We start from the raw sequence: 230,686 nt of genomic DNA, 5'->3' as shown, positions 1-230,686 counted from the left end.
TGCCTCACGGATGTGAAGCGGGCGGCATTTTATACTCAAATGCCCCCCACATCAATGAAAAGTCCCGCTAACCGCGCAATTCATTGGCACGACGGAAGCGACCTTCGTAGTCAAAGAGTTTCTCGCGCACCTGCCAGAACTGGCCTTTCTTGCGGGCGACCACAAAATCCGGATGGCGTAATAACACCTGCTGGTGCACGATATCCGCCACGGTGATCCAGCGCAGTGGCACCCCCGGGGTGCGGGTGTGCGGGCGAATAAACAGCTGTTCGAAGGCCGTTCGCTGGGCAGGCGTCTGGAGCCGGAAGCGCTCGCTGACGTCCGCCCCGTCTTCATCGTAATAGGTGATTTTCAACCATTCACCTTTTTCATCGGCGCCGGGCTGCAACGCCATGCCGGAACAGCGCAGTACCAGCGCATCTTTCAGCTTTAATGCTGCTTTGAGCATGTCGTCCGGGTCAACCAGCACCGTGTCGCATTCCCGACAGCGGCGAGCGGCAATGTCGTTTTCGGCGTTGCACTGCGGGCAGTTTTTAAACCGGAAGCGGAAATCGCACTGCTCGCGATGCCCTTCATCATCTTCAAACCAGCCCTGACAGCGGCGGCCAAAATGCTCGATCAGCGTGCCGTCGGCGGTGGTTTTGCCCCAGAATGTGTTGGCAAACCCGCAGGCAGGGCAAAAGACCTGCACGGGCACGTTGTCGCTTTTCCCTTTTGGCGCGCCGACCTCAGGCGTATAGAGATCGTGCGGGTTACCGGCATAATCCAGAATCAGGCAGTCGGTTTTCCCCGGCGCCAGACGCAGGCCGCGGCCAACAATTTGCTGATACAGACTGACCGATTCGGTCGGACGCAAAATAGCGATCAGGTCGACGTGCGGGGCGTCAAAGCCGGTGGTCAATACCGATACGTTAACCAGATAGCGGAACTGCTGGGCTTTAAAGGCCTCAATCAGGCGATCGCGCTCGGGGCCGGGCGTCTCGCCGGTGATGAGCGCCGCGTCGCCGGGGGGCAGTAACCCGGTGATTTCTCGCGCGTGCTCAACGGTGGCGGCAAAGATCATCACCCCTTTGCGCGTCGCGGCGAACTCCTCTATCTGGCTGATGATATGCGGCGTAATGCGCTTTTGCTTTTTCAGCTCCTGGTTAAGATCCGCTTCGCTGAATAACCCGTTGCTCTGCGCCTGCAGTCGGCTGAAATCGTACTGCACCACCGGCATATCCAACCGCTCAGGTGGCGTCAGGTAGCCATGTTTAATCATGTAGCGCAGAGGAAGCTCGTAGATGCAGTCGCTAAACAGGGCCTTGTCATCGCCGCGCACCATGCCGTGATAATGGTAACGATAGATCCAGCCTTTCCCCAGGCGAAACGGGGTCGCCGTCAGGCCCAACAGGCGCAGGTGAGGATTCACCTCTTTCAGGTGGGACAGGATTTGCTGATACTGGCTGTCGTCGTCATCGCTGATGCGGTGACATTCGTCGACAATCAGCAGCGAAAATTCGCTGCGAAACAGGTCCAGATTGCGGGCCACCGACTGCACGCTGCCAAACACCACTTTGCCGTGGCTCTCTTTACGCTTCAGCCCGGCAGCGAAAATATCGGCTTCCAGCCCAAGTGCACAATATTTGGCATGGTTTTGCGCGACGAGCTCTTTAACGTGCGCCAGCACCAGCACGCGGCCGCGGGCCAGACGCGCCAGTTCGGCAATGACCAGGCTTTTGCCTGCACCGGTCGGGAGCACAATCGCCGCCGGCTCGCGATGTTTACGGAACCAGGCGAGGGTGGCGTCAACGGCTTCCTGCTGATAGGGACGAAGTGTAAAAGTCATGGAGTCTCGGTTTCGTTATTCCGCACATAGTATGCCACGAAACTTTTTCCCTTGAGTGGCGCAACCAGACCATTATACTGAACCGTTCCAGACTGCTTCTTTTTTCGGACCTGTTGTCCGACTTCCTGCACCATTAAGGCTAAAAAGATTTCATGCGACTTGATAAGTTTATCGCTCAGCAACTCGGCGTAAGCCGCGCTATTGCCGGGCGCGAAATTCGCGCCAGCCGCGTTACCGTGGATGGCGACATTGTGAGAGACAGCGCGTTCAAACTGCAACCTGACCATCAGGTGGAGTATGACGGCAATCCGCTGGCCCAGCAGCACGGTCCGCGCTACTTCATGCTCAATAAGCCGGAAGGCTACGTCTGCTCAACGGACGATCCGGATCACCCGACGGTGCTCTATTTCCTCGACGAGCCGGTGGCGCACAAGCTGCACGCCGCAGGCCGACTTGATATCGACACCACCGGGCTGGTGCTGATGACCGACGACGGTCAGTGGTCGCACCGCATCACCTCTCCACGCCACCACTGCGAGAAAACCTATCTCGTGACGCTGGAGTCACCGGTGTCGGATGACACGGCAGAGCACTTCGCGAAAGGTGTTCAGCTGCATAATGAAAAAGATCTGACCAAACCGGCGGTGCTCGAAGTCATCACCCCGACGGAGGTCCGCCTGACCATCAGCGAAGGGCGCTACCATCAGGTGAAACGTATGTTTGCCGCGGTGGGGAACCACGTTGTTGGCCTGCATCGCGAACGGATTGGTGCGATTGAACTCGATCCCGACCTGGCGCCTGGCGAATATCGCCCGTTAACGGAAGAAGAGATCGCCAGCGTCGGTCTGCCTTCGCACTAATTTCAGGAGAACTCTGTGACCACCAGGCCACACTCGTCGTTCAAAATCGTCTTCATTCTTGGCCTGCTGGCCATGCTGATGCCGCTGTCTATCGATATGTACCTGCCCGCGCTGCCGGTCATTTCCGCGCAGTTTGGCGTTCCGGCGGGCAGCGCGCAGATGACGCTCAGCACCTATATTCTCGGCTTTGCCCTCGGCCAGCTGTTTTATGGCCCGATGGCCGACAGCCTTGGACGCAAGCCGGTCATTCTGGGCGGGACGCTGGTGTTTGCGGCCGCTGCGGTTGCCTGCGCGCTGGCGCAGACTATCGATCATCTGATTGTCATGCGTTTCTTCCATGGTCTGGCGGCGGCAGCGGCAAGCGTGGTGATTAACGCCCTGATGCGCGATATCTACCCGAAAGAAGAGTTCTCCCGCATGATGTCGTTTGTCATGCTGGTGACGACGATTGCGCCGCTGGTGGCGCCAATGGCCGGTGGTGCGGTGCTGGTGTGGTTCAGCTGGCATGTGATTTTCTGGATCCTGGCCCTGGCCGCGCTGCTGGCCTCCGCGATGATCTTCTTCTTTATTAATGAAACGCTTCCCGTCGAGCGCCGCCAGAAGTTTCACATCCGTACCACCATCGGCAACTTTGCCTCGCTGTTTCGCCACAAGCGCGTGCTCAGCTATATGCTAGCAAGCGGGTTCAGCTTCGCCGGAATGTTCTCCTTCCTGAGCGCCGGGCCGTTTGTCTATATAGAGCTGAACCACGTTTCGCCGCAGCACTTCGGCTATTACTTTGCGCTTAACATCGTCTTCCTGTTCATCATGACTATCATCAACAGCCGCTTTGTCCGGCGGGTGGGGGCGCTGAAGATGTTCCGCGCCGGGCTGTGGATCCAGTTTGTGATGGCGATCTGGCTGGTGGTGAGCGCGTTTCTGGGCGTGGGCTTCTGGGCGCTGGTGGTCGGCGTGGCGGCCTTTGTTGGCTGCGTGTCGATGGTGTCGTCCAATGCGATGGCGGTGATCCTGGATGAGTTTCCGCACATGGCAGGAACCGCATCATCTCTGGCAGGGACGTTCCGCTTCGGCATCGGCGCTATCGTCGGGGCGTTGCTTTCGATGGCCACCTTTACGACGGCATGGCCCATGCTGTGGGCGATGGCTTTTTGCGCAACCAGCTCGATACTCTTCTATCTTTACGCCAGTCGACCGCGAAAAGCGGCCCACTAAAACGCAGAGAAGGCCCGGAAGGGCCTTTTTTGTTGATGCATATCAACCAAACCCCCGTTCGTTTATTCCGTGTTTGTTTATTTTATGTAAAATCTATTTGTGTAAAAAGTCACATCATTGTATTCAAAAAGGTTGAGTTAGATCGCAGAAACGGGTACATATAGCGCCGACGCGAGCCTGAATACCGATAAAAAAGTGCTGAATAGTGCAGGCTGGCGATGATGTGTTACTATAAATGTAAATAAATTGTGAAGTAAATTTTGCTTCCGGGGAACGAACGTGAATACATTACAACTTTCTATTGTCCATCGCTTGCCCCAGAGCTATCGCTGGTCGGCGGGTTTTGCTGGTTCGAAAGTTGAACCGATTCCGCAAAACGTCGCGGGCTGTGAAAATTGCCTGGTGGCGCTCAAGCTGCTGAGCCCGAGCGACGAAAATGCCTGGCGGGTGATGGAGCGTCTCAGTCAGGCCCTGACGGATATCGAAGTGGACAGCTCCGTGCTGGAGTGCGAAGGTGAGCCGTGCCTGTTTGTGAAAAGCCAGGACGAGTTTGCTGCTACCTGCCGCCTGAAAAATTTTGGCGTTGCTATTGCAGAGCCTTTCTCCGGCCAGTATCCATTCTGAGCGCTAGTCTGACGACAACAGCTGGCGCGTGTAGCGCTGCGTTGGCGCGCTAAATACGCGCTGGCAATCACCCTGCTCGACCACCTCTCCCTGACGCAACACAATCACCTGATGGCATAGCGCCCGCACCACCTGTAAATCATGGCTGATAAAGATATAGGCCAGCCGGTGCTTTTCCTGTAACCCTTTCAGCAGCGCCAGGATCTGCGCCTGTACGGTCCTGTCCAGCGATGACGTCGGTTCATCCAGAATAATCAGCTCCGGTTTCAGGATCAGCGCGCGGGCAATGGCGATACGCTGGCGCTGCCCACCGGAAAATTCCGCAGGGTAGCGGTGGCGCGTCTCGGGATCTAGACCCACTTCGGTCATGACCCGCATGACCTCCTGCTCGCGTTGCTGCGCGCTCAGGCCGGGCTGATGGACGCGCAGACCCTCTTCGATAATCTGTAACACGCTGAGCCGTGGGTTAAGCGAGGAGTTGGGATCCTGAAACACCACCTGCATGCGGGGACGCACGGGCAGCATCTGGCGGCGGTTCCAGCGGTGCAGCGGCATATCGTCAAAGAGGATTTCCCCCTGCGAGGCGATTAAGCGCAGCAGCGCCAGACCGGTGGTGCTTTTACCCGAGCCGGATTCGCCCACCAGACCCAGGGATTCACCCGGGCGCAGCGAGAAGCGGAGGTTTTTCAGCACCGGGTTGCGATCGACAATGCGGCGCAGAATACCTTTGCGGATCGGGAACGAGACGGACAGATCCTCAACGCGCAGCAGCGGCGTGCTGTCCGCATCGAGAGGAACCGGGTCGCCGGAGGGTTCGCTGTCGAGCAGGCGCTGCGTATAGGGGTGCTGTGGGGCACTCAGCAGCGCGGACGCCGTATTCTGTTCAACACAGCGTCCGTTCTGCATCACCGCGACGCTGTCGGCCAGCTTTCTCACAATGCTCAGGTTGTGCGTGATAAACAGCAGGCTCATGTTCAGCTCGTCACGCAGATCCCGCAGCAGCGTCAGTATTTGCGCCTGTACCGTCACGTCCAGAGCCGTTGTGGGCTCGTCGGCAATCAACAGTTCGGGGCGCGTCAGCAGGGCCATGGCGATCATCACGCGCTGGCGTTCGCCGCCGGAGAGCTGATGCGGAAAATCATTCAGCCGTTTGGGCGCATTGCGTATGCCTGTGCGTTCAAGACAATCCAGAATTTCTCCCCGCGCGGCCTCTTTGCGCATCCCTCGGTGCAGGGAGAGCACTTCATAAAGCTGTTTTTCGAGGCTGTGCAGAGGGTTAAGTGAAACCATCGGCTCCTGGAAGATCATCGCGATTTTGTTGCCGCGAATGCCGCGCAGGGTATGTTCGTCGGCATGCAGCAGCGAACGGCCGTGAAAAAGAATGTCCCCTTGCGGATAGCTCACCGGCGGAGAAGGCAGCAGCCGCAGGATGGAGAGCGCCGAAACGCTTTTGCCTGAACCCGATTCGCCGACCAGGGCCAGCGTTTCCCCTGGCTGGATCTGCAGCGATAAATCGTTGACCACGGTGCGCGTCTCACCCTGCTTTGAAAAAGCAATCGACAGGTTATCAATACTCAGAAGAGGCTGGGTCATCTTATACCGCCTTGTTCGGATCAAAGGCATCCCGCACGGCTTCGCCAATAAAAATCAGCAGCGACAGCAGCACGGCCACGGAAAGAAAGGCGGCGATGCCTAACCACGGCGCCTGGAGGTTGTTCTTACCCTGCAGCAGCAGTTCGCCAAGCGACGGGGAACCCAGCGGTAGCCCGAAACCGAGAAAATCCAGCGAGGTGAGGGTGGTGATGGAGCTGCACAGAATAAACGGCAGGAAGGTGAGCGTTGCCACCACGGCGTTGGGCAGCATATGGCGGAAGATGATACTCCGGTCGCTAACGCCAAGCGCCTGCGCCGCGCGGATATAGTCGGAATTGCGGGTGCGCAGAAACTCCGCCCGCACCACGCCGACCAGCGCCATCCAGCCGAACAGGACGGTGATGCCTAATAGCCACCAGAAGTTGGGCTGTACGACGCTGGAAAGCAGGATGATCAGAAACAGCGTTGGCATACCAGACCAGACTTCGATGATACGCTGGCCCCACAGGTCAATTTTCCCGCCGTAGTAACCCTGAACGGCGCCCGCCACAACGCCCATCACGCTGGAGAAGAGCGTCAGCATCAGCCCAAAGAGAAGCGATATTCGCGTGCCGTACAGGATGCGTGCCAGCACGTCGCCGCCGTTAGCATCCGTTCCCAGCCAGTTTTGCGCGGAGGGCGGGGAAGGGAAGGGGGTCGTGGTAGCGAAGTTTATACTGTTTGCGCCAAAGCGCACCGGCGCCCAGAGCGCCCAGCCGTGCTGCTCAATCTGCTGGCGAAGCCACGGATCCTGATATTCCGCCCGTGTCGCAAACGGGCCGCCAAAGTCGCTTTCGCTGTAGCTGGCGATGACCGGCACGTACCAGCGATCGTTAAAATGCACCAGCAGCGGCTTGTCGTTGGCGATCAGCTCCGAACACATGCTTAAGGCAAACAGCACGGCAAAAATCCACAGCGACCAGTAGCCGCGGCGGTTGTGGCGAAAACGGGCCCAGCGGGCCTGATTGACGGGGCTTAAACGCGGCATCAGCGGCCCTCAAAATCGATTCGGGGATCGACCAGCGTATAGCTGATATCACTGATGATATTCAGCAGCAGGCCAATCAGGGTGAAAATATAGAGTGTGCCAAACATCACCGGATAATCGCGCGATACGGTAGCCTCATAGCCCAGCAGCCCCAGACCGTTGAGCGAGAACATGACCTCTATCAGCAGCGAGCCGGTAAAAAACATGCCGATGAACGTGGCCGGAAACCCGGCGATTACCAGCAGCATGGCGTTGCGGAACACGTGTTTCCACATGATCTGCTTCTCGCTCACGCCCTTGGCGCGCGCCGTGACGACGTACTGCTTACGAATTTCATCGAGAAAGGCGTTTTTGGTCAACATGGTCAGGGCCGCAAACCCGCCAATGACCGTGGCCAGAACCGGCAGCGTGATATGCCAGAGATAGTCGGTGATTTTCTGATACCACGGCAGGGAACTGAAATCGGCGGAGACCAGCCCCCGCAGCGGGAAGAGGTCAAAATAACTTCCCCCGGCAAAAAAGACGATCAGCAGGACGGCAAACAGAAACGCCGGGATGGCATAGCCGATGATAATGAACGTGCTGCTCCAGATATCGAAGCGGCTACCGTTATACACCGCTTTGCGGATCCCAAGCGGTATAGAGACCAGATAGATAATCAGCGTTCCCCACAGCCCCAGCGTGATCGAAACCGGCAGGCTTTGCTTGATCAGCGTTAACACTGACGCACTGCGAAACAGGCTATCGCCAAAATCAAAGCGGATGTAATCCCAGAGCATTTTGAAATAGCGCTCGTGAATCGGTTTGTCAAAGCCGTAGCGGTGGGTGATCTCGGCGATCACTTCCGGATCCAGCCCGCGTCCGCCGCGATAATGGCTTTCACTGATATTCCCTACGCCGGTTCGCGCATGGCTTGCGCCCATGCCTTCACCGCCGCCGCCGCCGGGCATGCCGCCGCTGTTGCCAAATTCAATGGCGGCAATCGCCTGATCGACCGGGCCGCCGGGAGCAATTTGCACGATAAAAAAGTTAATCGTGATGATGGCCCACAGGGTGGGGATGACCAGCAGAAGACGACGGATAAGATAGGCACCCATGATGATTCCTTATCGCCGCTCAGCGGGAAGTCTGGCGGCTTTGTTAACGTCATACCACCAGGTATCAAAGCCCAGGGAGTAGACAGGGCGCACGGCAGGCACGGAGAACTTATCCCAGCGCGCAAGGCGATCTTCGCCCATATACCACATCGGCAGCATGTAGTAGTTCCAGGTTAAGACCCTGTCGAGGGCGCGCCCGAGCGGCAGGAGCTTTTCTTTATCCCCCTGCGCCGCCACGATTTTCGCAATCAGCGCGTCAATCGCCGGGCTTTTTACCCCCGGCGCATTGTAGGAGGAGTCGATGTAGCTGGAGGCCCAGGAGATTTGCAGGTCCGAGCTGGGCCACGGTTGGGCGGGCCACAGGCGCTGCATCATGTCGTAATCACGGCTGCGCATGCGGCTGGTGATCTGCGCGTTATCCACCTGGCGAATGTTCATGGTCACGCCCAGCCGCTCAAGATTGTGCTTAAACGGCAGCACCCACTGGTCGTTGCCCCCGGACGAGAGCAGCAGCTCAAAGCTGAGAGGCTTTCCCGTTTTGGCATCAACACGTTTTTGATTCTTCAGATGCCAGCCCGCGTCATCCAGCAGCTTGCTGGCTTTGAGCAGATTGTCGCGGTCGTAGCCGTCACCGTTTGAAGCAGGCGGCTGAAACACCGTTGTAAACACCTCTGGCGGTACCTCTGCTTTAAGGGGGGCCAGCAGAATCAACTCGTCGGCTTTCGGGTAATCGCGCGCGGCATATTCCGTGTTCTGGAAATAGCTGTTGGCGCGGCTGTAAGCCCCGTAAAACAGCGCTTTGTTCATCCACTCAAAATCAAAGGCCAGGGAGATGGCTTCCCGCACCCGGCGGTCATTAAATACCGGACGCTGAATATTAAACGCCAGCCATCGCGTGTCTTGCGCAGACTCATTTTTATGCTCGTCTTTGACGATATAGCCTTTGGCGAAATTTTTGCCGATATAGCGGGTCGCCCAGTTTTTGGCGCTGCTCTCGACCCGCAAATCGAAGGCCCCCGCTTTGAACGCTTCAAACGCCACGTTATCGTCAAGGTAGTAATCATAGCGAAGGGTGTCGAAGTTCCAGCGTCCGCGGTTTACCGGCAGATTGGCTGCCCAGTAGTCTTTGACGCGGGAATAGACGACATATTGCCCCATGCGCCAGTCGGTGATGCGGTAGGGGCCGCCAGCCAGAGGAGGCGTGGAAAGCGGGTCGCTCAGCTTGTGGTTTTTCCAGAACGATTCCGGCATCACCGGCAGCGAGAACAGGCTGAGCATGTTCTCTTTATTTGGTTCGCTCAGCTCGATGCGCACGGTAAGCGGCGCAATGGCTCTGACCGACGCGCCTTTATACACGATGCGGAACTGGGGAACGCCTTCGGTCATAAATTTATGAAAGGTGAACGCAACGTCGCTGGCCTTAACCGGCGTACCGTCATGAAAACGAGCTCGAGGGTTAAGGGAGATCTCCGCCCAGGCGAAGTTATCGGCGTAACGCACGTTCTCGGCAATAAGCGGATAGTAGCTGCCGGGCTCGTCATCAGAGGTGACAAAGAGCGTATCGTAAAGCGATTCCGTCCGCGCGGCCGCCACGCCGCGCAGGGCGAAGCGGTTGAAGTTGTCGAAGGTTCCCGTGGCGGAAAGCGTGACCTTTCCGCCCTTCGGCGCGGCAGGGTTGACGTAATCGAAGTGCGTAAAATTGACCGCGTATTTCGGCTCGCCAATCACCGCGAAGGCGATATTTTCTTTGATGGCTTGCGCCTGGCTGGACAGGCTCGTGAATGCCAACATCAGCAACATAAAGCGCATAAGCATCTCGCGGCAGCTCCCTCTTTACAGACCGGCTCGGTTAAGCTGAATAATAAGTGACGTCACGGGCAATGTGAAATTAATCACCCTCGGCCGAAATATCAGGCCGCCATTCGCGGAACTGCGCCAGCGGCATCGGGCGGCTAATCCAGTATCCCTGCAGGAAATTAACGCCGTGTTCGCGCAGCCAGGCGGCCTGTTCCGGTGTCTCTACCCCTTCGGCGACGGTCGACATATTCAGTCGTCTTGCCAGCGTCAGAACGGCATCCAGCACCGGCGACGTTACCGTCTCAGTCCCTATCGCATTAACAAATCCGCGGTCTATCTTGAGGTAGTCCATGGTGAAATGCTCAAGGTAAATCAGCGCGCTGTGGCCGGTACCAAAATCATCAATGGCGATTTCAAACCCTTCGTTATGCAGCCATTCGAAGAGGCTGTTGGCTTCCCGATGGTTAAGCATATCGCGCTCGGTAATTTCCAGCACGATCTGGAAGTAATCTGGCGGCAGTAACGCTTTGAAGGTGCGCATATCGTCCTTGAAGCTTTCCGCATGCAGATGCCCCGGCGCGATGTTGATGCCCACCTTTGCGCCCGGAGGTAACAGCGTTTGTAACACGGGAGCATCGTGAATGATAAGGTCAAAAAGATGCAGCGTCAGCGGGACAATGAGCTTCTGCGCTTCGGCAAAATTGATAAACGCGTCGGGCGGAATTTCCCCCATTGTCGGGTGTTTCCAGCGCATCAGTACTTCCAGCCCGGTCATCTGGAGCGATTTAGCATCGACGACGGGCTGATAGACTACATAAAACTGGCCGCGCTTAATCGCGCTCAAAATCTCTTTACCCGGGTTGAGGCGAATGCTGAGGATATAGTAGTTGAGCGAACCGGCACAAATGCCGCATACCAGCCCGAAGAACAGGGCGTAAAGAATTTCATCGCTGGTCCAGGCGTCCGCATACAGATTTATGGTCAGGGGAACGTCTTTCAGCGTTGCGGTACGGGCCGGCGTTTCATGAAGATCGTGCGCGTTGACCAGCATGCTGGACCGCGTTGACAGCGCATGATCGCCAATGATGATGGCGATGCCGGCAAATTCGTCCTGGCGAGCCGTGTAGAGCAGGTAAGGCGTCAGGTTGAGATTCACTGAGGTAAATACGCCGCCGTCCTTCACTAGCGGGTTACGGTACCAGATGGCAATGGCGGGCTTGTTGGGCAACATCGGAGTGCCGGGAAGCAACGCCATATCAATCTGTTTGTCGATGTGCAGCTCAGGTATCAGCTCCTCCATTGGGGAATTCATCGGACCCGTAGCAGAAGAGCAGAACGCCATTTTGTCTCTGACCAGCAGGAATGCGCGAACGTTAACGCTAAAGGCAGCGCGCGAAGTGAGTTCCTGATTTACGTCGTGGCAATTGTTTAACGTGAGCGGCTGGAGCACATCGATAGAATTTTTTAACTCATCGAAATAGCTCTCCATATAGATGCTCACATCGTGGATCAGGGTGTCGAATTTGACTTCCCGCTTGTGGTAGCTCCAGAAAAATTGCAACGAACCCAGGAGCAGGGCGGCGATCAGGCCTGTGATGATGCTGAGGATCAGTATCTTGCGATTGCTGGAGAAATAGCGGGTGAACATAGACGTCGTAATTCCTGAAATGCCGCTGGATGTATTCAGTGTAACGGGCAAAAAAAAACACTGCCGAAGCAGTGCTTTTTTTCATCATATCGCCAGCCAAGGGATAACCAACGATACGATAGTCATATTAACTGCGGGTCAGTACGCGGCGTGCTTCGTTGTAGCGCTTCTTCCAGTACGGTTCATTCATGCTGGAAATGGTGACACCGCTGCTGGTGGAGGCATGTACGAACTGGTCATTACCAATGTAGATGCCAACATGTCGACCTGTAGAACCGGCACGGAACAGGACTAGATCACCGGTGCGCAGTTTGGTACGTGAAATCGACTTGCCCATCTCCTGCTGTTCATAGGTTGAACGCGGAAGATCTAACCCAAATTGCTCGCGGAATGTACGCTGTACAAAACCGGAACAATCAATACCTGTTTTTGTGCTGCCGCCAAGACGATAACGCACGCCTTTCCAGTCAGCATACTGGTCCATAATGCGGGACTTCACGTCCAGATTACGTACCATATTTTCAAATTCATCCTGAGAGGCTTGCAGTGACGAGGAATCTTCCATTCCCACAACACGCGTCTCAGGATGCATATTCTTTGCGGTGTTCGATGTACTACATGCAGACAACAGTACCGCGACTGCTATCGCCGGGATCCCCCGTAAGATATATCTCAGAAACGGTTGAGATTTGACCATTTTGTTTATTTTCCCTTGAAGTCCTTAACGACAAATATCGTTATAAAAATGCCAAACGTGACGAGACTAATTATCTGTTCACATTGAGACAATTCTTTCTGGTCACATTTGTGGTACAGCGCACAAAATTATTCGCCAGCGAAATAATTATCTCTATGGGGCAAAACGAGTTCGAGATTAACCGATTGCCTGGGGTATTGCGAGAAAAAAAAGCCTTTTTTTTATAAGAAAATGTGATACAGAAAGTAAAAATCCGTAATTGCTTAAAATGCGGACAGATCCGAGGCTTTATCGCGCAATTGCTTCATTTTTATCATGAATGTGATGACAAGAATATGACGCTGGGAAAAGATCGTGGCGGAAAGGCTATCGGGGATCATGTCGATCCCTGATAGCTCACGTTAATTTAGGTTAGTTATTTGTTTAATTGTTGTTGCGCTCTGCCGGGAAGATAGCGATCGAACAGCGCTATTATCCTGTCGCTCAGTGGGGTCATCAAACACCACGGCAGCGCAATCAGCGCAACGGAGAGCGAACCGACGGCAATATCGGTGAACCAGTGAGCGCCAATCATTACGCGCGGGAAGGCAAAAACCACAAAAATAATCAGGGCTATGGCAAACGCTTTTCTGCCGAAATAGCGAAGCATAATTGCGGAAAAAATAAGCAGCATCATGCCGTGATCGCCAGGGAAACTGTCCTTCGACGCATCTTTTGTTGGAATATGCAGCAGTTCGCTGACGCGATAAATATCGGTGAAAAAGAGCGTTGGGCTGGAACGCTTAACCGGAATAATCGCGGTGGCCAGCTGGTTAATGACGACAGCAAACAGCAGCATCACCAGACCGATAATCAGAATACGCCGACGCCCGGCTTTGTCCTCTTTCAGCCAGAAAGAGAGCATCAGGCAGCCCATCGCCAGCAGCGAGAAGCCGTCAAAGGCGCGGTTGTTGGTAATTGCCACCAGCCACAGGAACGCGTTGCTCTTCACCAGCTCCTGATTGAAGAAGTGAAAAATGGCAGAATCCAGCGGGAACCAGAAACCATGATCTGCCGGGATATACCAGGAGAGGAAAAGCGCCAGACCGGCGACATTAAGCAGTAATATCAGGGGAAATCGAGTTGTCATAACGTTCTGCATAGAGTGAAAACTGGGGCAACGTTAGCCGCCCGAACTTAAACGAATCCTCAACAGACTGGACTGGAGGGCATTCCAGTCGGCGTTAACCGCACTAATTAACTCTATACGGCTGTCAGGCGGTGCCACGTTTTGCGTTTCAATAAAGAAATCGTCGCCCTGGCGGTTGATCCGCACCAGTCCGTCCGGGGTGCGCATGATCCCTTTCACGCGATCGACGGGCGCAAGACGGGCCCACTCCAGGATCCCGATGGTGTCAAAAACGGTTTCAGCATCAAAAATCCATCCGCAGGCCTGATATCCCTGGCCGCTATTCAGATTACGACGCCAGCGCTGGTGTTCCGGCAGACTCAGGGCTGCCAGACCCTGCTTAACCGGATGACTGTGCGAATGCTCCGCGCTGGCGGGCAGCTCGGTGCGGTTCAGACGAGGCAGGTTAAGCAGGGCGCTATCAATATTCCCCTGGGTGGTCTGCACCCGCGTGCGATTGCCGCCAAAATGTTGCCACCACGCATCCAGCGCGGCCTGGCTTTCAGCCGTGGCGCGATCTGCTTTATTCGCGACAATAACGTCAGCGGAGGCGAGCTGATCGCGGAAGTTCTCATTTGCCACCGCCTTGTCATCCAGAAGCTGACGCGGATCGAGCAGGCACAGGGTGGCGCGCAAATCGATCCACGGCTCGTAAACCGGGGCGGTCAGTAAATCGAGGATTTGCTTAGGGTGACCCAGCCCGGTAGGTTCAATCAGCAGGCGGTCAGGTTTGCCCTGACGCAGCAGGGTATTGAGGCCGACCTGCATAGGCAGGCCATTGACGCAGCACATGCATCCGCCGGGGATCTCTTTAATCATCGCGCCGCTGGATGACAGCAACGCGCCGTCAATGCCCACCTCGCCAAATTCATTGACCAGCACGGCCCACTTCTCGGCCGGATCTTTATTCGCCAGCAGGTGGAGAATTGAGGTGGTTTTACCGCTGCCGAGAAAACCGGTGATGAGGTTGGTTTTGGTCACGTGCGCTCCAGATCAGAATTGTGATGCTATAACACTATTCTCTCTATCCTGGCGAAAAACGTGACCTGTGAGAAGGGGAAGGGCGAACGGAGGCCTCATCCGTTCGCGTTAAGCGCAATAATCGTTAAATATTTAACGTTTCGATAACAGCCTGACGTGCGCCGTTGCGGATAATGCGCTGGTATGCCTGGCGGACAGTCTCCACAAAGACGCTGTTTTGTGCGAGATCGTGACCAAAGACCTCACTCAGCCCCAGCAGCGCGTTAACGCGGTCGGCGTCGCTGCTGGTGTTGACGATGGCGCGGATTTTATCGCTGAGGGGATCGCGAACGTCAATCGCATTGCCACGGTCGTCGATACCGCTGACGTAGCGTATCCAGCCGGCCACGCCCAGAGCCAGCAGCGGCCACGGCGTATTTCGCTCAAGATGAACGCGGGTCCCGTCAAGCATTCTCTGGGGCAGCTTCTGGCTACCGTCCATCGCGATTTGCCAGGTCCGATGCTGGAGGGCCGGGTTGGCAAAGCGTTCAATTAGGCTATCGGCGTAGGCGGTGAAATCGACATCCTTAATCCGTAACGTGGGGGCCTGCTCGTTCAGCATCAGCCGACGGGCGGCTTCACGGAACGCCGCGTCCTCCATGCATTCATTAATATGCGCGTAGCCCGCGAGGTACCCCAGATACGCCAGGAAAGAGTGGCTGCCGTTGAGCATGCGTAATTTCATCTGCTCCCACGGCAGAACATCCTGCACCATCTGGACACCCGCCACTTCCCACTCGGGACGGCCTGCGACAAAATTATCTTCCACCACCCACTGAATAAACGGTTCGCAGCTGATGGCGCACGGATCTTCAACGCCGAGCGCGTCGGTGATTTCCGCAAGCGATGCTTCCGTCGCGGCGGGAACAATTCTGTCAACCATCGTTCCCGGGAAGCTCACGTGGCTATCAATCCATTCAGACAGCGCCGCGGAACGCTTTTGCGCCATGCCCAGCACCGCGTTTTTGACCACGTGCCCGTTATCCGGGATGTTGTCGCAGGAGAGCACGGTAAACGCAGGCAAACCGCGCTCGCGGCGGCGGTGGAGCGCTTCGACCAGGATCCCTGGGGCAGAATGTGGCTCTGAGGGGTTTTCAAGGTCGTGGACGATCCGGGGGTTATTCAGATCGAGTTTTCCGGTCGCGGGATCGATGCAATAGCCTTTTTCCGTGATGGTGAGCGATACAATCGCGACCTGAGGCTCGCAAAATTTCTCAATAATGGCGGGCAGGGAGTCCAGCTTTGCGTTCAGGCACTCATGGACGGCGCCGACGATAATCGCCTCATTTCCTTCAGCCCCTTTCTCCAGCACGGTGAACAGATGCTCCTGCGCGCGCAGCTGGCTCATCAGCGCGTCGCCGCTGAACAGGCTAATCTCACAAATCCCCCAGTCGCCGCCTTTTTCATTCAGCACCCTATTTGTTAACAAAGCCTGGTGCGCACGGTGAAACGCGCCAAAGCCAAAGTGAACGATGCGGGAGCGTAATGACTGGCGATCGTAGCGAGGTTGCTGAACCCCGGCAGGAAGGACGGTAGAGGCAATTGTCTTCATGAGATACACACCTGATTAACCATTAATTAACAATGCCAGTGTAAAGTTATATGACAGCAAATAAAATTGGTGAGCCGTAAATATCCCCGTTATGTGAGTTTGATCAATCAATGTGTGGCGGTGTATTGACCCTTTACGGCAAACATGTATGGTAGTCGTCATTGCAGTAACGCATATTGGTATAACAACTTAAGAGGGTGAGGCAATGGAACAAACCTGGCGTTGGTACGGGCCGAACGATCCGGTTTCTCTTGATGATGTGCGTCAGGCTGGCGCAACGGGTGTCGTCACGGCGCTGCATCATATTCCTAACGGTCAGGTCTGGCCGGTAGAGGAAATACAGACGCGTCAGGCGCTGCTGGCGGAGAAGGGATTAACCTGGTCTGTGGTGGAAAGCATTCCTGTTCATGAAGATATCAAAACCCATTCCGGGGAGTATCAGACCTGGATTGCTAACTATCAGCAGAGCATTCGTAACCTCGCGGCCTGCGGTATTGATACGGTTTGCTATAACTTCATGCCCATCCTCGACTGGACGCGAACCGACCTCGAATATCAGATGCCGGACGGCTCAAAAGCGCTGCGTTTCGATCAGATTGCCTTTGCAGCGTTCGAGCTGCACATCCTGAAACGGCCTGGCGCCGAAGCGGATTACAGCGTGGAAGAGCAGCAGCAGGCACTCGAATGGTTCAATGCAGCCAGCGACGCGGACATCGAAAAGCTGACCCGTAATATTATTGCGGGCCTGCCGGGTGCCGAAGAGGGGTATACGCTGGATCAGTTCCGCGCCCGCCTGGCGGAATACGGCAATATTGATAAGCACCAGCTGCGTGAAAACATGGCGTATTTCCTGCGCGCTATCGTGCCGGTTGCGGAAGAGGTCGGGGTTCGCCTGGCCGTGCACCCGGACGATCCACCGCGTCCCATTCTCGGCCTGCCGCGCATTGTTTCCACAATTGAAGATATGCAGTGGCTGAAAGAGACGGTCGACAGCATCTATAACGGCTTCACCATGTGTACCGGCTCCTACGGCGTGCGGGCAGATAACGATCTGGTGCGGATGATTGAAACCTTCGGCGACCGCATTCATTTTACGCATCTGCGCGCGACCTGCCGTGAAGAGAACCCAAAAACCTTCCACGAGGCGGCTCACCTGGGCGGCGATGTGAATATGGTGGCGGTGGTAGACGCCGTTCTGGCCGAAGAGGCGCGTCGCAAGCAGATTGGCGATGTGCGTCCTATTCCGTTCCGTCCAGACCACGGCCACCAGATGCTGGACGATCTGCGTAAGAAAACCAACCCAGGCTATTCTGCGATTGGCCGTCTTAAAGGGATGGCGGAAGTGCGTGGAGTTGAGCTGGCGCTGAAGATGACGAAGTATCCGGAGCTTCTGTAAGCTCTGTTGCCCGGTGGAGCTACGCTTACCGGGCCTACAAAAAAACCGGCCTGAGAGCCGGTTTTTTTGTTTTGTAGGTCGGGTAAGGCGAAGCCGCCATCCGACAAACGCCGCAATCAGTCAGCGCGACCCATATAGCGTTTTTCTTCGATATGGATGCGGATCTTCTCGCCAGCGGAGAGGTATTCCGGCACCTGCACCACCAGGCCGGTCGTCAGGGTAGCCGGTTTGTTGCGGGCACTGGCGGATGCGCCTTTGATGCCGGGTGCCGTTTCAACGATTTCCAGATCGACGGTCTGAGGCAGTTCCAGCGCCAGCAGCACGCCATCCCAGGTCAGAACCTGCATGTCAGGCATACCGCCTTCAGGAATGAACAGCAGCTCTTCTTCAATCTGATCTTTAGTGAAGATGTACGGGGTGTAATCTTCTTTGTCCATGAACACGTATTCGTTGCCGTCGATGTAGGAGAAATCAACATAGCGACGGGTCAGGGTCACGGTATCGACAATATCGTCACCTTTGAAGCGTTCTTCCACTTTGAGGCCGGTACGCACATCGGCGAAACGCATTTTATACAGCGTTGCTGCACCACGGGCGCTTGGTGCCTGAATGTCGATATCTTTCACAATCAGCAGTTTGCCGTTGTAATTCAGCACCATACCTTTCTTAATTTCGTTCGCTCTTGGCATTGCAGTAATCCTGTTTACGGGAGGTAAAAAATATCGCGCCAAATTACTCGCGCGCGGCCTTTCAGGCAAGTGGAATTCGTGGCTTTTGCTATCAATACGCAAAAGGTGTTACTGTGCGCGCGATGCCCGACTACGCGGGCCATCGTCAGCGAAAGAGAGCATTTATGGATTGCCGTCCCGATTGTGGCGCGTGCTGTACTGCACCGTCCATTTCAAGCCCCATTCCTGGAATGCCGGACGGCAAGCCTTCCAATACCCGCTGCGTTCAGCTCTCGGAAAATAATCTTTGCAAGATCTTTGGCTCACCGTTGCGACCGAAAGTTTGCTCCGGTCTTCAGCCCACGGCCGAAATGTGCGGCAGCACGCGCGAGCAGGCGATGACGTACCTTCTTGAGCTTGAGGCGCTCACCGCACCTTAAACGTCTTTAATCCTCGCCAGACAGCCAATCGTCAGCGTACACATCACCAGCGCAATCCAGAATACCGTGTGATAGTTCCAGATTTCTGCCACGACACCGGCCATTGAGCCGGCGATAATCCACCCCACGCGGGTGGTATTAGTATAAAGGGTGGTGGCAGAGCCTGCCTGGCCCGGCATCAAATCCTGGAAATAGAGCATGCCTATCCCCGCGAGAATGCCAATATAGATGGCGTTCAGCAGCTGTAACGCCAGCAATAGCCCCGGCGTATGTACCGTCAGCATACCGACATAGAACAGCAGACCGGCGAAGGCGGCAATGCGCATTAAAAAACGCTTTCCGAAGCGCTTTGCGTAATAGCCCGCAATGAGCATGGTCGGGATCTCAAGCCCGGCCGCGGTGCCCATCATGATTCCCGCCAGCTTTTCCGACAGGTGCAGTTCATCAATAATAAACAGCGGCATATTGATGATATACAGGCTATTGGTGCCCCACATCAGCGTGCAGACAACAAACAGGAGCAGGGCATCGCGGCGGTTACGGCGCGGCGCTTCCAGCACGCCCGTTGCCACTTTGGGCTCTTTGCGCATGGACGGCAGGAAGAACCACACCAGCGCGCCGCATACCACAAACGCGACAGCGGCACTCAGGTACATTACCGTAAAGCCAAAACCCATCGCCAGCGCGTAGGCCAGCGGCGGGCCAATCACCCATGCCAGCGACACCTGAGCACGCAGGACAGAGCTGAACATCACCGCTTCACGTCCGGTATGGTCCGCGTGTTCGCGAGCAAGGGCGAACAGCTGGGGGTTCGCCGTTGAGCCAAAGCTGCTCAGGAATACCCCGATGAAGAGCAGAATGAAGTAGTTGCGGTTCCAGGCAAACAGAACGCAGGCCATGACCCCCAGCAGGCAGCAGAAAACGATCAGGCTTTTACGATCGCCTTTTCTGTCGGAGCGTCGCGCCAGAAACTGGCTGACCAGGATGCCGATGATGGCGCTTCCGGTAAAAAAGAAGCCAACCAGCGCCGGACGAACATGAACCTCATTTGTCAGAAATAGGCTCAGCGTCGGCGTCTGTAACGCACCGGCAATGCCCGTGAAGAAGGCAACAATCAGGAAGGCCGCTGAGGTTAAATCAAAGGGCTTCGGCGAGGCAGCCGCAGGGGTGTTATGCATGTTTTATAATTAGCGAGTAGCAGAGAGGGGCGGAGTGTACGCCGTCAGCTAAAAAAACAGTGGGCGCGGTCAATGATGCCACGAAAAATCAAAATGGCATTTCATCTTACAACCACATCGGCTGACCTTAGCTGAAACTGACTTGCTGAATTTCAGCAAAATTCAGCTGAACGAAGAAGAAATGTGCTGTATCTCTAAATTCTGACATCAGAAAGACGAGTTTACTTGCAAGGTATTGCAGAAAGCGCAAGACTTTTTGAAACGTTTCAGCGCTATCTTGTTTAAACAAACGGAGCAGGCTAGCGCATTTTTTCTCATTAAAGCTGAAACGATTCAATTTCAGCAGGAGTGGAGAACCATGTTCCAGTTATCTGTTCAGGATATCCACCCGGGCGCTCAGGCCGGGGATAAAGAAGAGGCTATTCGCCAGGTTGCCGCTGCGCTTGTGCAGGCGGGTAACGTCGCGGACGGCTATGTCAACGGCATGCTGGCCCGCGAGCAGCAGACCTCAACCTTCCTCGGCAATGGCATTGCCATTCCGCACGGCACAACCGACACCCGCGATCAGGTGTTGAAAACCGGCGTTAAGGTTTATCAGTTCCCGCAGGGCGTGCTTTGGGGCGACGGTCAGGTGGCCTATGTGGCTATCGGTATCGCGGCCAGCAGCGATGAACACTTAGGTCTGCTGCGTCAGCTGACGCATGTCCTGAGTGATGACGCGGTGGCTGAACAGCTTAAGTCCGCCACCACAGCGGAAGAGCTGCGCGCCTTGCTGATGGGCGAAAAACAGAGCGAAGCGCTGAAACTGGATAATGAAACGCTGACGCTGGACGTGGTTGCTTCCGATCTGGTGACGCTGCAGGCGCTGAACGCCGGTCGTCTGAAAGAAGCCGGCGCGGCGGATGCCACCTTTGTGACGCGCGTGATTAACGATAAGCCGTTGAATCTGGGTCAGGGTATCTGGCTGAACGACAGTGCTGAAGGCAACCTGCGCAGCGCTATCGCCGTGAGCCGCGCGGCCAACGCGTTTGACGTAGAAGGCGAGCGCGCGGCCATGCTGGTGACCGTGGCGATGGCTGATGAACAGCCGGTTTCCGTGCTGAAGCGTCTGGGCGACCTGTTGCTGAACAACAAAGCTGAAAAACTGCTGAACGCTGATGCCTCCACCGTGCTGGCACTGCTGACCAGTGATGATGTGCTGACGGATGACGTGCAAACTGCGGAGTTCGTGGTGCGTAACGAACACGGCCTGCATGCCCGTCCGGGTACCATGCTGGTGAATACCATTAAACAATTCGAGAGTGAGATCACCGTGGCGAATCTTGACGGCACGGGCAAACCGGCCAACGGCCGTAGTCTGATGAAAGTTGTCGCGCTGGGCGTGAAGAAAGGTCACCGTCTGCGTTTCACCGCGCAGGGTGCTGATGCTGAACAGGCGCTGAAAGCGATTGGCGACGCCATCGCGGCGGGTCTGGGGGAGGGCGCATAATGAGCAGACGTGTTGCGACTATTACGCTGAACCCGGCTTATGACCTGGTAGGATTTTGCCCGGAAATTGAGCGCGGCGAAGTCAACCTCGTGCGTACCACTGGCCTGCATGCTGCGGGCAAAGGGATTAACGTCGCGAAAGTGCTCAAGGATCTCGGTATCGACGTCACCGTGGGGGGATTCCTCGGTAAAGATAACCAGGACGGTTTCCAGCAGCTGTTCAGCGAGCTGGGCATTGCCAACCGTTTTCAGGTTGTTCAGGGCCGTACCCGTATCAACGTTAAGCTGACTGAGAAAGACGGTGAAGTGACCGATCTGAACTTCTCTGGCTTCGAAGTGACGCCGTCAGACTGGGAGCGTTTTGTTAACGATTCTCTGACCTGGCTGGGTCAGTTTGACATGGTCTGCGTCAGCGGTAGCCTGCCGTCCGGCGTGAGCCCTGAAGCGTTTACCGACTGGATGACGCGCCTTCGCAGCCAGTGCCCGTGCATTATTTTTGACAGCAGCCGCGACGCGCTGGTCGCGGGTCTCAAAGCCTCGCCGTGGCTGGTGAAGCCGAATCGCCGCGAGCTGGAAATCTGGGCGGGTCGTAAGCTGCCAGAACTAAAAGATGTGATTGACGCTGCCCATGCGCTGCGCGAGCAAGGTATCGCTCACGTGGTTATCTCGCTTGGTGCAGAAGGCGCGTTGTGGGTTAACGCGTCTGGCGAATGGATCGCCAAACCGCCGTCAATGGAAGTTGTGAGTACCGTTGGCGCAGGGGATTCAATGGTTGGCGGCCTGATTTACGGCCTGCTGATGCGTGAATCCAGTGAACATACTTTACGTCTTGCCACTGCCGTTGCTGCCCTGGCCGTCAGCCAGAGCAATGTCGGTATTACCGATCGTACCCAGTTAGCCGCGATGATGGCGCGCGTTGACTTAAAACCTTTTAACTAACAGCAGGAGAGGAATAATGAAAACGCTGCTGATCATTGACTCCGGTCTCGGACAGGCTCGCGCCTATATGGCGAAGACCTTGCTGGGAGCGGCGGCGAACAAAGCACATCTCGAGATGACTGATAACCCTGGCGATGCCGAACTGGCCATTGTCCTGGGCGACAAAATCCCGGCTGACAGTGCGCTGAACGGCAAAAAAGTGTGGCTGGGCGATATAAATCGCGCGGTGGCTCATCCGGAACTGTTCCTGAGCGAAGCGAAAGGTCACGCGTCTGTTTACAGCGCGCCCGTCGCGACGGCACCGGCTGCGGTCACGGGCCCGAAACGCATTGTTGCGGTGACGGCCTGTCCGACGGGCGTGGCTCACACCTTTATGGCAGCTGAAGCCATTGAAACCGAAGCGAAAAAACGCGGCTGGTGGGTTAAAGTTGAAACGCGCGGCTCCGTCGGTGCCGGCAACGCTATCACCCCTGAAGAAGTGGCTGAGGCCGATCTGGTGATTGTGGCGGCGGATATCGAAGTGGACCTGGCGAAATTTGCCGGTAAGCCAATGTACCGCACGTCTACCGGCCTGGCGCTGAAAAAGACTGCGCAGGAGTTTGATAAAGCGCTGGTGGAAGCGAAGCCGTATCAGGCAACCGGCGCGCGCCAGACCGCGACGGAAGGTAAGAAAGAGTCCGCAGGCGCCTATCGTCACCTGCTGACCGGCGTGTCTTACATGCTGCCGATGGTGGTTGCGGGTGGTCTGTGTATCGCGCTCTCGTTCGCATTTGGTATTACCGCGTTTAAAGAGCAAGGCACGCTGGCCGCTGCGTTAATGCAGATTGGTGGCGGTTCCGCCTTCGCACTGATGGTACCCGTCCTGGCAGGCTTTATTGCTTTCTCCATCGCCGATCGTCCTGGCCTCACGCCGGGTCTTATCGGCGGTATGCTGGCCGTAAGCACCGGTTCCGGCTTTATCGGCGGTATTATCGCGGGCTTCCTGGCCGGTTACGTCGCGAAGCTCATCAGCTCGAAGCTCAAGCTGCCGCAGAGTATGGAAGCGCTGAAGCCGATTCTGATCATCCCGCTGATTTCCAGCCTGGTGGTCGGTCTGGCGATGATTTACCTGATTGGTAAGCCGGTTGCAGGCATCCTGGCGGGTCTGACCCACTGGCTGCAAACCATGGGTACCGCGAACGCGGTTCTGCTGGGGGCAATTCTCGGCGGCATGATGTGTACCGACATGGGTGGTCCGGTAAACAAAGCGGCGTACGCCTTTGGTGTTGGCCTGCTGAGTACCCAGACCTACGCGCCAATGGCAGCGATCATGGCGGCAGGTATGGTGCCACCTCTGGCGCTCGGCCTGGCGACGATTATTGCCCGTCGTAAGTTCGATAAAGCGCAGCAGGAAGGCGGTAAAGCTGCGCTGGTGCTGGGTCTGTGCTTCATCACCGAAGGCGCGATTCCGTTCGCGGCCCGTGACCCAATGCGTGTACTGCCGTGCTGTATCGCGGGTGGTGCAGTGACCGGGGCGATCTCCATGGCGATTGGCGCGAAGCTGATGGCACCACACGGCGGTCTGTTTGTTCTGCTGATCCCTGGCGCCATCACGCCGGTACTGGGCTACCTGCTGGCCATCGTCGCCGGTACGCTGGTGGCGGGTCTCTCTTACGCGGTGCTGAAACGTCCGGAAGCGGAAGTTGTGGCAAAAGCAGCGTAAGCGATAAATAATAAAAAAGCCGGGTCGCATTACGCACCCGGCTTTTTTTATGCCGCCTGTTCAGCAGTTTGCTGAGCCTTCAGCCAGGCAATCTCTTCTGCCCAGATATCCGGATTAATGGTTTCAAGCACCATCGGAATACCGTCGAAGCGGGCGTCCTGCATGATAAAGCGAAACGCATCGTGGCCAATGTTGCCTTCGCCCAGGCTGTGGTGGCGGTCAACGCGGCTGCCAAAGGCGCTTTTCGCATCGTTGAGGTGCATTCCGCGCAGGTACTTAAAGCCAACAATGCGCTCGAACTCATCAAACGTGTTTTTCGTTGCCTCGGTGGTGCGCAGGTCATAGCCGGCGGCAAACGCGTGGCAGGTATCAATGCACACGCCAACGCGGGATTTATCCTCCACGCCGTCGATAATCGCCGCCAGATGTTCGAACTTAAAGCCGAGGTTGCTGCCCTGACCGGCGGTATTCTCAATCACCGCGGTGACGCCTTTGGTCTTGTCCAAGGTGATGTTGATGGATTCGGCAATGCGCGCCAGGCAGGCATCTTCATCGATCTGCATAAGATGGCTGCCAGGATGGAAGTTCAGCAGCGTCAGCCCAAGCTGCTCACAGCGCTGAACTTCATCAAGAAACGCCTCGCGGGATTTTTCCAGCGCCTCTTCAACCGGGTGCCCGAGGTTAATGAGATAGCTGTCGTGGGGAAGGATCTGGCCTGGCCCGTAGTGGTACTTCTCACAGGCAGCTTTGAAATCGTCAATCACCTCGGCGGTGAGCGGGGCGGCGCGCCACTGGCGCTGATTTTTGGTGAACAGGGCGAAAGCGGTCGCCTCAATTTCGGCGGCACGAATGGCGGCATTCGCAAGGCCACCTGCAGCGCTGACGTGCGCTCCAACATATTTCATAAAGGGACTCCTGTTAACCCGAAATGCCTATGATAGCGGGTTAACAGGAGAAGGATGTAGTGGTTTATGCCATCAGGCTATGGACCGCGAGGTTAATCGCGCCGCCGCCGACAATCAGCCAGATGAAGAGTACCAGCGCCATCAGCAGCGGTTTCGCACCGGCTTTTTTCAGCGCGCTGACGTGTGTGGTCACCCCCAGGGCCGCCATGGCCATCGCCAGCAGTACGGTATCCAGCGTCACCAGCATATCCACTACCGATTTGGGCAGCAGGTGGAAGGAGTTAAAGATAGCGACCACGATAAACAGGATCGCAAACCATGGAATGGTGATTTTACTTTTCTGATTACTGTCCGCCGGTGCCAGCTGTTTAACCCGTGCAGCAAGGAAAATCAGGAACGGCGCCAGCATCATCACGCGCAGCATTTTGGCAATCACCGCCGCGTTTTCGGCTTCAGGGTTAATAGCATGTCCTGCCGCCACCACCTGGGCCACTTCGTGCATGGTCGAACCGATATAGATGCCGTAGGTTTCCGGGCTAAACCAGTGGGCAACCAGCGGATACATGGCCGGGTAGAGGAAAATCGCCAGCGTACCGAAGATCACCACCGTCGCTACCGCCACCGTCACCTTGCTGGCTTCGGCTTTAACGACGGGTTCCGTTGCCAGCACCGCCGCTGCGCCACAGATACTGCTCCCGGCACCGATCAGCCAGCTGGTTTGCCTGTCCAGGCCAAACACTTTCTGGCCGATAAAGCAGGCCAGTAAAAAGGTGCTGGTCAGGGTCAGGACGTCGATGGCGATCCCGCTCACGCCCACATCCGCAATCTGCGAAAAGGTGAGACGGAAGCCGTAAAGAATGATCCCAAGACGCAGCAGATGCTGCTTGGCAAAGATCACGCCGCCGTCGCAGGATTTCCAGATATGCGGGTAAACGGTATTACCCACGACCATGCCCAGCAGAATGGCCAGCGTCAGCGCGCTGAAACCTGCGCCTGCGATGGCCGGGATGCTGCCGCCCCATAGCGCGACGGCGGTTACTGCGGCGCTGAGCGCTAGACCCGGCACGAAGTGCCACACTGTACGATGATGTTGTAAGGTGATTTCTGACATAACCTTCTCCTTTGTCTGGCTAAAGGTTACGGCGCCCTGGCTTAAAAATAAAATTGATTATATACTTATAATCAATCTATATAAGTGGTAAGCAACCATGCACATTACTCTGCGTCAGCTGGAAGTATTTGCCGAGGTGCTGAAAAGCGGCTCGACGACCCAGGCGTCACAAATGCTGGCGCTCTCCCAGTCTGCGGTCAGCGCGGCGTTGACCGATCTTGAAGGACAGCTGGGCGTTCAGCTTTTTGACAGGGTAGGGAAGCGTCTGGTGGTCAACGAGCACGGTCGTCTTCTTTATCCGCGCGCGCTGGCGCTGCTGGAGCAGGCTATCGAAATCGAGCAGCTGTTCCGCGAAGATAACGGTGCGATCCGCGTCTACGCCAGCAGCACCATCGGGAACTACATCCTGCCGGAAGTGATTGCCCGCTACCGCCGGGATTTCCCGACCCTGCCGCTGGAGATGAGCGTAGGGAACAGCCAGGACGTCATCAACGCGGTGATCGACTTCCGCGTGGATATCGGCCTCATCGAAGGACCCTGCCATAACGTCGATATTATTGCCGAGCCCTGGCTGGAAGATGAGCTGGTGGTGTTTGCCTCCCCGGCCTCGTCGTTATTGCAGGGCGAGGTGACGCTGGAGCGCCTGGCGCAGGCGCAGTGGATCCTGCGCGAGCAGGGCTCCGGCACGCGTGAAATTGTCGATTATCTGCTGCTTTCTCATCTGCCGCATTTCCAGTTAGGGATGGAGCTTGGGAACTCTGAGGCCATCAAGCACGCGGTGCGCCACGGGCTCGGCATCAGCTGTCTTTCCCGGCGCGTTATTGCCGAACAGCTGGAGACCGGATCGCTGGTTGAAATCCCCATCCCGCTCCCGAAACTGGTGCGCACGCTGTGGTGCATTCATCATCGTCAGAAACACCTTTCCAGTTCTTTGCAGCGTTTTCTGCGGTATTGCGAGATGTAATCTTCCCCTCACCCCAAAGGGGAGAGGGAAAAATTATGCTTTACTTATAATCCTGGCCGAGTCATGAAGCTCTCTTATAACTGAGTATTTCTGCCGGAAGGAACGCGGATCGTCTGCTACAATCGCGCCTCATTTATTAAATGGACAGCATTTTCATATGGTTTCAGAAATTAAAACCACAGAAGCGCCCACGCTACGTCGTGAACTCAAGGCGCGTCACCTGACGATGATCGCCATTGGCGGCTCCATCGGTACAGGTCTTTTCGTTGCCTCTGGCGCAACGATTTCGGCAGCAGGCCCGGGTGGGGCACTTTTCTCTTATATCCTGATTGGCCTGATGGTGTACTTCCTGATGACCAGTCTTGGCGAACTGGCCGCGTACATGCCGGTATCCGGTTCGTTCTCGACCTACGGTCAAAAATACGTTGAAGAAGGCTTTGGCTTCGCGCTGGGCTGGAACTACTGGTACAACTGGGCGGTCACTATCGCCGTTGACCTCGTTGCCGCACAGCTGGTGATGAACTGGTGGTTCCCGGATACGCCGGGCTGGATCTGGAGCGCCCTGTTCCTGGCCGTTATTTTCCTGCTGAACTACATCTCCGTGCGCGGTTTCGGCGAAGCGGAATACTGGTTCTCTTTGATCAAAGTGGCAACCGTCATCATCTTTATCGTCGTCGGTGTGGCGATGATCGTTGGTATTTTCAAAGGCGCAGAACCTGCGGGCTGGAGTAACTGGACAACAGGCGATGCGCCGTTTGCCGGTGGACTGTCGGCAATGATTGGCGTGGCGATGATTGTCGGCTTCTCCTTCCAGGGGACCGAGCTGATTGGTATCGCTGCCGGTGAGTCAGAGAACCCGGAGAAGAATATTCCGCGCGCGGTTCGTCAGGTCTTCTGGCGTATCCTGCTGTTCTATGTGTTCGCGATCCTGATTATCAGCCTCATCATCCCGTACACCGATCCAAGCCTGCTGCGTAATGACGTTAAAGACATTAGCGTTAGCCCGTTCACGCTGGTCTTCCAGCACGCCGGTCTGCTTTCTGCCGCGGCAGTGATGAACGCCGTTATCCTGACCGCTGTGCTTTCAGCCGGTAACTCCGGGATGTACGCGTCCACCCGTATGCTCTACACGCTGGCATGCGACGGTAAAGCGCCGCGTATTTTCGCGAAGCTGTCCCGTGGCGGCGTACCGCGTAACGCGCTGTACGCCACTACGGTGATCGCCGGTCTGTGCTTCCTGACCTCTATGTTTGGCAACCAGACGGTGTACCTGTGGCTGCTTAACACCTCCGGGATGACGGGCTTTATTGCCTGGCTGGGGATTGCCATTAGCCACTATCGTTTCCGCAGTGGCTACGTCAAACAGGGTTATGACGTTAACCAGCTGCCGTATCGCTCAGGGTTCTTCCCGCTGGGTCCCATTTTCGCCTTCATTCTGTGTCTGATCATTACGCTGGGACAGAACTATGAAGCGTTCCTGGCGGACACCATTGACTGGGGCGCCGTCACGGCGACCTACATTGGTATTCCGCTGTTCCTCGTTATCTGGTTTGGCTACAAGCTGACGAAAGGAACAAAATTCGTTCGCTACAGTGAAATGGAATTCCCGGAACGATTTAAACAATAACCGCACTTCCTCTCTTTTAACCCGCTCATTCGAGCGGGTTTTTTTATTCCCGTATCCTGAAACAAAGATATATTTCTTAACAATTTAATTGATAATAATTATCGTTTGCTTTATCGTTATCAAAAATAAGCGTGTCACCGACCCACCGCAGATGTGGGCGGCAGGGAAGACGCTGTGAGCAATGATGATTTGATTTAGTTGTATTTACCTCATGGAGATATGGAATGTTTAGGTTGAATCCCTTCGTCAGGGGAGGACTTTGTGCGTCCGCAATGTCCCTGGCCCTGCCTGTTATCGCAGCGGAATCCGGCGACACAATGGTTGTCACGGCCTCCGCGACCGAGCAAAACCTGAAAGACGCACCGGCAAGCATCAGCGTGATTACCCAGGAAGATTTGCAGCGCAAACCCGTTCAGAACCTGAAAGATGTGTTACGGGAGGTGCCGGGCGTTCAGCTCACGAGCGAAGGGGACAACCGTAAAGGGGTAAGTATCCGTGGACTGGACAGCAGCTACACGCTGATCCTGATCGACGGCAAGCGCGTCAATTCCCGTAACGCGGTGTTCCGCCATAATGATTTCGACCTCAACTGGGTGCCGGTTGACGCCATCGAACGAATCGAAGTGGTGCGCGGACCGATGTCTTCTCTGTACGGTTCCGATGCGCTGGGCGGCGTGGTGAACATTATCACCAAAAAAATCGGCCAGAAATGGACGGGCACCCTGAGCGCCGATTCCACAATTCAGGAACATCGCGACCGTGGCGACACGTATAACGGTCAGTTCTATACCAGCGGTCCGCTGGTGGACGGTCTGCTGGGGCTGAAAGCCTACGGTAGCCTCGCGAAGCGTGAGAAAGACGGTCAGCAGAAGTCCTCTACCACGGCGAGCGGTGAAACGCCGCGCATTGAGGGCTTCACCAGCCGCGATGCGAATGTGGAGTTCGCCTGGACACCGTCTGAAAACCACGACTTTACGGCGGGCTACGGCTTCGACCGTCAGGATCGTGACTCGGATTCCCTCGACAAAAACCGCCTTGAGCGGCAGAACTACTCGCTCAGCCACAACGGCCGCTGGGGCGTCGGCAACAGCGAGCTGAAGGTTTACGGCGAAAAGGTAGATAACAAGAACCCGGGCAACAGCAATCCGATCACCTCCGAGAGCAACGCGGTGGACGGGAAATACGTGCTGCCGCTGGGCGAAATCAACCAGCTGCTGACCTTCGGCGGCGAATGGCGTCACGATAAGCTGAAGGATCCTGTCAACCTGACGGGCGGTTCCAGCAGCAGTACGTCGACAAGCCAGTATGCCCTGTTCCTTGAAGATGAGTGGCGTATCTTTGAACCTCTGGCGCTGACCACCGGCATCCGTATGGATGACCATGATACCTACGGCGACCACTGGAGCCCGCGCGCCTATCTGGTCTACAACGCGACCGATACCGTAACGGTGAAAGGGGGCTGGGCGACCGCGTTTAAAGCGCCGTCACTGCTGCAGCTGAGCCCGGACTGGGTCACCGGCTCGTGCCGCGGTGCCTGTGAGATTGTTGGTAACCCCGACCTGAAACCGGAAACCAGCGAGAGCTTCGAATTCGGTCTCTACTACAGCGGGGAAGAGGGCTGGTTAGAGGGCGTGCAGGCCAGCGTCACCACCTTCCAGAATAACGTCGATGACCGCATCAGCATCAGCCGTACGGCCAATGCGAAACAGGCCCAGGGCTACCCTAACTACGTTGGCCTGAATGCGGACGGTGAACCGATTTTCCGCTACTACAACGTTAACAAGGCGCGCATCCGCGGGGTGGAAACAGAGGTTAAGTTCCCGGTTGCTGAAGACTGGAAGGTGACGCTGAACTACACCTACAACGACGGTCGTGATATCAGCAACGGCGGCAACAAGCCGCTGTCCGATCTGCCGTTCCACACCGCCAACGGGACCGTTGACTGGAAGGCAACGCAGGACTGGTCGTTCTATGTTCAGGGTAACTACACCGGTGAGAAACGCGCACTGACCAGCAGCGCTCCAACGCCGGGTGGCTATGTCATCTGGAATACCGGCGCCGCGTGGCAGGCGACGAAAAGCGTGAAGCTGCGTGCGGGCGTGCAGAACCTGCTGGACAAAGATCTGAGCCGCGACGATTACAGCTACACGGAAGATGGCCGTCGCTACTTTGTCGGCGTGGATTATAAGTTCTGATGTAGCCTGGATGCCCGGTGGCGCCTCGCTTACCGGGCCTACAAAATCCACGAATGTAGGCCGGGTAAGGCGAGGCCGCCACCCGGCAATCGGCTGCACTTAGCCGAATAAATGCTCCGCATGGAAGCGGAGATGATCCTCAATAAAGGACGCGATAAAATAATAGCTGTGGTCGTATCCCGGCTGGATGCGCAGCGTCAGCGGCCAGTCCTTCTGACGTGCCGCTTCTGCCAGCACCGCAGGCTGCAGCTGTCCGGCGAGGAACTGATCCGCATCGCCCTGATCGATAAGCATCGGAATCGCATTTACTGAGTTACTGGCCAGCATCAGCGCACTGCTATCCCATTCCAGCCATTTCGCTTCATCTTCACCCAGATAGTTCGTGAAGGCTTTCTGCCCCCACGGCACCTGCGTTGGGTTCACAATTGGCGCAAATGCCGACGCGCTGACGTATTTTCCCGGATTTTTCAGCGCCATGATGAGCGCCCCGTGTCCGCCCATGGAGTGGCCGCTGATCGCGCAGCGCTCGCCAACCGCAAACTGCGACTGCACCAGCGCAGGAAGTTCATCGCGAATGTAATCATACATGCGGTAATGGCGCGCCCAGGGCTGCTCGGTCGCATTGACATAAAACCCGGCGCCTTTGCCCAGATCGTATCCCGCATCGTCGGCCACATCATCGCCGCGCGGGCTGGTGTCAGGCATCACCAGCGCAATACCCAGCTCGGCAGCAATACGCTGCGCCCCCGCTTTGGTGGTGAAGTTTTCGTCATTGCAGGTCAAGCCTGAAAGCCAGAACAGAACCGGCGGATTTTCCGTCAGCGGCAGGAAAATGCTGAACGTCATCGCACAGTTCAGGACGGTGGAGTCATGCCGCCAGCGCTGCTGTCGACCTTCAAAACAACGGTGCTCTTCGAGCAGTTCCATGCAGGGCTCCTTAATGAGAATGCGTATTCATAAAAACCATAATACAGCCTTTTCATTGACCTGTGAGCAACTTTCACTTTCGCCTGACGGCCAGATGCTGCATCATAAATTTACTTTTCTTTAACAATTGGAGCGGTCATGGCGCTGCGTATTGCGCTCAGTGGGTTTGTCGTTCTGGTGGTGGCGATGGGGATAGGGCGCTTTGCCTTTACGCCTCAGGTGCCGCTGATGATTGCTGCCGGGCAGCTTACGCTGACCAGCGCGGGTCTGGTCGCGGCGATGAACTATCTGGGCTATCTGGTGGGCGCATGGGATGCCATGCGCGCGCACCGCTTTGTGGAAACGCGCCTCTGGCTTGGCATCACCGGAGCGGTGGCGCTGACGCTGCTCTCCGCGGCGGCGGATAACGCCGTCGTACACGGCCTGCTGCGTTTTGTGATTGGCTGCATGAGCGGCTGGTCGATGGTACTGATTGCCGCCTGGACTAACGAACGGCTTGGGCAGTTGGGTAAACCGGGCCTGAGCGCTGCCGTATTTGCCGGACCGGGGGCGGGCATTGCCCTGAGCGGGCTGCTCGCCGTCTACATCCAGGCGAAATCCCTTTCGGCCGGGGCGGCATGGCAAATCTACGGCGTGCTGGCGCTGGTGCTGATTGCGCTGGTGGCGCGCTACCTGCCGCGATCCGGGCAGCTCCATCGACCGGGCACCGCACCAGAGCCGCTGGTGCTGACGGCGGATTTAAAGCGCCTGGTCTGGAGCTACAGCCTGGCCGGGTTTGGCTATATCCTCCCGGCGACATTCCTGTCGCAAATGGCGGCGGTGCGTTTTCCCGGCAGCCTGTTTGCGCAGTTCGTCTGGCCGATTTTTGGTATCGCCGCCGTGGTGGGGATAGCGCTCAGTATTCTTTTACGCCATACCTCAACGGCTAACCGCAGGCTGGCTATCGTACTGTGGTTACAGGGGGCGGGCGTGCTGGCGGCCTGGCTGCTGCCGGGGATTGGCGGGCTGCTGACGGGCGGGCTGCTGGTGGGCGGCGGCTTTTTGTGTGCCGTGCAGCTCTCTCTTTTATACGGCCGCGAGCTGGCACCAAACCACACGCGCTATATGGCAGGCCTGCTCACCACCGGGTATGCAATTGGTCAGTTGATTGGGCCGGTCACCTCGGCGTTATCAACCTGGCTTACCCACCGGCTGGAGCCGGCGCTGGGGCTGGCGGGCATGGCGCTGTTCGTTGGAGGAGCCCTGGTCTGGAATCGTCACGCTGAAAGGCAACAGCAATTGCAATAATTATCGTCGTGAATACTGGATTATGTGCGTCGCCTCACGCACAATGAGCGCATACTTTTGCCACAACGAGGGCAAAAGACGCCACACCTGCAGGAGAACAAAATGTCATCACTCAGTAAAGAAGCTGCCCTGGTCCACGAAGCCCTGGTTGCGCGCGGTCTTGAAACGCCACTGCGTCCGCCCGTACAGGATTTGGACAATGAAACCCGCAAGCGTCTGATTGCCGGTCATATGACCGAAATCATGGAGCTGCTGAATCTCGATCTGAGTGACGACAGTCTGATGGAGACGCCGCACCGCATCGCGAAAATGTACGTCGACGAAATTTTCTCCGGCCTGGATTACGCCAACTTCCCGAAAATCACCGTCATTGAAAACAAGATGAAAGTGGATGAGATGGTGACGGTGCGCGATATCACGCTGACCAGCACCTGCGAACACCATTTTGTGACCATCGACGGTAAAGCGACCGTGGCGTATATCCCCAAAGATACGGTGATTGGCCTGTCGAAGATCAACCGCATCGTGCAGTTCTTTGCCCAGCGTCCGCAGGTGCAGGAGCGTCTGACGCAGCAGATCCTGACCGCGCTGCAAACGCTGCTGGGCACCAATAACGTGGCCGTCTCTATCGACGCGGTTCACTACTGCGTGAAGGCGCGCGGCGTGCGTGATGCGACCAGTGCAACGACCACCACCTCGCTGGGCGGCCTGTTTAAGTCAAGCCAGAATACCCGCCAGGAGTTCCTGCGCGCCGTACGTCATCACAACTAAGTCTTACAGGGCAGGGACCATGGAGCGAAACGTCACGCTCGATTTTGTTCGCGGCGTCGCCATTCTCGGTATCCTGCTGCTTAATATCGCCGCCTTCGGTTTGCCGAAGGCGGCTTATCTCAATCCTGCGTGGTATGGCGACATCACGCGCAGCGATGCCTGGACGTGGGCGATCCTCGATCTCTTTGCGCAGGTCAAATTCCTCACGCTCTTTGCCCTGCTGTTTGGGGCAGGCCTGCAGCTTCTCCTCAAGCGCGGTACGCGCTGGATCCAGTCGCGCCTGACGCTGCTGGTTCTCCTCGGCTTTATCCACGGCCTGTTCTTCTGGGACGGCGATATTCTTCTCGCGTATGGGTTAGTCGGGCTCATCTGCTGGCGTCTCATTCGCGATGCGCACAGCGTAAAAAGCCTGTTTAACACCGGCGTGATGCTGTATGTGATGGGGCTTGGCGTCCTGCTATTGCTGGGGATGATCTCCGGCGAGGCGACAAACCGTTCATGGATCCCGGATGCCGCTAACCTGCAGTACGAACAGTTCTGGAAGCTGAAAGGCGGTACGGAAGCGATAAGCAACCGTGCGGATATGCTGGGGGACAACCTCCTTGCGCTGGGCGCGCAATACGGCTGGCAGCTGGCGGGCATGATGCTGATGGGCGCGTCATTGATGCGCACCGGCTGGCTGAAAGGAGAATTCAGCCTGCGTCACTATCGTCGTACCGGCGCCGGTCTGGTGCTGCTCGGCGTGCTGATTAACCTCCCGGCGGTGATTGTGCAGTGGCATATTCACTGGGATTACCGCTGGTGCGCGTTTCTGCTCCAGGTGCCGCGTGAACTGAGCGCGCCGTTCCAGACCATCGGCTACGCGGCGCTGATCTATGGCTTCTGGCCAACGCTTTCCCGCCTGTGGATTGTCAGCGCTATCGCCTGCGTGGGCCGAATGGCGTTGAGCAATTACCTCCTGCAAACGCTCATATGCACCACGCTTTTCTATCGCTTTGGCCTGTTTATGAAATTCGACCGCCTTACGCTGCTGGCGTTTGTTATTCCGGTCTGGGTGGTAAACCTGGCGTTTTCTGTTCTCTGGCTACGCTATTTCCGCCAGGGACCGCTGGAGTGGGTGTGGCGTCAGTTAACCGCATATGCTTCAGGGGTATCATTGAAAAACACATCCAGATAACGATCTGGATCACAATCATTAACAAAACGGATGTAAGCGTTTTCATGACTGTGAGCTTCTTCACGTAGTCCCCTTTCTCTCGCTGCCAAAATAGCCACCTTGCTAAACACAGGGGGTGTCTGTGAGTTGCTGCAATCCTTTGAAGGATGGTGAATATGATCACCATTCGTGACGTCGCCCGTCAGGCGGGCGTTTCTGTGGCTACCGTCTCACGCGTGCTCAACAATAGCGCGCTGGTCAGCCCTGAAACCCGAGAAACCGTAATGAAAGCCGTGACCCAGCTCGGGTACCGGCCAAATGCCAATGCCCAGGCGCTTGCGACGCAGGTCAGCGACACCATCGGCGTGGTGGTGATGGATGTCTCGGATGCCTTTTTCGGCGCGCTGGTGAAAGCGGTCGACATGGTGGCACAGCAGCATCAGAAATATGTCCTGATCGGTAATAGCTATCATGAGGCGGAAAAAGAGCGCCATGCCATCGAAGTGCTGATCCGCCAGCGCTGTAACGCCCTGATTGTCCATTCAAAAGCCTTGAGCGATGAAGAGCTAACCGGATTGATGGAGCAGATCCCGGGCATGGTGCTGATCAACCGCATTGTCCCCGGCTATGCCCACCGCTGCGTCGGGCTGGATAACGTCAGCGGCGCCATGATGGCCACGAAAATGCTCATCAACAACGGGCATCAGCGGATCGGTTATCTGGCCTCCAGCCATCAAATTGAAGATGACGAACTGCGGCGCGAGGGGTGGCAAAATGCCCTGAAAGAGCACGGCATTACGCCATCCGAGAGCTGGGTGGGGACCGGCACGCCGGACATGCAGGGCGGTGAGGCGGCAATGGTGGAGCTGCTGGGCCGCAATCTGCAGCTGTCTGCGGTGTTTGCCTATAACGACAGCATGGCGGCTGGCGCCCTGACGGCGCTGAAGGATAACGGCATTGCGGTGCCACAGCATTTATCACTCATTGGTTTTGATGATATCCCGATTGCCCGTTACACCGACCCGCAGCTGACAACGGTGCGCTACCCCATTGCCTCTATGGCGAAACTGGCGACTGAGCTGGCATTACAGGGAGCGGCAGGGCTGCTGGATCCGGGCGCAACGCACTGTTTCATGCCGACTTTAGTACGTCGCCACTCCGTCGCGGCCCGGCAAATTGTGGTTCCGATCACTAACTGATTAGATCAGGTGATGTAACCGTTTTCAATCTGTGAGTAAATTCACAGTATCTTAACAAGGCGCTGACTATGATGTCAGCGTTTTAGGGGCTGAAACGCTATGTAACAGTGATTATTCACTTTCACTATAGCCAATGTGCCGCAAACAACGAATAAAACGCATTTCTGGAGCGTTACCGAACACGGAAGAGAGAAATTTTATAAGTGAACTTCGGCTGTCAGTAACGTTTTATTAACACCTGCCCGCCGATCGTTATTCACAAGAACTACCCTGCATAAAAAAACCGGAGATACCATGAATAAGAAGGTGTTGACCCTGTCTGCTGTAATGGCAAGCATGCTTTTTGGTGCAGCAGCGCACGCTGCGGATACCCGTATTGGTGTGACCATATATAAATACGACGACAACTTCATGTCTGTTGTGCGTAAAGCGATTGAGAAAGATGCGAAAGCAGCGCCAGACGTTCAGCTGCTGATGAACGACTCCCAGAATGACCAGTCCAAACAGAACGACCAGATCGACGTTCTGCTGGCGAAAGGCGTGAAAGCCCTGGCCATCAACCTGGTTGACCCGGCTGCAGCAGGCACGGTCATTGAAAAAGCGCGCGGTCAGAACGTGCCGATCGTCTTCTTCAACAAAGAACCTTCCCGTAAGGCGCTGGATAGCTACGACAAAGCGTATTACGTCGGTACTGACTCCAAAGAGTCAGGTATTATTCAGGGCGATTTGATCGCGAAACACTGGGCGGCGAACCCGAACTGGGACCTGAATAAAGACGGTCAGATTCAGTTCGTGCTCCTGAAAGGCGAGCCAGGCCACCCGGATGCTGAAGCGCGTACTACCTACGTTATCAAAGAGCTGAACGACAAGGGCCTGAAAACCCAGCAGCTGGCGTTAGATACCGCGATGTGGGATACCGCTCAGGCGAAAGATAAGATGGACGCATGGCTGTCCGGCCCTAATGCCAACAAAATCGAAGTCGTTATCGCCAACAACGATGCGATGGCAATGGGTGCGGTAGAAGCGCTGAAAGCACACAACAAATCCTCAATCCCGGTATTCGGCGTGGATGCACTGCCAGAAGCGCTGGCGCTGGTTAAATCCGGTGCGATGGCCGGTACCGTGCTGAACGATGCCAACAACCAGGCGAAAGCCACCTTCGATCTGGCGAAAAACCTCGCCGATGGCAAAGGCGCGGCAGATGGCACCAACTGGAAAATTGACAACAAAATCGTTCGCGTACCTTACGTGGGCGTAGACCAGTCCAACCTGGCTGAGTTTATCGGTAAATAAGTTAGCGGTACTGTCTCCACTGGGCGCAATTCGTTGCGCCCTTTTATAACGCGATATGCGAGGCCAACAAGGTATAATTATGGTCAGCACAACAACTCAGTCATCCGGTGAATACCTGTTGGAAATGAGCGGTATCAACAAGTCATTTCCCGGCGTTAAGGCACTCGATAATGTTAATTTAAAAGTTCGTCCTCACTCTATTCATGCCTTAATGGGGGAGAACGGTGCGGGTAAATCAACATTATTAAAATGTCTTTTTGGGATCTATCAAAAAGATTCTGGCAGCATTCTTTTTCAGGGGAAAGAGATCGATTTCCATTCAGCGAAAGAAGCACTGGAAAACGGTATCTCGATGGTTCACCAGGAATTAAACCTGGTGCTGCAGCGTTCAGTTATGGATAACATGTGGTTGGGACGTTATCCAACCAAAGGTGTCTTTGTCGATCAGGACAAAATGTATCGCGACACCAAAGCGATTTTCGACGAGCTGGATATTGATATCGATCCGCGCGCCCGCGTGGGAACATTATCCGTCTCCCAGATGCAGATGATCGAAATCGCCAAAGCGTTCTCCTATGATGCGAAAATCGTCATCATGGACGAACCGACATCGTCATTAACGGAAAAAGAGGTTAACCACCTTTTTACCATTATTCGTAAGCTAAAAGATCGCGGCTGCGGCATTGTGTACATCTCCCACAAAATGGAAGAGATCTTCCAGCTGTGCGATGAGATCACCATCCTGCGCGACGGTCAGTGGATTGCCACGCAGCCGCTGGAAGGGCTGGACATGGACAAGATCATCGCCATGATGGTCGGCCGTTCCCTGAACCAGCGCTTCCCTGACAAAGAAAACAAGCCGGGTGAAGTGATTCTGGAAGTGCGCAACCTGACCTCGTTACGTCAGCCGTCTATACGCGATGTCTCCTTCGACCTGCATAAAGGTGAAATCCTGGGGATTGCCGGCCTGGTCGGGGCAAAACGTACCGATATCGTGGAAACCCTGTTCGGTATCCGTGAGAAAGCCGAAGGCACTATTACGCTGCACGGTAAGAAAATTAACAACCACAACGCCAACGAAGCTATTAATAATGGTTTCGCGCTGGTGACGGAAGAGCGTCGTTCGACCGGTATTTATGCTTATCTGGATATTAACTTTAACTCGTTAATTTCTAACATTCGCAATTACAAAAACAAAGTCGGGCTGCTGGATAACTCCCGCATGAAAAGCGATACCCAATGGGTGATTGACTCCATGCGCGTGAAAACGCCAGGCCATCGCACCCAAATTGGTTCGCTGTCAGGCGGTAACCAGCAGAAAGTGATTATCGGCCGTTGGTTATTAACCCAGCCAGAAATTCTGATGCTGGATGAACCTACCCGCGGTATTGACGTCGGCGCGAAGTTTGAAATTTATCAGCTGATTGCCGAGCTGGCGAAAAAGAATAAAGGGATCATTATTATTTCTTCCGAAATGCCGGAATTGTTAGGGATCACGGATCGTATTCTGGTTATGAGCAATGGTCTCGTCGCCGGTATTGTTGACACCAAAACGACAACGCAAAACGAAATTTTGCGTCTTGCGTCTTTGCACCTTTAAGATCAGGGGCTCCTCATGAGTGCGTTAAATAAAAAAAGTTTTCTCACTTACCTGAAAGAAGGCGGTATTTACGTTGTTCTTTTAGTCTTGCTGGCAATCATCATTTTCCAGGACCCTACGTTCTTAAGCCTGCTGAACCTGAGTAACATTCTGACCCAGTCCTCCGTGCGTATTATCATTGCGCTGGGCGTGGCGGGCCTGATCGTGACCCAGGGGACGGACCTTTCTGCCGGTCGCCAGGTGGGTCTGGCGGCGGTTATCGCGGCAACTCTGCTGCAGTCGATGGAAAACGCTAACAAGGTCTTCCCGGAAATGGCCACCATGCCGATTTTCGTGGTGATCCTGATTGTCTGCGCCATCGGTGCGGTGATTGGTCTGATCAACGGAATTATCATCGCCTACCTGAACGTGACGCCGTTTATCACCACCCTGGGTACGATGATCATCGTTTACGGTATCAACTCCCTGTACTACGACTTCGTCGGCGCTTCGCCAATCTCGGGCTTTGACAGCGGCTTCTCGACCTTTACGCAAGGGTTTATTGCGCTTGGCAGCTTCCGCCTGTCGTACATCACCTTCTATGCGCTGATTGCGGTGGCCTTCGTCTGGATCCTGTGGAACAAAACGCGCTTCGGCAAAAACATCTTCGCCATCGGCGGTAACCCGGAAGCGGCGAAAGTCTCCGGCGTTAACGTAGCTCTGAACCTGCTCATCATCTATGCCCTTTCCGGCGTGTTCTACGCCTTCGGTGGGATGCTGGAAGCGGGCCGTATCGGCTCTGCAACCAACAACCTCGGCTTCATGTATGAGCTGGATGCGATCGCAGCCTGCGTGGTGGGCGGCGTCTCCTTCAGCGGCGGTGTGGGTACGGTACTGGGCGTGGTGACCGGTGTGATCATTTTCACCGTCATCAACTACGGGTTGACCTATATCGGCGTGAACCCGTACTGGCAGTACATCATCAAGGGCGCCATCATTATCTTCGCGGTTGCGCTGGATTCACTGAAGTACGCCCGTAAGAAGTAATCGTCTCTCTCCATATCCGGCCCGCTCACCGAGCGGGCTTTTTTTATGCTCTATGCCAGATGGGACTCCTCTCTGGTCACAATGCGCTCAAACCAGTCGAGTTCAGAGAGCTTGCAGGCGACCCACTGTTCGGAAAAGGCATCGCCCAGGCTGTCGGTGAGATACTGACAGCGGGCAAAGGCCTCAATCGCCTCCTGCTGGAACAGCGGCAGTTCCGGTTGGTCGTGCTGCGGTTCAGGGAGATCCCCCTCGTCGATATGTTCCAGCCCGTACAGCATGCCGGTCAGGATAGTGGCCGCCACCAGATACGGATTCGCATCGGCCCCGGCCAGCCGGTACTCGATACGACGGTTACTCTCATCCGAGCAGGGAATACGCAGGGCGGCGGAGCGGGTGTTATAGCCCCAGGAGTTAAAGACGGGTTCCGTCAGGCTTTTACGCAGGCGACGAAACGCGTTGACGCCTGGCGCAAGAATGGCGACGGAGGCGGGCATCAGCGCCAGCTGGCCCGCGACGCACAAACGTATCATGCTGTTAAGCGCGTTCACCGGGGAAGCAAAGACGTTTTCGCCGTGACGATTGTTCAGGCTGAAATGGAAGTGCAAACCGCTGCCGGCCAGCTGGCTGAAAGGCTTAGCCATAAAGTTGGCCTGCAGACCGTGCTTTTCAGCAACGTAACGGGTCAGGCGACGAAGCGCCAGCACGTTATCGCAGACCTCAACGACGCGATGGCTGTGCTTCAGGTTTAATTCGTACTGTCCGGACTCGGCTTCCGCCACGACCCCTGACAGCGGGATGCGCTGCAGGTGGGCCAGCTGTTCCAGCTCGTCAAACAGCGCCGCATGCGCCGACGAGGTATCCATGTGAAAACAGCCCTGATTTTGCGGATCGCGTTCGCTCTGTCCCGTCAGATAGAACTCGATTTCCGGGGCAATGACCGGGAAAAGGCCGTGCTGGTGGAAGCGGGCCACGACGTTCTGCAGTATCGCGCGCGGCTCAAGCGGGCAGGGGTTACCGTCGCTGTCTTTCATCGTCAGCAGGATCTGCGCCGTGTGCTCCGGATCCTGCGGACAGGGGCGCAGGGAGCCGGCGACCGGGACGCACAGCCGGTCGGGTTCATCATAAAGCGGGGCGGCGATTTTTCCCTTCTGGTCCATTGAGTAGACGGAAAGCGGAAAATAACAGCCTTTTTCCAGATTCAGCATGCTCTCTACCGAGAGGCGCTTGCCGCGCATCGTGCCGTTGATATCGTTCAGATAAACGTCAACATGTTTCGTTTGCGGGTAACGTTCCAGATAATCGGCCACTTCCACGGCAACGTTGTGCTGCAGGGCGTCTATTTTTTCATCCAGCCAGAGACCAGAAGTAAGTGCGCCAGGGAGTGATAAACCGGGAAAGTTAAAGTAGGGGCGGAGACTTTTGAGGAAAAACGCATTCATTATCGAGTTCATAGTCATTCTTCAATGAAGCCGTAGCGGCAATGAACTCAGCTTAAAAGAGCAGACGTAAAGGGGAGATAAAAAGCGTCAGGCCCGGCGTAAAGAAAGTATAAAGGCGGCCCTGCTATTTCTCTTTTTTCTGCATATCAAGCAGCTGTTCGGGCGTGACGGCCGGGTAACCCTGCGCGTCTTCCGGCACTTCGTGCATCGCCGGAATCGGCACCAGCGGGCCTAAAAAGCGCGGTTCGCGTTTGAAGATATACAGATCGGCCAGGGCACCAAAGCGGGCGCCGAACTCGCGCACGCGCACGCTCAGCATATCTTTTGGCGACGGCACCGCGTAACACTGCGCCTGAATGCCCATATGCAGGGCAATAAACAGCGCGCGCTCGCAGTGGAAGCGCTGGGTGATGATGATGAAGTCGTTGGTGTCGAAGACTTTGCGCGTGCGCACGATGGAGTCCAGGGTGCGGAACCCGGCGTAGTCGAGCACGATATCGGCCGGATCCACGCCCGCAGCAATCAGGTCCTTACGCATCGTCACCGGTTCATTGTAGCTTTGCAGGGCGTTATCGCCGCTCAGCAGCAGGTAGTTCACCTTGCCGCTGTTGTAGGCGTTCAGCGCGCCCTGGATGCGGTAACGGTAATACTGATTGATTACGCCGGTGCGGTAATACTTGGCGGTGCCAAGCACCACGCCAACCTGACGATAGGGCAGGTCCTGCAGGTCATCAAAGATGTAGGGGGCGGTTTTCCAGCTCATCCAGCGGTCGAGACCCAGCACGATCAACAGCAGTATGCCGACCAGGACAGACAGGCTGTAAAAAACGCGCTTTAACATGCAGATGGCTCGTACCGAAGGTGAAATTTAACTCAGGCTACTTTACCCGCCTGGTTAGCGCAAGAAACAGCGACTCAACTGAGGGGTTTTTCAGCAAACGGGCGGGCATTTTTGCCCGCCGGAAGGATTACGCCAGCAGTACGCGGTCAATCGTCGTACAGCCCAGCGCTTTTAGCGTTGCGGCGGTGGCATCCCACTGGATCAGCGGTGCATCGGCAATTTCAGCCAGAATGGCGCGCTGAATGTCAGGATAATCATAGCCGTTCAGGCTCAGCAGGTTAAGCGCGCCCTGAAGCGGCGGCAGCGTTGGGTTAAACGCGGCGTTTTCCGCATAGCTGCCGGTGAAGATTCGGCCATCACGGCACTGCAACGCTACGCCGCTCGGGGACTTGCTGTATGGCGTGTGACTTTTATTCGCCGCGCGAATCGCTGCCTGACTCAGGTCATCGCCGGACAGGGCGTAACCGTGGTCCTGATCGTCCATCAGCAGCGTTTTGATCTCCAGATCTTTCGGACCAAATGCGTCAGGCAGATAATCGCCCAGCATGTGCGGCGCGCGGCCCGGCAGATTGATGCGCAGCTGCAGCCCGCTGTTCAGCTCGTTCATAAACTGACGGCAGTGGCCGCACGGAGTGTAGTTAACGGTAATGGCGCTCAGCGCTTTTTCACCGCGCAGCCAGGCGTGGCTGATGGCGCTCTGCTCGGCGTGAACCGTTTGCTGCATGGTCGCGCCCAGGAACTCCATGTTGCCGCCGAAGTACCAGGTACCGCTGACGCCGCGCGCAATGGCCCCGACGTTGAAGTGGGAGAGATCGGCCCGCGCGCAGGCGGCAGCCAGGGGTAGCAGTGCGAAAGCCAGCGCGTCTTCGTCCAGTCCCGTTGCCTGTTTCAGCATCGTGACCTGCTCCGCGGTCAGCAGGGCGGGGAAGTGTGCATCTGCCAGAACGGGAGCCAGGGCTGACTGCAAATTCTCTGCAAGCTGGGCGAAAGCAGCTTGAAAACGTGGGTGCATGGCGTTTGCCTCATAAAGGTTAATGGATCGGTAGTTTACGGAGCCGCCAGGGCTTTATATGTGATCCACTTCTCATTATGTATGCAACTTATGAAAGCAAAATGAAATTTGCGCGACGCATCGCAAATTTTAGCCCATCACCGCCAGAATCAGCGGGAAAATGAACGGGGCCAGCAGGGAGGTGATAATTCCGCAGATCACCAGCGCCAGCGAGCTAAACGCCCCTTCCTGATAATCCAGCTCCGCGCAGCGGGCAGTGCCCAGGGCGTGGGAAGCTGTCCCCATCGACAGACCTCGTGCCGCTTTAGTATGAATGCGCATACCGTTCAGCAGGCTGTGGCCAAACACCGCGCCGAGAATACCGACGAAAATAACGCACATTGCGCTAATTGCCGGAATACCGCCGAGGCTACCGCCAACCGCCATCGCGATAGGCGTGGTCACAGATTTAGGCAGAATAGAGGCGGCAATCTGCGGGGAGGCCCCCATCAACAGCGCCACCGACGTACCGGTGATCATCGCCACCAGGCTGCCGACAAAGCAGATGGTAATGATGGATTTCCAGCGGGCGCGGATCTGGTGCAGCTGCTCGTATAAAGGAAAGGCCAGCGCCACAACGGCGGGCTGCAGCAGGTCGTTTAAAATTTTGCTGCCGGCAAAGTAGCGTTCGTAAGGGATGCCGGTGAGCAGCAGGAACGGAATAATCACCACCATTGCCACCAGCAGCGGGTTCAGCAACGGCATTTTGAAACGCGCGGCAAGCTTACGTGCGGCGAAGAATACTGCGAGGGTGAGCGGCAGCGACCACCAGATATTGGCCATCATTTTTTTGTTTTCTCCCCAATCACGTTACGTTCGCCATGCACCAGATGCGAACTCCAGCTCACGACCAGGAAAACCACCAGCGTACTCACCGCGCAGGAGACAACAATCGGGCCGAACTGGGCCTTGAGCAAATCAAAATACTGCATGACCCCGACGCCGATAGGCACGAAAAGCAGCGCCATATAGCGAATGAGGACGAAGCAGCCGGGATTGACCCACTTTGCAGGCAGGATTTGCAGCGCTAGCAACACGAAGAGGATCAGCATGCCGATAATGCTGCCGGGAATGGTGATGGGCAGCAGTGACGCGATGAAAATCCCGGCATACAGGCAGGCGTAAATCAGGACGAATGCGCGCAGATATTGCCAGATAATGTTCAATGTTTTGCTCATGGTTATAGTCCTTGCTGAAACGCATTCATCATACAATTAAACCTAAAAATGTGCCACGGATCACATCATGAATTTTGAGCATACCAGACATTCCGGAATGGAACGTCCGGTATCATCTTACTGGTGCAGGCAATAGTTTAGAGGAAAGGAATTGCACTGGCGAAGTAACGCGCCAGAGAAGGCATCAGCGTCAGGCGGTCAGTTTATCGAGAAAAGAAAACAGCACCTGGTTCATTTCGCGATAATCATGCGAGCGGAGTTTTTCCGCCGTTTCGACAAAACGGAATTCACCCGCGCGGCGGAGGTCATTCTGCGAATGCTCAATCAGCAACTCTACAACCTCCGGCGTCAGCTCCATATGGCACTGAAAACCGTAAACCCGTTCGCCATATTCCACGATCTGACGGGGGCAGCCCTCGCTGTAAGCCAGCACTTTAGCCTGCGGCGTCAACCCTGGCATGTCGTTATGCCAGTGACCGACGTTCAATTCGTGGCCAAAATCCGCAAACAGCGGGTTCGCCTTGCCTGCATCGGTGAGCCTGACGGGAAATTTGCCGATCTCTTTTTCCGGGCTATGGCAAAACGCTGCCCCCAGCGCTTCGCCGATAAGCTGCGAGCCAAGACAAACGCCTATCACCGTTTTACCTGCCTCTATCGCGCGGCTGATGAGTGTCTTTTCCGCCTGTGCATCGAACCAGGGACATTCCTCAGGCGTGGTAGCGGGGGACTGCGGGCCTCCCATGATGATAAGCAGGTCCGTGGTCCCCAGCTCCTCGGGTAAAGGATCGCCCTGATAAACTCTGGTGTAGCTCAGAGTATGGCCGCGGCTTTTCCCCCAGATTTCATAGGCGCCCGGCGCTTCGAAATGTTCATGAATGATAAATTGAATGTGCATTGCGTCTCTCTTCGGTTACATGTACAAGCAGCATCATAAGTGGAAGGGAGGAATGTGAAATGCCAACCGTTATCGATAAAACGCCAATTCATGACGATGACATCGGATGGTCCAGAGGGGCTATTAGCTATACGCGCGGCGAAGTGGATCCGCCTCACCAGCATTCACAGGGACAGCTTTTGTTTGCCATCAAAGGGGTGATGCTGGTCGAAACCGGCAATAAGCGTTGGGTCATACCGCCGCAGCGCGCGCTGTGGATCCCTCCCTTTCAGGAGCATACCTACAGCGTGTTATCCGCAACGGAGCTCCGGGCGGTCTGGTTTAGCCCTGCTCTGATATCGCAATGCGGATCTTTTAAACGGAAAGAAGAGGTTTACGTCATTATGGCGACAGCGTTGTTCAAAGAGCTGATTGCCGGGCTGTTCAGTGCGGAATACCGGCCAGCCACTCAGCGCAGCATGGCCGTTTTGCTGCTCGATATTCTCAGTGAAGCTCAGCAAATCTCGGCCGAATTACCGATGCCCGTGGATGAGCGCTTACATCGCGTTGCCTGTGACATCATTGCCAACAATCTCTGGGATCTTTCTCTGGAAAGGCTGGCGGAACGGGCCGCGATGTCTGAGCGCACATTTTCACGCGCGTTTATCAAAGATACTGGCTTTAGCTTCCGGGCCTGGCGACAGCGCGCAAGGATTTGTGCCTCGCTGGACCTGCTCGCCAACGGATACCCGGTTAAGCAGGTGGCCTGGATGCTGGGGTTTTCAGGGCAGGCGGCATTTGCGGCGGCGTTTCGCGCCGTTGTCGGGGCAACGCCGGCTGACTTTCTCCCTGAACAGAAGCGCTTCCCAGCGATATAGAGAGCGGCTACTATAGCGCGTCTTTTTTCACAGGTACTGCTATGCGTGTTTTACTGGCCCCAATGGAAGGCGTGCTCGACTCCCTCGTGCGCGAGCTTCTGACCGAGGTGAACGACTACGATCTCTGCGTGACGGAATTTCTGCGCGTAGTCGATATGCTGTTGCCGGTAAAATCCTTCTACCGTCTGTGCCCCGAGCTGCACAACCAGAGCCGGACCTCTTCCGGCACGCTGGTGCGTATTCAGCTGCTCGGCCAGTATCCCGAATGGCTGGCGGAAAACGCCGCCCGCGCGGTTGAGCTGGGCTCTTACGGGGTGGATCTCAACTGCGGCTGTCCGTCGAAGCTGGTGAACGGCAGCGGCGGCGGAGCGACCTTGCTGAAAGATCCTGAGCTGATTTATCGCGGCGCGAAAGCCATGCGCGAGGCCGTGCCCGCGCATTTGCCGGTGACGGTTAAGGTGCGCCTGGGATGGGACAGCGACGCGCGGCAGTTTGAAATCGCCGATGCGGTGCAGCAGGCCGGAGCCACCGAGCTGGTGGTGCATGGCCGCACCAAAGAAGACGGCTACAAAGCCGAGCGCATAAACTGGCATGCGATCGGCGAGATCCGCAAACGCCTCTCTATTCCGGTGATCGCTAACGGCGAAATCTGGGACTACGAGAGCGCGCAGGCCTGTCTGCAGGCCACCGGCTGCGATGCGGTAATGATCGGTCGCGGCGCCCTGAACGTCCCTAACCTCAGCCGGGTGGTGAAATATAACGAACCGCGAATGCCGTGGGCAGACGTCGTCACGCTGCTGCAAAAATACAGCCGTCTGGAAAAGCAGGGCGATACCGGTTTGTATCACGTCGCGCGAATTAAGCAGTGGCTGAGTTATTTACGCAAAGAGTACGATGAAGCGCTGGGGTTATTTCAGGAGATTCGGACATTACAGACGTCGGCTGATATTGCCCGGGTAATTCAGTCGAAATAATAAGCGTTAAATTGCTCACACTTTTTTAAAACAGAAAACAGTTCAGGTTTTCAACGTGGCGCGACGGTGTTAAGGTGCCACTGTTTTCAACGCAGGATTGTTACTGGTTAACAGGCAAAACCTAAGCGTTTCACAGCATTTTCGCTGTGGAGCGCTTAGGTTTTTTTTTGCCTGTCGTTTACGCAGGAGAGACATTTGGCTTAGCGCTTTTTAATGATTTTAAAAAATGAATTATCGACAGGAAATAGAAAAATTTCCTGCGGCCGGTTACGCACTCAATACTCAATCACAGGTTGTTATCATGGCATATAAAAATAAACTCTATGCGCTCGCCTTATTGGCGATATCCCCGCTGTCGATGGCGCAAGACTGGAACGGTACGGTACTAGGTTTTGAGGCTCCACCGGCGCCGGTTCTCGGCAATATGCTCGGTGTGCGTAAAATTCTCAATGATAACGGCTTTACGTACAATCTCGGCTATTTGAATGAGATCGGCTGGAACGGCGGCGGTGGCTATAACCACGACTCCCACGTGGCCTATATTGACCAGTTCGCGCTGACCTTCAACCAGGACCTGGAGCGCTGGACCGGTATCCCGGACGCGCGTATCGAGGGAAACATCGTTAACCGCAACCACAATGACGATCTCACCACCAAACGCGTGCAGGACCCGCGCGTCAACTTCAACGATCTGACCCAGGAGAGCTGGGGCGGGCAGTCGATTACCCGTCTGGGCTGGCTGACCTTTGCCCGCAGCTTTGACAACCGGCGTCTGACCTGGCGCATAGGGATGATGAACAAGGTGCAAACCTTCGATCAAATTATCCCCTGTGATTTCCAGCTGCTGTCCCAGTGCGGCGGAAAGTCCGCCAACTCGCTGACCTGGAACAACTGGAACGTGCACACCTGGGGCACCACGCTTGCCTATAAACTCACGCCGACGCTGACCTTAAAAGGCGGCGTGATGGAGCAGAATCCGCAGGCCGCCAGCCGCAGCCATGCGTGGAGCTGGTCGACGAAGGGCAGCAAAGGGATCTTACTGCCGGTTGAAATCGAAGCGCGTCCGCTGATTAACGGCCTGCCGGGCGCGTACAACCTGGGCGTGGTGTTTACCAACGCGCCGCAAACCGATCTCTATCGCGGCAAATCGGGTGGGGCGGGGGCGACGGACCCGGACGGATTCGATACGCACAGCCGAACCTGGTTTATGTACGCCGGACTGAACCAGCAGCTAACGCAGCATCAGGACGAGCCGAATCGCGGGTTGAGTACCTCGTTCAGCATGAGCCTTGCGGATCAGAGCAGTAACTACATGCACCAGGTATACGCCGCCTCGCTGCGCTACCGCGGGCTGTTTGATGCGCGACCGGAAGATTGGATTGGCTTTGGCTTAACCTGGATTGATATGAGCAGCCAGTACGCCCGCAACCAGCGTTACCTGAACAGCCTGAGCGGCGTAAGCGATTATGACAATCCGGCGTATCACCCGGTGCCGGGCCATTCCCTGAACGGTGAGTTTTACTACCGTTTTCGTCCGGCGTCATGGCTCGAGCTGCAGCCGGGCATTCAGTACTGGCATCATCCCGGCGGGGTCAGCCGCACCCAGGATGCCTGGGTCACCGAGCTGAAAACGGTGGTGACCTTCTGATATCACCGTAGCAAGTTCGATCCGCGTCACGTTTCTGACGCGTGACGCATTGAGGCTACGAATGAAACTGATAGAGTGCCAGAACTGGATTGTTACTGCTTAGGCAGGCAAAACCTGATTTTCTGGCATCTGCCGGAGGTCAGGTTTTTTTGTTTCTGGGGTTCCGATGAAAATCGCCAAGATACTCAATAATAACGTGGTGGTTGTTCAGGATGAGCGCGGGCGTGAACAGGTGGTGATGGGCCGTGGGCTGGCCTTTCAGAAGCGCGTCGGTGAAGCGCTGGATACCGCGTTGGTTGAAAAGGTGTTTGCATTACAAAGCGATGAACTGGTGCGTCGGCTCGGAGAGCTGCTGAGTCAAATTCCGCTGGAGGTGATGACCACCTGCGATCGCATCATCGGGCTGGCGACGCAGCGGCTGGGCAAGCTGCAGGAGAGCTTGTATATCACCCTCACCGATCACTGCTACTTTGCTATTGAGCGGCAGAAGAACGGGCTGGCCATCAAAAACGTGCTGCTGTGGGATATTAAACGGCTGTATCCGAAGGAGTTCGAGTTAGGGCAGGAGGCGCGGGCCATTATCGCCACACGCCTGAACGTCGAACTGGAGGAGGATGAGGCCGGTTTTATCGCCCTGCATCTGGTCACCGCGCAGCTGAACAGCGAAATGCCGGAGGTGATGCACGTGACGCGGGTGATGCAGGAGATCCTCCAGCTGGTGAAGTATCAGCTGCAGCTTGAGTATGACGAAGAGTCGCTCAGCTATCAGCGTTTTGTCACCCACCTGAAGTTTTTTGCCCAGCGGATGCTCACCCGCACCGTGGTAGAAGATGACGATGTCTCGCTGCATACGGCAGTAAAAGACAACTACGCGAAAGCGTGGAAATGCGCCGAGAAAATCGCCCAGCACCTGAACAAAAGCTATCAGCGTGAGCTGACAACCGAAGAAATTATGTTCCTCGCCATTCATATCGAGCGGGTGAGAAAAGAGGGGCGTTAAGCCTCAAACAGGATTGTTACTGCACTTCGCAGGCAAAACCTGAGCGCGGCCTTCGTCAGAAGGCCGTTCTCGGGTTTTTTTATTTTTTGTACTCAGTCAACAGGTGCCTGCGGGCATCGGATGTAAGGAAATCGAGATGGAATACCAGGCTTTAGCGAAGGATATTCTCGGCCACGTTGGCGGAAAAGAGAACATCGTCAGTCTTGCGCACTGTGCAACCCGGCTTCGCTTCAAACTGAAAGACAATCAACGGGCGGATGCGGAAGGGCTCAAGAAAAATCCGGGCGTGATCATGGTGGTCGAAAGCGGCGGCCAGTTTCAGGTGGTGATTGGCAACCACGTTCACGACGTCTGGCAGGCTGTCCGTAATGAAGCAGGCCTTACGGATGACGCCCCTGTTGTGGAAGAGAAGGGTGAAAAGGGGAACCTGCTGGGCCGCCTGATCGACATCGTCTCCGGGATCTTCACCCCGTTTATCGGCATTCTGGCCGCGTCCGGTATTCTGAAAGGGCTGCTGGCGCTGGCCGTGGTATGCGGCTGGCTCACGACCGGGAGCGGCACGTATAAAATCTGGTTTGCCGCCAGCGACGCGCTGTTCTTCTTCTTCCCGATGGTGCTGGGCTATACCGCCGGGAAAAAGTTCGGCGGCAACCCGTTTATTACCATGGTGATCGGTGGGGCGCTCACCCATCCGGTAATGATTGCGGCGTTTAACGCCAGCCAGCAGCCGGGCGCGGTGTCGGACGCCTTTTTGGGCATCCCTGTCACCTGGTTCAACTATAGCTCGTCGGTGATCCCGATTATTCTCGCCGCGTGGGTGAGCTGCTGGCTTGAAAAACAGAGCACCAGGCTGCTGCCTTCCTCGATGAAAAACTTCTTCGCGCCGCTGATCTGTCTGGGCGTAACCGTGCCGCTGACTTTCCTCGTTATCGGGCCGCTGGCGACCTGGCTGAGCCAGCTGCTGGCGAACGGCTATCAGAGTATTTACGTTCTGGCGCCGTGGCTGGCGGGTGCGGCGATGGGCGCGCTATGGCAGGTCTGCGTTATTTTTGGCCTGCACTGGGGGCTGGTGCCGCTGATGATTAACAACCTGGCGGTGCTGGGGCATGACTCCATGCTGCCCATGCTCTTGCCCGCGGTGTTTGGTCAGGTGGGGGCGGCGCTGGGCATTTTCCTGCGCACCCGCGATGCGCGTCAGAAAATGCTGGCCGGTTCATCCGTGACGGCAGGTATTTTCGGTATCACCGAACCCGCAGTGTATGGCGTAAACCTGCCGATGCGCCGTCCGTTTATTTTTGGCTGCGTGGCGGGGGCTATCGGCGGGGCGATTGTCGGCTTCAGCGACACCCACGTTTACTCTTTCGGCTTCGCCAATATCTTTACTGTCGCCCAGATGATCCCGCCTGGCGGCGTGGACGCCACGCTGTGGGGCGGCATTATCGGCACCGCGGTGGCGCTGGTGCTGAGCTGCGGCCTGACGCTGGCGGCGGGTATGCCAGCACGCTCAGCGCCCGAGGCGGTTGCGCCAGCGGGCGAAAACGATGTGCTGGCACCGATGACCGGCACCGTTCTGGCGCTCGACCAGGTGCCGGATACCACCTTTGCCAGCGGCCTGCTGGGCAGCGGTGCCGCGATTATTCCCTCCGATAACAAAGTGGTTGCCCCGTTTGCCGGCGTGGTGGCCTCTCTTTTCCAGACCAAACACGCCATTGGCCTGCTTAGCAACAGCGGGATTGAAGTGTTAATCCACGTGGGTATCGACACCGTGAAGCTCGACGGCAGGCCGTTTACCGCCCACGTGAAGGTGGGTGACAAAGTGCAGCCCGGCGATCTGCTGCTGGAGTTTGACCGACAGGCGATCATCGATGCCGGATACGACCTGGCGACCCCGATTATTATCAGTAACAGCGATGAGTATCGCGACGTGGTGACCGTGGCGGCAACGTCCGTCAGTGCCGGTGCGCCGTTACTCAGCGTAAGCCATCAATAACAGGAGAACGTGATGAAAACTTTCCCGGACGATTTTTTATGGGGCGGCGCGGTTGCCGCGAATCAGGTAGAGGGCGCGTATCTGGAAGGGGGAAAAGGGCTGTCCACCTCAGACGTTCAGCCGCGCGGTGTCTTTGGCCCGGTGGTTGAGCGCGTGGCGGGTGACAGCGGCATCAAGGATGTTGCCATCGACTTCTATCATCGCTATCCGGAAGACATCAAACTGTTCGCTGAGATGGGCTTTAGCTGCCTGCGCGTCTCCATTGCCTGGACCCGCATTTTTCCGAACGGCGATGAGCAGCAGCCTAACGAGGCGGGGCTGGCGTTTTACGACCGGCTGTTTGACGAGCTTGCTGCGCACAACATTACCCCGCTGGTGACGCTGTCGCATTACGAAATGCCGTGGGGGCTGGTGAAGCAGTACGGCGGGTGGGGCAGCCGCCAGACTATCGGCTTCTTTGAACGCTATGCCCGTACCGTGTTCGCGCGCTACAAAGTGAAGGTGAAGATCTGGCTTACCTTTAACGAGATCAATATGTCTCTGCACGCGCCGATGACCGGCGTGGGCCTGCCGGAAACCAGCAGCAAAGGTGAAGTGTATCAGGCAATCCACCACCAGCTGGTTGCCAGCGCGCTGGCGGTGAAGGCCTGCCACGAGATCGTTCCTGATGCCAGAATCGGCAACATGCTGCTGGGCGGCCTGATGTATCCGCTGACCTGCAAGCCGGAAGATGTTCTGAAGACGCTGCAGGAAAACCGCACCTGGCAGTTCTTTGGCGACGTGCAGTGCCGCGGCGCCTACCCCAGGTATATGCAGCGCTTCTTCCGCGACAGCGGTATTCAGCTTGAGGTCACGGACGCCGACCGCGAGGCGCTGAAATCGACCGTCGATTTTATCTCCTTCAGCTACTACATGACGGGCTGCGTTACCGCGGATGAAGCTCTCAACCAGCAGGCGCGCGGCAACATCCTGAGCATGGTGCCAAACCCGCATCTGGCAAGTTCCGAATGGGGCTGGCAGATTGACCCCATCGGCCTGCGTACCCTGTTAAACGTGCTCTGGGATCGCTATCAGAAGCCGTTGTTTATCGTGGAAAATGGCCTCGGGGCGAAGGATAAACCGGATGCGGACGGCGTGGTGCAGGATGACTATCGCATCAGCTACCTTAACGACCATCTGGTACAGGTGCGTGAGGCAATTGATGACGGCGTTGAGGTGATGGGATATACCAGCTGGGGGCCAATCGATCTGGTGAGCGCGTCTAAAGCTGAACTCTCTAAGCGCTACGGCTTTATTTACGTCGATCGCGATGACAGCGGAAAAGGCACGCTGGCGCGCAGCCGCAAAAAGAGCTTCTACTGGTATAAAGAGGTTATTGCTACGAAAGGTGCTTCGCTGAAAGCCTGATATCGAGGACGTTGCCCGGCGATGCGCCGGGCAAAGGAATCAGAAAATCATCTTGAATACACCGGTAACCACTAAGAGACCTATCAGAAATATAATCAAAATAACCCACAGTAATATTTTCATTCCCTTCTCCCGCTCATGTATGTCCTGAATAAGTGTAGCAGCGTATTTATGGTTGGCATGAATGTATTAAATTTAATCATTATTTTTAGGAATAAATTTCCGTGTATTAAGATGTATGACAATTTGCGGATTGCCACGCGTTACTAAAAAAATGAACGACACTGAGCGTAACGTGCGCCTTTATTTTTTGAGTTTATGGCGTCATGAAACGTTCTCTTATTTTTTCTCTGAGTGCTCCCTTCGTTTTTATTCTGGCAGCCTGTGCGCCTGAACATGCCACGGTATCTCCCATTAAAACGCAAACCGCTGCGGCGTCGGTGAATGCGCAGCTTCGTCATACCGACTGGCCGAAAAATGAGTGGTGGAAAGAGTATAACAATCCCGAACTTAACGGCCTTATTGCGAAAGCATTAAGCGATGCGCCGGATATGCAGATTGCCCGTCAGCGCATTACGCTTGCCGAAGCCCAGGCCAAAGCCGTAATGGCAGCCGACGGTCCGCAGATTAATTTTTCCGCCGATGCGGAACGTCAGAAAATGTCCTCCGAAGGGCTGATGGGACCGTTTGCCTTTACCGACCCGGCTGCAGGCACCACCGGGCCGTGGTATACCAACGGCACCTTTGGCCTGACCGCAGGCTGGGATCTCGATCTTTGGGGAAAAAATCGCGCCCGGGTCGAGGCCCGGATTGGCAAAGTGAATGCGCAAAAAGCGGAACTGGAGCAGACGCGTCAGCTGCTGGCCAGCAGCGTGGCGCGGCTCTACTGGGAGTGGCAAACGCAGGCCGCCGTGGGGGAGGTTCTCGCCCAGATCAAACATGAGCAGGACAATATTATCGGGGCCGATCGCGAGCTGTATCAACACGGCATCACCTCCTCCGTGGAGGGCGTTGAAACGGATATCAACGCCAACAAAACCGAAGCGCAGCTGGCAGAAGTCAACGGGAAGATGAAAGCCGTTGAGGCGCGCCTGGTCGCGCTGACGAACGCCTCTTCCGTGACGCTGACGCGGCACGCCTTGCCGACGGTGGAAGCCTCGTTACCGTCGACGCTCGGCTATGAACTGCTGGCACGTCGTCCGGATCTTCAGGAGGCGCACTGGTATATCGAAGCCTCTATGAGCGAAGTGGAGGCTGCCCGAGCGGCTTTCTACCCTGACGTGAACCTGATGGCATTCTTGCAGCAGGATGCCCTGCACCTGAGCGATCTGTTCCGCTCTTCCGCGCAGCAGATGGGCATGACCGCCGGGCTGACGCTGCCGATTTTCGACAGCGGCAGGCTGAACGCCAGCCTGGATATCGCTCAGGCGCAGAATAATCTCTCGGTGGCGAACTACAACAAAGCGGTGGTCGAAGCCGTCAATCAGGTGGCACGTACGGCCAGTGAAGTCGAAACGCTGACGGCGAAGAACAGCCACCAGCAGCAGGTTGAAAAAGATGCGGCACGTGTTGTGGCACTTGCCCAGGCGCGTTTCAGCGCGGGGATCGTTGCGGGCTCTCGGGTTAGTGAAGCCAGAATACCGGCCCTCAAAGAACACCTCGAAGGATTACTGTTAAAGGGGCAGTATGTCGACGCCACGCTGCAGCTGACCTCGGCGCTGGGCGGTGGCTATCATCATGGCTAAAAAAGGTCATTATCTATACTTACCTCTTTGCAGTTTTTCAGGAGGTGAGTATGACCAGAGTAGCTATTGTGACCGCATCGGATTCCGGGATCGGTAAAACCACGGCGCTGATGCTTGCAGAGCGCGGGTTTGATATTGGCGTCACCTGGCATTCGGATGAAAAAGGGGCGCTGGAAACCTGCCGCGAAGTTGAAGCGCAGGGGCAGCGCGCAGAGGCTATCCATCTTGACTTAAGCACACTGCCGCAAGGCGCAGAGGCTATTGAAACGCTGATTGCGCGTTTTGGCCGGCTGGACGTGCTGGTCAATAATGCGGGTGCGATGACCAAAGCGCCGTTCCTTGAAATGCCGTTTGACGACTGGCGGAATATTTTCACCGTCGACGTGGACGGCGCGTTTCTCTGTTCACAAATTGCCGCCCGGCAGATGGTGAAGCAGGGGGAAGGGGGGCGGATTGTGAACATTACCTCGGTGCATGAGCACACGCCGCTGCCGGAGGCGAGCGCCTACACGGCGGCAAAACACGCGCTCGGCGGGTTAACCAAATCCATGGCGATGGAACTGGTTAAGCACAATATTCTGGTGAATGCCGTCGCGCCGGGTGCCATTGCCACGCCGATGAATGACATGGACGACAGCGAAGTGAAGGCAGACTCAATGCCGGAAATCCCGCTGGCAAGACCGGGCCACACCAAAGAGATTGCCAGCTTGGTGGCGTGGCTTTGCGACAGCGACGCCAGCTATACCACAGGGCAATCGTTTATCGTCGACGGGGGCTTTATGCTGGCGAACCCGCAGTTTAAGCCGGAGGGGTAGTAACCTTTCTCCCTCTCCCTCTCCCTCTCCCTCTCCCTTGAGGGAGAGGGCTGGGGTGAGGGGAGGAGACCGCACTCACTCCTCATCCCGCGTCTTTTCCCGGTGCTTCAGCCACAGTCGAACCCCAACCACCGCCACAACCACCAGAATCAACCACGCCCAGTGCTTCAGGTGCTGGTCGAGATTATGCAGCCATGGCGCAATCACTTCGCCCCCTGCGTAACCGAGCGTCGTAAAGATCAGCGCCCAGGCAACCGCGCCCACAATATTGAGTGGCAGAAAAATTTTTGGCGGCAGATGACTGGCACCAATCAGTATCGGCCCGATAATGCGAAAGCCATACATAAAGCGCGTGCCAATGACGAACAGATAGGGATGACGTTGAATCAGCCGCTGAGCGCGGCGGATTTTCTTTTGATGCTTTGCGAAGCGTTTAAGCAGCGTTGGCCCAAAGCGCAGCCCCAGAAAGTAGAGCAGCTGATCGCCAATCATTCCACCCAGCGCGACCGCGGCAACGACCAGCGGGAACTTCAGTAATCCCTGATGTGCGGCGACGCCCCCTAACAGCGTGATGGTTTCACCTTCTGCTACGCTGCCGATGACCAGCGCGGCATATCCATATTGTTCAATGAGTGCGTTAATATCCATTACGTAAATGTTATCTCCCTCAGCGTACCTCGTTTAATCATATACCCCATGAATCAACAGCGGGGAAATCAACGGAAATTTCCCACTGTACATAAAATAATCTAAAGCCTGCATTATACTTAAGGTATCGCTGACGGGCCGACAACAAGGGGGCGCTATGAACCATGTCTGGGGACTTTTCTCCCATCCCGATCGTGAAATGCATGTCATTAAAAGTGAGAACGAAACGGTCTCGCATCATTACACGCACCATGTGCTGCTGATGGCTGCGGTGCCGGTAATATGCGCCTTTATCGGAACAACACAAATCGGCTGGAACTTCGGTGACGGCACCGTAGTTCAGCTTTCCTGGTTTACCGGGCTTTATCTGGCCATCGTTTTTTATGGCCTGATGCTGGCGGGTGTGGCGGTTATGGGGCGCGTCATACACTGGATGGCGCGTAACTATCCGCAGCGTCCATCGCTGGCGCACTGTATGGTCTTTGCCGGGTATGTCGCGACCCCGCTGTTCTTAAGCGGTATTGTTGCGCTCTATCCACTGGTCTGGCTGTGCGCGCTGATCGGTACCATTGCCCTCTTTTACACCGGGTATCTGCTGTATCTTGGGGTTCCAACCTTCCTGAATATCAATAAAGAAGAAGGCCTGAGTTTTTCCAGTTCAACACTCGCCATTGGGGTGCTGGTGCTGGAGGCGCTACTGGCGCTGACGGTTATTCTTTGGGGTTACGGATACCGTCTCTTCTGAGTTCACTGCATTGCTGGCGTAAATGCCAGCAATGCAGCATCTGTTCACGATTATCCGCTGGCGACAACGCCCGGTGACCGCTATGATGCCGAAGCCAGCCTGTGTTTATCCGTTGATACAGGCGGTGTACGTCATGACGTGCGTGAATAATTATCAGAAGTCTCACCATGCAGAAATTCCGAGTCTCTTTACTTAGCCTGGCGCTGCTGCTGGGCGCGTCCGCTGCCGTGCCGGCCGTCGCCAAAACGCCCGCGGTGAGCGCCGCCGCTGCTCAACCGCAAATTGCGTCCGGCAGCGCGATGATTGTCGATCTCAACACCAATAAGGTGATCTATGCCAGCCATCCGGACCTGGTGCGCCCGATCGCCTCAATTACCAAATTAATGACCGCGATGGTGGTGCTTGATGCACATCTGCCGCTGGACGAAAAGCTAAAAGTAGATATCAGCCACACGCCGGAGATGAAAGGGATCTACTCTCGCGTGCGGCTGAATAGTGAAATCAGCCGTAAAAATATGCTGCTGCTGGCGCTAATGTCGTCTGAAAACCGCGCGGCGGCGAGCCTGGCGCACCACTATCCGGGCGGCTACGACGCTTTTATCCGCGCGATGAACGCGAAAGCCAAAGCGCTGGGGATGAACAATACGCACTACGTTGAACCGACGGGGCTGTCGATCAACAACGTCTCCACGGCGCGCGATCTGACGAAACTGCTGATTGCCAGCAAACAGTATCCGCTGATTGGTCAGCTCAGTACCACCCGTGAAGAGATGGCGACCTTTGCGAACCCGGCCTATACGCTGCCGTTCCGCAACACTAACCATCTGGTTTACCGCGATAACTGGAATATTCAGCTAACGAAAACCGGCTTTACCAACGCGGCAGGGCACTGTCTGGTGATGCGCACCGTGTTTAACGGTAAGCCGGTGGCGCTGGTGGTGATGGATGCCTTCGGCAAATATACCCACTTCGCGGACGCGAGCCGCCTGCGCACCTGGATTGAAACCGGAAAAGTGCAGCCTGTACCGGCCGCGGCATTGACGTATAAAAAGCAGAAAGCCGAGCAGATGGCGACGGCGCAGAACGATTAGGTAAAAGCAAAACGGTAACGCATGTTACCGTTTTTTATGTTTTCTCCCTCTCCCTGTGGGAGAGGGCCGGGGTGAGGGCACCAGACCGCACTGCGTTTATTCCGGCAGCGTCCAGTCACCATCGTTGAGCGGGCGCTGCATAATCACCGTATCCCGCCAGTCGCCTTTCTTATACCCCACGCTGCGCAGCTGACCGACAATCTCGAAGCCGTGCTTTTTATGCAGCCGCAACGAGCCGGCATTATTATTGCCATCTCCCACCACGGCAATCATCTGCCGCCACGGCCCTTGCTCGCAGCGTTCAATCAACGCATCCATCAGTGCCGAGCCAAAACCGCGCCCGGTAATGCTGGCATCAACGTATATCGACTCTTCCAGGGTATAACGGTAGGCGTGCCGTGGACGGTAAGGCGTGGCGTAGCAGTAGCCCACCACGATGCCGCGATACAGCGCGATAAGCCACGGTAAACCGTGCTCAGCCACGCTTTTCATACGATGGCGCATTTCGTCGATGGTGGGGGGGACTTCTTCAAACGACGCGCGCCCGTGAAGCACATGCCAGGCATAGATCGCGGCAATAGCATGCACATCATCGGGAAGGGCGTCGCGCACTTCCAGTTCGGTCTCGGATAAAACATCAACAGCCGACATGATGTGCCTGCTCCTCGTTATAGAAAGCCGGAGAAACGTTTCTCCGGCGATAAGCAGTTACTCTATTACGATTAAGGAGCGCTTAACAATCTCTCAAATTTGGCTGTAGGAATTAATCAGACGTTTGCGTTATGCGCTGCTCCGCGTCTGCGCTCTCTTTCCAGTATTTCTTCCGCGTTGTTTTACCAATGCCGGGATTCATGCTGTTTGTAGGGTCATTCTCGCGATAAAACTGCTTAAGTGCGTCAGGGGCTTCATAAAGATGTCCGACGTTATGTTCCGCAGGATATTGTGCGCCGCGTTCACGCAGAAGGGCGAGCATCTGCTCCTTCAGTTCGTGTGCGTCGACCCCTTTTTTGACAATGTAATCCTGATGGAAGACATAACACATAAAGTGGCCGTAATAGAGCTTGTGCACCAGCTTGCTGTCGATTTCCGGCGGGAGATGCTCGAACCAGTCGGTGTCGTTACGTCGCAGGGCGATATCCAGCGCCAGAATATCTTCCACTTCTTCGGAATGCACCGCCTGGTAACGGATGGCTGCGCCTGCGGCGGCAAAACGGTGCAGGAAGGCTTTGCTGCCCTCTTCAGGCGTACAGGCAAAGAAATCCCCTTCGGCGGTTTTGAAGTATTCGGTCAGCCAGGACTGCGCTTCGGCAATCCCGTCCCCGGCCATTTTCAGCAGCAGGTGATGTTCATACTTGTCGCGCCAGGTTTTCATTCTCTCCGGTAAATGCGCCGGGAAAACGTTGCCCAGCTTCTGCATAAAGCGGTCGGTGAAGTGGGGTTTAAACAGCGACACTTTCTCCAGCATCGCATCGGTGCGGCCCTTCATGGTGAAGAAGAACGGCATTTTGTCGGTGCCGAGCTTGTCGATCATCAGGAAGGTATCTTTGCCGTAACGTTCGGCGATGTCGTAAATGTCCCGGTGCATGTACTCGCCCGCCACCGGAAGATTGCTGAATTCGCCCAGAATATGACGGCGGATTTCCGTCAGAACCTCAGGCTGATTGGTACCGATGTAAAATACCTGCTGCTTTTTCTCTGCCGGGAAGGTATCCAGACGCACAGCAAAAACGGCAAGCTTCCCGGCGCACCCGGAGGATTCAAACAGGCGGTCCGGGTCGGCGTTGTAGCGCGCCGGCGTATCGGCGTCGATATCCCGTACGCGGGTCACGTAGTCGTGATCGTGCGCATGACGACCGTCGTGCTGCACGTCTTCGTCCTTCACGCGATCGTCGTCAAGCTTGCTGAGGATCTGTTCTGGCGTCACGCCGAGATCGATTCCCAGATGGTTCACCAGCGTCAGCTTGCCGTTTTCGTCAATACGGGCAAACAGCGACATCTCGGTATACGCCGGGCCGCGCTGCACCAGCGAGCCGCCGGAGTTATTGCAGATCCCGCCGACCACCGAGGCGCCAATGCAGGAGGAGCCAATCACCGAGTGCGGTTCGCGGCCCAGCGGCTTAAGCGCTTTTTCGAGGGAGTAAAGCGTGGTGCCGGGGAACGCGAGCACCTGCTCGCCCTTATCCAGCAGGTGGAGCTTGTCGAGACGCAGGGTACTGATAATCACGATGTCACGATCGTAATCGTTGCCGTTCGGCGTGGAACCTTCGGTCAGGCCGGTGTTGGCCGCCTGCATTAAAATAATCTTGTCGGTCGCGACGCAGGCGCTCAGCACGCGCCACAGTTCCAGCAGCGTGCCGGGGAAAACCACCGCCAGCGCCTCGCCCTGACCGGAGCGGAAGCCCTTGCGGTAGCGGGCGGTTTTAGCCGGGTCGGTAAGCAGGTGAGAGGAGCCAACCAGGCGCGACAGTTCGTTAATAAATGCTTTGTTATCGTCAGTTCGAACAGAAGACATCTTCCACTCCTTGTGGTGGGGCAAATTTCTCGCTGTAAAGCATAGCGCGATTAACTGTTAAGCGGTCGAGTATTCACGAGAAAAATCAGAGAATAACCCTGCAACGTTCAGAGGGTTTGTGGCACACTGCGCTTTTCGCACGGTATGGCCGAGATCGTCCGGCGGTTATTGATGAGAGAGTAAAACGACATGAAATGGCTATGTTCTGTAGGTGTCGCCGTCAGCCTGGCGCTGCAACCTGCGCTGGCAGAGGATTTGTTTGGCAATCACCCGCTCACGCCTGAAGCGCGGGATGCGTTTGTCACGGAATTGCTCAAGAAAATGACGGTCGATGAGAAAATCGGCCAGCTGCGTCTGATCAGCGTCGGCCCGGATAACCCGAAAGAGGCCATCCGCGAGATGATCAAAGACGGGCAGGTAGGGGCCATCTTTAATACCGTCACCCGCCAGGATATCCGCAAGATGCAGGATCAGGTGATGGATCTCAGCCGCCTGAAGATTCCGCTGTTCTTCGCCTATGACGTTGTGCACGGCCAGCGTACCGTCTTCCCGATTAGCCTCGGCTTAGCGTCTTCCTTTAACCTCGACGCGGTGAAAACCGTCGGGCGCGTGTCGGCGTATGAAGCGGCGGACGACGGCCTGAACATGACCTGGGCGCCCATGGTGGACGTCTCGCGCGATCCGCGCTGGGGCCGCGGCTCGGAAGGCTTTGGTGAAGATACGTACTTAACCTCCACGATGGGTAAAACCATGGTGGAAGCGATGCAGGGTAAAAGCCCGGCGGACCGCTACTCGGTGATGACCAGTGTCAAACACTTTGCGGCCTATGGCGCGGTTGAAGGCGGGAAAGAGTACAACACCGTCGACATGAGCCCGCAGCGCCTGTTCAACGACTACATGCCGCCGTACAAGGCAGGGCTTGATGCGGGCAGCGGCGCGGTGATGGTAGCGTTGAACTCGCTGAACGGCACGCCTGCGACGTCCGATTCCTGGCTGCTGAAAGACGTGCTGCGCGACCAGTGGGGCTTTAAGGGCATCACCGTATCCGACCACGGCGCGATTAAAGAGCTGATCAAACACGGCACCGCCTCCGATCCGGAAGACGCGGTGCGCGTCGCGCTCAAGTCCGGCATCAACATGAGCATGAGCGACGAGTACTACAGCAAATACCTGCCGGGGCTGGTGAAGAGCGGGAAGGTGACGATGGCGGAGCTGGACGATGCCACGCGCCACGTGCTGAACGTGAAATACGACATGGGGCTGTTTAACGATCCCTACAGCCATCTGGGCCCGAAAGACTCTGACCCGGCAGATACCAACGCTGAAAGCCGCCTGCACCGCAAAGAGGCGCGTGATGTCGCGCGCGAAAGCCTGGTGCTGCTGAAGAACCGCCTCGACACGCTGCCGCTGAAAAAATCCGGCACCATTGCCGTGGTGGGCCCGCTGGCCGACAGCAAGCGCGACGTGATGGGCAGCTGGTCTGCCGCGGGCGTGGCTGACCAGTCCGTGACCGTGCTGACCGGTATCAAGAGTGCCGTCGGTGAAAACGCCAAAGTGGTTTACGCCAAAGGGGCGAACGTCACCAACGATAAAGATATCGTGACCTTCCTCAACCAGTACGAGGAAGCGGTGAAGGTCGATCCGCGCACGCCGAAGGAGATGATTGACGAGGCGGTGAACGCCGCGAAGCAGTCTGACGTCGTGGTCGCGGTCGTGGGGGAAGCGCAGGGTATGGCGCACGAAGCCTCCAGCCGTACCGATATCACGATTCCACAGAGCCAGCGCGATCTGATCGCTGCTCTGAAAGCGACCGGCAAGCCGCTGGTGCTGGTGCTGATGAACGGTCGCCCGCTGGCGCTGGTGAAAGAAGACCAGCAGGCTGACGCCATTCTGGAAACGTGGTTCGCCGGTACCGAAGGCGGTAACGCCATCGCCGACGTGCTGTTTGGTGATTACAACCCGTCGGGCAAGCTGCCGATGTCCTTCCCGCGCTCCGTCGGGCAGATCCCGGTTTACTACAGCCACCTGAACACCGGTCGTCCGTACAATGCCGACAAGCCGAACAAGTACACGTCTCGTTACTTCGACGAAGCTAACGGCCCGCTGTATCCGTTTGGTTACGGCCTGAGCTACACCACCTTCAAGGTCTCTGACGTGAAAATGTCGGCGCCGACCCTGAAGCGTGACGGCAACGTTACCGCCAGCGTCGAGGTAACCAACACCGGCAAGCGCGAAGGGGCTACGGTGATTCAGATGTACGTGCAGGATGTTACCGCGTCGATGAGCCGTCCGGTGAAGCAGCTGCGCGGCTTCGAGAAGGTCAACCTCAAGCCAGGGGAAACCAAAACCATCAGCTTCCCGATCGACGTGGATGCGCTGAAGTTCTGGAACCAGCAGATGAAATATGATGCGGAACCAGGCAAATTTAACGTCTTTATCGGCGTGGACTCCGCCCGCGTGAATAAAGGCGAGTTCGAGCTGCTGTAACCTTTCCCTCCTTTGCCTCCCCCCCCCCTGCGGGGGAGGCGTCTTACCTTATGCTAAAAAGGCATTTTGACGGTTAATTCCGCCGTTTTAAGCTACGCTTTTCTCTCAAGCCTCTGAAAAAGGCAGCAAAAAAATGAGGATAGCGGAATGACGATTGCAAAGGGGATGTTGGGATCTGCGGTGTTACTGGCGGCGCTGAGCCTGCCGTTACAGGCGGCGGAGCCGGTAAAAGTGGGCTCAAAGATCGATACCGAAGGCGCGCTGCTCGGCAATATTATTTTGCAGGTGCTGGAAAGTCACGGCGTGAAAACGGTCAATAAAGTCCAGCTCGGCACCACGCCCGTCGTGCGCGGCGCGATTACATCCGGCGAGCTGGATATCTACCCGGAATACACCGGCAACGGCGCATTCTTCTTCAAAGATGAAAACGATCCGGCATGGAAAAACGCCAAAGCCGGGTATGAGAAAGTCAAAAAACTCGACGCGGAACAGAACAAGCTGGTCTGGCTGACCCCGGCACCGGCCAACAACACCTGGACTATCGCCGTGCGCAAGGACGTGGCGGAGAAAGGGAAGCTGACTTCTCTGGCGGATCTCAGCCGCTACCTGAAAGAGAAGGGCGACTTTAAGCTGGCTGCGTCCGCGGAGTTTATCGAGCGTCCTGACGCGCTTCCGGCGTTCGAAAAAGCCTACGACTTCAAGCTCGACCAGGCTCAGCTGCTCTCGCTGGCGGGCGGGGATACGGCGGTAACCATCAAAGCGGCGGCGCAGCAAACCTCCGGCGTTAACGCGGCAATGGCCTACGGCACCGACGGCCCGGTGGCGGCGCTCGGCCTGCAAACCCTGACCGATCCTAAAGGCGTACAGCCGATTTACGCTCCGACCCCGGTCGTGCGTGAGGCGGTACTGAAAGCCTATCCGGAGATTGCCGAATGGCTCAAACCGGTTTTCGAAAAGCTTGATGAAAAAACGCTGCAGCAGCTGAATGCCAGCATTGCCGTCGAGGGGCTGGATGCCAAAAAAGTGGCCGCCGACTTCCTGAAACAACAAGGGCTTGTGAAGTAACGGGAAAGGGCTGTGCCAATAAAATGTCATAACCGCGTCCTGCTGCTGCTGGCCTGCGTGGCCATCGCGGCGGTCGCGTTACCGTTTGTCAACGTTGCCCCAAACCGCCTGATGTCGGGGGAGGGCAAAGCGCTCTGGCAGGTCTGGTCGTTTACGCCGGGGTGGCTGGCGGCGTCGCTGGGCGCGTGGGTGATCCTGTCGATCTGGCAGGGACGCCCGGCGCAGTGGCTGACGCTGCTCCTCTCTGAAGTGCTCTTCATCGTGCTGTTCTGGAGCGCCGGACTGGCGGCGACGCATATGGCATCGGCGGAAAGTCCGCTGGCGAGAACCACTATCGGCAGCGGCCTGTGGCTGTGGCTGGCGCTGTGTCTGCTGGCCTGCAGCGATGCCATTCGTCGACTCATCGCCAGCGCGGTCTGGCGCTGGATGCTCAATGCGCAGATATGGTGTATTCCATTGTTCCTGCTGTTCAGCGGTGAGCTGAACAACCTCTCGCTGTTAAAAGAGTACGCCAACCGTCAGGAGGTGTTTGATGATGCCCTCGCGCAGCACCTGACGATCCTCTTCGGTACGCTCGTTCCGGCGCTTCTGGTTGGGATCCCCCTTGGCATGTGGTGCTATCGCCATCCTTCACGCCAGGGTGGGGTTTTTGCCGTGCTCAACGTTATCCAGACCATTCCATCCGTTGCGCTGTTTGGCCTGCTGATTGCCCCGCTGGCGGGGCTGGTGAAGTCATTCCCGGTGCTCGGAACGCTCGGTGTCGCCGGGACGGGGTTAACGCCCGCGCTTATCGCGCTGGTGCTGTATGCGCTGCTTCCGCTGGTGCGCGGCGTGGTGGCGGGCTTAGGTCAGGTCGCACCTGACGTGCTGGAAAGCGCCCATGCGATGGGAATGAGCGCGCGGCAGTGTTTCTGGAAGATTCAGCTCCCGCTGGCGCTGCCCCTGCTGCTGCGCAGCCTGCGTGTGGTGGCGGTTCAAACCGTCGGCATGGCGGTGATTGCGGCGCTGATTGGCGCGGGTGGCTTTGGCGCACTGGTGTTCCAGGGGCTGCTGAGCAGCGCTCTGGATCTGGTGCTATTGGGCGTGGTGCCCACGATTGCGCTGGCGGTGGTCGTCGACGCATTGTTTGCCTTATGGCTCGCGCTGCTCGGGAGAAGAGCCAATGATTGAATTTCATGATGTCAGTAAAACCTTTGCCGGTCGCCCGGCGGCGAGCCATCTGAACCTGAACTTTGCCGAGGGGGCGTTCTCCGTGCTGATTGGCACCTCGGGCTCGGGAAAATCCACCACGCTGAAGATGATCAACCGTCTGGTTGAGCATGACAGCGGGCTGATTCGCTTTGCCGGAGAAGAGATCCGCAGCCTGCCGGTGCTGGAGCTGCGCCGTCGGATGGGCTATGCCATTCAGTCTATCGGCCTGTTTCCGCACTGGACGGTGGCGCAGAACATCGCCACCGTGCTGCAGCTGGAAAAATGGTCGCGGGCAAAAATCGCTGACCGGGTGGATGAACTGATGTCCCTGCTGGGGTTAGAGCCCGCGCTGCGCGATCGCTATCCGCACCAGCTTTCCGGCGGGCAGCAGCAGCGCGTGGGCGTGGCGCGCGCGCTGGCGGCCAACCCGCAGGTACTGCTAATGGATGAACCCTTCGGCGCGCTGGACCCGGTCACGCGCGGGGCGCTGCAGGCGGAGATGACCCGCATTCACCGCATTCTCGGACGCACGATCGTTCTCGTGACGCACGATATTGATGAAGCCCTGCGCCTGGCCGACCATCTGGTGCTGATGGATCATGGCGAAGTGGTGCAGCAGGGCTCGCCGCTTGAGCTGTTAACCTGGCCGAAGAACGACTTTGTGCGCGAGTTTTTTGGCCGCAGCGAGCTGGGCGTCAGGCTGCTCTCCCTGCGGACGGTCAGCGACTATATGCGACGGGAAGAGGTGCCGGTGAGCGGCGAACCGCTACAGGCGCAGATGAGCCTGCGGGATGCCCTCTCCGCGTTTGTCGCGCGACAGTGCGAGGTATTGCCCGTCTCGGATGACCGGGGGGCGCCGTGCGGAACCTTACATTTTCGCGATCTGCTGGCCGGGGAGGTGACGCGTGAAGGCTCTGCGTGATCCGCTCCTCTGGCTGGTAGCGCTCTTTATCGCCTTGCTGTTTCTGATGCCCCACAGCGCGGCGCTGTTTAACAGCCTTTTTCCCGGGCTGCCGCGGCCGGTGTATCAGCAGGAGAGCTTTATTAATCTCGCCCTGGCGCATCTCTGGCTGGTTGCGCTCTCAAGCGCTGTCGCGATCGTGCTGGGCGTGGGGGCGGGCATCGCGGTCACGCGGCCTGCGGGTCGGGAGTTTCGCCCGCTGGTGGAGGCGATTGCGGCCATTGGACAGACGTTTCCCCCCGTGGCGGTGCTGGCGATAGCGGTTCCGGTGATGGGCTTTGGTCAGCAGCCCGCCATCATTGCGCTGATTCTATACGGCGTATTGCCGGTGCTGCAGGGCACGCTGGCGGGCCTCGCGGCGGTACCGGCGGCAGTGCTGAGCGTGGCAGAAGGGATGGGGATGAGTCGCGGCCAGCGGCTGCGCAAGGTTGAACTGCCGCTTGCGGCGCCGGTTATTATTGCCGGGATCCGCACGTCGGTCATCGTTAACATCGGGACGGCGACCATTGCGTCGACGGTCGGTGCCAATACGCTGGGAACGCCGATCATTATCGGCCTGAGCGGGTTTAATACGGCTTATATTGTGCAGGGTGCGGTGCTGGTCGCGCTGGCGGCCATCGTCGTCGATCGCCTTTTTGAGCGGCTGGCGCTGTACCTCAGCCGACACCGCCGCGAACAATAAACGAGTACCCTGCCAGCATTACGCCGCCGATACCGCTCACGGCCATCAGGACAAAAAGGGTAATAATGGCCAGTTTGGTTGCCTTCATCATGTGCTCCTGTTGTTAACGGAACAATTATACGGTGAAGCGCAGCTGTTAATGAACCATTAAATGCCGTTATGGCTCATCCGGCCCAAGGGAATAAACCGGGTAACCATTTTCTCGCCATTCCATCAGAAGCTGCTGCTGCGTGGCGGACGGCACTTCGCCACACCAGACCAGCAGGGTCTGGCCGTCGAAAAACTCAGGCTTAAGCTGAGCCAGCGAGTGTGCCAGAACATCCACGCGCCAGCCCTTCTGGGTAGCAATCCACGCTTCCAGCCACAGGCGGGTGGTATCGTGCACGTTCCAGCCGACTACCAGCGCATCTTTTCCGGCTTTGTTCTTCGCTGAGGCAAGGCAGACGGCAATATAGTTGATCAGCACCCCGTCGAGCATGCTGAGCAGCGCCTGCAGGGTAGACTGCTGGCACTGCAGGCGTCGACGGAGCGGGATGAAAAGATGGGAGATCAGCGTCTGTGCCGGATAGTCGCGGCCCTGCTCTTTTATCCATGCGCGCAGGCGCTGAAGATTGCCCGCCTGCAGGAGCCGCAGCAGGGTTTCCTGCTGTTCGCGCCAGAGGTGCTGCGTGTCCGGGTCGTCGTGGCTCAGCAGAGACTTCACTTTGCCGACCTGCACCCCGTTGTCGATCCAGCTCTTAATCTCGCGGATGCGGTCAATATCGGCCTCATTAAAAAGGCGATGCCCGCCGTCGGTCCTTTGCGGTTTGAGCAATCCATACCGTCGCTGCCACGCCCGTAGGGTAACGGGATTGATATCACAAAGGAGTGCCACTTCACCTATCGTGTAAAACGCCATATTCGCCCCCTGGCTTACGCGTTCCCAGCTTAACTGTAGACCCACTTTTGCGAACCAGGAAGGATTGATTGATTTTTGAACAAACAATGCGAAGCATGCACGATATTCAGAAAAAGGTGTGATAACGGACACGATTTTGTGCTTTTTTGGAATGCTTCAAAGAAAGTAACCCCGCATCAGTGTATGTTACGCGTTTTTAGCGTGTGCGGTTTTGAGTATGTACGAGTTTAATCTGGTGCTGCTGTTGCTTCAGCAGATGTGCGTGTTTCTTGTCATTGCCTGGCTGATGAGTAAAACGCGCCTGTTTATCCCGCTGATGCAGGTCACCGTTCGTCTGCCGCACAAGTTCCTCTGTTACGTCGTATTTTCCATATTCTGCATTATGGGGACCTGGTTTGGTCTTCATATCGAAGATTCTATTGCCAATACGCGCGCGATTGGCGCGGTGATGGGCGGGCTGCTGGGCGGTCCCGTCGTCGGTGGCCTTGTCGGTTTAACCGGGGGGCTGCATCGCTATTCCATGGGCGGGATGACGGCCCTGAGCTGCATGATCTCCACGATCGTGGAAGGGCTGCTCGGCGGCCTGGTGCACAGCTATATGATTAAGCGCGGCCGCCCGGATAAAGTCTTCAGCCCGCTCACCGCCGGTGCCATTACCTTTGTGGCCGAAATGGCGCAGATGGCGATCATTCTGCTGATTGCCCGTCCGTTTGAGGATGCGCTGCACCTGGTAAGCAGCATTGCCGCCCCGATGATGGTGACTAACACCGTGGGTGCGGCGCTGTTTATGCGCATTCTGCTCGACAAGCGCGCTATGTTTGAGAAGTACACCTCGGCTTTTTCCGCCACGGCGCTGAAGGTCGCCGCCTCGACCGAAGGGATCCTGCGCCAGGGGTTTAACGAAGAAAACAGCATGAAGGTCGCGCAGGTGCTCTACAAGGAGCTGGATATCGGCGCGGTGGCCATAACCGACCGCGAGCGGCTGCTGGCCTTTACCGGCACAGGGGACGATCACCATCTGCCGGGTAAACCGATCTCCTCAGCCTATACGCTGCGCGCCATCGAAACCGGCGAAGTGGTGTATGCCGACGGTAACGAAGTGCCTTATCGCTGTTCGCTGCATCCGCAGTGCAAGCTGGGCTCCACGCTGGTGATTCCGCTGCGCGGGGAAAATCAGCGGGTGATGGGGACTATCAAGCTGTATGAGGCAAAAAACCGTCTTTTCAGCTCGATCAACCGCACGCTGGGGGAGGGGATAGCCCAGCTGCTGTCCGCACAAATCCTCGCCGGACAGTATGAGCGGCAGAAAGCCCTGCTGACGCAGTCTGAAATTAAGCTGCTGCATGCCCAGGTCAACCCGCATTTCCTGTTTAATGCCCTCAACACGCTCAAAGCGGTGATCCGCCGCGACAGCGATCAGGCCGCGCAGCTGGTGCAGTTTCTGTCGACCTTTTTCCGCAAGAATCTGAAGCGGCCGTCTGAGATCGTGACCCTCGCCGACGAGATTGAGCACGTGAACGCCTATCTGCAGATTGAGCAGGCGCGTTTCCAGTCGCGCCTGCAGGTGACGCTCTCCGTGCCGGACGAGCTGGCGTATCAGCACCTCCCGGCTTTTACCCTGCAGCCTATTGTCGAAAACGCCATTAAGCACGGCACGTCACAGCTCCTGGGTACAGGGGAGATAACCATTGCCGCCAGCCGTTTTAACCACCATCTGGTGCTGGATATTGAAGATAATGCCGGGCTTTACCAGCCTTCCGCCTCCGGCGGTTTAGGGATGAGCCTGGTGGATAAACGCCTGCGCGCCCATTTTGGCGATGACTGCGGCATTACCGTCGCCTGCGAGCCCGACCGATTTACCCGTATTACCGTACGACTGCCGCTGGAGGAAAACGCATGTTAAGAGTGCTGATTGTGGATGACGAGCCGCTGGCACGGGAAAACCTGCGCGTTCTGCTGCAGGAGCAGCCGGATATTGAGATTGTGGGTGAGTGCGCCAACGCCATTGAGGCCATCGGCGCGGTGCACAAGCTGCGCCCGGACGTGCTGTTCCTTGATATTCAGATGCCCCGCATCAGCGGCCTGGAGATGGTCGGCATGCTCGACCCGGAACATCGTCCCTACATCGTGTTTCTGACGGCGTTCGACGAATATGCCGTTAAGGCCTTTGAGGAGCACGCGTTTGACTATCTGCTCAAGCCGATCGAAGAGAAGCGCCTTGAAAAAACGCTCACCCGTTTACGCCAGGAAAGAACCGTACAGGACGTCACGCTGCTGCCGGAGAACCAGCAGCCGCTGAAGTTTATCCCCTGCACCGGGCACAGCCGGATCTATCTTCTGCAGATGGATGATGTGGCGTTCGTCAGCAGCCGCCTGAGCGGGGTGTTTGTCACCAGCGCGGAAGGGAACGAAGGATTTACCGAGCTGACCCTGCGCACGCTCGAGAGCCGCACGCCGCTGATCCGCTGCCACCGCCAGTATCTGGTGAACATGGCGCACCTGAAGGAGATCCGCCTGGAAGATAACGGCCAGGCCGAACTGGTGCTGCGTGCCGGGCAAACGGTACCCGTCAGCCGCCGCTACCTGAAGAGTTTGAAAGAGGCGATTGGGCTGTAAAGCTGGTACACTGCGCGCCATTGCATCATCGACATTCGAAGGCTCTATGCTAAGTAACGATATTCTTCGTAGCCTGCGCTACACCCTGAAAGCGAACAATAACGACATGGTGCGCATTCTTGCGCTGTCCGACATGGAATCCACGTCTGCGAGTTTTGACACGTGGATGACCAAAGAAGACGAAGAGGGCTTTGTCCGCTGCCCTGATATCATTCTGTCGGGTTTCCTGAACGGCCTGATTTACGATAAGCGTGGCAAAGATCCTGCCGCGCCAGAGCTGGCGCTGGAGCGTCGCGTGAACAATAACACGGTGCTGAAAAAGCTGCGTATCGCGTTCTCGCTGAAAACGGACGATATCGTGGCGATCATGACCGAGCAAAAATTCCGCGTATCCGTGCCGGAAGTCACCGCCATGATGCGCGCGCCGGATCATAAAAACTACCGCGAGTGCGGCGACCAGTTCCTGCGTAATTTCCTGCGCGGGCTGACCCACCGGGTGCATCATCCTAAACCATAAAAAAAGCCGGAGATTATCTCCGGCTTTTTTGTTATTTCACCTGCTGGCCAGGCTTCGCGCCTTCGTCAGGGCTTAACAGGAAGATATCTTTCCCGCCAGGGCCTGCGGCCATCACCATCCCTTCAGAGATGCCGAAGCGCATTTTGCGCGGCGCCAGGTTCGCCACCATCACGGTTTGACGGCCAATCAGCACCTGCGGGTCCGGATACGCAGAACGGATGCCGGAGAAGACGTTACGCTTCTCGCCGCCCAGATCCAGCGTCAGGCGCAGCAGCTTGTCAGAGCCTTCCACGAACTCCGCGTTCTCAATCAGCGCCACGCGCAGGTCGACTTTAGCGAAATCGTCGAAGGTAATGGTTTCCTGAATCGGATCGTCTGCCAGCGGGCCGGTAACCGGTGCCGCAGCCGCTTTAACCTCTTCTTTAGACGCTTCCACCAGGGCTTCAACCTGCTTCATCTCGATGCGGTTGTACAGCGCTTTAAAGGTGTTCACCTTGTGGCCGAGCAGCGGCTGCTGGATGGCATCCCAGGTCAGTTCGGTGTTTAGGAACGCTTCGGCACGGGCCGCCAGCTGTGGCAGAACCGGCTTCAGGTACGTCATCAGCACGCGGAACAGGTTGATGCCCATAGAGCAGATCGCCTGCAGATCGGCATCGCGACCTTCCTGTTTAGCGACAACCCACGGTGCCTGCTCGTCCACATAGCGGTTTGCCAGGTCGGCCAGCGCCATGATTTCGCGCACGGCTTTACCGAACTCACGAGTTTCCCACGCGTCGCCAATGGTAGCTGCCGCGTCGGTAAAGGTTTTGTACAGGGCAGGGTCAGCCAGTTCAGCCGCCATCACGCCGTCAAAGCGTTTGGCGATAAAGCCCGCGTTACGGGAGGCCAGGTTCACCACCTTGTTGACGATGTCCGCGTTCACGCGCTGCACGAAATCTTCCAGGTTCAGGTCGATATCGTCGATGCGGGAAGAGAGCTTCGCGGTGTAGTAGTAGCGCAGGCTGTCCGCATCGAAGTGGTTCAGCCAGGTGCTGGCTTTGATGAACGTACCGCGGGACTTGGACATCTTCGCGCCGTTGACCGTCACGTAACCGTGCACGAACAGGTTGGTAGGCTTGCGGAAGTTGCTGCCTTCCAGCATGGCCGGCCAGAACAGGCTGTGGAAGTAAACGATGTCTTTACCGATGAAGTGATACAGCTCGGCCGTGGAATCTTTCTTCCAGTATTCGTCGAAGCTGACGGTGTCGCCACGCTTGTCGCACAGGTTCTTGAAGGAGCCCATGTAGCCGATTGGCGCGTCCAGCCAGACGTAGAAGTATTTGCCCGGCGCGTTCGGGATTTCAAAGCCGAAGTACGGCGCATCGCGGGAGATATCCCACTGCTGCAGGCCAGATTCGAACCACTCCTGCATTTTGTTCGCCACCTGCTCCTGCAGCGCGCCGCTGCGGGTCCACGCCTGCAGCATTTCGCTGAAGGACGGCAGGTCGAAGAAGAAATGTTCGGAGTCACGCATGACAGGCGTGGCGCCAGAAACCACGGATTTCGGCTCGATAAGCTCGGTCGGGCTGTAGGTTGCGCCGCACACTTCGCAGTTATCGCCGTACTGGTCCGGGGATTTACATTTCGGACAGGTGCCTTTGACGAAACGGTCCGGCAGGAACATGCCTTTTTCCGGATCGTACAGCTGAGAGATGGTGCGGTTTTTGATAAAACCATTCTCTTTCAGACGGGTGTAGATCAGCTCCGACAGCTCGCGGTTTTCGTCGCTGTGCGTGGAGTGATAGTTGTCATAGCTGATGTCAAAGCCAGCAAAATCAGTCTGATGCTCCTGACTCATTTCGGCAATCATCTGCTCCGGGGAGATCCCCAGCTGCTGCGCTTTCAGCATGATAGGCGTGCCGTGGGCATCGTCCGCACAGATGAAATTAACCTCGTGGCCGCGCATTCGCTGGTAACGGACCCAGACATCAGCCTGGATATGCTCCAGCATGTGGCCGAGGTGGATTGAGCCGTTGGCGTACGGCAGTGCGCACGTTACCAGAATTTTCTTCGCGACTTGAGTCATAGTAGGCATTACTTCTTTTAACTGTGAAAAGGGTTTTCGATATTACCAAAAGGGGCATTATTAAGTAAGCACAAACCACGGCCTTTCAGGTAAACTTGTTCATCTAAGGTCTTATTCACAAGAACAAAGGAGTCGGGATGAGTTCTCAATCCCAGGCCAAATCACCGGAAGCCTTACGAGCAATGGTCGCCGGGACGCTGGCTAACTTTCAGCATCCAACCCTGAAGCACAATCTCACTACGCTGAAAGCGTTACACCACGTTGCCTGGCTGGACGATACCCTGCACATTGAACTGCAGATGCCGTTCGTCTGGACCAGCGCCTTTGACGCACTGAAAGAGCAGACCAGCTCTGAGCTGCTGCGCATTACCGGCGCGAAGGCGATTGACTGGAAGCTGAGCCACAGCATCGCCACGCTGAAGCGCGTGAAAAACCAGCCTGGCGTGAACGGCGTGAAAAATATCATTGCCGTCAGCTCGGGTAAGGGGGGGGTAGGGAAATCCTCTACCGCCGTTAACCTGGCGCTCGCGCTGGCGGCGGAAGGGGCAAAGGTCGGCATTCTGGATGCGGATATCTACGGTCCGTCTATTCCGAACATGCTGGGTGCGGAAAACCAGCGTCCAACCTCGCCGGACGGCACCCACATGGCGCCAATCATGGCTCACGGTCTGGCGACCAACTCCATCGGTTATCTGGTGACTGACGATAACGCCATGGTCTGGCGCGGCCCGATGGCCAGCAAAGCGCTGCTGCAGATGCTGCAGGAGACGATGTGGCCGGATCTGGATTATCTGGTACTGGATATGCCGCCGGGCACCGGTGACATTCAGCTGACGCTGGCGCAAAACATTCCGGTCACGGGGGCCGTTGTGGTGACGACGCCGCAGGATATCGCGCTGATCGACGCCAAAAAAGGCATCGTAATGTTCGAGAAGGTGGAAGTGCCGGTGCTCGGTATCGTTGAGAACATGAGCATGCACATCTGCAGCAACTGCGGTCACCACGAACCTATCTTCGGTACCGGTGGCGCAGAAAAACTGGCCGCGAAGTATCACACCCAACTGCTTGGGCAGATGCCGCTGCACATTACCCTGCGTGAAGATTTGGACAGCGGAAAACCGACGGTCGTCAGCCGTCCGGACAGCGAATTTGCAGATATGTATCGCCAGCTGGCGGGACGCGTTGCGGCGCAGCTTTACTGGCAGGGCGAAGTGATCCCGGGCGAAATCGCGTTCCGCGCGGTGTAATTCCCCAGCGCTGGATTGCCGGGTGGCGGCTTCGCCTTACCCGGCCTACGAAATACGGTTTTGTAGGTCAGGTAAGCGAAGCGCCACCTGACTTACTCTAGCCGATAATGCATCAGATAGTACTCTCCGTCCGGAGAATCACCCGTCGCCTCAATGTGCCAGCCGTGCCGCTGGTAAAACGCAATAGCCCGCGCATTCTTCACCAGACACTTAAGCGAACCCGTACTGGTAAACGTTTTCTGCACGTGTTCAAGCAACTCATGCCCGACGCCCATGCTCTGATACTGCGGATCTACAAACAGGTTGTGCAGGAAATTATCGTTCGTCCAGACGGAAGCAAAACCCAGGCGATGGCCGTTCTGCGTGGCAACCCAAATCACTTCGTCACGCGTTACCGCGTCAAAGTCTTCAAGCTGCCAGTCTGAACCGTCCAGCCATGGCCAGGCTTCACGCCGGGCGTGGAGGAAAAGCGTGCGCAGGAAAGGGCGATCGCTTTCCTGCCAGGGGCGAATCAGGATGGTATTAGCGGTGATAGAAAATATCTCCATTGTAGGCTTTGTAGATTTTGCCGTCCGCATCGCCGATCAGCACATAGTTCTCGCCCATGTAGGTCCAGTGGGTTCCGGCATCCGGAGCCGGCAGGTTACGCAGCTGGTACTGTTTGATGGTGTACTCCGGCGTTTGATACTGCGCCGGCGCCGTGTCGCCAATTTTGAATTTCGTGAAGTCAGCGATGAACTCTTGTTCTTCATAGGCCTTGATGCCGGATGCCGCTTGTGGTGCTGCATTCGCCGCGCTTGCCAGAGACATCACGACACCCAGAAGCAGCCATTTACACTTAGCCATTTTTTCTCCAGTTGAACGGTTTTTAAGTTTGATTTTGCCTGTCAACAATACGGCAACCTGCCTATTTTAAATATCAGACTATGGCTTGTTCGAAAAAAAATGTAACAAAAATGAACCTACCTGATAACCGTTTTCCGTTTGGTAAGCCTCATCGATGAAATGATCTTTACCAGCAAACAGACGCGACACTTCTTTACAGCATAGTGGTGTAATGCCCGCTAAGATGACCTCCGTTAAAACACGAGGTCACAATGGATAACCGCAAAAACAATCGACTGCGCCGCTGGGCGCGGGAAGGGATAATATTCGTTCTGCTGATGCTGGCCGTAGTGTGGGGTGTGGATCAATATCGAAAACCGATGCTCCCCGCCAGTTTTAGCGCAACACCGATGCAGAGCATCGACGGCAACATTCACGATATCGCGGCGCTCAGCCAGGAGCGCCCGCTGCTGATTTACGTCTGGGCGACCTGGTGCAGCATATGCCGTTATACGACGCCCTCGGTTAATCAACTGGCAGACGAGGGCGGGAACGTGGTGAGTATCGCCATGCGCTCTGGTGACAATGCAAAGCTTGCGCGCTGGGTTGAAAAGAAACAGCTGAAAATGCCGGTGATTAACGATGCAAACGGTGCTTTGTCGCAGCAGTGGCAGGTGAGCGTCACGCCAACGCTGGTGGTTGTGTCGAAGGGGAACGTGGTGAGTACCACAACGGGCTGGACGAGCTACTGGGGATTAAAATTAAGAATGTGGTGGGCAGGGCTGTAAAAATAACCCCTCTCCCGGCGGAAGAGGGGTTTTGTGTTACTTAGCCAGAACTTCCTGCGCGGTGCGCTCAACCAGAGACAGCAGGATTTTGATATCTTCCAGCGTCACGGTTGGGTTCAGCAGCGTCAGCTTCAGGCAGGTCACGCCGTTATGCTCGGTCACACCGACGTTCGCACGGCCGGATTCCAGCAGCGCGTCACCAATTTTCTGGTTCAGCAGGGCGATGCCCGCGTCATCCATCTGCACCTGACCGCGGAAGCGGAACAGAACGCTTGCCAGCTGCGGCTGCATAACCAGTTCCAGCGCAGGCTGCGCTTTCACGTAGGCCGCAACCTGCTGCGCCAGGGTCACGCCGTGATCGATGATCGCCGCGTATTGCTCCTGACCCAGCGCTTCCAGGCTCATCCACAGCTTCAGCGCGTCGAAACGACGGGTGGTCTGCAGAGATTTGGACACCAGGTTAGGCACGCCCGCCTCTTCGTCGAACTCGGAGTTCAGGTAAGCCGCCTGATAGCGCATCAGCTCATAGTGACGCGCTTCTTTCAGCAGGAACGCGCCGCAGCTGATGGTCTGGAAGAACTGTTTGTGGAAGTCCAGGGTCACTGAATCCACCAGCTCAATGCCGTCAAGGTAGTGACGATACTGCTCGGACATCAGCAGCGCGCCGCCCCAGGCTGCATCAACGTGTACCCAGATGTTCTGCTTAGCGGCCAGTTCTGCAATCGCGCGCAGCGGGTCGATAGCACCGGCATCGGTGGTACCTGCCGTCGCGACGATCGCCAGAATCTGCTCGCCGTTCGCATTGCACTGTTCAATTTTCGCCGCCAGATCGGTCAGATCCATGCGGGAGAATTCGTCCGTTTTCACCTGCACCACGGACTGGTAGCCCAGGCCCATCAGTGCCATGTTTTTCTGCACGGAGAAGTGCGCGTTTTCTGAGCACAGTACGCGGATCTTACGCAGATCGCCCACCAGACCGTCCTGCTGAACGGAATGACCCTGACGCGCAAAGAACGCATCGCGCGCCAGCATCAGGCCCATCAGGTTGCTCTGGGTACCGCCGCTGGTGAAGACACCTGCGTCGCCAGCCTGATAACCCACGCGGGTACGCAGCCACTCGATCAGTTTGATCTCAATGATGGTTGCGGACGGGCTTTGATCCCAGGAGTCCATACTCTGGTTAGTGGCGTTGATCAGCACTTCCGCCGCCTGGCTTACGACCAGGCTTGGGCAGTGCAGGTGCGCCACACACTGCGGGTGATGAACGGACAGGCTGTCTTTCAGGAAGAACTCCACGGCGCGTTCAATCGCCGCTTCGTTGCCCAGCCCTTTCGGGTTGAAATCCAGCTTAATACGGTCGCGCAGTTCCGCGACCGTTTTGCCCTGGTACATCTCAGGCTGCTTCAGCCACTGCATCACAGCCTGAGTGCTTTGTTCAATCGCCTGCTGGTAAGCTTCAATGCTCTGCGCAGAGGAGAACAAAATTGGGTTTGAATCAGACATCGTAATCAACAACTCCGGTTACGCCGGGCGAACGCCCGCAGCAAGCAGTGCCTGCTCAAATTTATCCAGGAAGATCTTCAGCTCTTCATCGCTGATCAGCAGAGAAGGCAGCAGACGCAGAACGATACCGTTACGACCACCGCGCTCCAGAATCAGACCGGCTTCGAAGCACTTCTTCTGAATCAGTGCAGACAGCTCGCCGTCGCCCGGGAAGCAGCCCATGTGGTCAGCGGCTTCGTGCGGCTTAACGATCTCAATACCGATCATCATGCCCAGACCGCGAACGTGACCGATAACCGGATAACGTTTCGCCATCTCTTTCAGCTGGCCTTTCAGCCATTCGCCCTGTGCCGCCACCTTGCCTGCGATGTTCTGGTCTTTCAGGATTTTCAGCGTCGTCAGACCGGTTGCCATCGCCAGCTGGTTGCCGCGGAAGGTACCGGTGTGGTGACCTGGCGCCCATGCGTCGAACTGCTTTTTGATGCCGAGCACGGCCAGCGGCAGACCGCCACCTACTGCTTTAGACATCACGATGATGTCTGGCTCGATGCCCGCGTGTTCGAAGGCGAAGAATTTACCGGTACGGGCAAAGCCAGCCTGAACTTCGTCGAGGATCAGCAGAATGCCGTGTTCCTGAGTCACTTTACGGATGCGCTGCAGCCACTCAGCCGGAGCCGGGTTCACGCCGCCTTCGCCCTGAACGGCTTCCAGGATCACCGCAGCAGGCTTACGCACGCCGCTTTCAACGTCGTTGATCAGGTTATCGAAGTAGTAAGTCAGCGCTTTCACGCCCGCTTCACCACCGATACCCAGCGGGCAACGGTATTCGTGCGGGTAAGGCATGAACTGGACTTCTGGCATCATACCGTCAACCGCTTCTTTCGGAGACAGGTTGCCGGTCACGGACAGTGCGCCGTGAGTCATGCCGTGGTAACCACCAGAGAAGCTGATGATACCGCTACGACCGGTCACTTTTTTCGCCAGCTTCAGCGCCGCTTCAACGGCGTCAGCACCGGATGGACCGGTGAACTGCAGGCAGTACTCTTTGCCCTCACCAGGCAGCAGAGAGAGCAGGTATTCAGAAAACGCGTCTTTCAGAGGCGTAGTCAGATCCAGGGTATGTAACGGCAAGCCGCTGGTAATGACATTTTGGATGCTTTTCAGCACATCAGGATGGTTATGGCCAAGCGCAAGGGTCCCCGCGCCTGCTAAACAGTCAAGGTATTCTTTATTATCTGCATCGGTGATCCACACGCCTTCTGCTTTAGTGATGGCTAAAGGCAGTTTGCGCGGATAACTCCTGACGTTAGATTCAAACTCGGCCTGACGGGCCAGATAGGTTTCGTTGCTTTTGTGGGCATCTACGGTGTCAATACGGACTTTATCCGTCATCATATCACTCCTACAACCGCCGCTTCGTTATGAGCCACGATTGAATAAAAAGTTAAAAAACAGATGGGGGCCTGAAAAAAACGCCGCCAATATAGAGCCTTTTGCCACGGGGCTCAATGGTTAATTTGTTTACTGTTTTGTGACACGCGGCTGTGGGGAGAAAATATCCCCATTTTTAAAAAGAAAATTGCATTTTATGCCAAATAAAAACAGCGCGTTACGGCCCGTTTACCCGGTGTGTAAAGACACAGAAAAGAGTGTGACAAAACGTGCCATCGAACGGCAAAAAAGAGGGGGGACGCTTCCTGTTTTTGCGTCATGGGCAAAAAAGCAGGCTTACGTTACATGCGCAACGGAATCACGCAGTAAAAATGGGCTTTCTACGCGCGTGGTTTCCAGATGCTCTTCACCGTTAATAATATGCAGGGCGCTCAGGCGACCAATTTCATAGTGCGGCAGTTGTACCGTCGTGAGAGGAGGAAGGAACAGCTCCCCAATGCCCACCATATTGTCATAGCCGATAACGGCGACATCTTCCGGTATGCGAAGCCCTTGCCCCAGCAGCGTCTGATACACCATAAACGCGATACGATCGTTGCCGCAGATAACCGCGTCAAACCGGGGAACGCCATTCTGGATGTGAGCCAGCAAGACTGACGGAATGTCGCGGTAGTGCTCATCGCCGGGTGCCATATAGCTGTGCGCTAGGCCGTCCGGATCGAGCCCCGCTTCACGGCATGCACGTTCCAGCCCCTGACGACGTCGGGTTGTGGCCAGATGCCCCGCAGGCAAATGCAGGCAGAGAGGGCGTCGATAACCCTGCGCGAGTAACGCCCGCACGGCGGTATATTGCCCCTGTTCATCATCGGGAATATAGCTGGCAACCTTTTCGCCGTCACTTTCGCAGTTGGCCAGCACGCAGGGAAGGGTGAGGAGTTTAGCCGGGAGAGGAACCTGACGTAGCCCCATGGTGGTGTAGATAATTCCGTCAGGCCGATGAGAGAGAAGAAGGTCGACAATGGCGTCCGGGTTGTCATCGGTAAACATATTCATCACGAAGCTGTTCCAGCCGTGCATTCTGGCCGTTTCTTCAATAGACAACGTGATCTCCACCGAGAACGGCGTCGTCACCGTATCGAGCGCCAGTACCCCTATGGTTTTAGGCGAGGCATGCGCGCCGCGTATTTTCTTGGCGGACAGATCGGGCACGTAGCTGGTCTGCTCAATAGCCAGCTGAACGCGCGCCAGCGTTTCCGGCTTAAGGCGCTCCGGGCTGTTCAGCGCGCGGGAGACCGTCATCAGCGATACGTTAGCCAGCTTTGCGACGTCCTTCAGGGAAGCCATTGTCTTACTCCGTGAATGTTCTGCGTGAAAGGGTATACAACTAAGTCGCTGATGTAAAAGAAAGGCTGATGCCCAGGCCGGGTCATGTTTACCTCAGTGATGAATATTTGATCGCGATCTCATTCTCTTAATGTTAACGTTAACTTTCGTGATTAACATCTTAAATTTCAGCCAAACAGCATGAGAAAACGTAAATGTTAACGTTACCATTGCGTCATTACTCCAACATGAGAATGTCATGATGAAAACGCATCACTCTCACAGCTACCCTTTATTAAGCGCATTACTGTTTTTCTTTTTTGTCACGTGGTCATCTTCCGGCTCGTTGCTCTCTATCTGGCTTCACCAGGAGGTGGGGTTAAAGGCAGGGGATACGGGGGTCATCTATGCCGTGCTGTCCGTCTCCGCGCTGTGCGCGCAAATCTGCTACGGCTTCATTCAGGACAAACTCGGCCTGCGAAAAAACCTGCTCTGGTTTCTGACCAGCCTGCTCATACTTTCCGGTCCGGCCTTCCTGCTGTTTGGTTATCTGCTGCAGATTAACGTGTTACTCGGCAGTATTTTCGGCGGGATTTATATTGGGCTGACGTTTAACGGCGGGATTGGTGTACTGGAATCCTATACCGAGCGCGTGGCCCGCCAGAGCCAGTTTGAGTTCGGCAAGGCGAGGATGTGGGGATCGCTGGGCTGGGCGGCGGCAACCTTTTTTGCCGGGCTCCTGTTTAACATTAACCCGAAGCTGAACTTTGCTGTCGCGAGCTGCGCCGGGCTGGTGTTTTTTGTTTTGCTGGCGCGCCTAAGTGTCTCTTCGGCCCCGCACGCCATGCAGGAGGCGGTATCCGGCGGTAAGGTCACGCTGGAAGATGCCTTGCGCCTGCTGACGCTACCGCGGTTCTGGGCGCTGGTGTTTTTTGTTATCGGCACCTGTATTTATGGCGTCTACGACCAGCAGTTCCCGGTCTATTTCTCCTCACAGTTCCCGACGCTGCAGGAAGGAAACGCCATGTACGGCTATCTCAACTCCTTCCAGGTTTTCCTTGAGGCGGCGGGCATGTTTTGCGCCCCGTGGCTGGTGAATCGCCTCGGTGCGAAAAACGGCCTGATTTTCGCCGGAATGGTGATGGCGATGCGTATGGTGGCATCGGGTCTGGTTGAGGGACCGGTGTTGATCTCCATTACCAAGCTATTGCACGCGGTTGAGCTGCCCGTTTTGCTGGTCTCCATCTTTAAATACAACAGCCTGCATTTTGATAAGCGACTCTCTTCCACCCTCTATCTGGTGGGCTTTGCCTGTACAAGCTCGGTGATTGCCTCGGTGCTGTCGCCGCTGGCAGGTTACAGCTATGAGAAATACGGCTTTGCCCAGTCCTATCTCATCATGGGGCTACTGGTCTTCAGCACCACGTTTATCTCCATCTTCCTGTTGCGCTCGGGTAAGTCCTCTTCTGACCCGCTCATGCCGCAACCTTCCACCATCTGATCAAAGAGTAGAGAAATGACGTATTCCATTACGAAAGCAGAACAGGAACTTCAGTCCAGACGCGAAGGGCTTAACCTGCGCTGGTATCCCCGTTACCACCTCGCTGCGCGAGCTGGCTGGGTGAACGACCCTAATGGCCTGGTGTGGTTTGACGGCTGGTATCACGCGTTTTACCAGCATCATCCGTATTCGACCCAGTGGGGGCCGATGCACTGGGGCCATGCGCGCAGCAAGGATTTAGTTCACTGGGAGCACCTCCCTGTTGCGCTGGCACCGGAAGGACCTGACGACAAGGACGGCTGTTTTTCTGGCTCGGCGGTGGTGGATGGCGACACGCTGGCGCTGATCTACACCGGCCACAAATTCCACGGCGATCCTGGCGATGAGGCTAATCTCTACCAGGTTCAGTGCCTGGCAACCAGCCGTGACGGCATCCAGTTTGTGCGGCACGGGACAGTCATTAATACACCGCCCGGGCTGCATCACTTCCGCGATCCGAAGGTATGGCGTGAAGGGGCGTGGTGGTACATGGTCGTTGGTGCGCGGGAGGGTGATATGGGCCAGGTACGTGTTTATCGCTCTGCCGATCTGCGCGAGTGGCAGGACAGGGGCGTGCTCGCGGTGGCTGAAAAAGAGATGGGTTATATGTGGGAATGTCCGGACTTTTTTACCCTCAACGGTAAACGCGTGCTGATGTTCTCACCTCAGGGACTCACCGCAGACGGATTTAATCATCGCAATCTTTTCCAGAGCGGCTACCTGGTAGGTGAATGGCAGCCTGGTCAGCCCTTTGTGCCTGAAGGTGAGTTTGTGGAGATGGATCGCGGGCATGATTTCTATGCGCCGCAAAGTTTCCTGACTCCTGACGGCCGCCGCATTGTTATCGGCTGGCTGGACATGTGGGAATCGCCCCTGCCGGAACAGCAGGATGGCTGGGCGGGTATGCTTTCTTTACCGCGCGAGCTGACGCTGAGTGCGGATAACCATCTGCAAATGCGGCCAGCCAGAGAAGTTGAAGCCCTGCGCGGGGCGTGGTTCCCCTGGCCGATAAGTACACTTAATAACCAGCAGATGACGCTGGTGGAACACTGCGATGCGATGGAAGTCATTCTGCAATGGGATTGCACGAATAGCAGCGCGGAGCAATACGGCATTCGTCTCGGCGACGGCCTGCGCCTCTATGTTGATGCCCAGATGCAGCGCCTGGTGCTGGAGCGACACTATCCACAGTATGGCCTGTGCGGTACCCGAAGCGTCGCGCTTAACCTGAACGACGCGCTCAGCCTGCGCCTGTTCTTTGACTGCTCTTCGGTGGAAGTGTTTGTTAACGAAGGTGAGGCGTGCCTCAGCAGCCGTATTTATCCTGATGCCGAATGCCGCGAGCTGGCGTTATTTGCCTGGACGGGAGGAGCATCGCTTATTCATGGCGGGGCGTGGCAGTTAGAGTAAATCTGTATTTAGTCATGAGCTAAAATAAAGCCCCATACAAATGGGGCTATGTAAATCTTATCAGGAGGGAGCGTAGTGCTAAGATCACATTTTTGATAATTGTGCGTTTACAACTCTCTCTTTCTCGACAACCAGCTGCATAATATAGCTACCCTTGTGCCATAAACCCTTATTTGGCTTCCAGCCTTTCGAAAGCAGATATTCAGCAGCATCAGAGATTGGCTTATTCATAACGCGATCCGCTTCACCTGAAAACTGTTTAACATCGCCGCTTGCTTTGGCAGTCTTGCTGTCACAACGACCAGCAGCATCCATAACCTGAGTGCAGCCTTCAGGAAAATGCTTATGTGCTGATTGTGCAAGTTGAGCAGCATTCTCCAAAGCCTGTTTTTCTGCAGCAGCGTTAATGGCTGATGTGCGGTTTTGCTCTGCAATATAACAAGCGTCTTTACTCACCCCCTTGCTTTGACAATCCGCCATCCGTTGCGCTGGTGAGGAACACGCAGTAAGAGATAATACAGCCGCTATCATCATTAACTTTTTCATTATTGCCTCAGTAATTGCAATTATAAATATAGGTGCCTAACATCAAGCCGATCCATATCCCTAATAAAATAAAAGTGAGATACAAAACAACGGAGATAAAAATGTACTTTGTCATTTTATTTGCGAGCAGCAATGTATTGAGTTATAGCCAGCTGATTAAAACTCATGGGCGATTTTTTTAGCTCACTGGCATTATATTTTAATACTGTAACATTACCATCCGTAAGATGCGGACGCCGCAACAATTTCATTGCCGTTGGATGTACCTGATGTAGAGAGGGTAGCAGCTACATTCTCAGCGAACTTATGACGGTAGCCGATTGCATAACCTTGCGCATCTTTGAAGTTGGCAGCACCGACGGCAACCGCGTTATCTGTATCAACGTAATGCAAACCAGCAAGAGAAGCAGCGCCAGCGATACCAGCACGATATTCCTTGCGATCCTCATTCTGCTGATTCTCCAGAGAAGAGAACTTAGCGTTATTTTGACTCTCTAACGCAGTAATACGTGATTCATGATTCGCTAATTGTGCGCTGTGATTCTGAATCGTCGCTTCCTGTGTTTGCTGGCGTGACTGAACGGTAGCAACAGCAGCTTTATTCGCTGCGGCTACCGTTTGTGCATCGACAGCTAAAGATTGCGCATAAGCGCCCGTATTAAATGCCTGAGTCGCTTTGTCTGAGGCATCCTGAAGGGCGTGATCTTGTCTATCCTGATCGGCGTCGAAAATGCTTTTATCTACCTTACCTGCCAGCGCTTGAGTGTTAGCATCTGCTTTGTTGTTCGCATTGGTAGCGGTGAGTTCAGCTTTATCTACTCTTGTGTTTGTATCAATGATTGCTTGACCGTTAGTAATAACGCCTTGTAAAGCCGCATCTGCTTTATTATTAGTGTTATCAATCAATATATTCTGTTTGTTATCAGTGATTGTCTGATCTGCTTTGTAATCGTCGATTTTCTGATTAAGGATAGCGTTAGCTTGAGTGTTAGCATTTACGCCATCTTGAGCGGTGTTAGCTGTATCTTGTGCTTTATTAATAGCTGTATTTGCTCTGTCAATATCGCCCTGAAGGTTATAGATTTGCCCGTCTTGCTTAATGTTACTCCCCTCGATGTTATCAAGGTTGTAGGCGGTTTTATCGGTACCCTGAATTTGAATGTGAGCACCTGGATTATTGACGTTATCGTCAAGGTTTACGTTTACTTCCGCAGCATTTGCAGTATTCATTGAACCAGCAAACACAAAACCAAAAACAGCGATAGCTGTTGTATTTAAATAGTTCATTTTAAAGCTCTCATCATCACTACAAGAAAAAATAAAGTAAGGGCGCTATCCTGGCGGGAAGATACAACGTCTTGTTATATCTGAAATAATTCACAATTAACGTTGAAAATTTTGGTTTGATAACTTATTTCGTAACGTGCAGTAACTATCTATGAATGTGTAATTTTGATTATTGATCTAAATCATAAATAGCAGGAATAGCTAAACGAGTCATTCCAGAAAAGCTCGGCTTAATAATCTTATAATACAATAAGATAGTGATTCATGATGGATGAGAGCCAAATTAGATATAAAACACCAATACATTAATTGTATTTAAGTGTTTTGATTAAAATGGGTTAATAATACACATAACAGTTTATGTAAATTTATGGGTTTTTGCCGATTATTTATTATCGAACCTTTCGTCAGCTTCGAATGAAAATGAACTCAGCTCATTTTTGTTCCGGGATATACCAGGAAAAAATATTTATGTTGAAGATGCTAGCGAAAAAGTGTTTAGGAAGATTCATAACGCGAACGCTGCCGTGATAAATCAAAACTCCTTGCGCCTGCCCTGTGGCCACGGTTACACTGATTGAGAACAATGATTTTAATAAATCATTGTTTTAAAAGCATTTTGACTCGGGGTGCCCTTCCACGTGAAGGCTGAGAAATACCCGTATTACCTGATCTGGATAATGTCAGCGTAGTCCCGGCGATCATCTAAGATATGAATCAAAGATTTGCATGGTTTTTTCTCTTCATTTTTTATGTTGTCACTCTCAGAGACAAACAAAATGACACACCCCGATCAATCACACCATTATCCATAACGGGATCTACTACGTCAGCTTTCGCCTGCCGGGTCATAAATATTTCTGTCGGTCGTTAGAGACAGATAGCCACAGCCACGCGCAACTCTTGATGTCATTTGCATTTCCATCCATTCCATTAGTCAAACGTGGAACCATTCACCCGGTTCAGTTTGGTCAACGTCTTTCTGACTTCTGCAACCGCTTAAAGCAACAGAATGAACACTGGCTGGCGCTTGGAATATGTACAAAAAAGAGAAGGCCCTGAACTGGACGAAGGCAATCTCGCAGGCCAATGAGCGCTTTATGGAGATCCTGTTGATTGTCTTGGGTTCATCAACTGATGTAACCACGATTACAAAGCAGGACATTAAGCAGGTGATGGAAGTTGTAGAAAACCTGCCTAGGCGTGTTGTGCAGCCTTATCGGCCGATGACGGTTCATCAACTCATCGGGTGTGATGATGTTCCGTCAGAAGATTTGGTTGGCGCTGAGTTATCCACAAGCATTTGAAAATTTACAAATCGCTGTTTAAAACCTTCCTGACTGACAATAAAGATATTCTGGTTAAATCTCCGACTGATGGAGTAGTCGCCGCACCGTCGAAAGCGAGGTTTGGAACTTGCAGTGCAGCAGAAATGAGAAAGTTTGTGGGATGGGCACGAAAACAGCCTGATGGCTGGCAGAAGTGGATCACCTTGCTGTTGGCGTACACGGGAGCCAGAAGAGGGGAGACCGCCAAGCTGGAGAAATCACAGATCAAACTTGATGAAGATAGCCAGCGGCACTATCTCCTGATCGCTGAAGGAGGACAGGGTAAAACTGAGAACGCTACAAGGCAGGTGGCGATACATCCCAAACTGATCGAGTGGGGGTTCCTCGATTTTGTGAACCGCCAATAGAAAAAGATATTCTTCTCTCCTGTGTCGGGTAAGAACATGCCGAAGATCGGCAAAGTTTTAGGAGATATTAGAGATCAGCTTGGTATTCCGTACCTTGATGATTATGGGCAGCGGCGATTAGTGCATAGTTTCCGGCATACCATGATTTAAACCTTTTTCGCTGGTTGGTTTGGTAACCTGGCGCACTTGCAACAAGTGGTAGGACATGAGAAAAGCGCCTCAGAAATCACTAGGCGCTACCTGCATACGTTCCCCTTGTCCTCAGTTTCTTATGTGATTGACGGTTTGTGTTGGGAATCTTAACGGCTCCGCGCGTTGTCTTACCACCAACGGGCTTTATGCTTCTATTATCTAAAAGTGGGGAAAGGGTAAGGGGAAAAGGCTGGAGACCTCCAGCCTTTGGCGGTCATCTCACCTTCTTGAAGATGAGCAGAATCAGAGGTACGCAAACAGCGAAACCAACAATGGAGGCCAACGCTGAATCAGAGTGATTTTGCGATAGTTCCTTAATAAACCACGTGAATTGAGAAGGCGTAAACTCCCCGCCTTGGCTCATTGTCTCTGAAAAGTTAAGTGCGAAGACCAGATCGAAATACAGCACGATTACATAATACGCTATGCAGATCAGCGCAATGCTAACCCACCTGATCCAGAACTTTTTATTCATCATCGTATGTACTTCCCAACGATCCGCCTACTGTGCCGCCTGAGTATGGAGAAATTGAGCCAGCAACAGCAGCAGAATCAGCCGATACTTGTTGGATTTTTGCACTTCCCCCAATTGGTTGAGGGCTTTTGTTCTCAATGTTTGGATACTGCTGCTTGAACGTACTTGTCATCTCGACGACGAGCATTGAGGAGTAATCTGCACTCTTTTTTTCAAGGTAACTTTGCAGTGATACCGGGATAGTGAAATCTTCTTCTATCTCAATTGGTAGCTGTGTAGTCCTGGTGGTGTAACCGTGTTCGAATACCTTTGAACCAGCAAACTTGATCCCCTCGACTGAGTGAGTAGTACAGTTATTCCCAGTTACGTCATACTTATCAATCGTGCGGCCTCTACGTATTGTGCCGTCCTGCATCTTTGGTGTTTGAATCGGTGATACACCGTTATTCCATAATTTTTCGAAGAACTTACGGATTAATTCAGGATCAGCATCATCAATCCGAAATGCACGAGCACTCATTTCATAAAGTTCGTAACGGTAATACTTCCGTGCATCTTCATCTTGGAAGATGTCTAAAATCCCATCTCCGGTTAGCGTGCTTCTGTCTGTGCGTCCATAGCGTCCATAGGTGTAAAGGTAGATCGAGTTATTCTCATGCACCGAAACGAAAGCATGACCTGCACTTGTTGTTTCAGTCCAGATGTAAACGCCTTTCAATAGCCGGTTATCTGTTGGTTTACAGGTGTCAGCGAAGCTATCAGTTTTAGGAGCGGCAATCGGGCCAGGGAGAACGGGAAATTCAACGATGTGAGATTGGGTGGTTTCGGCTTTTGCTGGTTCTTTAGAAAATTCGTAAGTGTCGAAGATGGACGGAATAAAACGTGATTTGCAGGGGCAAGAGCTACGGCTATGCAGTGTTCCGGCTACTCTTTTACCGTGTATGTCTTGGTTTTCAAGCCCTCCCACTATGCGGAATCTACCCGCATGTTTACCACACGTCACTTTATGCCCTTCACAGGCCATGTCTTTATCGAAAAACTGATGATCGGTACATCCTTCAATAATCCGACCACCGCAAACAGTCTTATCGCCCCTGAATAAGTAGTGACCAATAGCCATTTATTTTTATCCTTGTGTTGCTTTGAAATCCTTAATGAAAGTGTAGGTTTTTGGGGCTGGCGAGTAAATGAGCAGTTGTAACAAAGTGATAGATGGTTACTCGCAACATGCCGCTGATGCAGTGGATCCTAGATGGCAAGGGCGATGATGCGATTATCAACATGTCAGCGCTGGCGCGTCGGCTGGGGTGTAGTCGTTCCAACCTGCTTGACCACATCCATACGCATGGATTCGACAGCACTATTAGGTACTACTTGAGCGAACAGCGACAACGGAAACTGAAAACATGAGAACCGGGTTAATCCCGGCTTTTTTAGCGCTTTTTATTCGATTGAGAAACAACCGAACCAGCTAAGGTTTTAATAACCTCGCTTGAACGTGGGTTTTTCAAAGCTGCTGATGCTTTGGCTTCCATGTTCGCGCCAGTCTGATTTTTTGTTCCTGCTTGTGATAGCACCGAACCCGCTAAACTTTTCTGAATCGCAGAGGCGTTTGGGTTGTTTAGAGTCTCTGCTGCCAGATGAGCTACATCTTTCGAGGATTGCTTATCATTGTTCGCCATTTCAACACCTATTCACGGGATGGATTTTTGGATATATTGTATTTGTTATATCAATAAACACAATATGTAGTAGTTATGATAGAAGCGAAGCGGCAAGCTTAGCAAGCTCGGAAAAAAAAGTTTTTACTGGTTTTATGACCAGTGTCAATTGTTTGATAACTGACCGTTTACGAAGTGGTAGAGAAGTCATATAGGTAGTGTGCAGGCATAAGCTTGTAATACTCAGGACAAACCAAATGGCAGATAACTTACAGCGTCGGCAGCCAGAAGATAAACGTTTCATCAGCTTGAGTGAATCTTGGGAAGTGGCATATTGGACCCAAGCGTTGGATGTTACTGAATCTCAGCTTAGGGCTGCTGTTAGAGCTGTTGGTAATGGCACCGCTAAGGTAAAAGCATATCTAGGTAAATAGGTTTGTGAAGGCATCTTCAATTGTGCTGTTGAGGCTGGAGAAACCCGGCCTTTTTTGTGTTCGGTGTTTGGTACTATGAGCCACAACCTGGGACATAAGCTGGCACACAGAGCATTTTTTATGGTTGAGTCTTTGGCTTTCCGCTGGCATGATCCAGAACAGGGATTAACGGGACGTTAATCGCAAGCTTTTGATTTTGATTTATTTGACTCGGGGTGCCCTTCTTCGTTGAAGGCTGAGAAATACCCGTATTACCTGATCTGGATAATGCCAGCGTAGGGAAGTCAGATGCCTTCCCGGTCATCGCTTCTTCACGCAAGGCAGGAGCGAACCCATGCAGCCTGACCTGCTCGATTTACACGTTTTACATCACTTCCGCACCCGTTCTCCGCTGACCCATTGTATGACCAATGATGTCGTACAGACCTTTACGGCCAACGTTCTGCTGGCGCTTGGCGCATCACCCGCGATGGTGATTGAGGCCGAAGAGGCCGAGCAGTTTGCTGCGATCGCCGATGCGCTGCTGGTCAACGTTGGCACGCTGACCTCGCCGCGGGCCCAGTCGATGCGGCGGGCGATTGAGAGCGCGGTGGCGGCAGGAAAGCCCTGGACGCTGGACCCGGTTGCCGTGGGCGCCCTGACGTTCCGCACCCGGTTTTGCCATCAAATTCTTGCCCTGAAACCGGCTGCCATTCGCGGCAATGCCTCTGAAATCCTTGCTCTTGCCGGGATGAGCCCGGGTGGGCGCGGCGTTGATACGACCGATACCGCCGCCAGCGCGGTGCCCGCTGCACAGGCGCTGGCCCGCCAGACCAATGCCGTTGTGGTCGTCACCGGCGAGGTGGATTACATCACGGACGGGCAACGTACCCGAACGGTTACCGGCGGCGATCCGCTGATGACGCGCGTGGTAGGCACCGGATGCGCGCTTTCTGCCGTTGTGGCGGCGAGCTGTTCGCTGCCGGGTGACCGGCTGGATAACATTGCTGCCGTCTGCGGATGGATGAAGCGAGCCGGAACGGTCGCGGTTGCGCAGTCGCGTGGCCCGGGCAGTTTTGCCAGCGCGTTCCTCGACGCGCTCTATACGCTGGAGGAGCAGGCATGAAGCGGATTAACGCCCTGACCATTGCCGGCACCGATCCCAGCGGCGGCGCGGGTATCCAGGCTGACCTCAAAACATTCTCGGCCCTTGGCGCGTACGGCTGCTCGGTCATTACCGCGCTGGTGGCGCAAAACACGCGCGGCGTGCAGTCGGTCTACCGTATTGAGCCAGATTTTGTTGCCGCGCAGCTGGATTCTGTGTTCAGCGACGTGCGCATCGATACTACCAAGATCGGCATGCTGGCCGAGACGGATATTGTGGAAGCGGTGGCCGAGCGGCTTAAACGCTATCAGGTGCAAAACGTGGTGCTGGATACCGTCATGCTGGCAAAAAGCGGCGACCCGCTGCTTTCGGCCTCCGCCGTGGAGACGCTGCGTACAAAACTGCTGCCGCAGGTGGCGCTTATCACGCCCAATCTGCCGGAAGCCGCCGCGCTGTTAGGCACATCGCATGCGCAAACGGAACGCGAGATGAAAGCGCAGGGAAACGCGCTGCTGGTGATGGGCTGCGGCGCGGTGCTGATGAAGGGCGGTCATCTTGATGACGCTGAAAGCCCGGACTGGCTCTTTACCCGCGATGGCGAAGTACGTTTTACCGCGCCGCGCGTGCAGACCAAAAACACCCACGGCACGGGCTGCACGCTCTCCGCCGCGCTGGCGGCGCTGCGTCCCCGGCATGAAGGCTGGGCCGATACGGTTAGCGAAGCGAAAGCCTGGCTCTCGGCGGCGCTGGCAAAAGCCGATACTCTGGAAGTCGGTCACGGTATTGGGCCGGTTCATCATTTTCATGCATGGTGGTAACCCAGTATACTGGCAGGAAACACCACGCCTGAGAAAACAGAGATGGAACAAGCGCATACCCGGTTAATCGCTCAACTGAATGAACGGATCGCCGCGCCGGACAACACGCCGCTGTACCTGAAATTTGCCGAAACGGTAAAAAATGCGGTGCGAAGCGGCATGCTGGAGCACGGGAATATTTTGCCCGGCGAGCGCGATCTGAGCCAGTTAACCGGCGTGTCGCGCATTACCGTGCGAAAGGCAATGCAGGCGCTGGAGGAAGAGGGCGTGGTGACGCGTTCCCGTGGATATGGCACGCAAATCAACAACATCTTTGAATATTCGCTGAAAGAGGCGCGCGGGTTCTCGCAGCAGGTGGTGCTGCGCGGCCAAAAGCCCAATACGCTGTGGGTCAACAAGCGTGTGGTGAAATGCCCGGAAGAGGTGGCTAACCACCTGTCGATCTCCCCGGACAGCGAGGTTTTTTTACTTAAGCGCATTCGCTATGTGGATGACGATGCGGTGTCGATTGAAGAGTCCTGGGTCCCGGTCGGGTTAATTCCCGATCCGGATGCAATTGGCATTTCGCTGTACGACTACTTCCGCAGTCAGAACATCTTCCCGCAGCGCACCCGCTCAAGGGTGAGCGCCCGCATGCCGGACAGCGAGTTTCAGGCGCACATAAAGATGGATGAAAAAATACCGGTGCTGGTGATCAAGCAGGTTGCGCTTGACCAGCAGCACCGTCCGATTGAGTACAGCATCAGCTACTGTCGCAGCGATCTATACGTCTTTGTATGCGAGGAGTAATTCCTCACGAGTCGGGGCGCAATCGCCGCCGCGGTGGCTGACCACCCAGGACGCCACGGCATTCCCCAGCAGAACGGCGTCTGCCAGCGACCATCCCGCTGCCAGCCCTGCCAGCGTGCCGCCCGCGTGGCTGTCGCCAGCACCAATGGTGTCCACAACCGTCGCCGGGAACGCCGGAACAACGCCCGAGGCGTCACCGTCATACCACATAGCACCGTCTTTATCATGGCGCACGATTAGCGCGGCGCCGAAGCGCTGCTGCCATACTTCACCCAGGTTGTCAGCCTCTACGCCCAGTCTTTCAGCCGCGAGCCCCGCTTCCTGACGATTGAGCGACACGATTGGCCTGCAGGTCATAATCCGCTCCATCAGCACGTCGGGGATATCCGCGATGCGGGGGCCGAAATCGATCAATGCCGTCACGTCCTGTAATCCCTCCAGCCAGCGTGTCAGCAGCTCGCCGCACGGCGATGCCAGCTGGTAGCCGGACAAATAAACCAGGCTGTTTTGCGGAACGTAAAGCGCATCCAGCCAGCGCTGCTGCCACTGGTTCTCCACGCCGCTAAAGGACATAAAGGTACGTTCGCCGTCAGGCTCAACCAGCGCCAGGCACCAGCCGTTGTCGCCCGTATCGGCCTCCACGGCGCTGTGCAGATCCTGCTTCGCCATGGCGTTGCGGATAATATCCGCCCAGACGCCGTGACCGACGGGCAGAGCGTTTTGCGCCGTAATGCCGAGCCGCTTCAGGGCGATGGCAATGTTTAGCGCGCAGCCGCCGATATTCACGCCCTGCTGCTTAAGTTCGATATCGCACCCGCGCCAGGGCAGGGCGTAGGCGTCGGCGATGACGTCTATCACCGCTGCGCCCAGCACCGTCACCGGGCGCGTGGCGTGCAGGGTGTCGAGACGTTGGGCAAATGCATTCATACGCCCTCCCTTTGCTCCCGGTAGTGCAGCAGTTTCTCGCAATAGTGGCCGAAATCGAGCCGGTTAACGGCGTCGAGCTCGGCCTTCAGCGCCGGGTCAATTGCCTGGACGCCGTGGAGCGCGCCGCAGATGGCTGTCGCCATGGCACCAATGGTGTCGGTATCGCCGCCCAGGTTGGCGCATAAAATGGCGCAGCGGTTCGGTTCGGTTTCCGCCAGTTCGACCATCGCAATGGCCGCCGGGACGGACTCAATGGTGCTGGTTCCTGCGCCGACAAGCTGATAAATCTGCTCGCTGGCGGAGTCGATGCCGTTGGCTTCCCGTACAGTCTTAAGCGCCAGCTCAATACGCGCCGCCAGCGACGCGCTGAAGGTGGTGGTTTTCGCCTCCTGCGCATAGCGGGCGATACCCGGCAGGGCATCGACGATGTTCTGCCAGCTTTCGCCGTCGACGGCACGGGAAACCGCCCACGCAATCACCACCGCGCCGGCAATGGCGAGGTCGGATTTATGGGTCGGGCTGGAGGCCAGCGCCACCTGCTCAACAAAGTGTTCCAGACGCGTGGCCGGAAGCAGGCAGCCCAGCGGGGAGGCGCGCATCGCCGCCCCGTTGGTCACGCCGTTGTTTTCCAGTTCGCTCACCGGCTTGCCGTCACGAATTGCGTTAAGCGCGATTTTGGAGGTTGGGCCGAGCACGTTCTTATTAAACGCATCGAAATCGAGCGCCCAGTTCAGGATATGCTTGCCGATAACATCCGCGTTAATCTCCCCGTCGCACTCAACGATCGCATCGGCCAGGCACAGCGCCATTGAGGTATCGTCGGTAAACTCTGCCTGTTTGAAATAGCAGGCCGCATTATTCTCTGCCGGGCCGGGTAAAAAGCGGTCGATCCAGCCGAAGTGCGCCTTGATGCGCTTTCTCGGCCACAGCTCCGACGGCATGCCCATCGCATCCCCTAAAGCCTGCCCGTAAAGGGCACCGAGAACACGTTCTTGTTTCATTTAACTTCCCCTTGTGTCAGCGCGGTATCGCCATCAACCACCGCAATTGCGGCGATCTCTTTGTCCGATTCGCGGAAAAACAGCATAAACAGCACGGCAATCACGGCAATCATGATTGCACCAAACGTCCACATTCCGGCCCAGTTGAAGGTCAACCCATTCACCGGCTCTTTGTATGCGAACATTTTTTCCATCATCACGCCGCCCAGGCGGTAACCCAGCAGGCTACCAAAGCCCTGGCAGCACAGCGTAATCAAGCCCTGTGCGGCGGTGCGCATGTGCACCGGCGCTTTTTTGTCCACGTAGATATACGCGGTGACGTAGTAGAAGTCGTAGCTCACGCCGTGCAGCAGAATCCCGAGGAACAGCAGGGCGTAGGTGAAGTACTGTTCCGCACCGCCGTATACGAAGAACCCGTAGCGGATGGCGGCGGTAATCAGACCCAGCAGTAAGACCTTCTTAATACCAAAGCGTTTGGTAAAGAACGGCAGGGCGAGCATAAAGAAGATTTCGGAGAACTGGCCGAGCGTCATCCAGCCGGTGGCGTTTTTCATTCCCACTTCGGAGAGATAGCCGTTGGCGAAAATGTAGTAGAAGGCCAGCGGCATGGCGAACAGGAACGAGCAGAAGAAGAACACGAGGAAGTTTCTGTCGCGCAGCAGGATCAGCGCGTCCAGCCCGAGCATCACTTTGAAGTCCAGCTTGCCGGTACTTTTCGGCGGGGTGTTCGGCAGGAACAGGGCAAAGACGCCGAGCAGGGCGGAGCTGGCGGCCGTCATCAGCAGCGGAATATTGGTATCGGAAATATCGCTATAGCCCAGCATCTGCGGCAGGAAGCCGCACGCCAGCCCGGAGGCGATCCAGCCGATAGTGCCCATCACGCGGATACGCGGGAAATCGGCCTCGACGTCATCCACGTTCGCGAAGGCAATACTGTTGGTCAGCGCGATGGTGGGCATATAGGTCAGGGAGTAAACCAGCAGCAGCGGGAAGAAGGTGCTGAACTGGGTTTGCTGTGCGGCGAAGTACATCAGAATCGCGCCGGCAAACATCAGCACCGCCAGTACTTTCTGCGCGGCGAAGAAGCGGTCCGTCAGCGATCCGACAAGAATCGGGGAGAGGATAGCGGCAATGGCGGTACAGGCGTAAGACCAGCCGATTTCCCCGGCGGTAAAACCGCTTTTGCTCAGCCACAGCCACAGCGGCACAAACCACGCGCCCCAGATAAACCATTCAACAAACATCATGAATGACAGTTGGACTTTCGTTTTCATTTTTTAATCCTGCATGTCAGAAAGGGTACGCCTTTAACATACCATTCAATAATACCTTTTAAATACCTTTGTGGCGATTGTTTGATCAATGTAACAGTTTTGTTGTACACGAATCGAGCCAGCAGATTGTGCTGAAAAAAAATGCAATGGGTGGAAAATCTGTTAAGTCGGTACCAGGCTTAGTCTGCCCATAAATAATGGGACTGGATAAACACACACCGACACGACGTCGGACTTACGGGAGTATCACATGACTGATATTGCGCAGTTGCTTGGCAAAGACGCCGACAGCCTTTTACAGCATCGTTGTATGACCATTCCAGCCGACCAGCTTTACCTGCCTGGTCATGATTACGTTGACCGCGTGATGGTCGATAACAACCGTCCCCCTGCCGTGCTGCGAAATATGCAGACGCTCTATAACACCGGGCGGCTCGGCGGCACCGGATATCTCTCGATTCTGCCGGTAGACCAGGGCGTTGAGCACTCGGCGGGCGCCTCCTTTGCGGCGAATCCGCTCTACTTCGATCCGAAGAACATTGTTGAACTGGCGATTGAAGCGGGCTGTAACTGTGTAGCCTCCACCTACGGCGTGCTGGCTTCGGTTTCGCGTCGCTATGCCCACCGCATTCCGTTCCTCGTGAAGCTGAACCACAACGAAACCCTGAGTTACCCTACCGAATATGACCAGACGCTCTACGCCAGCGTCGAGCAGGCGTTCAATATGGGGGCGGTTGCAGTTGGGGCGACGATTTACTTTGGCTCTGAACAGTCCCGTCGTCAGATTGAAGAGATCTCTGCGGCGTTTGAGCGCGCTCATGAGCTCGGCATGGTGACCGTGCTGTGGGCGTACCTGCGTAACTCGGCGTTCAAAAAAGACGGCGTAGATTACCACGTGTCGGCCGACCTGACCGGCCAGGCGAACCATCTGGCGGCGACCATTGGCGCTGACATCGTGAAGCAAAAAATGGCCGAGAATAACGGCGGCTATAAAGCGGTAAACTTTGGCTACACCGATGACCGCGTTTACAGCAAGCTGACCAGCGATAACCCGATCGACCTGGTGCGCTACCAGCTGGCGAACTGCTATATGGGCCGCGCGGGGCTGATCAACTCCGGCGGCGCGGCGGGCGGCGATACTGACCTGTCAGACGCGGTGCGTACGGCGGTTATTAACAAACGCGCGGGCGGCATGGGGCTGATCCTGGGTCGTAAGGCGTTTAAGAAATCGATGGCCGACGGCGTGAAGCTGATCAATGCGGTGCAGGACGTCTATCTGGACAGCAAAGTCACGATTGCCTGACCTGAGGGCGAAGTGTAGGCCGGGTAAGGCGTAGCCGCCACCCGGCAATACCATTAGCGCAAAAGCACACAGTCCGGCGGCAACCGACACTGCAGCGCGCCGGGCAACACCTCAATGCGGAACTGTGTTCCGCTTAACGGCTCTCCGTCGAGGTTAAACGTCATCCCGTGCGGGGCATTTACCTCAAACCACGCCGATTTCCCGTCAATGATATTTGGACTCTCTTCCGGCTGCGTCAGCGTGGTAAACAGCGCGGGCAGCAGGCCGTCGCCCGTGAAAATCCTCAGCTGTAGCTGACCGTCATTGATCAGCGCCTCCGGGCACAGCTGCTGACCGCCGCCCGCCTGACGCCCGTTGCCAATGCCAATGACCAGCGCGTCACCCTGCCACTGAAAATCCTCGCCGCGAATTTCGCAGCGGTCAGGCTTGAGGGTATCCATGCGCATCAGACCGTGGATCAGATACGACACGCCGCCCAGCGCCGCCTTCAGTTTTTCCGGCGTTTCGCTGGTGATGCGCGTGCCAAACCCGCCGGTCGCCATATTGATAAAGCAGGTTTTATCATTCACCTGCGCAATATCCACGGCGGTGGCTTTACCGAGGATCGCCAGCTGGAGCGCCTTCTCTAACTCCTCCGGGATCCCGGCGCTGGTGGCAAAGTCATTGGCGGTGCCGAGCGGTAAAATGCCCATCACCGGACGGTTTGCCGGGGGCAGGTCTATTAGCGCTGAGGCAATCTCATTGATAGTGCCATCGCCGCCGCCGGAAATGATGGTCTCAACGCCAAGCCCGAGGGCTTCATTGATATAGCGTGCCGCGTCGCCTTTTTCCCACGTCACCCTGACGTGAATGCGCGCGCCGTCGTCGCGCAAGCCGCGAATTGCCTGACGCAACAGATCGTTGCCTGCACTTTTGCCATTGAGAATCAATAAACTGTCTGGATAGGTTGCCATCCGCGCTGCTCCCTTTTTTAGCGTTAGTAAGAGTGTATAGCAGAGAGGAAAAAAGCGGGTAAGAACAGGATGAAAGGAACAAAATATGCCCGAAAGCGCGTTACACTCCAGCGATGATATGGACTAATCACAGGAAAGTGATGATGAATAAAATTTTGGTAAGCGCGTGCCTGATGGGCTTCAGGGTTCGTTATAACGCAAGTGAAAAAGCGAGAATGAACGCGCAACTCGCTCGCTGGCAACAGGAACAACGTCTGGTTATCCACTGTCCTGAATTGGCTGCCGGGCTGCCTGTACCGCGTCCTCCGGCAGAGATTATGTCTGCTGATGGGAAAGACGTAATGCGCGGGCAAGCCAGAATTATTGAAAATACCGGGCAGGATGTGACCGCACATTATCAGCTTGCAGCCTGGCTTGCGCTACGCGCTGCTCAGGAGTCGGGGTGTAGCGCTGCATTGTTAACCGATGGCAGCCCAACGTGCGGCAGCGAGTTTATTTATGACGGATCGTTTCGCGGCATACATAAAGCGGGGAGGGGGGTTGCGGCATCGTTGCTCGCTGAGCATGGGATCGCCGTGTTCTCAGAGAAGCAAATCGACGAACTCATTGCCTGGATTGAGGAGATAGAAGGCAAAAAATAAGCCCGCGTAAGGGAGATTACGCAGGCTAAGGAGGTGGTTCCTGGTACAGCTAGCATTTATGGGTTATGTTTTTCAGCGGGGGGATAATACCCGTATTGAACGAAGCGGTATGTGATCCGATTCTAAGAATTATCCCAGCGCGAAAAAATTTCCCTGATTGACTATTTGCCGTGTGGGTTTCGGGTGCTTTCACCGTTGAAGTTACGCATCAGCAGCGCGAACTTCAGCTCCACCTCTTCCGGAACCGGCAGCCAGACGGTATGCCCGTCGCCCGGCGCGACCTCAATCGCTTCGCCTTTGCCGTTTTCCAGATGCTCCAGCGTGAAGTTCATGTTGCCCTGCGGGGTCATCAGCTCCAGGCTGTCGCCTTTGGTGAACTTGTTTTTCACCGCGACGGCCGCCAGCGCGCCTTTACGCTCGCCGGTGAAGTCACCGACAAACTGCTGGCGCTCGGAAACGGAGTAGCCGTGCTCGTAGTTCTGGTAGTCGTCATGGGTATGACGGCGCAGGAAGCCTTCGGTATAGCCGCGGTGCGCAAGACCCTCCAGGGTTTCCAGCAGGCTGGTATCGAACGGTTTACCGGCGGCCGCATCGTCGATGGCTTTACGGTACACCTGCGCGGTACGCGCGCAGTAGTAATAGGATTTGGTGCGGCCTTCAATCTTCAGGGAGTGCACGCCCATCTGCGTCAGACGCTCGACGTGGGCGATGGCGCGCAGATCTTTCGAGTTCATGATGTAGGTGCCGTGCTCGTCTTCAAAGGCGGTCATATACTCGCCCGGACGTTTGGCTTCTTCAATCATAAACACGCTGTCGGTTGGCGCGCCGATGCCCAGCGTCGGCTCAACGTTGGTCACCGGAATAGGCTCGTGCTTGTGGACGATGTTGCCGACGTCATCCTCTTTGCCTTCCTGGACGTTATATTCCCAGCGGCAGGCGTTGGTGCAGGTGCCCTGGTTCGGGTCGCGCTTGTTGATGTAGCCAGAAAGCAGGCAGCGGCCGGAGTAGGCCATGCACAGCGCGCCGTGGACGAAGATTTCGATTTCCATATCCGGCACCTGAGTGCGGATCTCTTCGATCTCTTCCAGAGACAGTTCGCGGGACAGGATGACGCGGGTCAGCCCCATCTGCTTCCAGAACTTCACCGTTGCCCAGTTGACGGCGTTTGCCTGCACGGAGAGGTGAATATCCATCTCCGGGAAGTTCTCCCGAACCAGCATGATTAAACCCGGGTCCGACATGATCAGCGCGTCCGGCCCCATATCGACCACCGGCTTCAGGTCACGGATGAACGTTTTCAGCTTGGCGTTGTGCGGCGCGATGTTGACCACCACGTAGAATTTTTTGCCCAGGGCATGCGCTTCGTTGATGCCGAGCTGCAGGTTCTCGTGGTTGAATTCGTTGTTACGCACGCGCAGCGAGTAGCGCGGCTGGCCCGCATACACGGCGTCGGCGCCATAGGCGAAAGCGTAACGCATATTTTGCAGCGTTCCCGCCGGGGAAAGGAGTTCCGGTTTAAACATGTTTGTTCTCGTTCTGATGACAGGTCAGATCCGCGTACACCTGGTGCAGCGGTAAGGGGAGATCCCCCACTTTAAGGGCGGGCATTGTAGCGCTGCGGGGCAGGGAGGTAAAGTTATTGTGCCGGGTGGCGGCTTCGCCTTACCCGGCCAGGATTGACCCGCGGATGACTAGGCAATCCTGCACGCATCCGCTTCCCAGCGATACCCCACGCCATACACCGCGCGAATAAACGACTGTTCGGCGTCCAGCGCTTCCAGCTTGCGGCGCAGGTTTTTGATATGGCTGTCGATGGTGCGGTCGGTCACTACGCGGTAATCGTCGTACAGGTGGTTCAGCAGCTGTTCGCGGGAGAAGACTTTGCCCGGCTCGTGGGAGAGGGTTTTGAGCAGGCGGAACTCCGCAGGGGTCAGGTCCAGCAGCTTGCCGCGCCAGCTTGCCTGGAAGCGGCTTTCATCCACAATCAGCGGGCTTTCAGCGTCCAGCACCTGAAGCTCGCGCTGCGGCCTGCAGCGGCGCAGAATGGTCTTCACGCGGGCTACCACCTCGCGCGGGCTGTAGGGCTTGCAGATGTAGTCGTCCGCGCCGATTTCGAGCCCCAGCAGGCGGTCAATCTCTTCAATTTTAGCGGTGACCATGACGATCGGCACGTCGGAGAAGCGGCGAATTTCCCGGCACAGGGTCAGTCCGTCAACGCCCGGCAGCATTAAATCCAGCAGGATCAGATCCGGCGGAGTCTGGCGCACGTACGGCAGCACCTGGTCGCCGTGGCTTATCAGGGACGGGGCATAGCTGGCCGCGCGTAAGTAGTCGATTAGCAGCTGTCCCAGCTTGGGTTCGTCTTCAACGATCAAAATGCGCGGCGTGTTTTCGTCAATCGGTAACTCGGTCATACTTCTCTCGATAAATCCCGTTCCAGAGGTAACTCTACTGTAATGCTAACCCCGCCAAAAGGCGAATGGGCTGCGCGGATCGTGCCATTATGCGCCTCGACGATGTTAACGCAAATCGCCAGCCCCAGGCCGGAGCCGCCGCTGGCGCGGTTGCGGGAGCCTTCGGTACGGTAGAAACGTTCAAACAGTTTTTCCAGCTGCGCGTCCTGCACGCCGGGGGCGGAATCCGCGAAGGTGAGGGCAAAGCGCCCGTTTTCCTGCCTGCCGGAGATGTGCAGCCCTCCGCCGCTGTCGGTGTAGCGTAGGCTATTTTCCAGCAGGTTATTGAACAGCTGCATCAGTCGGTCTTTGTCGCCAAACACCACCGCGCTGTCCGGCAGGGAGAGGTCGATTTTCAGGTTGCGGCTGGCAAACCGCTCTCGGAACGCGCCGCTGATCACTTCCAGAATATTAATCACGTCCACCGGCGCTTTCTGGTAGGCCAGCGCGCCTTCGTCAGACATGGAGAGCTGATGGAGATCGTCCACCAGCTTGGTGAGCGTACCCACCTCCGCCTGCAGTGATGCCACCGATTCGGGCGTAAACTGGCGCACGCCGTCCTGAATGGCCTCGAGCTCGCCGCGCAGCACCGCCAGCGGGGTGCGCAGCTCGTGCGAGATATCGGCCATAAAGTCGCGGCGCATCTGCTGGTTTTTCTCCAGCGTGCTGGCAAGCTGGTTAAAGTCCTGCGCCAGCTTGCCCAGTTCGTCCTGGCTGCGGGTATCGACGCGGGTGGTGAAATCCCCGGCGGCGAGCTTGTGCGTACCCTCCACCAGCCGTTTTACCGGGGCGAGCAGACCGCGTGCCAGAAGGAAGGTGGCGAGCGCGGCGAGCAGCGTGGAGAGGGCTACAATCAGCCAGCTTGTGCGGCGCTGCTGGCGGTCAAAGTTGATGTCGGTGTTGCGCGTCAGGCGCTCCACCGGCGAGGCGATCACCCAGCCCACGGTGGCGTTATTCACTTTAATTGCCCGCCGGGTGCCGTCCGGCGGTATCGGCGCGCGCGGCCCAACCAGGGGGCGCATATCCTGGTCGATCACCCAGAACTGGGTGCGCCAGCCGTGCGGCGGCATGCCCGGCCCCGGGCGATCGTCACCGGTATCGTGCTCCAGCGAGCGCAGGATCTGGAAAATAAAGCGGTCGTTATTGCGCAGAAAACGCCAGTTGCCGTGTTGGGCGTACTGTTCACTCAGCGCATCGCTTAAGCCCTGTAAACGCTGTTCATTGCCATGCTTGATGTAATCAATAAAGCCGCGCTCAAAGCTTACCCGCACCGCCCAGTGCATGGTGATCAGCAGGACGATACAGGTGGCGAAGATCGCTACAAAGAGCTTGCCGGTAATACCCGGACGCCAGAATTTCATGAGCCACTCCTTTTGCCGCGCCTAATCACGACGTTCTTGCTGGTATCATCCGGCACTCTGGCGAAGATGAAAGCGGGCAGGGCGATGATGACCGCCATGCTGAGGTAGGTATACAAAAAGACCTGATGCGCCACCGGCGTGTCGACGCTGAGATGGTGCTGGCCGTACATGCCGAGCAGCAGGCCGGCAATGGTGACGCCCACGCTCATTGAGAGCTGCATGATCATCGACAGCAGGCTATTGCCGCTGCTCGCCAGATCGTCAGGCAGGTCCTTCAGCGTCAGGGTATTCATCGACGAGAAGCGCATGGAGTTGACGATCCCCTGACAGAACAGCACCAGCGGCAGGACGTAGTACCAGCCCATCAGCGCCACGGCCATAAACAGCAGGCTGACCAGCGCCAGCCCCAGCGTGGCGGCCACCAGCACGTGTCGATAGCCAAAGCGGTTGACCACCTGCACCACAACGCGCTTCATCCCCATGCTGCCGAGCACCATCGGGATCATCATCAGGCCCGCGTGGAACGGCGAAAAGCCCATGCCAATTTGCAGAAAAACGGGCGTCATAAACGGCAGCATCCCGCTGCCGATGCGTCCGGCGAAGCTGCCAGACAGGCCCAGACGGTAGGTAGGGTTTTTAAACAGGTTCAGGCTGAACAGCGCCTTATCGTTACCTCTGGCATGCCGCAGATACCACAGTATGGCGGTAACGCCGAGCGCGATCAGGAGCCCGAGCGTCAGGGGCGAAATCCCCAGCCCTTTTTGCCCGTCGAGCGCCAGGGTAAGCGTAGCCATGCCCGCCGCCAGCAGGATAAAGCCAAAGAAATCAAAGCGCCGGGTCTGCAATTTATAGTTCGGCATCAGCGTCAGGGTGGCGATGGCGCCGATGATGCCAACAGGAAGATTGATTAAGAAGATCCAGTGCCAGGAGGCGTACTCCACCAGAATGCCGCCCAGCGCTGGACCCAGCAGCGGCCCCACCTGACCGGGCAGGGTCACAAAGGTCATCGCCGCCATGTACTGCTCGCGTGGCACAATTTTCATCACCGTTAGCCGCCCGACGGGCACCATCATCGCCCCGCCGATGCCCTGCAGCACGCGCGCCGTCACCAGCTGGTCGAGGGTATTGGCCTGGGCGCAAAACAGCGAGCCGGTGGTAAACAGCACGATGGCGGTAAAGAAGATGTTCCGCACGCCGACCTTATCGGCCAGCCAGCCGCTGGCGGGCAGCATCACGGCCACCGTCAGCACGTAGGAGACAATCACCATGTGCATATGCAGCGGGCTCTCCCCCAGGCTTTTCGCCATGGAGGGGAGGGCGGTGTTGACGATGGTCGTATCCAGCGACTGCATAAAGAAGCCGAAAGCGACTATCCATAGCTGCCAGCGAACGTTAGCGGGGAGATCGGTCATTTACTCGGTCACCGTGGTTCTGTTTTTACGCGAGAAGCGCAGCCGCAGGCGGTCGAAGAACAGATAGACCACCGGCGTGGTGTACAGCGTCAGCAGCTGGCTCATCACCAGGCCGCCGACAATGGTGATCCCCAGCGGCTGGCGCAGCTCTGAGCCGTCGCCGCCCGAGATCACCAGCGGCAGCGCGCCAAACAGCGCCGCCAGGGTGGTCATCATGATCGGACGAAAACGCAGCAGGCAGGCCTGGAAGATGGCCTCTTCCGGCGACAGATTGCCGTTGCGCTGGGCGTCCAGCGCGAAGTCCACCATCATGATGGCGTTTTTCTTCACGATGCCGATCAGCAGCATGATCCCGATGAGCGCGATAAGGCTGAACGGCGCGCCGAACAGCTCCAGCGCCAGCAGTGCCCCCACGCCCGCCGACGGCAGCGTCGAGAGAATGGTCAGCGGGTGAACGTAGCTCTCGTACAGCACGCCCAGCACAATATAAACCGTGGCGATGGCGGCCAGAATCAAAATCACCTGCGAATTCATCGTCTCCTGGAACACCTGCGCGGTGCCGGCAAAGCTGCCGCGCACGGTGGACGGCACGCCAAGCTGGGTCATCGCGCGGTTGATAGCATCGCTGGCCTCAGACAGTGACGAACCGGCGGGCAGGTTAAAGGAGATGGTCGATGCCGCCGAAAGCCCCTGATGGTTCACCGACAGCGGCGCGTTGGCAGGCTGCCAGCTGGCGAAGTAGGAGAGTGGAATCGCCTTGCCGTCGTTGTTAATCACAAACATTTTGTCCAGGGCGCTGATGTCCTGGGTGTAGCGCGGGTCAACTTCCATCACCACCTTGTACTGGTTCATCGGCTGGTAGATGGTGGAGATCTCGCGCTGGCCGAAGGCGTTGTTCAGCAGGCTGTTGGCGGCTTCAACATTAATACCCAGCCGCGACATGGTTTCGCGGTCGTAGGTCAGCGCCATCTCGGCACCGTTGTCCTGCTGATCGGAGTTGACGTCCGCCAGCTCCGGCAGGGCGGCCAGCGCCTTGCGGATCTTCGGCTCCCACTCGCGCAGGGCGGCCAAATCGTCCGAGAGCAACGTGTACTGATAGCTGGCGTTCGCCTGTCGCCCGCCGACGCGGATATCCTGAACGGCCATCAAAAACAGGTTTGCCCCCGGCTCTTTGGCGAGCTTCACCCGCAGGCGGTCAATCACCTGCTGGGCGGTTTCGTTGCGCTCGCCGCGCGGTTTCAGGGTAATAAACATCATCCCGCTGTTGACGCGTGACCCGCCGGTAAAGCCGGTGACGTTATCCACGGCTTTGTCTTCCCGAATGATCTTCATAAAGTCCTGCAGCTTGCCGCGCATCGCCTGGAACGAAATGCTCTGGTCCGCCTGAATGCCGCCCATCAGCACGCCGGTGTCCTGTTCCGGGAAGAAAGTTTTCGGGATGGTGATATACATCCAGACGTTGAGCACAATGGTGCCCATCAGCACCAGGCCGACAAGACGCGTATGGTTCAGCACCCACTTCAGCGATTTACCATAGCCTTCCTGCAGTGCCATCAGGAAACGGCCAAAGCCTTTGCGGCGCGGCTGCGAATGGGGTTTGCTGCGCTTGAGCATCCAGCCGCACATCATTGGCGTCAGCGTTAAGGAGATGACCAGCGAAATGCCGATGGCGACGGAGAGAGTGACGGCAAACTCGCGCAGCAACCGGCCCGGCAGCCCGCCCATCAGCAGCAGTGGCAGGAAAACCGCGACCAGCGACAGGCTCATGGAGAGTACCGTAAAGCCCACCTCGCGCGTGCCCTGCAGCGCGGCCTGCAGCGGCTTCACGCCCGCTTCCAGATGGCGGGAAATGTTCTCCAGCACCACGATGGCGTCATCCACCACGAAGCCCGTCGCAATCGTCAGGGCCATCAGCGACAGATTGTTGAGGCTAAACCCGCACAGGTACATGGCGGCAAAGGTACCAATCAGAGACACCGGCACGGCCACCGCCGGAATAAGCGTCGCGCGGCCGGAGCGCAGGAACAGAAAGACCACCAGGATCACCAGCGCGACGGAGATCACCAGCGTTTGCTCGACCTCTTCCAGCGAGGCGCGAATGGTCGGGGAGCGATCCTGGGCAATTTGCAGATCGATCGCCGCCGGTATGGTCTCCTGCAGGTCCGGAAGACGGGCGCGAATGCTGTTCACCGTCTCGATAATGTTGGCCTCCGGCAGCTTGCGGATCATCAGCAGAATCGCCGGCTTGGCGTTGGTCATCCCGGCGTTACGCACGTCCTGCACCGAATCGGTGACGCTGGCAACGTCGCTTAAGCGCACCGCCGCGCCGTTGTTATAGTGGATGATGAGCGGCTGATATTCCGCCGCGGTTTTCAGCTCGTCGTTGGTGTGGATCTGCCAGCGGTGGCTGCCGTCCTCAATCGCCCCCTGCGGTTTACGCACGTTGGCGTTGCTGATGGCGGAGCGCACGTCGTCCAGCGACACGCCCTGGTTAAACAGCGCCTGCGGGTTTAACCCCACGCGCACCGCGGGCAGGGAACTCCCGCCAACGCTCACGTCGCCGACGCCGTTAATTTGTGAGATTGTCTGCGCCAGCTGGGTGGATGCAAAGTCGTACAGCTGCCCCTGCGAGTACGTATCCGAGGTCAGCGTCAGGATCATGATCGGCGCGTCGGACGGGTTGGCCTTGCGGTAGGTTGGGCGGCTCGGCATCCCGCTCGGCAGTAGGCTTTGCGCGGCGTTGATGGCCGCCTGCACGTCGCGCGCTGCGCCGTTAATATCCCGGTCGAAGCTGAACTCCAGAATGATGCGCGTGCTGCCCAGCGAGCTGCTGGAGGTCATCTCGTTGACCCCCGCAATTCGCCCGAGCGAACGCTCCAGCGGCGTGGCAACCGACGAGGCCATGGTTTCCGGTGAGGCGCCCGGCAGCGAAGCGCTGACCATGATCACCGGGAAATCCACCTGCGGCAGAGGCGCTACCGGCAGCAGCCGGAAGCCCAGCACGCCGCAGAGGGTAATGGCGAGCGAGATTAAAATCGTCGCCACCGGGCGATAAATGAAGAGGGCGAAAAACTTCACTTACGCCTCCTCTTCACGTTTCGGGAAGCGGCTTTTGGTCCACAGCGCCAGGCGGTCAAACAGCAGGTAGATCACCGGCGTGGTGAAGAGGGTCAGCACCTGGCTCACCAGCAGACCGCCGACCATGCCGATACCCAGCGGACGACGGAGCTCCGCGCCGACGCCGGTGCTGAGCATCAGCGGCAGCGCGCCCAGCAGGGCGGCAAGCGTGGTCATCAGGATCGGACGGAAACGCAGCAGGCAGGCCTGGAAAATCGCATCGCGCGGCGACATGCCCTGCTCGCGCTCGGCGGCCAGGGCGAAGTCGATCATCATGATGGCGTTTTTCTTCACGATCCCGATAAGCAGGATGATGCCGATGATGGCAATCACGTCCAGCTCACTGCCCGCCAGCATCAGTGCCAGCAGTGCCCCCACGCCCGCCGTCGGCAGGGTAGAGAGGATGGTGATCGGGTGGATAAAGCTTTCATACAGCACGCCGAGCACGATGTACATCGCCACGACCGCCGCCACGATCAGCCAGATGGTGTTACCCAGCGCGGCCTGAAACGCCAGGGTGCTGCCCTGGAACTGGGTCTGAATATCGGACGGGAAGCTGAGCTCTTTTTCCGCCGCCTGAATGGCCTCCACCGCTTCGCCCAGAGAATAGTTGTCCGGCACGTTAAAGGAGATGGTGGTGGACGGGAACTGATCCAGATGGTTGATCGACAGCGGGGTATAGCGTTCTTCCACCGTGGCGATAGCGCTCAGCGGCACAATGCCGCCGTCTTTGCTGGTCAGGCGCACCGAGTCCAGCCCCGCCAGGCCGGGCGTGTTCTCCGTGTTGTGCTCCAGCACCACGCGGTACTGGTTCGCCTGGGTGTAGATGGTGGAGATCAGGCGCTGACCGAAGGCGTTGTACAGGGCGTTGTCCACGTCCGCCATGGTGATACCCAGACGGCTGGCGGTATCGCGGTTGACGTTAACGTACGCCGCCAGCCCTTTGTCCTGCCAGTCGCTGCTAACATCGGAGAGCTGGGGCAGGGTGTTAAGCTTGTTCACCAGCTGCGGCACCCAGGTGCTGAGGGCATCCAGCGTGGTGGCCTGCAGCGTGAACTGGTACTGCGTGCGGCTGACCTGCGTATCAATGGTCAAATCCTGAATCGGCTGCAGGTAAAGCTCAACGCCCGGCACGCGCGCGACTGCGTTTTGCAGACGCTCAATGACGGCGTTGACGCGATCGTCGCGTTCATCCAGCGGCTTGAGGTTGATCTGCAGACGCGCGCTGTTGAGCGACGGGTTGGTGCCGTCGACGCCCACGTAGGAGGTCAGGCTCTCGACCGCCGGATCCTTCATGATGATTTCAGACACCTGCTGCTGGCGCTGCGCCATATTGGCGAAGGAGACCGACTGCGGGGCCTGAAGCGTGCCCTGGATAATGCCGTTGTCCTGGATCGGGAAGAAGCCTTTCGGAATGAAAATCCACAGCATCACGCTGAGCGCCAGCGTGCCGAGCGCCACGCCGAGCGTTGCCCACGGATGGTTCAGGACTTTCGCCAGCACGCGACCATAGGCGGCAATAATGCGCTCGAACATGCGCTCGGAGGCGCGCGAAAAGCGGTTTTGCTTGCGCAGGGACTCGTGGCTCAGCATGCGGGCGCACATCATCGGCGTCAGAGTCAGCGACACCACGGCGGAGATCAAAATGGCGACCGCCAGCGTCACGGCAAACTCGCGGAACAGCCGCCCGACGATATCGCCCATAAACAGCAGCGGGATCAGCACCGCGATCAGCGAGAAGGTCAGCGAGATAATGGTAAAGCCGATTTCCCCTGCGCCCTTCAGCGCGGCGGCCAGCGGTTTTTCGCCTTTCTCGATATAGCGCGAGATGTTCTCGATGACGACGATGGCGTCATCCACCACGAACCCGGTGGCGATGGTGAGCGCCATCAGCGTCAGGTTATTGATCGAAAAATCGAGGAACACCATCACCGCAAAGGTGCCGACCAGCGAGAGCGGCACGGCGACGGCGGGAATAATGGTTGCCGGAACGTTACGCAGGAACAGATAGATGATCATGACGACCAGCGCAATTGCCAGCATCAGCTCAAACTGGGTGTCGGTGACCGACGCGCGAATATTCGTGGTGCGGTCGGAAAGCACCTTCACGCTGACCGATTTCGGCAGGCTTTCGATCAGCTGCGGCAGCATGGTGCGGATGCTGTCGGCGGTTTCGATGATGTTCGCGCCCGGCTGGCGCTGCACGTTCATCACGATCGCCTGCTGCCTGTTGGCCCAGGCTCCCAGCCAGCTGTTTTCCGCACCTTGTTCTACGGTCGCCACGTCGCCCAGACGCACCGGCGCGCCGTTCTGGTAGGCGATAATCAGCTGACGATATTCGTCGGCGGACTGCATCTGGTCGTTCGCCGAGAGCGTCACGGCGCGGGTTGGGCCGTCCAGCGAGCCCTTCGCCGAGTTGACGTTGGCGTTGCTGATGGCGGTGCGGATGGTTTCACTGGTGAGCCCCAGCGCGGCGATGGCCTGCGCGTTCAGCTTGACGCGCACCGCCGGGCGCTGTCCACCCGCCAGGGTGACGAGGCCGACGCCGGAAACCTGAGAAATTTTTTGCGCCACGCGCGTTTCGACCATGTCCTCTACCTGGGTCATCGGCATCGCGGAGGAGGTGACGGCCAGCGTCATGATCGGCGGATCCGCCGGGTTCACCTTGCTGTAGACCGGCGGGTTAGGCAGATCCGACGGCAGCAGGTTGGTGGCGGCGTTGATGGCCGCCTGCACCTCCTGCTCGGCGACGTCCAGCGACAGCGTCAGCTGGAACTGCAGCGTCACGACGGATGCGCCGCCGGAGCTCTGGGAGGACATCTGTTTTAGCCCCGACATCTGGCCGAACTGGCGCTCAAGCGGGGCGGTGATGGCGGACGTCACGACATCAGGGCTGGCGCCGGGATAGAGCGTCACCACCTGAATGGTTGGGTAATCCACTTCCGGCAGCGCCGATACGGGCAGGAAGCGATAGCCGATAATCCCGGCGAGCAGGATCGCCACCATCAGCAGCGTGGTGGCGACAGGACGGAGGATAAACAGGCGTGATGGCCCACCTGTAGAGCCTGGCGGCAGCACCTGCATCAGGATTTCTCTCCCTGTTTCGCCGGTTCAACCACTTCTACTTTGGCTCCTTCGGTCAGACGGTCAATACCGTCGGTGACCACGCGGTCGCCTGCGGAAAGGCCGGCGCTGATGACCACCGTCTGGCTGTCCTGAATTCCGGTTTTTACCAGATGCTTGCTGACCTTATTGTCGCTGTTAAGCACCCAGACAAAGTTACCTTCATTACCCATCTGCAGTGCAGCGGTGGGGATCACCACCGCGTTCTCTTCGGTCGCGACCAGCATGCGCGCATTGACGAACTGGTTCGGGAAGAGGGCATCGTCCTGGTTATTAAAGCGCGCCTTCAGCTTGATGGTGCCGGTGGTGGTGTCGATCTGGTTATCCAGACTGAGCAGGGAGCCTTCGCTCAATTTCTGCTTGTTGGTGCGGTCCCAGGCTTCCACTACCAGGCCTTTACCGGCTTTTTGCGCCTGCATGACGGTCGCGATATCGCTTTCCGGCAGGGTAAAGACTAAATCAATCGGGTGGGTTTGGGTGATCACCACGATGCCCGTGGTGTCGCCGCTGGAGATTTGGTTGCCGATATCGACCTGCTTCAGGCCGACGCGTCCGTCAATCGGCGCGGTGATGCGGCTCCAGTCCAGCTGCAGCTGGGCGCTGGCCACGGCGGCCTCGTCGGCTTTGATGGTGCCCTGCGTTTCGCTGACCAGCGACTGCTGGGTATCAAGCTCCTGACGAGACACGAGGTTGGTTTTCACCAGCTGCTGGTAGCGCGCTAAATCCCTGCGGGCGTTGGCGAGCGTGGCTTTGTCTTTCGCGAGCTGTCCCTGCGCCTGGGCGAGGGCAACCTTAAACTGGCTCGGGTCAATTTCGGCCAGCAGATCGCCCGCTTTGACCTGCTGACCTTCCTGGAAGTGGATCGCGACGAGCTGGCCGTCGACGCGGCTGCGCACCGTGGCGGTATTGGCGGCGGTAATGGTCCCGAGACCAGTGAGATAGCGAGGAACGGCTTTATTCACCGCCGTCGCCGCCTGAACCGGCGCCAGGGTGCCGCCGCGCATGCCGTGACGCCCTCCGCCCGTGGGGCGCTGAGCCTGACCGGTGGCACCGGCGGGAGCGGCGGAGTTCGCGGATTGACTGTGCCAGTACCATGCGGCGGCAAGGACCACCACAATGATGCCAGCGGCGATTGCCCTGCGGGATTTGTTACTGCCTTTCATCGTTATACGTTCTCATCCTGAATACTTCGGGGAATGATACTAGTTTAGTCAGCTAACACAGCGGAAAAATGGAGGAAATATGGAAGACTGTCAGGAATGGTCTGAGAGTAGCGCCGCGGTTTTGTCCCTCTCCCTGTGGGAGAGGGTATCAGACCGGACCGCAACAACATTAGCTAAACATCACCTGCGCCCAGCGCGCCAGCCCTGCGGTAACGGAGCCAAAGTCATCGCCACCGGCAATCGGAATGCCCGGCAGCTGTTCCGCCAGCGCTTTTTTGATCAGCGGCGAACGGGCGCTACCCCCGGTCAGGTAAATCACGTCCGGCTTCTCTTTGCCGTTCTCCAGCGCCAGCTGCACCTGTTCCAGAATGCGCTGCAGCGGCTGGGCAAGCGCCGTCTCCAGACCGTCCTGCGAAATGGCGGTGGCCAGTTCGTCGCTGATGAACGGCAGGGAGACCGCATGCTCGGCGCGGTCGGAAAGGGCGATTTTGCTCTCTTCCGCGGTACGCACCACGCGGTAGCTCAGACGCTGGCGCCACACTTTATAGAGGAGGGCGACTTTTTTGGCGTCCTGGGCATCGCGAACCAGATCGTTAAGGAAGCGGCCGTTGGCGGTGCTATAAAAATCACTTTGCGCAGGCACATCGTTGATAGCAATCGCATTCCACCACGGCAGGATCGGCAGGGCGATGCCTTTTTCCGTCTGACCGCCCATGCCGAGCAGCGGCATCAGGCTTTTGAATGCCAGCGCGATATCGAGATCGTTACCGCCTACGCGGCAGCCGCTGTGCCCGAGCAGGCTGTTTTCACGATCGCGACGGTTATGCCATTCGGGGCCCATCAGCAGCAGCGAGCAGTCCGTCGTGCCCCCGCCGATATCCACGACTAATACGCGCTTCTCTTCCGTCAGCGTGGCTTCAAAGTCCAGCCCCGCGGCAACCGGTTCATACTGGAATACCACATCGCGGAAGCCTGCGCGGTGCGCCGCGCGTTCAAGGATCCCCTGCGCCTGCTGGTTGGCCTCGTCGCCGCCCAGCCCCTGGAAGTTGATCGGGCGGCCAATCACCGCCTGGGTAATCGCATCGGTGACCTGCGTCTGCGCCTGATTGCGAATATGCAGCATCATCGCGCACACCAGGTCTTCAAACAGCGCGACCTGCTGCGGCTTCAGGCCGCTGGCGCCGAGGAAGGATTTTGGCGACTTAACGAAATAGACTTCTTCGGGGTCTTCAATGTAGTGCCCGAGCGAAGAGAGGCCGAACTGCACGCTGGACGGCGAAACGTCGATGTCTTCCTCGCGATTAAAGCTGACCGCCCGGCGCAGCAGCGCCTGGGTCTCCGCCGCCGTGGCCGGAACCTGGTGGTGGCGGAACAGCCATTCGCTCACCGCTTCACGCGTCGGCGCGCAGAGCATTGACGGCAGCAGCGTGCTCTCTTTTTCCATTTTCAGGAGCCGTGGCTGCCCGTTTTGCATAATCGCAACCGAGCAGTTTGCCGTACCGTAGTCAAATCCAATAAACACGATGAATCCCCATGCCGGTGAGAAGGGGCGAGACTTTAACGAAATGTCCGCATGGCGACAACAGGAATATGAAAGCAAGGCGAAACAGGACCTTTCCGTTTATGCTGTGAAGAACCCAAAAGGAGAGACGATGTACACCCTGAACTGGCTTCCCCCTTACGACTGGCAGTGGATGTTTGGCTTTCTTGGCGCGCGTGCGGTGACGGGCATTGAAACCGTCACAAACGACTACTACGAGCGCAGTTTTGCCTGCGAAGGGCATCAGGGAATATTTCGCGTGACGCCGGATATCGCTGCCCATACGCTGACCGTGACGCTCAGTCCGGGGTTGATTCCGGTTGCGCAGGCATGCCTCGAGCGCATAGAACGCCTGTTCGATCTCGCCTGCAACCCGCAGCACATAGCGGATACGCTGGGCGATCTCGGAGCTGCAAGACCGGGCTTACGTTTGCCGGGATCGATGGATGCGTACGAGCAGGGCGTCCGGGCGATCCTCGGGCAGCTCGTGAGCGTGGCGATGGCGGCGAAGCTGGCGTCGCGCGTGGTGGCGTTATGCGGCGAACCGGTGGCGGATTGCCCGGGGTATCTCTGCTTCCCCACGCCGCAGGCGCTGGCGGCAGCGGACCCGCTGGCGCTGAAAGCGTTGGGCATGCCCGTAAAACGCGCGGAGTCGCTGATTCATCTGGCGCAGTCGGTTATCGACGGAACGTTTCCGCTTTTCCCGCCCGTGAATATAGAAGAGGGGATGAAGGCGCTACAGCAGCGGCCGGGGATAGGGCGCTGGACCGCAAATTATCTGGCCCTGCGCGGCTGGCAGGCGAAAGATGTGTTTCTGCCGGATGATTACCTGATTAAGCAACGCTTCGCAGGAATGACGCCCGCGCAAATTCGTCGTTATGCCGAACGCTGGAAACCGTGGCGCTCCTACGCGCTGCTGCACATCTGGTATACCGACGGCTGGGCACCGTCAGTTGATGGCGAAATAGCTGGTGTTTAGCAGAAGATCTAATGGCTGCGGCTCGGCGATAGTGTCGCCATAGATAAAATCAATGCCGATGCCCGAGAGCGTATCCATCATGATGGGCTGATTACACGGCCCTGCTATGGTCTTCATCCCCAGACGCTGGGCGTGGCCCTGAACAATGGTCACCATCATCTCATCCATCAGGTTGCCATAGACGTTGCTGACCACCTCTGCGTCCAGCATCAGATAGTCGGCCATGTTCGGGCTCAGGTGCGTAAAGACGTTCATGTCGCGTCCTATCTGGCTGAAGATCACACGGCAGCCCGCCTGGCGAAGCTTTTGCAGACCCCGTTGCAGGTTTTTATCCGGGCTGCACACCACGTCGGCAGAGATAACCAGATGCAGGAGACGGCCCGGCATGGGGCTTTTATCCAGCAGCTCGAGAAGTTCATCGACCAGCGTTACGCTGGCTAAACCGGCCTCAGAAAGCGGCAGTGCCACGCCCATGCCTTTACTGGCCACCTGAGCGGCGAAGGCACGGAAAAATTCACTAAAGATACGTCTGTCGAGGGCGTGCAAAAGCTCAGGCTCCGCCAGGCCCGAGCGGAAGGCATGCTCCTCCTGTACTTCACCCTGGCTGGTCCACAGGCGTAACGAAAGCAGCCAGAAATTACTGCTTTCCGGGATGCGCGGGGAGGCGACGCTGCGGGCGATCATCATCAGGTGATTGTCTTTAATCATGTGCCACTGTTCATCAAGCGACATCATGCTGCGAGTGTTGTGATCCCGCTCCTGCTGGGGTTCGTAAACCGTCACAGTACCGCGCCCGTTGTTTTTTGAGGCGTAACAGGCAATATCCGCCTGCGACATTACCTCCGACGCCTGATGGTTATTTTCATCAATCAGCGTGATACCTGCGCTGGCGCCGATCCGGTGCAGGCGGCCTTCCCACATAAAGTGATAGTCGTTGATGGCATGAATCAGGCGACCGGCAATATAGCGCGCGCTTTCAATATTGCAGTCCGGTAACAGTAACCCAAACTCATCCCCGCCCAGGCGCGCCAGCACGTCGCTGGAGCGGAGCATGGTCAGCATCAGAGAAGAGAGTTCCCGCAGCAGGGCATCGCCCGCCGCATGGCCCGCCGTATCGTTGACGGCTTTAAAGCGATCGAGATCGATAAAGACAAGGGCATGGCGCTGTCGCGTTTCGCGAACGGTCTGCAGGAGTCGTTTGAGATGATTTTCGAAGCTGACCCGGTTTGCCAGATGGGTCAGGGCATCGTGGGAGGCGCTGTAGCTCAGCTGGCGCAGCATTTTGCGCGACTCTGTCACGTCCTGAATCACGATAACCGAGCCAATATTCTGTCCATCCAGCGTGCTGAGCGGCGTAATGCTGTAATGAATATCAAAATTACCACCGGTACGGCAGTTCAGCACCACGTCCTGATCGATATCAGAACGGGACATATCGCCGCTGTGAATATTCTCCATCAGCGGCCCTTTTTCACCAAAGGTGATATGCAACACCTTCAGGATCGGCTGGCCGATAGCTTCGGTCTGCAGCCAGCCGCTCATTTTCTCAGCGACCGGGTTCATAAAGGTGACGTTCATGTTGATATCGGTGCACAGCACCGCTTCACCGATAGAGTCGAGCGTGATGTGTAGCCGCTCTTTTTCCTGGAAAAGCGCCTCGTTAAGCTGCTTAACCTCGGTCATGTCCATGTTGATACCGAGCAGCCGTTCGACTTCGCCCTGCTTATTGAGCACCCGGTTCGCCAGGGAGCGAATATGGCGCACGCCTTCCTTCACGCGGATGCGGAATTCCAGCTTAAACGGCAGACGGGATATCAGCGAGTCCCGCAGCACCTTCTCAGCGTGGGCACGATCTTCCGGCAGCATCGTATCGTGCCAGAGCTGCCAGGTAGGCTTGATATGCGGCGGGATTTCATACAGCTCAAACATCCGCTTGTCCCAGCTGATGATGTCTGGCTCGAGATCCCACTCCCAGATGCCGATGCCGCCCGCTTCGTTAGCAAGCGTAATGCGCTCCATCAGGCGTTTATTGACCCACTCGGTCTGCTTCAGGTCGTTAATATCTTCAATCTGGGCGATAAAATAGAGCGGCGAGCCGTCGGCATGGCGCACGACGGAGACGGCAAGCAGCGCCCAGACCACTTCCCCGTCGCGGGTGTAGTAGCGCTTCTCGAGGGTGTAAGTGTTGATGTCGCCGTTGACCAGCTGTTCGAGCTGCTCCAGGTCGGTATTCAGATCTTCCGGCCAGGTGAGCTGCTGGAAGGTCAGCGACTGGAGCTCCGTCTGGCTGTAACCGAGGAAATTGCACAGCGCCTTGTTAGCCTGTAGCCATTTACCTTCGATGCTGACCAGCGCCATACCGATGGCGGAATACTCCATCGCATTGCGGAAACGCTCCTCGCTTTCGGTAATGTGCTTGCGCTCGGCGCGGAAGGCGTACATCACCATGGTCATCACGTTGGCAGGCAGGAGCAGCATCAGGAACGGCAGCCAGGGGGCGTTCAACATCGGCCCGACGTGTTGGGTTGTCAGCGCCACCGGGTTCCGGGCAATCATCAGCGACACAACCATCACGGTGACAAGAAACACCATGAATGCTTCCATTCGCGGCAAGCGCACTGCGCTCCACATAAGCAAAACGATAACGCAGGTGAAAGGCCACGGCAGCCAGGTAATGGCTGCCCAACTGAGGGCCAGCGTCACGGCCAGGGTGGTCAGGGTTTCCAGCAGCAATCGCGGGTCACGGTGGCGCAGCAGATAATGCGGTTTAAACAACAGTCCCAGTGGTACCACCGCCAGCGCGCCAATGGCTTCAGACAACACCCAGACGAAGAAATTACGCGCTGGTTCAGGGCCGGGCGCCAGCAGAGACACCAGGACGCCGCCCACCAGGGGCGGTATCACGGCGCTGCCGATGGCCACCCGGATCCAGTCATTCAGATTCTGCAGCGGGTTGTACCACGGCAGCAATTTGCGCAGCAATAACGCACCGGTAAAGGCTTCAACCACGTTAATTGAGGTGTAGGTGAGGTTTATCGATCCCCACGAAAACAGCATCCATGTGGCCAGAATATTGCCGAACGAACAGGCCAGGGCGATTCCCGGCCACATTTTTCCTGCATGGCGATAAAACGCCACCATCATAATGGCGGTGGGGAACCAGAGCGGGGCCAGCAGGGTGCCGAACCGGGTGAGCTCCAGCGAAAATAAGGTAAAGATAAAGGTGACCAGGCCCAGACAGACAAGTCGTATTAAAGGATGTGGGGTGGTAACCAAAACCCGCTGGTATTGTTTATTCATTACCGCTTTATCCAGAGACGCCATGCCGTCAGGGAAGATGTCCGAACGCGTGAATTTGATAATTTGGTTTATGCTAGTACAAACAATTTACAATTCATATGGTGACCGCTCAGAATTTGACACCACAGACTTATTAAATAGAAGCTCCGTGAAAAAAAACGGTTAAACGCTGAAAAAACGCTCATTTAAATTTCACTCAGGGAATAATACGTCACTTTTAAGCCAGTCTCGCAGAACCTGTGCATTCGACTGGTATCACGCCCGCGAAATCCCTATAATTGCCGCGTTTGACGCTCCGGCGTCGTCCTTCCTTAACATCCAGGTTAATCAGGTCGCTAAATTTATGACTGATAAGTCTCATCAGTGCGTCATTATAGGCATCGCCGGCGCATCGGCTTCAGGTAAAAGTCTAATTGCCAGTACGCTTTATCGCGAACTGCGTGAACAAGTAGGTGATGAGCATATCGGCGTCATTCCCGAAGACAGCTATTACAAAGATCAATCCCATCTGTCGATGGAAGAGCGCGTTAAAACGAACTATGACCACCCAAATGCAATGGATCACAGCTTGCTGTTCCAGCATTTAGAAGCGCTCAAGAGCGGCCAGGCGATTGAACTGCCCGTTTACAGTTACGTAGAACACACCCGCACCCAGGAAACCATCCGCATCGAGCCGAAAAAGGTCATTATCCTCGAAGGCATCCTGCTTCTGACCGACGCCCGCCTGCGTGAATCCATGAACTTCTCGATTTTCGTTGATACTCCGCTGGATATCTGCCTGATGCGCCGCATCAAGCGTGACGTGAATGAGCGCGGCCGTTCGATGGACTCCGTCATGGCGCAATACCAGAAAACGGTTCGCCCGATGTTCCTGCAGTTTATTGAGCCATCCAAACAATACGCCGATATCATTGTGCCGCGCGGGGGTAAAAACCGCATTGCTATAGATATCTTAAAAGCGAAAATCAGCCAGTTTTTTGAATAAGCCGCGTGAATTGTGTACCGTTCAGAGATAACCTGGTTTTACCCTGAGCGCTTATCGTCTCAGGGTACGATGCATGAAAGGAGAAAGTGCCATGCGTCTTTGTGATCGCGATATAGAAGCCTGGCTGGATGAAGGCCGTTTGTCTATTACCCCACGTCCACCCATTGAGCGTATCAATGGTGTGACCGTTGATGTACGGTTGGGGAATAAATTCCGCACCTTTAGCGGCCATACCGCACCGTTCATTGACCTCAGCGGGCCGAAGGACGAAGTCAGCGCTGCGCTCGATCGTGTGATGAGTGACGAAATCGTTATCGACGAGGGCGAAGCTTTCTATCTGCATCCGGGTGAACTGGCCCTGGCGGTGACGTTTGAATCTGTAACCCTGCCTGCGGACCTGGTCGGCTGGCTTGATGGCCGTTCTTCGCTGGCGAGATTGGGGCTGATGGTTCACGTGACCGCGCACCGTATCGATCCAGGCTGGTCGGGGCGTATTGTGCTGGAATTCTTCAATGCCGGTAAATTGCCGCTGGCGCTGCGGCCGGGAATGATGATCGGCGCGTTAAGTTTTGAACCGCTGTCAGGCCCGGCAGATCGTCCTTATAACCGTCGCCAGGACGCAAAATATCGCGACCAGCAGGGCGCGGTTGCCAGCCGCATTGATAAAGACTGATCGTTAGCCCATTGAGGATGCCATGAGAAGAGTTCTGACAACGCTGATGATTTTGCTGGTGGTGCTGGTGGCTGGCCTTTCGGCGTTGGTTCTGCTGGTTAACCCCAACGATTTCCGCGCTTACATGGTGCGGCAGGTCGAGGCACGCAGTGGTTATCAACTGAATCTTGACGGGCCGCTGCGCTGGCACGTCTGGCCGCAGCTCAGCATTCTCTCTGGCCGCATGTCGCTCACCGCGCCGGGAGCGTCCCAGCCGCTGGTGTCCGCAGACAACATGCGCCTTGATGTGGCGCTGATCCCGCTCATTTCCCATCAGCTGCAGGTTAAGCAGGTGATGCTGAAAGGCGCGGTGATTCAGCTCACCCCACAAACCGAAGCCGTGCGTGATGCAAATGCGCCGGTCGCGCCGCGCGAGAATACCCTGCCTGATGAGCCGTCCGATACTGGCTGGTCCTTTGATATCGGCAAGCTGAAAGTTGCCGATAGCGTGTTGGTTTTCCAGCATGAACACCAGGAGCAGGTGACCGTTCGCGACATTAACCTACAGATGGAACAGGATGCTCACCACTTTGCGACGGTAGAGTTTAGCGGGCGCGTGAATCGCGATCAGCGTGATTTGACCCTGTCGCTGAATGCGAATGTGAATGCGTCAGACTACCCGCATCAGCTCACGGCTGATATCCAGCAGCTTAACTGGCAGCTGACGGGGGCCGATCTTCCCGCCCAGGGCATCGCCGGGCAGGGAACGCTGCAGGCCGTATGGCGCGAAGAACAAAAACAGCTGGAGCTGGATAATCTCAACCTGCAGGCTAATGACAGTAGCCTGAAGGGGCAGGCGAGCGTCACGCTCGAAGAAAAGCCGAAGTGGGTGCTGAATCTGCAGTTTGACAGGCTCAACCTTGAAAACCTGTTGCCGCCTCTGCCAGCCAGCGCCACGGACAGCGATGCCACGCAGACGGGGCAAAGCCAGGCACCGGTATCACGTCCGGTTATCTCGTCTAATCTCGATCAGCCCGACTATAACGCCCTGCGTGGATTCACGGCGGATATTCTGCTGAAAGCCAATAGCCTGCGCTGGCGAGGCATGGACTTTACCGACGTGAGCAGCCAGATGTTTAACCATAACGGTTTGCTGGTGATCTCCGAACTGAGCGGTAAGATGGGCGCAGGGAACCTCTCGCTGCCCGGTACGCTGGATGTCCGTAAAGACGTTGCCAGCGCCGAATTCCAGCCGCGTCTCGACAATGTTGAGATAGGCACCATCCTGAAGGCTTTTAACTACCCGATATCCCTGACGGGGCAGTTGACGCTCGCGGGTGACTTCTCAGGTTCGCAAATTGATGCCGATGCTTTCCGCCGCGAGTGGCAGGGGCAGGCGCATCTCGATCTGAAAAATTCCCGTATGGAAGGGCTTAACTTCCAGCAGCTGGTGCAGCAGGCGGTTGAGCGCAGCAGCGATGTAAAAGCCCAGGATAACTACGACAGCGCCACCCGCCTCGAGAGCTTCACCGCGGACCTGACGCTGGACAACGGCCAGCTTACTCTCGACGGAATGCAGGGCGCCTCTTCACTCTTATCAGTGACCGGTGAAGGCAAGCTGGATCTGGTGAAAGAGACGGCGGATACGCGCTTTAACGTTCGGGTACTTTCCGGCTGGCAGGGTGAAAGCAAGCTCATCGACTTCCTTAAAGAGACGCCGGTCCCGCTGACCGTATACGGCAAATGGCAGGCACTGAATTACAGCCTGCAGGTGGATCAGATCCTGCGCAAGCATCTGCAGGATGAAGCGAAACGTCGGCTTAGCGGCTGGGCGGATCGTAATAAAGATTCACAGGACGGCAAGGATGTGAAAAAGCTGCTGGATAAGCTGTGATGTCCGTTGTGCCGGGTGGCGGCTTCGCCTTACCCGGCCTACAAAAACCGAACATCGTAGGCCGGGTAAGCGAAGCGCCACCCGGCTTTTTTATACCTCAAAATCCAGTTCTTCTTCATCCCGCAGCGGAATGAGTTGAACCTTCTGCACGCGATGGTTTTCAATCTGCAGCGTTTTGAGCAGATAGTCTCCCACCTGAACCTCTTCTCCCGGCTGCGGGATACGCTGTAAGTACTCCATCAGCAGGCCGGCAATGGTGTGATATTCTCGTTTTTCATCCAGCGGCAGCGGCACGTATTGCACCAGGTCTTCCAGCGGCATGTGGCCGTTAGCCGTCCAGGAGCCGTCTGCGTTTTTCTGAATGTCGTGGCGCGCGTCAATCTCATCCACCTCGTTAGGCAGATTACCGGCGATCGTTTCCATCACGTCGCTGAGCGTGACCAGCCCTTCCACTGAACCAAACTCATCTACTACAAAGGCAAAGTGCGTGCGCGCGTTACGGAATTGCTCCAGGGCGGAAAGCAGCGGTAGCCCTTCCGGGAATACCAGCGGCTGGCGGACCAGGACGCGGAGATTGAGCGGCTCACCGTGAAGCTGCTGCTGGAGCAGGTCAATAACGTGCACCACGCCCAGCAGCTCATCTTCCTCTTCACCGCCGGTCACCACCACGCGGGTGTGCTGGTTTTTATCCAGCAGGGCGCGAACGTGCGCTTCCGGGGCCGTCAGGTCGATATGTTCAATGTCATGTCGCGATGTCATGATGCTGCTAACCGTCCGCTGATTGAGATTGAGCACCCGCTCAATCATCAGCCGTTCCTGCGGGTTAAAGATCTGCCCGTCGCTGTGATCGGCCAGCATGGCGGAGGATTCGGCGTCCAGCTCGGCATCCTCTTTCTTACCGCTTAACAGGCGCATAACCGTGTCGGCCGTGCGCTGACGCAGGGTCTGATTCGCGGAAAGGAAGCGGCGGCGGTTAAATATCGCCAGCTGGTTAAGCGCTTCAATCATGACGGAGAATCCGATGGCGGCATACAGGTAGCCTTTCGGAATATGGAAGCCAAAGCCGTCGGCCACCAGGCTAAAGCCAATCATCAGCAGGAAGCTCAGACAGAGGATCACGATGGTCGGGTGACTGTTCACGAAGCGGGTCAGCGCCTTGCTGGCCATTACCATCAGCGTGATGGCAATAATGACTGCGGCCATCATCACCGCAAGGTGGTCCACCATCCCGACGGCGGTGATCACCGAGTCAAGGGAGAAGACCGCATCCAGCACCACGATTTGAGCCACCACCGGCCAGAATTTCGCCCCGCGGCGCTGGGTCGGGTTCTCGCTGTCTTTGCCCTCCAGCCGCTCGTTGAGCTCCACGGTGGCTTTAAACAGCAGGAACAACCCGCCGAAGAGCATGATCAGATCGCGGGCGCTAAAGCTCAGACCGTGAATGGAGAACAGAGGCTGAGTGAGCGTCACCAGCCAGGAGATAGAGGCCAGCAGCAGTAGCCGCATCACCATTGCCAGCAGCAGACCCGTTACGCGCGCGCGGTCGCGCTGGGAAGGAGGCAGTTTTTCAGCGAGGATGGCGATAAAGACCAGATTATCAATCCCGAGCACCAGCTCGATGACGACCAGCGTAACCAGCCCGGCCCAGATTGAGGGATCGGCAATCCATTCCATAGTAATAGCAATACCTTCTGTAATATGACAAATGTCACACTTCGATCATGGATAAAGCTGGGGGAAATTGCAATGCCGGGCTGAGATTTCTCTTAATACGACGGGTAAAAAAGAGAGCATTCTCAATAATCTGTAAATAAGCGAAATACGTATATTTAATTACAGGGAAAGCATTTTAGGATATATCGCAGGTGATGATTTTTACTTTCATTTTGTCAATATAAAGAAAATCCTAAAAGGTCAAAAATTTGCTCTTAATATTAATCTTAAAAACCGATATTAGGACAGTTGTCTCCTTGCCTGCTATTAGGTTAGCTGCAACAATTCTCCCAGCATCAAATGTTAAATCTCGGTGTTGCTATTAATGTTCGGTCTTCAGGGATGGTTATTCATTATTCGTCGGGTTTTTCAAGCGACTGATATATTTCCAGAAGACCTTGCTCAAGAGGGTGTCTATCCATAACACATTGTTTAGTCAGTGGATTGGTAACTGAAAGCCAAGGGCGGTAGCGTGCCTGAAAGCGTGTGAATCAGCCTCGATTATTCTGTCAAGAGCCAATGGATGAATAAGCTTTTTTTAGGACTGATGCCAGTTATATTTCTATTTGATTAACTGCATGCTGAAACCCAATACGACTCGAGCTTATTTAAATTGCACAGGATAATTACTCTGCCAAAGTGATAAATAATCAATGATGAAATCCAAAATGAAATTGATGCCATTATTGGTGTCTGTGACCTTGATGAGTGGTTGCACGGTCTTTCCCGGCAGCAATATGTCAACAATGGGTAAGGATGTGATCAAGCAACAGGATGCCGATTTTGATCTCGACAAAATGGTGAATGTTTATCCACTTACGCCTCGTCTGGTCGAACAATTACGTCCACGTCCGAATGTTGCCCAGCCGAATATGTCGCTGGACCAGGAAATTGCGTCCTACCAGTATCGCGTGGGGCCGGGTGACGTGATCAACGTGACCGTCTGGGACCACCCTGAATTGACCACGCCTGCGGGCCAGTACCGCAGCTCAAGCGACACCGGTAACTGGGTGCAGTCAGATGGCACCATGTTCTATCCCTACATTGGTAAAGTCCATGTTGCGGGGAAAACGCTTGCCGAGATCCGTAGTGATATTACCGGCCGCTTAGCGCAGTACATCGCCGATCCGCAGGTGGACGTTAATATCGCCGCATTCCGCTCGCAAAAAGCCTATATCTCCGGCCAGGTGAACAAATCCGGCCAGCAGGCCATCACCAACGTTCCTCTGACCGTACTGGATGCCATCAACGCCGCGGGCGGGTTAACCGACGGCGCCGACTGGCGCAACGTCGTGCTCACCCACAACGGGAAGGAGCAGCGCATTTCGCTGCAGGCGCTGATGCAAAACGGCGATCTGACCCAGAACCGCCTGCTTTATCCGGGCGACATTCTCTACGTGCCGCGCAATGACGATCTGAAAGTCTTCGTGATGGGTGAAGTGAAGAAACAGAGCACCCTCAAGATGGACTTCAGCGGTATGACGCTGACCGAAGCGCTGGGCAATGCTGAGGGTATCGATCTGACGACCTCTAACGCGACCGGTATCTTCGTGATCCGTCCGCTGAAAGGTGAGGGCAGCGCGAAAGGCAAGATTGCCAACATCTACCAGCTGGATATGTCCGATGCGACTTCTCTGGTGATGGCGACGGAGTTCCGTCTCCAGCCATACGATGTGGTGTATGTCACCACCGCGCCGGTTGCCCGCTGGAACCGTCTGATCAACCAGTTGCTGCCAACCATCAGTGGCGTTCGCTACATGACGGATACGGCGCGCGACATTCATACCTGGTAATCCGCGATGTTTAACAAAATTCTGGTGGTATGCGTGGGGAACATTTGCCGTTCCCCTACGGCTGAACGGTTGTTGAAACACTACCAGCCCGAACTAACCGTTGATTCGGCAGGGCTGGGTGCACTGGTCGGTAAAGGTGCCGATGAGCGCGCAACGAGCGTAGCGCGGGATCATCACCTCTCTCTTGACGGTCACGTGGCCCGCCAGGTCACTGGCCGCATGTGCCGGGAGTATGACCTGATCCTGACGATGGAAAAACGCCATATTCATGCGCTGTGCGATATCGCTCCGGAGATGCGCGGCAAGGTGATGCTGTTTGGTCACTGGGACAATGAACGTGAAATCCCCGATCCGTATCGCAAAAGCCATGAGGCCTTTGAGGCGGTTTACACCTTACTTGACCAGTCTGCCCAACAGTGGGCGCAGGCACTGAAAGTTCAGCAGGGATAACAATGACAGAAAAAACAAGACCTTCTGCCGCCCCGACTTCGGGCAGTGATGAAATTGATATTGGGCGCCTGGTCGGCACTGTTGTAGAGGCAAAGTGGTGGGTGCTTGGCATTACCGCCGTATTCGCCGCGGCGGCCGTCGTTTATACGCTGTTCGCCACCCCTATCTACAGCGCCGACGCGCTGGTGCAGATCGAGCAGAATACCGGCAACTCGCTGGTGCAGGATATCGGCTCCGCGCTGGCGAACAAGCCGCCGGCATCCGACGCTGAAATTCAGCTCATCCAGTCACGTCTGGTGCTGGGTAAAACGGTTCACGATCTCGGGCTCGATATCTCCGTCACCAAAAATACCTTCCCAGTCTTTGGTGCCGGCTGGGACCGTCTGATGGGGCGAAGCAATGACACGGTGAAAGTCACTGACTTCGTGCTGCCGAAAGGGGCTGCCGATCAGACGTTTACCCTGACGGTGCTTGGCCCGAAACAGTATCAGCTAACCAGCGACGCAGGTTTTAGCGCCCGCGGTGAAGTGGGGCAGATGCTGACCAAAGACGGCGTCAGCATGATGGTCAGCGCGATTAACGCCCAGGAGGGCGGTGAATTCACCGTCACCAAATTCTCCACGCTGGGGATGATCAACAATCTGCAAAACAACCTGACCGTCACCGAAAACGGTAAGGACACCGGCGTGCTGAGCATGACCTTTACCGGTGAAGATAAGGATCAAATCCGCGACATCCTGAACAGCATTACCCGCAACTACCTTGAGCAGAACGTCGAGCGTAAGTCGGCGGAAGCGGCGAAAAGCCTGGCGTTCCTGTCAAAACAGCTTCCGGAAGTGCGCGCCCATCTGGATGAAGCCGAGAACAAGCTGAACGCTTATCGTCAGGATAAAGACTCCGTTGACCTGCCGCTGGAGGCAAAATCAGTCCTTGATTCGATGGTCAACATTGATGCGCAGCTCAACGAGCTGACCTTCAAAGAGGCGGAAATTTCCAAGCTTTATACCAAACGCCACCCGGCCTACCGCACGCTGCTGGAGAAACGCCGTACGCTGGAAGAGGAGAAGGCGAAGCTCAATGACCGCGTGACCGCGATGCCGAAAACGCAGCAGGAGATCGTGCGTCTGACCCGCGACGTGGAGTCCGGACAGCAGGTTTACATGCAGTTGCTGAACAAGCAGCAGGAGCTGAAAATCACCGAAGCCAGTACCGTCGGTGACGTGCGTATCGTCGACCCGGCGATTACCCAGCCAGGGGTGCTGAAGCCGAAGAAAGCGCTGATTATTCTCGGCAGCATTATTCTCGGCCTGATGCTCTCCATCGTCGGTGTACTGCTGCGTTCGCTGTTCAACCGCGGAATCGAAAGCCCGCAGGTGCTGGAAGAGAGCGGTATCAACGTCTATGCCAGCATTCCGCTGTCTGAGTGGCAAAAATCCCGTGACAGCGTGAAAACCATCAAGGGCGTTAAGCGTTACAAACAGAGCCAGCTTCTGGCGGTGGGTAACCCAACAGACCTTGCTATCGAAGCGATCCGCAGCCTGCGCACCAGCCTGCACTTCGCGATGATGCAGGCCAAAAACAACGTCCTGATGTTAACCGGCGTTAGCCCGTCAATCGGTAAAACCTTCGTCTGCGCCAACCTGGCGGCCGTTGTCAGCCAGACCAACAAGCGCGTGCTGCTGATCGACTGCGATATGCGTAAGGGCTACACCCACGAACTGCTGGGCACCAACAACGTTAACGGTCTGTCGGAAATCCTGCTCGGTAAAGGTGACATCAGCCAGAGCGCGAAACCTACAACGGTGCCGAAATTCGATCTGATCCCACGCGGTCAGGTGCCGCCTAACCCGTCTGAACTGCTGATGAGCGAACGCTTCACCGAACTGGTGGAGTGGGCGAGCAAAAACTACGACCTGGTGCTGATCGATACGCCGCCGATTCTGGCCGTGACCGACGCAGCCGTCGTTGGCCGCCATGCGGGCACCACGCTGATGGTAGCGCGTTACGCGGTGAACACCCTGAAAGAGGTAGAAACCAGCCTGAGCCGCTTCGAGCAGAACGGGATTGAGGTGAAAGGGGTGATCCTGAACTCCATCTTCCGCCGCGCGACCGGGTACCAGGATTACGGGTATTACGAGTACGAATATAAGTCTGACAGCAAATAACAATCCCCCTCACCCTAACCCTCTCCCGAGGGGAGAGGGGCGGGGTGAGGGATCAGGGGAAGATCATGACCACACAACGCCCTTTAGTTTCAATCTATATGCCGACATGGAATCGTCAGCAGCTGGCGATCCGCGCAATCAAGTCGGTGTTACGTCAGGATTACGATAACTGGGAGCTGATCATCGTTGATGACTGCTCTTCCTCGTATGAACAGCTGCAAAAGTTTGTGACTGACCTCAACGACCCGCGGGTGGTCTATACCCACAACGCCATCAACTCCGGCGCCTGTGCGGTGCGTAATCAGGCGATTATGCAGGCCAAAGGGCAGTATCTCACCGGAATCGACGACGACGACGAATGGACGCCTAACCGCCTGTCTATTTTCCTGTCGCATAAAGAACAGCTGGTTACGCACGCTTTCCTGTACGCCAACGACTATGTCTGCCAGGGCGAGGTCTACTCGCAGCCCGCCAGCCTGCCGCTGTACCCGAAATCACCGTACTCACGCCGCCTGTTCTACAAGCGCAACATTATTGGTAACCAGGTATTCACCTGGGCGTGGCGCTTCAAAGAGTGCCTGTTCGATACCGAACTCAAGGCCGCGCAGGATTACGATATCTTCCTGCGAATGGTGGTGGAATACGGCGAGCCGTGGAAAGTGGAAGAGGCTACGCAAATCCTGCACATCAACCACGGGGAGATGCAAATCACCTCCTCGCCGAAGAAATTCTCCGGCTACTTCCATTTTTACCGCAAGCATAAGGACAAGTTTGACCGTGCCAGCCGTAAATATCAGCTCTTTACCCTCTATCAGATCCGCAATAAGCGCATGAACTGGCGCACGCTGCTGACGCTGCTGTCCGTGCGTAACGGTAAGCGTCTGGCTGATGGACTTCGGGGGAAATAATGTTTCTGGAAGATTGCCGCGCTAACAGCTGGAGCCTGCGTCCGTGCTGCATGGTTCTGGCGTACCGCATCGCGCACTTTTGCTCGGTGTGGCGTAAGAAAAATGTCCTGAACAACATCTGGGCGGCACCCGTGCTGGTGCTGTACCGCATCATTACCGAATGCTTTTTTGGCTATGAAATTCAGGCCGCTGCCACCATTGGCCGCCGCTTTACCATCCATCACGGCTATGCGGTGGTGATCAACAAGTTCGTGGTCGCCGGGGATGATTTCACCATCCGCCATGGGGTGACCATTGGCAACCGCGGGCCGGACAGCCTGGCCTGCCCGGTTATCGGCAATAACGTCGAGCTGGGCGCGAACGTGGTGATCATCGGTGACATTACGATTGGTAATAACGTCACGATTGGTGCTGGCAGCGTGGTGCTGGACAGCATTCCGGATAACGCGCTGGTGGTGGGAGAAAAAGCCCGCGTGAAGGTGATTAAATGAACATTCTGCAATTTAACGTACGCCTCGCAGAAGGCGGCGCGGCAGGCGTGGCGCTGGATCTGCACCAGCGCGCGCTGCAAAAAGGACTCCAGTCTCGTTTTATTTACGGCTATGGCAAAGGCGGCAAGAAAAGCGTTAGCCACGATAATTTCCCGCAGGTACATAAGCACACGCCGCGCCTGACCTCGATTGCTAACATTGCGCTGTTCCGTCTGTTTAACCGCGATCTGTTTGGCAACCTGAACACGCTGTACCGCACGGTAACCCGTACCACCGGCCCGGTTGTGCTGCATTTTCACGTGCTGCACAGCTACTGGCTGAATCTGGAAGAGGTGGTGGCGTTCTGTCAGAAGGTGCAGGCCCACAAGCCCGACACCCGCTTCGTCTGGACGCTGCACGATCACTGGAGCGTAACCGGACGCTGTGCGTTTACCGACGGCTGCGAAGGCTGGAAAGATAACTGCCAGAAGTGCCCCACATTAAGCAACTACCCTCCGGTGAAGGTGGATCGCGCGCATCAGCTGGTCGCCGGAAAGCGCCAGCTTTTCCGCGACATGCTGTCGCTCGGCTGTACGTTTATCTCCCCGAGCCAGCACGTGGCCGATGCCTTCAACAGCCTGTACGGGGCAGGGCGCTGTCAGATTATTAACAACGGCATCGACGTGGCGACGGAAGCCATTCTCGCCGAGCTGACGCCGGTGGCAGAAACCGCGGGCAAACCGAAAATCGCTATCGTTGCGCATGACCTGCGCTACGACGGGAAAACCAACCAGCAGCTGGTGCGCGACATGATGGCGCTGGGTGACAAAATTGAGCTTCATACCTTCGGCAAATTTTCCCCGTTCGAAGGGGCTAACGTGGTGAACCACGGGTTTGAAACCGATAAGCGCAAGCTGATGAGCGCGCTTAATGAAATGGATGCGCTGGTATTCAGTTCACGCGTGGATAACTATCCGCTGATCCTTTGTGAAGCGCTCTCCATCGGCGTGCCGGTGATTGCCACCCACAGCGATGCGGCACGTGAAGTGCTGGAAAAATCCGGCGGCAAAACTTTTGCCGAGCAGGAGGTTCTGCCGCTGGTTCAGCTGCCGAAGGCGCAGATCGCTCAGGCCGTTTTTGGCACTGACCTGGAATCGTTCCGCAACCGCAGCCGCAAGGCCTACAGTGGACAACAGATGCTGGAGGAATATGTCTCGTTCTATCAGAATCTGTAGTTATCTGCTGCTGCCGCTGATCTACCTGCTGGTCAACGTCAAAATTGCCCAGCTCGGCGAAAGCTTTCCGATAACCATCGTCACCTTCTTGCCCGTTCTGCTTTTGCTGTATGTCGATAAAATCAACCTTAAGAAGCTGATGATTGCCTTAGGGTTGGGCACGGGCCTGACGCTGTTTAACTACATCTTTGGCCAGTCGCTGGATGCCAGTAAATACATCACCTCGACCATGCTGTTTGTTTATATCGTTATTATTATCGGAATGGTCTGGAGTATTCGCTTCAAAACGATTTCTCCGCACAATTATCGGAAAATCCTCAGGTTCTTTTATATTGCCGTTGCGTTAATTGTTATGCTTGCTGCCATGGAGATGGCGCAAATTATTCTTACCGGCGGCAGCAGCCTGATGGAGATAATTTCGAAATATCTCATTTACAGCAACAGCTATGTATTGAACTTCATCAAGTTCGGCGGGAAGCGTACCACGGCCCTCTATTTTGAACCGGCGTTTTTCGCTCTGGCGTTAATCTCAATTTGGCTCAGCATCAAACAGTTTGGTATCAAAACGCCTAAGACCGATGCTATGATTCTTGCAGGAATTGTTCTCTCTGGATCGTTCTCAGGGGTAATGACATTTATCCTGTTTTACCTGCTGGAATGGGCGTTTCAGTACCTGAACAAAGATGCGATTAAGAAAAAACTGCCGCTGGCGATTATCTCCCTGACGGTATTTATGGTGGGCGTGATATTTGCCTTCCCGTACATCTCAGAACGTCTGGGTGATTTGGGAACGGAAGGGTCTTCGTCCTATTATCGCATCATTGGACCGCTGGTGATGGTGGGTTATTCCTTAACCCATATTGATGGTGTAGTAAGATTCGGCTCACTTTACGAATATGTTGCATCATTCGGAATCTTTAACGGTGCGGATGTCGGTAAAACCATAGACAATGGTCTGTATCTGTTAATTATTTATTTTTCATGGTTCGCCGTACTGTTGACGCTGTGGTATCTGTTTAAAGTTTTCAAAATGATGATTAACGCGTTTGGTGATAACCAGAACTTTCGCGTTCAGCTTTATCTGTTTACGCCGGTGTCGCTGTTTTTTACCGGGTCAATATTTAGCCCGGAATATGCTTTCTTGATTGTCTGTCCGTTTATTCTGCGCAAAGCGCTTAATATTACGCACGTATGACGAAATGAGGTGATTTATGTTTCTTAGCGTCATTACTGTCGCTTTTCGTAATTACGAAGGGGTGGTAAAAACCTGGCGCTCGCTGCGCAACCTGGCGCGCGATCCAAGCCTCACCTTTGAGTGGATTGTGGTCGACGGCGGCTCGAACGATGGCACGGCGGAGTTTCTGGAAAAACTCAACGGTGAGTTCAACTTACGCTACATCAGCGAGAAAGATAAAGGCATCTACGATGCGATGAACAAAGGCATCAATATGGCGCAAGGCCGTTATGCCATCTTCCTGAATTCGGGTGATATTTTCCATGACGACGTGGCGCTGTTTGCCCGTCAGCTGGCGCGCCAGAAAGAGGACGCCATGTATATTGGCGATGCGCTGCTTGATTTTGGCGACGGACATAAAGTGTGCCGCAGCGCGAAGCCGGGCTGGTATATCTACCATAGTTTGCCCGCCAGCCATCAGGCCATTTTCTTTCCGGTAAAAGGTCTGAAAAAACAGCCTTATGATTTGCAGTATAAAGTGTCATCCGATTATGCGCTGGCAGCCAGTCTGTATAAGTCAGGTTACCCGTTCCGCCGAATTAAAGGGCTGGTATCTGAATTTTCGATGGGTGGCGTGTCAACCTCGAATAATCTGGAGTTGTGCCAGGATGCCAAAAACGTACAGCGTAAAATATTACGCGTGCCGGGGTTCTGGGCGGAGTTGTCTTATTTTTTACGCGTGCGCACCACGAGTAAAACGAAAGCCTTATATAACAAAGCCTGAATATAAGGAAACGTAATGCAGGATCTGAACGGTTTCTCCGTACCGAAAGGTTTTCGGGGGGCGGGCGGTATTAAAGTGCAGCTATGGTGGGCCGTTCAGGCCACCTTATTTGCCTGGTCACCGCAAATACTGTACCGCTGGCGAGCATTTTTATTGCGCCTGTTTGGCGCAAAAATAGGAAAAAACGTAGTCATTCGGCCTTCGGTGAAAATTACCTATCCGTGGAAATTAACGCTCGGGGATTATGCCTGGGTAGGGGATGACGCGGTGTTATATACCCTTGGCGAGATTACGATTGGCGCAAATTCGGTGGTTTCACAGAAATGTTATTTGTGTACCGGAAGCCATGACTTTATGAGTCAGCATTTTGATATTACCGCCTCGCCTATTGTGATTGGCGAAAAATGCTGGCTGGCAACGGATGTTTTTGTTGCACCGGGTGTATCTGTTGGCGATGGCACGGTAGTCGGTGCCCGCAGCAGCGTTTTTAAATCGCTACCGGCAAATAAAGTTTGCCGTGGCAACCCCGCAGTGGTGATACGCGAACGCGTTGAAACTGATTAAATTCATAAGTAGAGGAATATAAACATGTCTAAAGTCGCTCTCATCACCGGCGTTACCGGGCAGGATGGTTCTTACCTGGCAGAATTACTGCTGGAAAAAGGTTATGAAGTACACGGTATTAAGCGTCGTGCGTCTTCTTTCAACACCGAACGTGTGGATCACATCTATCAGGATCCGCACGCGGCGAACCCGAAATTCCACCTGCACTACGGCGACCTGACCGATACCTCCAACCTGACCCGTATCCTGCAGGAAGTGCAGCCGGATGAAGTCTACAACCTGGGCGCGATGAGCCACGTTGCGGTCTCCTTCGAATCCCCGGAGTACACCGCTGACGTTGACGCCATGGGCACGCTGCGTCTGCTGGAAGCGATTCGCTTCCTGGGCCTCGAGAAGAAAACCCGTTTCTATCAGGCATCCACCTCTGAGCTGTACGGTCTGGTGCAGGAAATCCCACAGAAAGAGACCACGCCATTCTACCCGCGCTCTCCGTACGCGGTGGCAAAACTGTACGCCTACTGGATCACCGTGAACTACCGTGAATCCTACGGCATGTACGCCTGTAACGGCATTCTGTTCAACCACGAATCTCCACGTCGTGGCGAAACCTTCGTGACCCGCAAAATCACCCGCGCTATCGCCAACATCGCGCAGGGTCTGGAGTCTTGCCTGCACCTCGGCAACATGGATTCCCTGCGTGACTGGGGCCATGCCAAAGACTACGTGAAAATGCAGTGGATGATGCTGCAGCAGGAACAGCCAGAAGACTTCGTGATCGCGACCGGCGTGCAGTACTCCGTTCGTCAGTTCGTTGAAATGGCCGCGGCACAGCTGGGCATCAAGCTACGCTTCGAAGGCACCGGCGTGGAAGAGAAGGGCATCGTGGTTTCCGTGACCGGCCATGACGCACCGGGCGTGAAGCCTGGCGACGTGATTGTGCAGGTTGACCCGCGCTACTTCCGTCCTGCTGAAGTAGAAACCCTGCTGGGCGACCCAACCAAAGCGCACGAGAAGCTGGGCTGGAAACCAGAAACCACTCTGCAGGAGATGGTCTCTGAGATGGTGGCCAAAGATCTTGAAGCAGCGAAAAAACACTCTCTGCTCAAGTCTCATGGCTACGAGGTTGCCATCGCGCTGGAGTCCTGAGAATGACAAAACAACGTATTTTTGTCGCCGGTCATCGCGGAATGGTGGGTTCCGCGATTGTTCGCCAGCTCGAACAGCGCGGTGACGTCGAAGTGATTGTCCGCACCCGCGACGAGCTAAACCTGCTCGACAGCCGTGCGGTACAGGACTTCTTTGCTAACGAACGCATTGAACAGGTGTATCTGGCGGCGGCGAAGGTGGGCGGCATTGTTGCCAACAACACTTACCCGGCGGATTTCATCTACGAAAACATGATGATCGAGAGCAACATCATTCACGCGGCGCATTTGCACAACGTGAACAAGCTGCTGTTCCTCGGCTCATCCTGTATTTACCCGAAAATGGCGAAACAGCCGATCGCCGAAAGCGAGCTGCTGCAGGGCACGCTGGAAGCCACCAACGAGCCGTACGCGATTGCCAAGATTGCCGGGATCAAGCTGTGCGAATCCTACAACCGTCAGTACAACCGCGACTATCGTTCGGTGATGCCGACCAACCTGTACGGACCGCACGACAACTTCCACCCGAGCAACTCGCACGTAATCCCGGCGCTGCTGCGTCGCTTCCACGAGGCGACTGCCGAGAACGCGCCGGACGTTGTGGTGTGGGGCAGCGGTACGCCGATGCGTGAATTCCTGCACGTGGACGACATGGCTGCGGCCAGCATTCACGTGATGGAGCTGGATCGCGAGGTGTGGCAGGAGAACACCGAGCCGATGCTGTCGCACATCAACGTCGGTACCGGCGTGGACTGCACTATTCGCGAGCTGGCGCAGACCATCGCGCAGGTGGTGGGCTACAAAGGCCGCGTGGTGTTTGACGCCACGAAACCGGACGGCACGCCGCGCAAGCTGCTGGACGTGACCCGTCTGCATCAGCTGGGCTGGTATCACGAGGTGTCACTGGAGCAGGGTCTGGCCAGTACCTACCAGTGGTTCCTGGAAAACCAGCACCGCTTCCGGGGGTAACGATGTTTTTAAGTCAGGAAGATTTTGCCACGGTAGTGCGTTCCACTCCGCTCATCTCAATTGATCTGATTGTGGAGAACGAACGCGGCGAGTTCTTGCTGGGGAAACGAACCAACCGTCCTGCACAGGGCTTCTGGTTCGTGCCCGGCGGGCGCGTGCAGAAGGATGAGACGCTTGCCGATGCGTTTGAGCGTCTTACTCTGGCGGAACTGGGTCTGCAGCTGCCGATGGCAGCGGGCCAGTTTTACGGGGTCTGGCAGCACTTCTATGACGATAACTTTTCAGGCACCGGGTTCACCACGCACTACATCGTGCTGGGGTTCCGCCTGAAGGTGAGTGAGGCAGACCTGCGTCTGCCTGATTCTCAGCACGACGACTACCGCTGGCAGACGCCAGAGGCGCTGCTGGCGAGCGACAATGTGCATGACAACAGTCGTGCCTATTTCCTCGCTGAACGTCAGTCCGGGGTGCCGGGCTTATGAAGATCCTCGTATACGGAATCAACTACTCGCCGGAATTAACCGGCATCGGGAAATACACCGGCGAGATGGTCGAGTGGATGGCGAGCCAGGGACATGACGTGCGGGTCATTACCGCGCCGCCGTACTACCCGGAATGGAAAGTGGGGGAGCGCTACTCAAGCTGGCGCTACCGTCGCGAAGAGGGTGCAGCGACCGTCTGGCGCTGCCCGCTGTATGTGCCTAAGCAGCCCTCGACGCTGAAGCGGTTGATTCATCTCGGCAGCTTTGCTCTGAGCAGCTTCTTCCCGCTGATGGCGCAGCGTCGCTGGAAGCCGGATCGCATTATCGGCGTGGTGCCGACGCTGTTTTGCACGCCGGGCATGCGCCTGCTGGGCAAACTCTCCGGCGCGCGCACCCTGCTGCACATTCAGGATTATGAAGTGGACGCCATGCTGGGCCTGGGGATGGCAGGCAAAAGCAAAGGTGGAAAGGTGGCGAAGCTCGCCAGCGCCTTTGAGCGCAGTGGCTTACACAACGTGGATTACGTCTCAACTATCTCGCGCTCGATGATGAACAAGGCGCAGGAGAAAGGCGTCCCGGCGGAGAAGGTGATCTTCTTCCCGAACTGGTCCGAAGTGGCGCGTTTTCGCGACGTGACTGAGCAAGACGCTCAGGCGCTGCGCGCGCAGCTCGGTTTGCCTGAAGATCAAAAAATCATTCTTTACTCAGGCAACATCGGCGAAAAGCAGGGGCTGGAGAGCGTGATTGAAGCGGCCCAGCTGCTGAGTGAACATCCTTGGACGTTTGTGATTGTCGGGCAGGGCGGTGGAAAGGCGCGGCTGGAAAAAATGGCCGGGGAACGCGGCCTGACCAACGTGAAATTTTTCCCGCTTCAGTCTTACGAGGCATTGCCTGCGCTGCTGAAGATGGGCGACTGCCATCTGGTGGTCCAAAAACGCGGCGCCGCGGACGCGGTGCTGCCTTCCAAGCTGACCAACATTCTGGCAGTGGGCGGTAACGCGGTGATTACGGCAGAAGCCGAAACAGAATTAGGCCAGCTGTGTGACAGCTATCCGGGGATTGCCGTGTGCGTGGAGCCGGAATCGGTTCCGGCGCTGGTCACCGGAATTGAGCTGGCACTTGCCATGCCAAAAGTGAACACGGTGGCACGTGAATATGCCGAACGCACGCTCGAGAAAGAGAACGTGCTGAGCCAATTTATTGCAGATATACGGGGATAAATCATGAGTCAAACCACTTTGTATCCGGTTGTGATGGCTGGTGGCTCTGGTAGCCGGTTGTGGCCGCTGTCCCGCGTGCTCTATCCAAAACAGTTCCTCTGCCTGAAAGGGGATCTCACCATGCTGCAGACGACGGTGAACCGTCTCCACGGCGTGGAGTGTGAAAGCCCGGTGGTGATCTGTAACGAACAGCACCGTTTTATCGTTGCCGAGCAGCTGCGTCAGCTGAACAAACTTACAGAAAACATCATTCTGGAGCCTGCCGGACGCAACACTGCGCCAGCGATCGCCCTGGCGGCGCTGGCGGCAAAACGCAGCAGCCCGAACTGTGACCCGCTGATGCTGGTGCTGGCGGCAGACCATGTCATCCAGCAGGAAGAGGCCTTCCGCGACGCGGTGCGTGCGGCCATTCCTTACGCTGAAAACGGCAAGCTGGTGACCTTCGGCATCGTGCCGGATCTGCCGGAAACCGGCTATGGATACATCCGTCGCGGCAACGTGACGCCGGGTGAAGGCGACAGCGTGGCGTTTGACGTGGCGCAGTTCGTTGAAAAACCGAATCTGGAAACCGCGCAGGCGTATGTCGCCAGCGGTGAGTATTACTGGAACAGCGGGATGTTCCTGTTCCGCGCCGGACGCTATCTGGAAGAGCTGAGCAAATATCGCCCGGATATTCTGCACGCCTGCGAGAAAGCGATGGCGGTGGTGGACCCGGATCTCGACTTCATCCGCGTGGATGAAGAGGCGTTCCTCGCCTGCCCGGAAGAGTCGATTGACTACGCGGTGATGGAACGCACGGCGGACGCCGTTGTGGTACCGATGGATGCAGGCTGGAGCGACGTGGGCTCCTGGTCCTCCCTGTGGGAGATCAGCGCCCATACCCCGGAGGGTAACGTCCACCACGGCGATGTCATTAGCCACAAAACGGAAAACAGCTACGTCTACGCCGAGTCCGGCCTGGTCACCACGGTTGGGGTGAAGGATCTGGTGGTGGTCCAGACCAAAGACGCGGTGCTGATTGCTGACCGTAACGCCGTGCAGGACGTTAAAAAAGTGGTGGAGAAGATCAAGGCGGATGGACGCCACGAGCACCACATTCACCGCGAAGTCTACCGTCCGTGGGGTAAATATGACTCCATCGACGCAGGCGACCGCTATCAGGTGAAGCGCATCACCGTGAAGCCGGGCGAGGGGCTGTCGGTGCAGATGCACCATCACCGCGCCGAGCACTGGGTGGTGGTTGCGGGTACCGCTAAAGTCACTATCGACGGTGAAGTCAAACTTCTGGGCGAAAACGAGTCCATCTATATTCCGCTGGGGGCGACGCACTGTCTGGAGAACCCGGGGAAAATTCCTCTCGACTTAATTGAGGTGCGCTCCGGCTCGTATCTGGAAGAGGACGATATCGTGCGCTTCCAGGACCGCTACGGGCGGGTGTAGCACTCTGCATTATGCCCGGTAGCGTTACGCTTACCGGGCCTGCGAATGACAAAAAAAATCAATTTGGCCATTTAGTGGTCAGGGCCGACTGTTGCCTGAAAAAGGGGTCATCATGGAAAAATTAACCTGTTTTAAAGCCTACGATATTCGCGGCAGGCTGGGCGAAGAGCTGAATGAAGACATCGCGTGGCGCATTGGCCGCGCGTACGGCGAATACTTAAAACCGCAGACCATCGTGCTGGGCGGTGACGTGCGTCTGACCAGCGAATCCCTGAAGCTGGCCCTGGCGAAAGGGCTGCAGGATGCGGGCGTGGACGTGCTGGACATCGGCCTTTCCGGAACCGAAGAGATTTACTTTGCCACGTTCCACCTGGGCGTGGACGGCGGTATCGAAGTGACGGCCAGCCACAACCCGATGGACTACAACGGGATGAAGCTGGTGCGCAAGGGCGCCCGCCCGATTAGCGGCGACACCGGCCTGCGCGACGTACAGCGCCTGGCGGAAGCCAACGATTTCCCGCCGGTGAACGAGGCGAAGCGCGGCAGCTACAAAAAAATCAACCTGCAGAAAGAGTACATCGACCACCTGCTGGGCTATATCAACGTGGCAAACCTGAAGCCGCTGAAGCTGGTGATTAACTCCGGCAACGGCGCGGCCGGCCCGGTTGTCGATGCCCTGGAAGCGCGCTTTAAGGCCCTGAACGTGCCGGTCACCTTCGTCAAGGTGCACAACACCCCGGACGGCAACTTCCCGAACGGTATTCCTAACCCGCTGCTGCCGGAGTGCCGCGACGACACCCGCAACGCGGTGATTGAGCACGGCGCGGACATGGGCATCGCCTTTGACGGTGACTTCGACCGCTGCTTCCTGTTCGACGAGAAAGGGCAGTTCATCGAGGGCTACTACATTGTCGGCCTGCTGGCGGAAGCGTTCCTTGAGAAAAACCCGGGCGCGAAAATCATTCATGACCCGCGCCTTTCCTGGAACACCGTCGACGTGGTGTCAGCGGCGGGCGGCACGCCGGTGATGTCCAAAACCGGCCACGCCTTCATCAAAGAGCGCATGCGCGAAGAAGACGCCATCTACGGCGGCGAGATGAGCGCCCACCACTACTTCCGTGATTTTGCCTACTGCGACAGCGGGATGATCCCGTGGCTGCTGGTGACCGAGCTGCTGTGCCTGAAGGGACAGACGCTGGGCGAGCTGGTGCGCGACCGTATGGCGGCGTTCCCGGCGAGCGGGGAGATCAACAGCAAGCTGGCGGAGCCGGCCAGGGCGATTGCGCGCGTGGAGCAGCACTTTGCGATTCACGCGCTGGAAATTGACCGTACCGACGGCATCAGCATGGCGTTCCCGCAGTGGCGCTTTAACCTGCGCTCGTCCAATACTGAGCCGGTGGTGCGCCTGAACGTGGAGTCTCGTGCTGACACCGCGCTGATGGAAGCCCGAACGAAGGACATTCTGGCGCTGTTGAATCAGTAATACTTGCCCCTCCCGGTGGGAGGGGGAACCGAATACAGGAACAACGATGACGAATCTAAAAAAACGCGAACGAGCGAGAACGAATGCATCGTTAATCTCTATGGTGCAGCGTTTTTCTGATATCACCATCATGGTCGGTGGATTGTGGGCGGTGTGTCGGATCGGCGGGCTGCCGTTCTTATACATGCATCTGCTGATGGCCCTGATTGCGCTGGTCGTGTTTCAGATGATCGGCGGAATGACCGATTTCTACCGCTCGTGGCGCGGCGTGAAAATGACCACCGAACTGATGCTGCTGCTGCAGAACTGGACCCTCAGCCTGATCTTCAGCGCAGGCCTGGTGGCGTTCAGCCATGATTTTGATAATCGCCTCGTCACCTATCTCTGCTGGTATTTAATATCCAGCGTCGGCATGGTGGTGTGCCGCTCCCTGATCCGCTTCGGTGCGGGCTGGCTGCGTAACCGCGGCTATAACCGTCGCTTCGTTGCCGTAGCAGGCGATCTGCCGGTTGGTAAGGTTCTGCTCGACAGCTTCCGCAAAGAGCCGTGGTTAGGGTTTGAAGTGGTTGGGATTTACCACGACGCGAAGCCGGGCGGCGTGCCGTCGGACTGGGCGGGCAATTACGAACAGCTTATTGAAGACGCGAAAGCCGGTAAAATTCACAACGTCTACATCGCCATGCAGATGAGAGACGAATCCCGCATTAAGCAGCTGATGCGCGAGCTGGCGGACACTACCTGTTCGGTGATCCTCATCCCGGACGTCTTTACCTTCAACATCCTTCATTCACGCATTGAAGAAGTGAACGGCGTGCCGGTGGTACCGCTGTACGACACTCCGCTGTCGGGCATTAACCGCGTGCTCAAGCGCGTGGAAGATATCGTGCTCTCCTCGCTGATTTTACTGCTCATCTCCCCGGTGCTGTGCTGCATTGCCCTGGCGGTGAAGCTGAGCTCTCCCGGCCCGGTTATTTTCCGCCAGACCCGCTACGGTATGGACGGTAAGCCGATTATGGTGTGGAAATTCCGCTCCATGAAGGTGATGGAAAACGACAAGGTGGTGACCCAGGCGACGCAGAACGATCCGCGCGTCACCCGCGTGGGGAACTTCCTGCGCCGTACCTCGCTGGATGAACTGCCGCAGTTTATCAACGTCTTTACCGGCGGCATGTCGATTGTTGGCCCGCGTCCGCACGCGGTGGCGCATAACGAGCAGTACCGCTCGCTGATTGAAGGCTACATGCTGCGCCATAAGGTGAAGCCTGGCATTACCGGTTGGGCGCAGATCAACGGCTGGCGCGGCGAAACCGACACGCTGGAAAAAATGGAAAAACGCATCGAATTCGATCTGGAGTACATCCGTGAATGGAGTATCTGGTTCGATATCAAGATTGTTTTTCTGACCATCTTCAAAGGTTTCGTGAACAAAGCGGCGTACTAAGATGAGCTTACGTGAAAAAACCATCAGCGGGGCCAAATGGTCAGCGATGGCGACCATCGTCATCATTGGCCTCGGTCTGGTGCAGATGACCGTGCTGGCGCGCATTATTGATAATCACCAGTTCGGCCTTTTGACCGTCTCGCTGGTGATTATCGCGCTGGCCGATACGCTGTCTGATTTTGGTATCGCCAACTCGATTATCCAGCGCAAAGAGATCAGCCATCTGGAGCTGACCACGCTCTACTGGCTGAACGTGGGGCTGGGGATTTTCGTGTTTGTGCTGGTGTTCCTGCTGAGCGACACCATCGCCAGCGTGCTGCACAACCCGGATCTCGCCCCGCTGATGCGCACGCTGTCGTTTGCGTTCGTGGTGATCCCCCACGGGCAGCAGTTCCGCGCGCTGATGCAGAAAGAGCTGGAGTTCAACAAGATCGGCATGATCGAGACCAGCGCCGTGCTGGCGGGCTTTACCTTTACCGTCGTGAGCGCCCATTTCTGGCCGCTGGCGATGACCGCAATTCTGGGATACCTGGTTAACTCTGCCGTGCGTACGCTGCTGTTCGGCTACTTTGGCCGCAAAATTTACCGTCCCGGGCTTCATTTCTCTCTTGCGTCCGTCTCGTCCAACCTGCGCTTTGGCGCGTGGCTGACGGCGGACAGCATCATCAACTATGTGAATACCAACCTGTCGACGCTGGTGCTGGCGCGTATTCTTGGCGCGAGCGTGGCGGGGGGCTACAACCTGGCCTACAACGTCGCGGTGGTGCCGCCGATGAAGCTGAACCCGATAATCACCCGCGTCCTGTTCCCGGCGTTTGCCAAGATTCAGGACGACACCGAGAAGCTGCGCGTCAACTTCTACAAGCTGCTTTCCGTGGTGGGGATTATCAACTTCCCGGTTCTGCTGGGGCTGATGGTGGTGTCCAGCAACTTCGTGCCGCTGGTGTTTGGCGAGAAGTGGAACGGCATCATCCCGATCCTGCAGCTGCTGTGCGTGGTGGGGCTCCTGCGCTCCGTGGGGAATCCGATTGGTTCCCTGCTGATGGCAAAAGCGCGCGTGGACATCAGCTTTAAGTTCAACGTGTTCAAAACCTTCCTGTTTATTCCGGCGATCATCGTCGGCGGGCATATGGCGGGCGCCATCGGCGTCACGCTGGGCTTCCTGCTGGTGCAGATCGTCAATACCGTTCTGAGCTACTTCATCATGATCAAGCCGGTGCTGGGCTCCAGCTACCGTCAGTACATCCTGAGCCTGTGGCTGCCGTTCTATCTCTCGTTGCCGACCCTGGCGGTGAGCTACGGCCTGGGCATCATCCTCAGCGGCCACCTGCCGCTGGCCGCGCTGCTGGCGGTGCAGGTTGCCGCGGGCGCGCTGGCATTTGGCGTGATGATTGTGCTGTCACGCAATGCGCTGGTGGTGGAGATGAAGCGCCAGTTTTGCCGTAACGAAAAAATGAAAACGCTGCTTCGCGCAGGCTAGTTATTTAAGAGGCCATTATGAAATTATTAATTCTTGGCAACCATACCTGCGGCAACCGTGGCGACAGCGCCATTCTGCGCGGTTTACTGGATGCAATTAACACCCTTAAGCCTGAGACCGAAGTGGACGTGATGAGCCGTTATCCGGTTAGCTCATCCTGGTTACTGAACCGCCCCGTGATGGGCGACCCGCTCTACAGCCAGATGAAACAGCACAACAACGCCGCGGGCGTGATGGGCCGCGTGAAGAAAGTGCTGCGTCGTCGCTACCAGCACCAGGTGCTGCTTTCCCGCGTGACCGATACCGGCAAGCTGCGCAACATCGCGATCGCCCAGGGCTTCACCGACTTTGTTCGTCTGCTGTCCGGCTATGACGCTATTATCCAGGTTGGCGGTTCGTTCTTCGTCGATCTCTACGGCGTGCCGCAGTTTGAGCATGCGCTTTGCACCTTTATGGCGAAAAAGCCGCTGTTTATGATTGGCCACAGCGTGGGGCCATTCCAGGATCCGCAGTTTAACCAGCTGGCAAACTATGTCTTCGGCCACTGCGACGCGCTGATCCTGCGCGAGTCGGTCAGCCTCGACATGATGAAGCGCAGCGAAATAGACACCTCAAAAGTTGAGCACGGCGTGGACACCGCCTGGCTGGTGGATCACCAGGACGACAGTTTTCAGCCGAGCTACGCGGTGCAGCACTGGCTCGACGTGGCGGCGAAACAGAAAACCGTCGCGATTACCCTGCGCGAGCTGGCGCCCTTCGATAAACGTTTAGGCACGACACAGGCGGCGTATGAGAAAGCCTTCGCCGACGTGGTGAACCGCGTGCTGGACAGCGGTTATCAGGTGCTGGCGCTTTCTACCTGCACCGGTATCGACAGCTACAACAAAGACGATCGTATGGTGGCGCTGAACCTGCGCAACCTGGTGAACGATCCGTCCCGCTATCATGTGGTGATGGACGAGTTGAACGACCTGGAGATGGGCAAGCTGCTCTCCGCCTGCGACCTGACCGTCGGCACGCGCCTGCACTCCGTCATTATCTCCATGAACTTTGGCACGCCGGCCATTGCCATCAACTACGAACACAAATCAGCAGGCATCATGCAGCAGCTCGGTATGCCGGAAATGGCCGTGGATATCCGTCATCTGCTTGATGGGTCGCTCGGTGCGATGGTGAGCGACACGCTAGGCCAGCTGCCTGCGATCAACGAGCGTCTGGCCGTTGCGGTGAAAGCAGAGCGCGAAAAAGGCATTGGAATGGTGAAATCGGTACTTGACCGCGTGCGGGAGGGGAAATGAAGGTTGGTTTCTTCTTACTGAAATTTCCGCTGTCGTCTGAAACGTTTGTCCTGAATCAAATCACCGCGTTTATCGATATGGGATATGACGTGGAGATTATCGCCCTGCAAAAGGGCGATACCAAAAATACCCATGCGGCGTATACCCAGTATGGGCTGGAGGCGAAAACCCGCTGGCTGCAGGATGAGCCGTCCGGGAAGCTGAGCAAGCTACGCCACCGTGCCAGCCAGACGTTGCGCGGGATCCACCGCGCGTCGACGTGGCGGGCGCTGAATATTTCCCGCTATGGTTCGGAATCCCGCAATCTGATCCTGTCGGCCATCTGCGGGCAAACGGCGCAGCCGTATCGTGCCGAGGTGTTTATCGCCCACTTTGGCCCGGCAGGCGTCACCGCCGCGAAGCTGCGCGAACTGGGCGTGATTGACGGTAAAATTGCTACCATCTTCCACGGCATCGACATCTCCAGCCGCGAAGTGCTGAACCACTACACGCCGGAATACCAGCAGCTTTTCCGGCGTGGCGACATGATGCTGCCCATCAGCGAACTGTGGGCCGGACGCCTGAAAAACATGGGCTGCCCGGGAGAGAAAATTGCCGTGTCGCGTATGGGCGTGGATTTAACGCGCTTTACCCGCCGTCCCGTGAAGGTGCCGGGCAAACCGCTGCAGATCATCTCCGTTGCCCGTCTGACCGAGAAGAAAGGCCTGCATGTGGCCATTGAAGCCTGCCGCCAGCTGAAAGCGCGCGGGGTGGATTTCCACTACCGCATTCTCGGGATTGGGCCGTGGGAGCGTCGGCTGCGCACGCTGATCGAACAGTATCAGCTGGAAGATGTCGTAGAGATGCCCGGCTTCAAGCCGAGCCACGAGGTCAAGGCCATGCTTGATGAGGCAGATGTATTTCTGCTGCCTTCCGTAACGGGGGCCGATGGCGACATGGAAGGCATTCCGGTGGCGCTGATGGAGGCGATGGCCGTAGGTATTCCGGTGGTATCGACTCTGCATAGCGGGATCCCGGAGCTGATTAAGTCTGACCATTCCGGCTGGCTGGTGCCGGAGAATAACGCGATGGCCCTTGCGGACCGATTAGCGGCTTTCAGCGATATTGACCAGCAGGCGCTGGAGCCCGTGCTCCATAACGCCCGACAAAAAGTGGAAACCGATTTTAACCAGCAGGTGATTAACCGCCAGCTAGCGAGCCTGCTGCAAACGTTGTAACGCCGAGGATGTATGCTGAAAAAGATTACCCGACGCACCTTTGTCTCTTCTCTGTCCGTTCTGGCGGCCACGCCGCTGCTGTCGTCCCGAATTGCGCGGGCGGCAAGCGGCAGAACGGTCTCTGTTAATCAGTACAATAACAACGACTGGATCGCCGCTTTTAAGCAGGCGTTTAATGATGGTGACACCGTCGTGGTCCCGGCCGGGCTCACCTGCGAAAACATCAATACGGGTATTTTCATTCCCGACGGTAAAACCTTGCTGATCCGCGGGGCGTTAACCGGCAATGGGCGCGGCCGCTTTGTTCTGCAGGAAGGCAGCAAAGTGATAGGCGAAGGTGCTGGTCGCACGGAGAACATTACGCTCGACGTTCGCGGCTCTGACTGCGTTATCAAAGGGCTGGCCATGAGCGGTTTTGGCCCGGTGACGCAGATCTATATCGGCGGCAAGAAACCCAGCGTGATGCGCAATCTGCTGATTGATAACATTAGCGTGAGCCAGGCCAACTACGCCATTCTGCGCCAGGGTTTCCATAACCAGGTGGATGGCGCCCGCATCACCAACAGCAAATTTAGCCATCTGCAGGGCGATGCAATCGAGTGGAACGTCGCCATCAACGATCGCAATATTCTGATTTCCGACCATGTTATCGACAACATCAACTGCACCAACGGCAAGATCAACTGGGGCATCGGCATTGGCCTCGCCGGCAGCACCTACGACAACGATTACCCGGAAAAGCAAACCGTTAAGAACTTCGTGGTAGCCAACATCACCGGCAGCAACTGTCGCCAGCTGGTGCACGTTGAAAACGGTAAGCATTTTGTTATTCGTAATATCAAAGCCAAAAATATTACTCCCGACTTCAGTAAAAAAGCGGGAATAGACAACGCCACTGTGGCCATTTATGGCTGTGATAATTTCATTATTGATAATGTCGACATGGTTAACAGTGCAGGAATGTTGATCGGCTATGGGGTAATAAAAGGCGATTATTTGTCCATCCCGCAGAACTTCAAGCTCAATAATATTCACCTCGATAACCGCCAGCTTGCATATAAATTGCGCGGAATACAGATTTCATCCGGTAACGCTACCTCGTTTGTGGCGATAACCAATGTGGAAATGCAGCGTGCAACGCTGGAACTGCACAACAAACCGCAGCATCTTTTCTTACGCAATATCAATGTGATGCAGGAAGCCGCCGTGGGTCCTGCCCTGAAGATCAACTTCGACCTGCGCAAGGATGTGCGGGGCAAGTTTATGGCGAAAGACGAGACGTTGCTGTCGCTGGCGAACATAAAAGCTGTAAATGAGAAGGGGCAGAGTTCGGTGGATATTGACCGGGTCGACCAGCAGGTAGTGAATGTGGAAAGGCTGAACTTTGCGCTTCCGCACAGATAATCGACAAACATCAGTTTTGAGACTATTCCTGGCATAAAAGCGCGATCTAATCAGATTACAACTACAGAAATTTGTGATGCTGAGGCGTAAGATTGCCTAAGGATTACGGCAAATCATGCTGGCGAAAACAGGTTTAAGAGCTATAATTCGTCAACCATTTTAAGGTGGAAGAAATAATGATTAATTTGAAAGCAGTCATTCCGGTAGCAGGCCTGGGCATGCATATGCTGCCAGCCACAAAAGCCATTCCAAAAGAGATGCTGCCGATTGTCGACAAGCCAATGATTCAGTACATTGTCGACGAGATTGTTGCTGCAGGGATCAAAGAAATCGTCCTGGTTACGCACTCGTCCAAGAATGCGGTAGAAAACCACTTCGACACCTCTTACGAACTCGAAGCGTTGCTTGAGCAGCGCGTTAAGCGCCAGCTGCTGGCGGAAGTGCAGTCTATTTGTCCGCCGGGCGTGACCATCATGAACGTCCGTCAGGCGCAGCCGCTGGGGCTGGGTCACTCTATTCTGTGTGCCCGTCCGGTTGTGGGTGATAACCCATTCATTGTCGTGCTGCCGGATATCATCATCGATACCGCTTCTGCCGATCCGCTGCGTTACAACCTGGCGGCAATGGTGGCACGTTTCAATGAAACCGGACGTAGCCAGGTGCTGGCGAAACGCATGAAAGGCGATCTCTCCGAGTACTCCGTCATCCAGACCAAAGAACCGCTGGAAACGGAAGGGCAGGTGAGTCGCATTGTTGAGTTCATCGAGAAGCCGGACCAGCCGCAGACGCTGGACTCCGACCTGATGGCAGTGGGTCGCTATGTTCTCAACGCCGATATCTGGGCCGAGCTGGAAAAAACCGAGCCAGGTGCCTGGGACCGTATCCAGCTGACCGACGCGATTGCCGAGCTGGCGAAAAAACAGTCCGTGGATGCCATGCTGATGACCGGCGACAGCTATGACTGCGGTAAGAAAATGGGGTATATGCAGGCGTTCGTGAACTATGGGCTGCGCAATCTGAAGGAAGGGGCGAAGTTCAGAAGCCGCATCGAGAAGCTGCTGGCTAACGACTGATACTTCTGTCTCCGACCTGCGCAAGCGGCAGTCATTATTTTGGTGTGTTGATATCCAACCAAAATGATGACTGCCGTTTTTCTTTATAAATTCAATATTTACATGGAGTTATCCAGTCTACTCATGGACTGCTTTGTAGCGATTTGTGCTTGTTTCTGAGGTCGTTTAGGACGACAATTAACGCCAGTTTTTTGCCTGTATCCAGGTAAGTCGTATCTTTTAATCAGACATCGCTCAGTACACTGGTAGCTGTTAAGCCAGGGGCGGTAGCGTGCTCAATTTCCGGAACTTTTTATAAATTCTCCGGTTACAGAACGCCAGTATCCAGACATATATACTAGACGGAACAGATAACGTGAAAATTCTTGTGACGGGTGGGGCCGGCTTTATCGGCTCAGCGGTTGTACGACATATTATTAAAAATACCCAGGACGATGTCGTCAACGTGGACAAGCTGACCTATGCCGGCAACCTTGAGTCGCTTAGTGAAGTCAGCGACAGCGACCGATATGCCTTTGAGCAAGCGGATATTTGCGATAAAGACGCTATGGATCGCATCTTCGCAAAGCATAAGCCTGATGCGGTGATGCACCTGGCCGCTGAAAGTCACGTCGATCGCTCTATTACCGGCCCGGCAGCGTTTATCGAGACAAATATTGTCGGTACGTATGTGCTGCTGGAAGCCGCTCGTGCGTATTGGACAACGCTGGAGGAACAGACGAAGAAAGCGTTTCGTTTCCATCATATCTCTACCGACGAAGTGTATGGTGATTTGCCGCATCCTGATGAGCATCCGGCATCAACTAAGCTGCCGCTATTCACCGAAACCACGGCTTATGCGCCCAGCAGCCCGTATTCAGCATCAAAAGCCTCAAGCGACCATCTTGTTCGCGCCTGGCTGCGTACCTATGGTTTCCCAACTATTGTCACCAACTGTTCGAATAACTACGGTCCGTACCACTTCCCGGAAAAGTTGATCCCGCTGGTAATTCTGAATGCGCTGGACGGTAAAGCGCTGCCGATTTACGGCAAAGGCGACCAAATCCGTGACTGGCTGTATGTAGAAGATCATGCGCGTGCACTCTACACCGTTGTCACTCAGGGGAAACCGGGTGAAACGTACAACATTGGCGGTCATAACGAGAAGCAGAACCTGGATGTGGTCCATACGATTTGCGATCTGTTGGATGAGATTGTGCCGAAAGAGGGGTCATATCGCGATCAGATTACGTATGTGGCTGACCGACCGGGTCATGACCGTCGCTATGCGATTGATGCGCATAAAATTGGTGTTGAACTAGGCTGGAAGCCTGAGGAGACGTTCGAAAGCGGAATTCGTAAGACAGTGGAATGGTATCTAGCGAATGAGCAGTGGGTAAGTAATGTTAAAAGTGGAGCATATGCTTCATGGCTTTCAACACAATATGGAGATAACAATAAATGAAAGGCATTATTTTAGCCGGTGGTTCAGGTTCACGCTTGCATCCAATTACATTGGGAACCTCGAAACAGTTATTACCGATTTATGACAAGCCAATGATTTATTATCCGCTTTCAGTGCTAATGTTGGCTGGTATTAGGGATATCCTTATTATCACAACTCCTGAGGATTGTGATAGCTTCAAACGTCTCTTGGGAAATGGTGCTCGTTTAGGCATTAATCTTAGTTATAAAGTTCAACCTTCACCAGATGGCCTCGCGCAGGCGTTCATCCTCGGAGAAGAGTTTATTGCGAATGATAAAGTATGTTTAGTCCTGGGGGATAATATCTTTTTTGGACAGGCATTTGGTAAACAATTGCGGCATGCAGTAGATAATTTGAGCGGCGCCACGGTGTTCGGTTATAAAGTAATGGATCCAGAAAGATTCGGTGTAGTCGAATTTGATGATAACTTCAATGCTATTTCCATCGAAGAAAAACCGAAGCATCCGAAATCAAATTGGGCCGTTACGGGGCTGTACTTTTATGATAATCAGGTAGTTGAAATAGCAAAAAAAGTGAAACCTTCTGATAGGGGTGAGTTAGAAATAACGAGTATTAACCAAGAATATCTCAACCAGGGGGCTTTAAAAGTTGAGCAATTAGGACGTGGATTTGCATGGCTTGATACTGGAACACATGATTCTCTTCTTGAAGCTTCGCAATTTGTGCAAACTGTCGAGAAGCGACAGGGATTCAAGATCGCTTGTCTCGAAGAAATTGCTTATAATCAAGGCTGGCTGAGTAAAGAAGATATTAAGTCGATAGGGAGTTCACTTTCTAAAACAGGTTACGGCAATTATTTATTAAGCCTTATCAAGTAAGAGTATTTTGAATAAATGAATATCATAAAAACTAAATTAGATGGTCTTTTAATAATTGAACCAAAAGTGTTTGGTGATGAACGTGGTTTTTTTTATGAGACATATCACGAGCAACGCTATAAAAACGCTGGAATTAAAGAGAGTTTTGTTCAGGACAATCGCTCCCGTTCCACAGGTAATGTGCTCCGTGGTTTACATTTTCAAAAAAGAAAACCGCAAGGTAAATTGGTAACAGTCACCGCTGGTACAGTTTTCGATGTAGCGGTAGATCTACGTGAAGACTCCCCAACTTTTGGGCAGTATGAATCGATTATTCTTTCTGGTGATAATAGGCTCCAGTTTTATATCCCACCTGGGTTTGCCCATGGATTTTGCGTTTTGAGTGACATTGCTGATTTTCAGTATAAATGTACGGATTTTTATGATCCTACGGATGAAGGAGGAATTATTTGGAATGATAATTCTATAAATATCAATTGGCCGATTTCTGAGCCAAATTTGTCTTTAAAAGATAAGGAGCTTCCTTCATTGGAAGACGTTCGTAAGCAATTGAAATTTGGAAAGTAAATGAGTATTTATACAGTAGTTGGCGGGAATGGCTTCATTGGAAGTGAAATAGTAAGACATCTACATTTTTTGCACAAAGATGTGTGGATTCCTGAACGGAACGATCCAAATATTTTTTCAAAAAAACTTGGCACCTTGATTTATTGCGCAGGCAATGGCGATTGCCAACTAAAACCATTTGATGTCTTGACTGCTAATTGCTTATTACTCTCTGAACTTCTCCAGAATGCTGACTTTGACCGCTTAATATATGTTTCTTCCACGAGATTATATATGAATGGGGATGAAAGCTCTGAAACAAGCGATCTGATAATCAGGCAGGATGATAATCGCCGTCTCTTTAATCTAACAAAATTAGTCGCGGAAGAATTATGCTTTAAAAGTGGTAAGCCATTTACTATTGTGCGCCCAAGTAATGTTTATGGGGTAGCACTAAAAAGTCCCTTGTTTTTGCCTTCTATAACACGTAATGCAATAATCAACGGACGCATCGATATGTACGTTGACAAAAACTATGAAAAAGATTATGTCTCAGTTACTGATGTAGCGGAAAGTGTCATAAAGCTGAGTAATAAAAAAGAAGCTGAAGGGGAAATAATTAACATTGCCTCAGGAATTAATATATCATCAGAACAGATCGCTAGCGTGCTTATTCAAAATACAAATTGCGTTGTGAATTGGCATGAAAATAATGCGACAAAAGAGGTATTCCCTATTACAGATATTTCATTACTAAAAAAATTGATTCCTGAATACAAACCTCGATCTGTTCTGTCTGATTTGTCAGACATGATTCAATTATTCAAAAGTGAATTACAAATTAAATCATGAAACATGTAGTTAGAAAAAAGGATGTATTATGGGGATACCTCTCTCAATTCTTGAGCATTGCATCCAGTTTACTACTATTGCCCTTTATTCTTAGATATTTGGGGCAAGAAGAAATAGGGTTATGGTATGTTTTTGTTGCTCTTGCAGGACTGGTACAGCTTTTAGAATTTGGTCTGTTACCTACAGTTTCTAGGTTTATATCTTATGTATATTCTGGGGCCAAGGATATATCTTATAATAAAACACCAGAATGCAAAGATGAAGAGATAAATAAAGAGCTTCTGAATGATTTAATAATAGCGGCGAGGGAAATTTATTTTAAAATAACCATTCTTGCGTTTGTAGGGATCGTGATACTTGGGAATATATATTTGTATAGTTTGCACACAACTCTAGATTTTTTCTATGTGATGAGTTGTTGGACTCTTTATGGTATAAGTATATGTGTTCAATTGTATTTTGGATATTATAATTCAATTTTGAAAGGAAGGGGGGATCAAACTGTTTTAAATAAAGTTATAGTGTTAACGAAGTCTGTCCTTCTGGCTGTTAGTATCCCCATGTTAGTAAGTGGTCAAGGATTAATATCCCTCGCAATAGGATCTGTCATTGCTGTAATCATCGATAGATGGATTATAACCAAGTGTGTCTACAACAATGATCATTACATTATTAAAAATTATATCCCTCTTCAAGCAGCAAAAAAGTTAAAAACAATTGTCTGGCAAAGTGCTAAAGACATGGGAATAGTTCAATTAGGTAACTTTCTGTGTGTAAGGGGTAGTATCCTTATAGTATCAAGCTTCATTGGTTTGAAAGCTGCAGCCGCTTATGGATTGACGGTACAAGTAACGATGGTTATTGTGATTGTCGCCTCTATGTTGTTTGGTCTTAATTTACCACGTATGACTTCTGAACAGGCATTACAGAAATATTCATCTGTTAAGCGGTTATTTAAAAAATCGCTATTGACAGCTAATGCTATTTATATGGCTTCTGCTTTTTCCTTGGTTTTTCTTGGTGATTTTCTTCTAAAATATATAACGCAGCAAACACATTTTTTGCCAACAGAAATGCTAGTGTTATATTTGATCTGCAGTTTACTAGAAATGAATTACTCATTATGCACTTCATATCTAACAACAAAAAACCAGATTCCATTTGTTAAAAGCATGATAATAACGGGGGTGTCAATTATTTTTCTTTCTTTTGTGGCCACTTATTACTTAAAGGCAGGGTTGTTAGGGGTGATATTATCTCAATTGTTTGTACAGTCACTCTATAATAACTGGAAATGGCCGCTAACTGTTTATCAGGATCTAAGAAATGTCAAGAGCTGAAGTCGCAATTATTGATTTGCTCAGAAAGAAAGAAGAGCATTATGTTTTTAATTCTTTAACAATTAAAGCAATTAGTGAAGAGAATAAAGCAACTATTTGGTTATCAGATGATGCAACACTAATATCCGAATTAAACTCGGATGTTAAAGTTAATAAAATTAATATCTTGAGGACAAAATTATACCTCTGGCTATATTCAACATTGCATCTGGCTGTCATTTTATTAAAGTTACCTAAAACATTAAGTTCAGTCTTTGTTCTGTCTGCAACACCTCTTCAGTACGCCTTATTAAGTGCATTGAGCCTAATTATAAGGCCAAAAATTTTTCTTTTTATGCACGGAGAGCTTGGTTATTTAAAAATCCCATCTGGTTTTGGTCAGAAATTAGGACGCTTCTTTATTTCGTTGGGCTTTAGATTTGGTGATGTAAAATTCATTTGTATTAGTTCATCAATACATGAAAGTTTGTCGCAGCTTTTCAAAAACAGAACATTTTATTATGTGCAACATCCTATATCCACGCATCAAAAATTGCTAAAAAGCAGAAAGGATATAAACTTTGGGAGCTTTGGCATCCAAAGTGGAAATAAATGTAGCGACAAGATTTATGAGCTTGCGAATTATATAAGTTCGATGGATATGACCTGTATCAGGTTGATGACCGTAGGGGTGAGTGATGGAGGGTTTATTTATGATAAATGTACAAATGTTGAGCACTTATGCAAAGGATATCTTAAAGAGTCGCTGATAAGTAAAAATGAATTTTATAGTAATGTTCAGAAAATAGATGTCGCACTTATTTTTTCTGGTCAGTCTACAATTTCTGACACGGCATATGACCTGGTATCAAGCGGTGTTTTTGCTGATTGTATTGCCTTTAATATGCCTGTAATAGCTATGCGCAATAAACAGTTGGCTCATTATTTTGAAAGATATGGACAGTTTGGTTTCCTTTGTGACTCTGTAAGGGAAATGGCTGATGCAGTCTTGGAAATTGCACAAAATAGAGAACTACTTGATAAATTCGAAGAGGTATTAAGTATAGTTCGTGAAGATTTTAAATTTGAAAATTATAAAGTAAGAATCGCAGAGATTATGCGGAATGAATAAAATTTCTAAGTATATGGTGTATGTATATATTGCACCAATTATCGTGTCACTATATTTTATTTATAATACTGGATATCTGTTAGGTGATTTTAGAAGTTATTCCTATAACTTGGATTTCACTGAAGCATCCAGTATTTTCCTTTTTTACATACTGCCATTGCTTTTTATATATTACATGGTGAAAATTTCTGGGCATGTATATATATATGATTGTGAAAATAAACGCCTCGATGTTATATTTTTTAGATTGTTATTGCTAACTGGTGTCATTACTTTACTCTTTGGTGCAAACCAGATTGGGCAGGTTGCGCAATCTGGGTTTTCCGGTTTAATGATAAAAATTGCAAGTAAGTTAAACCCTTTAGCGATACTACCATTACTCACTTTCTCTGCAATATCACACCGAAAGTTTTTAGTAAGTGTATTGATTGTGATCTTCTTTTCTTACATGCAACATTCCTTGCAGGGAATATTCATTAGTATTTTATGTATTGGTGCGTATTACATTGTTAACAATAAAATAAATAAAATCACACTGAACTTTTTATTTTTACTCCCACTCATTTTTATAGGTCCATTACTTGACTTAATAAGCTATGTATATACGCTTAGGAATGAAATGCGTGGAGTGGCTTTCGATTCTAATGAAATACTGTCTCTTGCGATTGGTCGGATATCGACAACATCCTCTTTGATTGAAATTTTGCACAATAATTACTTTAGTCAATCAGTTTCTGACTTCTTTAGTCTGGGAATAATGCTCGAAAGGTTGCTTGGGATAACACTCTTTGATACAACCTCCCCATCAAATATATTCAACCTGGCAATCGTGGGGCAAGATGCTGGATACAGTATATTTATGGGGATGCCTGGTTTTTTAGCCTTTCTCATGAAAGGAGATATAACTAGTTTTATATTTAACGTTATAATAATATCATTAGTGCTTGTCAGCATTTACTTGCTAATTCCTGTTTTCAATAGACGTTACAGAATAGTTGCTTTTTTCCTCATTATGTATTTATCTTTTTTGTCATTTGATGTATGGGAAATATCTATTGCCTTTCAGACTGTAGTACTCTGGCGCATAATTTTGTTATTTAATAATCTGAGCTTTCGAAGGATATAATGAAGAGTATTTTATTTATAATACCATCAATGTCTCCTGCTGGTGGTATTGAAAGAGTAATTTCAACACTCGTTAATAAACTCTCGGAGCTATATGAGTGTGATGTACTTACTTTTGACAATAAAGATTATTTTTACCATGTCGATAAAAATGTTGGTCGGCACACCTTAAATCAAAAACTCAATCTTGATATGAATCATAGATGGAGGCGTTTAATACAAGTCGGCACTAATTTTTGGATAACGATATTTAATCTAAAAAGATTTTTTTCGACCAACGTCTACGACTATGTCTATGTAACTCACCCTTTGGTCCATTTAATACTACTCCTTGCAGGCGTTAACTCGAGAAAAATAATTATAAGTGAACATGGGGCACGTAATAATTATAATAAAATATATAGATTCATTCGAAAAGCTACGTATAAACATTGTCATGCGTACTGTTTACCAACTAAAAGTGATTTTGCCTTTTATAAGGAAATGGGTTTTCCGGTGCGGTATACGCCTCACTATAAACCTAATCTAAAATATAGAATGCATGCTGATGATGTTAGAACTGTTTTATGTGTGGGAAGACTAACACCCGATAAACAGCACTTACTTTTACTAGACATCTGGAGAGAGTGTATACACCAACTACCAAAAGGTTGGTTGCTCCATATAGTGGGTGATGGTGAATTAAAACCAGATATCGAGAAATTTATCACCAACAATAAACTTGAAGATAATGTTAAGTTAAGTTGTGCTGTCCGGGATGTATCAGATTTATATTATAACTCTTCAATTTTTGTTTTGACTTCACGTAGTGAAGGCTTTGGAATGGTGTTGCTTGAGGCTATTTCTTTTGGTCTGCCCGCTATTAGTTTTAATTGTCCTTCAGGACCAATGGATATTATCAATGATGAAAACGGATTTTTAATAGAAGATGGTAATCGTGATTTATTCAAAAATAAATTAATTGAATTGATAAATTCAGACGAGTTGCAGGATAGCTTAAGTACTGGTGCTTATAAATCAGCACAGCAATGGAATGACGAAAAGATAACAGAGTATTGGCAGGATATTTTTAAATGAATTTATCAGTAGTTATACCTGTATACAATGGCGCAAAAACAATTGTTAATGCAGTCAAGTCAGTAGTTGAACAAAAAAAACCTGCTGACGATTTTAATATTGAAATTATCGTTGTTAATGATGGTTCTGTGGATAATACACTACAGGTGTTGAATGAGTATGTTTTGGCTCATCGAGTGAAAAATATTTCAATATATACGACTGAAAATGGTGGCGTTTCCAGGGCCAGAAATTATGGAATAAAGAAATCGCGTCATGACTGGATTGGTTTCCTTGATGCTGATGATGTTTGGATTAGTAATAAACTTGAAATACAATATAAATATCTTACTGAATCTTGCATTGAACCCGTTTTTATAGGTTCCGCTCGCAACAAAGAAGTTCTTTCTTTATATGGTAAAAAGATTACTTCATTGTATAAAGCACGTTTAATAGATCTACTCATTAAAGTTTTTCCGCAAACGTCTACAGCACTGGTACGCAAAGATGTGATAATGGATTGTGGTCTATACGACACTAACATGACACATAGCGAAGACGCAGATTTATGGGTCCGAATTTGCGCCAGTGGAGGTAATTTTTATTACCACCCTGAATCTACGGTTTTAACAGGCTCTGGAAAGCATAATTTTGGTGACTCTGGCTTATCAGCGAACTTGAAGTTAATGGAGAAAGGAGCCTGTTATATGTTACACAAGGCTCGTAAACGTGGAGATATATCTTTTTTAGTTTATGCTCTCTTGTATATTTTCTTTAAAATTAAGTATTTAAGACGTTTGATAATTGTCAAGCTTAGGGGATGAAATGTTTTTCAAAATAAAATGGTTATTCTCAGCATTATTTTTATCTCTCTTTTTAAAAAAAATTAGATTCCCTACGTTTATTGCCTTTCCAGTTTTTTTTAAAGGCCTGAACCGCGTTTCCATTGGAAAACATGTTCGTATTTTCCCTGGGTGTCGGTTAGAAACTCATGGCGATGGTGAAATAATTATAGAAGATGATGTTTCATTAGCTCAAAATGTTCATATCACTTCTGGGACTAAATTAGTTATCAAGCAGGGAACATTAATTACTGCTAATGTATATATAACTTCTATTGATCATAATTATGAAGAAATTGGCGTGCCAATTCCACGGCAGAGCCACAAATATAGCGAAACTATCATTGGCAAAAATTGTTTCATAGGTATGGGTGTTGCAATTCAGGCTGGTACAATTCTTGGTGAACAGTGCATTGTTGGTGCGAATTCCGTAGTGCGAGGAACTTTTCCTGATTATTGCGTAATAGCTGGGGTTCCTGCAAAAATAATCAAAATATATAATAAAGAATCAGGAGAGTGGGTTCGTGTTTGAGTCTAAAAAAGCTTTAGTTTTCTGCCCAAAATTTTTCTCATATGATATTGAGATAAAGAAAGCAATTGAAAACCAAGGCTATGATGTTGAGCTGCATGATGAACGTCCATCCACGAATATATTTATTCGTGCACTTATAAGGCTTGGTTACAACGACATTTTGAAAAAAAAGATCGAAAGTTATTATCTGAAAATTTTTAATACATTGACCGAGCCAGTGGACTCTCTGATCATCATTAGCCCTGAATGTATTACGCCTGAAATACTAAAAAAATTTAGAGAAAAATGCAGTAATATAGTTGTTTATATGTGGGATTCTTTTAAAAATAAACCACAGGCACTAGATTTAATACCCTGTTCCGATGCGTTTTATACTTTTGATTCAGATGATGCTGAATTATATAACATTAAACTTAAACCGCTCTTCTATTCAAATGTCTATAAGATTGATGAGTTGAGTGAAAGTCCACAGTTCGATATATCTTTTATAGGGACTGTGCATTCATCGAGATACGAACAAGTAAAAAAAATATGTAGTGGCTTTAGGTGTTATGTGTTTTTCTATTGCCCGAGTTACATCGTTTTCTTATTTAAGAAATATATAACTCGTGAAATTAAAAGAGTTTCGCTTAAAGATGTTTCATTTAGTTCTCTGAGTAAAAAAGACGTTGTTTCGGTAGTTATTAATTCCAGATGTATTCTTGACATATCTCACCCGTTACAACAAGGACTTACCATGCGCTCTATAGAAACATTGGGCGCTAAGCGCAAACTAATCACAACTAATAAGAATATCTGTCATTATGATTTTTATAACGAAGACAATATACTTGTAATTGATGGTTCGGTTACAAAAAATCAAATTCATAACTTCCTGCAAAAAAACTATAAAGCATTAACGGCAGAGTTGTATAATAAGTATTCTGTTGATTACTGGGTTAAAGATTTCTTGAGAGATAATTAATGAAAATTATTCCTATAATTATGGCTGGCGGCAGCGGTTCGCGCCTGTGGCCACTTTCGCGTTTGACTTATCCCAAGCAGTTCTTAACGCTTGAAGGTGAGCAAACTATGCTTCAGCAAACAATTTCACGACTAAGTAAGCTTGAAGTTGAATGTCCTGTAGTTATTTGTAATGAAGAACATCGATTTATTGTTGCTGAACAGCTTAGGCAAATAAATGCTCTCAACGAAATCATTCTTGAACCCATTGGTCGCAATACTGCTCCTGCAGTTGCGTTAGCAGCAATTCAGTGTTTAAAAGATCTTGCTGATAATGAAGATGCGCTTTTATTAATTTTAGCGGCAGATCATATTATTAAAGATAACACTGCCTTTATTAACGCCATTAAGATTTCCACATCCTATGCTATAGATGGTAATTTAGTTACTTTCGGTATTGAGCCTTCCTCGCCAGAAACAGGTTTTGGTTATATTCAGGCTGGTGATGAAATTAGCAGTGGTGGAGTTTCTGGTGCCTTCAAAGTTAATGCCTTCGTTGAAAAACCAGAACGGGCAGTAGCAGAAGGTTTCTTATCTGACGGCGGATATTATTGGAACAGTGGAATGTTTATGTTTGGTGCTCGGAAATATCTCTCTGAGCTACATAAATTCTGCCCTGATATTTATGATTCTTGTAGTAAAGCGATACAATCGCCTGACAAGGATCTATGCTTTATCCGCATTGATTACGATATCTTTTCTCGTTGCCCTGATCTTTCTATTGACTACGCCGTGATGGAACATACAGCTAATGCTGTTGTTGTACCGATGAGTGCGGGTTGGAGTGATGTGGGATCATGGTCTTCATTATGGGACATTAGTGTTAAAGATGAACGAGGAAATGTTTTAATTGGTGATGTCATAGCTCACAATAGTTCAAACAATTATGTCCATGCACAATCTGGACTTGTCACTATGCTTGGCGTTGAAGATTTAATTGTTGTCCAAACTAACGATGCCATCTTAGTAACTAAACACAATGCCGTCCAGGATGTTAAAAAAATTGTTGAAGAGTTGAAAACGGCCGGTCGTAGTGAATACAGAATCCATCGAGAAGTTTATAGACCATGGGGGAGATGTGATTCTATTGATGCTGGTAAGCGGTATGAAGTTAAAAGAATTGAAGTAAATCCAGGTGAAGGTATCTCCCTTCAAACACATTTCCATCGATCGGAGCATTGGGTTGTCGTTGCTGGTACTGCGAAAGTTACTCTAGAGGATAAACAATTCTTATTAGGTGAAAATGAATCGGTGTATATTCCGGTAGGAGCGCAACATTGCCTTGAAAATCCGGGCAAAATTCCACTAGAAATTATTGAGGTTCGCTCTGGTCCTTACCTTGGGGACGATGACATCGTTCGGATAGCTGATCGATATGGTCGAGTTTAATTTATATACTATGAATACATTATCTTGTTTTAAAGCCTACGATATTCGCGGCAGGCTGGGCGAAGAGCTGAATGAAGATATCGCGTGGCGCATTGGCCGCGCGTACGGCGAATACTTAAAACCGCAGACCATCGTGCTGGGCGGTGACGTGCGTCTGACCAGCGAATCCCTGAAGCTGGCCCTGGCGAAAGGGCTGCAGGACGCGGGCGTGGACGTGCTGGACATCGGCCTCTCCGGGACCGAAGAGATTTACTTTGCCACGTTCCACCTGGGCGTGGACGGCGGTATCGAAGTGACGGCCAGCCACAACCCGATGGACTACAACGGGATGAAGCTGGTGCGCAAGGGTGCCCGTCCTATCAGCGGCGACACCGGCCTGCGCGACGTGCAGCGCCTGGCGGAAGCCAACGATTTCCCGCCGGTGAACGAGGCGAAGCGCGGCAGCTACAAAAAAATCAACCTGCAGAAAGAGTACATCGACCACCTGCTGGGCTACATCAACGTGGCAAACCTGAAGCCGCTGAAGCTGGTGATTAACTCCGGCAACGGCGCGGCCGGCCCGGTTGTCGATGCCCTGGAAGCGCGCTTTAAGGCCCTGAACGTGCCGGTGACCTTCGTGAAAGTGCACAACACCCCGGACGGCAACTTCCCGAACGGTATTCCTAACCCGCTGCTGCCGGAGTGCCGCGACGACACCCGCAACGCGGTGATTGAGCACGGTGCGGACATGGGCATCGCCTTTGACGGTGACTTCGACCGCTGCTTCCTGTTCGACGAGAAAGGGCAGTTCATCGAGGGCTACTATATTGTCGGCCTGCTGGCGGAAGCGTTCCTTGAGAAAAACCCGGGCGCGAAAATCATTCATGACCCGCGCCTTTCCTGGAACACCGTCGACGTGGTGTCAGCGGCGGGCGGCACGCCGGTGATGTCCAAAACCGGTCACGCCTTCATCAAAGAGCGCATGCGCGAAGAAGACGCCATCTACGGCGGCGAGATGAGCGCCCACCACTACTTCCGTGACTTTGCCTACTGCGACAGCGGGATGATCCCGTGGCTGCTGGTGACCGAGCTGCTGTGCCTGAAGGGACAGACGCTGGGCGAGCTGGTACGCGACCGTATGGCGGCGTTCCCGGCGAGCGGGGAGATCAACAGCAAGCTGGCGGAGCCGGCCGAGGCGATTGCCCGCGTGGAGCAGCACTTTGCGATCCACGCGCTGGAAATTGACCGTACGGACGGCATCAGCATGGCGTTCCCGCAGTGGCGCTTTAACCTGCGCTCGTCCAATACCGAGCCGGTGGTGCGCCTGAACGTGGAGTCCCGTGCTGACACCGCGCTGATGGAAGAGAAGACGAAAGAAATTCTGGCTTTGCTCCGGAAGTGAGGGTCTGCCGCCAGCGTATATCTGGCGGCTTGACTGTACCTGGATTGTGCAATCAGTGTGACATAGATCAGCAAAAGCTATTCATGTCACCTAATACTGAGTTAACATCTCAACCACATTTCAAGCCGCGCATAAGCCGTGGTGACCACACCTGACAGGAGTATGTAATGTCCAAGCAACAGATCGGCGTTGTCGGTATGGCAGTGATGGGGCGCAACCTGGCGCTGAACATCGAAAGCCGTGGTTATACCGTCTCCGTTTTCAACCGCTCCCGTGATAAGACCGAAGAAGTCATTGCCGAGAACCCTGGCAAGAAACTGGTTCCTTTCTATACGGTGAAAGAGTTCGTTGAGTCTCTGGAAACGCCTCGTCGTATCCTGTTAATGGTGAAAGCTGGCGCAGGTACCGATGCAGCTATCGACTCCCTGAAGCCTTACCTCGAAAAAGGTGACATCATCATTGATGGCGGTAATACCTTCTTCCAGGACACCATTCGTCGTAATCGTGAACTTTCTGCTGAAGGCTTTAACTTCATCGGTACCGGTGTTTCCGGTGGTGAAGAGGGCGCTCTGAAAGGCCCATCCATCATGCCTGGCGGCCAGAAAGAAGCATACGAACTGGTTGCGCCTATTCTGACTAAAATCGCTGCTGTTGCAGAAGATGGCGAGCCGTGTGTTACTTATATCGGTCCTGACGGTGCCGGTCACTATGTGAAAATGGTGCATAACGGCATCGAATACGGCGACATGCAGCTGATTGCTGAAGCTTATTCCCTGCTGAAAGGCGGTTTGAACCTTTCTAACGAAGAGCTGGCTGAAACCTTTACCGAGTGGAACAAAGGCGAACTGAACAGCTACCTGATCGATATCACCAAAGATATCTTCACTAAAAAAGATGAAGAAGGTAAATACCTGGTTGATGTGATTCTGGACGAAGCAGCTAACAAAGGCACCGGTAAATGGACCAGCCAGAGCTCTCTTGATCTGGGCGAACCGCTGTCACTGATCACCGAATCCGTCTTCGCGCGTTACATCTCTTCCCTGAAAGACCAGCGCGTTGCGGCATCTAAAGTGCTGTCTGGCCCTCAGGCTAAACCAGCGGGTGATAAAGCCGAATTCATTGAAAAAGTGCGTCGTGCACTGTACCTGGGTAAAATAGTCTCTTACGCGCAGGGCTTCTCTCAGCTGCGTGCGGCATCAGACGAGAACAACTGGGATCTGAATTACGGTGAGATCGCGAAGATCTTCCGCGCGGGCTGCATCATTCGTGCGCAGTTCCTGCAGAAAATCACCGATGCCTATGCTGAAAACGCCGGTATCGCCAACCTGCTGCTGGCACCGTACTTCAAGAAAATTGCTGACGAATATCAGCAGGCGCTGCGTGATGTGGTTGCCTACGCTGTCCAGAACGGTATCCCGGTTCCGACCTTCTCTGCTGCAGTAGCCTACTACGACAGCTACCGTGCGGCTGTTCTGCCAGCTAACCTGATTCAGGCACAGCGTGACTACTTCGGAGCGCATACTTACAAACGTACCGATAAAGAAGGCGTGTTCCATACCGAATGGATGGAATAAGTTAACTTACTCGCTGTCATCAAAACCCGGAGCCTGTCTCCGGGTTTTTTTATGCAAAAAATGTCGCCTGTTATTCGAAGTAGTCTGAATCTCGCCCCGCTCGTAGTGATTACTCCTGGTTTGCCTTGACAGTTCAGTTTGCCAGGAGGTACAAAGCCCAACAGTTATGTTTATCGCGATGGTCTGGTGGCCATCAGTACAGTTAACTCACAGAAGTCATTAGCGAATGAAAATAACAATCTCCGGAACAGGGTATGTCGGTCTTTCTAACGGCATTCTGATTGCCCAGAATCATGAAGTGGTTGCGCTGGATATCGTGCAGGCCAAAGTGGATATGCTCAATCAGAAGAAATCGCCGATTGTGGATAAAGAAATCCAGGACTATCTCAGCAATAAATCGCTGAATTTCCGCGCCACGACAGATAAAGAAGATGCATACCGCGATGCGGATTACGTCATCATTGCGACGCCTACTGACTACGATCCTAAAACCAACTATTTCAACACCTCAACGGTAGAAGCGGTAATCAAAGACGTTATCGCGATCAACCCTGATGCGGTGATGGTGATTAAATCGACCATCCCTGTCGGTTTTACCAAATCCATTAAAGAAAAATTCGGTATTGATAATATCTTCTTCTCGCCGGAATTCCTGCGTGAGGGGAGAGCGCTTTACGATAACCTGCACCCTTCGCGTATCGTTATTGGCGAACGTTCTGAGCGCGCTGAACGTTTTGCTGCGTTGCTACAGGAAGGGGCGCTGAAGAAAGATATTCAGGTGCTGTTTACCGACTCCACTGAAGCTGAGGCGATCAAGCTCTTCGCGAATACCTATCTGGCAATGCGAGTGGCTTATTTCAATGAACTGGACAGCTACGCAGAGAGCCTCGGACTGAATACCCGTCAGATTATTGAAGGGGTATGTCTCGACCCACGCATTGGCAACCACTATAACAACCCGTCATTTGGCTACGGTGGCTATTGCCTGCCAAAAGACACGAAGCAACTGCTGGCAAACTATCAGGCGGTGCCGAATAATCTCATTTCGGCGATTGTTGATGCGAACCGTACCCGTAAAGATTTCATCTCTGACTCCATCCTCGCGCGTCAACCCAAAGTGGTGGGCGTATATCGTCTGATCATGAAGAGCGGTTCCGATAATTTCCGCGCTTCTTCTATTCAGGGGATCATGAAGCGCATTAAAGCCAAAGGGGTTGAGGTTATCATCTATGAGCCTGCCATGCCGGACGATCAGTTCTTCAATTCTCGTGTGATCCGCGACCTGGATGCATTCAAGAAAGAAGCCGATGTCATCATTTCAAACCGCATGGCTGAAGAACTGGCTGACGTAGCGGACAAAGTCTATTCCCGAGATCTCTTCGGTAGCGACTAATTCTCTTGCTCCATAAAAAACCCGGCGGATAAGCCGGGTTTTTTATTTTCAGACTTTGTAAAATTCGCGGTACCAGTTAACGAAGTTTTTCACTCCATCCTTAACCGAGGTTTGCGGTTTAAATCCGATCACCTCATAAAGAGCCTGGGTATCCGCACTGGTCTCCAGAACATCCCCTGGCTGGAGAGGCAGCATGTTTTTCTCTGCTTTTGTACCCAGTGCTTCTTCCAACGCGGTAATGTAATCCATAAGTTCGACTGGCGAGCTGTTACCAATATTGTAAACGCGATACGGCGCGGAGCTGGTCGCCGGGGAACCGGTCTCAACGGTCCAGTCTGCATCGGCCTGAGGAATGACATCCTGCAGACGAATAATGGCTTCGGCGATGTCGTCGATGTAAGTAAAGTCGCGCTTCATCTTGCCGTAGTTGTAAACGTCGATGCTTTTGCCTTCAATCATCGCTTTGGTGAATTTAAACAGTGCCATATCCGGACGGCCCCATGGACCATACACGGTAAAGAAGCGCAGCCCGGTGGTCGGCAAGTTGTAAAGATGCGAATAGGTGTGCGACATCAACTCGTTGGCTTTTTTAGTCGCAGCATAGAGCGAGACCGGATGATCCACGGAGTCGTCAGTGGAGAAAGGCATCTTGCGGTTGAGACCGTATACGGAGCTCGACGAGGCATACAGAAGATGCTGAACATTGTTATGGCGACAGCCTTCCAGCACGTTGAGATGCCCAATAAGGTTGGCATCAGCATAGGCGTGTGGGTTTTCCAGGGAGTAGCGTACGCCCGCCTGCGCGGCAAGATGAATCACACGGTCAAACCTCTCAGCCGCGAAAAGCGTGGCCATACCTTCCCGGTCGGCTAATTCCAGCTTGTGAAAGGTGAAACGCTCAGATTTTAACAGTTCCAGGCGTGCCAGCTTCAGGTTGACATCGTAGTATTCATTGAGGTTATCGATACCGACAACCTGATGACCAGCCTCAAGGAGGCGTTTACTGACATTCGCACCGATAAAACCTGCGGCACCCGTGACCAAAAATTTCATAGCTTCCCTCATAAACCCTATTCTTTAGATGCCGTAACGCATCACATGGCGTCTATGATAGCGCGAAGGGGGTTAGTTACATAACCCATCTTTCCGATATTACTCATCGGATTCTTATAGAAAAATCGCCAGTAATCGATAAACTATACAAACTTAATTATGTTTGCCCTTTTTTTATCAGTTAGGGATTGTATGACGCAAAACAACAATAGCCAGGTCAGCAGAAGCAATGACCCTGAGCAAATTGATTTACTTGATTTAGTGTTCCAGCTGTGGCGTGGGAAGTGGGTGATAGCAGTCTTTGTTGTTGTTTGTATCGCCCTGGCAATTGGATATTTATCCGTTGCAAAAGAAAAGTGGACCTCTAGCGCAATTATTGCACAACCTGACGCAGCTCAGATTGCCAGCTATTCTAATGCGTTGAATATCCTTTATGGTACCGCCGCACCTACAATGAATGACAACCAAACGCGTGCTATCGGCCGTTTTAGCTCATCATTCTCGGCGTTGTCGCAGGCGCTCGAAAACCAGGCTGTACCTGAAAAACTGACAATTGAGCCCAAGGTTAAAGATCAGCCATTCCCGTTAATTGTATCGTATACCAGTTCATCGGCAGAAGCCGCGCAAAAGCAGCTGGCGCAGTACATTCAGCAGGTTGATGAGCAAACGGCAAAAGAACTCGCCGCTGACCTTACTGACAACATCAAAGCGCAGATAAAAACCCTGAATGATTCTCTGAAAAACCAGGAGAAGGTCGCTCAGGAGCAGAAGGATCTGCGTATCAAACAGATTGCTGAGGCGTTGAAGAACGCAGAAGCGGCGAAAATTACCTCGCCTCAGCTTCAGCAAACCCAGGAAGTAACTCAGGAAACGATGTTCCTGCTGGGAAGTGAGGGGCTGAAATCAATGATTGACAACGAAGCTTCTCTCCCGTTGGTTTTCCCAAGAGCCTATTATCAGACCAAACGAAATCTGCTGGACATCCAGAATCTGAACGTAAACCCGGACACAATCCACGTTTACCGTTATGTCATGAAGCCGGAACTCCCTGTACGTCGTGACAGCCCGAAAAAAGCGATAGTTCTAATTCTGGCCGTGCTGCTGGGCGGAATGATTGGTTCTGGCGTGGTGCTTGGCCGCAACGCATTGCGCAACTACAAACCAAAAGCCTGATTTGCAGGTAAAAAAACCGGGGATATTCCCCGGTTTTTTTTATTTGTGCCGTTTGCGAAGATTTTCAATCACCGCCGTCAAATCCAGCTCCTGGTCTTGCAGCAGCACCAGCAGGTGATACATCAGGTCCGACGCTTCATTCGTCAGCTCCTCGCGGTCATGCACCGTCGCGGCCAGCGCGGTTTCAACGCCTTCTTCACCTACCTTCTGCGCAATACGCTTGGTTCCGCTGGCGTACAGCTTTGCGGTATACGAACTTTCAGGGTCAGCCGTTTTACGCTCTGCCAGCAGCTTTTCCAGTTTATACAGGAACAACCACTGGTGGCTCGCCTCGCCGAAGCAGCTGCTTGTGCCCTTATGGCAGGTTGGGCCGATTGGGTTTGCCAGCACCAGCAGGGTGTCGTTATCGCAGTCTGGCGTAATGCTCACTGCATTCAGGAAATGACCCGAGGTCTCGCCTTTGGTCCACAGGCGCTGTTTCGTGCGGGAGTAGAAGGTCACTTTGCCGCTGGCGAGCGTTTTCGCCAGCGCGTCCTGGTTCATATACCCCAGCATCAGCACTTCGCCTGAGACGGCATGCTGGACAACCACCGGCAGTAATCCGTCCGTTTTTTCCCAGTCCAGCTGCGCCTGTTGTTGCTCTGTTAACATACCCTGATCTCCACGCCCTGGTCGGCCAGGTACGTTTTTAACTCACCAATATTAATAATCTGCTTGTGGAACACGGAAGCGGCCAGCGCGCCGTCCACGTTCGCATCGCGGAAGGCTTCCAGGAAATGTTCCATGGTGCCCGCGCCGCCGGAGGCAATCAGCGGAACGTGGCAGACCTCACGAACTTTTTTCAGCTGTTCGAGGTCATACCCGTTACGCACGCCATCCTGATTCATCATGTTGAGGACAATCTCGCCAGCGCCACGCTTTTGCACTTCCTGCACCCAGTCGAGCGTTTCCCACTGCGTCACGCGCGTGCGGCTTTCATCCCCCGTGTACTGGTTGACGTGATACTTGCCCGTTGCGGCGTCATACCAGGTGTCGATCCCAACCACAATACACTGCACGCCAAAACGATCGGCAAGGCGGGTGATCAGCTCCGGGTCGGCCAGGGCAGGGGAGTTGATGGAAATCTTGTCGGCGCCAAACGAGAGAATTTTGGCGGCGTCGTCAGCGGACTTAATTCCGCCCGCCACGCAGAACGGAATGTCGATCACTTCCGCCACGCGTTCCACCCAGCTTTTGTCGACCACGCGGCCATCGCTGGACGCGGTAATATCGTAGAACACCAGCTCGTCTGCGCCTTCATCAGCATAGCGTTTTGCCAGCGGAACGATGTCGCCAATGATCTCGTGGTTGCGGAACTGCACGCCTTTCACGACCTGGCCGTCACGTACGTCCAGGCAAGGGATTATCCGTTTTGCCAGCATTGAATAGCCTCCGTCACAGTAAATTTACCTTCCAGCAGAGCCCGGCCCACAATCACACCCTGCACACCGGTACCGCGCAGCGCGGCTACGTCGCCTATATCACCGATACCGCCGGAAGACTGGAACGCTATCTGCGGATAACGCGCACAAACCTCTTCATAAAGCGAGACGTTGGAGCCAGCCAGCGTGCCGTCGCGGGAGATGTCAGTGCATAACACGTGCTTCAGGCCAACGGGCAGATAGATATCAACCAGCTCTTCCAGCGTCACGCCGGAGTTTTCCTGCCAGCCGCTGACGGCCACCTGCTTGTTGCCCTGTTCGTCAATACGCACGTCCAGCGCCAGTACAAGGGCGTCGGCGCCAAAGCGGCGGAACCAGCCCTTCACCGTCTCAGGATCTTTCACGGCGGTTGAACCTACCACCACGCGGGCCACGCCAGCGTCCAGCAGCGCCGCGACGTCATCTTCCGTACGCACGCCGCCGCCAACCTGTACCGGCACATCAACACCCGCAACAAGTTGTTTAAGCAGCGGGATCTGGCGTTTCGCCGGGTCTTTCGCGCCAGTCAAATCCACAAGATGCAGTACCTGCGCACCCTGGGCGGCATAATCCTGCAGACGCGGCAGCGGATCGTTTCCGTAGTCTCGCTGCTGCCCGTAATCACCCTGATGCAGACGGACAACCGTACCGTCAATTAAATCTAACGCGGGAATAATCATCACATCTCCAGGAAGTTTTTCAGCAGCTGCGCGCCCGCGGCGCCAGAGCGCTCCGGGTGAAACTGCACGCCGAAGAAATTGTCTTTCTGTACGGCTGCCGTAAACGCCTCGCCGTAAGTGCACTGGGCGATCGTATTCACGTTCACCGGCATGGCGTAGCTGTGCACGAAGTAAAAATACGCGCCGTCTTCGATGCCGCGAAACAGCCTGTCGCCGGCTTTGGGGTACACGCGGTTCCAGCCCATATGCGGCAGAGGCAGACCGTGGTCAGTCATTTTCGGCACGTCTTCGTCAATAATGCCCAGCAGGTCAACGCCGTTATTCTCTTCGCTGCGGCGGCCCAGGATCTGCATGCCCAGGCATATGCCCAGCACCGGCTGGGTACAGGCCTTGATCAGATCGATCAGATCGCGTTCGCGAATCTGATCCATTGCAGCCTGCGCGGTACCTACGCCCGGTAAAAAGAGTTTGTCGGCTCGCAGCACCACGTCCGGGTCACGGCTAACCACCGGCTCGTAGCCGTGGCGCGCAATGGCCGATTTTACGGAGTTCAGGTTGGCGCATCCGGTATCCAGAATCACCACATTCATTACAGCACTCCTTTCGATGAAGGCAGGGCGTCACCTTCCACGCGAATTGCCTGGCGCAGGGTACGACCAAAGGCTTTGAAGAGACTCTCCACGCGGTGGTGGTCGTTCTTGCCTTTGGTCTTCAGGTGCAGCGTCAGGCCCATGGTGTAGGACAATGAACGGAAGAAGTGCTCCACCATTTCGGTGCTCAGATCGCCCACGCGCTGGTAATTGAAGTCTGCTTTATATTCCAGGTGCGGGCGCCCGGAGATGTCCATGGCACAGCGCGCCAGACACTCGTCCATCGGCAGGACAAAGCCAAAACGGTTGATGCCGCGTTTATCACCGAGCGCCAGCTTGAGGGCTTCACCCAGCGCCAGGCCGGTATCTTCCACTGTGTGGTGATCGTCAATATAAAGATCGCCTTTTACCGTAATTTCCATGCGGAAACCGCCGTGGGTGGCAATCTGGTCCAGCATGTGGTCGAAAAAACCCACGCCGGTGTGGATCTTGCTGCCGCCTTCGCGATCCAGCCAGACCTTCACATCAATTTGCGTCTCTTTGGTGTTACGTTCAACGTGCGAGTAGCGGTCACGTTTTGTCAGCTGCTCGCCAATCATCGTCCAGTTCAGGTTGTTGCGGTCGTATCGCAGTCCCGCGATGCCCATGTTTTCCGCCAGCGTAATATCGGTGATGCGATCGCCGATAACATAGCTGTTGGTTTTATCCAGCGCATCTTCAGCCAGGTAGCGCTCAACCAGCTTCACCTTTGGCTTACGGCAGTCGCACTCGTCGGCCGGCATGTGCGGGCAAATCAGCACCTCATCAAATACCACGCCCTGAGAGGCCAGCACCTGCATCATTAAATTATGCGGGCCGTCAAAGTCTGCCTGCGGGAAGCTGTCGGTACCCAGACCATCCTGATTGGTGATCATCACCAGCCTGTATCCGGCTTTTTGCAGCTTGAGCAGCACCGGGATCACGTCCGGTTCAAAGGCCAGCTTGTCGAATCGATCGACCTGAAAATCGGCTGGTGGCTCCGAAATAAGGGTGCCGTCACGATCGATAAAAAGGATCTTCTGGGTCATACTTTCTCCGCTTTCAGGGCGTCAATCACGCGCTGGCTCTCTGCGCGGGTGCCGACGGTAATGCGCAGGCACCCGCTCAGAGAAGGTTGTTTATTCTGGTCTCGTAAGATAATGCCCTGATCCCATAAAGATTTAAATACGGCACTCGATGCGGTGAAGCGTACCAGGATGTAGTTGGTTTCCGAGTCGAACACCTGCTCCACGCACGGGATATCCTTCAGGGCAGTCACCAGATACTGACGTTCCTCCAGGATTTGCGCCACGCGCTCGCGCATCGCGTTGATCCCCTGAGGCGTCAGCGCCTGTGCCGCAATATCGGCAACCGGCGTTGAGAGCGGGTACGGGGCGATCACCTTCAGCAGCAGGTCGATGACCTCTTTATTCGCCAGGGTGAATCCGCAGCGCAGGCCTGCGAGGGCGAAAGCCTTTGACAGCGTACGCAGCACCACCAGGTGCGGATACTCTTCCAGCCAGCCCGTCAGCGTCGCCTGCGGGCAGAACTCGATGTAGGCTTCGTCGGCCACCACCAGCGCTTTACCGCGCGTCATCTCCAGCAGGGTGCGGATATCCTGCGGGTTAATAATCTGCCCGGTCGGGTTGTTTGGGCTGCAGACAAACACGACTTTTACGCCGTCGAGATTGTCGGCAATCCCCTGCAGATCCAGCTGCCAGTTCTCCAGCGCCTGCACGTTGCGGCACGCCACGCCGAAGGTTTCCGCGCTGACGCTGTACATGCCGTAGGTAGGTTGACAGTACATTACCGCGTCTTTGCCCGGCTCGCAGAACGCGCGGATCAGCAGTTCAATGCCCTCATCCGCGCCGCGGCTGACCAGCACCTGCTCTGGCTTCACGCCCGCGTACTGCGCGTAGTTTTCAATAACCGCCTTCGGTTGACACTCCGGATAGCGGTTCAGCGTTTGCTGCGACAGCTCAAACTGCACCGCAGTCGGGAATTCGTTAGCATTCAGCCAGACATCCCCTTTGCCGCCCAGACGACGCGCGGACTGATAAGGCGTCAGGCGACGGACATTTTCGCGGGCTAATTCTTCAATGTTCATGCTTGCTCCTTCAGGGCTGCAACGCGCAGCGTAACGGCATTTTTGTGGGCGGTCAGGCGCTCGGCGGCAGCCAGGGTTTCAATGGTCGAGGCCAGTGAGGCAAACCCTTCGCGGGAGAGTTCCTGCACGGTCATTCGCTTCTGGAAATCCGCCAGGCCGAGGCTGGAACAGGTTGAGGTGTAGCCGTACGTTGGCAGCACGTGGTTGGTGCCGGAGGCGTAATCGCCCGCTGACTCCGGTGACCAGTCGCCGAGGAACACCGAGCCCGCGCTGGTAATGCTGTCGACCAGATCGCGCGCGTTGCGGGTCTGAATAATCAGATGCTCCGGGCCGTACTGGTTAGAAATAGCAATGCACTGCTCAAGATCGCGCGCCACAATCAGGCGGCTGGCCGCTAACGCCTGGCGTGCCGTGTCGGCGCGGGGCAGGTCGGCAAGCTGACGCTCCACGGCTTCGCCCACGCGTTTCGCCATATCGGCATCCGGCGTCAGCAGGATAACCTGCGAGTCCGGGCCATGTTCCGCCTGGGAAAGCAGGTCGGACGCGACGAAATCTGGCGTGGCGCCGCTGTCGGCAATCACCAGCACTTCAGACGGGCCGGCAGGCATATCGATGGCCGCGCCGTCCAGACGCTGGCTGACCTGGCGCTTGGCTTCGGTCACATACGCATTGCCCGGGCCAAAGATTTTGTCGACCTTGGGAATGGATTCCGTGCCGAACGCCAGGGCTGAAATCGCCTGCGCGCCGCCCACTTTATAGACCGCCTGCACGCCGCACAGCTTCGCCGCGTACAGGATCTCGTCGGCAATCGGTGGCGGTGAGCACAGTACCACTTTCTGACACCCGGCAATGCGCGCGGGAGTCGCCAGCATCAGTACGGTGGAGAAAAGCGGGGCAGAGCCTCCGGGAATATAGAGGCCGACGGAGGCAACCGGGCGGGTTACCTGCTGGCAACGCACGCCGGGCAGGGTTTCCACATCTACGGTCTGCAGCTTTTGCGCGGTGTGGAAAGTATCAATGTTTTTCACCGCAACGGCCATCGCCTGCTTGATGTCATCTCCCAGACGATTGCTGGCATCAGTCATTTCCTGCTCGGTAACCTGTAATGCGCCGACTTCCGTCTTATCAAACTTTGCACTGTATTCACGCAGCGCGTCATCGCCGCGGGCTTTGACGTTATCCAGGATCTCCGCCACGGTGCGCGAGATGCTTTCAGAGGCGGAAATCGCCGGGCGCATCAGCAGCTCGCTCTGCTGTGCGTCGCTACAGGTATTCCAGTCGATGATTGTGTTAAAGCTCATGGCCATTACTCCATCATCTTCTCAATCGGCAGCACCAGGATGGAGCTTGCGCCCAGCGCCTTCAGTTTTTCCATGGTTTCCCAGAACAGGGTTTCGCTGCTCACCATGTGCATTGCCACGCGCTGCTGATCGCCCGCCAGCGGCAGGATGGTTGGGCGCTCGGCGCCCGGCAGCAGGGCAATCACTTCATCCAGGCGCTCGGTTGGGGCGTGCATCATGATGTACTTGGACTCACGCGCCTGAATGACGCCCTGAATGCGGGTCAGCAGCTTGTCAATCAGCTGCTGCTTGGCATCCGCCATCTCGCCGTCGCGCTGAATCAGGCACGCTTTGGAGCGGTAGATCACTTCCACTTCGCGCAGGCCGTTCGCTTCCAGCGTCGCGCCGGTAGAGACCAGGTCACAGATGGCGTCCGCCAGACCCGCACGCGGCGCCACTTCAACGGAGCCGTTCAGCAGGCAGGATTTAAACTGCACGCCTTTCTGATCCAGATAACGCTTTAACAGGTGAGGGTAGGAGGTGGCAATACGTTTGCCGTTCAGCGCGGCCGGACCGTCCCATGCTTCATCAACCGGCGTTGCCAGCGACAGGCGGCAGCCGCCGAAGTCCAGACGACGCAGGGTGAAGTAACGCGGATCTTCGCCCTGCGCGCGGCGGGTCAGCAGCTCTTCTTCCAGCACGTTTTCCCCGATGATGCCGAGGTCAACGACGCCATCCATGACCAGGCCGGGAATATCGTCATCACGCACGCGCAGAATGTCGATGGGCATGTTTTCAGCCAGAGCAATCAGGCGCTGGGTGTGCAGGTTAATTTTAATCCCGCAGCGGGCCAGCAGTTCGCGTGAATCGTCACTCAAACGGCCTGATTTTTGAATAGCTATGCGTAAACGTGAGTTATCTAACATTCTTTATTCCTCGTTAACCTGTTTTAACCTGTCTGAATTCGGTCCAAAAAAAAGCCCCCGGAAGAAGATCTTCCGGGGGCTTTTTCATGCGTTCATGCACCACTGGAAGATCCAAACGTCTTCCAGCACACATCGCCTGAAAGACTAGTCAGGATGATGGTGATGATGGTGGTGTTTAAATTGAACGCGTGTCATATAAATTCTCGATGAATGCTTATTCATTTGATGTCTTTTAACCTAAACCAGTTGTACGACATATTGCAAGGGCTTTTTTGATCATTAATTCATTTCATATTGATGCTATGAATTGTGTGTTCTGCCGGGCTGGCGTAGCCTTATGAAAGACGAGTGAGAGTCAGGAGAATTCGCATGAAAAAGGTCGCGATTGTCGGTTTAGGATGGCTGGGAATGCCGCTGGCGATGTCATTAGCCGCGAAAGGCTGGCAGGTGACCGGGAGTAAGACCACCCGAGATGGGGTCGAAGCGGCGCGCATGTGCGGTATTGATGGCGTTGAACTGCGTCTGGAGCCGGAACTGGTGTGTGATGCGGACGATCTGGACACGCTGATGAACGTCGATGCGCTGGTCATTACGCTACCCGCGCGGCGCAGCGGCCCGGGCGAATCATTTTATCTGCAGGCGATGCAGGAGATTGTCGACAGCGCGCTGGCGCATCACGTACCGCGCATTGTTTTCACCAGCTCGACGTCGGTCTATGGCGATGCTGAAGGTGTGGTAAAAGAGAACTCTGAGCGCCGTCCCGTTACGGCGAGCGGTCAGGTACTGAAAGAGCTGGAAGACTGGCTGCATAATCTTCCCGGCACGCAGGTTGATATCGTTCGTCTGGCGGGGTTGGTGGGGCCTGGACGCCATCCGGGACGCTTCTTTGCCGGAAAGACGGCGCCAGACGGCCAGCATGGCGTGAATCTTGTCCATCTTGAGGATGTTATTGGCGCGATTGAGCTACTCTTACAGGCTCCGAAAGGCGGACACATCTATAATATATGTGCACCGTCTCATCCGGCGCGCAGCACCTTTTACCCGCTGATGGCACGTCAGCTTGGGCTGGCTCCGCCGGTCTTTAGTGAGGCAAAAGATGACAGCAAAGGCAAAATTGTTGATGGCAATCGCATTTGTCATGAGCTGGGGTTTGAGTATCAGTATCCCGATCCGCTGGTGATGCCCATGGAATAAGACCCGCAGCGGAGACGATCGCACACCAGAAGGGGGCGAGCATGAAACCGCTGCTGGATGTTCTTATTATTCTGGATGCACTGGAAAAAGAGGGGAGCTTTGCCGCTGCGTCGGCAAAGCTCTACAAAACCCCATCTGCGTTGAGCTATACCGTTCAAAAACTGGAAAGCGATCTCAATATTCAGATCCTCGATCGCTCCGGGCACCGCGCTCGTTTTACCCGAACCGGACAGATGCTGCTGGAAAAAGGCCGCGAAGTTCTGCATACCGTTCGCGAGCTGGAAAAACAGGCCGTTAAGCTCCATCAGGGATGGGAAAACGAGCTGGTTATTGGCGTGGATGATACCTTTCCGTTTTCTCTCCTGACGCCGCTGATTGAAGCTTTTTATCAACACCACAGCGTGACCCGTCTTATCTTTATCAACGGCGTGCTGGGTGGCTCCTGGGATGCTTTAACCCAGGGCAGAGCGGATATTTTTGTCGGTGCACTCCATGAGCCTCCCCAGCTGAGCGATTTTGGTTTTGCCCGGCTGGGCGTGCTGGAGCAGGTATTTGCCGTGGCACCCCATCATCCCCTGGCTCAGGAGCCTGAGCCGCTTAACCGCCGCGTGATTAAAGGCTACCGCGCGATTGTGGTGGGGGACAGCTCTCGTCCGGAATGTTCGGCCTCCTCGCAGCTGCTTGATGAGCAGGAGGCCATCACCGTTTTCGACTTTAAAACCAAGCTGGAGCTGCAAATAAGCGGCCTGGGCTGCGGCTATTTGCCCCGCTATCTGGCGCAGCGGTTTATTGACAGCGGTGCGCTTGTTGAAAAACAGGTACTTGCTCAAAACAGCCATGAGTCGGTGTGGGTGGGCTGGAATGAACAGACCGCCGGGCTGGCCAGTGCCTGGTGGCGCGACGAAATTTTAGCAAATAGTGCTATCGCCGCTGTTTATGCTCAGGGCAGCGTCGAGAAATCAGCCAGTTAGCAAAAAGAAAATTACCCGCTGCGTTGCAAAGTATTGCCTTTTGTATCCGATGTGGGGCAAAATGCCGCCGCTGCAACCAAATGAATAATCGACGATATAAAAGGCGTCGGTTATTTTTTTTTGCATGTACGAAACGAAACTAAAAACCAAGAGGCCGGGCTTCGTACCGGATAGATATTTACTAAAATCCGACAGTTGTTGTCGCTGAGGAAGAAACAAATGGGGCAATTTTTCGCTTACGTGGCGGTTATCACCTTAAAGGAGAATAACTATGTCGCATAACGCAACTCCAAACACCTCTCGCGTGGAATTACGTAAAACGCTTACGTTGATTCCGGTTGTTATGATGGGCCTGGCCTATATGCAACCGATGACGCTGTTCGATACATTCGGTATCGTATCAGGCCTCACAGACGGTCATGTGCCGACGGCTTACGGCTTCGCACTGATTGCGATCCTCTTTACCGCGCTGAGCTACGGTAAGCTGGTTCGCCGCTATCCGTCTGCCGGTTCCGCCTACACCTATGCACAGAAATCCATCAGCCCGACGGTTGGCTTTATGGTGGGCTGGTCTTCGCTGCTCGACTATCTGTTCGCGCCGATGATCAACATTCTGCTGGCAAAAATCTATTTTGAAGCGCTGGTGCCATCGATTCCATCCTGGATGTTCGTCGTGGCGCTGGTGGCCTTTATGACGGCCTTCAACCTGCGTAGCATTAAGTCTGTTGCCAACTTTAACTCCGTTATTGTTGTGCTTCAGGTTGTCCTGATTGCCGTTATTCTTGGCATGGTGATCTATGGCGTGTTCCACGGCGAAGGCGCTGGTACGCTGGCAAGCAGCAAACCGTTCTGGTCTGGTGATGCGCATGTTATCCCGATGATTACCGGGGCAACCATTCTGTGCTTCTCCTTTACCGGTTTTGACGGCATCAGCAACCTGTCCGAGGAAACGAAGGATGCAGAGCGCGTGATCCCGCGTGCCATCTTCCTGACGGCGCTGATTGGCGGTCTGATCTTTATTTTCTCGACCTATTTCCTGCAGCTGTACTTCCCGGATATCTCCCGCTTCAAGGATCCGGATGCGTCTCAGCCAGAAATCATGCTCTATGTGGCGGGTAAAGCGTTCCAGGTTGGCGCGCTGATCTTCTCCACCATCACCGTACTGGCGTCCGGTATGGCCGCGCATGCAGGCGTTGCGCGACTGATGTACGTAATGGGCCGCGATGGCGTATTCCCGAAAAGCTTCTTCGGCTACGTGCATCCAACCTGGCGTACCCCGGCGATGAACATCATCCTGGTCGGTGCGATTGCGCTTCTGGCAATTAACTTTGATCTGGTGATGGCTACGGCGCTGATTAACTTTGGTGCGCTGGTGGCGTTCACCTTTGTTAACCTGTCGGTTATCTCTCAGTTCTGGATCCGTGAAAAGCGTAACAAAACGCTGAAAGATCACTTCCAGTATCTGTTCCTGCCGATGTGCGGTGCCCTGACCGTGGGCGCGCTGTGGGTTAACCTGGAAGAGAGCTCGATGGTGCTTGGCCTGATTTGGGCGGGTATCGGCCTGATTTACCTGGCCTGCGTTACGAAGAGCTTCCGTAACCCGGTTCCGCAGTACGAAGACGTCGCGTAAGACTGTGTCGGGTGGCGGCTACGCCTTACCCGACCTACATAACCCGTAGGCCCGCGTAAGCGCAGCGCCGCAGGGCAAAAAAAACCGGAGACCATCGCCTCCGGTTTTTTTATTTCTGACTTTCAGACTATCTCTTGCGCGTACTGGAACAGAGATTTCAACAGTGCCTGTTTCTCAGCATTCCCTTCATGCTGGCCATAAAGCATTTCCAGCTCCTGAGCGTAGCTGTGCAGATACTCTGGCGTAAATACGTTGCGACGGTGCTGCAGCCAGCGTTCCTGCTCAGCTTCATCCAGGGTTCCCGGGTAATTACGCGCGCGGTAATTAAACATCAGCTTTTCGATGCGCTTATCGGCGAAGGTGATATCAAGCGCCGGTAAGTTACGCGGCTCGGTTTGCAGAACGATATTCATGGCCGCGCGATCGGCATCGCTGAAGAAGCCGTTATAGAGCTGGGCATCCACGTTTTCAGACGGCACGAATGGCTCCGCCTCGGCAAAGATAGCAACCACTTTCTCGCGCACCTGCGGGTTTTCGCGCAGCACTTTCAGGTTATCGAGGCAGTGCTGACGGTTGATGCCCAGCCTGTCTGCATCTTCCGGGCGCAGCGTGTTCGCCTGAGCGAGTACCGGACATTTATTTATGTGCACCAGTTTGACCGGCACCGCGGGCAGATCGCCGAGTTCATTCTTCGGCGTGTACAAACGTTCGCGCAGGGTATCGCTGTCGAGCTCCAGCAGGGGTGAAATATCGCCCGCCAGGTCCACCATGATGACGGCATTACGGTTGTCCGGATGCCACGCCAGCGGGGCAACCCAGCTGGTATTGCCGCGCCATGCACCAAACATGCCGGAAATATGCACCAGCGGCTTCATCTGCGGTACGTCGATAAGGGTCATAAGCTTCTGCTTGCTGCGATGGCTTAGCAGATACTCAAACAGCCGGGGCTGTGCGCTTTTCACCAGCTTCGCCATGGCAATGGTGGCATAGACGTCCGCCATCGCGTCGTGGGCGTTGCTGTGCTCGATACCGTTGGCGCGCGTCAGGTGTTCCAGCCGGAAGCTGGTCAGCCCTTCCTCATTTTCCGGCCAGTTAATGCCTTCAGGACGCAGGGCGTAGCAGGCGCGCATGATGTCGAGCAAATCCCAGCGTGAATTGCGGTTCTGCCAGCTCCAGGCATAGGGATCGTAGAAGTTGCGATAGAAGATATTGCGCGTAACTTCGTCATCGAAGCGGATGTTGTTGTAACCAACCACGCAGGTATTGGGAACGGTAAACAGATCGTGAATGCGTCGGGCGAATTCTGCCTCGTTAACGCCTTTCTCCCGCGCTTCCTGAGGGGTGATGCCGGTAACCATGACCGCGCCGGGCTGCGGCAGGTAGTCATCCGCAGGCTTGCAGTAAAAGACCTCGGGCTCGCCAATAATGTTGAATTCGTCGTCGGTACGGATGGCGGCAAACTGCGCCGGTCGGTCCAGCGCCGGGTGAGTGCCAAAGGTTTCGTAGTCGTGGAACAAAAAAGTCGGGCGAGCGGCAGAGTCAGACACCAGTAATACCATCCTGTTAAAAAATGACGTCACTATGGTAAACGATCGCGCGGGTCAGACCGAATAAAAAGCACCGCCGCGTGGCAAATTTGCGCGCCAGCTTCAGAGAAAAATCTGCGCTCTGTCACATTTCATTGCAATTAAGCCAGGTAACGACATCAGAACTCCCGTAAAAAGGTCATCGATTTTTACTGACCTGAGGATATACCGTTGAAACGCCGTCTGTTTATTGCTGTTTCTTTACTCGCTTCGAGTGTCTCATCTGCTTTTGCGGCCGAACCACTGGATTTTTCGCCGCAGCCTCCGGCCATTCAGGCTGGCTCATGGGTGCTGATGGACTACACGACTGGTCAGATTTTAACGGCGGGCAACGAACATCAACAACGTAATCCGGCGAGCCTGACCAAGCTGATGACGGGCTATGTGGTTGATCGGGCCATTGATAGCCACCGCATTACGCCGGACGACATTGTCACCGTAGGGCGTGACGCGTGGGCAAAAGGTAACCCGGTTTTTGACGGCTCGTCGCTGATGTTCCTGAAAGAGGGCGATCGCGTCTCGGTGCGTGATTTAAGCCGCGGTCTGATCGTCGATTCCGGCAATGACGCCTGCGTGGCGCTGGCCGATCACGTGGCGGGCGGTCAGCCACAGTTTGTGAAGATGATGAACGACTACGTGCAGAAGCTGAACCTGCGCGATACGCACTTTGAAACCGTCCACGGGCTGGACGCGCCGGGCCAGCACAGCTCCGCCTATGACCTGGCCGTACTCTCCCGGGCCATCATCCACGGCGAGCCTGAGTTTTACCATATGTACAGCGAAAAGAGCCTGACCTGGAACGGGATCACCCAGCAAAACCGTAACGGCCTGCTGTGGGATAAAACCATGAACGTGGACGGCCTTAAAACGGGGCATACCTCGGGGGCTGGCTTTAACCTGATTGCGTCTGCCGTAGACGGCCAGCGCCGTTTAATCGCGGTGGTGATGGGGGCGGACAGCCCGAAAGGGCGTGAGGACCAGGCCCGAAAACTGCTGCACTGGGGACAGCAGAATTTCGATACGGTGCAGATCCTGCATAGCGGAAAAAAAGTGGGGACGGAGCGCATCTGGTACGGCGACAAGGAACAGGTGAAACTGGGAACCGACCAGGACTTCTGGCTGGCCTTGCCGAAAGCGGAAGTGCCGAACATCAAAGCCAAATACGTGCTGGATAAAAAAGAGCTGGAAGCGCCGATTGCCGCGCATCAGCGGGTCGGGGAAATCCAGCTCTATGACCGCGATAAAGTGGTAGCCCACTGGCCGTTGGTAACGCTGGAAGCCGTTGATAAAGGCGGACTGTTCTCTCGCATGAGCGATTATCTCCACCACACGCTTTAACCGCTGATGGGCAGACTGGCAGGGTTGCGAGTCTGCTCACATAATAAACACTCCTCGTTTGCCGATAATAGTAATCCAGCTTTATAGTGTATAAATATACAGTAATAAGTGGAGGCAGCATGGACTACAGCATCAAGCAGCAACAGAAACGTAAGATTGCCGGTTTTCATTTGGTCGGCCCGTGGGAACACACGGTAAAGCAGGGCTTTGAACAGCTGGTCATGTGGGTTGACGGGCGTCACATTGAGCCGCTGGAGTGGGTGGCGGTCTATTACGATAACCCGGATGAGGTCCCGGCAGAAAAACTGCGCTGTGATACGGCCGTTACCGTACCGGACGATTTCGTTATTCCGGAAAACAGCGAAGGCGTCATGATGACGGAAATCGCGGCCGGGGAATATGCCGTGGCGACGGCTCGCGTGGAAAACTACGACTTCGCCACGCCCTGGTATCAGTTCTTCAATTCCCTGCTGCAGGACAATAAATACCAGATGGCGCTAAAGCCCTGCTTCGAACGCTATCTCAATGACGGCAATGCGGACGGTTACTGGGATATCGAAATGTATATCGCCGTCGAGCATAAAACGGTTTAAGCCTGCTAAATGAAGGGTTTTTCAGCCGGGATCGATCCGCCCGGCTGAAAACACAGTACAATTGTGGTTTGCCGTGTAGCTGGAGAGCGGGTGTGCGTCCCGACAAATCATTAACTCCTTTTGAAATTCGGTTGTATAAACATTACCGCGTTGTGCACGGGTGTCGCATCGCGCTGGCTTTCGTATTGACGTTTGTACTGGTCCGTTTGCTGGACGTTCCGGAAGGGACGTGGCCGCTGATCACGCTGGTGGTGGTGATGGGGCCCATCTCGTTTTGGGGGAACGTGGTTCCGCGCGCCTTTGAACGAATTGGCGGGACTGTTCTTGGCTCGGCCCTGGGTCTTATTGCGCTGAAGCTGGAGCTCATCTCATTTCCGGTGATGCTGGCATGGTGCGGTGCCGCTATGTTCCTCTGCGGCTGGCTGGCGTTGGGCAAAAAGCCCTATCAGGCGCTGCTGATTGGTATTACTCTCGCGGTGGTTGTCGGGGCGCCCGCCGGGGATATGACCACGGCGCTGTGGCGAAGCGGGGATGTCATCCTGGGGTCACTGCTGGCCATGCTTTTTACCGGTATCTGGCCGCAGCGGGCTTTTCTGCACTGGCGTATTCAGATGGCTAACTACGTTACCGCCTTTAACCGCGTTTATCAGGCCGGTTTTTCCCCTAATCTGGTCGAGCGCCCGCGGCTGGAAAAGCACCTGCAAACCATCCTTAACGACGTGGTTAAAATGCGCGGCCTGATCACGCCCGCCAGCAAAGAAACCCGCATTCAAAAATCGATTTTCGAAGCTATCCAGACGGTAAGCCGCAACCTGGTCTGCATGCTTGAACTGCAAATCAACGCCCACTGGGCTTCGCGTCCCAGCCATCTTTTGATGCTTAATGCGCAGACCCTCAAAGAGACTCAGCAGATGACGCAGCAAACGCTGTTGACCATCGCTCATGCGCTTTATGAAGGCAACCCGCAGCCGATACTGGCCAACAGCGAGCGACTGAATGAGATCGTCGCGGAGCTGAAGCAGTTAATCAATGAACGCCAGAGCGATAACGTGGCTGAAACGCCTATTCATGGCTACGTCTGGCTGAGCATGGAACTGGCGCGGCAGCTTGAGCTGTTATCGCACCTTATTTGCCGGGCGCTGCGCAAATAAAAGGCGTATGTGACGGCTGCTGCTTCGATTCAGCAGCAATTGGGGTTATGATAGCTTTAAACGATATACTCATTGTCATTCGCAGCCGCTGTCAGTAAGGTTATTGTTACAACGGTTGCCTTAACGAATCCGAATCTCACATTATCAGGGGTGTAAAAATGGAAACTACCAAGCCTTCGTTCCAGGATGTTCTGGAATTCGTCCGCCTGTTCCGCCGCAAAAACAAACTGCAGCGTGAAATCCAGGACGTTGAGAAGAAGATCCGTGACAACCAGAAACGTGTTCTGCTGCTCGACAACCTGAGCGACTACATCAAGCCAGGCATGAGCGTTGAAGCTATCCAGGGCATCATCGCCAGCATGAAGAGCGACTATGAAGACCGCGTTGATGACTACATCATCAAAAACGCAGAGCTGTCCAAAGAGCGTCGCGACATCTCCAAGAAGCTGAAAGTGATGGGCGAAATCAAAAACGGCGAAGCAAAAAGCGAGTAATCGCAGCGAATCGTGAAAAAGGCTCTCTGGTGACAGAGAGCCTTTTTTTATGACTCAGAACGCGGCTGCAGCTGATAAATCCAGGCCTGAACCTGCTTGCCTTCAGAGGTGGTCACGGTGACCTCAACCCGGTCATAGCCGTCTTCAAATTCATCCAGCATTTGCCAGTGTGCGGCAAGGTTATCAGAGATAAACAGATAGCCTTCGACGCGGGGACCATCAGGGCGGAGCACGATCCCCGGGAAGTCCGCCGCAGCGCCCCAGCCGCGTTCGTAAAACGTGCCGGATACGGAACCGGCCAGCCATTCGCCGCCGATGTTCTCAAGAATATGCGCATTAGAATGGCCCGGGCGCAGCGTGCCGTAGACAAACAGAGCGTTCATTTTCCCTCATCCGCAAAGCAAAAAGCCTGCTTTAAAAGCAGGCTTTTTAAATTTGGCTCCTCTGACTGGACTCGAACCAGTGACATACGGATTAACAGTCCGCCGTTCTACCGACTGAACTACAGAGGAATCGTTGTGGAGGCTTATCTTAGCGGCGAAAAAAGTTTTGTCAAACCTGATCTTAGGGAAAATCGACCGATTGCTGATTCTGTCGTCAGTTTGTTGTAAATCCACACATCTTTTTCTGGAAAATACTTTGCAGGATTAGCATTTGTCCCCCATCATTTGAAATGGAGTTTCAACTTTTCTCGCTAAGGTCCATTTTGAACGTCACTGCCTCCTTACGCCAGGCGATAACGCGCACGCCATGGTATGCAAAACGTAAAAGCTATCGTGTCCTGTTCTGGCGTGAAATCACCCCTCTTGCTGTGCCTATCTTCCTGGAAAATACCTGCGTTCTGCTGATGGGGGTTCTGAGCACCTTTCTGGTGAGCTGGCTGGGTAAAGAGGCGATGGCTGGAGTTGGGCTGGCGGACAGCTTTAACATGGTGGTGATCTCGTTCTTTGCCGCCATAGACCTCGGGACGACGGTGGTGGTGGCCTTTAGCCTCGGCAAGCTGGATCCCAAACGTGCACGCGAGGCGGCCCGCCAGTCGCTGATGATCATGACCATTTTTTCGATCGTCCTGGCGGCGGTGATCCACTATTTTGGTAAAGAGATTATCGACTTTGTCGCCGGGGAGGCCACGAACGAGGTTAAAGACCTGGCGCTGACCTACCTGGAGATGACCGTCATAAGCTATCCGGCAGCGGCCATTGCCCTTATTGGCAGCGGCGCGCTGCGCGGGGCGGGCAACACCAAAATTCCGCTACTGATCAACGGCGGGATGAATATCCTCAATATCATTATCAGCAGCGTGCTGATCTACGGCGTGTTCTCGTGGGACGGGCTGGGCTTCGTCGGTGCCGGACTGGGTTTAACCATTTCACGCTATATCGGTGCGGCAGCCATCATCGGGGTACTGATGGCGGGGATCACCCCCTCGCTGCGCCTCACGCTGAAAAGCTATTTCCGCCCCTTTAATTTCGCCATTATCTGGGAAGTGATGGGGATCGGTATTCCTGCGAGCATTGAATCTGTGCTGTTTAACGGCGGGAAATTGCTGACGCAGATGTTTGTCGCCGGGATGGGCACCGACGTGATCGCCGGTAACTTTATCGCTTTTTCCATCGCCTCGCTGATTAACCTGCCGGGTAACGCGCTGGGGTCGGCATCGACCATCATCACCGGTAAACGGCTCGGGAAAGGGCAGATAGGCCAGGCGGAGCGGCAGCTGCGGCATGTTTTCTGGCTGTCGACCATTGGACTGACGCTGATCGCTTGGGGAACTGCGCCCTTTGCCGGGCTGATGGCCTCGTTTTATACCCACGAAGACGACGTTAAAGAGGTCGTTAAGATCCTCATCTGGCTCAACGCGGCCTTTATGCCCATCTGGGCGGCCTCATGGGTATTGCCCGCCGGGCTGAAGGGGGCGCGCGACGCCCGCTTTGCGATGTGGGTTTCGATGCTCGGCATGTGGGGATGTCGCGTTGTGGCGGGGTATACGCTCGGGGTAATGCTCGGATGGGGAGTGGTCGGCGTCTGGCTGGGGATGTTCCTCGACTGGGCCGTACGTGGGGCGCTGTTCTACTGGCGGATGGTCAGCGGGCGCTGGCTGTGGAAATATCCGCGGAAAAATGCCTGACAATTGCGCGAAGTGGAGAATAATTCGGCAAACGATCGGAAATATGCATTCTGCCTTTGACATCCCGGGGGAGCATCGATAATATGCGCCCCGTTCACACGATTCCTCTGTAGTTCAGTCGGTAGAACGGCGGACTGTTAATCCGTATGTCACTGGTTCGAGTCCAGTCAGAGGAGCCAAATTTGAAAAGCCTGCTTTTGAAGCAGGCTTTTTGCTTTTCTGCGCAAGGTAAATGCAAAACGGCAACCAGGTTGCCGTTTTTAGTGTTAACTCCCTCTCCCGTGGGAGAGGGGTGGAGTGAGGGCACCAGACCGCACGAAATTACACGCGAACCGGTGCCGTCGCCTCTTCCAGCCACGAACGCGCATCGCCGTTCACCAGCGGTGACAGCGCCTCACGCACCTGCTGGTGATACGCATCCAGCCACTGCTTTTCCTGCTCGCTCAACAGTTCCAGCTCGACCTGGCTTAAATCAATAGGGATCAGCGTCAGAGATTCAAACCTGCAGAATCCCGGTCGGCTCTCCACAACCTCCACCTGGTTTTCAATACGAATACCGTGGCTATCGCCCAGATAGTATCCCGGTTCAATCGTTATGATATTGCCCGCTACCAGCGGCCACGGGTTAACCTTTTTGGCGATGCGATGCGGGTTCTCATGGATCAGCAGCTGGTGCCCCACGCCGTGCCCCGTACCGTGATCGTAATCCAGCCCCATCTCCCACAGCGGGCGACGCGCAAACGCATCCAGCTGATGTCCCTGAGTCCCGGAAGGGAACTGCAGGGTAATCAGCGACAGGAAGCCTCTCAGCACGGCAGTGTAGTGCAGGCGCTGCTCCGGGTCGACCTGACCCCATGCCAGCGTGCGCGTGGCGTCAGTGGTGCCATTAACGTACTGACCGCCGGAATCGTTCAGGTAAAAATGGTCATGGCCGATGGGCTTATTGCTGGCCTCGCTCGAATGATAGTGGCACATCGCCGCATTGCTCGAAGAGGCGGAGATGGTCGCAAAACTCTGCTCGATGAACCCCGGCTGCTGTTTACGGAACGCCAGCTGCTGCGCCTGGACTTCCAGCTCGGTGAGCGGATCTCCTGCCGCCTCGCGCAGCGGCACTTCGCGGCTCAGCCAGGCGAGGAAGTTGACCCACGCGGCACCGTCCTGGTAATGACACTCGCGATAGCCTGCCAGTTCTACCGGGTTTTTAGTGGCTTTCATCAGGGTGATGGGGTCGGTCCGCCAGACAATCTCCCCCCGGGGTTCAATGGCGAAGCGCAGGGCAACCGGCGCGGAATCGGCATCCACCATCACCCGTTTGCCTTCAGCAATCTGCTGGCAGCGTTCGACAAAGGCCTTCTGTGGCGCAATGGTGAACGCACTGCGGACGTATTCAGGCAGGGCGCCGAGCTTGTTGTCGTTAACAAACCACTCAACGTGACCGTCACGTCCAAGAAGGGCAAAGGAGAGCGGTACCGGGCTGTATGGGATATCCGCGCCACGAACGTTTAACAGCCAGGCGATATTATCCGGCAGGGTAACGGCGAGATAATCGGCATAGTTTGCAGCCAGCACGGCGGCAACGCGCTGACGTTTGTCTTCGCTGCTTTCACCGCTTATCGCAACCGGCATTTCACGGATAAGCCCCGCCGGTGCGGCAGGGCGATCGGTCCATAAGGCGTCAAACGGTGACGCGTTCAGCGGCACGAGCGCGCACTGTGTGGCAGACAGCTGCGTAAACTCGGTATTCGTCATCAGCATTGGGTCAAAACCGATGCGAGTGCCCGCCTCGACGTTTGCCGTCAGCCAGTCTGCCAGCGGCTCGTTGTGCAGGTGGTGAATTTCAATCTCGTCCAGATTCACCTGAACGCGGGCCTGGACCTGATAGCGCCCGTCAACGAACAGCAGCGCTTTATCCTTCAGTACCAGCGCGACGCCGGCAGAGCCGTCAAAGCCCGTCAGCCAGGCCAGCTTTTCGTCGTACGGCGCGCAGTATTCGCTCTGCCATGCATCCGCGCGCGGGACGATCATCCCGTCGAGATGGCTGGCCTCAAGCCAGTGGCGCAGGGCAGAGAGCGGTGATGTGCTGGACATTGTTTTTCCTTATCGTTATTAGCGGAACGGCGGCTCGTTGAAGGTGCGCAGCTTGCGCGAATGCAGTCTGTCACCTTCCGCCCGAAGCAGGTCGATGGCGCGAATGCCGATTTGCAGATGCTCTGAGATAGCCCCTTCATAGAAACGGTTGGCCTGGCCGGGCAGCTTAATTTCGCCGTGCAGCGGCTTATCGGAAACGCACAGCAGCGTGCCGTACGGAACGCGGAAGCGATATCCCTGCGCGGCGATGGTGGCGCTCTCCATATCGATCGCCACCGCGCGGCTCAGGTTGAAGCGCAGCGCGGAGGCTGAGTAACGCAGCTCCCAGTTGCGGTCATCCGTCGTGACGACCGTACCGGTGCGCAGGCGCTGTTTGACCTCTTCACCCGGCATGCCGCTCACCTCTTTGGTGGCGTCGTACAGCGCGCGCTGCACTTCGGCGATGCTCGGGATTGGGATGTCCGGCGGCAGGACCGCATCAAGCACGTGGTCATCGCGCAGATAGGCGTGGGCGAGCACGTAGTCGCCAATCAGCTGGCTTTCACGCAGGCCGCCGCAGTGACCAATCATCAGCCACACGTCGGGGCGCAGTACCGCCAGATGGTCGCAGATGGTTTTGGCGTTTGACGGGCCGACGCCGATGTTGATCAGCGTAATGCCCTGACCGTCGGCGGTGATCAGGTGCCAGGCGGGCATCTGGTGTTTTTTCCACGCCAGATCGGAGATAGCCTGCTCGGGCGCTTCGGTCTCCGCGGTGATCCAGATACCACCCGCGCAGGAGAGCGCGATATACGGGCTTTCGGGGTCGAGGATCTGGCTGCAGCCCCAGCGGACAAATTCGTCAACGTAGCGGGTGTAGTTGGTAAAGAGCACGAACGGCTGGAAATGTTCGACTGGCGTACCGGTGTAGTGGCGCAGGCGCGCCAGGGAGAAATCGACCCGGCGGGCGTCAAAGTGCGACAGAGGAGAAAATTCGGCCGGGTGATAAATCCCGTCTGCCGTTTCATCGCCAATCTGCGAAAGCTCGGTGGTCGGGAAGTGGCGGGTCAGCCCCGCGCTCATGGAGCGGTCAAGAGTTAACGCCGAACCGTCAATCACGTACGGATAAGGGATCTCATGCTGCGAGGGCTCAACGGAAATGTGCGCGCCGTAATCCTGATACAACAGCGTAAGCTGTTCTTCAAGATACGGGCGGAACAGCGCAGGGCGGGTGACGGTGGTGCTGTAGCAGCCGGAGTGGGTAAAGCGCGCGTAGGCGCGGGTTTTGGGATTACTGCTCGCGCTGCCGTCCCAGGTCACAGAGAGCGATGGATAAACAAAAAGGCCCTCGGTTCTGGCCTTTTGGTCGGGGAGTTTCCCTGTTTCGATGTATTCGCTGATGGCGCTGCGCAGCGCGTTGACGGACTGTTCATACAGCGCGTCGAGTTTTTCCAGCGCCTGAGCCGGGGTCAGGCTGGAGCCCTTATTATTCATCTCTGTCTCCTTGTTCCACAGGTGTGCGACTCTACCCGATAGTATGTCACACGCCTGTGAAACAAAAGTGAGATCAGCGGTGGCTCGTCTCTTTCATCAGCAGCGCCGTTGCCGCCGACAGCAGGCAACCGGCCAGAAGATAAATCGCCACGCTGTGCCAGTTGCCGCCGGAGAAGGTCACCAGCGCAGCGGCAATAAACGGCGTAAACCCGCCGCCAACCACGCTTGCGACCTGGTAGCCCACGCCCGCGCCGCTGTAGCGGTAGCTGGCGCCGAACAGCTCGGTAAACATCGGCTGCTGCACGCAGACCACCATATCGTGAGCGATGTTCGCGAGCATGATGGCAAAGAAAACAATCCAGAAAACAGACTGCGCCTCCAGCGCCATAAAGAACGGCCAGGCGCTGAGGGTTCCAATCAGCGCGCCGGTGATGTAAACGCGACGGCGACCAAACCGGTCAGCCAGCCAGGCGAAGCAGGGGATAGTCAGGCAGCTGATCCCGCCGACCAGCAGGCCAATATTCAGGAACAGTTCACGGGGCAGGCCGAGATTCTGCGTCGAGTAGTTCAGGGCAAAGGCGGTGACGATATACATCGTCAGCAGCTCGCACAGGCGCAGGGCGATAATTTTCAGAAAAGCGCCAGGGTGCCGGACAAGGGCTTCCATGACAGGAAGTCTTCTGTTAGCGGCCGGTTTTTCCTGCTGCTTTTCGAACTCTGCCGACTCCTCCATTCCGTTACGGATCCAAAGCGCGGCAATGACCAGCACGATGCTGAAGATGAACGGAATGCGCCAGCCCCAGCTCAGGAACTGCTCGTCGGTGGTGAGCTGGCTGATTAACGACACCAGCCCTGTGGAAAGCAACAGCCCTACGCCGTACCCGACCTGCACGCCGCTGCTGTAAAACGCTTTCTTATTTTTTGGCGCGCTCTCAACGGATAGCAGCGCCGCGCCGCCCCATTCGCCGCCAACGGCAAAGCCCTGAATGGCGCGTAATGTCACCAGCAGCACCGGTGCCCACCAGCCAATGGCGGAAAACGAAGGGAGAATACCGATAAGCGCGGTGGCGATCCCCATCATCCAGACGGTGAGCATCAGCATGCGCTTGCGGCCCAGGCGGTCGCCGAAGTGGCCGAAGATCACACCGCCCAGCGGGCGAAACAGAAAGCCGACGCCGAAGGTGGCAAACGCGGCGAGCGTGCCCATCGCGGGGCTGACCTGAGGAAAAAACTCGCGGTTAAACACCAGCGCGGCGGTAATGCCGTAAAGCAGAAAATCATACCAGTCGACGACGGCACCCGCGAAGCTGCCGAGTGCGGCGCGGCGGGCACGATTGAGCGAAGGGGTCTCCTCGTTGGGACGATCGGAGATGAGGGTGGAGTCCATAGTTGTCCTGTCCGTACTAATTTTTAATTATTGGTATAAGAAAAGGTCACTCACATTGCGCCGTCATATAAACGGAACCTATGAGACTACCGCGACAAAACGCCCGAGAAAACGTTTTTATCTTTCCTGAAGGTGCTGAATAAATAAATTTCATCTTCGCCTGCAGCGAGATAATTGTGTCTTCTGGCTCCGTTAAAGGCTGAATGGTTTACAGTAATAGTGACCGCGCGTGAGTTAAGCTGAGGGAATAACGATGCAACGCACCTTTTCGGCATTCTGGATGATTCTGTTTTTATTCGTCGCACCGCTTCATGCGGAGCCCAACGTCTATGGTGAACAGCGTATCAGCGGCTGGTGGAACGCGCTGACGGACGATATTTCGCAAACCTGGGAGCAGCCTCAACGTTACGATCTGTACCTGCCGTTTCTGAGCTGGCACGCTCGCTTTATGTACGACAAAGAAAAAACCGATAAGTACAACGAAATGCCGTGGGGCGGTGGCCTGGGCGTTTCCCGCTATAACGAAGAGGGCAACTGGAGCGCGCTTTTCGCGATGATGTTCAAGGACTCGCACAACGAATGGCAGCCCGCGATGGGCTATGGCTGGGAGAAGGGCTGGTATCTGGATAATGCCAAAGATTTCCGCCTTGGGCTCGGTGCTGCAGCGGGCATCACGGCGCGAGATGATTTTGCAAACTATGTCCCGCTACCGTTTATCTTCCCGCTGTTCTCTGCCGGCTACAAGCGCGTTACCGTCCAGTTCACCTATATTCCTGGAACCTATAACAACGGCAACGTGCTTTTTGCCTGGCTGCGCTTAGGCTTTTAAAGGGTGATCACCTTTTTTGCCACGGCGTTAGACAATACCAGCATGGAGAAGAGAACAGAGGTGACGAACGTAAGCACAATCAGCGCCAGCTTCATTCCGAGAGAGGTCACCGGTATCAGCGCCGTCAGCAGATGAAACACCGAGTAGTGCACAATATATACGCCGGTCATCGTTTTGCTGATGGCGGCCAGAATGGACTCCTTGAACTCAGCATTGCGGCGAAAGCGCACGCCGTTCGCCGCAATCACCAGGGCAATAATCAGGATGTAGATCTGCGAGCCGGTGAGAATAAAGGCGTTTCTGTCGGCCTTAAACAGGGCAAAAAAGAAGTGGCGCTCGTAAAACCAGGTGAAAAGATAGATAAACGGGATGGCGATAACCGCCGCCCTGACTACATTTTTGCGGCTTATCCACTCGGCGATTTTAGGGTCGCAGAAAAGTTGCCCCGTCAGATAAAACAGCAGCCACGTCCACAGCCGATACTGCGGTGAAAGAGAAAGGACGTGCGTTTCAGGATAAAGCGCCGATAGCAGATCGTAGCCGTAAGAAAAGAACAGCAGGGCAGCAATTACGCCGCTGAACAGCGCTCTTCGCTGGCTAAGCCACTCAACCACCGGGTGGAAGGTGTAAATTACGACAAAGGCGAACACGAACCAGGGCTGGATTAAATACCCGCGCTGATAAGGTTCCCACAGGTAGTAGATCGTTATCCAGAACAGAAAAACAATCACCAGACTTTTAATTTTACCCAGCTGCCAGCGCGTGCCGTGCCGCGATTGTCCGTCGAGATAGCCCGACACCACAAAAAACAGCGGTGTGGCAATCGTCGAGATAAAGGTTAAAAACCCCAGGATCCAGTGATAGTCATAATCATAATGATCCCAGGTGTTGTAGATGGTAAAGAAGGTCACCGCCGTCATACAGCCCAGCGTCTTGATAATGTTCAGCCCTGTCGCATTCATTGTTGTTTGGCTTCGTCCTTACGATGGAAACACGCGTAGATCACGGGGAGTACCAGCAGCGTCAGGATTGTAGCAAACCCCAGTCCAAACATAATCACAACGGCCATGCTCTGGAAGAAAACATCCAGCAGTAGCGGAGCCAGGCCAAGTACGGTAGTGAACGCGGTGAGCAGGATAGGGCGCAGGCGCGAGGTGGCGGCATAAACGATCGCGCTGTGCTGATCCTTTTGCATTTTCTGCTGTTCAATCTCTTCCACCAGCACGATGCCGTTGCGGATGAGCATTCCGCTCAGGCTCAGCAGACCTATCAGCGCCATAAAGCCAAAGGGAATCCCGGTAATTAAAAATCCTGGCGTGACGCCAATCAGCGCCAGCGGTACGGTCAGCCAGATTGCGACGGCATTTTTTACAGAGCTGAACATCAGCACCGTTATGACAAACATCACCAGATACCCGAGGGGCAGCGTTGTGAATAGTCCTTGCTGCGCTTCGCTGGAGTTTTCCGCATCGCCTCCCCACTCGATGCTGTAGCCATGTGGCAGGGTAAGGGCATCCACTTGCGGCTTGACGCGGGCGAGAATATCGCCGGAGGTTTGCTGGCTCAGCGGGTCCGGGTCCGTCTGAACCGTCAGTACCCGCGAGCGGTCGCGTCGAAGGATGAGCGGATCTTCCCACTCCAGCGAGAAGCTGCTGACGACGTTACTCAGCGGGATATACTGCTGCCGCGCCTGGCTCCACACCAGCACGTTGTTCAGGTGGCTGGCATCCAGCCTTTCGCTTTCCGGGGGCCTCACCACCACGGGCAGCAGGTCGCTGCCTTCCCGATACAACCCCGCTCGGCTGCCGGAGAAATTCATTTCCAGCGCGTTGTCGACGTCCTGCTTATCCACGCCAAGCTCGCGTCCCAGCGCGGCGACGTACTGCGGACGGATCACTTTGCTGCGGTTTTGCCAGTCGTTTCGGACGCTCCCCGTGGCCGGGTCGCGCGCCAGAATATCGTCCACCTGGCTGGCAATCAGGCGCAGCCTGTCAGGATCCGGGCCTTTAATACGCACTTCAATGGCGCTGTCGCCGGAGGGTCCAAACATCACCCGCTTCGTGCTGGCGTTGACCTGCGGGTAGTTTCGCGCGATGTACTCATCCACGTAGCGCGTCAGAGCGGAGATGTTGCGCTGGTCATCCATGCGCACCATGATCTGCGCGTAGTTGCTGTACTGCCGCTGTCCGCTGTAGGTCAGAATAAAGCGCATGCTCCCCTGACCGATGGTAGAGACGGTGGTTTCCACGCCGGGCTGGCCCGTGATGGTTTTCTCAATATCGCCGGTCATTTTCTCGGTCCATTTGATATCGGTCCCGTAGGGTAACCACAGGTCGACAAAGAAAATCGGCGTGTTGGACGACGGGAAAAAGTTTTGCCGCACCGCGCCAAACCCCCAGACAGACGCGGCCAGCAGGGCGGCCATCACTACCAGCGTCGGTGCCTTATGGTGCAGCAGCGTGTTAAGCAGGCGCTGGTAGAGGCGGTAGAGACGTTTGTCGTAAGGATCTGACTCGTCGGCGTTGTCCGGCGCGCTGTCGTTTTTAAACAACCACCACTTAATCAGCACCGGGGTGAGGGTGAGCGCCGAGAACCAGCTCAGCATCAGGGAAATCAGCAGCACCTGGAAAAGAGATTTACAGTATTCCCCGGTGGAATCCTGCGACAGCCCGATAGGCGCAAACGCCAGGATGGCGATCACCGTCGCCCCCAGCAGCGGCAGGGCGGAGCGGCGGATAATATTATTAACGGCGGTTAACAGCGGTGAGCCCTGCTGCCGGGCAATCAACACCCCTTCGACAATCACGATGGCGTTATCCACCAGCATGCTGAGGGCGATAATCAGCGCCCCGAGCGAGATCCGCTGCAGCTCAATGCCACACAGATACATAATCAGCAGCGTACCCAGCACGTTAAGGGCCAGAGAAACCGCGATGATTATCCCGCTGCGCACCCCCATAAAGATCAGCAGCACGCCGATGACGATCGCCAGCGCCATCAGGAAGTTAATAATAAAACCGTTAACAGAGTGGCCCACTTCGGCTGCCTGATCGTAAAACAGGTCTATCTGTATGCCTGCCGGTTTTTCCGCCGACATCTGGTTTAGCTTCGCCTCCAGCGCGTGGCCCACGTCGATCACATTCACGCCGGGAATAAACGAGACGCCCATGGTGACGGCTTTTTTACCGTTGGCATGGTAGATACTGGCCGGCGATTCGTTTAGCCCGCGCGACAGCGTGGCGATGTCCCGCAGACGCGTCGCCGCCCCGGTGCCGGAAGGCGTGATGATGAGATCCGCCAGTTCATCAAGATTCTCGAATTCACCGGTCGGGTGCAGACGAATGGATTCGCTGCCGGAAGTGATTTCTCCGGCGCTGGAAACGACGTTAAGTCTGCTGAGCAGAGCGGAAAGCTGGTTCAGCGTAATGCCGCGCGCGGCCATTTTGGTCAGAGAGATATCGATGTTGACCTGCTGGCTAATGGCCCCGCCGATGGCGACCTTCGCAACCCCGGGAACCAGAATTAACTCGCGGCGCAGCTGTTCCGCATATCTCACCAGTTCAGGATTACTGAATTCATCCCCGGAAATGGCGAAGAAGAAGCCGAATACGTCGCCGAAATCGTCATTTACAAAGGGCGTGACGACGCCGGGCGGGAACTGACGCGAGGCATCGCCCACGCGGCGGCGCAGTTCATCCCAAATCTGCGGCAGTTCGTTCGAGTGATAGCGTGACGCGATGTTAACGGTGATTTGCGACAGACCGTTTGAAGAGATAGAGCTCACGTTGTCCAGATAAGGCAGCTGCTGAAGGGCATTCTCCAGCGGAAGCGTCACCTCTTCTTCAACCTGCTGAGCGGATGCGCCGGGGTAGTGGGTGACCACCACTGCGGTTTTGATGGTAAAAGCGGGGTCTTCCAGCCTGCCGATATTTAACAGGGCGAAAATACCCCCGATGCCCAGCAGCAGAATCGTTAGCCAGACGCGTACGGGGTTATTAATAAATTGACGAGAAATATCCATTACAGTCCCCGTTCACGCGTCCAGATACGCACCGGCTGGTTAGCATGGAGTTCCCCAACGCCTGCGGCAACCACGCGTTCGCCCGCTTTAAGTCCGCTGACGATCGTTACGCCTTCGCTACTCACTTGACCTACGCTGACCTTGCGGTCTTCAAGATGGAGCGCGTCGCCTTCTCCTGCCACGACCCAGACGTGCGGCTCATTGCGCGGGCTGTTGTCCGGGTTAAAGACGGCCTCAACCGGTACGACCAGCGCCTGAGCGCCTGCGCCAGCAGGGAGGTTGGTTAAATTGATGGTCACCGTACCGCTTACGCCACCGACGGCGGGAAAATCATCTGGTCGCGGCATGGTCAGTATCACCTGCCAGGTCAGGGTATTGCTGTCGCTGCTGCCCGAGTGCTCTTTGTAGACGGCGGTAAATTCCCGATCCGGAATGGCGTTAATTCTCACCACGGGGCGATACTGCGCGTTGCGAATATCAAAGGTCTTAAACAGGTTCTCAGGAATACTAAACACAACGTCCAGCAGGTCGGTGCGGGTTAACGTCGCGATGGGCTGACCGGCTGACACCACCTGATGGTTTCGGACATGTACGCTGGCCACCGTCCCGCTGAAGGGGGCGACGAGCGTCATCTGATTCAGCTCTTCTCGGGCAATTTGTAGCGCCGCATTCGCCGAATCGCGGTTCGCGCGCTGCACGTCCATTTCTGCTTTCGAAATCGCCTGGCGGCCCGCCAGCGTCTGGAAGCGATCGAATTGCCTCTGGGCCAGCGTCGCCGCCGTTTGTCTGTCATTAACCCGTTGCTGGGCTTCACGGGCATTCAATCTTGCAAGCTGTTGACCCTGCTTGATGACTGCGCCCTGACGCACATCGAGCGCTTCAATTTGGCCTGCGCGCTTGAAGGAAAGGTCTGTGGCATCGCCCGATTCAATGCGGGCGGGGAAAACGCGCTGCTGGGCGTGACCGGGAACCGTCACCTCCGCCACTTTTACCATCCTGGGCAGGGGGGATGCTTGCTTGGGTTTCGGGTCGCACGCCGTGAGCGTTAACAAAACGAACGGTAAAAGAGAGAGGTAGCGGTTCACTGTATTCCCCTAATAAATAACTGTTTTATTTATTCCATAACCTGGACAGGGGTGACACTATTCAGCCAGAACAGTGACGACCATATAGGTAAATAAACCAATCGCCGTGCTGGCGATAATAGCAAGCGCGATAAACATACCCAGGCGGATCAGGCTTAAACCATACATAAATTCCTCCATGAGCCGGAAGCGGTGGCTGACTATGAGCATAGTCTGCGAAAAGATAAATGTTAAATAACCATTATCAGTGGGCAAGCGCTAAACCTGATATTCCTGTGCTACGTTTAATATCATCCATCTCTTTTTACCGTAACTGGCATTAAGGGCAACCCCCTGCATTTAATGCGTTTTTTTGCTTCATTCACTCTCGTGTTGGTTATAAAAAGGATGCTCGATATGTATAAAAACATTCTCGTTCCGGTGGATGTCTACGAGACAAGCCTGGCGGATAAAGCGTTGCAGCATGCACAGTTTCTGGCGCAAAGCGCATCGGGTGACATTCATTTACTGCACGTCATGCCCAAATTTTCAGCCGAACTGACGCGCGGTTTTATTTCAGATGCGCGCAAGATGGATGAATATATGATTAATAATTCGAAAGAAAAACTGTCTGACCTGGTCAAAAAATTGAATCTGCCGGAAGATCGTGTTCATCTCCATGTTCGTAGCGGAAATGTTCGTGATGAGGTTATTAAGCTGGCGGATGAACTTGCTGCTGGCGCGATTATTGTCGGCTCTCGAAATCCCAATATTCAAACCCATTTGTTAGGTTCGGAGGCGGCAAGTATTGTCCGTTACGCCCATGTTCCTGTTTTCGTTATTCGTTAATTACATGAAAGCAAGGTGATTTCTGAATAGAACCTGAGGAAGGAACGATGAAAACAGGAAAACCTGAACGTCCGTATTATCAACAAACCGTTGACGAAACCCTGTCGAATATCCACTCCACTCTGGAAGGACTTAGCGGCACTGAGGCATCAGCCCGACTTCAGCAGCATGGTGAGAATGCGTTGCCGCAAAAAAAGGGCAAACCCGCCTGGCTGCGCTTCCTGGCGCATTTTAACGATGTATTAATTTACGTTCTGCTGGTGGCCGCGTTGCTTAAGCTCTTCATGGGCCACTGGGTAGACATGTTTGTGATCCTTGGGGTTGCCATCATTAACGCGCTGATTGGCCATATCCAGGAGAGCAATGCTGAAAAATCGTTGCAGAGCATTCGCAATATGCTCTCCAGCGAAGCCGTGGTGGTACGACAGGGGAATCATGAAACGATCCCCACCACGGCGCTGGTGCCGGGAGATATCGTGGTGATCCGTGCCGGGGATCGTATCCCTGCGGACCTGCGCGTGATTGAAGCGCATAACCTTCGCGTGGAGGAGGCCATCCTGACCGGCGAATCCACCGTTGTTGAGAAAAACAGCGATGCGTTAAGCGGGGAACTGCCGTTAGGTGACCGGTATAATCTGCTCTACTCAGGCACCACCGTTAGCTCCGGCGGCGGTAAAGGCGTGGTGGTGGCAACCGGGGGCGAGACCGAGCTTGGCCACATCAATCAGATGATGTCCGACATTGAAAAGCACCGCACGCCGCTGATGGTGCAGATGGATAAGCTCGGTAAAACCATCTTTATTACTATCCTGGTGATGATGGTGGCGCTGTTTGTCTTTAGCCTCCTGTTCCGGGATATGCCGGTTTCTGAACTGGTGCTGTCGCTTATCAGCCTCGCCGTTGCCGCCGTGCCGGAAGGCCTGCCGGCCATCATTTCCATCATCCTTTCGCTTGGCGTACAGGCCATGGCGCGACGCAAGGCCATCATTCGCAAGCTGCCTACGGTGGAAACGCTGGGTGCGATGACGGTCATCTGCTCGGATAAAACCGGCACCCTGACGATGAATGAAATGACGGTCAAAGCGGTGATTACCGCTGACACGACCTATCGCGTGGAGGGCGACAGCTACGAACCGGTGGGGAATATTCACCCCGTAGATGACCCGACGCCCGTCAGCGTGACGCAGGGTTCCCTGCTGGAACGCTACCTGCGTACAATCGACCTTTGCAATGACAGCCAGCTGATCAAAGACGAGCAGGGGCTGTGGAAAATCACCGGCGGTCCGACCGAGGGCGCGCTGAAGGTGCTGGCGGCGAAAATTCCGCTTCCACCGCTTGATACCGAAATGCGCAGTAAAATCCCGTTTGATTCGCAGTATAAATACATGTCCACCCTGTACCGGCTGGGCGAAGAAGAGGCGATTTTAATCACCGGCGCGCCGGACGTCCTGTTCCGCCTCTGCCAGTACCAGCAGACGAATGACGGACTGCAGCCTTTCGATCAGCCTTACTGGGAAGGAAAGATTGAAGAGTATGCCCGGGAAGGGTTGCGTATGGTAGCTGCGGCCTGGAAACCTGCCCGCGAGGGGCAGCGCGAGCTGGATCACCCGGACCTCCATGATGGCGTGATCCTGCTGGGTATTGCAGGAATGATGGATCCGCCGCGTCCGGAGGCCATTACCGCGATTGCCGACTGTCTGCAGGCCGGGATCCGCGTGAAAATGATCACCGGCGACCACCCGCAAACGGCCATGAGCATCGGGCAAATGTTGGGGATTGGTAACGCCGCAAGCGCTATCACCGGACGCGAGCTGGAGGCAATGGACGATCGTCAGCTGAGCGACGCCGCGCAACAGTACGATATTTTCGCCCGAACCAGCCCGGAGGATAAATTCCGCCTCGTGCAGGCCCTGCAAAGTAAACAGGAAGTGGTGGGCATGACCGGGGATGGCGTAAATGATGCCCCGGCGCTCAAGCGGGCGGATGTGGGTATCGCCATGGGGATTAAGGGGACGGAAGTCACCAAGGAAGCCGCCGACATGGTGTTAACGGATGACAACTTTGCCACCATTGCCAGTGCGGTGCACGAGGGTCGTCGGGTTTACGATAACCTGAAAAAAACGATTCTGTTCGTTATCCCGAGCAACATTGCGCAGGCCCTGCTGATCATCATCGCGCTGCTGGCGGGAAACCTGATCCCGCTGACCCCGGTCCTGATCCTGTGGATGAACATGGCGACGTCGGCAACGCTGTCGTTTGGCCTGGCGTTTGAAGCGGGTGAGAAGGACATCATGAACCGCCCACCGCGTAAGGCGAATCTGCATGTGATGGATGGCTATGCCATCTGGCGCGTGGTGTTTGTCGGTCTGATGATTGCCATTAGCGCCTTCGTGCTGGAAGCGTGGCTACAGCCGCGCGGCTATTCGGCGGAATTTATCCGCACCGTGCTGCTGCAAACCCTGGTGACTGCGCAGTGGTTCTACATGCTTAACTGCCGCGTTAATGATGGCTTCTCGCTGAGCAAAGGCCTGCTGGCGAATAAAGGGATTTGGATCGTGAGCGGCGTACTGCTGGCGCTACAGCTTCTTATCATTTACGCACCGTTCATGCAGATGCTGTTTGGCACCGAAGCGCTGCCGTTCCGCTACTGGGTCATCACCTTGCTGATTGGTTTTGTGATGTTCCTTATTGTCGAGGCGGAGAAAGTGCTGACGCGCAGGTGGCGCAAAACCGAAGCGTAATAGCGTAAACTGAGAAAGCCTGCCTGAGCCCGGGCTTTCTCTTTTTTGAGCACAGGAAATTATGATGCGACTTACCTGGTTCGTCCTTGCGCTGTGTGCCGCTATACCCGGTGCGTTTGCCGTAACCTATACCCTACCGCCGGAAGGCAGTCGTCTGGTGGGAACCCCGATTATCATCACCGTTCCTGAAGGTAACACGCTGCCTCTGGAAGCCTTTGCCGCGCAGTACGGGCAGGGGCTGAGCAATCTGCTGGAAGCGAACCCGGGCGTAGATCCTTTTTTGCCTAAATCCGGCACCCGGCTGACGATCCCTCAGCAGCTGATTTTGCCCGACACCGTCCGCGAGGGCATTATCGTGAATGCCGCGGAAATGCGTCTCTACTATTATCCGCCAGGCGGCAATACCGTTGAAGTACTGCCCATCGGTATCGGTCAGGCCGGACGCGAAACTCCGCGTAACTGGGTGACGGCCGTTGAGCGTAAGCAGGAGGGGCCAACCTGGTCTCCGACGCCGAACACGCGTCGTGCCTATGCGGCAGAAGGGAAAACGCTTCCGGCATTCGTACCCGCCGGGCCGGATAACCCGATGGGCCTGTATGCGATTTATATTGGCAGGCTGTATGCCATTCACGGCACAAACTCGAATTTCGGCATCGGGCTGCGGGTGAGCCAGGGCTGTATCCGTCTGCGCAATAACGACATCAAATACCTTTTCGATAACGTTCCCGTAGGAACCCGCGTGCAGCTTATCGACAGGCCGGTTAAAGTCACCACCGAGCCGGACGGCAGCCGCTGGGTGGAAGTTCACGAGCCATTATCACGCAACCGCGCGGAATTTGAATCGACCCGGAAAGTGCCGCTGCCCATCTCCGCCGCGCAGCGGACGCAGCTGATAAACGAGGGGGCAGGAGCCGAACTGGAACGGCGGTCCGGGATGCCGGTGAAGCTTGGCATGTAAAGGCATAGTGCGGGGACACACGAGTCCCGTAGGGCGGGTAAGGCGAAGCCGCCACCCGACAATTTTACCCGACGCAGGAAAGCAAAAAGCCTGCTTCAAAAGCAGGCTTTTCAAATTTGGCTCCTCTGACTGGACTCGAACCAGTGACATACGGATTAACAGTCCGCCGTTCTACCGACTGAACTACAGAGGAATCGTGTGAACGGGGCGCATATTATCGACCTGCGTTCGCCTTGTCAAAGGGTGGATCTACGCCTTTTGATCGTTTGCTGACAAAATCGGCAAAGTGATGTTTTTGGCAGCGGAATGCACCGTCATGGTGCGGGTATACCCCTAATGGGGCAGATCATAAACTGCTGTTTCGGTAATAAAACCCCCCTCCATGATTAGGTTTCCTTATTTTCAGGCGCTTAGCGCCCAATTCAGACCGCCTGGTAAAAGTGGCATTCATATTGCAAAACCTGTTCAACAACGACAGCCGGTTCCGGCACAGCATTTCGAACAGGGGGCAAAATGAACTTAAGACGACTGAAATACTTCGTAAAAATCGTCGATATCGGCAGCCTGACTCAAGCGGCAGAAGTGCTGCATATCGCGCAGCCTGCGCTGAGCCAGCAGGTGGCTACTCTGGAAGGCGAGATGGATCAGCAGCTACTGATTCGTACCAAACGCGGCGTTACGCCAACGGAAGCAGGCAAAATCCTCTATACCCACGCGCGCACCATTCTTCGTCAGTGTGAACAGGCGCAGCTGGCGGTGAACAACGTAGGCCAGACACTGAGCGGGCACGTTTCTATCGGCCTGGCGCCGGGAACGGCCGCGTCCTCTATTACCATGCCGCTGCTGCAGGCCGTCCGCGCCGAGCTGCCTGAAGTTCTGGTCTATCTGCACGAAAACAGCGGTTCCGTACTGAATGAAAAACTGCTCAACGGCCAGTTAGATATGGCGGTTCTTTACGATCGCTCCCCGGCCGCCGGGATCACCAGCCAGCCGCTGCTGAAAGAAGATCTCTACCTCGTGGGCACCCGCGACTGTCCGGGCCAGAGCGTAGACCTTACCGCCGTGGCAGAGATGAACCTTTATCTGCCGCGCGACTACAGCGCCGTGCGCGTGCGCGTGGACGAAGCGTTCTCCCTGCGCCGCCTGACGGCCAAAATCATCGGTGAAATTGACTCAATCTCCACGCTCACCGCGGCCATTGCCAGCGGAATGGGTGTGACGGTTCTGCCGGAATCCGCAGCCCGCTCGCTGTGCAGCGCGGCGAACGGCTGGATGGCGCGGATCACTACGCCTTCGATGAGCCTGCCGCTGTCGCTGAACATGTCTGCACGCGGTTCGCTGTCGCCGCAGGCGCAGGCGGTAAAAGAGATTTTGATGTCGCTGGTCAGCAAGCCGTCGCTTGAGAACCGTGAACTCCAGCTCGTGAGCTGATATTCCATAAAAGCATAAGATGCTGGTTTTTATTATTTGTTCTGCAGCGCAACAGACTCTAACAATAGAGCTATGTCAGATGCGCCGGAGTGAATCGTGAATTTCCAGCAACTTAAAATCATCCGTGAGGCGGCCAGGCGGGACTACAACCTGACCGAGGTCGCCAATATGCTTTATACCTCTCAGTCCGGCGTCAGCCGCCATATCCGCGAGCTGGAAGAGGAACTGGGCATAGAGATCTTTATCCGTCGCGGCAAGCGGCTGCTCGGCATGACGGAGCCGGGTAAGGCTTTGCTCACCATCGCAGAGCGGATCCTCAACGAGGCCAGCAACGTGCGTCGTCTGGCGGATCTCTTCACTAACGACGCCTCGGGCGTGCTCACTATTGCCACTACCCACACCCAGGCGCGCTACAGCCTGCCGCCGGTGATTAAAGCGTTCCGCGAACTTTTCCCTGATGTCCGTCTGGAGCTTATTCAGGGCACGCCGCAGGAAATTGAAGTGCTGCTGCAAAACGGTGGGGCGGATATCGGCATAGCCAGCGAACGCCTGAGCAACGACCCGCTGCTGGTGGCGTTCCCCTGGTTCCGCTGGTACCACAGCTTATTACTCCCGGTCGATCATCCGCTCAATCAGGTCTCTCCCCTGACGCTGGAAGACATTGCGAAATGGCCGCTCATTACCTACCGCCAGGGGATCACCGGACGCTCGCGTATTGATGAAGCCTTCAACCGTAAAGGGTTAACGCCGGACATCGTGCTGAGCGCGCAGGATTCTGATGTGATCAAAACCTACGTCGAGCTGGGTCTGGGCATTGGTCTGGTGGCGGAACAGTCCAGCGGAGAACGCGAAGACGGTAACCTGGTGCGTCTTGATACGCGTCATCTGTTTGACGCCAACACCGTATGGCTTGGCCTGAAGCGCGGGCAGCTGCAGCGCAACTATGTGTGGCGCTTTATCGAGCTGTGCAATGCCGGGCTGTCGGTGGATGAGATTAAACGTCAGGTCATGGAGCCGGAAGAAGTGGCGATTGATTATCAGATATAGCTGCTGGCTTGCCCGGCAGCGCTGCGCTGACCGAATCAGGGGGCAGGGATGTCGTCACTTGTTGTAAGTAGTGGGGATATGCTGCTGCATCAACTCAACGATCCAGTCAATAAAAACACGCAGTCTGGCGTTGACATGGCGGTTCGGCGGAAATGCCAGGTACAGGGGCATTGGAGCAATACGCCAGCGTTCAAATAGCGGAATCAAGGCACCGCGAGCCTGATGTGCTGCCGCCATATAGACCGGCAGCGCAATCACGCCCAATCCCGCTAGCCCAGCCTCGAGATAGGCGTTGCCATCATCCACGGCAAGTACATAGTTGCCCGTGATTTCAATATGTTCACTCTCATCGTGCAGTACCAGAGGATCAATCTTACCGGTGCGTGAGGATAAGAATCCCACTATGCGATGGTCGGTATTTTCCAGCTCTCGCGGGTGCGCAGGGGCGCCGAGGCGTTCCACATAGCTCGGTGCGACGTAAATACCGATTTGCAAATCACCGACATGGCGTGCGATCAGGGACTGGTCGTTGATTTCGCCGCCCCGCACGACACAATCCACGTTGTCGCCGATCAGATCCACCACCCGGTCACTCACGCCCATGTCGAACTGGATTTCAGGGTAGCGTGCGTGAAAAGCCGGTAGCGCGGGCACCAGCACCAGGCGTGCGAGAGGAGTCGGCACATCTACCCGCAGGCGTCCCCTGGGCGTCATCGTCGCACTGGACAGGCTGTTTTCAGCATCTTCCATGTCCGCCAGCAGGCGGATGACGCGCTCGTAGTAGACCGCGCCATCAGGAGTAACGCCGAGCCTGCGGGTGGTGCGATGGAGCAATTTGACGCGCAGGCGCGCTTCGAGCTGCTGAATGAGCTGCGTCACTGTAGTTTTGCTCATATGAAGCGTTTGGGCAGCCTTTGTGAAGCTACCTGCCTCCACCACGCGAGCAAAGGCGCGCATCGCGTCGAAACGATCCATCCCTTGTCCTCTCTTTTCACCGATTGTTTGGATATTACAAACAATGATGGACAAAGTCGCTTGTTTATCTGCCCGAACCTGCACCTGTAAAGTGTCTTTATGTTCAACGGGCTGATTTCGCCCTATTTCAAAGGTACAAACATGACAACACGCGAAGCTGTTTTTCCCCTCGGACGCCAGGCGCTCTATGAGCGCAATCGGTATTCACCGGCCATCAAATCCAACGGTTTCCTGTTTGTTTCGGGGCAGGTGGGTAGCCGCGAGGATGGTTCGCCTGAGCCCGATCTGAAAGCGCAGGTCAGGCTGGCCTTCGATAATCTTATTGCTGTCCTCGCGGCTGCGGGCTGCACGTTCGATGACGTGGTTGACGTGACCCTCTTTGTCGTCGATCCCGAGTCAAACCTCGACGCAATCTGGAGTATCCTGCCAGAATATTGGGGGGAAGCGCCTTACCCTACGCTGACCGGGGTCGGCGTGACGTGGCTGTACGGGTTCCAGTTTGAAATTAAGGTGATTGCCAGGCTGCCCTGAGTATTACTGGTCTTTCCGCCAGTCGAAAATAAGACAGAGGAAAAATGATGAGAGCAGCGGTTTATTGCCCGGAGGCGCTGCGCTTACCGTGCCCCAGGGTCCCCTGGGCCGGGTAAGGCGAAGCCGCCACCCGACAAATTTTCCGGACGCAGAAAAGCAAAAAGCCTGCTTCAAAAGCAGGCTTTTCAAATTTGGCTCCTCTGACTGGACTCGAACCAGTGACATACGGATTAACAGTCCGCCGTTCTACCGACTGAACTACAGAGGAATCGTGTGAACGAGGCGCATAGTAGCGACCTCAGTTCGCCTTGTCAAAGGGTGAAAACGCGCTTTTTGTTCGTTTGCCGACAATTTCAGCAAATCGCTGATTTTATAGTAAATTTGCGTTGAAATTACACAGCGAAATGCGCCGCCCGCAGGCGGCGCGCAGGATTAGAACAGTACGGAGTAGTTCAGACCAAACGTCCGTCCACGGCCTTTATAGGTATACAGACCCGGTGCACCGTAGGTTGGGCTATACAGCCCCGGCGCGCGCTGGCCCCAGGCGGTGGTGTAGTCTTTGTCCAGCAGGTTTTCCACGCTGAAGCTGACCTTACCCACCGGCAGGGCGTAGCTGCCCAGGAAGTCGACCGTGTTATAGCCATCAATCTTCTTGCCGTCGGAGTCTGACACGTCAAAGGTCTGCGTGCTCTGCACGCGCAGGGTCCAGTCGCCCGGCGCCCAGTTGACCCACGCGCTGGCTTTCGACGGGCTGGCGCTGTCAACAGTCAGCTTCTCCCATTTCCCGTTTTCGCGGGTTTCTGACTTGATGGCGTTAAAGTTCGCGCCCGTGCTCCAGTCGCTGTCTGTGAAGAAATAGTCCACCTGACCTTCCACCCCGTAGATACGACGCTTGTCGTCTTCCAGGTTGATGGTCATATCCGTCTTGTTGATGGTGATGGTTTTATCCGAGAGCGAGTAATATGCCGCGACCTGGGTGCGCAGGTTATCCCCGGTGTAGCGCCAGCCCAGCTCATAAGCGTTGACCTTGATACCGTCCAGCGTCGAGTCGTTGACATTGACGCTGTTCAGCAGGCGATAGTGACCGTTGCTGAGCTGATAGGTGCCGGAGCCGTAGTACTTCGCCAGGTCCGGAATTTCGAAGCCCTGGGAGAAGTTAAACCACAGCTGCTGCTGTTCGGTCAGGCGACCGAGGATCCCGGCGTTAAACAGGAAGTTGTTGTAATCGGTTTTACCGCCCGGCACCGCGTCGGCGGAGGCTGCTTTCCCGGTGGCGATGGCCTGCTGCTGGGTGTAACCGACAAAATCGTCTACCTTGTTCTCGGTGTACTGGTAGCGCACGCCGCCGCTCAGGGTGATGGCGTCAATATCGTAGCTGGCCTGCAGGAACGGGGCGAGGTTGGTGATGCTGTAGCCCGGGTAGCGGCCCACGTTGTAGGCGTTATCCAGCTCCATGCCGCCGCTCGCCGCGGCCTTGCTCAGGTTAAAGAACTGCTGGTTGGCGTCGAAGGTTTCGTGGTCGGCATCCACACCCCAGGTCAGCGTTAAATCGTCCACCGGCTTGCTGTTCAGCGTCAGCTTGCCGCCGTAAAAATCGGTTTTCTGCTGCGACGCGCCGATGCTGCTCACCACGCCTTTGGTCAGGGTCGGGAACGGATAGTAGGTCAGGCTCTCGTCGCGATAATAAATCTGCGCAACAAGATCCTGGCCCCAGAAGTCGGTATTGGAATACTGCAGGTTGATCAGATGGCGCTCGGTACCCGGTACGCGGTCAGAATCCAGATTACCTTTGTTGTACGCGGTCGCATCCCCCGTGACCGCCGAGAAGTTCTTCCCGAGATACAGACCATGCTTACCGTCGGACTCGCTCTTGTAGTACTGGGTCGTCAGCTGCAGCTGCTGGTGATCGTCGATGTTAATGGTGCCTGTGCCCATCACGTCAATACGGTCAGAATACTGTAATCCGGTCTGGGTGTTATCGATGATCACCTCGTTGCCGTTGCCGTCATACCAGCCGCCGTAGCGCTGATACGACACCGACAGACGACCGGAAGCGTTATCGTTGCCGCCGCTGACCGCTGCCGACACGTTCTCATCGTGGTCGTTATGGCTATTAAAGCCGCTCTTTGTCCCGGTCTGGAACTCGACCTCGGTCTCCGGCTGGCCCTTTTTGGTGACGATGTTCACCAGGCCACCGGTGCTGCCGCCGCCGTAGAGTGACGTGGCGCCGGAGATGACTTCGATACGGTCAATGTTGAACGGATCGATAGAGTCCAGCTGGCGGCTGTCGCTGCGGGACGAGTTCAGGCGCACGCCGTCCACCATCACCATCATGGAGCGGCCGCGCAGGTTCATGCCGTAGTTGGTACGCCCCTGGCTGCTGACGTCCATGCCCGGGATCAGCTGTGCCAGCACCTCTTTAATCTCTTTCCCGCCCTGAACCTGCTGTTCAATTTCAGCCCGTTCAATGACCCAGGTAGTCTGCGCCATCTCCGCCACGCTGCGGTGCGCGCGGCTGGCGGAGACAACGATATTTTCTTCCTTTTGTTCTTCCGCCCACGCAGAGGTAGAAAGCATTGCAAGCAAGCAAGGATTTAAAACCCAAAGATGAGAACGTTTCATTGTTATGTTGACCCTGATTGTGTGTGTCAGTACTCGGTGGTTTTTGCTAAGGATTTAAAAACCTGACTGTTCTCCGGGCTGGTGGTGCTTCGCCAGTGGATAACGCCAGGTGTGGTAGCCAGTTCAAACGGCTCGTCGCCGTGCGCGCGATTCAAAATTCGCGCCGCACGCCAGGCCATCAGGCTGAGCTGGGGTTCGGCAATGCCGAGACGGTGCATCCCGGCATTCACGGCAAACAGGCGGTTGCTCTGCGGGCCGTCCCATTCGAGGGTGAAATCGTTGTTGATGCAGAAGGCTTCGTCCGTATCCAGATGCAGGCGGTGAGACAGCGGCGCGAGGAACGCAGGCTGCACGGCGCGATAGCCGGTGGCGAAGATCGTCACGTCGCTCTCCAGCTGCTCGCGTCCGCCGTCGAGGTGATGCTGTATGCTCAGGCGCTGGCCGTTTTCCAGGCGCGTCAGGGCCGTCACCGAGCGGGACGGCATCAGGTGAGCCCAGGGTTTTTCACGCAGCACTTCAAAGCGGTGGTACATGGCGCGGTAAATCGCCAGCAGGGACTCGGTGGTGATGCCGTCGGAGGTCATTTTCTGCTCGTGCAGCATCTGACGACGCGCCTCTTCACCGAGCGTAGAGAAGCTGTCCACGTACTCCGGCGTGAAATACTCGTTAGCAAAGGCGGCTTCATCCAGCGCGTTGTAGTTGTTGCGGCGCGAGACCCAGTTCAGGCTCAGCGGCTGGCCCCATTCGCCACGGAAAATATTCAGGAACAGGTCGGCGCCGCTCTGGCCGCCGCCGACGACGGTAACGCGCTTGCCCGTAAGGTCCGGCGTGCGCAGCATCATCTCGCTGGCGTGGAAGCAGGTATCGTCCTGAGTCGTGACGCAGTCCGGCAGGTTGATCTGTTTGCCAATCCCCACGCAGACGTGGCGCGCCAGGAAGCGGTCGCGCTGGGTCACCACCTCAAACAGGCCGCTTTTCTCATCAAAGTTCACCTGCTGCACCCGCTGGCTGAAGGCAAGGTTGGTGAGGTTGTCTGCCGCCCAGCACAGGTAGTCCGCAAACTCTTCCCGCGAAACGGTGCGCTGTTCGGTGGTCAGGAAGCGGTAGAACTTTTTGCGCTGCACCAGATAGTTCAGGAAGCTGTGGCGGTTGGTCGGCTCAACGGCGCTGACCAGATCCTTCAGGAAGCTGGTCTGCATGTGGCAGTCCGGCACCATCATTCCCGGGTGCCAGGAGAAGTGCGGTTTACGCTCGAGGAACAGCGAGCTAAAGCCGTCCAGCCCTTCCGCCAGCGCGGCGACGCTGAGGTTAAAAGGGCCGATACCAATGCCGATGAAATCATAGGTTTTCATTGCGCTGACTCCCTGGAGGCCAGAAAAAGAGGGTTGTCTAGGTCGGTGACGTAGTTCGGCAGCATGCGGCTGCCGCCGTCGTGTTCGGAGAAGGTCAGTTTGACCGGGTTGAGGATCACGCGAATAATCTGCGGCTTGAAGAGATCGAATTTGGCGAAGCGTTCCGCAAGCTCGGGGTGCGCGGCCATATAGCGGTGCAGAACCCCGGCGAGGATCTGATAGAAACGCGTTTCGCTGACGCCGCTTTGCAGCGTGAGGCGCGAGATAAAACGCAGCACCGTCACAAAGTTGCCGGTTTGCAGATCGTGAATGATGTAATCCGCGCTCAGGCGCGCCGTGACGGCCTTCACCTGTTCCGGCAGGCTCTGGGCCTGCGGGAAATCCTCGTCCACCAGGCGCATATCGCCCTGGAAATCCTTCAGCAGGATGCGTTGGGGAATGTAGTCCTTCATCACCAGCGTCACGTTCTGCCCGTGGGCGATCAGCGCCACGCCGTAGCGGCAGAGCAGGTGATAGAACGGGATCACCGTTGCCTCAAACAGCTTTTCCAGCCACGCTTCGGCGCTTAACCCCGAGCGTTTAATCCACGCGTCGATCAGCGGGCGCCCGTCGTTGTCGGTTTCCATTAGCGCCGCCAGCAGCACCGCCTGTTCGCCGTCCTGAAGATAACAGGATGGGTTCTCGCGCCAGATCACCCCCAGCATCTCCTGATAGCGATAGGGCGCTTTCGGCAGCGCCGCATAGCCGGGGTGCGACAGGTATCCGGCTGCGGGTTCGCCCAGTACCTGCGCGCCAGAGCGGGCAAGCGTAGCGTCGCTGGCGAACTGCTGCTGCAGCCAGCGCGAGGCCAGCGGCCCGGCGGCAATGTATTTGCCCGGAATACCGCGATAGCAGGAGGTGTTGTAAATAGTCAGCGGAAGCTTGATGTCATACGGCGCGCGACGGCTGGCGTTGGTGAGCGTGCGCAGGGACTGCTGCGCCAGATACTCGTCGCCAAATTCGCCCAGCTCAACCATCTCACCGCGCGCCAGCTGCGCCAGGAAATGAATGGCGATCTTCTGCTGCCACTGCCACGGGTGCAGCGGTACGGGCAGCCAGCCGTCGTTGAGACCCAGCGCCTGCCAGCGGGCGTCAAAGCGGGCGCGCTCGGCGTTGTCCATGGCGCTGGCCAGCAGGGCGCTGATATCGCAATCGACGTCGCTGCTCCAGACCAGATGCTCCCGCTGAACGGCAACCCAGTGCAGACGAAAACGTCCGCGGTACTCCGGCGCGTACTGGCGCAGCGCGTCCAGACCCCAGCCGCGGCGGCCTTTGTTGAAAATAAACTTCGGATGGCCGCGCATCAGACACTGTAATTCGTCCGGGTCGAGGTGGATCAGCGCGTCCGCGTCCAGCGCTTCACGCGCCTGCAGCAGCTGCATATCGCCGCGCAGCGTGGCGTAGAGATCTTCCATGTGCTCCGCCGTTTGCGCGTCGCTCATCTCCAGCACCTTCGCCAGCTGCAGCAGCGCGCTCTCCGCCTCCACGGCGGCACCGCTGGCGGCGATCAGGCTGTTCGGGTCGATATGCAGCCAGCCCCAGATCCCGCGCGCGGCGCTAAACTGCCAGGACTCGTTGCCCATGGTGATGCGCCATGCGTCAGACGAAACTGGCTCGGCGCGCAGGGTGCGTTCATACTCCAGCTCGGCGAGGATCTTCGCCACCATCTCGCGGTTCACTTTCTCCCAGAGCGCGTTCACAGGCCCACCTCGCTGAAGAAGCGGTGACGCTGGCTCATGATGAGGCGCGAGCGCTTGTGCGGGAAGTCGAACTCTTTCACCGTGTCGAAACCGGCAGAGGCCAGATGGCGGAACAGGCGCTGGTTGTCGAAGCGCGGCTCGGCGACGATGCGCGCGGTGCGCGGTTCATCGAGATACAGATAGTGGCTCAGGCCGCGCAGCCAGCTGCGGATGTACTGCGCGCCGCGCCAGTTCTCTTCGCCCACCAGCATGTGTAGCCCGCGGTCAAACGGCTGCCAGCGATAGTGGCGGCCAATGCGGTCTTCCGCCGCCCAGTAGAGTTCAAAATAGCCAAACGGCTGGTCGTCGAAGCAGCCGATAACCGGGTAGCAGTAGGTCGAGTCAAGCTGACGGCGCAGGTAGTTTTCCTGCTCGGCCTGCGGGCCCGCCATCTCCCAGAAGGCGTTCACGCGCGGGTTGTTCATCCAGCGGGTAAAACGCTCGCCGTCCAGCGCCACGTCGGCCACGCGGAAGCTGAGGGTGCGCTTAATCTGCGGATCGTAACGGCGATACACTTCACCCTGCGGGCGGCGAGGGCGCAGCGGGAAGTACAGCTGACGGCTCTCGTCAAACTGCATTCCGCCGCTCGCCTGCGGCCGTTCGCCTTTCAGCCACAGCGGCAGCTGCCAGAAGGCGTCGCGCGCCAGATAATCTCCGTGGGCCAGGCCAAACAGCGCCCGAGCCTGGGGTTCATCCTGCCAGTCCGCCCACGGCAACGTAATGCCGGTCAGCGCGGGGGCGGCAACAAACAGCTGATCCAGGGCTTGCACCAGCCAGCCGTCCGGGAGCTTCTTCAGACGCTCCAGCACCGCGCTGCCGTCGAGACCCAACGTCAGCGGCAGCGCGCGATCCGTTGCGGTGCAGCGAAAGCCGTAGCCGGAATGGACAATATTCGCGATGGCCATCACGCCTTCTCCTTGTAAAACGGGTTGCTAAAGTCGAAATAGATCACCGACGGATCGGCGATGGTGTTTTCATTGCGATCGTGCAGGTAGCAGAAGAAGTTGCCTTTGCAGTTCCAGGTCGGGCTGTCGAGAACGTAGTCGAGGCAGCGGGTCTGCTTCGCCGTGCGGCGCAGTTCCGCCAGCGCGTCGCGCACCCGGGACATCAGGCTCTCCTCGCTGTCGAAACCGGCGGCAGCGAGGGCGGCGGTGACGGCAAGGGTAGAGTTCAGCAGCAGGTAGTAAGGGAAGTAGCGCAGCAGCTGGCTCTCGCCGAAGCGGTTTTCCACCTCAGTTTCGCCAGCATCTTTCAGCCACGCGTCGGCACTTTCGGTCCACGCGCTGCCCTGGCAGTCGCGGTAGATAAGTCCGATCGGGAAATCCTGCTGCATCTCAACGAGGATATTTTGCTGGTGCGCCAGCAGGACCAGGCCGTAGTCCGCCTCGGCGCTGAACAGCGGGATTAATACGCGGTCGCAATAGGCGTCCAGCCAGCAGCGGGCGGCCTGGGCGAGCGGTAAATCAAGACGCTGGCTCAGACGGCGCACCGCTGCGGCCAGCAGGCTGTCGCCGCCGTCCGGCGCGGCCTGCGTCAGGCTCACCAGCACGTTGGTCTGGGTGTCTGGCGTATCGAACAGCAGATTAACGCGCAGGGCCATCAGGCTCTCTTCCTGAATAGCGCCGTTGTCATCGCGCAGTCCTGCCCAGCCGTCTTCCTGCATCACGCGCATGGTCGGGTAGCGCGCCTGTAATTCCTGCCAGCGTTCCGTTTTTGCCAGACGCGCCAGGCGCATGCCGCGCTTCACCTCTTTCACCGACAGCGTGCGCACGGAGTTGGTCAGGCGCACGCTGAGAGAGAACTTAATCATGTCGCTGTTGGTTTCGCTGTAAAGCGAGCGTGACGAGCTGGTGGGCAGCCACTGTGCGCCCGCTTCACCCAGATCCTGCAGTGAACCGTCTTCCGCCAGACGCTGGCACCAGTCCTGCTCCAGCAGATAGTCGGCCTGCCACGGGTGCATCGGCAGCAGCCAACGGGTGTCGGTGAAGTGGCCGAGCAGCTCGGGCGCGCTCTGGGCCGCAAAGCGCAGCAGACGTTCACGCAGGGAGACGTTCAGGCTGTCGCCGGCAACGAGTGTGCTCTCAACGGCAAACCAGCGCAGCGGGAAGCGGGAGGCGAAATCAGGCAGGTAGCGACGCGCCTCGGTTTCGTTGAACGGCTCGTGCGACTTCGGTGCCGGGTGAAACGCATGGCCGACCAGCAGCGCCTGTTCCGCGTCGGCAAACGTCAGCGGCTTATCGCGCAGGGTTGCCCAGCCGTGGCGTAAATCAATCGCCTGCCAGGTGTGGACATGGCTTTCGAGAACGCGCTGCTTAAAACGCGCCAGCGTATCGGCATCCAGCGAGCCTTTTACGGACGGTTTTTCAATAATTAAATCAACCAGTTGAGAGAATGTGACGGCGTCACCGTTATCACTCTTGCTATGAATCAGCGTTGCCGGGAAACGGTATTGATGGTGCTGGGTGGGAGAGAAATAGCGTACCGGTACCCGAAGCGCCTGGGTTTGGGAAAGCGGGATATGGATCTCAGATAGCGCATCCGCATCGGTAGCGGGGAGATAGCGCCAGTCCTTCGTTTCGCGCAACAGGGCGTTTAAAAAACACTGGGCTGCAACGTCTGTACCGGCGGCGCGGAGCAGAGCACGCATAGATGTACCTCATTCCATGATTGATAATAATTCTCGTTATGATATTCATTCTGTTTACAGTCGCAACCATTTTTGCAATATTTGTTTTCATAAACTTCATAATTTCCACACATTTATTGACACTATGTTCACATTCTCATGCGCGCTGACTCTGAAATATTGACCGAAAACGTCACCTCAAAAGCCAACTGGCCCCTGGCGTTATGTGCGGGTTTATTAGGTGTCGGGCAAAACGGCCTGCTGGTGATGCTCCCGCAGCTGGTGAACCTGACCGGGCTGTCGCTCTCGGTCTGGGCCGGACTGTTGATGTTTGGATCCATGCTTTTTTTACCCGCATCGCCCTGGTGGGGGCGTCAAAGCGAGCGAAAGGGGTGTAAGTACGTGATGCTCGCCTCGCTGGGCGGCTATCTGGCCAGTTTTGTAGTGATGGCGCTGATGGTCTGGGCGATGGCGGCCGGAAGGCTGGATACGGTCTGGGGGCTGGCGGGGCTTATATTCTCGCGCCTGCTCTACGGACTGACGGTCTCGGGGCTGGTGCCTGCAGCCCAGACGTGGGCAATTCAGCGTGCGGGACTGGAGAAAAGAATGGCCGCGCTGGCGACGATAAGCTCCGGCCTCAGCTGCGGGCGTTTACTCGGCCCGCCGCTGGCGGCGCTGATGCTCAGCGTTAATCCGGTGGCGCCGCTCTGGCTGATGGCGGTTGCGCCGCTTATCGCTCTGCTGCTGGTGCTTCGCGAAGTCGCTGATCCGCCGCTGCCGCCGGTAGCTCACCAGGCAACCCGTCTGCAGGCCTCCATGCTGCCGTTCCTGCTGCTGGCGCTGCTGCTGGCGGCGCTGGTGAGCCTGATGCAGCTTGGCCTGTCGCCGCATCTTAGCCCGTTGCTGGACGGCAACGCCCGGGAGATCAGCCATCATGTCGCGTTTCTGCTGAGCCTTGCCGCGCTGGCCACGCTCGCGGCACAGTTTCTGGTGGTCCGCCCGCAGCATTTCACCCCGATGACGTTGCTCTGCATCGCGGCGGTGTTGATGGTGGCAGGACTAGGGCTGATGACTGTCGCCGGTTTAGCGCTGTTCTACGTGGGGATTGTTATCACGTCACTCGGGGCGGCGATGGCCACGCCGGGCTACCAGCTGCTGCTTAACGACAGGCTGACCACCGGGAAAGGGGCGGGCGTTATCGCCACCAGCCACACGTTAGGCTACGGCGTCAGCGCGCTGCTGGTGCCCGTGGTGACGCGTTTTTACGGCGAGCAGTCTTTAACGGTAGCCGCATGGGGAATGGCATTGCTGTTTTTAGCGTTGAGCATAGGGGTACGGTCAACCGAGCGTCCCCCTGCTGAAAAACCTTAATGGATCTGGCGGGAGGAATGGCCGCCAGACTCCTCATTTTGCCGCAGACGCTGCAGGGGATCCTGCTGATAAAACTGGCAGAAACGCTGCCACAGCGCCGGGAAACGGGGCGCGAAGAGCTCGGGCGCGCTGAAGAAATACTCCGAGAGCACCGCAAAGCACTCGGCCGGGTCGGTTGCCGCATAGGCGTCAATGCTGGCCGCGCTTTCGCCGACCAGGTCTATTTCATCCTGGATGTTATCCATCGCCGCGTGCAGATCGTGCTCCCAGCCCGCCACTTCGCGAAGCGGGATAAATGGAACGCCGCTGGCGCGATCGCCGTTGCGGGTATCCAGCTTGTGGGCTACCTCATGGATAATCAGGTTAAAACCGGAGGCGTCGAACGAGTCCTGAATGTCGAGCCAGTTCAGAATAATCGGCCCCTGCTGCCAGCTTTGTCCGGACTGCACCACGCGCTGGTTGTGCACCAGCCCGATATCGTCCTGCCATTCGTCATCCACCACGAAAGGTGCGGGATAGATAAGCACTTCGTGGAAACCGTCCAGCCACTCAATGCCGAGCTCAAGCACCGGAAGACAGAAAAGCAGGGCGATGCGGGCGTTTTTAAGCGGATCGAGCTCGAAACCCTGCAGTGGAACCAGGCGTTTTTGCTGTAAAAAACGATCCGCAAGCTGAACCAGTTTCGCTTGTTCATCCGGCTTAAGATTAGCCAGAACAGGGATTGTCAGCGCGTCATTCCATGGCAGCGCCATATCCCGGCCAGCTTCATTCGTTTTCCAGGGCCACTTTATCATCGCTTTGCTCGCAAACTCGTTACTTGAACAAAAATGGGAAAGTCAGGTTCGGTTAAGATGCCAGAAAATCGCGCACTGCGACAATTCCAGCCTGAATAAACTATCATTCGTACGTAGCGGTGGGTAGCGGTTTGCGGGCATCACCTTCATTTTGTGAAGTCTGTCGTAGCCTTCATCCACAGGTTCAGTGAAGAAATCAGTACGGTATTGAAAAGATGAGCGATTTTAAAGGTAACAAGCAGGACCTGCCCAGTCGGCTGTGTGTGCACTGCCAGCGACCCATGACGTGGCGCAAGAAATGGGCTAAATGCTGGAATGAGGTTAAATACTGTTCCGAGCGCTGTCGCAGGAGCCACCGTTGACCGAGCTGCGTCTGATCCTGGGCGATCAGCTTAATCCGCATCACAGCTGGTTTGATACCTGCAGTCCGAACGTCATTTACGTGATGCTGGAACTCCGGGCCGAAACCGCCTATGTGCTTCATCACGCCCAGAAAGTTATCGCTATCTTCGCCGCCATGCGCGCGTTTGCCTCTGCATTAAAGGAGAAGGGGCATCGGATGAGGTATGTCCGGCTCTCTGACGGCTCAAACCGCGGCGCGCTTGAAGACAATCTCAACGCGCTTGTCGCGCATTACAGCGCGGGTAGGGTGATATGGCAGGAGCCTGACGAATGGCGTCTGGATACGCAGCTGCAGGCGTGGGCGAAGACGGCCTCCGTTGAAACGGCCTGCGTCAGCAGCGAGCATTTTTTCACCACGCGGGAACAGGTCAGCGCGTTCTTTGCTTCACGCAAAAGCTGGCGAATGGAGTACTTTTACCGGGAAATGCGTCGTCAGCACGGCATTCTTTTGACATCAGAAGGCGAGCCGGAGGGAGGTAAATGGAATTTCGATGCCGAAAATCGCAAGCGCTGGTCCGGCGAGCCGCCCGCGCCGGGCGACTCGCGTCCCGGCCACGATTATTCAGCCTTATGGGCGGAGATCCAACGCTGTGGGGTAAAGACCTTCGGCGAACCGCAGGCCGACAATTTTCGCTGGCCGCTTAACCGTTCGGAAGCCAAAGCCAGGCTTGAGGAATTTATCACTCACGTGCTCCCCCATTTTGGCGCCTGGCAGGACGCGATGCACGCGGAGGAACCTTTTCTTTTCCACTCGTTAATTTCATTCGCGCTGAACGCTAAAATGCTTAATCCGCGGGAAGTGGTCGCAGCCGCCCAGCAGGCATGGCGTTCGGGCCATGCGCCGCTGCCCGCCGTTGAAGGGTTTATCCGACAAATTCTCGGCTGGCGGGAGTACGTGCGTGGGATCTACTGGTCGCAGATGCCGGGCTATCGGGAGCTGAATGCCTTAGACCAGCACGCTCCGCTGCCGGACTGGTTCTGGACCGGCAGGACGCAGATGCGCTGCCTGTCACATGCTATTGGGCAGTCGCTCACGGAGGCTTACGCCCACCATATCCAGCGCCTGATGGTCATCGGCAACTTTAGCCTGCTCAGCGGCCTGTCGCCGCAGGCGGTTCATGAATGGTATCTGGGGGTCTATATTGATGCCTTCGAATGGGTGGAGCTGCCCAACACCCTCGGCATGAGCCAGTTTGGCGATGGCGGGTTACTGGCGAGTAAACCCTACGTCTCGAGCGCGTCATATATTCATAAGATGAGTAATTACTGTCAGGGGTGCCGGTATCAACATAACCAGCGCACTGGGGAGCTGGCGTGCCCCTTTAATGCCCTTTACTGGGATTTCTTTGCGCGCAATCAGGCGCGTCTGGGTAACAATCCCCGCCTGGGCATTGTCTTTAAACAGCTTGCGGACATGAAGGAAGAGGAGCGGCAGGCCATTGCCGATCGTGCAGGGTATGTTCGCCTGCATCTCAACGACCTCTGACCTATTTCATCGCCGTACAGGTTGCGGTGGTTCAGTAAGACGCTATTATTTTTGACTTTGTTGCGTATTCCCCGACAGGACATCCAGACGCTATGCCCGTGAATTTTGACCTTAACGATCTTTATGCTTTCAGAGCGTTAGTGGAATACGGTAACTTCCGTGTCGCCGCTGAATCTATCTGTTTATCCCAGTCGGCGCTGAGCCGCAGGATTGAAAAGCTGGAAGCCGCGCTGGGAAACCGGCTGTTCGATCGTACCACCCGCCGCGTGGCCTTAACGTTATACGGGCAAAACTTTGCCGAGCGCTCCGCGCAGCTGCTCGACAACGTTGAGTCAATGCTGGCGGATGTCGATAAAGCCAGCGAAGAGCGGACGGGGCTGATCACGGTTGCCACGGTACCTTCCGCCGCCTGTTACTTTATGCCTGATATGATCCGTCGCTTTCAGTCTCGCTATCCGCGCGTGCGCATTAAGCTCATCGACAGCAGCGCGGGGAATGTGATTGACGCCGTGGCCCGAAGCCAGGCGGATTTTGGTATCTGCTTCGCAGGAAACCTGCCGTCTGAAATCGAATTTTTCCCGCTTGTGGAGGATGTCTACGTCGCGGCGTGCAGAAAGGATCATCCGCTGGCGCAGAAGAGTCACCTGACGTGGCAGGCATTTTATCAGCAGGATTATATCTCTCTCGATAAAACGTCAGGTAACCGTAACCTGCTCGATCGGATGCTGGGGGATATCGTTCCCGAGCGGCCCAGCGTCTGCGAAACGCGCCACGTTACCACGATGCTCGGTATGGTTGAGGCGGGGATCGGCATCGCTGCCGTTCCCGCCATGTCAATGCCGACCTCAGAGCACACGCTGCTGACGCATCTGCCGCTGGTGGCGCCGGAGGTCAAACGCACCGTAGGGCTTATCCGGCGCCGGGGGCGCATCCAGTCTTATATCGCGGCTGAACTGGAAAAGCAGATCACCGAGCAGTATCGCCGGACGTAACGGGGATCATCCCCGTCTTCTCGATGACGGCGCGTGAGGGCGGTGAGGCAAGATAGGTCAGCAGTGCTTTCCCCTCCCCGGGATGTTCTGCATGGCGGGTAACTGCACCCGCGAAGCGCGTGATGTATTGCAGATTATCCGGGATTTTGCCGATAAAGGTGACGCCCTGAACGGGCAGCAGCTCGCTAACCTGCTGGAAGCCCACGGCGTATTTTCCTTTCGCCACTTCAGAGGCGACCGGGATACGCTCGACCATTGTCGCTTTACCCGCCACTTCTTTTTCAATCCCCAGCTTTTTGAACAACGTCTGGCTGACGTACCTGCCGCTGGCGCTGTCAGAGTAGGCGATGGAGCTGGCCTGCAGCAGCGTTTTACGCAGATCCGCCTCGCTGCTGATATCAGGGACATCCGCACCTTTTTTCACCACCATGCCAACGGGAGAGTCCGCGAGTTCAGTTCGCGAACCCGGCTGGGTCTGGCTGGCTTTTTCGAGCTTCTCCAGCGCATCGCCCACCATAATCACCACGTCGGCCTTCTCGCCGCGCGCCAGGCGGTTTGGGATGGCCTGCGGCGTAGCGCCCATTGAGGGGCCGGGGATGATCACGATTTTATCCCCGGTCTGGCGTTCATATTCCGGAGCCAGTTTTTCAAGGGCGGCTTTGAAGCCACCTGAGATCATGACCTTTACGTCCTGGGCAAAGGCATTGACGCTCAGGAACATCAGCACCAGCGCGCTGGCGGTATAGCGATAAGTGCGTTTCATACTGCCCCCTGTGACTTGACGGTGTTTTGCAGCGATACCGCACGGCGGCGGTAGAGGTAGAGCGTGGCCAGCAGGGCACACACCGCGGCGAAGCTCATCCAGTAGCCAGGCGAAGCTTTGTCACCGGTGTATTCAATCAGCGCGGTGGACATCACCGGGGTAAAGCCGCCAAAGACCGCCGTTGCCAGGCTGTAAGCCAGCGAGAAGCCCGCCACGCGCACTTCGGCAGGCATAATCTCCGTCAGGGCCGGGATCATCGCGCCGTTATAAAGGCCGTAGAGGAAGGAGAGCCACAGCAGCACGCTCAGCATCATGGAGAAGCTGGGGGCGCTCGCCAGCAGCGTCAGGGCCGGGTAGCTGGTCGCCAGCGCCAGCAGGGTCATGGCAATCAGCACCGGCTTGCGGCCGAAACGATCCGACAGGGCACCGCCCACCGGCAGCCAGATGAAGTTAGAAACCGCCACCAGCAGCGTGACCAGCAGGCTGTCCGACGCGCTCAGCATCAGCACCTTTTTACCAAAGGTGGGTGCGTAGACGGTAATCAGATAGAACGCGGTGGTGGTCATCGCCACCATCAGCATGCCCGCGACCACGACCTGCCAGTTGCCAAGCAGCGTTTTAAAGACCTGACGCATCTCCAGATGCTGGCGGCGCGCGCTGAACTCTTCCGTCTCTTCCAGCTTGCGGCGCAGGAAGAAGATAAACGGCACGATTAAACAGCCGAACAGGAACGGGATGCGCCAGCCCCATTCGCGAATGGCGCTCTCCGCCATCAGGGCATTCAGCGCAAAGCCCATCGCCGCGGCGACCATAATGGCGACCTGCTGGCTACCGGACTGCCAGCTGGTGTAAAAACCCTTGCGGCCCGGCGTGGCGATTTCAGCCAGATAGACCGACACGCCTCCAAGCTCCGCGCCGGCGGAAAAGCCCTGCAGCAGACGGCCCGTCAGCACCAGCAGCGGCGCCCACAGACCGATGCTTTGATAAGAGGGGATAAGCACGATCAGGAACGTCCCCGCCGCCATGATGGACAGCGTGACGATCAGCCCCTTTCTGCGCCCCACCTTGTCGATATAGGCGCCAAGCACGATGGCCCCGATGGGACGCATCAAAAAGCCCGCGCCGAAGACCGCGAAGGTCATCATCAGCGACGCAAATTCACTGCTTGCCGGGAAGAACGTGTGGGCGATATAGGTGGCATAGAAGCCGAACAGAAAGAAATCGAATTGCTCAAGAAAGTTGCCGGACGTGACGCGAAGTATGGCGCCCGCCTTCGAACGTACGGTTGCAGGTGAGGTTGAGGAAAACATGGTTATCTCCAGTTTTATTGTTGACGTTTTACGCGTCTGTTTCTGAAAACTGGATCAGGATGAGGAATTAGATAAGCGCAAATGCCGCATCGACTGATGCATTTCTTGCATGAATATAATCCGACGAATAAATACAATTAATGGCAACAATAACTTAACAAGCCGTTGGCTTTTTATTCACCAATATTCTGTAAGTCTCTGATATTGCGATTTTGTGATGTGGCGCAGAGGCGCGTTTCAGAATGAGCCGGGTAACCGCTTCATTACCCGGCGGATGCAATTTAGCGCAGCGCCCTGGCAATCGCGCTAAACATCAGAGAGGCTTCCAGCGGCTGGGCGCTGAAGGACGGTTCCGCCTGCGGCCAGATAGACCACTGGACGATGACCAGATTTTCCTTTGGGTTCACCACGATCATCTGCCCGAAAATGCCCAGCGCCCAGAGCGAACCTTTCAGCGAATCCTGTGCCGTCGGCTCTACGCCCGTGGCGTTGGCGGGCACTTCATTGTTCCACCACTGATAGCCGTACAGCCCCTCGGGATGGGCGTCTGAGACCGAGCCTTTGGCCTTCGTCCACTCTGACGACTGCCTGATCCAGTTTTCCGGCAGTATGGTCTTACCGTTCGGCAGCGTACCGTTGTTCAGGATAAATTGCCCAAAGCGTCCCCAGTCCTCCAGCGTGGCGTTAAAGCCGTGCGCGCCGACGTCGTGCTGGCCTTTGCTGTAGGCATGCCACACGCCGTCGCTCGCCATGCCGTAAGGCTGCCAGATGCTTTTCTCCAGATAGGCTGCGAGCGTCATGCCGGTGGCCCGCTCCAGCACGTCACCTAGCAGCCAGGCACCGCCCGAAGAGTAAGACCAGTTCTCTCCGGCCGGATGCGCTCTGCCCAGCCCCTTCACCAGCTTGCGCACGCAGTCATAGGTACCCGGCTTCGCCTCGCACTCGGTGAGCTGTGCAAAGTCGGAGTGGGGGTTGGTGTAATCCTCGTTCCAGGCCACGCCGGACGTATGGGTGATCAGCTGTCTGAGCGTCACGCCGTCCCACGCGGTGCCTTTCAGATCGGGTTCATACCGCGTGATCCGATCGTCAAGCGAGTGGATCTTTCCCTCTTTGAGGGCTACGCCCACCAGCGCCGATACCACCGATTTCCCAACCGAGCGCGAGGTCCAGAGCGTCGAGTCGGTATTGCCCTCTCCAAGATACTTCCAGGCGATTTTGCCGTCCTTCAGCACCAGCATGCCGCTGACGTTCTGCCGCTGGAGGTAGTCCTTAAGGCCGTAGCGCCTGCCGTTGACCTGATAGTGTGCGTCCGTGAGCGGCTTGTCCGACATTTCCAGCGGCACGGCGCTACCGTGGCGGAAAACGTCCCCGGCGTAGTTGCGGTAGTCATTGCGAAAGCCCACCACGCGATCGGCCTGACTCCAGGTGAGCATCTTATGGGTGTCAGGCAGGGTGGTGTCGAAGGGGGCAGGGCAAGCGCTGAGGTCGGTGCCTTTACAGGCGGCCACTGCCGCAGGGGAGATCAGGGTGCTGAAGATAAGGCCCGCCAGCAGGGCATGGTTTACTTTTCTGTTTTTCATATCCGTCTCTTACAGGTTAGGAACGGCTTCAGTTTAAAAACCCCGGGGCTATAATAAAAAACGCGTAGCGGGGGAAAATCCCCCAAAAAACAGAGGGAGCGTAGCGTGGCGGGACTGATTTATTCTTTTGCACAGCTCGAGGCATTTACCGCCGTGGCCGAGAACGGGAGCCTGAGTAAAGCCGCGGTGGCGCTGAAGAAGGACCGAACGACGCTTCGCGATCTGGTTGATTTTCTTGAGGATGGGTTGGGCTACGCGCTGTTTATTCGCGACGGCCGCACCCTGCGGCTCACGCCCGAAGGGGAACAGCTTCAGCGCCAGGCGCACCTCCTGATGCGGCAGGTCAAAGCCTTTGAGGCGTTTGCCAGAGAGGTGCCGCACGGTGCCACGCAGGACCTGACGCTGGTCTACGATCCTTTTACGCCCAGAGCCTTTCTGCATGGGGTGATTGCTGAAATGGCGGTACGAAAAATCCGCCTGAGCCTTATTTGCGCCTCGCGGGATGAATCGGAACGGCTGCTGGCGAACAATGACGCGGATCTCGCCATCTGTCAGGCACGCAACCGCAGCGTGGGCAATGATATGGAGTGGCGTGCCCTGGGTGCCATCGATATGGATTTTTATGCCGCCAGCGGGCTGTTTGCTGACCGTTCTTCGCCTCTGTCGCTGCTCGATCTCTCCCTGGTACCTCAGGTCGTCATGCACCCCGCCTCGGACGAGCCGGTGGCGCGCCGCCTGCAGATTTCCGGGCATACCCTCTTTACCAATGAGCCGGAGATGCTGCGCGGTCTGCTGGAGCGCGGCTGCGGCTGGGGATTCTTACCGACGCATTTTCACGCCGGGCAGTGGCAAAACGTAAAAAGGCTGCACACCGAAGTGGGCAGCCAGGGAATTGGTCAGACGATGGTCACCATCTGGAAGCCGGGGAGCGACAAGCGCAGCACGATCGCTGAAACGCTGTCGCTCCTGCCGAACGTATGGAAGCACTCAGCGCTGTGAACAGCCTTTACACTGCTGGTTCTGGATCTGCTGGAAGAAATCGTTGCCTTTGTCATCCACCAGGATAAACGCCGGGAAGTTCTCGACTTCAATTTTCCAGATGGCCTCCATTCCCAGCTCAGGATACGCGACGCACTCCAGGCTCTTAATGCTGTTTTGCGCCAGCACCGCCGCCGGGCCGCCGATGCTGCCCAGGTAGAAGCCGCCGTGCTTATGGCAGGCGTCCGTCACCTGCTGGCTGCGGTTGCCTTTGGCCAGCATGATCATGCTCGCGCCGTGGGACTGCAGCAGGTCCACATATGAATCCATGCGTCCCGCCGTGGTCGGGCCGAGCGAGCCAGACGCGTAGCCTTCCGGCGTTTTGGCCGGGCCCGCGTAGTAGATCGGGTGATCTTTGACGTACTGCGGCAGTTCCTCACCGTTGTCGATTAGCTCTTTCAGCTTCGCGTGGGCGATGTCGCGCGCCACGATGATGGTCCCGTTCAGCGACAGGCGGGTAGAGACCGGGTGTGCGGAAAGCTGCGCCAGGATCTCGTTCATCGGCTTGTTCAGATCGATGCTGACCACGTCGCCTTCGCCCTGCTGGCGCAGTGACTCCGGAATGTACTGGCCTGGGTTGTGCTCCAGCTTCTCAATCCAGATCCCGTCGCGGTTAATTTTCGCTTTGATGTTGCGGTCCGCGGAGCAGGAGACACCCATGCCAATCGGGCAGGACGCGCCGTGGCGCGCCAGGCGGATCACGCGGATGTCGTGGGCGAAGTATTTACCGCCAAACTGCGCGCCGAGGCCGAGGTTCTGTGCTTCCTGGAGCAGCTCCTGTTCGAGCTGAACGTCGCGGAACGCCTGGCCGTGTTCGTTGCCTTCCGTTGGCAGCGCGTCGTAGTAGCGCGTGGAGGCCAGCTTCACGGTTTTCAGCGTGGCTTCCGCCGAGGTTCCGCCGATAACAAAGGCAATGTGGTACGGCGGGCAGGCTGCTGTCCCCAGGGTACGCATCTTCTCAACCAGGTAGTTTTTCAGCTTAGCCGGGGTGATCAGCGCTTTGGTTTCCTGGTAGAGATAGGTTTTGTTGGCAGAACCGCCGCCTTTTGCCATGCACAGGAATTTGTATTCGTCGCCGTCCACGCTGTAGAGGTCAATCTGCGCCGGCAGGTTGGTGCCGGTGTTCACCTCTTTATACATATCCAGCGCCGCATTCTGCGAGTAGCGCAGGTTGTCATCAATGTAGGTGTTATACACGCCCTGGCTAAGGGCCGCTTCGTCACCGCCGCCGGTCCAGACGCGCTGGCCTTTTTTACCCATGACGATCGCGGTGCCGGTATCCTGGCAGGTCGGCAGCACGCCTTTGGCCGCGATCTCAGAGTTACGCAGGAACTGCAGGGCAACGTATTTGTCGTTCTGGCTGGCTTCCGGGTCGTTGAGAATGGCGGCAACCTGCTTCTGATGGGAAGGACGCAGCATAAACGCGGCGTCGTGGAAGGCCTGCTGCGCCAGCAGGGTCAGGGCTTCCGGCTCCACCTTCAGGATTTCCTGGCCTTCGAACTCGGTAACGGAGACGTGCTCTTTGGTCAGCAGGTAGTATTCGGTGTCGTCATGCGAAAGAGGGAAGGGGTTCTGGTAGATAAACGGTTTGTTTGACATAGCGTATTGCTCCACAAAAAATAAAACCGCCGGAGGAGAAGTCCGGCGGTCAGGAATCAGAACATCATGGACATCCACGGATAGCCAATCAGCAGGAGGGCCGCCAGGAAGATGGCACCGAAGATGGTGCCGAGGCGCCAGTAGTCTTTGGTTGGCAGGTAGCCGCTACCGTAGTAGATCGGGCTTGGGCCAGTACCGTACGGGGTGATGATCCCCATCACACCCAGCGAGGTCACCATCAGCAGAACAAACACTTCCATATTCATGCCCGGGATGGTGGAGGCGATGGTCAGCATCGCTGGCAGCAGCGCCGTAGTGTGCGCGGTGGTGCTGGCAAACAGGTAGTGCAGCAGGTAGAACGCCAGCAGCAGGACGATGGTCGCCACGCCCGGAGAGATACCGCTCATCAGCAGACCGCCTTCTTTACCCAGCCAGCTGATAAAGCCGGTAGAGGAGAGACCGTCCGCCAGCGCCACCAGGGTGGCGAACCAGACGAAGGTGTTCCACGCGGCTTTGTTACCGGTGATGTCGTTCCACTCCAGCACGCCGGTCCACAGCATCAGGCCGACGATGAGCAGGGCAGCCATAGCCGGTTCAATCCACGCGGCGGCGAAGATCCACATCAGCAGCGCGCAGCACACGAACACCAGCAGCAGAATTTCATTGCGGGACAGTTTGCCGAGTTTTTCCAGTTCGCGGGTCGCCCACAGCGGCACTTCGTTGTTGACCTTCACTTCAGGCGGGTAGAACCAGTAGGCCAGCAGCGGCATGGTCAGAATCAGCAGAATACCCAGCGGCAGGAAGGCGAGGAACCAGGTGCCCCAGGAGATATCAATCCCAACCGTACTTTTCACCAGCGCCAGGGCCAGCAGGTTTGGCGCGAGGGCGGAGAGGAACATTGAACTTGTGATACAGGCCGCGGTGATCGCCACCCACATCAGGTACGAACCAATCTTACGCGCGCTTGGGTCATTAGGTTTTGAACCGTACAGCGGCGGCAGGTTAGCGATGATCGGGTAGATGGTCCCGCCGCTGCGCGCGGTGTTGGACGGGGTGAACGGCGCCAGCAGCAGGTCAGCAAACGTAATTGCGTAACCGAGCGTCAGGCTGCGACGGCCGAGGTATTTCACCAGAATCAGCGCCAGACGGCGGCCGAAGCGGGTTTTGTCATAGCCTGCGGCGAACATAAAGGCACCGAAAATCAGCCAGACGGTAGAGTTACCAAACCCGCTCACCGCCCACTTAAAGGAGGCGCCTGCCAGCTTGAATTTCGGATCGGCCAGCTGTTCAGGGCTAAACAGCACCCACTGGCTGCACAGGGCAATGGCGACCACGCCGGTCAGACCGATCACCGCACCTGGCAGGGGTTCGAAGATCAAACCGACGATCACGCCGACAAAGATTGCGAAGTAGTGCCACGCGTAAGGAGGCAGTCCTTCCGGTACCGGAACAAACAGCAGCAGTACGGCGACGATGACGGGCAGTGCCATCATCAGCAGACGTTTTGCGTTTCCATTTGATGCCTGGTTCGCCACAGGGGGCGTTACAGCAGTTTTTGTATTCATAGTTTCACGTCTTAAGTTGTCAAAGATTCGGTCGAACTGAAAAACAAAATCACTTTCTTAAGTTTCTTTGCTTTTTTTAGTTATTAAAGGTGCAATTTTGTATTTTCAGTAATAGCAATTTAACGCTTTTGTAGATGCTCTAAATTAAAAATTGATGATGTTTTTATATTGCGCCTTTGGATGCCATAACTATTGATCGCGATCAAAAAAACAGAATTGCAGCGTTATTTTTATGCTTTTATTAATAACCACTCAGGCGTATGTGGGTATTACCTGTTTTATTGGTTTGCTTTATCATTTTCGTAACATTTATGCTTTCTTTGTTTTTTTATATTCTTGTTTTTTATGGTTTTGTATGTGATATGGAAATTGGTTTTACCAATTTTTATTTAACGAATTTTAAATTATTGTGAATGACTAAATTACATTCGCTAACACCAATGTGTTATTTGTGTTATTGCAGGGATTAAATAGTTTATTAACTAACGTAATAACTTTAGAAACTAAAAAAATCATTATATTAATATCATGACATCGGCAAATAACGACGAACAAAAAAATCACTCCGATAACGAATTCTTAATTTTTTAAAAGTTTGGAGTTTCTATTATGAGCACTAACGAACGCATTCTTAGCCCCTTCACATTACCGAATGGCACTGAACTGAAAAACCGTTTGTTAATGGCCCCTATGACCACCTGTACCGGCTATTACGACGGCACCGTTACCAGCGAACTGGTGGAGTACTATCGTGCTCGTTCCGGCAGCATCGGCACCATCATTGTGGAGTGTTGCTTCGTTGACGATCTCGGCCTCGCCTTCCCGGGCGCGATCGGGATTGATAATGACGAGAAAATTGCCGGGCTGGCGAAAATCGCGGAGGCGATTAAATCCAAAGGGTCAAAGGCCCTGCTGCAGATCTACCACGGCGGCCGCATGGTTGACCCGAAACTGATCGGTGGCCGTACGCCGGTTGGCCCAAGCGCTGTTGCCGCGCCGCGTGAGGGCGCAGCAACGCCAGTGGCGCTGACTGGCGAAGAAGTCGAAGGCATGATCGGCAAGTTTGGTGAAGCGGTGCGCCGCGCGATCCAGGCCGGCTTCGACGGCGTGGAAATCCACGGGGCGAACACCTATCTGATTCAGCAGTTCTATTCGCCAAACTCTAACCAGCGTGACGACGAGTGGGGCGGCAGCCGCGATAACCGCGCGAAGTTCCCGCTGGCGGTTCTGGATATCACCCACAAAATGGTGCGCCAGTACGCGGACGACGCCTTTATTATTGGCTATCGCTTCTCCCCTGAAGAGCTTGAAGTGCCGGGCATCCGCTTTGAAGACACCATGTACCTTCTGGAAAAACTGGCGGCGCGCGGCGTGGATTACCTGCACTTCTCCGTCGGCGCGACCCTGCGTCCTTCCATTGTCGACACCCAGGACCCGACGCCGCTTATCGAAAAATACTGCGCGATGCGTTCTGAAACGCTGGCGCAGGTTCCGGTGATGGGCGTGGGCGGCGTAGTGAATGCCGCCGATGCCAATGAAGCGCTTGAACACGGCTACGACCTGATTGCCGTTGGCCGCGCCACCATCGCTTATCCGGACTGGACAGACCGCATCGCGGCCGGCGAAAGCCTTGAGCTGTTTATGGACAGCACCCAGCGCGAGGCGCTGAACATTCCTGAACCGCTGTGGCGCTTCTCGCTGGTGGAAGCGATGATCCGCGACATGAGCATGGGCGAATCAAAATTCAAACCGGGTACCTTTGCTGAGAAAGTGCAGGATGACGCTAACGAACTGGTGATTAACGTCAGCCTGGAAACCGACCGCATTGCGGACATCGAGCTGGCCTCCGGCCCGAGCGAAGACGTTGAGTTCGTCACCAGCTTTGAAGAGATCCGTACCCGCATTCTGGATGCTAATACTCCGCACGTGGATGCCATCACCGGCGCAACCAGCCAGAGTGAAGCGGTGAAGAAAGCGGTCTCTAAAGCGATGCTGAAATCCAGCAAAGCGCTGGCCGCGGAAGAGGGCGTTGACCCGAACGAAACCCGCAGCGTGGACGTGGTGGTTGTCGGCAGCGGCGGCGCCGGGCTGGCGGCGGCGATTCAGGCTCACGACGAAGGCGCGAGCGTGCTGATCGTCGAGAAAATGCCGACCATCGGCGGGAACACCATTAAAGCCTCTGCCGGTATGAACGCTGCCGAAACCCGCTTCCAGCGCGTGAAGGGCATTCAGGACAGCAAAGAGCTGTTCTACCAGGAAAGCCTGAAAGGCGGCGGCAACAAGAACAACCCGGAACTGCTGCGCCGCTTCGTCGAGAACGCGCCGCAGGCGATTGAGTGGCTGGCAACCCGCGGCATCATGCTGAACGACATCACCACCACCGGCGGGATGAGCATTGACCGTACTCACCGTCCAAAAGACGGTTCTGCGGTGGGCGGTTACCTGATTAGCGGCCTGGTGCGTAACGTCAACAAACGCAACATCGAGGTAATGTTGGATACCTCCGTCAGCGACATTATCTTCGAAAACGGTGAAGTCACCGGCGTGCGCCTGACCACCGAAGAGAATGAAACCATCACCGTGGCAGCGAAAAGCGTGATTGTCGCCACAGGCGGCTTCAGCGCCAACAGCCAGATGGTCGTGAAATACCGTCCGGATCTGGAAGGTTTCGTCACCACCAACCACAAAGGGGCGACCGGTGGCGGTATCGCGCTACTTGAGCGCATCGGAGCTGGCACTGTCGATATGGGCGAGATTCAAATTCACCCAACCGTAGAGCAGAAAACCTCGTACCTGATTTCCGAATCCATCCGCGGGGGCGGGGCGATTCTGGTCAATCAGAAAGGGGAACGCTTCTACAACGAAATGTCGACCCGCGATAAAGTCTCGGCGTCAATCATCGCGCTGCCGGAGAAATACGCTTACATCGTCTTTGACGAGCACGTACGCGCCAAAAACAAAGCTGCGGATGAGTACATTGCCAAAGGCTTCGTGACCAGCGCCAGCTCGCCTAAAGCCCTGGCGGAAGCGCTCGGTATGGATCACCACGCTTTCCTGGCGACCCTGGAACGTTACAACGGTTTCGTTGAAAAACAGCACGATGACGACTTTGGTCGTACCACCGCGCTGCGTGCGCCCATCAATGAAGGGCCATTCTACGCCATTCAGATTGCACCGGGCGTGCACCACACCATGGGCGGCGTGACCATCAACACCGAAACCTGCGTGCTGGATAGCAACCACAACGTGCTGCCAGGCGCGTTTGCAGCCGGTGAAGTGGTCGGCGGGATCCACGGTGCTAACCGTATCGGCGGTAACGCGGTGGCAGATATCATTATTTTTGGTACCCTTGCAGGACATCAGGCGGCTCTGCGTTCGAAAAAGATGTAAGGCACCTGCTTCCCAGGCCGGATACGCGCAGCGCTATCCGGCATTTTCCCCGGCGGCGCGGTGCCAGCCGGGGGCTACAGCTGAGGACTCCTGCCATGCCTGATAGCCATCGCGTTTACAGCTACTCCGCCGTCCTGATGGGGTCTCCCATCCTCCTGAAGCTCTTCTCCCATGACGAAGCCCTCGCGTCCCGCGTGTTTCGCCTGATCAAACAGTATGAAGACCTGCTCACCGTCAACCGCGCGCACTCGCAGGTGATGGACATCAACCATGCGGCGGGCCAGCATCCGGTCACCGTCAGTCGGCCGGTGTTTGATCTGATCCGCTGTGCAAAAGCGGCAAGCCTGCTCAAGGACAGCGCCTTTAACCTGGCGATCGGTCCGCTGGTGAAGCGCTGGAAAATTGGCTTTCAGGGGGACAGCGTTCCGCCTGCCGATGAAATCGCCTCGCTGCTGGCGATTACCCGCCCCGAGGATGTCCTCCTTGATGAGGCCAGCAGCAGCGTGTTTCTGACCCGGGCGGGGATGGAGATCGATCTGGGGGCGATTGCCAAAGGCTATATCGCCGACAGGGTGCGGGATTACCTGCATAAAGAGGGCGCGGAACTGGGGCTGATTAACCTCGGCGGAAACATTCAGACCTTAGGCTCCCCGGAAGGGGGCTGGAGCGTTGGGCTGAAAAAACCGTTCGCCGGTGACGCGCTGATCGGCACTATGACCGTAGAGAACCTGTCCGTCGTCACGTCGGGAACTTACGAGCGCTACTTTGAACAAGACGGCAAACGCTATCACCACATTCTCGATCCGCGCACCGGTTACCCGCTCGATAACGAACTGGACAGCGTGACCATCATTTCAAAAGATTCCATCGACGGCGATATCTGGACCACGCTGATGTACGGCATGGGCGTGGAGAAGGGCCGCGCTGCGCTGCGCGCGCGTCCCGACATAGAAGCGATCTTTGTGACCAAAACAAAAGAAGTGGTGTTCTCTTCAGCACACCACTTCCGCTTTACCCTGCTGGATGATACCTACCGCGTTACTGACAGTATTGCTTGAGCAGGCCCGTTTGCTCCGGCTGGAGGCGGTAGCGATACACCGGACGCCCGGTGGCGCCGTAGTGAATGCTGGTGAACAGAATATTGATTTGCGCCAGCCAGATCAGATATTTGCGGCAGGACACGCGGGAAATATTGACCGCGTTTGCCAGATCGTCGGTAGAAAACTCCGTCTCCGGGTGTGCGTCAATCCACTGGCAAATCGTGCGAAGCGTTTGCGGCGTTAACCCTTTCGGCAGCTTTTTGCTGTCCGCCAGTTCCGGTGCCCCGCCGTGGATCAGCCGGTCGACGTCCGCCTGCTCGTAATACTGATGCGACCCCATCAGGCTATGCTTTGCCTTCCAGCCGTTCAGCGCCTCTTCAAAGCGCGGGAACTGGAACGGCTTGATCAAATAATCCACCACGCCGTAGTGAATGGAGGTCTGGATCGTGGCGGCGTCGGCGGCCGAGGTGATCATGATCACGTCGATTGGGCGGCCGGATGCGCGAATGACGGGCAGCAGATCCAGCCCGTTATCCTGCTGCATATAGACATCCAGCAGCACCAGATCGACAGGATGGCTGGGGTCATTAATGATGGCCTCGGCCTGGTTTAGCGTGGAGGCGACGCCACAGCAGGTAAAGCCTTCAACGCGGTTGACGTACAGACGGTTGAGGTCGGCCACCATGGCGTCATCATCGACAATTAACACATTTATCACGCGATTTTCCTCTCGCTATCCCAGGGGATGTGAACAAAAAATTGGGTAAATACGCCGGGCTCAGACTCGACGGAGATATCGCCGCCAAGGTTCTGAATCTGCTGGCGAGCAAGGAACAGCCCAACGCCGCGGTTTTCACCTTTTGTTGAGAAGCCCTTTGTAAAAATAGACTCCAGCTGAGTGGGATCAATGCCGGGGCCATCGTCGCTGACTTCACAGCTGAGCCAGCCGTTCTGATAATGCAGCAGCAGGCCGATCTCGCCCTCCTGCTGTCCTTCCATCGCGTCGAGCGCGTTTTCAATGAGGTTGCCCAGCGCGGTGATCAGCACCGCGACCTGCTCTTCACTTGCGGTATCCGGTATCTGGCTTTCATCCGCCAGCGTCAGGGTGACGCCCGCTTCTTTCGCCCGGTTGATTTTACCCAGCAGGAACCCGGCAACCACCGGGGATTTTACCTTGCTCTGTATCGTACCGATATCCGTCTGGTAATGATGTGCCGTCTGGAGAATGTACTCTTCCAGCTTGTCGTAGCGCTTAATATTCAGCAGGCCGAGTATCACATGCAGTTTATTCATAAACTCGTGGGTGTGGGCGCGCAGGGCATCGACGTAGTTAACCATGCCGTCCAGACGCTGCATCAGCTGGCTGATTTCCGTTTTATCACGAAAGGTGGTGATGGCGCCGATCACCCGATCCTGACTTTTCACGGGGACCATGTTGCACAGCAATAGCCTACCGTTGCAGCTGATCTCCTGATCCTGGCGCGCAACGCCCGTCTTCGAGACGTCACGCAGGCTGGCCAGCAGGGGCGCGCTGGCGTTTTCGGTCTGCTTGCCGGAGGGGAGAAGCAATATTTCTCTGGCGGTCTGGTTGATCATCGTCACGCGCCCGTGAATATCGACGGCCAGAACCCCTTCGCGAAGCGACTGCAGCATTGCCTGACGCTGTTCGAACAGGGCGGAAATTTCGTAAGGTTCGAGCCCGAACAGGATGCGTTTCAGTACCCGCACCAGACCCCAAATTGCCATGGAGCTCATAAAAATACTGAATAAAATGGTCCAGACGGCGTTTAGCCGCCCGCGGGCAATCTGCTCTTCAACCTTATTCAGGGAGATACCGACTACCACCACGCCGATCTGCTCGTGCTGGCCGTCGTAGACGGGCGTAAAAACGCGCAGCGCTTCGGCGAGCGCGCCCCGGTTAACCGATACGTTCTCTTTGCCTTCCAGCGCAGGGGTTAAATCATCGCCGATAAAATGCAGCCCCAGCAGCGCCTCGTTCGGGTGTGAATAGCGGATCCCGCGCATATCGGTGACCACGGTGAACAGCAGATCGTTTCGCTTCGTCACCGCCTGGGCGATAGGCTGAATAATATTCTCCTGCGGTGCCTGCATCAGGCCGCGCTGTATCTCGGGGCTGTCGGCGAGGGTGCGGGCAATGCCGAGCGCAGTGTCTTTAACATCATCGCGGGTCGCCCGAGTGATTTGTACTGAGTAGAGCGCAAAGACCACCAGCAGCACAGAGGCAATAATCGCGCATACCATCAGCGTGACCAGCGTATTGAGTTTCATGGGGCGCTTGCGCGTCGGAAGGAAAGGCTGCAAATCGCTCATCAACACTCCGCGATGATTAAGAAAGGGGGTAATTATCGCCGATGACGCGCTTTTCTTAAAGCCATGTAAAGGCGTGGATTTGGTCCTCTTTTCGTGACCCTCCTCGCAGGTCATCTATATAAAAC

193 protein-coding genes, 4 tRNA genes, 2 pseudogenes, 1 riboswitch and 1 other annotated feature are annotated in these 230,686 nt (G+C 55.3%); of the genes and pseudogenes, 112 read left to right on the top strand and 87 right to left on the bottom strand.

Annotated elements, in window-relative coordinates:
* Nucleotides 1-67: 67 nt before the first annotated feature.
* Nucleotides 68-1,828 (bottom strand): DNA repair helicase RadD, encoded by a 1,761-nt coding sequence (gene radD, locus FOY93_RS15205; RefSeq protein ID WP_136195444.1) that lies wholly within the window; start codon nucleotides 1,826-1,828, stop codon nucleotides 68-70.
* Between the two features lie 152 nt (nucleotides 1,829-1,980).
* Between radD and rsuA the strand changes: the two genes are divergently transcribed.
* The 3 genes from rsuA to FOY93_RS15190 all read left to right on the top strand — a co-directional run bounded on the left by rsuA (nucleotide 1,981) and on the right by FOY93_RS15190 (nucleotide 4,524).
* A complete protein-coding gene (gene rsuA / locus FOY93_RS15200) occupies nucleotides 1,981-2,688 on the top strand; it encodes a 16S rRNA pseudouridine(516) synthase RsuA (protein ID WP_133294833.1) in 708 nt (235 codons plus the stop codon).
* Nucleotides 2,689-2,703: 15 nt separating this feature from the next.
* On the top strand, nucleotides 2,704-3,900 hold the full coding sequence (locus tag FOY93_RS15195) for a Bcr/CflA family multidrug efflux MFS transporter (protein WP_143345337.1): 1,197 nt from the start codon (nucleotides 2,704-2,706) through the stop codon (nucleotides 3,898-3,900).
* 279 nt (nucleotides 3,901-4,179) lie between these two features.
* Entirely contained in the window at nucleotides 4,180-4,524 is a 345-nt protein-coding gene (locus tag FOY93_RS15190) for a YejG family protein (RefSeq protein ID WP_008500952.1), read from the top strand.
* Nucleotides 4,525-4,527: 3 nt separating this feature from the next.
* Here FOY93_RS15190 and yejF read toward each other — a convergent pair whose 3' ends face one another.
* From yejF to FOY93_RS15145, 9 genes are all read right to left on the bottom strand, one after another.
* Nucleotides 4,528-6,117: a microcin C ABC transporter ATP-binding protein YejF gene (yejF, locus tag FOY93_RS15185; RefSeq protein ID WP_143345336.1), complete on the bottom strand. Its 1,590-nt coding sequence runs from the start codon at nucleotides 6,115-6,117 to the stop codon at nucleotides 4,528-4,530.
* A gap of 1 nt (nucleotide 6,118) precedes the next feature.
* Nucleotides 6,119-7,144, bottom strand: coding sequence for an ABC transporter permease (locus FOY93_RS15180; RefSeq protein WP_143345335.1), 1,026 nt, complete (start codon nucleotides 7,142-7,144; stop codon nucleotides 6,119-6,121).
* Complete coding sequence (locus tag FOY93_RS15175; protein WP_143345334.1) at nucleotides 7,144-8,241, bottom strand: microcin C ABC transporter permease YejB; 1,098 nt, start codon at nucleotides 8,239-8,241, stop codon at nucleotides 7,144-7,146. Before FOY93_RS15175 ends, FOY93_RS15180 begins: the two co-directional genes overlap by 1 nt.
* Before the next feature lie 9 nt (nucleotides 8,242-8,250).
* Nucleotides 8,251-10,056: an extracellular solute-binding protein gene (locus FOY93_RS15170; RefSeq protein ID WP_136195441.1), complete on the bottom strand. Its 1,806-nt coding sequence runs from the start codon at nucleotides 10,054-10,056 to the stop codon at nucleotides 8,251-8,253.
* A 73-nt stretch (nucleotides 10,057-10,129) separates the two neighbouring features.
* Nucleotides 10,130-11,686: a cyclic di-GMP phosphodiesterase gene (locus FOY93_RS15165; protein WP_111965304.1), complete on the bottom strand. Its 1,557-nt coding sequence runs from the start codon at nucleotides 11,684-11,686 to the stop codon at nucleotides 10,130-10,132.
* Nucleotides 11,687-11,813: 127 nt separating this feature from the next.
* Nucleotides 11,814-12,383 (bottom strand): bifunctional murein DD-endopeptidase/murein LD-carboxypeptidase, encoded by a 570-nt coding sequence (gene mepS, locus FOY93_RS15160; protein WP_008500946.1) that lies wholly within the window; start codon nucleotides 12,381-12,383, stop codon nucleotides 11,814-11,816.
* A gap of 415 nt (nucleotides 12,384-12,798) precedes the next feature.
* Entirely contained in the window at nucleotides 12,799-13,512 is a 714-nt protein-coding gene (locus FOY93_RS15155) for a phosphatase PAP2 family protein (RefSeq protein WP_172621918.1), read from the bottom strand.
* Nucleotides 13,513-13,545: 33 nt separating this feature from the next.
* Nucleotides 13,546-14,532 carry a CobW family GTP-binding protein gene (locus tag FOY93_RS15150; protein ID WP_143345333.1) on the bottom strand — a complete coding sequence of 329 codons (987 nt, stop codon included), beginning with the start codon at nucleotides 14,530-14,532 and terminating at the stop codon, nucleotides 13,546-13,548.
* Nucleotides 14,533-14,656: 124 nt separating this feature from the next.
* Nucleotides 14,657-16,123, bottom strand: coding sequence for a mannitol dehydrogenase family protein (locus FOY93_RS15145; RefSeq protein ID WP_143345332.1), 1,467 nt, complete (start codon nucleotides 16,121-16,123; stop codon nucleotides 14,657-14,659).
* Between the two features lie 205 nt (nucleotides 16,124-16,328).
* Between FOY93_RS15145 and uxuA the strand changes: the two genes are divergently transcribed.
* Complete coding sequence (gene uxuA, locus FOY93_RS15140; RefSeq protein ID WP_143345331.1) at nucleotides 16,329-17,519, top strand: mannonate dehydratase; 1,191 nt, start codon at nucleotides 16,329-16,331, stop codon at nucleotides 17,517-17,519.
* A gap of 116 nt (nucleotides 17,520-17,635) precedes the next feature.
* On the opposite strand, the gene yeiP is transcribed toward uxuA, so the two are convergent.
* Nucleotides 17,636-18,208 (bottom strand): elongation factor P-like protein YeiP, encoded by a 573-nt coding sequence (gene yeiP, locus FOY93_RS15135; protein WP_008500940.1) that lies wholly within the window; start codon nucleotides 18,206-18,208, stop codon nucleotides 17,636-17,638.
* Nucleotides 18,209-18,372: 164 nt separating this feature from the next.
* On the opposite strand from yeiP, the gene FOY93_RS15130 reads away from it, so the two are divergent.
* On the top strand, nucleotides 18,373-18,627 hold the full coding sequence (locus FOY93_RS15130) for a YkgJ family cysteine cluster protein (protein ID WP_143345330.1): 255 nt from the start codon (nucleotides 18,373-18,375) through the stop codon (nucleotides 18,625-18,627).
* Here the strand turns inward: FOY93_RS15130 and setB are convergent.
* Nucleotides 18,624-19,805 carry a sugar efflux transporter SetB gene (gene setB, locus FOY93_RS15125; protein ID WP_136195438.1) on the bottom strand — a complete coding sequence of 394 codons (1,182 nt, stop codon included), beginning with the start codon at nucleotides 19,803-19,805 and terminating at the stop codon, nucleotides 18,624-18,626. The two genes, FOY93_RS15130 and setB, sit on opposite strands and share 4 nt — an antisense overlap.
* A 358-nt stretch (nucleotides 19,806-20,163) precedes the next feature.
* On the opposite strand from setB, the gene fruB reads away from it, so the two are divergent.
* The 3 genes from fruB to fruA are packed head-to-tail and all read left to right on the top strand — an operon-like array spanning nucleotide 20,164 to nucleotide 23,934.
* Nucleotides 20,164-21,294 carry a fused PTS fructose transporter subunit IIA/HPr protein gene (gene fruB, locus FOY93_RS15120; RefSeq protein WP_111965334.1) on the top strand — a complete coding sequence of 377 codons (1,131 nt, stop codon included), beginning with the start codon at nucleotides 20,164-20,166 and terminating at the stop codon, nucleotides 21,292-21,294.
* Nucleotides 21,294-22,232, top strand: coding sequence for a 1-phosphofructokinase (gene fruK, locus FOY93_RS15115; RefSeq protein ID WP_008500936.1), 939 nt, complete (start codon nucleotides 21,294-21,296; stop codon nucleotides 22,230-22,232). The genes fruB and fruK overlap by 1 nt, the downstream gene beginning before the upstream one ends.
* A 16-nt stretch (nucleotides 22,233-22,248) precedes the next feature.
* Nucleotides 22,249-23,934, top strand: a complete 1,686-nt coding sequence (gene fruA / locus FOY93_RS15110) for a PTS fructose transporter subunit IIBC (protein WP_136195436.1) — start codon at nucleotides 22,249-22,251, stop codon at nucleotides 23,932-23,934.
* Nucleotides 23,935-23,981: 47 nt separating this feature from the next.
* Here fruA and nfo read toward each other — a convergent pair whose 3' ends face one another.
* Nucleotides 23,982-24,839, bottom strand: coding sequence for a deoxyribonuclease IV (gene nfo / locus FOY93_RS15105; protein ID WP_104950504.1), 858 nt, complete (start codon nucleotides 24,837-24,839; stop codon nucleotides 23,982-23,984).
* Between the two features lie 64 nt (nucleotides 24,840-24,903).
* A complete protein-coding gene (locus FOY93_RS15100) occupies nucleotides 24,904-25,950 on the bottom strand; it encodes a YeiH family protein (RefSeq protein WP_143345329.1) in 1,047 nt (348 codons plus the stop codon).
* A gap of 97 nt (nucleotides 25,951-26,047) precedes the next feature.
* On the opposite strand from FOY93_RS15100, the gene yieE reads away from it, so the two are divergent.
* The 3 genes from yieE (at nucleotide 26,048) to cirA (ending at nucleotide 30,736) form a co-directional block, all read left to right on the top strand.
* A complete protein-coding gene (gene yieE, locus FOY93_RS15095) occupies nucleotides 26,048-26,914 on the top strand; it encodes a DNA-binding transcriptional regulator YeiE (protein WP_047346566.1) in 867 nt (288 codons plus the stop codon).
* Nucleotides 26,915-27,071: 157 nt separating this feature from the next.
* On the top strand, nucleotides 27,072-28,541 hold the full coding sequence (locus FOY93_RS15090; RefSeq protein WP_143345328.1) for an amino acid permease: 1,470 nt from the start codon (nucleotides 27,072-27,074) through the stop codon (nucleotides 28,539-28,541).
* Between the two features lie 224 nt (nucleotides 28,542-28,765).
* On the top strand, nucleotides 28,766-30,736 hold the full coding sequence (gene cirA, locus FOY93_RS15085; RefSeq protein ID WP_143345327.1) for a catecholate siderophore receptor CirA: 1,971 nt from the start codon (nucleotides 28,766-28,768) through the stop codon (nucleotides 30,734-30,736).
* Between the two features lie 99 nt (nucleotides 30,737-30,835).
* On the opposite strand, the gene fghA is transcribed toward cirA, so the two are convergent.
* The gene (gene fghA, locus FOY93_RS15080; protein ID WP_143345326.1) at nucleotides 30,836-31,663 is read right to left on the bottom strand and encodes an S-formylglutathione hydrolase; all 828 of its coding nucleotides are present in this window, start codon (nucleotides 31,661-31,663) and stop codon (nucleotides 30,836-30,838) included.
* A gap of 138 nt (nucleotides 31,664-31,801) precedes the next feature.
* Between fghA and FOY93_RS15075 the strand changes: the two genes are divergently transcribed.
* The 7 genes from FOY93_RS15075 (at nucleotide 31,802) to mglC (ending at nucleotide 39,995) form a co-directional block, all read left to right on the top strand.
* Nucleotides 31,802-32,950, top strand: a complete 1,149-nt coding sequence (locus FOY93_RS15075; protein WP_136195431.1) for a YbfB/YjiJ family MFS transporter — start codon at nucleotides 31,802-31,804, stop codon at nucleotides 32,948-32,950.
* Between the two features lie 102 nt (nucleotides 32,951-33,052).
* Nucleotides 33,053-33,721, top strand: coding sequence for a GTP cyclohydrolase I FolE (folE, locus tag FOY93_RS15070; protein ID WP_023312471.1), 669 nt, complete (start codon nucleotides 33,053-33,055; stop codon nucleotides 33,719-33,721).
* Nucleotides 33,722-33,740: 19 nt separating this feature from the next.
* The gene (gene yeiB / locus FOY93_RS15065) at nucleotides 33,741-34,898 is read left to right on the top strand and encodes a DUF418 domain-containing protein YeiB (protein WP_136195430.1); all 1,158 of its coding nucleotides are present in this window, start codon (nucleotides 33,741-33,743) and stop codon (nucleotides 34,896-34,898) included.
* Nucleotides 34,899-35,053: 155 nt separating this feature from the next.
* A complete protein-coding gene (gene galS / locus FOY93_RS15060; protein WP_115875849.1) occupies nucleotides 35,054-36,076 on the top strand; it encodes an HTH-type transcriptional regulator GalS in 1,023 nt (340 codons plus the stop codon).
* Nucleotides 36,077-36,370: 294 nt separating this feature from the next.
* On the top strand, nucleotides 36,371-37,369 hold the full coding sequence (gene mglB, locus FOY93_RS15055) for a galactose/glucose ABC transporter substrate-binding protein MglB (RefSeq protein ID WP_008500923.1): 999 nt from the start codon (nucleotides 36,371-36,373) through the stop codon (nucleotides 37,367-37,369).
* Between the two features lie 79 nt (nucleotides 37,370-37,448).
* Nucleotides 37,449-38,969, top strand: a complete 1,521-nt coding sequence (gene mglA, locus FOY93_RS15050) for a galactose/methyl galactoside ABC transporter ATP-binding protein MglA (RefSeq protein WP_008500922.1) — start codon at nucleotides 37,449-37,451, stop codon at nucleotides 38,967-38,969.
* Nucleotides 38,970-38,984: 15 nt separating this feature from the next.
* Complete coding sequence (mglC, locus tag FOY93_RS15045; RefSeq protein WP_008500921.1) at nucleotides 38,985-39,995, top strand: galactose/methyl galactoside ABC transporter permease MglC; 1,011 nt, start codon at nucleotides 38,985-38,987, stop codon at nucleotides 39,993-39,995.
* 50 nt (nucleotides 39,996-40,045) lie between these two features.
* Here mglC and FOY93_RS15040 read toward each other — a convergent pair whose 3' ends face one another.
* The 6 genes from FOY93_RS15040 to FOY93_RS15015 form a co-directional block, all read right to left on the bottom strand.
* Entirely contained in the window at nucleotides 40,046-41,434 is a 1,389-nt protein-coding gene (locus tag FOY93_RS15040; RefSeq protein ID WP_133295446.1) for a glutamine synthetase family protein, read from the bottom strand.
* A 124-nt stretch (nucleotides 41,435-41,558) separates the two neighbouring features.
* A complete protein-coding gene (sanA, locus tag FOY93_RS15035; protein ID WP_008500918.1) occupies nucleotides 41,559-42,275 on the bottom strand; it encodes an outer membrane permeability protein SanA in 717 nt (238 codons plus the stop codon).
* Between the two features lie 127 nt (nucleotides 42,276-42,402).
* Complete coding sequence (gene cdd, locus FOY93_RS15030; protein WP_143345325.1) at nucleotides 42,403-43,287, bottom strand: cytidine deaminase; 885 nt, start codon at nucleotides 43,285-43,287, stop codon at nucleotides 42,403-42,405.
* Between the two features lie 129 nt (nucleotides 43,288-43,416).
* Nucleotides 43,417-44,112, bottom strand: a complete 696-nt coding sequence (locus FOY93_RS15025) for a CidB/LrgB family autolysis modulator (protein ID WP_111965322.1) — start codon at nucleotides 44,110-44,112, stop codon at nucleotides 43,417-43,419.
* Entirely contained in the window at nucleotides 44,109-44,504 is a 396-nt protein-coding gene (locus FOY93_RS15020; protein ID WP_111965323.1) for a CidA/LrgA family protein, read from the bottom strand. Before FOY93_RS15020 ends, FOY93_RS15025 begins: the two co-directional genes overlap by 4 nt.
* 190 nt (nucleotides 44,505-44,694) lie before the next feature.
* On the bottom strand, nucleotides 44,695-45,399 hold the full coding sequence (locus FOY93_RS15015) for a type 1 glutamine amidotransferase (protein WP_133294813.1): 705 nt from the start codon (nucleotides 45,397-45,399) through the stop codon (nucleotides 44,695-44,697).
* 59 nt (nucleotides 45,400-45,458) lie between these two features.
* Between FOY93_RS15015 and FOY93_RS15010 the strand changes: the two genes are divergently transcribed.
* From FOY93_RS15010 to FOY93_RS14985, 6 genes and pseudogenes are all read left to right on the top strand, one after another.
* A complete protein-coding gene (locus tag FOY93_RS15010) occupies nucleotides 45,459-46,256 on the top strand; it encodes an AraC family transcriptional regulator (protein WP_133294812.1) in 798 nt (265 codons plus the stop codon).
* Nucleotides 46,257-46,297: 41 nt separating this feature from the next.
* Nucleotides 46,298-47,230 carry a tRNA dihydrouridine(16) synthase DusC gene (dusC, locus tag FOY93_RS15005; RefSeq protein WP_133294811.1) on the top strand — a complete coding sequence of 311 codons (933 nt, stop codon included), beginning with the start codon at nucleotides 46,298-46,300 and terminating at the stop codon, nucleotides 47,228-47,230.
* Nucleotides 47,231-47,588: 358 nt separating this feature from the next.
* Nucleotides 47,589-48,878 (top strand): carbohydrate porin, encoded by a 1,290-nt coding sequence (locus FOY93_RS15000; protein WP_232057397.1) that lies wholly within the window; start codon nucleotides 47,589-47,591, stop codon nucleotides 48,876-48,878.
* A gap of 166 nt (nucleotides 48,879-49,044) precedes the next feature.
* Complete coding sequence (gene licT, locus FOY93_RS14995; RefSeq protein ID WP_133294809.1) at nucleotides 49,045-49,878, top strand: BglG family transcription antiterminator LicT; 834 nt, start codon at nucleotides 49,045-49,047, stop codon at nucleotides 49,876-49,878.
* A 29-nt stretch (nucleotides 49,879-49,907) separates the two neighbouring features.
* Nucleotides 49,908-51,868 (top strand): annotated as a pseudogene (gene bglF / locus FOY93_RS14990) (PTS beta-glucoside transporter subunit IIABC); the annotation flags it as partial.
* A gap of 12 nt (nucleotides 51,869-51,880) precedes the next feature.
* Complete coding sequence (locus tag FOY93_RS14985; RefSeq protein WP_143345322.1) at nucleotides 51,881-53,275, top strand: glycoside hydrolase family 1 protein; 1,395 nt, start codon at nucleotides 51,881-51,883, stop codon at nucleotides 53,273-53,275.
* A gap of 39 nt (nucleotides 53,276-53,314) precedes the next feature.
* On the opposite strand, the gene yohP is transcribed toward FOY93_RS14985, so the two are convergent.
* Complete coding sequence (gene yohP / locus FOY93_RS24080; protein WP_015572324.1) at nucleotides 53,315-53,398, bottom strand: small membrane protein YohP; 84 nt, start codon at nucleotides 53,396-53,398, stop codon at nucleotides 53,315-53,317.
* Nucleotides 53,399-53,601: 203 nt separating this feature from the next.
* On the opposite strand from yohP, the gene mdtQ reads away from it, so the two are divergent.
* Together mdtQ and FOY93_RS14970 are read left to right on the top strand one after the other, a co-directional pair.
* Complete coding sequence (gene mdtQ, locus FOY93_RS14975) at nucleotides 53,602-55,020, top strand: multidrug resistance outer membrane protein MdtQ (protein WP_143345321.1); 1,419 nt, start codon at nucleotides 53,602-53,604, stop codon at nucleotides 55,018-55,020.
* Nucleotides 55,021-55,070: 50 nt separating this feature from the next.
* Complete coding sequence (locus FOY93_RS14970; protein WP_143345320.1) at nucleotides 55,071-55,835, top strand: SDR family oxidoreductase; 765 nt, start codon at nucleotides 55,071-55,073, stop codon at nucleotides 55,833-55,835.
* Between the two features lie 75 nt (nucleotides 55,836-55,910).
* Here the strand turns inward: FOY93_RS14970 and FOY93_RS14965 are convergent, their stop codons facing one another.
* Entirely contained in the window at nucleotides 55,911-56,483 is a 573-nt protein-coding gene (locus tag FOY93_RS14965) for a DedA family protein (protein WP_111965976.1), read from the bottom strand.
* Nucleotides 56,484-56,640: 157 nt separating this feature from the next.
* On the opposite strand from FOY93_RS14965, the gene FOY93_RS14960 reads away from it, so the two are divergent.
* Both FOY93_RS14960 and pbpG read left to right on the top strand, forming a co-directional pair.
* The gene (locus tag FOY93_RS14960) at nucleotides 56,641-57,228 is read left to right on the top strand and encodes a Yip1 family protein (protein ID WP_023312454.1); all 588 of its coding nucleotides are present in this window, start codon (nucleotides 56,641-56,643) and stop codon (nucleotides 57,226-57,228) included.
* A gap of 167 nt (nucleotides 57,229-57,395) precedes the next feature.
* Complete coding sequence (pbpG, locus tag FOY93_RS14955) at nucleotides 57,396-58,319, top strand: D-alanyl-D-alanine endopeptidase (protein WP_111965977.1); 924 nt, start codon at nucleotides 57,396-57,398, stop codon at nucleotides 58,317-58,319.
* A 96-nt stretch (nucleotides 58,320-58,415) separates the two neighbouring features.
* Here the strand turns inward: pbpG and FOY93_RS14950 are convergent, their stop codons facing one another.
* Nucleotides 58,416-58,970 (bottom strand): GNAT family N-acetyltransferase, encoded by a 555-nt coding sequence (locus tag FOY93_RS14950; protein ID WP_115875833.1) that lies wholly within the window; start codon nucleotides 58,968-58,970, stop codon nucleotides 58,416-58,418.
* Between the two features lie 112 nt (nucleotides 58,971-59,082).
* Complete coding sequence (gene dld, locus FOY93_RS14945) at nucleotides 59,083-60,831, bottom strand: D-lactate dehydrogenase (protein ID WP_143345319.1); 1,749 nt, start codon at nucleotides 60,829-60,831, stop codon at nucleotides 59,083-59,085.
* A gap of 189 nt (nucleotides 60,832-61,020) precedes the next feature.
* On the opposite strand from dld, the gene bglX reads away from it, so the two are divergent.
* From bglX to FOY93_RS14920, 5 genes are all read left to right on the top strand, one after another.
* Complete coding sequence (bglX, locus tag FOY93_RS14940; RefSeq protein ID WP_021241491.1) at nucleotides 61,021-63,318, top strand: beta-glucosidase BglX; 2,298 nt, start codon at nucleotides 61,021-61,023, stop codon at nucleotides 63,316-63,318.
* A 147-nt stretch (nucleotides 63,319-63,465) separates the two neighbouring features.
* Complete coding sequence (gene osmF, locus FOY93_RS14935) at nucleotides 63,466-64,383, top strand: glycine betaine ABC transporter substrate-binding protein OsmF (RefSeq protein ID WP_115875831.1); 918 nt, start codon at nucleotides 63,466-63,468, stop codon at nucleotides 64,381-64,383.
* A gap of 12 nt (nucleotides 64,384-64,395) precedes the next feature.
* Nucleotides 64,396-65,553, top strand: a complete 1,158-nt coding sequence (locus FOY93_RS14930; RefSeq protein WP_143345318.1) for an ABC transporter permease — start codon at nucleotides 64,396-64,398, stop codon at nucleotides 65,551-65,553.
* Nucleotides 65,546-66,496 carry an ABC transporter ATP-binding protein gene (locus FOY93_RS14925; protein ID WP_136195421.1) on the top strand — a complete coding sequence of 317 codons (951 nt, stop codon included), beginning with the start codon at nucleotides 65,546-65,548 and terminating at the stop codon, nucleotides 66,494-66,496. Before FOY93_RS14930 ends, FOY93_RS14925 begins: the two co-directional genes overlap by 8 nt.
* Nucleotides 66,480-67,217 carry an ABC transporter permease gene (locus FOY93_RS14920; RefSeq protein WP_136195420.1) on the top strand — a complete coding sequence of 246 codons (738 nt, stop codon included), beginning with the start codon at nucleotides 66,480-66,482 and terminating at the stop codon, nucleotides 67,215-67,217. Before FOY93_RS14925 ends, FOY93_RS14920 begins: the two co-directional genes overlap by 17 nt.
* Here the strand turns inward: FOY93_RS14920 and FOY93_RS14915 are convergent.
* Nucleotides 67,192-67,305 (bottom strand): protein YohO, encoded by a 114-nt coding sequence (locus FOY93_RS14915; RefSeq protein WP_008500895.1) that lies wholly within the window; start codon nucleotides 67,303-67,305, stop codon nucleotides 67,192-67,194. The genes FOY93_RS14920 and FOY93_RS14915 overlap by 26 nt on opposite strands.
* A 69-nt stretch (nucleotides 67,306-67,374) precedes the next feature.
* Nucleotides 67,375-68,115, bottom strand: coding sequence for an HTH-type transcriptional regulator MlrA (gene mlrA, locus FOY93_RS14910; RefSeq protein WP_115875827.1), 741 nt, complete (start codon nucleotides 68,113-68,115; stop codon nucleotides 67,375-67,377).
* Nucleotides 68,116-68,332: 217 nt separating this feature from the next.
* On the opposite strand from mlrA, the gene FOY93_RS14905 reads away from it, so the two are divergent.
* The 3 genes from FOY93_RS14905 to FOY93_RS14895 are packed head-to-tail and all read left to right on the top strand — an operon-like array spanning nucleotide 68,333 to nucleotide 71,248.
* Entirely contained in the window at nucleotides 68,333-70,018 is a 1,686-nt protein-coding gene (locus FOY93_RS14905; protein ID WP_032642882.1) for a sensor histidine kinase, read from the top strand.
* Nucleotides 70,012-70,731, top strand: coding sequence for a two-component system response regulator BtsR (btsR, locus tag FOY93_RS14900; protein ID WP_024908144.1), 720 nt, complete (start codon nucleotides 70,012-70,014; stop codon nucleotides 70,729-70,731). The genes FOY93_RS14905 and btsR overlap by 7 nt, the downstream gene beginning before the upstream one ends.
* Before the next feature lie 46 nt (nucleotides 70,732-70,777).
* Nucleotides 70,778-71,248 (top strand): YehS family protein, encoded by a 471-nt coding sequence (locus FOY93_RS14895; RefSeq protein ID WP_115875826.1) that lies wholly within the window; start codon nucleotides 70,778-70,780, stop codon nucleotides 71,246-71,248.
* A gap of 31 nt (nucleotides 71,249-71,279) precedes the next feature.
* Here FOY93_RS14895 and metG read toward each other — a convergent pair whose 3' ends face one another.
* Nucleotides 71,280-73,313: a methionine--tRNA ligase gene (metG, locus tag FOY93_RS14890; RefSeq protein WP_047652495.1), complete on the bottom strand. Its 2,034-nt coding sequence runs from the start codon at nucleotides 73,311-73,313 to the stop codon at nucleotides 71,280-71,282.
* A 137-nt stretch (nucleotides 73,314-73,450) separates the two neighbouring features.
* Here metG and apbC point away from each other — a divergent pair, with 137 nt between their 5' ends.
* The gene (gene apbC, locus FOY93_RS14885; RefSeq protein ID WP_127731658.1) at nucleotides 73,451-74,560 is read left to right on the top strand and encodes an iron-sulfur cluster carrier protein ApbC; all 1,110 of its coding nucleotides are present in this window, start codon (nucleotides 73,451-73,453) and stop codon (nucleotides 74,558-74,560) included.
* A gap of 92 nt (nucleotides 74,561-74,652) precedes the next feature.
* Here apbC and FOY93_RS14880 read toward each other — a convergent pair whose 3' ends face one another.
* Nucleotides 74,653-75,108: a GNAT family N-acetyltransferase gene (locus tag FOY93_RS14880; protein ID WP_136195419.1), complete on the bottom strand. Its 456-nt coding sequence runs from the start codon at nucleotides 75,106-75,108 to the stop codon at nucleotides 74,653-74,655.
* Nucleotides 75,083-75,406, bottom strand: coding sequence for an RcnB family protein (locus tag FOY93_RS14875; RefSeq protein ID WP_048992494.1), 324 nt, complete (start codon nucleotides 75,404-75,406; stop codon nucleotides 75,083-75,085). Before FOY93_RS14875 ends, FOY93_RS14880 begins: the two co-directional genes overlap by 26 nt.
* A gap of 251 nt (nucleotides 75,407-75,657) precedes the next feature.
* Between FOY93_RS14875 and FOY93_RS14870 the strand changes: the two genes are divergently transcribed.
* On the top strand, nucleotides 75,658-76,173 hold the full coding sequence (locus tag FOY93_RS14870; protein WP_143345317.1) for a protein disulfide oxidoreductase: 516 nt from the start codon (nucleotides 75,658-75,660) through the stop codon (nucleotides 76,171-76,173).
* A 36-nt stretch (nucleotides 76,174-76,209) separates the two neighbouring features.
* Here the strand turns inward: FOY93_RS14870 and FOY93_RS14865 are convergent, their stop codons facing one another.
* The 3 genes from FOY93_RS14865 to FOY93_RS14855 all read right to left on the bottom strand — a co-directional run bounded on the left by FOY93_RS14865 (nucleotide 76,210) and on the right by FOY93_RS14855 (nucleotide 80,412).
* Nucleotides 76,210-77,676: a pyridoxal phosphate-dependent decarboxylase family protein gene (locus FOY93_RS14865; RefSeq protein WP_126330746.1), complete on the bottom strand. Its 1,467-nt coding sequence runs from the start codon at nucleotides 77,674-77,676 to the stop codon at nucleotides 76,210-76,212.
* An 18-nt stretch (nucleotides 77,677-77,694) separates the two neighbouring features.
* Nucleotides 77,695-79,071 carry a diaminobutyrate--2-oxoglutarate transaminase gene (locus tag FOY93_RS14860; RefSeq protein ID WP_143345316.1) on the bottom strand — a complete coding sequence of 459 codons (1,377 nt, stop codon included), beginning with the start codon at nucleotides 79,069-79,071 and terminating at the stop codon, nucleotides 77,695-77,697.
* Between the two features lie 333 nt (nucleotides 79,072-79,404).
* Nucleotides 79,405-80,412, bottom strand: a complete 1,008-nt coding sequence (locus FOY93_RS14855) for a LacI family DNA-binding transcriptional regulator (protein ID WP_143345315.1) — start codon at nucleotides 80,410-80,412, stop codon at nucleotides 79,405-79,407.
* A gap of 238 nt (nucleotides 80,413-80,650) precedes the next feature.
* On the opposite strand from FOY93_RS14855, the gene FOY93_RS14850 reads away from it, so the two are divergent.
* On the top strand, nucleotides 80,651-81,892 hold the full coding sequence (locus FOY93_RS14850) for an MFS transporter (protein WP_143345314.1): 1,242 nt from the start codon (nucleotides 80,651-80,653) through the stop codon (nucleotides 81,890-81,892).
* Between the two features lie 15 nt (nucleotides 81,893-81,907).
* Nucleotides 81,908-83,341 carry a glycoside hydrolase family 32 protein gene (locus FOY93_RS14845; RefSeq protein ID WP_143345313.1) on the top strand — a complete coding sequence of 478 codons (1,434 nt, stop codon included), beginning with the start codon at nucleotides 81,908-81,910 and terminating at the stop codon, nucleotides 83,339-83,341.
* Between the two features lie 84 nt (nucleotides 83,342-83,425).
* On the opposite strand, the gene FOY93_RS14840 is transcribed toward FOY93_RS14845, so the two are convergent.
* Both FOY93_RS14840 and FOY93_RS14835 read right to left on the bottom strand, forming a co-directional pair.
* Nucleotides 83,426-83,887, bottom strand: coding sequence for a hypothetical protein (locus tag FOY93_RS14840; protein ID WP_143345312.1), 462 nt, complete (start codon nucleotides 83,885-83,887; stop codon nucleotides 83,426-83,428).
* 213 nt (nucleotides 83,888-84,100) lie between these two features.
* Nucleotides 84,101-85,174: a YadA C-terminal domain-containing protein gene (locus FOY93_RS14835; RefSeq protein ID WP_143345311.1), complete on the bottom strand. Its 1,074-nt coding sequence runs from the start codon at nucleotides 85,172-85,174 to the stop codon at nucleotides 84,101-84,103.
* A 792-nt stretch (nucleotides 85,175-85,966) separates the two neighbouring features.
* Between FOY93_RS14835 and FOY93_RS23960 the strand changes: the two are divergent.
* Nucleotides 85,967-87,173, top strand: a pseudogene (locus FOY93_RS23960) (site-specific integrase).
* A gap of 103 nt (nucleotides 87,174-87,276) precedes the next feature.
* Here the strand turns inward: FOY93_RS23960 and FOY93_RS23955 are convergent.
* From FOY93_RS23955 to FOY93_RS14810, 3 genes are all read right to left on the bottom strand, one after another.
* Nucleotides 87,277-87,540, bottom strand: a complete 264-nt coding sequence (locus tag FOY93_RS23955) for a hypothetical protein (protein ID WP_047074910.1) — start codon at nucleotides 87,538-87,540, stop codon at nucleotides 87,277-87,279.
* On the bottom strand, nucleotides 87,530-88,657 hold the full coding sequence (locus FOY93_RS14820) for a PAAR domain-containing protein (protein ID WP_045337224.1): 1,128 nt from the start codon (nucleotides 88,655-88,657) through the stop codon (nucleotides 87,530-87,532). Before FOY93_RS14820 ends, FOY93_RS23955 begins: the two co-directional genes overlap by 11 nt.
* A 313-nt stretch (nucleotides 88,658-88,970) precedes the next feature.
* Nucleotides 88,971-89,219: a hypothetical protein gene (locus FOY93_RS14810; RefSeq protein WP_072050951.1), complete on the bottom strand. Its 249-nt coding sequence runs from the start codon at nucleotides 89,217-89,219 to the stop codon at nucleotides 88,971-88,973.
* Between the two features lie 236 nt (nucleotides 89,220-89,455).
* On the opposite strand from FOY93_RS14810, the gene FOY93_RS14805 reads away from it, so the two are divergent.
* The 4 genes from FOY93_RS14805 (at nucleotide 89,456) to FOY93_RS14790 (ending at nucleotide 92,323) form a co-directional block, all read left to right on the top strand.
* Entirely contained in the window at nucleotides 89,456-89,632 is a 177-nt protein-coding gene (locus tag FOY93_RS14805; RefSeq protein ID WP_072050952.1) for a DUF3606 domain-containing protein, read from the top strand.
* 201 nt (nucleotides 89,633-89,833) lie between these two features.
* A riboswitch (TPP riboswitch) is annotated at nucleotides 89,834-89,931 on the top strand.
* A 35-nt stretch (nucleotides 89,932-89,966) separates the two neighbouring features.
* A complete protein-coding gene (gene thiM / locus FOY93_RS14800; RefSeq protein ID WP_143345310.1) occupies nucleotides 89,967-90,737 on the top strand; it encodes a hydroxyethylthiazole kinase in 771 nt (256 codons plus the stop codon).
* Nucleotides 90,734-91,534 (top strand): bifunctional hydroxymethylpyrimidine kinase/phosphomethylpyrimidine kinase, encoded by an 801-nt coding sequence (thiD, locus tag FOY93_RS14795; RefSeq protein WP_136195412.1) that lies wholly within the window; start codon nucleotides 90,734-90,736, stop codon nucleotides 91,532-91,534. The genes thiM and thiD overlap by 4 nt, the downstream gene beginning before the upstream one ends.
* A gap of 42 nt (nucleotides 91,535-91,576) precedes the next feature.
* Nucleotides 91,577-92,323: a GntR family transcriptional regulator gene (locus tag FOY93_RS14790; protein WP_111965802.1), complete on the top strand. Its 747-nt coding sequence runs from the start codon at nucleotides 91,577-91,579 to the stop codon at nucleotides 92,321-92,323.
* Here the strand turns inward: FOY93_RS14790 and FOY93_RS14785 are convergent.
* The 3 genes from FOY93_RS14785 to FOY93_RS14775 are packed head-to-tail and all read right to left on the bottom strand — an operon-like array spanning nucleotide 92,297 to nucleotide 95,525.
* Nucleotides 92,297-93,250 (bottom strand): PfkB family carbohydrate kinase, encoded by a 954-nt coding sequence (locus FOY93_RS14785; RefSeq protein ID WP_136195411.1) that lies wholly within the window; start codon nucleotides 93,248-93,250, stop codon nucleotides 92,297-92,299. The genes FOY93_RS14790 and FOY93_RS14785 overlap by 27 nt on opposite strands.
* On the bottom strand, nucleotides 93,247-94,251 hold the full coding sequence (locus tag FOY93_RS14780) for an ADP-ribosylglycohydrolase family protein (protein WP_136195410.1): 1,005 nt from the start codon (nucleotides 94,249-94,251) through the stop codon (nucleotides 93,247-93,249). The genes FOY93_RS14785 and FOY93_RS14780 overlap by 4 nt, the downstream gene beginning before the upstream one ends.
* A complete protein-coding gene (locus tag FOY93_RS14775) occupies nucleotides 94,248-95,525 on the bottom strand; it encodes a nucleoside permease (RefSeq protein ID WP_136195409.1) in 1,278 nt (425 codons plus the stop codon). Before FOY93_RS14775 ends, FOY93_RS14780 begins: the two co-directional genes overlap by 4 nt.
* A 250-nt stretch (nucleotides 95,526-95,775) precedes the next feature.
* Between FOY93_RS14775 and fbaB the strand changes: the two genes are divergently transcribed.
* On the top strand, nucleotides 95,776-96,828 hold the full coding sequence (gene fbaB / locus FOY93_RS14770) for a class I fructose-bisphosphate aldolase (RefSeq protein ID WP_008500869.1): 1,053 nt from the start codon (nucleotides 95,776-95,778) through the stop codon (nucleotides 96,826-96,828).
* A gap of 53 nt (nucleotides 96,829-96,881) precedes the next feature.
* Here the strand turns inward: fbaB and yegS are convergent, their stop codons facing one another.
* Complete coding sequence (gene yegS / locus FOY93_RS14765; protein WP_136195408.1) at nucleotides 96,882-97,781, bottom strand: lipid kinase YegS; 900 nt, start codon at nucleotides 97,779-97,781, stop codon at nucleotides 96,882-96,884.
* Between the two features lie 140 nt (nucleotides 97,782-97,921).
* Here yegS and FOY93_RS14760 point away from each other — a divergent pair, with 140 nt between their 5' ends.
* Nucleotides 97,922-98,422, top strand: a complete 501-nt coding sequence (locus tag FOY93_RS14760; RefSeq protein ID WP_136195407.1) for a 2-thiouracil desulfurase family protein — start codon at nucleotides 97,922-97,924, stop codon at nucleotides 98,420-98,422.
* A 161-nt stretch (nucleotides 98,423-98,583) separates the two neighbouring features.
* On the opposite strand, the gene trhP is transcribed toward FOY93_RS14760, so the two are convergent.
* From trhP to yegD, 8 genes are all read right to left on the bottom strand, one after another.
* Nucleotides 98,584-99,945: a prephenate-dependent tRNA uridine(34) hydroxylase TrhP gene (gene trhP, locus FOY93_RS14755; RefSeq protein ID WP_133294786.1), complete on the bottom strand. Its 1,362-nt coding sequence runs from the start codon at nucleotides 99,943-99,945 to the stop codon at nucleotides 98,584-98,586.
* A gap of 168 nt (nucleotides 99,946-100,113) precedes the next feature.
* Entirely contained in the window at nucleotides 100,114-100,836 is a 723-nt protein-coding gene (baeR, locus tag FOY93_RS14750; protein ID WP_127731642.1) for an envelope stress response regulator BaeR, read from the bottom strand.
* A complete protein-coding gene (baeS, locus tag FOY93_RS14745) occupies nucleotides 100,833-102,236 on the bottom strand; it encodes an envelope stress sensor histidine kinase BaeS (protein ID WP_143345309.1) in 1,404 nt (467 codons plus the stop codon). Before baeS ends, baeR begins: the two co-directional genes overlap by 4 nt.
* On the bottom strand, nucleotides 102,233-103,648 hold the full coding sequence (locus FOY93_RS14740) for an MFS transporter (RefSeq protein ID WP_136195406.1): 1,416 nt from the start codon (nucleotides 103,646-103,648) through the stop codon (nucleotides 102,233-102,235). The genes baeS and FOY93_RS14740 overlap by 4 nt, the downstream gene beginning before the upstream one ends.
* Entirely contained in the window at nucleotides 103,649-106,726 is a 3,078-nt protein-coding gene (mdtC, locus tag FOY93_RS14735; protein ID WP_115875809.1) for a multidrug efflux RND transporter permease subunit MdtC, read from the bottom strand.
* The gene (locus FOY93_RS14730) at nucleotides 106,727-109,849 is read right to left on the bottom strand and encodes an MdtB/MuxB family multidrug efflux RND transporter permease subunit (protein ID WP_143345308.1); all 3,123 of its coding nucleotides are present in this window, start codon (nucleotides 109,847-109,849) and stop codon (nucleotides 106,727-106,729) included.
* Complete coding sequence (locus FOY93_RS14725) at nucleotides 109,849-111,051, bottom strand: MdtA/MuxA family multidrug efflux RND transporter periplasmic adaptor subunit (protein WP_143345307.1); 1,203 nt, start codon at nucleotides 111,049-111,051, stop codon at nucleotides 109,849-109,851. The genes FOY93_RS14730 and FOY93_RS14725 overlap by 1 nt, the downstream gene beginning before the upstream one ends.
* Before the next feature lie 169 nt (nucleotides 111,052-111,220).
* Nucleotides 111,221-112,573 (bottom strand): molecular chaperone, encoded by a 1,353-nt coding sequence (gene yegD / locus FOY93_RS14720; RefSeq protein WP_133294781.1) that lies wholly within the window; start codon nucleotides 112,571-112,573, stop codon nucleotides 111,221-111,223.
* Nucleotides 112,574-112,703: 130 nt separating this feature from the next.
* On the opposite strand from yegD, the gene alkA reads away from it, so the two are divergent.
* Entirely contained in the window at nucleotides 112,704-113,570 is an 867-nt protein-coding gene (alkA, locus tag FOY93_RS14715) for a DNA-3-methyladenine glycosylase 2 (protein WP_133294780.1), read from the top strand.
* Here the strand turns inward: alkA and FOY93_RS14710 are convergent.
* Nucleotides 113,541-116,870: a diguanylate cyclase gene (locus tag FOY93_RS14710; RefSeq protein ID WP_127731630.1), complete on the bottom strand. Its 3,330-nt coding sequence runs from the start codon at nucleotides 116,868-116,870 to the stop codon at nucleotides 113,541-113,543. The genes alkA and FOY93_RS14710 overlap by 30 nt on opposite strands.
* A 343-nt stretch (nucleotides 116,871-117,213) precedes the next feature.
* On the opposite strand from FOY93_RS14710, the gene udk reads away from it, so the two are divergent.
* The 3 genes from udk (at nucleotide 117,214) to asmA (ending at nucleotide 120,401) form a co-directional block, all read left to right on the top strand.
* Nucleotides 117,214-117,855: a uridine kinase gene (gene udk / locus FOY93_RS14705; RefSeq protein ID WP_008500855.1), complete on the top strand. Its 642-nt coding sequence runs from the start codon at nucleotides 117,214-117,216 to the stop codon at nucleotides 117,853-117,855.
* A 91-nt stretch (nucleotides 117,856-117,946) separates the two neighbouring features.
* Nucleotides 117,947-118,528 carry a dCTP deaminase gene (gene dcd / locus FOY93_RS14700; protein ID WP_111965787.1) on the top strand — a complete coding sequence of 194 codons (582 nt, stop codon included), beginning with the start codon at nucleotides 117,947-117,949 and terminating at the stop codon, nucleotides 118,526-118,528.
* Nucleotides 118,529-118,550: 22 nt separating this feature from the next.
* Nucleotides 118,551-120,401 (top strand): outer membrane assembly protein AsmA, encoded by a 1,851-nt coding sequence (asmA, locus tag FOY93_RS14695; protein WP_143345306.1) that lies wholly within the window; start codon nucleotides 118,551-118,553, stop codon nucleotides 120,399-120,401.
* Nucleotides 120,402-120,491: 90 nt separating this feature from the next.
* Here asmA and FOY93_RS14690 read toward each other — a convergent pair whose 3' ends face one another.
* Nucleotides 120,492-122,075, bottom strand: a complete 1,584-nt coding sequence (locus FOY93_RS14690) for a TerC family protein (RefSeq protein WP_115875802.1) — start codon at nucleotides 122,073-122,075, stop codon at nucleotides 120,492-120,494.
* Nucleotides 122,076-122,767: 692 nt separating this feature from the next.
* On the opposite strand from FOY93_RS14690, the gene FOY93_RS14685 reads away from it, so the two are divergent.
* The 36 genes from FOY93_RS14685 (at nucleotide 122,768) to ugd (ending at nucleotide 162,756) form a co-directional block, all read left to right on the top strand.
* Entirely contained in the window at nucleotides 122,768-123,907 is a 1,140-nt protein-coding gene (locus FOY93_RS14685) for a polysaccharide export protein (protein WP_014170829.1), read from the top strand.
* 6 nt (nucleotides 123,908-123,913) lie between these two features.
* The gene (gene wzb / locus FOY93_RS14680) at nucleotides 123,914-124,357 is read left to right on the top strand and encodes a low molecular weight protein-tyrosine-phosphatase Wzb (RefSeq protein WP_023312405.1); all 444 of its coding nucleotides are present in this window, start codon (nucleotides 123,914-123,916) and stop codon (nucleotides 124,355-124,357) included.
* 2 nt (nucleotides 124,358-124,359) lie between these two features.
* Complete coding sequence (gene wzc / locus FOY93_RS14675; protein WP_111965784.1) at nucleotides 124,360-126,522, top strand: tyrosine-protein kinase Wzc; 2,163 nt, start codon at nucleotides 124,360-124,362, stop codon at nucleotides 126,520-126,522.
* 65 nt (nucleotides 126,523-126,587) lie between these two features.
* Nucleotides 126,588-127,430: a colanic acid biosynthesis glycosyltransferase WcaA gene (gene wcaA, locus FOY93_RS14670; protein ID WP_023312403.1), complete on the top strand. Its 843-nt coding sequence runs from the start codon at nucleotides 126,588-126,590 to the stop codon at nucleotides 127,428-127,430.
* Complete coding sequence (gene wcaB / locus FOY93_RS14665) at nucleotides 127,430-127,921, top strand: colanic acid biosynthesis acetyltransferase WcaB (RefSeq protein WP_115875801.1); 492 nt, start codon at nucleotides 127,430-127,432, stop codon at nucleotides 127,919-127,921. Before wcaA ends, wcaB begins: the two co-directional genes overlap by 1 nt.
* Complete coding sequence (gene wcaC, locus FOY93_RS14660) at nucleotides 127,918-129,135, top strand: colanic acid biosynthesis glycosyltransferase WcaC (RefSeq protein WP_143345305.1); 1,218 nt, start codon at nucleotides 127,918-127,920, stop codon at nucleotides 129,133-129,135. The genes wcaB and wcaC overlap by 4 nt, the downstream gene beginning before the upstream one ends.
* Entirely contained in the window at nucleotides 129,110-130,330 is a 1,221-nt protein-coding gene (gene wcaD / locus FOY93_RS14655; RefSeq protein WP_133294776.1) for a colanic acid polymerase WcaD, read from the top strand. The genes wcaC and wcaD overlap by 26 nt, the downstream gene beginning before the upstream one ends.
* Before the next feature lie 16 nt (nucleotides 130,331-130,346).
* A complete protein-coding gene (gene wcaE / locus FOY93_RS14650; protein ID WP_008499420.1) occupies nucleotides 130,347-131,093 on the top strand; it encodes a colanic acid biosynthesis glycosyltransferase WcaE in 747 nt (248 codons plus the stop codon).
* A 15-nt stretch (nucleotides 131,094-131,108) separates the two neighbouring features.
* On the top strand, nucleotides 131,109-131,657 hold the full coding sequence (gene wcaF / locus FOY93_RS14645) for a colanic acid biosynthesis acetyltransferase WcaF (RefSeq protein ID WP_045908623.1): 549 nt from the start codon (nucleotides 131,109-131,111) through the stop codon (nucleotides 131,655-131,657).
* Between the two features lie 24 nt (nucleotides 131,658-131,681).
* The gene (gene gmd / locus FOY93_RS14640; RefSeq protein ID WP_003863514.1) at nucleotides 131,682-132,803 is read left to right on the top strand and encodes a GDP-mannose 4,6-dehydratase; all 1,122 of its coding nucleotides are present in this window, start codon (nucleotides 131,682-131,684) and stop codon (nucleotides 132,801-132,803) included.
* Nucleotides 132,804-132,805: 2 nt separating this feature from the next.
* Nucleotides 132,806-133,771: a GDP-L-fucose synthase gene (gene fcl / locus FOY93_RS14635; protein ID WP_143345304.1), complete on the top strand. Its 966-nt coding sequence runs from the start codon at nucleotides 132,806-132,808 to the stop codon at nucleotides 133,769-133,771.
* A gap of 2 nt (nucleotides 133,772-133,773) precedes the next feature.
* Complete coding sequence (locus tag FOY93_RS14630; RefSeq protein WP_115875796.1) at nucleotides 133,774-134,253, top strand: GDP-mannose mannosyl hydrolase; 480 nt, start codon at nucleotides 133,774-133,776, stop codon at nucleotides 134,251-134,253.
* The gene (wcaI, locus tag FOY93_RS14625; protein WP_136195398.1) at nucleotides 134,250-135,473 is read left to right on the top strand and encodes a colanic acid biosynthesis fucosyltransferase WcaI; all 1,224 of its coding nucleotides are present in this window, start codon (nucleotides 134,250-134,252) and stop codon (nucleotides 135,471-135,473) included. The genes FOY93_RS14630 and wcaI overlap by 4 nt, the downstream gene beginning before the upstream one ends.
* Before the next feature lie 3 nt (nucleotides 135,474-135,476).
* Entirely contained in the window at nucleotides 135,477-136,913 is a 1,437-nt protein-coding gene (cpsB, locus tag FOY93_RS14620) for a mannose-1-phosphate guanyltransferase (RefSeq protein ID WP_111965778.1), read from the top strand.
* A 112-nt stretch (nucleotides 136,914-137,025) separates the two neighbouring features.
* Entirely contained in the window at nucleotides 137,026-138,396 is a 1,371-nt protein-coding gene (cpsG, locus tag FOY93_RS14615; RefSeq protein WP_143345303.1) for a colanic acid biosynthesis phosphomannomutase CpsG, read from the top strand.
* Nucleotides 138,397-138,442: 46 nt separating this feature from the next.
* The gene (gene wcaJ / locus FOY93_RS14610; RefSeq protein ID WP_115875793.1) at nucleotides 138,443-139,837 is read left to right on the top strand and encodes an undecaprenyl-phosphate glucose phosphotransferase; all 1,395 of its coding nucleotides are present in this window, start codon (nucleotides 138,443-138,445) and stop codon (nucleotides 139,835-139,837) included.
* A 1-nt stretch (nucleotide 139,838) separates the two neighbouring features.
* Nucleotides 139,839-141,317 (top strand): colanic acid undecaprenyl disphosphate flippase WzxC, encoded by a 1,479-nt coding sequence (gene wzxC / locus FOY93_RS14605; RefSeq protein WP_044596701.1) that lies wholly within the window; start codon nucleotides 139,839-139,841, stop codon nucleotides 141,315-141,317.
* Nucleotides 141,318-141,334: 17 nt separating this feature from the next.
* Nucleotides 141,335-142,615, top strand: coding sequence for a colanic acid biosynthesis pyruvyl transferase WcaK (gene wcaK / locus FOY93_RS14600; RefSeq protein ID WP_143345302.1), 1,281 nt, complete (start codon nucleotides 141,335-141,337; stop codon nucleotides 142,613-142,615).
* Nucleotides 142,612-143,832, top strand: a complete 1,221-nt coding sequence (wcaL, locus tag FOY93_RS14595; protein ID WP_143345301.1) for a colanic acid biosynthesis glycosyltransferase WcaL — start codon at nucleotides 142,612-142,614, stop codon at nucleotides 143,830-143,832. Before wcaK ends, wcaL begins: the two co-directional genes overlap by 4 nt.
* Nucleotides 143,833-143,844: 12 nt before the next feature.
* Complete coding sequence (gene wcaM, locus FOY93_RS14590; RefSeq protein ID WP_047741609.1) at nucleotides 143,845-145,236, top strand: colanic acid biosynthesis protein WcaM; 1,392 nt, start codon at nucleotides 143,845-143,847, stop codon at nucleotides 145,234-145,236.
* Between the two features lie 176 nt (nucleotides 145,237-145,412).
* Entirely contained in the window at nucleotides 145,413-146,309 is an 897-nt protein-coding gene (gene galF, locus FOY93_RS14585) for a GalU regulator GalF (protein WP_017383282.1), read from the top strand.
* A 355-nt stretch (nucleotides 146,310-146,664) separates the two neighbouring features.
* Nucleotides 146,665-147,753 (top strand): dTDP-glucose 4,6-dehydratase, encoded by a 1,089-nt coding sequence (gene rfbB / locus FOY93_RS14580; protein ID WP_143345300.1) that lies wholly within the window; start codon nucleotides 146,665-146,667, stop codon nucleotides 147,751-147,753.
* The gene (gene rfbA / locus FOY93_RS14575; protein WP_115875788.1) at nucleotides 147,750-148,613 is read left to right on the top strand and encodes a glucose-1-phosphate thymidylyltransferase RfbA; all 864 of its coding nucleotides are present in this window, start codon (nucleotides 147,750-147,752) and stop codon (nucleotides 148,611-148,613) included. Before rfbB ends, rfbA begins: the two co-directional genes overlap by 4 nt.
* A 15-nt stretch (nucleotides 148,614-148,628) precedes the next feature.
* Complete coding sequence (rfbC, locus tag FOY93_RS14570) at nucleotides 148,629-149,180, top strand: dTDP-4-dehydrorhamnose 3,5-epimerase (protein ID WP_087822992.1); 552 nt, start codon at nucleotides 148,629-148,631, stop codon at nucleotides 149,178-149,180.
* Nucleotides 149,181-150,011: an NAD-dependent epimerase/dehydratase family protein gene (locus FOY93_RS14565; protein ID WP_136196081.1), complete on the top strand. Its 831-nt coding sequence runs from the start codon at nucleotides 149,181-149,183 to the stop codon at nucleotides 150,009-150,011. It abuts the gene before it with no gap.
* Entirely contained in the window at nucleotides 150,008-151,351 is a 1,344-nt protein-coding gene (gene wzx / locus FOY93_RS14560; protein WP_143345299.1) for an O-unit flippase-like protein, read from the top strand. The genes FOY93_RS14565 and wzx overlap by 4 nt, the downstream gene beginning before the upstream one ends.
* Entirely contained in the window at nucleotides 151,338-152,462 is a 1,125-nt protein-coding gene (locus FOY93_RS14555; protein ID WP_143345298.1) for a glycosyltransferase, read from the top strand. The genes wzx and FOY93_RS14555 overlap by 14 nt, the downstream gene beginning before the upstream one ends.
* The gene (gene wzy / locus FOY93_RS14550; protein ID WP_143345297.1) at nucleotides 152,455-153,588 is read left to right on the top strand and encodes an oligosaccharide repeat unit polymerase; all 1,134 of its coding nucleotides are present in this window, start codon (nucleotides 152,455-152,457) and stop codon (nucleotides 153,586-153,588) included. The genes FOY93_RS14555 and wzy overlap by 8 nt, the downstream gene beginning before the upstream one ends.
* The gene (locus FOY93_RS14545; RefSeq protein ID WP_143345296.1) at nucleotides 153,588-154,664 is read left to right on the top strand and encodes a glycosyltransferase family 4 protein; all 1,077 of its coding nucleotides are present in this window, start codon (nucleotides 153,588-153,590) and stop codon (nucleotides 154,662-154,664) included. The genes wzy and FOY93_RS14545 overlap by 1 nt, the downstream gene beginning before the upstream one ends.
* Nucleotides 154,661-155,467, top strand: coding sequence for a glycosyltransferase family 2 protein (locus FOY93_RS14540; protein WP_136196085.1), 807 nt, complete (start codon nucleotides 154,661-154,663; stop codon nucleotides 155,465-155,467). The genes FOY93_RS14545 and FOY93_RS14540 overlap by 4 nt, the downstream gene beginning before the upstream one ends.
* Before the next feature lies 1 nt (nucleotide 155,468).
* Nucleotides 155,469-156,017: a DapH/DapD/GlmU-related protein gene (locus tag FOY93_RS14535; RefSeq protein ID WP_115875781.1), complete on the top strand. Its 549-nt coding sequence runs from the start codon at nucleotides 155,469-155,471 to the stop codon at nucleotides 156,015-156,017.
* Nucleotides 156,010-156,981 (top strand): WaaS/CpsH family glycosyltransferase, encoded by a 972-nt coding sequence (locus FOY93_RS14530; protein WP_136196086.1) that lies wholly within the window; start codon nucleotides 156,010-156,012, stop codon nucleotides 156,979-156,981. The genes FOY93_RS14535 and FOY93_RS14530 overlap by 8 nt, the downstream gene beginning before the upstream one ends.
* Nucleotides 156,981-158,408 carry a mannose-1-phosphate guanylyltransferase/mannose-6-phosphate isomerase gene (locus tag FOY93_RS14525; protein ID WP_143345295.1) on the top strand — a complete coding sequence of 476 codons (1,428 nt, stop codon included), beginning with the start codon at nucleotides 156,981-156,983 and terminating at the stop codon, nucleotides 158,406-158,408. Before FOY93_RS14530 ends, FOY93_RS14525 begins: the two co-directional genes overlap by 1 nt.
* A gap of 10 nt (nucleotides 158,409-158,418) precedes the next feature.
* A complete protein-coding gene (gene cpsG / locus FOY93_RS14520) occupies nucleotides 158,419-159,789 on the top strand; it encodes a colanic acid biosynthesis phosphomannomutase CpsG (protein WP_143345294.1) in 1,371 nt (456 codons plus the stop codon).
* A gap of 167 nt (nucleotides 159,790-159,956) precedes the next feature.
* Nucleotides 159,957-161,363 carry an NADP-dependent phosphogluconate dehydrogenase gene (gene gndA, locus FOY93_RS14515; RefSeq protein WP_133294763.1) on the top strand — a complete coding sequence of 469 codons (1,407 nt, stop codon included), beginning with the start codon at nucleotides 159,957-159,959 and terminating at the stop codon, nucleotides 161,361-161,363.
* Between the two features lie 226 nt (nucleotides 161,364-161,589).
* Complete coding sequence (ugd, locus tag FOY93_RS14510; protein WP_143345293.1) at nucleotides 161,590-162,756, top strand: UDP-glucose 6-dehydrogenase; 1,167 nt, start codon at nucleotides 161,590-161,592, stop codon at nucleotides 162,754-162,756.
* Between the two features lie 48 nt (nucleotides 162,757-162,804).
* Here the strand turns inward: ugd and FOY93_RS14505 are convergent, their stop codons facing one another.
* Nucleotides 162,805-163,809, bottom strand: a complete 1,005-nt coding sequence (locus tag FOY93_RS14505) for an NAD-dependent epimerase (RefSeq protein WP_127731596.1) — start codon at nucleotides 163,807-163,809, stop codon at nucleotides 162,805-162,807.
* A gap of 192 nt (nucleotides 163,810-164,001) precedes the next feature.
* Here FOY93_RS14505 and wzzB point away from each other — a divergent pair, with 192 nt between their 5' ends.
* Nucleotides 164,002-164,982 carry an LPS O-antigen chain length determinant protein WzzB gene (gene wzzB, locus FOY93_RS14500; RefSeq protein ID WP_143345292.1) on the top strand — a complete coding sequence of 327 codons (981 nt, stop codon included), beginning with the start codon at nucleotides 164,002-164,004 and terminating at the stop codon, nucleotides 164,980-164,982.
* 39 nt (nucleotides 164,983-165,021) lie between these two features.
* Here the strand turns inward: wzzB and hisIE are convergent, their stop codons facing one another.
* From hisIE to hisL, 9 genes are all read right to left on the bottom strand, one after another.
* The gene (gene hisIE, locus FOY93_RS14495; RefSeq protein WP_133294760.1) at nucleotides 165,022-165,633 is read right to left on the bottom strand and encodes a bifunctional phosphoribosyl-AMP cyclohydrolase/phosphoribosyl-ATP diphosphatase HisIE; all 612 of its coding nucleotides are present in this window, start codon (nucleotides 165,631-165,633) and stop codon (nucleotides 165,022-165,024) included.
* On the bottom strand, nucleotides 165,627-166,403 hold the full coding sequence (gene hisF / locus FOY93_RS14490) for an imidazole glycerol phosphate synthase subunit HisF (protein ID WP_111966136.1): 777 nt from the start codon (nucleotides 166,401-166,403) through the stop codon (nucleotides 165,627-165,629). The genes hisIE and hisF overlap by 7 nt, the downstream gene beginning before the upstream one ends.
* Nucleotides 166,385-167,122: a 1-(5-phosphoribosyl)-5-[(5-phosphoribosylamino)methylideneamino]imidazole-4-carboxamide isomerase gene (gene hisA, locus FOY93_RS14485; protein ID WP_111966137.1), complete on the bottom strand. Its 738-nt coding sequence runs from the start codon at nucleotides 167,120-167,122 to the stop codon at nucleotides 166,385-166,387. Before hisA ends, hisF begins: the two co-directional genes overlap by 19 nt.
* Nucleotides 167,122-167,712, bottom strand: a complete 591-nt coding sequence (gene hisH / locus FOY93_RS14480; protein ID WP_143345291.1) for an imidazole glycerol phosphate synthase subunit HisH — start codon at nucleotides 167,710-167,712, stop codon at nucleotides 167,122-167,124. Before hisH ends, hisA begins: the two co-directional genes overlap by 1 nt.
* Nucleotides 167,712-168,779: a bifunctional histidinol-phosphatase/imidazoleglycerol-phosphate dehydratase HisB gene (gene hisB / locus FOY93_RS14475; protein ID WP_143345290.1), complete on the bottom strand. Its 1,068-nt coding sequence runs from the start codon at nucleotides 168,777-168,779 to the stop codon at nucleotides 167,712-167,714. Before hisB ends, hisH begins: the two co-directional genes overlap by 1 nt.
* A complete protein-coding gene (gene hisC, locus FOY93_RS14470; protein WP_111966140.1) occupies nucleotides 168,776-169,837 on the bottom strand; it encodes a histidinol-phosphate transaminase in 1,062 nt (353 codons plus the stop codon). The genes hisB and hisC overlap by 4 nt, the downstream gene beginning before the upstream one ends.
* On the bottom strand, nucleotides 169,834-171,138 hold the full coding sequence (gene hisD / locus FOY93_RS14465; protein ID WP_143345289.1) for a histidinol dehydrogenase: 1,305 nt from the start codon (nucleotides 171,136-171,138) through the stop codon (nucleotides 169,834-169,836). Before hisD ends, hisC begins: the two co-directional genes overlap by 4 nt.
* A 5-nt stretch (nucleotides 171,139-171,143) precedes the next feature.
* Complete coding sequence (hisG, locus tag FOY93_RS14460; RefSeq protein ID WP_000886595.1) at nucleotides 171,144-172,043, bottom strand: ATP phosphoribosyltransferase; 900 nt, start codon at nucleotides 172,041-172,043, stop codon at nucleotides 171,144-171,146.
* Nucleotides 172,044-172,088: 45 nt separating this feature from the next.
* Nucleotides 172,089-172,212 (bottom strand) — a sequence feature (His leader region).
* Nucleotides 172,188-172,238, bottom strand: a complete 51-nt coding sequence (gene hisL, locus FOY93_RS14455; protein ID WP_001364200.1) for a his operon leader peptide — start codon at nucleotides 172,236-172,238, stop codon at nucleotides 172,188-172,190. Its footprint overlaps the feature before it by 25 nt.
* Nucleotides 172,239-172,412: 174 nt before the next feature.
* On the opposite strand from hisL, the gene FOY93_RS14450 reads away from it, so the two are divergent.
* The 4 genes from FOY93_RS14450 (at nucleotide 172,413) to plaP (ending at nucleotide 175,838) form a co-directional block, all read left to right on the top strand.
* Nucleotides 172,413-173,237: an SDR family oxidoreductase gene (locus FOY93_RS14450; protein ID WP_143345288.1), complete on the top strand. Its 825-nt coding sequence runs from the start codon at nucleotides 172,413-172,415 to the stop codon at nucleotides 173,235-173,237.
* Between the two features lie 41 nt (nucleotides 173,238-173,278).
* The gene (locus FOY93_RS14445) at nucleotides 173,279-174,208 is read left to right on the top strand and encodes a LysR substrate-binding domain-containing protein (protein WP_115875771.1); all 930 of its coding nucleotides are present in this window, start codon (nucleotides 173,279-173,281) and stop codon (nucleotides 174,206-174,208) included.
* A 219-nt stretch (nucleotides 174,209-174,427) separates the two neighbouring features.
* Nucleotides 174,428-174,490: a membrane protein YoeI gene (gene yoeI, locus FOY93_RS24075; protein WP_111966150.1), complete on the top strand. Its 63-nt coding sequence runs from the start codon at nucleotides 174,428-174,430 to the stop codon at nucleotides 174,488-174,490.
* Nucleotides 174,480-175,838 carry a putrescine/proton symporter PlaP gene (gene plaP / locus FOY93_RS14435; RefSeq protein WP_023312362.1) on the top strand — a complete coding sequence of 453 codons (1,359 nt, stop codon included), beginning with the start codon at nucleotides 174,480-174,482 and terminating at the stop codon, nucleotides 175,836-175,838. Before yoeI ends, plaP begins: the two co-directional genes overlap by 11 nt.
* A gap of 122 nt (nucleotides 175,839-175,960) precedes the next feature.
* On the opposite strand, the gene sbcB is transcribed toward plaP, so the two are convergent.
* Nucleotides 175,961-177,397: an exodeoxyribonuclease I gene (gene sbcB / locus FOY93_RS14430; RefSeq protein ID WP_411800871.1), complete on the bottom strand. Its 1,437-nt coding sequence runs from the start codon at nucleotides 177,395-177,397 to the stop codon at nucleotides 175,961-175,963.
* A gap of 198 nt (nucleotides 177,398-177,595) precedes the next feature.
* Here sbcB and dacD point away from each other — a divergent pair, with 198 nt between their 5' ends.
* The 4 genes from dacD (at nucleotide 177,596) to FOY93_RS14410 (ending at nucleotide 181,000) form a co-directional block, all read left to right on the top strand.
* Nucleotides 177,596-178,762, top strand: a complete 1,167-nt coding sequence (gene dacD, locus FOY93_RS14425) for a serine-type D-Ala-D-Ala carboxypeptidase DacD (protein WP_032658759.1) — start codon at nucleotides 177,596-177,598, stop codon at nucleotides 178,760-178,762.
* A 119-nt stretch (nucleotides 178,763-178,881) separates the two neighbouring features.
* Nucleotides 178,882-179,355 (top strand): DNA gyrase inhibitor SbmC, encoded by a 474-nt coding sequence (sbmC, locus tag FOY93_RS14420; protein WP_133294756.1) that lies wholly within the window; start codon nucleotides 178,882-178,884, stop codon nucleotides 179,353-179,355.
* 92 nt (nucleotides 179,356-179,447) lie between these two features.
* The gene (locus FOY93_RS14415) at nucleotides 179,448-180,506 is read left to right on the top strand and encodes an FUSC family protein (protein WP_133294755.1); all 1,059 of its coding nucleotides are present in this window, start codon (nucleotides 179,448-179,450) and stop codon (nucleotides 180,504-180,506) included.
* Nucleotides 180,507-180,664: 158 nt separating this feature from the next.
* Nucleotides 180,665-181,000 (top strand): DUF496 family protein, encoded by a 336-nt coding sequence (locus FOY93_RS14410; protein ID WP_008499467.1) that lies wholly within the window; start codon nucleotides 180,665-180,667, stop codon nucleotides 180,998-181,000.
* Between the two features lie 47 nt (nucleotides 181,001-181,047).
* On the opposite strand, the gene FOY93_RS14405 is transcribed toward FOY93_RS14410, so the two are convergent.
* Together FOY93_RS14405 and FOY93_RS14400 are read right to left on the bottom strand one after the other, a co-directional pair.
* The gene (locus FOY93_RS14405) at nucleotides 181,048-181,383 is read right to left on the bottom strand and encodes a gamma-glutamylcyclotransferase family protein (protein ID WP_143345286.1); all 336 of its coding nucleotides are present in this window, start codon (nucleotides 181,381-181,383) and stop codon (nucleotides 181,048-181,050) included.
* Nucleotides 181,384-181,436: 53 nt separating this feature from the next.
* Nucleotides 181,437-181,512 (bottom strand) — tRNA-Asn (locus FOY93_RS14400).
* A gap of 161 nt (nucleotides 181,513-181,673) precedes the next feature.
* On the opposite strand from FOY93_RS14400, the gene emmdR reads away from it, so the two are divergent.
* Both emmdR and FOY93_RS14390 read left to right on the top strand, forming a co-directional pair.
* Nucleotides 181,674-183,128 (top strand): multidrug efflux MATE transporter EmmdR, encoded by a 1,455-nt coding sequence (gene emmdR / locus FOY93_RS14395; protein WP_127731578.1) that lies wholly within the window; start codon nucleotides 181,674-181,676, stop codon nucleotides 183,126-183,128.
* Nucleotides 183,129-183,231: 103 nt separating this feature from the next.
* Nucleotides 183,232-183,307, top strand: a tRNA-Asn gene (locus FOY93_RS14390).
* A 142-nt stretch (nucleotides 183,308-183,449) separates the two neighbouring features.
* Here the strand turns inward: FOY93_RS14390 and FOY93_RS14385 are convergent.
* From FOY93_RS14385 to shiA, 3 genes are all read right to left on the bottom strand, one after another.
* Nucleotides 183,450-185,216: an aminopeptidase P family protein gene (locus tag FOY93_RS14385; protein WP_133294752.1), complete on the bottom strand. Its 1,767-nt coding sequence runs from the start codon at nucleotides 185,214-185,216 to the stop codon at nucleotides 183,450-183,452.
* An 18-nt stretch (nucleotides 185,217-185,234) separates the two neighbouring features.
* Complete coding sequence (locus FOY93_RS14380; protein ID WP_111966061.1) at nucleotides 185,235-186,689, bottom strand: AMP nucleosidase; 1,455 nt, start codon at nucleotides 186,687-186,689, stop codon at nucleotides 185,235-185,237.
* A gap of 73 nt (nucleotides 186,690-186,762) precedes the next feature.
* On the bottom strand, nucleotides 186,763-188,076 hold the full coding sequence (shiA, locus tag FOY93_RS14375) for a shikimate transporter (protein WP_111966060.1): 1,314 nt from the start codon (nucleotides 188,074-188,076) through the stop codon (nucleotides 186,763-186,765).
* A 253-nt stretch (nucleotides 188,077-188,329) separates the two neighbouring features.
* Between shiA and pagP the strand changes: the two genes are divergently transcribed.
* Nucleotides 188,330-188,905 carry a lipid IV(A) palmitoyltransferase PagP gene (gene pagP / locus FOY93_RS14370; RefSeq protein WP_045403108.1) on the top strand — a complete coding sequence of 192 codons (576 nt, stop codon included), beginning with the start codon at nucleotides 188,330-188,332 and terminating at the stop codon, nucleotides 188,903-188,905.
* On the opposite strand, the gene FOY93_RS14365 is transcribed toward pagP, so the two are convergent.
* From FOY93_RS14365 to FOY93_RS14355, 3 genes are read right to left on the bottom strand one after another with little or no spacing between them, the layout of a single operon-like run.
* Nucleotides 188,902-189,867 carry an acyltransferase gene (locus FOY93_RS14365; protein WP_133294749.1) on the bottom strand — a complete coding sequence of 322 codons (966 nt, stop codon included), beginning with the start codon at nucleotides 189,865-189,867 and terminating at the stop codon, nucleotides 188,902-188,904. The two genes, pagP and FOY93_RS14365, sit on opposite strands and share 4 nt — an antisense overlap.
* The gene (locus tag FOY93_RS14360; RefSeq protein WP_136195829.1) at nucleotides 189,864-192,926 is read right to left on the bottom strand and encodes an efflux RND transporter permease subunit; all 3,063 of its coding nucleotides are present in this window, start codon (nucleotides 192,924-192,926) and stop codon (nucleotides 189,864-189,866) included. Before FOY93_RS14360 ends, FOY93_RS14365 begins: the two co-directional genes overlap by 4 nt.
* Nucleotides 192,926-194,011 carry an efflux RND transporter periplasmic adaptor subunit gene (locus FOY93_RS14355; RefSeq protein WP_172621916.1) on the bottom strand — a complete coding sequence of 362 codons (1,086 nt, stop codon included), beginning with the start codon at nucleotides 194,009-194,011 and terminating at the stop codon, nucleotides 192,926-192,928. The genes FOY93_RS14360 and FOY93_RS14355 overlap by 1 nt, the downstream gene beginning before the upstream one ends.
* Before the next feature lie 396 nt (nucleotides 194,012-194,407).
* Between FOY93_RS14355 and FOY93_RS14350 the strand changes: the two genes are divergently transcribed.
* The 3 genes from FOY93_RS14350 (at nucleotide 194,408) to ldtA (ending at nucleotide 198,538) form a co-directional block, all read left to right on the top strand.
* On the top strand, nucleotides 194,408-194,839 hold the full coding sequence (locus tag FOY93_RS14350; RefSeq protein ID WP_111966056.1) for a universal stress protein: 432 nt from the start codon (nucleotides 194,408-194,410) through the stop codon (nucleotides 194,837-194,839).
* A gap of 47 nt (nucleotides 194,840-194,886) precedes the next feature.
* Nucleotides 194,887-197,580, top strand: a complete 2,694-nt coding sequence (locus FOY93_RS14345) for a cation-transporting P-type ATPase (RefSeq protein ID WP_133294747.1) — start codon at nucleotides 194,887-194,889, stop codon at nucleotides 197,578-197,580.
* Nucleotides 197,581-197,641: 61 nt separating this feature from the next.
* Nucleotides 197,642-198,538 (top strand): L,D-transpeptidase, encoded by an 897-nt coding sequence (gene ldtA, locus FOY93_RS14340; protein ID WP_115875759.1) that lies wholly within the window; start codon nucleotides 197,642-197,644, stop codon nucleotides 198,536-198,538.
* Nucleotides 198,539-198,655: 117 nt separating this feature from the next.
* Here ldtA and FOY93_RS14335 read toward each other — a convergent pair.
* Nucleotides 198,656-198,731, bottom strand: a tRNA-Asn gene (locus tag FOY93_RS14335).
* A 320-nt stretch (nucleotides 198,732-199,051) separates the two neighbouring features.
* Here FOY93_RS14335 and nac point away from each other — a divergent pair.
* Nucleotides 199,052-199,969, top strand: a complete 918-nt coding sequence (gene nac / locus FOY93_RS14330; protein WP_143345285.1) for a nitrogen assimilation transcriptional regulator NAC — start codon at nucleotides 199,052-199,054, stop codon at nucleotides 199,967-199,969.
* A 96-nt stretch (nucleotides 199,970-200,065) separates the two neighbouring features.
* On the top strand, nucleotides 200,066-201,016 hold the full coding sequence (gene cbl, locus FOY93_RS14325) for an HTH-type transcriptional regulator Cbl (protein WP_028013741.1): 951 nt from the start codon (nucleotides 200,066-200,068) through the stop codon (nucleotides 201,014-201,016).
* Nucleotides 201,017-201,070: 54 nt separating this feature from the next.
* Here cbl and FOY93_RS14320 read toward each other — a convergent pair whose 3' ends face one another.
* The gene (locus tag FOY93_RS14320; protein WP_143345284.1) at nucleotides 201,071-201,991 is read right to left on the bottom strand and encodes a LysR family transcriptional regulator; all 921 of its coding nucleotides are present in this window, start codon (nucleotides 201,989-201,991) and stop codon (nucleotides 201,071-201,073) included.
* A gap of 141 nt (nucleotides 201,992-202,132) precedes the next feature.
* Between FOY93_RS14320 and FOY93_RS14315 the strand changes: the two genes are divergently transcribed.
* Complete coding sequence (locus tag FOY93_RS14315) at nucleotides 202,133-202,522, top strand: RidA family protein (protein WP_111966047.1); 390 nt, start codon at nucleotides 202,133-202,135, stop codon at nucleotides 202,520-202,522.
* A 192-nt stretch (nucleotides 202,523-202,714) separates the two neighbouring features.
* Here the strand turns inward: FOY93_RS14315 and FOY93_RS14310 are convergent.
* The 6 genes from FOY93_RS14310 to FOY93_RS14285 form a co-directional block, all read right to left on the bottom strand.
* Nucleotides 202,715-202,790: transfer RNA gene (locus FOY93_RS14310), tRNA-Asn, on the bottom strand.
* 164 nt (nucleotides 202,791-202,954) lie between these two features.
* Entirely contained in the window at nucleotides 202,955-205,144 is a 2,190-nt protein-coding gene (locus FOY93_RS14305) for a TonB-dependent siderophore receptor (protein ID WP_115875755.1), read from the bottom strand.
* A gap of 26 nt (nucleotides 205,145-205,170) precedes the next feature.
* Nucleotides 205,171-206,496: a lysine N(6)-hydroxylase/L-ornithine N(5)-oxygenase family protein gene (locus FOY93_RS14300; protein WP_133294744.1), complete on the bottom strand. Its 1,326-nt coding sequence runs from the start codon at nucleotides 206,494-206,496 to the stop codon at nucleotides 205,171-205,173.
* The gene (gene iucC, locus FOY93_RS14295) at nucleotides 206,493-208,235 is read right to left on the bottom strand and encodes an IucA/IucC family protein (protein ID WP_143345283.1); all 1,743 of its coding nucleotides are present in this window, start codon (nucleotides 208,233-208,235) and stop codon (nucleotides 206,493-206,495) included. Before iucC ends, FOY93_RS14300 begins: the two co-directional genes overlap by 4 nt.
* Entirely contained in the window at nucleotides 208,232-209,179 is a 948-nt protein-coding gene (locus tag FOY93_RS14290) for a GNAT family N-acetyltransferase (protein WP_143345282.1), read from the bottom strand. Before FOY93_RS14290 ends, iucC begins: the two co-directional genes overlap by 4 nt.
* Nucleotides 209,179-210,921 (bottom strand): IucA/IucC family protein, encoded by a 1,743-nt coding sequence (locus FOY93_RS14285; RefSeq protein WP_143345281.1) that lies wholly within the window; start codon nucleotides 210,919-210,921, stop codon nucleotides 209,179-209,181. Before FOY93_RS14285 ends, FOY93_RS14290 begins: the two co-directional genes overlap by 1 nt.
* 138 nt (nucleotides 210,922-211,059) lie before the next feature.
* On the opposite strand from FOY93_RS14285, the gene FOY93_RS14280 reads away from it, so the two are divergent.
* Nucleotides 211,060-212,271, top strand: coding sequence for an MFS transporter (locus FOY93_RS14280; protein ID WP_136195819.1), 1,212 nt, complete (start codon nucleotides 211,060-211,062; stop codon nucleotides 212,269-212,271).
* Here FOY93_RS14280 and mtfA read toward each other — a convergent pair.
* Nucleotides 212,268-213,065 carry a DgsA anti-repressor MtfA gene (mtfA, locus tag FOY93_RS14275; RefSeq protein WP_111966040.1) on the bottom strand — a complete coding sequence of 266 codons (798 nt, stop codon included), beginning with the start codon at nucleotides 213,063-213,065 and terminating at the stop codon, nucleotides 212,268-212,270. The two genes, FOY93_RS14280 and mtfA, sit on opposite strands and share 4 nt — an antisense overlap.
* A 215-nt stretch (nucleotides 213,066-213,280) precedes the next feature.
* On the opposite strand from mtfA, the gene FOY93_RS14270 reads away from it, so the two are divergent.
* From FOY93_RS14270 to psrA, 3 genes are all read left to right on the top strand, one after another.
* Complete coding sequence (locus FOY93_RS14270) at nucleotides 213,281-213,427, top strand: DUF2256 domain-containing protein (protein WP_071530926.1); 147 nt, start codon at nucleotides 213,281-213,283, stop codon at nucleotides 213,425-213,427.
* Nucleotides 213,424-214,953, top strand: a complete 1,530-nt coding sequence (locus FOY93_RS14265) for a cryptochrome/photolyase family protein (RefSeq protein WP_133294739.1) — start codon at nucleotides 213,424-213,426, stop codon at nucleotides 214,951-214,953. The genes FOY93_RS14270 and FOY93_RS14265 overlap by 4 nt, the downstream gene beginning before the upstream one ends.
* Nucleotides 214,954-215,045: 92 nt before the next feature.
* Nucleotides 215,046-215,945 carry an L-proline-binding transcription factor PsrA gene (gene psrA / locus FOY93_RS14260; protein ID WP_133294738.1) on the top strand — a complete coding sequence of 300 codons (900 nt, stop codon included), beginning with the start codon at nucleotides 215,046-215,048 and terminating at the stop codon, nucleotides 215,943-215,945.
* Here psrA and FOY93_RS14255 read toward each other — a convergent pair.
* The 3 genes from FOY93_RS14255 to FOY93_RS14245 form a co-directional block, all read right to left on the bottom strand.
* Nucleotides 215,920-216,708: a substrate-binding domain-containing protein gene (locus FOY93_RS14255; RefSeq protein WP_133294737.1), complete on the bottom strand. Its 789-nt coding sequence runs from the start codon at nucleotides 216,706-216,708 to the stop codon at nucleotides 215,920-215,922. The genes psrA and FOY93_RS14255 overlap by 26 nt on opposite strands.
* Nucleotides 216,705-218,018 (bottom strand): MFS transporter, encoded by a 1,314-nt coding sequence (locus tag FOY93_RS14250; protein ID WP_127731546.1) that lies wholly within the window; start codon nucleotides 218,016-218,018, stop codon nucleotides 216,705-216,707. The genes FOY93_RS14255 and FOY93_RS14250 overlap by 4 nt, the downstream gene beginning before the upstream one ends.
* A gap of 281 nt (nucleotides 218,019-218,299) precedes the next feature.
* Nucleotides 218,300-219,598 carry a serine hydrolase domain-containing protein gene (locus tag FOY93_RS14245; protein WP_143345280.1) on the bottom strand — a complete coding sequence of 433 codons (1,299 nt, stop codon included), beginning with the start codon at nucleotides 219,596-219,598 and terminating at the stop codon, nucleotides 218,300-218,302.
* 105 nt (nucleotides 219,599-219,703) lie between these two features.
* Between FOY93_RS14245 and FOY93_RS14240 the strand changes: the two genes are divergently transcribed.
* Nucleotides 219,704-220,597, top strand: coding sequence for a LysR family transcriptional regulator (locus FOY93_RS14240; protein ID WP_136195817.1), 894 nt, complete (start codon nucleotides 219,704-219,706; stop codon nucleotides 220,595-220,597).
* On the opposite strand, the gene fumA is transcribed toward FOY93_RS14240, so the two are convergent.
* Nucleotides 220,586-222,235, bottom strand: a complete 1,650-nt coding sequence (gene fumA, locus FOY93_RS14235) for a class I fumarate hydratase FumA (protein ID WP_143345279.1) — start codon at nucleotides 222,233-222,235, stop codon at nucleotides 220,586-220,588. The genes FOY93_RS14240 and fumA overlap by 12 nt on opposite strands.
* 56 nt (nucleotides 222,236-222,291) lie before the next feature.
* The gene (locus FOY93_RS14230) at nucleotides 222,292-223,800 is read right to left on the bottom strand and encodes an anion permease (protein ID WP_023325580.1); all 1,509 of its coding nucleotides are present in this window, start codon (nucleotides 223,798-223,800) and stop codon (nucleotides 222,292-222,294) included.
* Between the two features lie 609 nt (nucleotides 223,801-224,409).
* Here FOY93_RS14230 and FOY93_RS14225 point away from each other — a divergent pair.
* Together FOY93_RS14225 and FOY93_RS14220 are read left to right on the top strand one after the other, a co-directional pair.
* Complete coding sequence (locus FOY93_RS14225; RefSeq protein ID WP_143345278.1) at nucleotides 224,410-227,190, top strand: flavocytochrome c; 2,781 nt, start codon at nucleotides 224,410-224,412, stop codon at nucleotides 227,188-227,190.
* A gap of 95 nt (nucleotides 227,191-227,285) precedes the next feature.
* A complete protein-coding gene (locus FOY93_RS14220; protein WP_136195814.1) occupies nucleotides 227,286-228,248 on the top strand; it encodes an FAD:protein FMN transferase in 963 nt (320 codons plus the stop codon).
* On the opposite strand, the gene dcuR is transcribed toward FOY93_RS14220, so the two are convergent.
* A complete protein-coding gene (gene dcuR / locus FOY93_RS14215) occupies nucleotides 228,229-228,948 on the bottom strand; it encodes a two-component system response regulator DcuR (protein WP_045908149.1) in 720 nt (239 codons plus the stop codon). The genes FOY93_RS14220 and dcuR overlap by 20 nt on opposite strands.
* The gene (locus FOY93_RS14210; RefSeq protein WP_115875739.1) at nucleotides 228,945-230,561 is read right to left on the bottom strand and encodes a sensor histidine kinase; all 1,617 of its coding nucleotides are present in this window, start codon (nucleotides 230,559-230,561) and stop codon (nucleotides 228,945-228,947) included. Before FOY93_RS14210 ends, dcuR begins: the two co-directional genes overlap by 4 nt.
* Nucleotides 230,562-230,686: the final 125 nt, after the last annotated feature.

It is taken from the genome of Enterobacter sp. 18A13 (genome assembly GCF_007035975.1).
Lineage (GTDB): Bacteria > Pseudomonadota > Gammaproteobacteria > Enterobacterales > Enterobacteriaceae > Enterobacter > Enterobacter vonholyi.
The sequence above is the reverse complement of the archived record's forward strand: the minus strand, read 5'-3'. Positions and strand labels throughout refer to the sequence as shown.

Excerpts from the sequence above, each read along its gene's own strand:
- radD (WP_136195444.1), bottom strand. The coding sequence starts at position 1,828 with ATGACTTTTACACTTCGTCCCTATCAGCAGGAAGCCGTTGACGCCACC.
- rsuA (WP_133294833.1), top strand. The coding sequence starts at position 1,981 with ATGCGACTTGATAAGTTTATCGCTCAGCAACTCGGCGTAAGCCGCGCT.
- yejF (WP_143345336.1), bottom strand. The coding sequence starts at position 6,117 with ATGACCCAGCCTCTTCTGAGTATTGATAACCTGTCGATTGCTTTTTCA.
- FOY93_RS15180 (WP_143345335.1), bottom strand. The coding sequence starts at position 7,144 with ATGCCGCGTTTAAGCCCCGTCAATCAGGCCCGCTGGGCCCGTTTTCGC.
- FOY93_RS15175 (WP_143345334.1), bottom strand. The coding sequence starts at position 8,241 with ATGGGTGCCTATCTTATCCGTCGTCTTCTGCTGGTCATCCCCACCCTG.
- FOY93_RS15170 (WP_136195441.1), bottom strand. The coding sequence starts at position 10,056 with ATGCTTATGCGCTTTATGTTGCTGATGTTGGCATTCACGAGCCTGTCC.
- FOY93_RS15165 (WP_111965304.1), bottom strand. The coding sequence starts at position 11,686 with ATGTTCACCCGCTATTTCTCCAGCAATCGCAAGATACTGATCCTCAGC.
- mepS (WP_008500946.1), bottom strand. The coding sequence starts at position 12,383 with ATGGTCAAATCTCAACCGTTTCTGAGATATATCTTACGGGGGATCCCG.
- FOY93_RS15155 (WP_172621918.1), bottom strand. The coding sequence starts at position 13,512 with ATGACAACTCGATTTCCCCTGATATTACTGCTTAATGTCGCCGGTCTG.
- FOY93_RS15145 (WP_143345332.1), bottom strand. The coding sequence starts at position 16,123 with ATGAAGACAATTGCCTCTACCGTCCTTCCTGCCGGGGTTCAGCAACCT.
- uxuA (WP_143345331.1), top strand. The coding sequence starts at position 16,329 with ATGGAACAAACCTGGCGTTGGTACGGGCCGAACGATCCGGTTTCTCTT.
- yeiP (WP_008500940.1), bottom strand. The coding sequence starts at position 18,208 with ATGCCAAGAGCGAACGAAATTAAGAAAGGTATGGTGCTGAATTACAAC.
- FOY93_RS15130 (WP_143345330.1), top strand. The coding sequence starts at position 18,373 with ATGGATTGCCGTCCCGATTGTGGCGCGTGCTGTACTGCACCGTCCATT.
- setB (WP_136195438.1), bottom strand. The coding sequence starts at position 19,805 with ATGCATAACACCCCTGCGGCTGCCTCGCCGAAGCCCTTTGATTTAACC.
- fruB (WP_111965334.1), top strand. The coding sequence starts at position 20,164 with ATGTTCCAGTTATCTGTTCAGGATATCCACCCGGGCGCTCAGGCCGGG.
- fruK (WP_008500936.1), top strand. The coding sequence starts at position 21,294 with ATGAGCAGACGTGTTGCGACTATTACGCTGAACCCGGCTTATGACCTG.
- fruA (WP_136195436.1), top strand. The coding sequence starts at position 22,249 with ATGAAAACGCTGCTGATCATTGACTCCGGTCTCGGACAGGCTCGCGCC.
- nfo (WP_104950504.1), bottom strand. The coding sequence starts at position 24,839 with ATGAAATATGTTGGAGCGCACGTCAGCGCTGCAGGTGGCCTTGCGAAT.
- FOY93_RS15100 (WP_143345329.1), bottom strand. The coding sequence starts at position 25,950 with ATGTCAGAAATCACCTTACAACATCATCGTACAGTGTGGCACTTCGTG.
- yieE (WP_047346566.1), top strand. The coding sequence starts at position 26,048 with ATGCACATTACTCTGCGTCAGCTGGAAGTATTTGCCGAGGTGCTGAAA.
- FOY93_RS15090 (WP_143345328.1), top strand. The coding sequence starts at position 27,072 with ATGGTTTCAGAAATTAAAACCACAGAAGCGCCCACGCTACGTCGTGAA.
- cirA (WP_143345327.1), top strand. The coding sequence starts at position 28,766 with ATGTTTAGGTTGAATCCCTTCGTCAGGGGAGGACTTTGTGCGTCCGCA.
- fghA (WP_143345326.1), bottom strand. The coding sequence starts at position 31,663 with ATGGAACTGCTCGAAGAGCACCGTTGTTTTGAAGGTCGACAGCAGCGC.
- FOY93_RS15075 (WP_136195431.1), top strand. The coding sequence starts at position 31,802 with ATGGCGCTGCGTATTGCGCTCAGTGGGTTTGTCGTTCTGGTGGTGGCG.
- folE (WP_023312471.1), top strand. The coding sequence starts at position 33,053 with ATGTCATCACTCAGTAAAGAAGCTGCCCTGGTCCACGAAGCCCTGGTT.
- yeiB (WP_136195430.1), top strand. The coding sequence starts at position 33,741 with ATGGAGCGAAACGTCACGCTCGATTTTGTTCGCGGCGTCGCCATTCTC.
- galS (WP_115875849.1), top strand. The coding sequence starts at position 35,054 with ATGATCACCATTCGTGACGTCGCCCGTCAGGCGGGCGTTTCTGTGGCT.
- mglB (WP_008500923.1), top strand. The coding sequence starts at position 36,371 with ATGAATAAGAAGGTGTTGACCCTGTCTGCTGTAATGGCAAGCATGCTT.
- mglA (WP_008500922.1), top strand. The coding sequence starts at position 37,449 with ATGGTCAGCACAACAACTCAGTCATCCGGTGAATACCTGTTGGAAATG.
- mglC (WP_008500921.1), top strand. The coding sequence starts at position 38,985 with ATGAGTGCGTTAAATAAAAAAAGTTTTCTCACTTACCTGAAAGAAGGC.
- FOY93_RS15040 (WP_133295446.1), bottom strand. The coding sequence starts at position 41,434 with ATGAATGCGTTTTTCCTCAAAAGTCTCCGCCCCTACTTTAACTTTCCC.
- sanA (WP_008500918.1), bottom strand. The coding sequence starts at position 42,275 with ATGTTAAAGCGCGTTTTTTACAGCCTGTCTGTCCTGGTCGGCATACTG.
- cdd (WP_143345325.1), bottom strand. The coding sequence starts at position 43,287 with ATGCACCCACGTTTTCAAGCTGCTTTCGCCCAGCTTGCAGAGAATTTG.
- FOY93_RS15025 (WP_111965322.1), bottom strand. The coding sequence starts at position 44,112 with ATGATGGCCAATATCTGGTGGTCGCTGCCGCTCACCCTCGCAGTATTC.
- FOY93_RS15020 (WP_111965323.1), bottom strand. The coding sequence starts at position 44,504 with ATGAGCAAAACATTGAACATTATCTGGCAATATCTGCGCGCATTCGTC.
- FOY93_RS15015 (WP_133294813.1), bottom strand. The coding sequence starts at position 45,399 with ATGCACATTCAATTTATCATTCATGAACATTTCGAAGCGCCGGGCGCC.
- FOY93_RS15010 (WP_133294812.1), top strand. The coding sequence starts at position 45,459 with ATGCCAACCGTTATCGATAAAACGCCAATTCATGACGATGACATCGGA.
- dusC (WP_133294811.1), top strand. The coding sequence starts at position 46,298 with ATGCGTGTTTTACTGGCCCCAATGGAAGGCGTGCTCGACTCCCTCGTG.
- FOY93_RS15000 (WP_232057397.1), top strand. The coding sequence starts at position 47,589 with ATGGCGCAAGACTGGAACGGTACGGTACTAGGTTTTGAGGCTCCACCG.
- licT (WP_133294809.1), top strand. The coding sequence starts at position 49,045 with ATGAAAATCGCCAAGATACTCAATAATAACGTGGTGGTTGTTCAGGAT.
- FOY93_RS14985 (WP_143345322.1), top strand. The coding sequence starts at position 51,881 with ATGAAAACTTTCCCGGACGATTTTTTATGGGGCGGCGCGGTTGCCGCG.
- yohP (WP_015572324.1), bottom strand. The coding sequence starts at position 53,398 with ATGAAAATATTACTGTGGGTTATTTTGATTATATTTCTGATAGGTCTC.
- mdtQ (WP_143345321.1), top strand. The coding sequence starts at position 53,602 with ATGAAACGTTCTCTTATTTTTTCTCTGAGTGCTCCCTTCGTTTTTATT.
- FOY93_RS14970 (WP_143345320.1), top strand. The coding sequence starts at position 55,071 with ATGACCAGAGTAGCTATTGTGACCGCATCGGATTCCGGGATCGGTAAA.
- FOY93_RS14965 (WP_111965976.1), bottom strand. The coding sequence starts at position 56,483 with ATGGATATTAACGCACTCATTGAACAATATGGATATGCCGCGCTGGTC.
- FOY93_RS14960 (WP_023312454.1), top strand. The coding sequence starts at position 56,641 with ATGAACCATGTCTGGGGACTTTTCTCCCATCCCGATCGTGAAATGCAT.
- pbpG (WP_111965977.1), top strand. The coding sequence starts at position 57,396 with ATGCAGAAATTCCGAGTCTCTTTACTTAGCCTGGCGCTGCTGCTGGGC.
- FOY93_RS14950 (WP_115875833.1), bottom strand. The coding sequence starts at position 58,970 with ATGTCGGCTGTTGATGTTTTATCCGAGACCGAACTGGAAGTGCGCGAC.
- dld (WP_143345319.1), bottom strand. The coding sequence starts at position 60,831 with ATGTCTTCTGTTCGAACTGACGATAACAAAGCATTTATTAACGAACTG.
- bglX (WP_021241491.1), top strand. The coding sequence starts at position 61,021 with ATGAAATGGCTATGTTCTGTAGGTGTCGCCGTCAGCCTGGCGCTGCAA.
- osmF (WP_115875831.1), top strand. The coding sequence starts at position 63,466 with ATGACGATTGCAAAGGGGATGTTGGGATCTGCGGTGTTACTGGCGGCG.
- FOY93_RS14925 (WP_136195421.1), top strand. The coding sequence starts at position 65,546 with ATGATTGAATTTCATGATGTCAGTAAAACCTTTGCCGGTCGCCCGGCG.
- FOY93_RS14915 (WP_008500895.1), bottom strand. The coding sequence starts at position 67,305 with ATGAAGGCAACCAAACTGGCCATTATTACCCTTTTTGTCCTGATGGCC.
- mlrA (WP_115875827.1), bottom strand. The coding sequence starts at position 68,115 with ATGGCGTTTTACACGATAGGTGAAGTGGCACTCCTTTGTGATATCAAT.
- FOY93_RS14905 (WP_032642882.1), top strand. The coding sequence starts at position 68,333 with ATGTACGAGTTTAATCTGGTGCTGCTGTTGCTTCAGCAGATGTGCGTG.
- btsR (WP_024908144.1), top strand. The coding sequence starts at position 70,012 with ATGTTAAGAGTGCTGATTGTGGATGACGAGCCGCTGGCACGGGAAAAC.
- FOY93_RS14895 (WP_115875826.1), top strand. The coding sequence starts at position 70,778 with ATGCTAAGTAACGATATTCTTCGTAGCCTGCGCTACACCCTGAAAGCG.
- metG (WP_047652495.1), bottom strand. The coding sequence starts at position 73,313 with ATGACTCAAGTCGCGAAGAAAATTCTGGTAACGTGCGCACTGCCGTAC.
- apbC (WP_127731658.1), top strand. The coding sequence starts at position 73,451 with ATGAGTTCTCAATCCCAGGCCAAATCACCGGAAGCCTTACGAGCAATG.
- FOY93_RS14880 (WP_136195419.1), bottom strand. The coding sequence starts at position 75,108 with ATGGAGATATTTTCTATCACCGCTAATACCATCCTGATTCGCCCCTGG.
- FOY93_RS14875 (WP_048992494.1), bottom strand. The coding sequence starts at position 75,406 with ATGGCTAAGTGTAAATGGCTGCTTCTGGGTGTCGTGATGTCTCTGGCA.
- FOY93_RS14870 (WP_143345317.1), top strand. The coding sequence starts at position 75,658 with ATGGATAACCGCAAAAACAATCGACTGCGCCGCTGGGCGCGGGAAGGG.
- FOY93_RS14865 (WP_126330746.1), bottom strand. The coding sequence starts at position 77,676 with ATGTCTGATTCAAACCCAATTTTGTTCTCCTCTGCGCAGAGCATTGAA.
- FOY93_RS14860 (WP_143345316.1), bottom strand. The coding sequence starts at position 79,071 with ATGATGACGGATAAAGTCCGTATTGACACCGTAGATGCCCACAAAAGC.
- FOY93_RS14855 (WP_143345315.1), bottom strand. The coding sequence starts at position 80,412 with ATGGCTTCCCTGAAGGACGTCGCAAAGCTGGCTAACGTATCGCTGATG.
- FOY93_RS14850 (WP_143345314.1), top strand. The coding sequence starts at position 80,651 with ATGATGAAAACGCATCACTCTCACAGCTACCCTTTATTAAGCGCATTA.
- FOY93_RS14845 (WP_143345313.1), top strand. The coding sequence starts at position 81,908 with ATGACGTATTCCATTACGAAAGCAGAACAGGAACTTCAGTCCAGACGC.
- FOY93_RS14840 (WP_143345312.1), bottom strand. The coding sequence starts at position 83,887 with ATGAAAAAGTTAATGATGATAGCGGCTGTATTATCTCTTACTGCGTGT.
- FOY93_RS14835 (WP_143345311.1), bottom strand. The coding sequence starts at position 85,174 with ATGAACTATTTAAATACAACAGCTATCGCTGTTTTTGGTTTTGTGTTT.
- FOY93_RS23955 (WP_047074910.1), bottom strand. The coding sequence starts at position 87,540 with ATGATGAATAAAAAGTTCTGGATCAGGTGGGTTAGCATTGCGCTGATC.
- FOY93_RS14820 (WP_045337224.1), bottom strand. The coding sequence starts at position 88,657 with ATGGCTATTGGTCACTACTTATTCAGGGGCGATAAGACTGTTTGCGGT.
- FOY93_RS14810 (WP_072050951.1), bottom strand. The coding sequence starts at position 89,219 with ATGGCGAACAATGATAAGCAATCCTCGAAAGATGTAGCTCATCTGGCA.
- FOY93_RS14805 (WP_072050952.1), top strand. The coding sequence starts at position 89,456 with ATGGCAGATAACTTACAGCGTCGGCAGCCAGAAGATAAACGTTTCATC.
- thiM (WP_143345310.1), top strand. The coding sequence starts at position 89,967 with ATGCAGCCTGACCTGCTCGATTTACACGTTTTACATCACTTCCGCACC.
- thiD (WP_136195412.1), top strand. The coding sequence starts at position 90,734 with ATGAAGCGGATTAACGCCCTGACCATTGCCGGCACCGATCCCAGCGGC.
- FOY93_RS14790 (WP_111965802.1), top strand. The coding sequence starts at position 91,577 with ATGGAACAAGCGCATACCCGGTTAATCGCTCAACTGAATGAACGGATC.
- FOY93_RS14785 (WP_136195411.1), bottom strand. The coding sequence starts at position 93,250 with ATGAATGCATTTGCCCAACGTCTCGACACCCTGCACGCCACGCGCCCG.
- FOY93_RS14780 (WP_136195410.1), bottom strand. The coding sequence starts at position 94,251 with ATGAAACAAGAACGTGTTCTCGGTGCCCTTTACGGGCAGGCTTTAGGG.
- FOY93_RS14775 (WP_136195409.1), bottom strand. The coding sequence starts at position 95,525 with ATGAAAACGAAAGTCCAACTGTCATTCATGATGTTTGTTGAATGGTTT.
- fbaB (WP_008500869.1), top strand. The coding sequence starts at position 95,776 with ATGACTGATATTGCGCAGTTGCTTGGCAAAGACGCCGACAGCCTTTTA.
- yegS (WP_136195408.1), bottom strand. The coding sequence starts at position 97,781 with ATGGCAACCTATCCAGACAGTTTATTGATTCTCAATGGCAAAAGTGCA.
- FOY93_RS14760 (WP_136195407.1), top strand. The coding sequence starts at position 97,922 with ATGATGAATAAAATTTTGGTAAGCGCGTGCCTGATGGGCTTCAGGGTT.
- trhP (WP_133294786.1), bottom strand. The coding sequence starts at position 99,945 with ATGTTTAAACCGGAACTCCTTTCCCCGGCGGGAACGCTGCAAAATATG.
- baeR (WP_127731642.1), bottom strand. The coding sequence starts at position 100,836 with ATGACCGAGTTACCGATTGACGAAAACACGCCGCGCATTTTGATCGTT.
- baeS (WP_143345309.1), bottom strand. The coding sequence starts at position 102,236 with ATGAAATTCTGGCGTCCGGGTATTACCGGCAAGCTCTTTGTAGCGATC.
- FOY93_RS14740 (WP_136195406.1), bottom strand. The coding sequence starts at position 103,648 with ATGACCGATCTCCCCGCTAACGTTCGCTGGCAGCTATGGATAGTCGCT.
- FOY93_RS14730 (WP_143345308.1), bottom strand. The coding sequence starts at position 109,849 with ATGCAGGTGCTGCCGCCAGGCTCTACAGGTGGGCCATCACGCCTGTTT.
- FOY93_RS14725 (WP_143345307.1), bottom strand. The coding sequence starts at position 111,051 with ATGAAAGGCAGTAACAAATCCCGCAGGGCAATCGCCGCTGGCATCATT.
- alkA (WP_133294780.1), top strand. The coding sequence starts at position 112,704 with ATGTACACCCTGAACTGGCTTCCCCCTTACGACTGGCAGTGGATGTTT.
- FOY93_RS14710 (WP_127731630.1), bottom strand. The coding sequence starts at position 116,870 with ATGAATAAACAATACCAGCGGGTTTTGGTTACCACCCCACATCCTTTA.
- udk (WP_008500855.1), top strand. The coding sequence starts at position 117,214 with ATGACTGATAAGTCTCATCAGTGCGTCATTATAGGCATCGCCGGCGCA.
- dcd (WP_111965787.1), top strand. The coding sequence starts at position 117,947 with ATGCGTCTTTGTGATCGCGATATAGAAGCCTGGCTGGATGAAGGCCGT.
- asmA (WP_143345306.1), top strand. The coding sequence starts at position 118,551 with ATGAGAAGAGTTCTGACAACGCTGATGATTTTGCTGGTGGTGCTGGTG.
- FOY93_RS14690 (WP_115875802.1), bottom strand. The coding sequence starts at position 122,075 with ATGGAATGGATTGCCGATCCCTCAATCTGGGCCGGGCTGGTTACGCTG.
- FOY93_RS14685 (WP_014170829.1), top strand. The coding sequence starts at position 122,768 with ATGATGAAATCCAAAATGAAATTGATGCCATTATTGGTGTCTGTGACC.
- wzb (WP_023312405.1), top strand. The coding sequence starts at position 123,914 with ATGTTTAACAAAATTCTGGTGGTATGCGTGGGGAACATTTGCCGTTCC.
- wzc (WP_111965784.1), top strand. The coding sequence starts at position 124,360 with ATGACAGAAAAAACAAGACCTTCTGCCGCCCCGACTTCGGGCAGTGAT.
- wcaA (WP_023312403.1), top strand. The coding sequence starts at position 126,588 with ATGACCACACAACGCCCTTTAGTTTCAATCTATATGCCGACATGGAAT.
- wcaB (WP_115875801.1), top strand. The coding sequence starts at position 127,430 with ATGTTTCTGGAAGATTGCCGCGCTAACAGCTGGAGCCTGCGTCCGTGC.
- wcaC (WP_143345305.1), top strand. The coding sequence starts at position 127,918 with ATGAACATTCTGCAATTTAACGTACGCCTCGCAGAAGGCGGCGCGGCA.
- wcaD (WP_133294776.1), top strand. The coding sequence starts at position 129,110 with ATGTCTCGTTCTATCAGAATCTGTAGTTATCTGCTGCTGCCGCTGATC.
- wcaE (WP_008499420.1), top strand. The coding sequence starts at position 130,347 with ATGTTTCTTAGCGTCATTACTGTCGCTTTTCGTAATTACGAAGGGGTG.
- wcaF (WP_045908623.1), top strand. The coding sequence starts at position 131,109 with ATGCAGGATCTGAACGGTTTCTCCGTACCGAAAGGTTTTCGGGGGGCG.
- gmd (WP_003863514.1), top strand. The coding sequence starts at position 131,682 with ATGTCTAAAGTCGCTCTCATCACCGGCGTTACCGGGCAGGATGGTTCT.
- fcl (WP_143345304.1), top strand. The coding sequence starts at position 132,806 with ATGACAAAACAACGTATTTTTGTCGCCGGTCATCGCGGAATGGTGGGT.
- FOY93_RS14630 (WP_115875796.1), top strand. The coding sequence starts at position 133,774 with ATGTTTTTAAGTCAGGAAGATTTTGCCACGGTAGTGCGTTCCACTCCG.
- wcaI (WP_136195398.1), top strand. The coding sequence starts at position 134,250 with ATGAAGATCCTCGTATACGGAATCAACTACTCGCCGGAATTAACCGGC.
- cpsB (WP_111965778.1), top strand. The coding sequence starts at position 135,477 with ATGAGTCAAACCACTTTGTATCCGGTTGTGATGGCTGGTGGCTCTGGT.
- cpsG (WP_143345303.1), top strand. The coding sequence starts at position 137,026 with ATGGAAAAATTAACCTGTTTTAAAGCCTACGATATTCGCGGCAGGCTG.
- wcaJ (WP_115875793.1), top strand. The coding sequence starts at position 138,443 with ATGACGAATCTAAAAAAACGCGAACGAGCGAGAACGAATGCATCGTTA.
- wzxC (WP_044596701.1), top strand. The coding sequence starts at position 139,839 with ATGAGCTTACGTGAAAAAACCATCAGCGGGGCCAAATGGTCAGCGATG.
- wcaK (WP_143345302.1), top strand. The coding sequence starts at position 141,335 with ATGAAATTATTAATTCTTGGCAACCATACCTGCGGCAACCGTGGCGAC.
- wcaL (WP_143345301.1), top strand. The coding sequence starts at position 142,612 with ATGAAGGTTGGTTTCTTCTTACTGAAATTTCCGCTGTCGTCTGAAACG.
- wcaM (WP_047741609.1), top strand. The coding sequence starts at position 143,845 with ATGCTGAAAAAGATTACCCGACGCACCTTTGTCTCTTCTCTGTCCGTT.
- galF (WP_017383282.1), top strand. The coding sequence starts at position 145,413 with ATGATTAATTTGAAAGCAGTCATTCCGGTAGCAGGCCTGGGCATGCAT.
- rfbA (WP_115875788.1), top strand. The coding sequence starts at position 147,750 with ATGAAAGGCATTATTTTAGCCGGTGGTTCAGGTTCACGCTTGCATCCA.
- rfbC (WP_087822992.1), top strand. The coding sequence starts at position 148,629 with ATGAATATCATAAAAACTAAATTAGATGGTCTTTTAATAATTGAACCA.
- FOY93_RS14565 (WP_136196081.1), top strand. The coding sequence starts at position 149,181 with ATGAGTATTTATACAGTAGTTGGCGGGAATGGCTTCATTGGAAGTGAA.
- wzx (WP_143345299.1), top strand. The coding sequence starts at position 150,008 with ATGAAACATGTAGTTAGAAAAAAGGATGTATTATGGGGATACCTCTCT.
- FOY93_RS14555 (WP_143345298.1), top strand. The coding sequence starts at position 151,338 with ATGTCAAGAGCTGAAGTCGCAATTATTGATTTGCTCAGAAAGAAAGAA.
- wzy (WP_143345297.1), top strand. The coding sequence starts at position 152,455 with ATGAATAAAATTTCTAAGTATATGGTGTATGTATATATTGCACCAATT.
- FOY93_RS14545 (WP_143345296.1), top strand. The coding sequence starts at position 153,588 with ATGAAGAGTATTTTATTTATAATACCATCAATGTCTCCTGCTGGTGGT.
- FOY93_RS14540 (WP_136196085.1), top strand. The coding sequence starts at position 154,661 with ATGAATTTATCAGTAGTTATACCTGTATACAATGGCGCAAAAACAATT.
- FOY93_RS14535 (WP_115875781.1), top strand. The coding sequence starts at position 155,469 with ATGTTTTTCAAAATAAAATGGTTATTCTCAGCATTATTTTTATCTCTC.
- FOY93_RS14525 (WP_143345295.1), top strand. The coding sequence starts at position 156,981 with ATGAAAATTATTCCTATAATTATGGCTGGCGGCAGCGGTTCGCGCCTG.
- cpsG (WP_143345294.1), top strand. The coding sequence starts at position 158,419 with ATGAATACATTATCTTGTTTTAAAGCCTACGATATTCGCGGCAGGCTG.
- gndA (WP_133294763.1), top strand. The coding sequence starts at position 159,957 with ATGTCCAAGCAACAGATCGGCGTTGTCGGTATGGCAGTGATGGGGCGC.
- ugd (WP_143345293.1), top strand. The coding sequence starts at position 161,590 with ATGAAAATAACAATCTCCGGAACAGGGTATGTCGGTCTTTCTAACGGC.
- FOY93_RS14505 (WP_127731596.1), bottom strand. The coding sequence starts at position 163,809 with ATGAAATTTTTGGTCACGGGTGCCGCAGGTTTTATCGGTGCGAATGTC.
- wzzB (WP_143345292.1), top strand. The coding sequence starts at position 164,002 with ATGACGCAAAACAACAATAGCCAGGTCAGCAGAAGCAATGACCCTGAG.
- hisIE (WP_133294760.1), bottom strand. The coding sequence starts at position 165,633 with ATGTTAACAGAGCAACAACAGGCGCAGCTGGACTGGGAAAAAACGGAC.
- hisF (WP_111966136.1), bottom strand. The coding sequence starts at position 166,403 with ATGCTGGCAAAACGGATAATCCCTTGCCTGGACGTACGTGACGGCCAG.
- hisA (WP_111966137.1), bottom strand. The coding sequence starts at position 167,122 with ATGATTATTCCCGCGTTAGATTTAATTGACGGTACGGTTGTCCGTCTG.
- hisH (WP_143345291.1), bottom strand. The coding sequence starts at position 167,712 with ATGAATGTGGTGATTCTGGATACCGGATGCGCCAACCTGAACTCCGTA.
- hisB (WP_143345290.1), bottom strand. The coding sequence starts at position 168,779 with ATGACCCAGAAGATCCTTTTTATCGATCGTGACGGCACCCTTATTTCG.
- hisC (WP_111966140.1), bottom strand. The coding sequence starts at position 169,837 with ATGAACATTGAAGAATTAGCCCGCGAAAATGTCCGTCGCCTGACGCCT.
- hisD (WP_143345289.1), bottom strand. The coding sequence starts at position 171,138 with ATGAGCTTTAACACAATCATCGACTGGAATACCTGTAGCGACGCACAG.
- hisG (WP_000886595.1), bottom strand. The coding sequence starts at position 172,043 with ATGTTAGATAACTCACGTTTACGCATAGCTATTCAAAAATCAGGCCGT.
- FOY93_RS14450 (WP_143345288.1), top strand. The coding sequence starts at position 172,413 with ATGAAAAAGGTCGCGATTGTCGGTTTAGGATGGCTGGGAATGCCGCTG.
- FOY93_RS14445 (WP_115875771.1), top strand. The coding sequence starts at position 173,279 with ATGAAACCGCTGCTGGATGTTCTTATTATTCTGGATGCACTGGAAAAA.
- plaP (WP_023312362.1), top strand. The coding sequence starts at position 174,480 with ATGTCGCATAACGCAACTCCAAACACCTCTCGCGTGGAATTACGTAAA.
- sbcB (WP_411800871.1), bottom strand. The coding sequence starts at position 177,397 with ATGGTATTACTGGTGTCTGACTCTGCCGCTCGCCCGACTTTTTTGTTC.
- sbmC (WP_133294756.1), top strand. The coding sequence starts at position 178,882 with ATGGACTACAGCATCAAGCAGCAACAGAAACGTAAGATTGCCGGTTTT.
- FOY93_RS14410 (WP_008499467.1), top strand. The coding sequence starts at position 180,665 with ATGGAAACTACCAAGCCTTCGTTCCAGGATGTTCTGGAATTCGTCCGC.
- FOY93_RS14405 (WP_143345286.1), bottom strand. The coding sequence starts at position 181,383 with ATGAACGCTCTGTTTGTCTACGGCACGCTGCGCCCGGGCCATTCTAAT.
- emmdR (WP_127731578.1), top strand. The coding sequence starts at position 181,674 with ATGGAGTTTCAACTTTTCTCGCTAAGGTCCATTTTGAACGTCACTGCC.
- FOY93_RS14385 (WP_133294752.1), bottom strand. The coding sequence starts at position 185,216 with ATGTCCAGCACATCACCGCTCTCTGCCCTGCGCCACTGGCTTGAGGCC.
- FOY93_RS14380 (WP_111966061.1), bottom strand. The coding sequence starts at position 186,689 with ATGAATAATAAGGGCTCCAGCCTGACCCCGGCTCAGGCGCTGGAAAAA.
- shiA (WP_111966060.1), bottom strand. The coding sequence starts at position 188,076 with ATGGACTCCACCCTCATCTCCGATCGTCCCAACGAGGAGACCCCTTCG.
- pagP (WP_045403108.1), top strand. The coding sequence starts at position 188,330 with ATGCAACGCACCTTTTCGGCATTCTGGATGATTCTGTTTTTATTCGTC.
- FOY93_RS14365 (WP_133294749.1), bottom strand. The coding sequence starts at position 189,867 with ATGAATGCGACAGGGCTGAACATTATCAAGACGCTGGGCTGTATGACG.
- FOY93_RS14360 (WP_136195829.1), bottom strand. The coding sequence starts at position 192,926 with ATGGATATTTCTCGTCAATTTATTAATAACCCCGTACGCGTCTGGCTA.
- FOY93_RS14350 (WP_111966056.1), top strand. The coding sequence starts at position 194,408 with ATGTATAAAAACATTCTCGTTCCGGTGGATGTCTACGAGACAAGCCTG.
- FOY93_RS14345 (WP_133294747.1), top strand. The coding sequence starts at position 194,887 with ATGAAAACAGGAAAACCTGAACGTCCGTATTATCAACAAACCGTTGAC.
- ldtA (WP_115875759.1), top strand. The coding sequence starts at position 197,642 with ATGATGCGACTTACCTGGTTCGTCCTTGCGCTGTGTGCCGCTATACCC.
- nac (WP_143345285.1), top strand. The coding sequence starts at position 199,052 with ATGAACTTAAGACGACTGAAATACTTCGTAAAAATCGTCGATATCGGC.
- FOY93_RS14320 (WP_143345284.1), bottom strand. The coding sequence starts at position 201,991 with ATGGATCGTTTCGACGCGATGCGCGCCTTTGCTCGCGTGGTGGAGGCA.
- FOY93_RS14315 (WP_111966047.1), top strand. The coding sequence starts at position 202,133 with ATGACAACACGCGAAGCTGTTTTTCCCCTCGGACGCCAGGCGCTCTAT.
- FOY93_RS14305 (WP_115875755.1), bottom strand. The coding sequence starts at position 205,144 with ATGAAACGTTCTCATCTTTGGGTTTTAAATCCTTGCTTGCTTGCAATG.
- FOY93_RS14300 (WP_133294744.1), bottom strand. The coding sequence starts at position 206,496 with ATGAAAACCTATGATTTCATCGGCATTGGTATCGGCCCTTTTAACCTC.
- FOY93_RS14290 (WP_143345282.1), bottom strand. The coding sequence starts at position 209,179 with ATGGCCATCGCGAATATTGTCCATTCCGGCTACGGCTTTCGCTGCACC.
- FOY93_RS14285 (WP_143345281.1), bottom strand. The coding sequence starts at position 210,921 with ATGCGTGCTCTGCTCCGCGCCGCCGGTACAGACGTTGCAGCCCAGTGT.
- FOY93_RS14280 (WP_136195819.1), top strand. The coding sequence starts at position 211,060 with ATGCGCGCTGACTCTGAAATATTGACCGAAAACGTCACCTCAAAAGCC.
- mtfA (WP_111966040.1), bottom strand. The coding sequence starts at position 213,065 with ATGATAAAGTGGCCCTGGAAAACGAATGAAGCTGGCCGGGATATGGCG.
- FOY93_RS14270 (WP_071530926.1), top strand. The coding sequence starts at position 213,281 with ATGAGCGATTTTAAAGGTAACAAGCAGGACCTGCCCAGTCGGCTGTGT.
- psrA (WP_133294738.1), top strand. The coding sequence starts at position 215,046 with ATGCCCGTGAATTTTGACCTTAACGATCTTTATGCTTTCAGAGCGTTA.
- FOY93_RS14255 (WP_133294737.1), bottom strand. The coding sequence starts at position 216,708 with ATGAAACGCACTTATCGCTATACCGCCAGCGCGCTGGTGCTGATGTTC.
- FOY93_RS14250 (WP_127731546.1), bottom strand. The coding sequence starts at position 218,018 with ATGTTTTCCTCAACCTCACCTGCAACCGTACGTTCGAAGGCGGGCGCC.
- FOY93_RS14245 (WP_143345280.1), bottom strand. The coding sequence starts at position 219,598 with ATGAAAAACAGAAAAGTAAACCATGCCCTGCTGGCGGGCCTTATCTTC.
- fumA (WP_143345279.1), bottom strand. The coding sequence starts at position 222,235 with ATGTCAAACAAACCGTTTATCTACCAGAACCCCTTCCCTCTTTCGCAT.
- FOY93_RS14230 (WP_023325580.1), bottom strand. The coding sequence starts at position 223,800 with ATGAATACAAAAACTGCTGTAACGCCCCCTGTGGCGAACCAGGCATCA.
- FOY93_RS14225 (WP_143345278.1), top strand. The coding sequence starts at position 224,410 with ATGAGCACTAACGAACGCATTCTTAGCCCCTTCACATTACCGAATGGC.
- FOY93_RS14220 (WP_136195814.1), top strand. The coding sequence starts at position 227,286 with ATGCCTGATAGCCATCGCGTTTACAGCTACTCCGCCGTCCTGATGGGG.
- FOY93_RS14210 (WP_115875739.1), bottom strand. The coding sequence starts at position 230,561 with ATGAGCGATTTGCAGCCTTTCCTTCCGACGCGCAAGCGCCCCATGAAA.